The sequence below is a fragment of the Pseudothioclava nitratireducens genome (genome assembly GCF_029210495.1).
Lineage (GTDB): Bacteria > Pseudomonadota > Alphaproteobacteria > Rhodobacterales > Rhodobacteraceae > Pseudothioclava > Pseudothioclava nitratireducens.
On the sequence record NZ_JARGDK010000005.1, the window covers coordinates 1 to 225305 of the forward strand.

Annotated in this window: 218 protein-coding genes and 3 tRNA genes (1 of these 221 running past the window's edge); 118 read left to right on the forward strand and 103 right to left on the reverse strand. The window is 63.4% G+C overall.

The features are described from left to right. Positions 1-422: 422 nt before the first annotated feature. Positions 423-1025 carry a protein-methionine-sulfoxide reductase heme-binding subunit MsrQ gene (gene msrQ / locus P0X85_RS07080; RefSeq protein ID WP_275810732.1) on the reverse strand — a complete coding sequence of 201 codons (603 nt, stop codon included), beginning with the start codon at positions 1023-1025 and terminating at the stop codon, positions 423-425. Then, positions 1025-1951, reverse strand: coding sequence for a protein-methionine-sulfoxide reductase catalytic subunit MsrP (msrP, locus tag P0X85_RS07085; protein WP_275810736.1), 927 nt, complete (start codon positions 1949-1951; stop codon positions 1025-1027). The genes msrQ and msrP overlap by 1 nt, the downstream gene beginning before the upstream one ends. A gap of 169 nt (positions 1952-2120) precedes the next feature. Here msrP and P0X85_RS07090 point away from each other — a divergent pair, with 169 nt between their 5' ends. Continuing rightward, positions 2121-2573: a DUF302 domain-containing protein gene (locus tag P0X85_RS07090; RefSeq protein WP_275810739.1), complete on the forward strand. Its 453-nt coding sequence runs from the start codon at positions 2121-2123 to the stop codon at positions 2571-2573. Positions 2574-2636: 63 nt separating this feature from the next. On the opposite strand, the gene P0X85_RS07095 is transcribed toward P0X85_RS07090, so the two are convergent. Continuing rightward, on the reverse strand, positions 2637-3098 hold the full coding sequence (locus P0X85_RS07095) for an ion channel (protein WP_275810742.1): 462 nt from the start codon (positions 3096-3098) through the stop codon (positions 2637-2639). Between the two features lie 117 nt (positions 3099-3215). Between P0X85_RS07095 and smpB the strand changes: the two genes are divergently transcribed. From smpB to P0X85_RS07110, 3 genes are all read left to right on the forward strand, one after another. Continuing rightward, a complete protein-coding gene (smpB, locus tag P0X85_RS07100; protein WP_275810745.1) occupies positions 3216-3689 on the forward strand; it encodes an SsrA-binding protein SmpB in 474 nt (157 codons plus the stop codon). Between the two features lie 87 nt (positions 3690-3776). Then, complete coding sequence (sseA, locus tag P0X85_RS07105; protein ID WP_275810748.1) at positions 3777-4634, forward strand: 3-mercaptopyruvate sulfurtransferase; 858 nt, start codon at positions 3777-3779, stop codon at positions 4632-4634. Beyond that, positions 4634-5815 carry an amino acid aminotransferase gene (locus P0X85_RS07110; RefSeq protein ID WP_275810751.1) on the forward strand — a complete coding sequence of 394 codons (1182 nt, stop codon included), beginning with the start codon at positions 4634-4636 and terminating at the stop codon, positions 5813-5815. The genes sseA and P0X85_RS07110 overlap by 1 nt, the downstream gene beginning before the upstream one ends. Positions 5816-5941: 126 nt before the next feature. Here the strand turns inward: P0X85_RS07110 and P0X85_RS07115 are convergent, their stop codons facing one another. Both P0X85_RS07115 and P0X85_RS07120 read right to left on the reverse strand, forming a co-directional pair. After that, positions 5942-7300, reverse strand: a complete 1359-nt coding sequence (locus P0X85_RS07115; protein ID WP_275810755.1) for an ammonium transporter — start codon at positions 7298-7300, stop codon at positions 5942-5944. A gap of 23 nt (positions 7301-7323) precedes the next feature. Beyond that, entirely contained in the window at positions 7324-7662 is a 339-nt protein-coding gene (locus P0X85_RS07120) for a P-II family nitrogen regulator (RefSeq protein WP_275810758.1), read from the reverse strand. 272 nt (positions 7663-7934) lie between these two features. On the opposite strand from P0X85_RS07120, the gene P0X85_RS07125 reads away from it, so the two are divergent. After that, positions 7935-10199: a transglycosylase domain-containing protein gene (locus P0X85_RS07125; protein ID WP_275810761.1), complete on the forward strand. Its 2265-nt coding sequence runs from the start codon at positions 7935-7937 to the stop codon at positions 10197-10199. A gap of 49 nt (positions 10200-10248) precedes the next feature. On the opposite strand, the gene P0X85_RS07130 is transcribed toward P0X85_RS07125, so the two are convergent. Further along, positions 10249-10860: an MlaC/ttg2D family ABC transporter substrate-binding protein gene (locus tag P0X85_RS07130; protein WP_275810763.1), complete on the reverse strand. Its 612-nt coding sequence runs from the start codon at positions 10858-10860 to the stop codon at positions 10249-10251. Next, complete coding sequence (locus tag P0X85_RS07135; RefSeq protein WP_275810766.1) at positions 10850-11596, reverse strand: MlaA family lipoprotein; 747 nt, start codon at positions 11594-11596, stop codon at positions 10850-10852. The genes P0X85_RS07130 and P0X85_RS07135 overlap by 11 nt, the downstream gene beginning before the upstream one ends. 207 nt (positions 11597-11803) lie before the next feature. Here P0X85_RS07135 and P0X85_RS07140 point away from each other — a divergent pair, with 207 nt between their 5' ends. Both P0X85_RS07140 and P0X85_RS07145 read left to right on the forward strand, forming a co-directional pair. Continuing rightward, a complete protein-coding gene (locus tag P0X85_RS07140) occupies positions 11804-13540 on the forward strand; it encodes a type I secretion system permease/ATPase (RefSeq protein ID WP_275810769.1) in 1737 nt (578 codons plus the stop codon). Further along, positions 13537-14847, forward strand: coding sequence for an HlyD family type I secretion periplasmic adaptor subunit (locus P0X85_RS07145; RefSeq protein WP_275810771.1), 1311 nt, complete (start codon positions 13537-13539; stop codon positions 14845-14847). The genes P0X85_RS07140 and P0X85_RS07145 overlap by 4 nt, the downstream gene beginning before the upstream one ends. On the opposite strand, the gene P0X85_RS07150 is transcribed toward P0X85_RS07145, so the two are convergent. Beyond that, entirely contained in the window at positions 14848-16020 is a 1173-nt protein-coding gene (locus P0X85_RS07150) for a lytic murein transglycosylase (RefSeq protein WP_275810774.1), read from the reverse strand. A gap of 182 nt (positions 16021-16202) precedes the next feature. On the opposite strand from P0X85_RS07150, the gene P0X85_RS07155 reads away from it, so the two are divergent. After that, positions 16203-16550 carry a hypothetical protein gene (locus P0X85_RS07155; RefSeq protein WP_275810777.1) on the forward strand — a complete coding sequence of 116 codons (348 nt, stop codon included), beginning with the start codon at positions 16203-16205 and terminating at the stop codon, positions 16548-16550. Positions 16551-16602: 52 nt separating this feature from the next. Here the strand turns inward: P0X85_RS07155 and P0X85_RS07160 are convergent, their stop codons facing one another. Continuing rightward, positions 16603-17154: a L,D-transpeptidase family protein gene (locus P0X85_RS07160; RefSeq protein WP_275810780.1), complete on the reverse strand. Its 552-nt coding sequence runs from the start codon at positions 17152-17154 to the stop codon at positions 16603-16605. A 3-nt stretch (positions 17155-17157) separates the two neighbouring features. Then, on the reverse strand, positions 17158-18336 hold the full coding sequence (locus P0X85_RS07165; protein ID WP_275810783.1) for a MalY/PatB family protein: 1179 nt from the start codon (positions 18334-18336) through the stop codon (positions 17158-17160). Between the two features lie 139 nt (positions 18337-18475). On the opposite strand from P0X85_RS07165, the gene def (P0X85_RS07170) reads away from it, so the two are divergent. The 8 genes from def (P0X85_RS07170) (at position 18476) to P0X85_RS07205 (ending at position 22520) form a co-directional block, all read left to right on the forward strand. Beyond that, positions 18476-19006 (forward strand): peptide deformylase, encoded by a 531-nt coding sequence (def, locus tag P0X85_RS07170; RefSeq protein WP_275810786.1) that lies wholly within the window; start codon positions 18476-18478, stop codon positions 19004-19006. Beyond that, a complete protein-coding gene (gene def, locus P0X85_RS07175; protein ID WP_275810789.1) occupies positions 19006-19506 on the forward strand; it encodes a peptide deformylase in 501 nt (166 codons plus the stop codon). The genes def (P0X85_RS07170) and def (P0X85_RS07175) overlap by 1 nt, the downstream gene beginning before the upstream one ends. Continuing rightward, the gene (gene fmt, locus P0X85_RS07180; protein WP_275810793.1) at positions 19506-20402 is read left to right on the forward strand and encodes a methionyl-tRNA formyltransferase; all 897 of its coding nucleotides are present in this window, start codon (positions 19506-19508) and stop codon (positions 20400-20402) included. Before def (P0X85_RS07175) ends, fmt begins: the two co-directional genes overlap by 1 nt. Before the next feature lie 121 nt (positions 20403-20523). Beyond that, complete coding sequence (locus tag P0X85_RS07185; protein WP_275810796.1) at positions 20524-20763, forward strand: GlsB/YeaQ/YmgE family stress response membrane protein; 240 nt, start codon at positions 20524-20526, stop codon at positions 20761-20763. Between the two features lie 9 nt (positions 20764-20772). Continuing rightward, positions 20773-20934, forward strand: coding sequence for a hypothetical protein (locus P0X85_RS07190; protein ID WP_275810800.1), 162 nt, complete (start codon positions 20773-20775; stop codon positions 20932-20934). 63 nt (positions 20935-20997) lie between these two features. Next, entirely contained in the window at positions 20998-21879 is an 882-nt protein-coding gene (locus P0X85_RS07195) for an SPFH domain-containing protein (RefSeq protein ID WP_275810804.1), read from the forward strand. Continuing rightward, positions 21876-22151, forward strand: a complete 276-nt coding sequence (locus P0X85_RS07200; protein ID WP_338030518.1) for an NfeD family protein — start codon at positions 21876-21878, stop codon at positions 22149-22151. The genes P0X85_RS07195 and P0X85_RS07200 overlap by 4 nt, the downstream gene beginning before the upstream one ends. 99 nt (positions 22152-22250) lie before the next feature. Further along, positions 22251-22520, forward strand: coding sequence for a hypothetical protein (locus P0X85_RS07205; protein ID WP_275810807.1), 270 nt, complete (start codon positions 22251-22253; stop codon positions 22518-22520). A gap of 48 nt (positions 22521-22568) precedes the next feature. Here the strand turns inward: P0X85_RS07205 and pyrF are convergent, their stop codons facing one another. Both pyrF and P0X85_RS07215 read right to left on the reverse strand, forming a co-directional pair. Then, complete coding sequence (gene pyrF / locus P0X85_RS07210) at positions 22569-23282, reverse strand: orotidine-5'-phosphate decarboxylase (protein WP_275810811.1); 714 nt, start codon at positions 23280-23282, stop codon at positions 22569-22571. Between the two features lie 99 nt (positions 23283-23381). Beyond that, positions 23382-23591, reverse strand: a complete 210-nt coding sequence (locus P0X85_RS07215) for a hypothetical protein (protein ID WP_275810814.1) — start codon at positions 23589-23591, stop codon at positions 23382-23384. Positions 23592-23776: 185 nt separating this feature from the next. Here P0X85_RS07215 and clpB point away from each other — a divergent pair, with 185 nt between their 5' ends. Both clpB and P0X85_RS07225 read left to right on the forward strand, forming a co-directional pair. Continuing rightward, on the forward strand, positions 23777-26392 hold the full coding sequence (gene clpB, locus P0X85_RS07220) for an ATP-dependent chaperone ClpB (protein ID WP_275810817.1): 2616 nt from the start codon (positions 23777-23779) through the stop codon (positions 26390-26392). A 125-nt stretch (positions 26393-26517) separates the two neighbouring features. Continuing rightward, positions 26518-27798, forward strand: coding sequence for a DNA polymerase IV (locus tag P0X85_RS07225; protein WP_275810820.1), 1281 nt, complete (start codon positions 26518-26520; stop codon positions 27796-27798). A gap of 3 nt (positions 27799-27801) precedes the next feature. On the opposite strand, the gene P0X85_RS07230 is transcribed toward P0X85_RS07225, so the two are convergent. After that, entirely contained in the window at positions 27802-28671 is an 870-nt protein-coding gene (locus tag P0X85_RS07230; RefSeq protein WP_275810824.1) for an N-formylglutamate amidohydrolase, read from the reverse strand. 170 nt (positions 28672-28841) lie between these two features. On the opposite strand from P0X85_RS07230, the gene P0X85_RS07235 reads away from it, so the two are divergent. The 3 genes from P0X85_RS07235 to P0X85_RS07245 all read left to right on the forward strand — a co-directional run bounded on the left by P0X85_RS07235 (position 28842) and on the right by P0X85_RS07245 (position 31136). Further along, positions 28842-28916: transfer RNA gene (locus tag P0X85_RS07235), tRNA-Val, on the forward strand. Positions 28917-28990: 74 nt separating this feature from the next. After that, on the forward strand, positions 28991-29116 hold the full coding sequence (gene ykgO / locus P0X85_RS07240) for a type B 50S ribosomal protein L36 (RefSeq protein WP_013069105.1): 126 nt from the start codon (positions 28991-28993) through the stop codon (positions 29114-29116). Positions 29117-29351: 235 nt separating this feature from the next. Beyond that, a complete protein-coding gene (locus tag P0X85_RS07245) occupies positions 29352-31136 on the forward strand; it encodes a PHA/PHB synthase family protein (RefSeq protein ID WP_275810848.1) in 1785 nt (594 codons plus the stop codon). Positions 31137-31275: 139 nt separating this feature from the next. On the opposite strand, the gene P0X85_RS07250 is transcribed toward P0X85_RS07245, so the two are convergent. The 8 genes from P0X85_RS07250 to P0X85_RS07285 all read right to left on the reverse strand — a co-directional run bounded on the left by P0X85_RS07250 (position 31276) and on the right by P0X85_RS07285 (position 40215). Further along, positions 31276-32496 (reverse strand): phenylacetate--CoA ligase family protein, encoded by a 1221-nt coding sequence (locus tag P0X85_RS07250; protein ID WP_275810853.1) that lies wholly within the window; start codon positions 32494-32496, stop codon positions 31276-31278. Between the two features lie 88 nt (positions 32497-32584). Further along, positions 32585-33421 (reverse strand): ABC transporter ATP-binding protein, encoded by an 837-nt coding sequence (locus P0X85_RS07255; RefSeq protein WP_275810856.1) that lies wholly within the window; start codon positions 33419-33421, stop codon positions 32585-32587. A gap of 59 nt (positions 33422-33480) precedes the next feature. After that, positions 33481-34770: an ABC transporter substrate-binding protein gene (locus tag P0X85_RS07260; RefSeq protein WP_275810859.1), complete on the reverse strand. Its 1290-nt coding sequence runs from the start codon at positions 34768-34770 to the stop codon at positions 33481-33483. A 75-nt stretch (positions 34771-34845) separates the two neighbouring features. Continuing rightward, positions 34846-35922 (reverse strand): branched-chain amino acid ABC transporter permease, encoded by a 1077-nt coding sequence (locus tag P0X85_RS07265; protein WP_275810862.1) that lies wholly within the window; start codon positions 35920-35922, stop codon positions 34846-34848. Between the two features lie 49 nt (positions 35923-35971). Continuing rightward, positions 35972-36151, reverse strand: a complete 180-nt coding sequence (locus P0X85_RS07270; protein ID WP_275810865.1) for a hypothetical protein — start codon at positions 36149-36151, stop codon at positions 35972-35974. Between the two features lie 205 nt (positions 36152-36356). Beyond that, positions 36357-37343, reverse strand: coding sequence for a branched-chain amino acid ABC transporter permease (locus tag P0X85_RS07275; RefSeq protein ID WP_275810868.1), 987 nt, complete (start codon positions 37341-37343; stop codon positions 36357-36359). Between the two features lie 89 nt (positions 37344-37432). Next, positions 37433-38251, reverse strand: a complete 819-nt coding sequence (locus P0X85_RS07280) for an ABC transporter ATP-binding protein (protein WP_275810871.1) — start codon at positions 38249-38251, stop codon at positions 37433-37435. Continuing rightward, positions 38248-40215, reverse strand: a complete 1968-nt coding sequence (locus P0X85_RS07285; RefSeq protein WP_275810874.1) for a long-chain fatty acid--CoA ligase — start codon at positions 40213-40215, stop codon at positions 38248-38250. The genes P0X85_RS07280 and P0X85_RS07285 overlap by 4 nt, the downstream gene beginning before the upstream one ends. Positions 40216-40415: 200 nt before the next feature. Here P0X85_RS07285 and P0X85_RS07290 point away from each other — a divergent pair, with 200 nt between their 5' ends. The 3 genes from P0X85_RS07290 to P0X85_RS07300 all read left to right on the forward strand — a co-directional run bounded on the left by P0X85_RS07290 (position 40416) and on the right by P0X85_RS07300 (position 43339). Further along, positions 40416-42317 (forward strand): PAS-domain containing protein, encoded by a 1902-nt coding sequence (locus P0X85_RS07290; RefSeq protein ID WP_275810877.1) that lies wholly within the window; start codon positions 40416-40418, stop codon positions 42315-42317. After that, on the forward strand, positions 42314-43027 hold the full coding sequence (locus P0X85_RS07295; protein WP_275810880.1) for a response regulator transcription factor: 714 nt from the start codon (positions 42314-42316) through the stop codon (positions 43025-43027). The genes P0X85_RS07290 and P0X85_RS07295 overlap by 4 nt, the downstream gene beginning before the upstream one ends. 75 nt (positions 43028-43102) lie before the next feature. Continuing rightward, a complete protein-coding gene (locus P0X85_RS07300) occupies positions 43103-43339 on the forward strand; it encodes a WGR domain-containing protein (RefSeq protein ID WP_275810883.1) in 237 nt (78 codons plus the stop codon). A gap of 68 nt (positions 43340-43407) precedes the next feature. Here the strand turns inward: P0X85_RS07300 and P0X85_RS07305 are convergent, their stop codons facing one another. After that, positions 43408-44100, reverse strand: a complete 693-nt coding sequence (locus tag P0X85_RS07305; protein ID WP_420851797.1) for an RluA family pseudouridine synthase — start codon at positions 44098-44100, stop codon at positions 43408-43410. Positions 44101-44115: 15 nt separating this feature from the next. After that, on the reverse strand, positions 44116-44568 hold the full coding sequence (locus tag P0X85_RS07310) for a GAF domain-containing protein (RefSeq protein WP_275810886.1): 453 nt from the start codon (positions 44566-44568) through the stop codon (positions 44116-44118). 164 nt (positions 44569-44732) lie between these two features. Here P0X85_RS07310 and P0X85_RS07315 point away from each other — a divergent pair, with 164 nt between their 5' ends. Both P0X85_RS07315 and P0X85_RS07320 read left to right on the forward strand, forming a co-directional pair. Then, a complete protein-coding gene (locus P0X85_RS07315) occupies positions 44733-45080 on the forward strand; it encodes an STAS domain-containing protein (protein WP_275810889.1) in 348 nt (115 codons plus the stop codon). After that, positions 45070-45555 carry an ATP-binding protein gene (locus P0X85_RS07320; protein WP_275810892.1) on the forward strand — a complete coding sequence of 162 codons (486 nt, stop codon included), beginning with the start codon at positions 45070-45072 and terminating at the stop codon, positions 45553-45555. The genes P0X85_RS07315 and P0X85_RS07320 overlap by 11 nt, the downstream gene beginning before the upstream one ends. Before the next feature lie 21 nt (positions 45556-45576). Here the strand turns inward: P0X85_RS07320 and hspQ are convergent, their stop codons facing one another. After that, positions 45577-45903, reverse strand: a complete 327-nt coding sequence (gene hspQ, locus P0X85_RS07325) for a heat shock protein HspQ (protein WP_275810895.1) — start codon at positions 45901-45903, stop codon at positions 45577-45579. Between the two features lie 188 nt (positions 45904-46091). Between hspQ and P0X85_RS07330 the strand changes: the two genes are divergently transcribed. Beyond that, positions 46092-46670, forward strand: coding sequence for a transglycosylase SLT domain-containing protein (locus P0X85_RS07330; protein WP_275810898.1), 579 nt, complete (start codon positions 46092-46094; stop codon positions 46668-46670). A gap of 1 nt (position 46671) precedes the next feature. Here P0X85_RS07330 and P0X85_RS07335 read toward each other — a convergent pair whose 3' ends face one another. The 4 genes from P0X85_RS07335 to P0X85_RS07350 all read right to left on the reverse strand — a co-directional run bounded on the left by P0X85_RS07335 (position 46672) and on the right by P0X85_RS07350 (position 53138). Next, entirely contained in the window at positions 46672-47268 is a 597-nt protein-coding gene (locus P0X85_RS07335; protein WP_275810901.1) for a LolA family protein, read from the reverse strand. A 94-nt stretch (positions 47269-47362) separates the two neighbouring features. Next, positions 47363-50509 carry a DNA translocase FtsK gene (locus P0X85_RS07340; protein WP_275810904.1) on the reverse strand — a complete coding sequence of 1049 codons (3147 nt, stop codon included), beginning with the start codon at positions 50507-50509 and terminating at the stop codon, positions 47363-47365. A 12-nt stretch (positions 50510-50521) separates the two neighbouring features. After that, positions 50522-51700, reverse strand: coding sequence for an aminotransferase class I/II-fold pyridoxal phosphate-dependent enzyme (locus tag P0X85_RS07345; protein ID WP_275810907.1), 1179 nt, complete (start codon positions 51698-51700; stop codon positions 50522-50524). A gap of 118 nt (positions 51701-51818) precedes the next feature. After that, positions 51819-53138, reverse strand: coding sequence for an amidase (locus tag P0X85_RS07350; protein ID WP_275810910.1), 1320 nt, complete (start codon positions 53136-53138; stop codon positions 51819-51821). Positions 53139-53235: 97 nt separating this feature from the next. On the opposite strand from P0X85_RS07350, the gene P0X85_RS07355 reads away from it, so the two are divergent. Continuing rightward, complete coding sequence (locus tag P0X85_RS07355; protein WP_275810913.1) at positions 53236-54462, forward strand: FAD-dependent monooxygenase; 1227 nt, start codon at positions 53236-53238, stop codon at positions 54460-54462. Here the strand turns inward: P0X85_RS07355 and P0X85_RS07360 are convergent. From P0X85_RS07360 to P0X85_RS07380, 5 genes are all read right to left on the reverse strand, one after another. Next, positions 54459-54644 carry a Trm112 family protein gene (locus P0X85_RS07360; protein WP_275810916.1) on the reverse strand — a complete coding sequence of 62 codons (186 nt, stop codon included), beginning with the start codon at positions 54642-54644 and terminating at the stop codon, positions 54459-54461. The two genes, P0X85_RS07355 and P0X85_RS07360, sit on opposite strands and share 4 nt — an antisense overlap. After that, a complete protein-coding gene (locus P0X85_RS07365) occupies positions 54641-55279 on the reverse strand; it encodes an LON peptidase substrate-binding domain-containing protein (RefSeq protein ID WP_275810919.1) in 639 nt (212 codons plus the stop codon). The genes P0X85_RS07360 and P0X85_RS07365 overlap by 4 nt, the downstream gene beginning before the upstream one ends. A 26-nt stretch (positions 55280-55305) precedes the next feature. Next, on the reverse strand, positions 55306-56208 hold the full coding sequence (gene trxA / locus P0X85_RS07370) for a thioredoxin (RefSeq protein WP_275810922.1): 903 nt from the start codon (positions 56206-56208) through the stop codon (positions 55306-55308). A 73-nt stretch (positions 56209-56281) separates the two neighbouring features. After that, positions 56282-57070 (reverse strand): exodeoxyribonuclease III, encoded by a 789-nt coding sequence (locus tag P0X85_RS07375; protein WP_275810925.1) that lies wholly within the window; start codon positions 57068-57070, stop codon positions 56282-56284. Between the two features lie 159 nt (positions 57071-57229). Then, positions 57230-58666: an aldehyde dehydrogenase family protein gene (locus P0X85_RS07380; RefSeq protein WP_275810928.1), complete on the reverse strand. Its 1437-nt coding sequence runs from the start codon at positions 58664-58666 to the stop codon at positions 57230-57232. Positions 58667-58811: 145 nt separating this feature from the next. On the opposite strand from P0X85_RS07380, the gene P0X85_RS07385 reads away from it, so the two are divergent. Further along, positions 58812-59465, forward strand: a complete 654-nt coding sequence (locus P0X85_RS07385; protein ID WP_275810931.1) for a peroxiredoxin — start codon at positions 58812-58814, stop codon at positions 59463-59465. Between the two features lie 69 nt (positions 59466-59534). On the opposite strand, the gene P0X85_RS07390 is transcribed toward P0X85_RS07385, so the two are convergent. From P0X85_RS07390 to rbfA, 9 genes are all read right to left on the reverse strand, one after another. Next, the gene (locus P0X85_RS07390; protein ID WP_275810934.1) at positions 59535-59876 is read right to left on the reverse strand and encodes a hypothetical protein; all 342 of its coding nucleotides are present in this window, start codon (positions 59874-59876) and stop codon (positions 59535-59537) included. Between the two features lie 82 nt (positions 59877-59958). Beyond that, entirely contained in the window at positions 59959-62094 is a 2136-nt protein-coding gene (gene pnp, locus P0X85_RS07395) for a polyribonucleotide nucleotidyltransferase (RefSeq protein ID WP_275810937.1), read from the reverse strand. Positions 62095-62318: 224 nt separating this feature from the next. Continuing rightward, complete coding sequence (locus P0X85_RS07400; RefSeq protein WP_275810940.1) at positions 62319-63047, reverse strand: sterol desaturase family protein; 729 nt, start codon at positions 63045-63047, stop codon at positions 62319-62321. 142 nt (positions 63048-63189) lie between these two features. Next, positions 63190-63459, reverse strand: a complete 270-nt coding sequence (rpsO, locus tag P0X85_RS07405; RefSeq protein ID WP_275810943.1) for a 30S ribosomal protein S15 — start codon at positions 63457-63459, stop codon at positions 63190-63192. Between the two features lie 131 nt (positions 63460-63590). Further along, positions 63591-64577: a calcium-binding protein gene (locus tag P0X85_RS07410; RefSeq protein ID WP_275810946.1), complete on the reverse strand. Its 987-nt coding sequence runs from the start codon at positions 64575-64577 to the stop codon at positions 63591-63593. 117 nt (positions 64578-64694) lie between these two features. After that, positions 64695-65213: a DUF1643 domain-containing protein gene (locus P0X85_RS07415; RefSeq protein ID WP_275810949.1), complete on the reverse strand. Its 519-nt coding sequence runs from the start codon at positions 65211-65213 to the stop codon at positions 64695-64697. Positions 65214-65324: 111 nt separating this feature from the next. Further along, the gene (truB, locus tag P0X85_RS07420; protein WP_275810952.1) at positions 65325-66227 is read right to left on the reverse strand and encodes a tRNA pseudouridine(55) synthase TruB; all 903 of its coding nucleotides are present in this window, start codon (positions 66225-66227) and stop codon (positions 65325-65327) included. 51 nt (positions 66228-66278) lie between these two features. After that, on the reverse strand, positions 66279-67007 hold the full coding sequence (locus P0X85_RS07425) for a phosphodiester glycosidase family protein (protein WP_275810955.1): 729 nt from the start codon (positions 67005-67007) through the stop codon (positions 66279-66281). Beyond that, positions 66988-67410: a 30S ribosome-binding factor RbfA gene (gene rbfA / locus P0X85_RS07430; RefSeq protein WP_275810958.1), complete on the reverse strand. Its 423-nt coding sequence runs from the start codon at positions 67408-67410 to the stop codon at positions 66988-66990. Before rbfA ends, P0X85_RS07425 begins: the two co-directional genes overlap by 20 nt. Positions 67411-67507: 97 nt before the next feature. Between rbfA and dapB the strand changes: the two genes are divergently transcribed. Then, positions 67508-68317, forward strand: a complete 810-nt coding sequence (gene dapB, locus P0X85_RS07435; protein ID WP_275810961.1) for a 4-hydroxy-tetrahydrodipicolinate reductase — start codon at positions 67508-67510, stop codon at positions 68315-68317. Between the two features lie 70 nt (positions 68318-68387). Here dapB and P0X85_RS07440 read toward each other — a convergent pair whose 3' ends face one another. Further along, complete coding sequence (locus P0X85_RS07440; protein WP_275810964.1) at positions 68388-68567, reverse strand: DUF1674 domain-containing protein; 180 nt, start codon at positions 68565-68567, stop codon at positions 68388-68390. 76 nt (positions 68568-68643) lie between these two features. Here P0X85_RS07440 and P0X85_RS07445 point away from each other — a divergent pair, with 76 nt between their 5' ends. From P0X85_RS07445 to P0X85_RS07490, 10 genes are all read left to right on the forward strand, one after another. Further along, positions 68644-69915: an RsmB/NOP family class I SAM-dependent RNA methyltransferase gene (locus tag P0X85_RS07445; RefSeq protein WP_275810967.1), complete on the forward strand. Its 1272-nt coding sequence runs from the start codon at positions 68644-68646 to the stop codon at positions 69913-69915. A 103-nt stretch (positions 69916-70018) separates the two neighbouring features. Then, positions 70019-71791, forward strand: a complete 1773-nt coding sequence (locus P0X85_RS07450; RefSeq protein ID WP_420851798.1) for a heparinase II/III family protein — start codon at positions 70019-70021, stop codon at positions 71789-71791. A 36-nt stretch (positions 71792-71827) separates the two neighbouring features. Next, entirely contained in the window at positions 71828-73396 is a 1569-nt protein-coding gene (gene purH, locus P0X85_RS07455; RefSeq protein WP_420851809.1) for a bifunctional phosphoribosylaminoimidazolecarboxamide formyltransferase/IMP cyclohydrolase, read from the forward strand. 83 nt (positions 73397-73479) lie between these two features. Then, positions 73480-73977 carry a signal peptidase II gene (gene lspA, locus P0X85_RS07460; protein ID WP_275810973.1) on the forward strand — a complete coding sequence of 166 codons (498 nt, stop codon included), beginning with the start codon at positions 73480-73482 and terminating at the stop codon, positions 73975-73977. Positions 73978-74031: 54 nt separating this feature from the next. Then, positions 74032-74580 carry a DUF3035 domain-containing protein gene (locus P0X85_RS07465; RefSeq protein WP_275810976.1) on the forward strand — a complete coding sequence of 183 codons (549 nt, stop codon included), beginning with the start codon at positions 74032-74034 and terminating at the stop codon, positions 74578-74580. Positions 74581-74652: 72 nt separating this feature from the next. Next, on the forward strand, positions 74653-75993 hold the full coding sequence (locus tag P0X85_RS07470; RefSeq protein ID WP_275810979.1) for a M16 family metallopeptidase: 1341 nt from the start codon (positions 74653-74655) through the stop codon (positions 75991-75993). Continuing rightward, on the forward strand, positions 75990-77294 hold the full coding sequence (locus P0X85_RS07475; RefSeq protein WP_275810982.1) for a M16 family metallopeptidase: 1305 nt from the start codon (positions 75990-75992) through the stop codon (positions 77292-77294). The genes P0X85_RS07470 and P0X85_RS07475 overlap by 4 nt, the downstream gene beginning before the upstream one ends. Positions 77295-77348: 54 nt before the next feature. Then, entirely contained in the window at positions 77349-79214 is a 1866-nt protein-coding gene (gene mutL, locus P0X85_RS07480; protein ID WP_275810985.1) for a DNA mismatch repair endonuclease MutL, read from the forward strand. Next, positions 79211-80377: a DNA recombination protein RmuC gene (locus P0X85_RS07485; protein ID WP_275810988.1), complete on the forward strand. Its 1167-nt coding sequence runs from the start codon at positions 79211-79213 to the stop codon at positions 80375-80377. Before mutL ends, P0X85_RS07485 begins: the two co-directional genes overlap by 4 nt. Positions 80378-80437: 60 nt before the next feature. Continuing rightward, positions 80438-80782 carry a DUF3775 domain-containing protein gene (locus tag P0X85_RS07490; RefSeq protein WP_275810991.1) on the forward strand — a complete coding sequence of 115 codons (345 nt, stop codon included), beginning with the start codon at positions 80438-80440 and terminating at the stop codon, positions 80780-80782. Positions 80783-80897: 115 nt separating this feature from the next. Here P0X85_RS07490 and P0X85_RS07495 read toward each other — a convergent pair whose 3' ends face one another. Further along, a complete protein-coding gene (locus tag P0X85_RS07495; RefSeq protein WP_275810994.1) occupies positions 80898-81584 on the reverse strand; it encodes a response regulator transcription factor in 687 nt (228 codons plus the stop codon). Between the two features lie 145 nt (positions 81585-81729). On the opposite strand from P0X85_RS07495, the gene ribA reads away from it, so the two are divergent. Continuing rightward, the gene (gene ribA, locus P0X85_RS07500) at positions 81730-82809 is read left to right on the forward strand and encodes a GTP cyclohydrolase II (RefSeq protein ID WP_275810998.1); all 1080 of its coding nucleotides are present in this window, start codon (positions 81730-81732) and stop codon (positions 82807-82809) included. Next, positions 82809-83351, forward strand: coding sequence for a L,D-transpeptidase family protein (locus tag P0X85_RS07505; RefSeq protein WP_275811482.1), 543 nt, complete (start codon positions 82809-82811; stop codon positions 83349-83351). Before ribA ends, P0X85_RS07505 begins: the two co-directional genes overlap by 1 nt. On the opposite strand, the gene P0X85_RS07510 is transcribed toward P0X85_RS07505, so the two are convergent. Both P0X85_RS07510 and P0X85_RS07515 read right to left on the reverse strand, forming a co-directional pair. Next, positions 83348-84007, reverse strand: coding sequence for a YggS family pyridoxal phosphate-dependent enzyme (locus tag P0X85_RS07510; protein ID WP_275811001.1), 660 nt, complete (start codon positions 84005-84007; stop codon positions 83348-83350). The two genes, P0X85_RS07505 and P0X85_RS07510, sit on opposite strands and share 4 nt — an antisense overlap. A 128-nt stretch (positions 84008-84135) precedes the next feature. Continuing rightward, positions 84136-84972, reverse strand: a complete 837-nt coding sequence (locus P0X85_RS07515) for a porin (RefSeq protein ID WP_275811484.1) — start codon at positions 84970-84972, stop codon at positions 84136-84138. A gap of 142 nt (positions 84973-85114) precedes the next feature. Here P0X85_RS07515 and P0X85_RS07520 point away from each other — a divergent pair, with 142 nt between their 5' ends. Continuing rightward, the gene (locus P0X85_RS07520) at positions 85115-86065 is read left to right on the forward strand and encodes a tyrosine-type recombinase/integrase (RefSeq protein WP_275811005.1); all 951 of its coding nucleotides are present in this window, start codon (positions 85115-85117) and stop codon (positions 86063-86065) included. A gap of 229 nt (positions 86066-86294) precedes the next feature. Here the strand turns inward: P0X85_RS07520 and P0X85_RS07525 are convergent, their stop codons facing one another. After that, positions 86295-87113 (reverse strand): hypothetical protein, encoded by an 819-nt coding sequence (locus tag P0X85_RS07525; RefSeq protein ID WP_275811009.1) that lies wholly within the window; start codon positions 87111-87113, stop codon positions 86295-86297. A gap of 63 nt (positions 87114-87176) precedes the next feature. Between P0X85_RS07525 and P0X85_RS07530 the strand changes: the two genes are divergently transcribed. Next, complete coding sequence (locus P0X85_RS07530; RefSeq protein ID WP_275811012.1) at positions 87177-88112, forward strand: hypothetical protein; 936 nt, start codon at positions 87177-87179, stop codon at positions 88110-88112. A gap of 234 nt (positions 88113-88346) precedes the next feature. On the opposite strand, the gene P0X85_RS15160 is transcribed toward P0X85_RS07530, so the two are convergent. Continuing rightward, positions 88347-88784: a DUF6626 family protein gene (locus P0X85_RS15160; RefSeq protein ID WP_420851800.1), complete on the reverse strand. Its 438-nt coding sequence runs from the start codon at positions 88782-88784 to the stop codon at positions 88347-88349. A 723-nt stretch (positions 88785-89507) separates the two neighbouring features. Between P0X85_RS15160 and P0X85_RS07540 the strand changes: the two genes are divergently transcribed. Then, the gene (locus P0X85_RS07540) at positions 89508-90074 is read left to right on the forward strand and encodes a tyrosine-type recombinase/integrase (protein WP_275811019.1); all 567 of its coding nucleotides are present in this window, start codon (positions 89508-89510) and stop codon (positions 90072-90074) included. 402 nt (positions 90075-90476) lie between these two features. On the opposite strand, the gene P0X85_RS07545 is transcribed toward P0X85_RS07540, so the two are convergent. Continuing rightward, a complete protein-coding gene (locus P0X85_RS07545; protein ID WP_275811022.1) occupies positions 90477-91328 on the reverse strand; it encodes a porin in 852 nt (283 codons plus the stop codon). A gap of 281 nt (positions 91329-91609) precedes the next feature. Here P0X85_RS07545 and P0X85_RS07550 point away from each other — a divergent pair, with 281 nt between their 5' ends. From P0X85_RS07550 to P0X85_RS07575, 6 genes are all read left to right on the forward strand, one after another. Then, complete coding sequence (locus P0X85_RS07550) at positions 91610-92143, forward strand: DUF3576 domain-containing protein (RefSeq protein WP_420851801.1); 534 nt, start codon at positions 91610-91612, stop codon at positions 92141-92143. A gap of 149 nt (positions 92144-92292) precedes the next feature. Further along, positions 92293-94848: a leucine--tRNA ligase gene (leuS, locus tag P0X85_RS07555; protein WP_275811025.1), complete on the forward strand. Its 2556-nt coding sequence runs from the start codon at positions 92293-92295 to the stop codon at positions 94846-94848. After that, a complete protein-coding gene (gene lptE, locus P0X85_RS07560; RefSeq protein ID WP_275811028.1) occupies positions 94835-95329 on the forward strand; it encodes an LPS assembly lipoprotein LptE in 495 nt (164 codons plus the stop codon). The genes leuS and lptE overlap by 14 nt, the downstream gene beginning before the upstream one ends. A gap of 10 nt (positions 95330-95339) precedes the next feature. Next, positions 95340-96362 (forward strand): DNA polymerase III subunit delta, encoded by a 1023-nt coding sequence (gene holA, locus P0X85_RS07565; protein ID WP_275811031.1) that lies wholly within the window; start codon positions 95340-95342, stop codon positions 96360-96362. Then, positions 96359-97549, forward strand: a complete 1191-nt coding sequence (locus tag P0X85_RS07570) for a TIGR03862 family flavoprotein (RefSeq protein WP_275811034.1) — start codon at positions 96359-96361, stop codon at positions 97547-97549. The genes holA and P0X85_RS07570 overlap by 4 nt, the downstream gene beginning before the upstream one ends. Before the next feature lie 123 nt (positions 97550-97672). Continuing rightward, complete coding sequence (locus P0X85_RS07575) at positions 97673-98914, forward strand: MFS transporter (RefSeq protein WP_275811037.1); 1242 nt, start codon at positions 97673-97675, stop codon at positions 98912-98914. Here the strand turns inward: P0X85_RS07575 and P0X85_RS07580 are convergent. Then, positions 98911-99762 (reverse strand): SDR family oxidoreductase, encoded by an 852-nt coding sequence (locus tag P0X85_RS07580; protein WP_275811040.1) that lies wholly within the window; start codon positions 99760-99762, stop codon positions 98911-98913. The genes P0X85_RS07575 and P0X85_RS07580 overlap by 4 nt on opposite strands. Beyond that, positions 99759-100052: an Rdx family protein gene (locus P0X85_RS07585; RefSeq protein WP_275811044.1), complete on the reverse strand. Its 294-nt coding sequence runs from the start codon at positions 100050-100052 to the stop codon at positions 99759-99761. The genes P0X85_RS07580 and P0X85_RS07585 overlap by 4 nt, the downstream gene beginning before the upstream one ends. A gap of 76 nt (positions 100053-100128) precedes the next feature. Between P0X85_RS07585 and ade the strand changes: the two genes are divergently transcribed. The 4 genes from ade (at position 100129) to P0X85_RS07605 (ending at position 104776) form a co-directional block, all read left to right on the forward strand. After that, positions 100129-101931, forward strand: coding sequence for an adenine deaminase (gene ade / locus P0X85_RS07590; RefSeq protein ID WP_275811047.1), 1803 nt, complete (start codon positions 100129-100131; stop codon positions 101929-101931). Beyond that, on the forward strand, positions 101928-103403 hold the full coding sequence (locus P0X85_RS07595; RefSeq protein ID WP_275811050.1) for an AMP nucleosidase: 1476 nt from the start codon (positions 101928-101930) through the stop codon (positions 103401-103403). Before ade ends, P0X85_RS07595 begins: the two co-directional genes overlap by 4 nt. 131 nt (positions 103404-103534) lie before the next feature. After that, positions 103535-103822 (forward strand): HU family DNA-binding protein, encoded by a 288-nt coding sequence (locus P0X85_RS07600; RefSeq protein ID WP_275811052.1) that lies wholly within the window; start codon positions 103535-103537, stop codon positions 103820-103822. A gap of 90 nt (positions 103823-103912) precedes the next feature. Further along, positions 103913-104776 (forward strand): DMT family transporter, encoded by an 864-nt coding sequence (locus P0X85_RS07605; RefSeq protein WP_275811055.1) that lies wholly within the window; start codon positions 103913-103915, stop codon positions 104774-104776. On the opposite strand, the gene P0X85_RS07610 is transcribed toward P0X85_RS07605, so the two are convergent. Next, the gene (locus P0X85_RS07610) at positions 104773-105336 is read right to left on the reverse strand and encodes a DUF4202 domain-containing protein (RefSeq protein ID WP_275811058.1); all 564 of its coding nucleotides are present in this window, start codon (positions 105334-105336) and stop codon (positions 104773-104775) included. The two genes, P0X85_RS07605 and P0X85_RS07610, sit on opposite strands and share 4 nt — an antisense overlap. A 79-nt stretch (positions 105337-105415) precedes the next feature. Between P0X85_RS07610 and P0X85_RS07615 the strand changes: the two genes are divergently transcribed. Then, on the forward strand, positions 105416-106102 hold the full coding sequence (locus P0X85_RS07615) for an NnrU family protein (protein WP_275811061.1): 687 nt from the start codon (positions 105416-105418) through the stop codon (positions 106100-106102). Here P0X85_RS07615 and P0X85_RS07620 read toward each other — a convergent pair whose 3' ends face one another. The 4 genes from P0X85_RS07620 to dapD all read right to left on the reverse strand — a co-directional run bounded on the left by P0X85_RS07620 (position 106103) and on the right by dapD (position 109062). Further along, positions 106103-107371, reverse strand: coding sequence for a lytic murein transglycosylase (locus P0X85_RS07620; RefSeq protein WP_275811064.1), 1269 nt, complete (start codon positions 107369-107371; stop codon positions 106103-106105). Positions 107372-107476: 105 nt separating this feature from the next. Continuing rightward, positions 107477-107830: a hypothetical protein gene (locus P0X85_RS07625; RefSeq protein ID WP_275811067.1), complete on the reverse strand. Its 354-nt coding sequence runs from the start codon at positions 107828-107830 to the stop codon at positions 107477-107479. A 68-nt stretch (positions 107831-107898) separates the two neighbouring features. Continuing rightward, complete coding sequence (locus P0X85_RS07630) at positions 107899-108144, reverse strand: GlsB/YeaQ/YmgE family stress response membrane protein (protein ID WP_275811070.1); 246 nt, start codon at positions 108142-108144, stop codon at positions 107899-107901. 90 nt (positions 108145-108234) lie between these two features. After that, positions 108235-109062: a 2,3,4,5-tetrahydropyridine-2,6-dicarboxylate N-succinyltransferase gene (dapD, locus tag P0X85_RS07635; protein ID WP_275811073.1), complete on the reverse strand. Its 828-nt coding sequence runs from the start codon at positions 109060-109062 to the stop codon at positions 108235-108237. Positions 109063-109144: 82 nt separating this feature from the next. On the opposite strand from dapD, the gene P0X85_RS07640 reads away from it, so the two are divergent. Continuing rightward, complete coding sequence (locus tag P0X85_RS07640; protein WP_275811077.1) at positions 109145-109969, forward strand: LOG family protein; 825 nt, start codon at positions 109145-109147, stop codon at positions 109967-109969. 60 nt (positions 109970-110029) lie between these two features. Here the strand turns inward: P0X85_RS07640 and rlmN are convergent, their stop codons facing one another. Both rlmN and P0X85_RS07650 read right to left on the reverse strand, forming a co-directional pair. Then, positions 110030-111211, reverse strand: a complete 1182-nt coding sequence (gene rlmN / locus P0X85_RS07645; RefSeq protein WP_275811081.1) for a dual-specificity RNA methyltransferase RlmN — start codon at positions 111209-111211, stop codon at positions 110030-110032. 112 nt (positions 111212-111323) lie between these two features. Next, positions 111324-111854, reverse strand: a complete 531-nt coding sequence (locus P0X85_RS07650) for an invasion associated locus B family protein (protein ID WP_420851802.1) — start codon at positions 111852-111854, stop codon at positions 111324-111326. Between the two features lie 170 nt (positions 111855-112024). Between P0X85_RS07650 and P0X85_RS07655 the strand changes: the two genes are divergently transcribed. Beyond that, the gene (locus P0X85_RS07655) at positions 112025-113014 is read left to right on the forward strand and encodes an asparaginase (protein ID WP_275811084.1); all 990 of its coding nucleotides are present in this window, start codon (positions 112025-112027) and stop codon (positions 113012-113014) included. A 65-nt stretch (positions 113015-113079) separates the two neighbouring features. On the opposite strand, the gene P0X85_RS07660 is transcribed toward P0X85_RS07655, so the two are convergent. After that, positions 113080-113838, reverse strand: coding sequence for a TSUP family transporter (locus P0X85_RS07660; RefSeq protein WP_275811089.1), 759 nt, complete (start codon positions 113836-113838; stop codon positions 113080-113082). Positions 113839-113938: 100 nt separating this feature from the next. Between P0X85_RS07660 and P0X85_RS07665 the strand changes: the two genes are divergently transcribed. The 3 genes from P0X85_RS07665 to P0X85_RS07675 all read left to right on the forward strand — a co-directional run bounded on the left by P0X85_RS07665 (position 113939) and on the right by P0X85_RS07675 (position 117160). Then, on the forward strand, positions 113939-114835 hold the full coding sequence (locus tag P0X85_RS07665; protein ID WP_275811092.1) for a CPBP family intramembrane glutamic endopeptidase: 897 nt from the start codon (positions 113939-113941) through the stop codon (positions 114833-114835). 64 nt (positions 114836-114899) lie between these two features. Next, the gene (gene accD, locus P0X85_RS07670; RefSeq protein ID WP_275811095.1) at positions 114900-115811 is read left to right on the forward strand and encodes an acetyl-CoA carboxylase, carboxyltransferase subunit beta; all 912 of its coding nucleotides are present in this window, start codon (positions 114900-114902) and stop codon (positions 115809-115811) included. 74 nt (positions 115812-115885) lie between these two features. Then, positions 115886-117160, forward strand: a complete 1275-nt coding sequence (locus P0X85_RS07675; protein ID WP_275811098.1) for a bifunctional folylpolyglutamate synthase/dihydrofolate synthase — start codon at positions 115886-115888, stop codon at positions 117158-117160. A 61-nt stretch (positions 117161-117221) separates the two neighbouring features. Here the strand turns inward: P0X85_RS07675 and zapE are convergent, their stop codons facing one another. Continuing rightward, positions 117222-118310, reverse strand: coding sequence for a cell division protein ZapE (gene zapE / locus P0X85_RS07680; protein ID WP_275811101.1), 1089 nt, complete (start codon positions 118308-118310; stop codon positions 117222-117224). 77 nt (positions 118311-118387) lie between these two features. On the opposite strand from zapE, the gene P0X85_RS07685 reads away from it, so the two are divergent. The 4 genes from P0X85_RS07685 to lpxK all read left to right on the forward strand — a co-directional run bounded on the left by P0X85_RS07685 (position 118388) and on the right by lpxK (position 121780). After that, the gene (locus P0X85_RS07685; protein ID WP_275811104.1) at positions 118388-119209 is read left to right on the forward strand and encodes a sugar phosphate isomerase/epimerase family protein; all 822 of its coding nucleotides are present in this window, start codon (positions 118388-118390) and stop codon (positions 119207-119209) included. Between the two features lie 69 nt (positions 119210-119278). Continuing rightward, positions 119279-119533, forward strand: a complete 255-nt coding sequence (locus P0X85_RS07690; protein ID WP_275811106.1) for a DUF4170 domain-containing protein — start codon at positions 119279-119281, stop codon at positions 119531-119533. A gap of 16 nt (positions 119534-119549) precedes the next feature. Beyond that, positions 119550-120791: a 3-deoxy-D-manno-octulosonic acid transferase gene (locus P0X85_RS07695; protein WP_275811110.1), complete on the forward strand. Its 1242-nt coding sequence runs from the start codon at positions 119550-119552 to the stop codon at positions 120789-120791. Further along, positions 120791-121780: a tetraacyldisaccharide 4'-kinase gene (gene lpxK / locus P0X85_RS07700; protein ID WP_275811114.1), complete on the forward strand. Its 990-nt coding sequence runs from the start codon at positions 120791-120793 to the stop codon at positions 121778-121780. Before P0X85_RS07695 ends, lpxK begins: the two co-directional genes overlap by 1 nt. Before the next feature lie 46 nt (positions 121781-121826). Here lpxK and P0X85_RS07705 read toward each other — a convergent pair whose 3' ends face one another. Both P0X85_RS07705 and P0X85_RS07710 read right to left on the reverse strand, forming a co-directional pair. Beyond that, a complete protein-coding gene (locus tag P0X85_RS07705) occupies positions 121827-122489 on the reverse strand; it encodes a DsbA family protein (protein ID WP_275811117.1) in 663 nt (220 codons plus the stop codon). Continuing rightward, positions 122486-122998, reverse strand: a complete 513-nt coding sequence (locus P0X85_RS07710; RefSeq protein WP_275811120.1) for a DUF721 domain-containing protein — start codon at positions 122996-122998, stop codon at positions 122486-122488. The genes P0X85_RS07705 and P0X85_RS07710 overlap by 4 nt, the downstream gene beginning before the upstream one ends. Positions 122999-123137: 139 nt before the next feature. On the opposite strand from P0X85_RS07710, the gene mutY reads away from it, so the two are divergent. Continuing rightward, positions 123138-124190: an A/G-specific adenine glycosylase gene (mutY, locus tag P0X85_RS07715; protein ID WP_275811123.1), complete on the forward strand. Its 1053-nt coding sequence runs from the start codon at positions 123138-123140 to the stop codon at positions 124188-124190. Positions 124191-124246: 56 nt separating this feature from the next. Further along, entirely contained in the window at positions 124247-125389 is a 1143-nt protein-coding gene (locus P0X85_RS07720; RefSeq protein WP_275811126.1) for an alkane 1-monooxygenase, read from the forward strand. A 6-nt stretch (positions 125390-125395) separates the two neighbouring features. Here P0X85_RS07720 and P0X85_RS07725 read toward each other — a convergent pair whose 3' ends face one another. Next, positions 125396-126031 (reverse strand): alpha-ketoglutarate-dependent dioxygenase AlkB family protein, encoded by a 636-nt coding sequence (locus P0X85_RS07725; RefSeq protein ID WP_275811129.1) that lies wholly within the window; start codon positions 126029-126031, stop codon positions 125396-125398. Positions 126032-126211: 180 nt separating this feature from the next. Between P0X85_RS07725 and dnaK the strand changes: the two genes are divergently transcribed. The 3 genes from dnaK (at position 126212) to radC (ending at position 130198) form a co-directional block, all read left to right on the forward strand. After that, on the forward strand, positions 126212-128131 hold the full coding sequence (gene dnaK, locus P0X85_RS07730) for a molecular chaperone DnaK (protein ID WP_275811132.1): 1920 nt from the start codon (positions 126212-126214) through the stop codon (positions 128129-128131). A gap of 69 nt (positions 128132-128200) precedes the next feature. Continuing rightward, the gene (gene dnaJ, locus P0X85_RS07735; RefSeq protein ID WP_275811135.1) at positions 128201-129346 is read left to right on the forward strand and encodes a molecular chaperone DnaJ; all 1146 of its coding nucleotides are present in this window, start codon (positions 128201-128203) and stop codon (positions 129344-129346) included. Positions 129347-129427: 81 nt separating this feature from the next. Then, positions 129428-130198, forward strand: a complete 771-nt coding sequence (gene radC, locus P0X85_RS07740; protein WP_275811138.1) for a RadC family protein — start codon at positions 129428-129430, stop codon at positions 130196-130198. On the opposite strand, the gene P0X85_RS07745 is transcribed toward radC, so the two are convergent. Together P0X85_RS07745 and secA are read right to left on the reverse strand one after the other, a co-directional pair. Then, on the reverse strand, positions 130195-131187 hold the full coding sequence (locus tag P0X85_RS07745; protein ID WP_275811141.1) for a hypothetical protein: 993 nt from the start codon (positions 131185-131187) through the stop codon (positions 130195-130197). The genes radC and P0X85_RS07745 overlap by 4 nt on opposite strands. A gap of 197 nt (positions 131188-131384) precedes the next feature. Further along, positions 131385-134054 carry a preprotein translocase subunit SecA gene (secA, locus tag P0X85_RS07750; RefSeq protein ID WP_275811144.1) on the reverse strand — a complete coding sequence of 890 codons (2670 nt, stop codon included), beginning with the start codon at positions 134052-134054 and terminating at the stop codon, positions 131385-131387. A 183-nt stretch (positions 134055-134237) separates the two neighbouring features. Between secA and P0X85_RS07755 the strand changes: the two genes are divergently transcribed. The 4 genes from P0X85_RS07755 (at position 134238) to P0X85_RS07770 (ending at position 137106) form a co-directional block, all read left to right on the forward strand. Continuing rightward, positions 134238-135080 (forward strand): peptidylprolyl isomerase, encoded by an 843-nt coding sequence (locus P0X85_RS07755; RefSeq protein WP_275811147.1) that lies wholly within the window; start codon positions 134238-134240, stop codon positions 135078-135080. A 17-nt stretch (positions 135081-135097) separates the two neighbouring features. Next, entirely contained in the window at positions 135098-136465 is a 1368-nt protein-coding gene (gene argJ, locus P0X85_RS07760) for a bifunctional glutamate N-acetyltransferase/amino-acid acetyltransferase ArgJ (protein WP_275811150.1), read from the forward strand. Next, positions 136462-136860: a (deoxy)nucleoside triphosphate pyrophosphohydrolase gene (locus P0X85_RS07765; RefSeq protein ID WP_275811153.1), complete on the forward strand. Its 399-nt coding sequence runs from the start codon at positions 136462-136464 to the stop codon at positions 136858-136860. The genes argJ and P0X85_RS07765 overlap by 4 nt, the downstream gene beginning before the upstream one ends. A gap of 108 nt (positions 136861-136968) precedes the next feature. Continuing rightward, complete coding sequence (locus P0X85_RS07770; RefSeq protein WP_275811156.1) at positions 136969-137106, forward strand: hypothetical protein; 138 nt, start codon at positions 136969-136971, stop codon at positions 137104-137106. A 56-nt stretch (positions 137107-137162) separates the two neighbouring features. Here the strand turns inward: P0X85_RS07770 and infB are convergent, their stop codons facing one another. From infB to pip, 5 genes are all read right to left on the reverse strand, one after another. Further along, positions 137163-139679: a translation initiation factor IF-2 gene (gene infB / locus P0X85_RS07775; RefSeq protein WP_275811159.1), complete on the reverse strand. Its 2517-nt coding sequence runs from the start codon at positions 139677-139679 to the stop codon at positions 137163-137165. Next, the gene (locus tag P0X85_RS07780) at positions 139676-140305 is read right to left on the reverse strand and encodes an RNA-binding protein (RefSeq protein WP_275811161.1); all 630 of its coding nucleotides are present in this window, start codon (positions 140303-140305) and stop codon (positions 139676-139678) included. Before P0X85_RS07780 ends, infB begins: the two co-directional genes overlap by 4 nt. Before the next feature lie 14 nt (positions 140306-140319). Beyond that, entirely contained in the window at positions 140320-141930 is a 1611-nt protein-coding gene (gene nusA / locus P0X85_RS07785; protein ID WP_275811164.1) for a transcription termination factor NusA, read from the reverse strand. A gap of 3 nt (positions 141931-141933) precedes the next feature. After that, the gene (rimP, locus tag P0X85_RS07790) at positions 141934-142518 is read right to left on the reverse strand and encodes a ribosome maturation factor RimP (RefSeq protein ID WP_275811167.1); all 585 of its coding nucleotides are present in this window, start codon (positions 142516-142518) and stop codon (positions 141934-141936) included. A gap of 156 nt (positions 142519-142674) precedes the next feature. Beyond that, positions 142675-143643 (reverse strand): prolyl aminopeptidase, encoded by a 969-nt coding sequence (gene pip, locus P0X85_RS07795; RefSeq protein ID WP_275811170.1) that lies wholly within the window; start codon positions 143641-143643, stop codon positions 142675-142677. Between the two features lie 67 nt (positions 143644-143710). Here pip and ubiG point away from each other — a divergent pair, with 67 nt between their 5' ends. After that, on the forward strand, positions 143711-144454 hold the full coding sequence (gene ubiG, locus P0X85_RS07800) for a bifunctional 2-polyprenyl-6-hydroxyphenol methylase/3-demethylubiquinol 3-O-methyltransferase UbiG (RefSeq protein WP_275811173.1): 744 nt from the start codon (positions 143711-143713) through the stop codon (positions 144452-144454). A gap of 54 nt (positions 144455-144508) precedes the next feature. Here ubiG and mog read toward each other — a convergent pair whose 3' ends face one another. The 3 genes from mog to P0X85_RS07815 all read right to left on the reverse strand — a co-directional run bounded on the left by mog (position 144509) and on the right by P0X85_RS07815 (position 147328). Beyond that, positions 144509-145045: a molybdopterin adenylyltransferase gene (gene mog / locus P0X85_RS07805; RefSeq protein WP_275811176.1), complete on the reverse strand. Its 537-nt coding sequence runs from the start codon at positions 145043-145045 to the stop codon at positions 144509-144511. Then, a complete protein-coding gene (locus tag P0X85_RS07810; RefSeq protein WP_275811179.1) occupies positions 145042-146268 on the reverse strand; it encodes an argininosuccinate synthase in 1227 nt (408 codons plus the stop codon). The genes mog and P0X85_RS07810 overlap by 4 nt, the downstream gene beginning before the upstream one ends. A gap of 139 nt (positions 146269-146407) precedes the next feature. After that, the gene (locus P0X85_RS07815; protein WP_275811182.1) at positions 146408-147328 is read right to left on the reverse strand and encodes a hypothetical protein; all 921 of its coding nucleotides are present in this window, start codon (positions 147326-147328) and stop codon (positions 146408-146410) included. Positions 147329-147486: 158 nt separating this feature from the next. Here P0X85_RS07815 and ilvA point away from each other — a divergent pair, with 158 nt between their 5' ends. Beyond that, on the forward strand, positions 147487-148734 hold the full coding sequence (ilvA, locus tag P0X85_RS07820; protein ID WP_275811185.1) for a threonine ammonia-lyase IlvA: 1248 nt from the start codon (positions 147487-147489) through the stop codon (positions 148732-148734). Positions 148735-148739: 5 nt separating this feature from the next. Here ilvA and P0X85_RS07825 read toward each other — a convergent pair whose 3' ends face one another. Then, positions 148740-149069 carry an Hpt domain-containing protein gene (locus P0X85_RS07825; RefSeq protein ID WP_275811189.1) on the reverse strand — a complete coding sequence of 110 codons (330 nt, stop codon included), beginning with the start codon at positions 149067-149069 and terminating at the stop codon, positions 148740-148742. Between the two features lie 161 nt (positions 149070-149230). Between P0X85_RS07825 and P0X85_RS07830 the strand changes: the two genes are divergently transcribed. Further along, positions 149231-150493 carry a PP2C family protein-serine/threonine phosphatase gene (locus P0X85_RS07830; protein WP_338030519.1) on the forward strand — a complete coding sequence of 421 codons (1263 nt, stop codon included), beginning with the start codon at positions 149231-149233 and terminating at the stop codon, positions 150491-150493. On the opposite strand, the gene P0X85_RS07835 is transcribed toward P0X85_RS07830, so the two are convergent. The 5 genes from P0X85_RS07835 to P0X85_RS07855 all read right to left on the reverse strand — a co-directional run bounded on the left by P0X85_RS07835 (position 150490) and on the right by P0X85_RS07855 (position 158509). Beyond that, a complete protein-coding gene (locus P0X85_RS07835; RefSeq protein ID WP_275811192.1) occupies positions 150490-151662 on the reverse strand; it encodes an HlyD family type I secretion periplasmic adaptor subunit in 1173 nt (390 codons plus the stop codon). The genes P0X85_RS07830 and P0X85_RS07835 overlap by 4 nt on opposite strands. Beyond that, a complete protein-coding gene (locus P0X85_RS07840; RefSeq protein ID WP_420851803.1) occupies positions 151659-153905 on the reverse strand; it encodes an ATP-binding cassette domain-containing protein in 2247 nt (748 codons plus the stop codon). Before P0X85_RS07840 ends, P0X85_RS07835 begins: the two co-directional genes overlap by 4 nt. A gap of 28 nt (positions 153906-153933) precedes the next feature. Next, complete coding sequence (locus P0X85_RS07845; RefSeq protein ID WP_275811194.1) at positions 153934-155280, reverse strand: TolC family protein; 1347 nt, start codon at positions 155278-155280, stop codon at positions 153934-153936. Between the two features lie 13 nt (positions 155281-155293). Next, positions 155294-157897: an Ig-like domain-containing protein gene (locus P0X85_RS07850; RefSeq protein ID WP_275811196.1), complete on the reverse strand. Its 2604-nt coding sequence runs from the start codon at positions 157895-157897 to the stop codon at positions 155294-155296. Positions 157898-158065: 168 nt separating this feature from the next. Then, positions 158066-158509, reverse strand: coding sequence for an NUDIX hydrolase (locus tag P0X85_RS07855; RefSeq protein ID WP_275811200.1), 444 nt, complete (start codon positions 158507-158509; stop codon positions 158066-158068). Between the two features lie 96 nt (positions 158510-158605). Here P0X85_RS07855 and hslO point away from each other — a divergent pair, with 96 nt between their 5' ends. Genes hslO through P0X85_RS07885 form a run of 6 tightly spaced genes read left to right on the forward strand, consistent with a single transcriptional unit; the run spans position 158606 to position 165101 of the window. After that, positions 158606-159625, forward strand: coding sequence for an Hsp33 family molecular chaperone HslO (hslO, locus tag P0X85_RS07860; RefSeq protein WP_275811203.1), 1020 nt, complete (start codon positions 158606-158608; stop codon positions 159623-159625). Next, on the forward strand, positions 159618-160229 hold the full coding sequence (locus P0X85_RS07865) for a CoA pyrophosphatase (protein ID WP_275811206.1): 612 nt from the start codon (positions 159618-159620) through the stop codon (positions 160227-160229). Before hslO ends, P0X85_RS07865 begins: the two co-directional genes overlap by 8 nt. Beyond that, on the forward strand, positions 160226-161368 hold the full coding sequence (locus tag P0X85_RS07870; RefSeq protein WP_275811209.1) for a CCA tRNA nucleotidyltransferase: 1143 nt from the start codon (positions 160226-160228) through the stop codon (positions 161366-161368). Before P0X85_RS07865 ends, P0X85_RS07870 begins: the two co-directional genes overlap by 4 nt. Positions 161369-161418: 50 nt before the next feature. Beyond that, positions 161419-163257, forward strand: a complete 1839-nt coding sequence (locus tag P0X85_RS07875; RefSeq protein WP_275811212.1) for an ABC transporter ATP-binding protein — start codon at positions 161419-161421, stop codon at positions 163255-163257. Between the two features lie 52 nt (positions 163258-163309). Beyond that, positions 163310-164533, forward strand: a complete 1224-nt coding sequence (locus tag P0X85_RS07880) for a class I SAM-dependent RNA methyltransferase (protein ID WP_275811215.1) — start codon at positions 163310-163312, stop codon at positions 164531-164533. 43 nt (positions 164534-164576) lie between these two features. After that, a complete protein-coding gene (locus tag P0X85_RS07885) occupies positions 164577-165101 on the forward strand; it encodes a L,D-transpeptidase family protein (RefSeq protein WP_275811218.1) in 525 nt (174 codons plus the stop codon). Positions 165102-165141: 40 nt separating this feature from the next. Here P0X85_RS07885 and dalA read toward each other — a convergent pair whose 3' ends face one another. After that, positions 165142-165651: a divisome-associated lipoprotein DalA gene (dalA, locus tag P0X85_RS07890; protein WP_275811221.1), complete on the reverse strand. Its 510-nt coding sequence runs from the start codon at positions 165649-165651 to the stop codon at positions 165142-165144. 166 nt (positions 165652-165817) lie between these two features. Between dalA and P0X85_RS07895 the strand changes: the two genes are divergently transcribed. After that, positions 165818-166423, forward strand: coding sequence for a L,D-transpeptidase (locus tag P0X85_RS07895; protein ID WP_420851804.1), 606 nt, complete (start codon positions 165818-165820; stop codon positions 166421-166423). A 160-nt stretch (positions 166424-166583) separates the two neighbouring features. Here the strand turns inward: P0X85_RS07895 and hemH are convergent, their stop codons facing one another. Beyond that, positions 166584-167639, reverse strand: coding sequence for a ferrochelatase (gene hemH, locus P0X85_RS07900; RefSeq protein ID WP_275811224.1), 1056 nt, complete (start codon positions 167637-167639; stop codon positions 166584-166586). 91 nt (positions 167640-167730) lie between these two features. Here hemH and otsB point away from each other — a divergent pair, with 91 nt between their 5' ends. After that, positions 167731-168495: a trehalose-phosphatase gene (gene otsB / locus P0X85_RS07905; protein ID WP_275811227.1), complete on the forward strand. Its 765-nt coding sequence runs from the start codon at positions 167731-167733 to the stop codon at positions 168493-168495. A 1-nt stretch (position 168496) separates the two neighbouring features. Further along, positions 168497-169843: an alpha,alpha-trehalose-phosphate synthase (UDP-forming) gene (locus tag P0X85_RS07910; protein ID WP_275811230.1), complete on the forward strand. Its 1347-nt coding sequence runs from the start codon at positions 168497-168499 to the stop codon at positions 169841-169843. A gap of 32 nt (positions 169844-169875) precedes the next feature. Here P0X85_RS07910 and P0X85_RS07915 read toward each other — a convergent pair whose 3' ends face one another. Continuing rightward, a complete protein-coding gene (locus P0X85_RS07915; protein WP_275811233.1) occupies positions 169876-170718 on the reverse strand; it encodes a methyltransferase domain-containing protein in 843 nt (280 codons plus the stop codon). Between the two features lie 40 nt (positions 170719-170758). Between P0X85_RS07915 and P0X85_RS07920 the strand changes: the two genes are divergently transcribed. From P0X85_RS07920 to P0X85_RS07935, 4 genes are read left to right on the forward strand one after another with little or no spacing between them, the layout of a single operon-like run. After that, positions 170759-171484, forward strand: a complete 726-nt coding sequence (locus tag P0X85_RS07920; RefSeq protein ID WP_275811235.1) for a ComF family protein — start codon at positions 170759-170761, stop codon at positions 171482-171484. A gap of 33 nt (positions 171485-171517) precedes the next feature. Next, complete coding sequence (gene grxC, locus P0X85_RS07925) at positions 171518-171775, forward strand: glutaredoxin 3 (protein WP_275811238.1); 258 nt, start codon at positions 171518-171520, stop codon at positions 171773-171775. Between the two features lie 6 nt (positions 171776-171781). Next, positions 171782-172612: a carbon-nitrogen hydrolase family protein gene (locus tag P0X85_RS07930; protein WP_275811496.1), complete on the forward strand. Its 831-nt coding sequence runs from the start codon at positions 171782-171784 to the stop codon at positions 172610-172612. A gap of 3 nt (positions 172613-172615) precedes the next feature. Beyond that, positions 172616-173056, forward strand: a complete 441-nt coding sequence (locus P0X85_RS07935; protein ID WP_275811240.1) for a MarR family winged helix-turn-helix transcriptional regulator — start codon at positions 172616-172618, stop codon at positions 173054-173056. 215 nt (positions 173057-173271) lie between these two features. Here P0X85_RS07935 and P0X85_RS07940 read toward each other — a convergent pair whose 3' ends face one another. The 3 genes from P0X85_RS07940 to P0X85_RS07950 all read right to left on the reverse strand — a co-directional run bounded on the left by P0X85_RS07940 (position 173272) and on the right by P0X85_RS07950 (position 175716). After that, on the reverse strand, positions 173272-174375 hold the full coding sequence (locus P0X85_RS07940; protein ID WP_275811243.1) for a site-specific DNA-methyltransferase: 1104 nt from the start codon (positions 174373-174375) through the stop codon (positions 173272-173274). A gap of 99 nt (positions 174376-174474) precedes the next feature. After that, positions 174475-175107, reverse strand: coding sequence for a ribonuclease HII (locus P0X85_RS07945; protein ID WP_275811246.1), 633 nt, complete (start codon positions 175105-175107; stop codon positions 174475-174477). A gap of 96 nt (positions 175108-175203) precedes the next feature. Further along, positions 175204-175716: a hypothetical protein gene (locus P0X85_RS07950; RefSeq protein ID WP_275811249.1), complete on the reverse strand. Its 513-nt coding sequence runs from the start codon at positions 175714-175716 to the stop codon at positions 175204-175206. A 169-nt stretch (positions 175717-175885) separates the two neighbouring features. Here P0X85_RS07950 and P0X85_RS07955 point away from each other — a divergent pair, with 169 nt between their 5' ends. From P0X85_RS07955 to P0X85_RS07970, 4 genes are all read left to right on the forward strand, one after another. Beyond that, on the forward strand, positions 175886-176167 hold the full coding sequence (locus P0X85_RS07955; RefSeq protein WP_420851805.1) for a hypothetical protein: 282 nt from the start codon (positions 175886-175888) through the stop codon (positions 176165-176167). Next, positions 176139-176843 carry a winged helix-turn-helix domain-containing protein gene (locus P0X85_RS07960; RefSeq protein ID WP_275811255.1) on the forward strand — a complete coding sequence of 235 codons (705 nt, stop codon included), beginning with the start codon at positions 176139-176141 and terminating at the stop codon, positions 176841-176843. The genes P0X85_RS07955 and P0X85_RS07960 overlap by 29 nt, the downstream gene beginning before the upstream one ends. Before the next feature lie 72 nt (positions 176844-176915). Continuing rightward, on the forward strand, positions 176916-178010 hold the full coding sequence (nspC, locus tag P0X85_RS07965) for a carboxynorspermidine decarboxylase (protein ID WP_275811258.1): 1095 nt from the start codon (positions 176916-176918) through the stop codon (positions 178008-178010). Positions 178011-178057: 47 nt separating this feature from the next. After that, positions 178058-179302: a saccharopine dehydrogenase family protein gene (locus tag P0X85_RS07970; protein ID WP_275811261.1), complete on the forward strand. Its 1245-nt coding sequence runs from the start codon at positions 178058-178060 to the stop codon at positions 179300-179302. A 68-nt stretch (positions 179303-179370) separates the two neighbouring features. Here P0X85_RS07970 and P0X85_RS07975 read toward each other — a convergent pair. Continuing rightward, positions 179371-179447: transfer RNA gene (locus P0X85_RS07975), tRNA-Arg, on the reverse strand. A 287-nt stretch (positions 179448-179734) separates the two neighbouring features. Between P0X85_RS07975 and P0X85_RS07980 the strand changes: the two genes are divergently transcribed. Further along, the gene (locus tag P0X85_RS07980; protein WP_275811264.1) at positions 179735-180766 is read left to right on the forward strand and encodes a LacI family DNA-binding transcriptional regulator; all 1032 of its coding nucleotides are present in this window, start codon (positions 179735-179737) and stop codon (positions 180764-180766) included. A gap of 6 nt (positions 180767-180772) precedes the next feature. Here the strand turns inward: P0X85_RS07980 and P0X85_RS07985 are convergent, their stop codons facing one another. Continuing rightward, complete coding sequence (locus P0X85_RS07985) at positions 180773-181594, reverse strand: ABC transporter permease (protein ID WP_275811266.1); 822 nt, start codon at positions 181592-181594, stop codon at positions 180773-180775. 129 nt (positions 181595-181723) lie between these two features. Here P0X85_RS07985 and cysQ point away from each other — a divergent pair, with 129 nt between their 5' ends. From cysQ to P0X85_RS08025, 8 genes are all read left to right on the forward strand, one after another. After that, complete coding sequence (gene cysQ, locus P0X85_RS07990) at positions 181724-182521, forward strand: 3'(2'),5'-bisphosphate nucleotidase CysQ (protein ID WP_275811269.1); 798 nt, start codon at positions 181724-181726, stop codon at positions 182519-182521. Then, complete coding sequence (locus P0X85_RS07995; protein WP_275811272.1) at positions 182521-183321, forward strand: 3-deoxy-manno-octulosonate cytidylyltransferase; 801 nt, start codon at positions 182521-182523, stop codon at positions 183319-183321. Before cysQ ends, P0X85_RS07995 begins: the two co-directional genes overlap by 1 nt. A 212-nt stretch (positions 183322-183533) precedes the next feature. Then, positions 183534-184427 carry a UTP--glucose-1-phosphate uridylyltransferase GalU gene (gene galU / locus P0X85_RS08000; protein WP_275811274.1) on the forward strand — a complete coding sequence of 298 codons (894 nt, stop codon included), beginning with the start codon at positions 183534-183536 and terminating at the stop codon, positions 184425-184427. A gap of 19 nt (positions 184428-184446) precedes the next feature. Further along, complete coding sequence (gene galE / locus P0X85_RS08005; RefSeq protein WP_275811277.1) at positions 184447-185433, forward strand: UDP-glucose 4-epimerase GalE; 987 nt, start codon at positions 184447-184449, stop codon at positions 185431-185433. Positions 185434-185451: 18 nt separating this feature from the next. Next, entirely contained in the window at positions 185452-186471 is a 1020-nt protein-coding gene (locus P0X85_RS08010; RefSeq protein WP_275811280.1) for a glycosyltransferase family 2 protein, read from the forward strand. A gap of 238 nt (positions 186472-186709) precedes the next feature. Further along, on the forward strand, positions 186710-187690 hold the full coding sequence (locus P0X85_RS08015; protein WP_275811498.1) for a glycosyltransferase family 2 protein: 981 nt from the start codon (positions 186710-186712) through the stop codon (positions 187688-187690). After that, positions 187687-189387 carry a DUF5927 domain-containing protein gene (locus P0X85_RS08020; RefSeq protein WP_275811283.1) on the forward strand — a complete coding sequence of 567 codons (1701 nt, stop codon included), beginning with the start codon at positions 187687-187689 and terminating at the stop codon, positions 189385-189387. The genes P0X85_RS08015 and P0X85_RS08020 overlap by 4 nt, the downstream gene beginning before the upstream one ends. A gap of 4 nt (positions 189388-189391) precedes the next feature. Next, positions 189392-190783, forward strand: a complete 1392-nt coding sequence (locus P0X85_RS08025) for a nodulation protein NodH (RefSeq protein ID WP_275811286.1) — start codon at positions 189392-189394, stop codon at positions 190781-190783. Between the two features lie 3 nt (positions 190784-190786). Here the strand turns inward: P0X85_RS08025 and P0X85_RS08030 are convergent, their stop codons facing one another. From P0X85_RS08030 to P0X85_RS08065, 8 genes are all read right to left on the reverse strand, one after another. Beyond that, the gene (locus tag P0X85_RS08030) at positions 190787-191251 is read right to left on the reverse strand and encodes a PTS sugar transporter subunit IIA (protein WP_275811289.1); all 465 of its coding nucleotides are present in this window, start codon (positions 191249-191251) and stop codon (positions 190787-190789) included. A 36-nt stretch (positions 191252-191287) separates the two neighbouring features. Beyond that, positions 191288-191863, reverse strand: coding sequence for a ribosome hibernation-promoting factor, HPF/YfiA family (gene hpf, locus P0X85_RS08035; protein WP_275811292.1), 576 nt, complete (start codon positions 191861-191863; stop codon positions 191288-191290). A gap of 248 nt (positions 191864-192111) precedes the next feature. Beyond that, positions 192112-192885, reverse strand: coding sequence for an LPS export ABC transporter ATP-binding protein (gene lptB, locus P0X85_RS08040; protein WP_275811295.1), 774 nt, complete (start codon positions 192883-192885; stop codon positions 192112-192114). Then, positions 192885-193370 (reverse strand): lipopolysaccharide transport periplasmic protein LptA, encoded by a 486-nt coding sequence (gene lptA / locus P0X85_RS08045; RefSeq protein ID WP_275811298.1) that lies wholly within the window; start codon positions 193368-193370, stop codon positions 192885-192887. Before lptA ends, lptB begins: the two co-directional genes overlap by 1 nt. Before the next feature lie 7 nt (positions 193371-193377). Next, positions 193378-193980 carry an LPS export ABC transporter periplasmic protein LptC gene (gene lptC, locus P0X85_RS08050; RefSeq protein WP_275811301.1) on the reverse strand — a complete coding sequence of 201 codons (603 nt, stop codon included), beginning with the start codon at positions 193978-193980 and terminating at the stop codon, positions 193378-193380. Continuing rightward, entirely contained in the window at positions 193980-194936 is a 957-nt protein-coding gene (locus P0X85_RS08055) for a KpsF/GutQ family sugar-phosphate isomerase (protein ID WP_275811304.1), read from the reverse strand. Before P0X85_RS08055 ends, lptC begins: the two co-directional genes overlap by 1 nt. Continuing rightward, entirely contained in the window at positions 194917-195531 is a 615-nt protein-coding gene (locus P0X85_RS08060; protein WP_275811308.1) for a ribonuclease D, read from the reverse strand. Before P0X85_RS08060 ends, P0X85_RS08055 begins: the two co-directional genes overlap by 20 nt. Before the next feature lie 150 nt (positions 195532-195681). Then, positions 195682-195766 (reverse strand) — tRNA-Leu (locus P0X85_RS08065). A 162-nt stretch (positions 195767-195928) separates the two neighbouring features. On the opposite strand from P0X85_RS08065, the gene P0X85_RS08070 reads away from it, so the two are divergent. The 8 genes from P0X85_RS08070 (at position 195929) to mtgA (ending at position 206929) form a co-directional block, all read left to right on the forward strand. After that, positions 195929-196915, forward strand: a complete 987-nt coding sequence (locus tag P0X85_RS08070; RefSeq protein WP_275811311.1) for a complex I NDUFA9 subunit family protein — start codon at positions 195929-195931, stop codon at positions 196913-196915. Continuing rightward, positions 196915-197715: an undecaprenyl-diphosphate phosphatase gene (locus P0X85_RS08075; RefSeq protein ID WP_275811314.1), complete on the forward strand. Its 801-nt coding sequence runs from the start codon at positions 196915-196917 to the stop codon at positions 197713-197715. The genes P0X85_RS08070 and P0X85_RS08075 overlap by 1 nt, the downstream gene beginning before the upstream one ends. A 163-nt stretch (positions 197716-197878) precedes the next feature. Further along, the gene (locus P0X85_RS08080; protein ID WP_275811317.1) at positions 197879-199312 is read left to right on the forward strand and encodes an NAD(P)-dependent oxidoreductase; all 1434 of its coding nucleotides are present in this window, start codon (positions 197879-197881) and stop codon (positions 199310-199312) included. Between the two features lie 123 nt (positions 199313-199435). After that, positions 199436-200149: a hypothetical protein gene (locus P0X85_RS08085; protein ID WP_275811320.1), complete on the forward strand. Its 714-nt coding sequence runs from the start codon at positions 199436-199438 to the stop codon at positions 200147-200149. Then, positions 200146-200880 carry an alpha/beta fold hydrolase gene (locus P0X85_RS08090; RefSeq protein ID WP_275811323.1) on the forward strand — a complete coding sequence of 245 codons (735 nt, stop codon included), beginning with the start codon at positions 200146-200148 and terminating at the stop codon, positions 200878-200880. Before P0X85_RS08085 ends, P0X85_RS08090 begins: the two co-directional genes overlap by 4 nt. A 12-nt stretch (positions 200881-200892) precedes the next feature. After that, positions 200893-205428, forward strand: coding sequence for a glutamate synthase large subunit (gene gltB / locus P0X85_RS08095; protein ID WP_275811326.1), 4536 nt, complete (start codon positions 200893-200895; stop codon positions 205426-205428). Positions 205429-205501: 73 nt separating this feature from the next. After that, positions 205502-206074 (forward strand): DUF1269 domain-containing protein, encoded by a 573-nt coding sequence (locus P0X85_RS08100; RefSeq protein WP_275811330.1) that lies wholly within the window; start codon positions 205502-205504, stop codon positions 206072-206074. A 105-nt stretch (positions 206075-206179) separates the two neighbouring features. After that, positions 206180-206929: a monofunctional biosynthetic peptidoglycan transglycosylase gene (gene mtgA / locus P0X85_RS08105; protein WP_420851810.1), complete on the forward strand. Its 750-nt coding sequence runs from the start codon at positions 206180-206182 to the stop codon at positions 206927-206929. Here the strand turns inward: mtgA and P0X85_RS08110 are convergent. Then, positions 206926-209328: a methyl-accepting chemotaxis protein gene (locus tag P0X85_RS08110; protein ID WP_275811337.1), complete on the reverse strand. Its 2403-nt coding sequence runs from the start codon at positions 209326-209328 to the stop codon at positions 206926-206928. The two genes, mtgA and P0X85_RS08110, sit on opposite strands and share 4 nt — an antisense overlap. Before the next feature lie 403 nt (positions 209329-209731). On the opposite strand from P0X85_RS08110, the gene P0X85_RS08115 reads away from it, so the two are divergent. Then, complete coding sequence (locus P0X85_RS08115; RefSeq protein WP_275811339.1) at positions 209732-210433, forward strand: LuxR family transcriptional regulator; 702 nt, start codon at positions 209732-209734, stop codon at positions 210431-210433. A gap of 119 nt (positions 210434-210552) precedes the next feature. After that, positions 210553-211398, forward strand: a complete 846-nt coding sequence (locus P0X85_RS08120; RefSeq protein WP_275811342.1) for an acyl-homoserine-lactone synthase — start codon at positions 210553-210555, stop codon at positions 211396-211398. A gap of 128 nt (positions 211399-211526) precedes the next feature. On the opposite strand, the gene P0X85_RS08125 is transcribed toward P0X85_RS08120, so the two are convergent. Continuing rightward, a complete protein-coding gene (locus P0X85_RS08125) occupies positions 211527-212213 on the reverse strand; it encodes a DUF1045 domain-containing protein (protein WP_275811346.1) in 687 nt (228 codons plus the stop codon). Positions 212214-212470: 257 nt separating this feature from the next. Between P0X85_RS08125 and P0X85_RS08130 the strand changes: the two genes are divergently transcribed. From P0X85_RS08130 to P0X85_RS08145, 4 genes are all read left to right on the forward strand, one after another. Further along, positions 212471-214666: a glycosyltransferase family protein gene (locus P0X85_RS08130; RefSeq protein WP_275811349.1), complete on the forward strand. Its 2196-nt coding sequence runs from the start codon at positions 212471-212473 to the stop codon at positions 214664-214666. Further along, positions 214663-215736: a hypothetical protein gene (locus P0X85_RS08135; protein WP_275811352.1), complete on the forward strand. Its 1074-nt coding sequence runs from the start codon at positions 214663-214665 to the stop codon at positions 215734-215736. Before P0X85_RS08130 ends, P0X85_RS08135 begins: the two co-directional genes overlap by 4 nt. A 117-nt stretch (positions 215737-215853) precedes the next feature. Further along, positions 215854-216405, forward strand: a complete 552-nt coding sequence (locus tag P0X85_RS08140) for a sulfotransferase (protein WP_275811355.1) — start codon at positions 215854-215856, stop codon at positions 216403-216405. A gap of 126 nt (positions 216406-216531) precedes the next feature. Further along, a complete protein-coding gene (locus P0X85_RS08145) occupies positions 216532-217311 on the forward strand; it encodes a Stf0 family sulfotransferase (protein WP_275811500.1) in 780 nt (259 codons plus the stop codon). Positions 217312-217403: 92 nt separating this feature from the next. On the opposite strand, the gene P0X85_RS08150 is transcribed toward P0X85_RS08145, so the two are convergent. The 6 genes from P0X85_RS08150 to P0X85_RS08175 all read right to left on the reverse strand — a co-directional run bounded on the left by P0X85_RS08150 (position 217404) and on the right by P0X85_RS08175 (position 223950). Continuing rightward, the gene (locus P0X85_RS08150) at positions 217404-217703 is read right to left on the reverse strand and encodes a hypothetical protein (protein WP_275811358.1); all 300 of its coding nucleotides are present in this window, start codon (positions 217701-217703) and stop codon (positions 217404-217406) included. Positions 217704-217712: 9 nt separating this feature from the next. After that, entirely contained in the window at positions 217713-218831 is a 1119-nt protein-coding gene (locus P0X85_RS08155; RefSeq protein WP_275811359.1) for a DUF2793 domain-containing protein, read from the reverse strand. Positions 218832-218945: 114 nt separating this feature from the next. Beyond that, complete coding sequence (locus P0X85_RS08160) at positions 218946-219377, reverse strand: universal stress protein (RefSeq protein ID WP_275811364.1); 432 nt, start codon at positions 219375-219377, stop codon at positions 218946-218948. Further along, positions 219374-221980, reverse strand: a complete 2607-nt coding sequence (locus P0X85_RS08165) for a TRAP transporter permease (RefSeq protein ID WP_275811367.1) — start codon at positions 221978-221980, stop codon at positions 219374-219376. Before P0X85_RS08165 ends, P0X85_RS08160 begins: the two co-directional genes overlap by 4 nt. 94 nt (positions 221981-222074) lie before the next feature. Next, entirely contained in the window at positions 222075-223043 is a 969-nt protein-coding gene (locus tag P0X85_RS08170; RefSeq protein ID WP_275811370.1) for a TAXI family TRAP transporter solute-binding subunit, read from the reverse strand. Between the two features lie 43 nt (positions 223044-223086). Next, a complete protein-coding gene (locus P0X85_RS08175) occupies positions 223087-223950 on the reverse strand; it encodes a MurR/RpiR family transcriptional regulator (RefSeq protein ID WP_275811372.1) in 864 nt (287 codons plus the stop codon). Between the two features lie 118 nt (positions 223951-224068). Here P0X85_RS08175 and P0X85_RS08180 point away from each other — a divergent pair, with 118 nt between their 5' ends. Then, positions 224069-225305: the 5' portion of an aspartate aminotransferase family protein gene (locus P0X85_RS08180; protein WP_275811374.1), read on the forward strand. It continues 86 nt past the right edge of the window; the window shows 1237 of its 1323 coding nt (coding positions 1-1237); it begins with the start codon at positions 224069-224071; its stop codon lies beyond the right edge, outside the window.

Sequence of the window (225305 nt, forward strand, 5' to 3'; positions counted from 1 at the left end):
GATATGCGCTTGCTCGATCATCGAAACGACCAAACCGCCCACATATCTCTTCAGTAAATTATCAATGTCAAAGAGCGTTGGAGACAAAACCAACCAGCGTCGCCACATTACCTAGGGGCGATACCAGCCAATCCCGTTCCAGTTTTTTGTTTGCTTCCAGTGCCTTGCGGCGCTTTCCGCGTCCCGTCGCGGCGTGTTCCGCTTCGGTGAGGGGGTATTTACGGATCGGCGCCGGGGTCCGCAAGAGCCTTTTTGAAAAAACTTTCGGTTTTTTGCCGGGGCACCTCAAAACCCCTTATTTCATTGAATGTTTGCGTCGAACTTTTCTGCGTCAGCCAGCGCTTTTTGCAGGTGCAGAAAGAATCTTTCGCAAATCACCCGATTCAACGAAACGATCTTCGCGCCACGCCCTTGCGTCACCCTCAGGAGCGTGGCCCGAACAGCCTGAATCGCACCCCGAGAAGCGCCAGAACCGCCGCCAGCCAGAGCCAGCCTTCGGTCGAGATCACCTTCATCTGCATCAGATAGTGCACCACACCCAGCAGAACCGCCGGATAGACCAGCCAATGCAGCCGCCGCCAGTTGCGCCCGAGTCGCCGCACCGAGGCGTTGTTCGAGGTCAGCGCCAAAGGCAGCAGCATCGCCAGCGCCGTGATCCCAAAGAGCAGATACGGCCGCTTATAGAGATCCGCGAGCGCCTGCCCCCACAAGAGCCCCATATCGAGCCAGATCCACGCGGTCAGGTGCAGCACTATATAGAGGAACGCCAAAAGGCCGATCGCCCGGCGATAGCGGATCAGGTTGATCCCCGCGAAACGGCGCAGCGGTGTGATCGTCAGCCCGCCCACCAGAAACCACAGACCGATCTTGCCGAGGCGGTGCTCGATCGCCTTGACCGGGTCGACGCCGATGCCGCCGGAGACGACCAGCCAGACGACCCATGCCAGCGGCAACAGGCCGAGCAGGTAGACCGCGCCCGGCGGCAGACGCCTCAGCGCGCCATTCATGCTCGCCACCGCCTGCATCAGTAGTTCTTGCGCAGGTCCATCCCGCTATAAAGCGCGGCGACCTGATCCTCATAACCGTTGAACTTCAGCGTTGGCTCACGCCCCGCGAAGATCCCCGCCCCGACGCGGCGCTCCGTCGCCTGCGACCAGCGCGGGTGATCCACCTCCGGGTTCACATTCGCATAGAACCCGTATTCGCGCGGTTGCAGCGCCTTCCAGGTGGTCACCGGTTCGCGGTCGGTGAGCGTGATCTTGACGATGCTCTTGATTGACTTGAACCCATATTTCCACGGCACCACCAGCCGGATTGGCGCGCCGTTCTGATTGGGCAGCTCTTCGCCATACAGACCGGTCGCCATGATCGTCAGCGGGTGCATCGCCTCATCGAGCCGCAGCCCCTCACGATAGGGCCAGTCGATCCCGCCCGCGCGCTGCCCCGGCATTTCATTCGGACGATAGAGTGTCTCGAAGGCCACGAACTTCGCGCCCGGCTGGACGCCCGCCCGATTGAGCAGGCTCGCCAACTCAAACCCGACCCACGGGATTACCATCGACCACGCCTCGACACAGCGGAAGCGGTAGATGCGCTCCTCCAAGGTCACATTCGCCAGAATGTCCTCGAGTCCATAGCTTCCGGGACGCTCGACCATACCGCCAATCTCGACGGACCATGGATCGGTGGTCAGCTGATGCGCGTGCTTGACCGGATCACCCTTATCCCAGCCGAACTCATAGAAGTTGTTATAAGAGGTAATGTCCTTGAGCGTATTCGGCGCGGCATCGGTCGAATAGGCTGAAGGTTTGGCGGCGATCTTCGCCATGGCCGGTCCTGCCCCGATCCCCAAAGCCGCCGCCGCCCCGGCAATGACCTGCCGGCGGTTCAGAAACTCTGCCTTCGGGGTGACATCGGACCAGTTCAGATCGGTTCCGGGTCTGCGCGCCATCTTGTTCTCCTGATCTCTTGCGTCGGGGTTAGTGTAGGGCCAGCACGGCCCCTGTCCCCTCACATTACGTTTATGACCGCTCCGCTGTTACATCTTAACTTCTGAATGTTTTGGCGTCATGGTGAGCGCGGAGCGGCGTTTCGACGCCGGGGAATCGAAAGGGAGAGCCATGAAGATCACGTTCACCGCCGGTCTCGTCGCCGGAATACTGGGGCTTTCGGGCGCTGCACTGGCACAAGACGCCCATACCTGGACCGTCGAGGACGAATTCGACAACGTCACCTTCGCCGTCGAAAGCGCGATCATGGATGCGGGCCTCGTGGTCGATCACACCAGCCATACCGGCGAGATGCTGGAGCGCACCAAGGCCGATGTCGGCGGCACGATGACGATCTTCACCGCAGCGGACATCTTCTCGTTCTGCTCGGCCAAGGTCTCGCGCGCGGTGATGGAGGCGAACCCCGCCAATGTCCAATACTGCCCTTATACCGTCTTCGTCTATGAGCGCCCCGAAACCCCCGGCCAGATCACCGTTGGCTTCCGCGACTATCCGGCGGGCGAGATGGATATGGTCGAGGACATGCTCTCGGGCATCGTCACCGAGGCCCTCGGGATCGAGTGAGTTTCGACACGCTATATATAAGACAGACGCAGGCCGCCCCCGGGGCGGCCTTTGCATATCCGCTTAGTCGGTTTCCCCGGACAACGCCTGTGCCCGGCGCGCCTCCAACTGGCTGAGCCGCACATGGCGCAACGCCTCGACCAGAAGCGCGGTCAGGAGCCCGATATTCAACAGCCCGTTCGCCGCAGCCATCCCCCCAAGGATACGCCACTCATGGGTGAGCAGGATATCCCCGTAGCCAAGCGTCGTATAAGAGACGAGCGCGAAATAGACCGCCGCTTCCATGGTGATGAAGATCCCCAGAACGCGAAAACAGATCGCCCAGAGCCAGACCCCCGCCGTCACCATCAACAGCGCCCAAAGCGCGGTCAGCAGCACGACCAGCATTAGCTTGGGGCGGTGCGGCTCGCGCATGAGCCAGTTATGGCTGCGCGAGAACAACGACTCCATCGACCAGGCGCTGAGCCCGGCGAAGATCACCGTCGCCACCATCATGATGGACCCGATCGCGATTTGCAGGATCATGCGCGCCTCCCTTGCCATCAGCGCTAGCCCGCGCGCGGGCCTCCGGTCAAGCGCCGCGATGCCGCGCCACCCCCGCCCCTAGACAGCGCGCCCGCCCTGCCCTATCTCCATGCAATCATGGCCAAGCAACACGACCCCAATTCCAAGCTGATCGCCGAGAACCGGCAGGCACGCTATCACTACGCCATCGAGGACACCCTCGAAGCGGGGGTCATGCTCATGGGCTCCGAGGTGAAATCGCTGCGCACCGGCCAGTCGAACATCGCCGAGAGCTACGCCTCGATCGAGAATGGCGAGCTGTGGCTGATCAACGCCTATATCGCGCCCTATATGCAGGCCGGTCATTTCGGCCATGAAGAGCGCCGCCACCGCAAGCTTCTGGTCTCCAAACGCGAGTTGTCGCGGCTCTGGAACGCGGTCGGGCGCGAGGGCATGACCATCGTGCCGTTGAAGATGTATTTCAACGACAAGGGCCGGGTGAAACTCCTGATCGGGCTCGCCAAGGGCAAGAAGCTCGCCGACAAGCGCGCGACCGAAGCCAAGCGCGACTGGGATCGTCAGAAGCAACGACTGCTGAAACAGAGTTTTTAGCCTGTCTGACAAGGGATTCCCCCCATCCACCCTTGCGTCCTGCGCGCCCTTGAGTCTAAGGACAGACCGATCAGGATAAGGGGTGCGATGACCATGGATGATCCGAAAACCCTCGTTTCGACGGACTGGCTCGAAGCGCATCTGAAAGACCCGGACCTGCGGATCCTCGACGGGTCGTGGTTCCTACCCGCGATGGAGCGGGACCCGAAGGGCGATTACGCCAAAGCGCATATCCCCGGCGCGCGCTTTTTCGATATCGACGAAATCTCGGACAACCGCTCGGAGCTGCCGCATATGGCGCCCCCGGTCGAGAAATTCATGTCGCGGATGCGCGCGATGGGTGTGGGCGACGGCCACCAGGTCGTGGTCTACGATCAGGCGGGCATTTTCTCGGCGCCGCGCGTCTGGTGGACCTTCCGCCTGATGGGCAAAACCGACATCGCCGTGCTCGACGGTGGTCTGCCGAAATGGATGGCCGAGGGCCGCGCGGTCGAGGACATGCCGCCGATGCCGCGCGACCGTCACATGACCGTCCAGCGTCAGGCCCATCTGGTCAAGGACGTGACGCAGGTCGCCCATGCCTCCAAGCTGGGCGATCAGGAAATCCTCGACGCCCGCCCGCGTGGCCGCTTCATCGGTCAGGATGACGAGCCCCGCCCCGGCCTGCGCAAAGGCCATATTCCGGGCTCCAAGAATATCCCGTGGGACACGCTGCTCAACGCAGACGCCACGATGAAACCCCCCGAGGACCTGCGCGCACTCTTCGAAGCGGCCAAGGTCGATCTCTCGAAAGCCGCGATCTGCACCTGCGGGTCGGGCGTTTCGGCTGCGATGATCGCCCTCGCGCTCGAACGGATCGGCCATAACAGCCACTCCGTCTATGACGGCGCATGGGCCGAATGGGGCATGTTCAACGACCTTCGGGTCGCAACCGGAGAAGCATGATGCTGAACAATCTGAAACCGCAGGCACCGGACAAGATCCTTGCCCTGATGGGCGAGTTCCGCGCCGACGAGCGCGCGAACAAGGTCGATCTGGGCGTGGGTGTCTATAAGGATGCCGAAGGCCGCACCCCGATCATGCGCGCCATCCATGACGCCGAAAAGCAGATGTGGGATCAGGAAACGACCAAGACCTATGCGGGTCTCGCCGGTCAGCCGGAATTCCACGCGGCGATGGCCGAGATGGTGCTGGGCGCGGGCTATCCCGCCGACCGCCTGTCCTGCCTCTCGACCGTGGGCGGCACCGGCGCGTGCCGCATGGGCTTTGAGCTGGCCCGTATGGCCAATGAGGATGTCACGATCTGGGTGTCGGACCCGACCTGGCCGAACCACCTCTCGATCCTGAACTTCATGGGTCAGGCCTACAAACTCTATCGCTACTTCGATAACGCGACCCGCTCGGTCGATTTCGACGCGATGATGTCCGACCTCGACTCCGTGAAAGCGGGCGACGTGGTGCTGCTGCATGGCTGCTGCCACAACCCGACCGGCGCGAACCTGACGATCGAGCAATGGGGCGCGGTGGCGGACCTGCTCGAAGCCAAGGGCGCGATCCCGATGATCGACCTCGCCTATCAGGGCTTTGGCGACGGGCTCGAGGAAGACGCGGCGGGCACCCGCCTGATCGCCTCGCGCCTTCCCGAGGTTCTGATCGCGGCGTCCTGCTCCAAGAACTTCGGCATCTACCGTGAGCGCACGGGCTGCCTCATGGTGCTGGGCGATGCGGCCACCCAATCGGTGACGCAGGGCACGCTGGCCTATCTCAACCGCCAGACCTACTCCTTCCCGCCCTATCACGGGCAGGCGCTCGTCACCCGCGTGCTCACCGACAAGGCGCTGCGCGCCGACTGGGAAGCCGAACTCGAAGACGTGCGCAACGGCATGCTGCGGCTGCGTAAGATGCTGGCGGACGAGCTGCGCAAGCTGTCGAACTCGGATCGCTTCGATTTCGTCGCCGAGCACCGCGGCATGTTCTCGCGCATCGGCGCAACCCCCGAGCAGGTCGAAGCGATGAAACAGAACAACGCGATCTACATGGTCGGGGACTCGCGCATGAACATCGCGGGCCTGAACGACAAGACGATCCCGCTTCTGGCGCAGGCAATCATCGACGCGGGCGTCTGATCGCCGCGCAGAAATAATGAAACGGCGGCCTGCGGGCCGCCTTTTCTTTGGACCGGATCGAATGACCCAGCACAAAGCAAAAGGCCCGGTCGAAACCGGGCCTTTCGTTTGTCACTCAGATCAGGATCAGACCTTGAACTCCGGGTAGGCTTCCATGCCCAGCTCGGCCTTGTCGAGACCCATCATCTCGTCTTCTTCCGGCGCGCGGATACCCATCACGGCCTTCAGGATGAACCAGACGATCAGCGAGACCGTGAAGGTGAAGGCCCCGACGATGACGATCGAGATGATCTGGCCGCCGAAGGTCGCATCCGAGTTGGTCAGCGGAACCGCAAGCGTGCCCCAGATACCGCAGATCAGGTGGACCGGGATCGCACCGACAACGTCGTCGATCTTCATCTTGTCGAGCATCGGGATCGCAAAGACCACGATCACACCGCCCAGCGCACCGATCAGGGTCGCGGCGCCGATCGAGGGGGTCAGTGGCTCTGCGGTGATCGACACGAGGCCCGCCAGCGCACCGTTGAGCACCATCGTCAGGTCGGGCTTCTTGTAGAGCACTTGCGTCATCAGCATCGCTGCAATCGCACCCCCAGCCGCAGCCGCATTGGTGTTGACGAAGATGCGCGAGATATCCGCCGCGTCACCGATCGAGCCCATCGCAAGCTGCGAGGCACCGTTGAAGCCGAACCAGCCGAGCCACAGGATAAAGGTCCCCAGCGTCGCGAGCGTCAGGTTCGAACCCGGCATCGGGTGGACACGGCCATCCTTGTATTTGCCCAGACGCGGGCCGAGGACCAGCACACCGGCCAGAGCCGCCCAGCCACCGGTCGAGTGCACGACCGTCGAGCCTGCGAAGTCGAGGAAGCCGAACTGGCTGTCGAGGAAGCCACCGCCCCATTTCCACGAGCCGACGATCGGGTAGATGATCGCGGTCAGGACGATGGTGAAGATCAGGAACGGCCAGAGCTTGATGCGCTCGGCCAGCGTGCCCGAAACGATCGACGCGGTGGTGGCGCAGAACATCACCTGGAAGAAGAAGTCCGAGCCGGTCGAGGCGTAGGAATAGTCATCCACCGCATCAGCGCCAACACCCACCGCTTCCAGCACGGCCACCGCGAAGGCGCCGAGATAGCCGCCGGTCTCATCCGAGCCGATCGACCAGCTGCCCAGCGGATACATCAGGTTGTAGCCGATCAGGTAATACATGGTGCAGGCGATCGAGAACAGCATGACGTTCTTCAAAAGCTGCATGGTGACGTTCTTGGAGCGCACGAGACCCGCCTCGAGCATGGCGAATCCAGCCGCCATCCAGAACACCAGGAAGCCGCCGATCAGAAACAGCAGCGTGTTGAGGATCCAGACCGTATCGGTCGGGACCATGGCCGGTGCGGCCGCTTCAGCCGGGGCGTCCTGCGCCAGAACCGGCAGGGCAGCAACGGCGAGCGCCACGGCAAGACCCGAAATTTTTGCAAGGTTTTTCATATCCACTCTTCCCTGTTCGCGTCTCAGAGCGCGTCGTCGTTCGTCTCGCCAGTGCGCACGCGCACGGCTTGGTTCACGTCCAGAACAAAGATTTTGCCGTCGCCGATCTTGTCGGTCTTGGCGGTCTTGAGGATCGTATCGACGACCTCATCGGCGAGAGCGTCGGCCACGACGATCTCGAGTTTCACTTTCGGCACGAAGTTCACGGCATATTCCGCACCGCGATAGATTTCGGTGTGGCCGGATTGCGCGCCGAAGCCCTTGATCTCGGTCACCATCATGCCGCGAACGCCCATGGAGGTGAGTGCTTCGCGCACCTCCTCGAGCTTGAACGGCTTGATTGCTGCAATGATGAGTTTCACCTGTCATCCCTTCCTTGAGTTTGCACCCCGGTGGTCCCGGGGGAACGCACCGCACGCCGTCAGCAACGCTCTTTCGCAGATGCAGCACAAGGAAACGGCAGGGGGTGACGAGGCTCTGCGCCGGACAAACTGCACAAAAATTATACAAAATGGGCGATGTGATTAAAAATTAGCCAGAAGGAAAACCGAATCGTGATCCGAACCGGCTCCACAAGGCGCGCCCCCCGGTGTAAGTTGGCGGTCAAAACGAACACGAGGCATCGGACAGAGTCATGGCGGGATCAGGCGGGCGGCGTGGGCCGCTGGTGGCAGATAAGCGGTATTCCAAGGCCCCGGCGAAACCCAAGGCCAAGCCCGCCGCCAAACGCACCACCTCCAAGGCGCGCAAGCCCCGACCGCCCCGGCGCTTCGGCCCCATTCTCGGCCCGATCATAGCGCTTCTGGGGTTTGTGTGGCGGATCGTCTGGGGTGTCGGCTGGCGCTTTGCCGCGATCATCGGTCTGATCGTCGGGATTGCGACCTTCTATTTCTACTCGACCCTGCCCGAGGTGACGGCGCTGCTTGATGGCCGCTTCCGGGGCTCGGTGACGCTGCTGGACCGGGAGAACAAGGTCTTCGCCTGGCGCGGGGAAACCTTCGGCGGGCAGATCACCGCAAAGAATGTCTCACCCCACCTGAAAAACGCCGTCATCGCCGCCGAGGACAAGCGTTTCTACCGCCATTTCGGCGTAAGCCCGCGCGGCATCGCCTCGGCGGTGCGCATCAATCTCGCCGCCGGGCGCGGTCCGTTCTCGGGCAATGGCGGCTCTACCCTCACGCAGCAGGTGGCCAAGCTCCTCTGCCTTGGCGTCGAATACGATCCCCAACGCTGGAAGACCGAGGCCGATTACGAGAACGACTGCCGCTCCGGCGGGGTGAAGCGCAAGATCAAGGAAGTGCCCTATGCGCTGGCGATGGAGTTCAAATATTCCAAGGACGACATCCTGACGATCTACCTCAACCGCGCCTATCTCGGGGCGGGCGCGCGCGGCTTCGAGGCCGCCGCCCAGCGCTATTTCGGCATCTCCGCCGCCAATGTGAACCCGGCGCAGGCGGCGATGCTGGCCGGGCTCCTGCCCGCGCCGTCCTATTACGCGCCGACCAACAACCTCCAGCGCAGTCAGGATCGCGCCGACACCGTCATCAAGCTGATGAACGAGCAAGGCTTCCTGACCGACGCCGAACGCGAGACCGCGTGGGCCAACCCCGCCGTTCTCTCCGAGGCCGCGCAGAAACGTGCGGGCGGTTATTTCGCCGACTGGGTGATGGGTGCCGCGCCCGACTTCCTGACGACCGAGACCACCGAGGATGTCATCATTCACACCACCCTCGATCAGCGCATTCAGGCCGCCGCGGAAGAGGCGATGCAGACGGTCTTTGAAACCAAGGTGAAGGCTGGCTCCGAGGCTGAGGCCGCGATTGTCGTGATGTCCGCCGATGGCGCGGTGCGCGCGATGGTGGGCGGGCGTGCGACCAAGGTCACGGGCGCATTCAACCATGCCACGATGGCGCGCCGTCAGACGGGCTCCACCTTCAAACCCTTCGTCTATGCCGCGGCACTCGACATGGGCTTCACCCCCGATTCCATCGTCGAGGATGCGCCCCTCACGATCAAGGTGCCCGGCTCGGGCAACTGGTCACCCAAGAACTACACCCGCGAATATCGCGGCCCGATCACCCTGACCGAGGCCCTGACCCATTCCGTCAACACTGCAACCGTGCGCATCTCGGAATCGGTCGGGCGGGCCGCCGTGAAGAAAGTGGCCGAGGATTTCGGCTTTGCGTCCGACCTCGCCGATGGCCCCGCAGTCGCGCTCGGGGTCTCTGAATCAACCCTGATCGAGATGACCGGCGCCTATGCGGGCATCCTGAACGGCGGCTCCTCGGTGCGCCCCTATGGCCTGACCGAATTGCGGCTCAAGGGCGATAGCGAGCCACTCTTTGGCACGCCGGGCGGTCTGGGCGAGCGGGTGATCTCGGAGAAAGCCGCGCGCGAGCTGGTCTATATGATGCATTCCGTGGTCGAGAACGGGTCGGGTCGGCGCGCGAAGCTTCCCGACCGGCAAGTCGCGGGCAAGACCGGCACCACCCAGGAGGCGCGCGACGCATGGTTCATCGGGTTTACCGCTGATTACGTCACCGGCATCTGGATGGGCTATGACGATAACCGCCCGCTCTCCGGCGTGACCGGCGGCGGCCTGCCCGCCGACATCTGGCGTGAAACGATGCTGCGCGTCGAAAAGGGCCTGCCCGCGACGCCGCTGCCGATGGCGGAGCCTTCGGAATGGCGCCCCAAATCCGCGCCGCAATGGCAGGGCGAAACCTGGTCCTCCGAGGCGCAGCCGCTTGGTCCGGGCAATACGAAAACCGACTGGTCCCAACCTGCCGATCAGCAACCCCGCCGGGTCGAGCGCGAACCTGCGCCGCCGCCCGCGCAAGAGCCCGATCTTGCGGAGCGTATCCTGCTCGAAGTGCTGGGCACGATCATCGGTAACTGACAAAGGGCAGGCCAGGCGCCTGCCCTTTTCAATCCAGCCTGCGACCTTTTCAGCCCGCCTTCTTCAGATCCTCGATCATCGCATTGAGATCACCCCGGCGCCGGTCCAGCATCGCGCCGATCTCGGTCCGCTCGGACGCAAGCATGTTGACGCCTTCGATCACCAGATTGAAGAACCGGTCCTGCCCGGACTTGTCCGACACATGCCACAGCACCTCGAACGGGGCCTGCCCCCGGAAGATCGCAGTCGATTTGACTTCGTAGAAGGTCTTGACCGGACGCGCGCCCACCACTTCAAACCGCGCCCCGATGAACTCGCGGAAGCGCTTGCCGTATTTGCGCGCCAGATAGCCCTGAAACGCCTTGGTAAAGGCCGACATCTGCGCCGAACTGGCCGAGCGCGCCGCCACACCCAGCGCCGAGCGCGCGATGATCGGCACATCGCCATATTTCACGAAAATCCGCTCGAAATCGGCATAAAGCGCCGAGCCGCTCTTGCCCGAGGCAATCGCCTTGTTCACGTCATCGACCGTGCGCGTGATCAGTGCCCGCGCCTGCGTGTCGTTCAGTGCCAGCACTGGCGCGGGAACAAACGCCCCGGCCGTCGCGGCAGCGCCCAGCGCAATCATCCGGCGCCGGTCGATCTTCGCATCATTCGCCATACGGGTCCTCATAGGGGTCAAAAACGGTTTCATCGCTCGCCGCCGCGCCCGAAAGCTTGTGGCGGCGGTTTTGCAGGTAAAGCAGACGGCTTTGCGCATAGCTGTCGGCACTGTCATGCAGCACCGAATCGACCGTCGCGCCATAGCGCTTGCGATCGACCGAGCGCGCGCCCAGCCGGAAGGCCCGCGCCACCCACAGGTCATTGCCACTCAAGACATGGCCGACCGGGTCGATCAGCACATCGACGATCTTGCCGACCGTGTCGCGCTCCGTCGAGGGGCCGATGAGCGGCAGCTCCATATAGGCGCCCTCGCGCACGCCCCAGACATGCAGCGTCTCGCCGAAATCGGTGGTCTCTTCGGGCAGGTTGAACCAATACCCCGCCGGGTCGAAGAGGCCGCCCACGCCGAGCGTCGTGTTGATCGCAAAACGCAGCGTGTTCTTCACCGCCGGCTCCGGACGCCCTTGCAGGACAGAGTTCACGACCATCCGCGGCAGCCCGAGGTTATGCCCGACATTGGCCACCCCCTGCCCGATCGGGCCGGGCTGTTTCGCCTCACCCCGAAAGGCGGCGGCATCGACGGCCTTGTTGATCTCATGGGTCTCGCGGTTCTCCGCCTCGTAGGGGTCATAGACAGACCCCGGCGCAGGGCGCGGCGCTTCGCAGGCGGCCAGAACGGAAACGGCCATGACGCAGGCGGCAAGCGGCCCGGCTGTATTGCGAAACGTCGACATATTTCCCCCTTCAGACCCGAATTGCGCCCAGCTCTGCCGTGACATCGCCACAGATTTCCGGCACAACGCCTTTGTTTTACAGATATGCCACCCCTTCCGGGGTGACAAGGTCGCCAGATCGTCGCGGAGGGTCGCAAGGCCGGAAGGGCGATCTTAACCGGCGGCCATTAAGAGTAACGGCCAGAAGGCCGGAAGGAGTGGGGGCCAATGCGGCAACCGGAACTGCAAAGAGGCGCGGCGGAACTCGGCGCCGCAAGCAAGGAACGGCGCGGGCTGTTCCTCGCCGTGGGGCTGTTCTCGGCCTTCGTGAACCTGCTGATGCTGACCGGGCCGCTGTTCATGCTTCAGGTCTATGACCGGGTGCTGTCGGCCCGTGCGGTCGAAACGCTGACCGCGCTGTTCGGCCTCGTGGTGTTCCTGTTCCTGATGATGGGCGTGCTCGATGCGGTGCGCGCGCGGGTCGTGGCGCGAATCGGCGCGGGCTTTCAGGCGCGGATGGAGGGGCGCGTGTTCGACGCGGTGCTGCGGCGCAACGCGCTCGCCCCCAACGATCCGCTGGCACAGGCGGGTCTGCGCGACCTCGACTCGGTGCAAAAGCTGCTGGCCTCGCCGACCTTCCTGTCGATATTCGATCTGCCCTTCGCGCCGCTGTTCCTCGCTGCCGTTTTCGTCTTTCACCCGTGGCTCGGGCTTCTGGCCCTGCTGGGCGGGGCGGTGCTGATCGGGGTGACCTTCCTCAACCAGCGCCTCACCGCGACACCCCTTAAACGCGCCACGGGCGCACAGCTTTCCGCAGACCGGATGGGCGATCAGCTCCGCGATGAGGCCGAACTGATTTCGGCCCTCGGCATGCGCGGGGCGAGCTTCGCGCGCTGGCGCAAGGCGCGGGGCCAAGCCCTTGGCGCGGCGCTCAGCGCAGCCGATCTCGGCGGCGGCTTCACCGCCTTTTCGCGCACCTTCCGGCTGTTCCTGCAATCGGCCATGCTCGCGCTTGGCGCGTGGCTGGTGCTGCGCGGGGAACTGACGCCCGGCGCGATGATCGCCGCTTCGATCCTGATGGGCCGTGCCCTTGCCCCCGTCGAGCAGATCGTCTCCGGCTGGCCGCTGATCGCGCGCGCCCGCGAGGGGTGGCGCAGGCTCGCCGCCCTCCTCGGCACGACGCTGCCCGAACCCGCCCGCACCGCGCTCCCCCGCCCCAAGGCCATCCTTGAGGCGAACCAGCTTTCCGTCATCCCGCCCGGCCAGAAAAACGCCACGCTGCGCATGGTCAGCTTTGCACTCAACCCCGGTCAGGCCATGGGCGTGATCGGTCCTTCGGGTGCTGGTAAATCGACGCTCGCCCGCGCGATTTGCGGCACATGGCCCGCGGCGGCGGGCTCAATCCGCCTGGATGGCGCGACGCTGGATCAGTACGACCCCGACCTGCGCGGCCAACTCATCGGCTACCTGCCGCAGAACGTGACGCTCTTCGATGGCACCATCGCCGAGAATATCGCCCGCCTCAGCGCCACGCCCGACGACGCCCAGATCGTCGAGGCCGCGAAACGGGCAGCCGCGCATCAGATGATTCTCGATCTGCCCGAAGGCTACGACACCCGTGTGAGCCAAACCGGCGCGCGCCTGTCGGGCGGACAGGTCCAGCGCATCGGGCTGGCCCGCGCGCTCTATGGCGCCCCGGTGATCCTCGTCCTCGACGAGCCGAACGCCAATCTCGACAATGAGGGCTCGGTCGCGCTCAACACCGCCATCCGCGCCATGAAAGCCGCGGGCGGCGCCGTGATGATCATGGCCCACCGCCCCGCCGCGATTGCCGAATGCGATACGCTCATGGTGCTCGATAACGGCATGCGCCGCGCCTATGGCCCGCGCGACGAGGTGCTCAAGGCCACCGTCTCCAACGCGGGCGACATCCGCCGCTCCGCCCATCCCGGAGGCGTGTCATGACCCCTCAGAACGATAACGCCGCACCCTCCGCCCGCCGCGCCCTCATCGTCGGCTTTATGGCGCTCGCACTCCTGATCGGCGGCTTCGGCCTCTGGGCCGGGTTCAGCACCATCGCCGGGGCCGTCGTCGCCTCGGGTCAGGTCGAGGTCGATCAGAACCGCCAGATCGTGCAGCATCCCGATGGCGGGGTCATTGCCGAAATCGCCGTCAAGGATGGCGATCCCGTCGCCGCCGGTGACCTGCTGATCCGGCTCGACGGCGAATTGCTGCGCTCCGAACGCGCCATCGTCGAAAGCCAGTTTTTCGAACTGCTCGCCCGCCGTGGCCGCCTCGAAGCCGAGCGCGCCGATGCGTCCGATATCACCTTCCCCACCGAACTCACCGCCGCCGCCGAGACTGACCCGACCGTCGCGCCCCTCATGGCGGGCCAGCGCGACCTCTTCGACGCGCGCCGCGCCACCGTCGAGAAAACGCTCGAACAACTCGCCCAGCGCCGCGATCAGACCATCAGCCAGATCTCCGGCATCGACGCGCAACTGGCGGCCCTTTCGACCCAGCAAACGCTGATCGCACAGGAACTCACCGACCAGCGCAGCCTGTTCGAGCGTGGCCTTGCCCAAGCCAGCCGCGTCCTCGCCCTTGAACGCGAGGCCGCCTCGCTCGCGGGCCAGCTCGGCGAGTTGACAGCCCAGCGCGCCCAGCAAGAGGGCCGCTTGACCGAGATCGGCATCGAAGAGCTTCGCCTCGCCTCACAGCGCCGCGAAGAGGCCGAAAGCGAGCTGCGCAATATTGGCTACCGAGAGTTGGAGCTGGCCGAGCGGCGGCGCGCCCTCTCGGGCCAGATCGAGCGCCTTGACCTTCGCGCACCCGTGTCGGGTATCGTCCACGCCATGGCCGTGACCACACCCCGCGCCGTTCTGCGCGCCGCCGAGCCGGTGCTTTACCTGATCCCGCAGGACCGCCCGCTGGTGATCTCGGCCCGCGTCGCCACCATCAATATCGACGAGGTGGCGATCGGCCAGCCGGTCACGCTCCGCTTCGCGGCCTTCTCCGCGCGCACCACCCCCGAGCTGTTCGGGCAGGTCAGCCGCATCTCCGCCGACGCCCTCGTGGATGAGGCCACCCGCGCGCCCTATTACCGCGTCGAAGTCGTCCTCGATCCGGGTGAAACCGACAAACTCGGCGGGCTCGTTCTGGTCCCCGGCATGCCCGCAGAGGTCTATCTGCGCACCGCCGACCGCAGCCCGATGGCGTATCTCCTCAAGCCCTTCACCGACTACTTCAACCGTGCCTTCCGGGAGAGCTGATCACAGCCGATCCAAGAGCGCCCGCGTCGGCCACGCATCCGCAGGCAGGCCCAGCCGCTTCTGCTCGGCCTGCACCGCGGCGCGGGTTTTCTCGCCCAGAATGCCGTCGATCTTGCCGACATCGTGTCCCCGCCGCGCGAGCTTCTTCTGAAGCGCCTGCATCTGCGTGCCGCTGAAGGCCGGGTCCGGATTGCCCCGGTCGAAGCGCGGCGCCCCCTCCAGCCGGGTCGCGAAATAGGCTGCGCTGGTGACGTAGACGAAGCTCTTGTTCCACTCAAAAAGCACGCGGAAATTCGGGTAGACCATGAAAGCCGGTCCCTTGCGCCCCATCGGCAGCAGCACCGAGCCTTGCCCGCCCGCCAGTTGCCCATTGCGCGCACGCACCCCCATCTTGGCCCATTGGCTGGTCGACAGGCTGGTGTTCAGCCCGGTCTTCGACCAGTCCAGCCCCTCGGGCACGATGATTTCCTGCATCCACGGCTCACCGGGCCGCCAGCCCAAGCCGCGAAGCATCTTTGCCCCCGACATCAGCGCATCCGCCGAGGAGCCGCGCAGATCGACATGGCCGTCGCCGTCGCCGTCCACCCCGTTGCGCAGGATATCCTCGGGCAGCATCTGCACCTGCCCGATCTCGCCCGCCCAGGCACCACGATTGCGCGGCGGGTCGAAATCGCCCCGCTTGTAAAGCTTGGCCGCCGCGATCACCTGCGGGCGGAACAGCTCGGGCCTGCGGCAATCATGCGCGAGCGTCACAAGCGCGTCGCGCGTGTTGAAATCGCCCTGAAACGCGCCGAAATCGGTCTCCAGCCCCCAAAAGGCCAGCAGCACCCCCCGCGACACCCCGTAATCGCGCTCGGCACGGGCGAGCGTATCGCGCATCGCCTTGCCCTTCGCCGCGCCCGTGCTGAGCCGATTCTGGCTTATGACGCGACCCGCGAATTCGTCGAAGGGCTTTTGGAACACGCCCTGCGCCCGGTCAGCCTTGAGCACCTTGCCGTCCTGCCGCACGCCCTTGAAGAATGCGTCGGCCTGCGCCGCCGAGAGGCCCGCACTGCGCTGGACCTCGGTCTTGAGGCCGCGCACGAAGCCACCGAAATCGCCCCCGCATTGCTGCGCGGCTGCAAGGCCCGGCAGGGTGGCGGTCAGGGTCAGGGCGTAGAGAAAATGGCGCATGGCAAACCTCATGAAAAACTGTCCCGACGGTAGCCCGCGCCGCGCCGTGCGGCAACTGTCCACACGCGCTCAAACTGCCGACTTTGCAAATGCAGCATAAGTTTTACAAATAGTTAGCTTGATTTTTACCTTCTTTGGCGCAGGATGACCTTCAAGGAAATCGGCAGACCCAAGGGGGAATCATGGAGTTTCTGCCCAAAGACATTCTGGATGCTCTGCGTGATGCAGAAGGGGAGAAGGCCGCGCGCCGGACCCGTCTGCGCGTGCAATACCGTGACGCGAACTGGCCTGTGCTGCGGCGCTGGCGCGATGGCTTTGCGCTCGACGCGGCGCAGGTGACCCATCTGCGCGGGCTCGTCGACCTTTATGAAGGCGGGCGGCACATCGCTTCGGCGCTGATCGTCGCCTCCGAGATCGAGGGGGGCGAGCTGATCTGCACGCTCAAGCGCGAAACCCGCGTGAGCGACCGCGCGCCTCTGGATTTCGTGCGCTCGGACACCGCACCGGTCGGCTATCTGCCCAGCGCCTGAGGCCCCTGCGGGGCCGATGCCTCCGGCGGGGATATTTGCAGCAGACTGACGATCAGGGCCGAATCTCGACTTCGGCCCCGATAGGCGTGGCCGCGAAAAGTTCCTCGATCTCGGCATTGGCCAGCGCGATGCAGCCCGCCGTCCAGTCATGGGGCAAGGTGATCGCGCCGGGCATCTCATTTGGCTGGCCGTGGAAGAAGATATCCCCGCCCGGACTGACCCCAAGCTGCGCCGCGCGTGAGCGATCCTCGGCCTGCGGATAGTCGATCCCGAGCGAGAGGTGATAGGCCGATTGCGCATTGCGCCGGTCGATCCGGAACCTGCCCTCGGGCGTCTTGCCATCGCCTTGCTGCACCTTGTCGCCCTCGGGCGCAAAGCCAAGGCGGATGCGATAGACGCGCTTCACCTCATCACCCACATAGACGCTCATCCGGCGCGCAGTTTTCTCAACAAGAATGCGACTGACCGGCCCGACAAGCGGTTCGGTCTGCGCGGGCGGCACCTCCAGATCTGGCAGCCGCCCTATCTCGGGCGCGCGCTGCATGACCCAGATCGCGCCCGCCAGCGCGATCAGCATCAGCCCGAAAAGCCGCCGCTTGCGCATCGTCTATTGCAGATCGCCAAACGCGGCTTGCAGCCGCGCGACGGCCTCTTCGACCCGCGCGCGCGGCGTCGCAATGTTGAACCGCAGGAAGCTCTCGCCGCCCAGACCAAAGCTCGGCCCGTGATTGGCCGCGATTTTCGCCCCCTGCTCGACCCGCTCGGTGAACTCCTCCCGCGTCATCCCGGTGCCCGCGAAATCGACCCATGCCAGATAGGTCGCTTCCAGCGGCATCGAGCGCAGCCCCGGTATCGCGTTCACGCCCGCGTCGAAAATCTGCCGGTTCCCGTCCAGATAGGCGTTGAGCGCGTCGATCCAGGCCGCGCCCTCGGGACTGTAAGCGGCCGTCGCCATCGCAATCCCGAAGGAATTGGGCGAGATTCCCAGCGCGGCCATCCGGGCGGCAAATTTCGCCCGCAGGTCCGGGTCCGCAATAATGACATTTCCCGAATGCGTGCCCGCGATGTTGAAGCTCTTGGTCGTGGCGGTCAGCATCGCCACGGGCTGCTCCGGGCAGACCGTCGGGAAAGCGTGGTGGCGCTGCCCCGGCATCACCAGATCGTGGTGGATCTCATCCGAGATCAGCACCAGCCCGTGCCGTTGGCAGAACGCCGCGACCGCGCGCAACTCGTCCTCGCTCCAGACCCGCCCGCCCGGATTATGCGGCGAGCACAGGATCAGCATCTTCGCCGTCCCGTCCATCTGCGCATCCCACGCCTCGAAATCCATCTCGTAGCGCCCGTCCACAAGCGCCAGCGGGCATTCCACGACCTGCCGCCCCGCCGCGCGGATCACCCGTGCAAAGGCGTGATAGACCGGGGTCATCAGCACCACCCCATCCCCCGGCGCGGTGAAGGCGTCCACGCACAGCGCCGTCCCGTTCACCAACCCATGTGTCGTGAAAATCCACTCGGGCGCGACCTCCCAGCCGTGCCGCTCGCGCATCCACCAGGCAATCGCCGCACGATAGGGGCCCTCGTCGCCCCAATAGCCATAGACGCCGTGCCGGGTCATCCCCTCGAGAGCCTGTTGCACGCAGGCGGGCGGCCGGAAATCCATATCCGCCACCCACATTGCGATCCCCTCATCCGGAGAGACCCCGTAAATCTCTTCCATGCAGTCCCATTTCACCGAATGGGTGCGGTGGCGGTCAATCATCTCGTCGAAATCGGGCGCGTGCGTCATCGGGCATCCTGTCAGTTATGGCTGCGGTCATCTGAGCACCCGCGCCCCGCGCTTTCAACCGCGCAATTGTGCGCCGAACAATCAGGCGCGCGCGCCCGCGCCCATTGCGCGAACTCGCCCGATCCCCTACATCAGCGCCATGACCATTCGACCAATCCTGATCCATCCCGACCCGCGTCTGAAAAAGCTCTGCGACCCCGTGCCCGAAATCACGGATGAAATCCGCAAGCTGGCCGACGACATGCTCGCGACGATGTATGACGCGCCGGGCGTGGGCCTTGCTGCGCCGCAGGTCGGCGTGCTCAAGCGTGTTTTCGTGATGGATTGCGTCAAGGAAGAGGGCGCGCAGCCCGACCCGATGGTTCTCATCAATCCCGAGATCACCTGGACCTCCGAAGAGACCAATGTCTACGAAGAGGGGTGCCTCTCGATCCCCGAGCAATATGCCGAGGTGACCCGCCCGAAAGAGGTCCGCATGGCGTGGCTCGGCCTCGACGGCCAGCGCCACGAAGAGCAGTTCGACGCGCTCTGGGCAACCTGCGCACAGCACGAACTCGACCACCTCAACGGCAAGCTTTTCATCGACTATCTCGGCCCGATGAAGCGCAAAATGATCACCCGCAAGATGGAAAAGCTCAAACGCGAGCGTGCGCGCGAAGGTCTCGTCTGATGACCGTGCGCCCCTTCATCCCCTTCGACGATCGCCGCCTGCATCGCCCCGCCGATCCGGTGCCGGAGGTCAATGAGACCGTGCGGATGATCTGGGACGACATGATCGACACGATGGAGGCGATGCCGGGCGTCGGCCTCGCCGCGCCGCAGATCGGGATCGAGATGCGCCTTGCCGTGGTCGATGCCTCCGAGAAGCGCGGGCAGGCGGTGCGCATGGCCAATCCCGAGGTGCTGCACGCCTCGGTCCAGATGCGCCAGCACGATGAGGCCTCGCCCAACCTTCCCGGCGTCTGGGCGCCGATCTCGCGCCCCCGGGCGGTCACCGTGCGTTTCCTTAACGAGCAAAACGAAATCGAGGACCGTGATTTCGTCGGCCTCTGGGCGACCAGCGTCCAGCACCAGATCGACCATCTGAACGGCAAGACCTATGTCGATCACCTCTCGCCGCTGCGCCGCAAGATGCTGATCCAGAAATCCAAGAAGCTGGAGAAACGCTGATGCGCGTGATCTTTATGGGCACCCCGGATTTCTCGGTCCCGGTTCTCGACGCGCTCACCCGCGAGCATGAGGTCGCCGCCGTCTACTCGCAGCCGCCCCGCCCCGCCGGTCGCGGCAAGAAAGACCGCCCGACGCCCGTGCATGCGCGCGCGATGGAGCTTGGCCTGCCGATCCACACGCCCCTCAACTTCAAGGATCAGCGCGAGCGCGACGCCTTCAAGGCCCATGGCGCGGATGTCGCCGTGGTCGTCGCCTACGGGCTGATCCTGCCGCAAGAGGTGCTTGACGCGCCTGAACGCGGCTGCCTCAATATCCACGCTTCGCTCTTGCCGCGCTGGCGTGGCGCCGCGCCGATCCACCGCGCTATCATGGCGGGCGACGCGGAAACCGGCATCTGCATCATGCAGATGGAGGCCGGGCTCGACACAGGCCCCGTGCTGCTGCGCGAGGCCACCCCGATCGGCGCCACCGAAACGACCGGCGACCTCCATGACCGCCTGTCGGAAATGGGCGCGCGACTGATCCTCGATGCGCTGAAAGACCTCGACAAGCTCACCCCCGAGCCCCAGCCCGAGGACGGCACCACCTACGCCCAAAAGATCGACAAGGCCGAGGCGCGGATCGACTGGACCCGCCCCGCCGCCGACCTCATCCGCCAGATCAACGGCCTCTCGCCCTTCCCGGGCGCATGGTGCATGGCGGGCGACGAACGGCTCAAACTCCTGCGTGCCGCCCCCGCCCAAGGCGCTGGCCAGCCCGGCGAAACGCTCGGCGGTTTCACCATCGCCTGCGGCACCGGCGCGCTCGATGTCCTCACCGCCCAGCGCGAGGGCAAACGCCCGATGCAGGCCGAGGATATCCTCAAGGGCCTGACCCTGCCGCCCCATCTCTCCTGAACTTCATCAAATCCAAAATACTCCGGGGGTGAATTCGCGCCCCGCGAAAAGGGGCAGCGCCCCCTCCGCCCTTTCCAAGGCGTGTAACCGCAGGCATAGTTGCCCAAACCGGAGCAAACCCATGTCAGTGATCCCCCTCCTCCTTATCGGCATCGCCGCGGGTTTCCTCGCGACGCGGATCATGCGCGTCGAAACCGACATCCCCACCACCATCGCCATCGGCACGCTGGGCGCGATCATCGGCGGGCTCACACTTCGCGCCCTCATCACCGTGACGGGCTGGCTCGCCGGGCTCGTCGGCGCGGTGCTCGGCGCGATGCTTCTCATCTGGCTCTGGCGCCAATACGGCCCCAAACGATAGGTCCCTCCCATGTTCGGTACGATTTTCGGCTTCGCTGGCCTCGCCACCACCCGCCTTGCACTCTTCGCCTTTTCGATTGGCCTCTGGCTTCTGACCCGCCCGGGCGGCTGGGCCGTTCTGGCCGTTCTCGCCCTTGTCGGCGTCAAGCTGATACCCCAGACTTCGCCCTGAAATTTGCGCGGCCCCGCCGCAATCCCCATTTAAAGACGACCTCACAGAACGGAGCGCTCCGCAATGATCACAGACCTTCTGGGCGGCAATGCCATCCTGCTCGCCATCGCCGGCTTCATCATCCTGTCGATCTTCCTCGGCGTGCGGATCGTCCCGCAATCCGAGAAACACGTGGTCGAGCGCTTCGGGCGGCTGCGTGCGGTGCTGGGGCCGGGGATCAACTTCATCGTGCCCTTCCTCGATCGGGTGCCGCATAAAATCTCAATCCTCGAACGCCAGTTGCCCAACGCTATGCAGGATGCGATCACCGCCGATAACGTGCTGGTCAAAGTCGAAACCTCGGTCTTTTACCGCATCACCGAGCCGGAAAAGACGGTCTACCGCATCCGCGACGTGGACGCCGCCATCGCCACCACCGTGGCCGGGATCGTGCGCTCCGAAATCGGCATGATGGAACTCGACGAGGTGCAATCGAACCGCGCGCAGCTCATCTCCAAGGTCCGCGAGCAGGTCGCCGCCATGGTCGATGACTGGGGGATCGAGGTCACCCGCGCCGAAATTCTCGACGTCAATCTCGACGAGGCCACCCGCGCCGCCATGCTCCAGCAGCTCAACGCCGAACGGGCACGCCGCGCCCAGGTGACCGAGGCCGAGGGCAAGAAACGCGCCGTCGAATTGCAGGCCGACGCCGATCTCTACGCCGCTGAGCAAGAGGCCAAGGCCAAGCGCGTCCTCGCCGAAGCCGAGGCCTATTCGACCCAGGTCATCGCCGAGGCCATCGCCAAGAACGGGCTTGAAGCCGCGCAATATCAGATCGCGGTGAAACAGGTCGAGGCGCTCTCGGATGTCGCCAAGGGTGAAGGCAAGCAGACCGTGCTTCTTCCGGCGGCCGCGCTCGAAGCGTTCTCGGATGCGTTCTACATGCTGCGGGGGATGGGCAAATGATGCTCTGGCAGGAAGCGTGGGTTTGGGTGACCGCGGGCGTGATCCTCGGCGCGCTGGAAATGCTGGCGCCCGGTTTCGTGCTGCTCGGCTTCGCGGCGGGCGCGATCCTCGTGGGTCTTCTGATCTGGCTGGGCGTGCTGGGCGCGTCGCTGCCGTGGATGATCCTGACGCTCGCCGTGGCCGCGCTCGTGGTCTGGTTTGCGATGCGCAAGATCGCCGGCGTGCGCGAGGGGCAGACCAAGATCTGGGACCGCGACATCAACGAGAACTGAGGCGCGGGCAGCAGGTTTCCGCCCATGCCCGCGCGGGCATTGGAACCGGGCGCGCGGCGTGGCGGTTGAGGGGGCAATCCACCTTCAACGGAGAGCACCATGTCCTATCAAGACCCGCAACCGCGCAACTCGAACACGATCTTCTTCATCCTCGGCGCGATCGTCGTCGCCCTTGGCGTCGTATTCTGGCTGATCTCGGATGATACTGTGTTGGTCGAGGAAACCCCCGCTGCCGCCCCCGATGTGACCATCACCAACGAGGCCCCCGCCGTGGTCGATGTCGCCCCCGCGCCTGACGCAGGTGGTGAGACCAGCGGTGACGCGGCTGGCGAAACGGGTGGCGAGACCGCGCCCGCGACCAACCAGTAAGCGCTCTGGCATAAAGAAGAACGGCGGCCCCCGGGCCGCCGTTTCGTATCAGATGTTCTGGATCTCGCGCAGGATCGCCTGCGCCGCAGCGCGCGGGTCGTCGGCCTGCCAGATCGGGCGCCCGACCACGAGGTGATCCGCCCCTGCCTGCAATGCCGAAGCGGGCGTCTCGACCCGCTTCTGATCGCCCAGCGCCGCACCAGCGGGGCGCACGCCCGGCGTCACGATCAGCTTGCCCTCGGCTTCGGGCAGCGCCCGGATCATCGCCGCCTCACGCGGGCTGGCGATGACGCCATCGGCGCCCGCGTCAAAGGCACGCCCCGCACGCTCCGTCACCAGATCGGCGATCTCGCCCTCGCGGATCAGCGCGCCATCGAGGTCCGCCCGGTCGAGCGAGGTCAGGATCGTCACCGCGAGGATTTTCAGGTCCTTGCCCGCCGCGCCCTCTTTGGCGGCTTTCACCACATAGGGGTCGCCATGCACGGTCAGGAAATCCAGATCGTATTGCGCAATCCCGCGCACGGCCTTTTCGACCGTCGCGCCGATATCGAAGAACTTCATGTCGAGGAAGATGCGCTTGCCCTGCTCGGCCTTCAGCTCATTGGCCAGCGCCAGACCGCCGCCCGTCAGCATCCCCAGCCCGATCTTGTAGAAGGACACACTGTCACCCAGCGCCTCGGCCAGTTTCAGCCCCTCAAGCGCGTTGGGGACATCCATCGCCACGATCAGGCGGTCATCGGCGGGCAGGTTTGCTTCGGTCATCGGGCGGCTCCATTCGGTTTGCCACCAGATGCGCGCCCCGCGCGCGCAGGTCAAGCGCCGTGCCGCATTGGGGCGCAAAAACCGACCCCTCGGGGCGCCTCAGATCCCGCCGATCCCCCTGCGCTGCGCCTCTCGCAAGAGGCTACGCGTCAGCGCGCCATGGGAAATCCCCTCTGGCGCCTCCAAGGTGACGGGCACGCGCATCGGTTCGGGCAGGCCGGGGGCGAAGAATTCCACCACCCCCTCGAACCGGCGACGGGCGGCATTGTAGAACAGACGGGCGATACGTTGCGCAAAGGCTTGATGCATGGAACGACCTTTCGTGACGGCTCCATTCTCAACGCATTTGGTTGAGATTTGGTTTCCATCATCGCAGCCCGCACCCCCTTGAACGTCCCCCCTCAGCGCCCCATCTCTAGTCCAAGACCCGGCCCAGCCACATGCCTGAACAGGGTGCGGCACATATCCGGGGGCTTCAGAAAAGGAGAATACCGATGAACATGGAGAAGTTCACGGAGCGGTCGCGCGGTTTCCTTCAGGCGGCGCAGACTATCGCAATGCGCGAGGGCCATCAACGTGTGGTGCCCGAGCATCTGCTGAAGGCTCTCATGGATGACGATCAGGGGCTCTCGGCCAACCTGATCAGACGCGCGGGCGGTGCACCCGAACGCGTGACCGAGGCGGTGGATGCCGCCGTCGCCAAGCTGCCCAAAGTCTCGGGTGCGGGCGATCAGGTCTATGTCGACACCTCGCTCGTGCGGGTGCTCGATGAGGCCGAGAAAATCGCGAAGAAGGCGGGCGACAGCTTTGTCCCGGTCGAACGTGTGCTGATGGCGCTTGCGCTGGTCAACACGCGGGCCAAGGACGCGCTCGACGCAGGCGCCGTCACCGCGCAAAAGCTCAACGCCGCGATCAACGACCTGCGCAAGGGCCGCACGGCCGATACCGCGTCCGCCGAAGAAGGCTATGACGCGCTCAAGAAATATGCCCGCGACCTCACCGAGGCCGCCGAGCAAGGCAAGATCGACCCGATCATCGGCCGCGACGACGAGATTCGCCGCACGATGCAGGTGCTTTCGCGCCGGACCAAGAACAACCCGGTCCTGATCGGGGAACCCGGCGTCGGTAAAACCGCCATCGCCGAAGGTCTCGCGCTGCGCATCATCGACGGCGACGTGCCCGAAAGCCTCAAGAACAAGAAACTCCTCGCGCTCGACATGGGCGCGCTCATTGCCGGTGCGAAATATCGCGGCGAATTCGAGGAACGCCTTAAAGCGATCCTCAAGGAGATCGAGGCCGCCGCCGGTGAGGTGATCCTCTTCATCGACGAGATGCACACGCTGGTCGGCGCGGGCAAATCGGACGGCGCGATGGATGCCGCGAACCTCATCAAGCCCGCGCTTGCCCGGGGTGAGTTGCACTGCGTCGGCGCGACCACGCTCGACGAATACCGCAAATATGTCGAGAAGGACGCAGCCCTCGCGCGGCGCTTCCAGCCGGTCATGGTCGAGGAGCCGACCGTCGAGGACACGATCTCGATCCTGCGCGGCATCAAGGAGAAATACGAACTCCACCACGGGGTCCGCATCTCCGACTCGGCGCTGGTGGCGGCGGCGATGCTGTCGCATCGCTACATCACCGACCGCTTCCTGCCCGACAAGGCGATCGACCTCGTGGACGAGGCCGCCTCGCGCCTGCGCATGGAAGTGGACAGCAAGCCCGAGGAACTCGACGCGCTCGACCGGCAGATCCTGCAAATGCAAATCGAGTCCGAGGCGCTGAAGAAAGAGGACGATGCGGCCTCCAAGGACCGTCTCGAAAAGCTCGAAAAAGAGCTGGCCGATCTTCAGGACCGCGCCGCCGAGATGACCGCCAAATGGCAGGCCGAGCGTGACAAGCTCGAATCCGACCGCACCCTCAAGGAGCAGTTGGACCGCGCCCGCGCAGAGCTTGACCAAGCCAAACGCGAGGGCAATTTCGCCCGCGCGGGTGAGCTGCAATACGGCCGCATCCCGGAGCTGGAGAAACAGTTGTCCGAGATCGAAGGCTCTGACACCGAGGTGATGGTCGAAGAGGCTGTCCGCCCCGAGCAGATCGCCGAGGTGGTCGAACGCTGGACCGGCATCCCGACCTCGAAAATGCTCGAAGGCGAGCGCGAGAAACTCCTCAAGATGGAGGAGGAACTGCGCCGCCGCGTGATCGGGCAGGACGAGGCGCTGCGCGCGGTCGCCAATGCCGTGCGCCGGGCGCGTGCCGGGCTCAACGACGAGAACCGGCCGCTCGGCTCGTTCCTGTTCCTCGGCCCGACCGGCGTCGGCAAGACCGAACTGACCAAGGCCGTCGCGGAATATCTCTTCGACGACGATCAGGCGATGGTCCGCATCGACATGTCCGAGTTCATGGAGAAACACGCGGTCTCGCGTCTGATCGGCGCGCCTCCGGGCTATGTCGGCTATGACGAGGGCGGGGTGCTGACCGAAGCCGTGCGGCGCCGGCCCTATCAGGTTGTGCTCTTCGACGAGGTCGAAAAGGCGCACCCGGATGTGTTCAACGTGCTCTTGCAGGTGCTCGATGACGGCGTTCTGACCGACGGTCAGGGCCGCACCGTGGACTTCAAGCAGACGCTGATCATCCTGACCTCGAATCTCGGCTCGCAGGCGCTCAGCCAGTTGCCGGACGGGGCCGACAGCGCGCAGGCGCGCGCCGAGGTGATGGAGGCCGTGCGCCACCATTTCCGCCCGGAATTCCTCAACCGGCTTGATGAGACCATCATCTTCCACCGGCTGAGCCGGGACAACATGGACGGGATCGTCTCGATTCAGCTCTCGCGGCTGGAGAAACGTCTGGCGGCGCGCAAGATCGAGCTGTCGCTCGATGATGCCGCGCGGACCTGGCTCGCGGATCACGGCTATGATCCGGTCTATGGCGCGCGCCCGCTCAAGCGAGTGATCCAGCGCAGCCTGCAAGACCCTCTGGCCGAGCTGATCCTCTCGGGCGAAGTGCTCGACGGGTCGATGGTTTCGGTCACCGCAGGGCCGGACGGGCTCTCGGTGGGCGGCCATGTCGTGCCGCCCTCGGGCGAGAAGCCGACGGGCGCGGCGCTGCACTGAGCCGTTGAATGGACTTTGAAGGGGGCGGGGTAAAACCCGCCCCTCTTTGCGTTTGACCCGCGCCGGCGGGCTTTGCCCTCGCACAGCCTGCGCGCGCGGATTAGACTGCGCGCAGGAGCCCCGATATGCCCGCCCTTTGCCGCGATTGCCTGAGCCAGTTCGACGAGAACCCGCGCCGCTGCCCCCGTTGCGGGCGCGGGCGTATTCTTGCGCATCCCGAGCTGTTTGACCTGCCCATCGCGCATATCGACTGCGACAGTTTCTATGCCTCGGTGGAGAAGCGCGACGATCCTTCGCTCTCGTCAAAACCCCTGATCGTGGGAGGCGGGCAGCGCGGCGTGGTGACCACCTGTTGCTATATCGCCCGGATCTCGGGCGTGCGCTCCGCCATGCCGATGTTTCAGGCCCGCAAGCTCTGCCCCGACGCCGTCGTGATCCCGCCCCGCATCGGCTATTACGCCGAGGTCTCGGCACAGATCCGGGCGCTGATGAATACGCTGACCCCTTTGGTCGAACCGCTCTCTCTCGACGAGGCGTTCGTCGATCTTAGCGGCACCGAGCGGTTGCACCACGCGCCGCCCGCCATTCTGATGGCGCGGCTCGCCCGGCAGATCGAGACCGAGATCGGGGTGACCGCCTCTGTCGGCCTCTCGCATAACAAGTTCCTCGCCAAGATCGCCTCCGATCTCGACAAGCCGCGCGGGTTCTCGGTGATTGGCAAGGGCGATACCGAGGCCTTCCTGCGCGACAAGCCGGTCTCGATTCTCTGGGGCGTGGGCGCCGCCACGCGGGCGAGCCTTGGCCGCGCGGGCATCCGCACGCTGGCCGATATTCGCCGCCTCGACCGCGACACGATGATGAAGCGCTTCGGCACCCATGGTGCACGGCTCTGGCATCTCGCCCATGGCGAGGACCACCGCCGCGTCTCGCCCAATGAGCCGATGAAATCCGTCTCGAACGAGACCACCTTCGAGACCGACATCTCCGACCACGAAGAGTTGCTGACGCGCCTGTGGTTCATGGCCGAGAAGGTCGCGGGCCGGATGAAGGCGAAGGGTCTGACGGGGCGGACCGTCACGCTGAAACTCCGGCGCAGGGATTTCTCCGCCCTCTCGCGCCAGACCCGCCTCGAAGAACCAAGCCAGCTTGCCGACACCCTCTTCCGCGAGGGCCGCGCGTTGCTGGAAGCCCTCCCCGAAACGGGGCCGTTCCGACTGATCGGGATCGGCTATTCGGACCTCATGCCAGCCGATGGTCGTGACCCGGTGGGGGACCTCCTGGACCCACAGGCTGGCAACCGGGCCAAGGCCGAGCGCGCAGCCGATGCGATCCGGACGAAATTCGGCGCGGGCGCGATTGCGACCGGGCGCGGTTTCACGGCCCCCCGCAAGCCGCGCGAGGATTAGACCCTACTCCGCCGCGAGGGGCAGCCGCTCTTGTCCGATCTGTGCGATTCGCGCGATGACCCGTCCGATCCGCGCCTGAAACGCCTCGAAATCGGGGCGCGGTGCGATTCGGTCCTCATCCATATAAAGCGCGCGGTCGATCTCGACCTGAATCACATGCCGCCCCTGCGTGGGCGCGCCGTAGCGCTGCGCGATATAGGCGCCCGCAAAGGGGCTGTTGCGCCCGACGCGCAGCCCTTCACTCTCGAAGGCGGCAGCCACCTGATTGACCAGCCCCGCCTCGGCCGAGGCGCCATAGCGATCCCCCAGAACCACCTGCGGACGGCGCGCGCCGAAACAGTCCAGCGCCTCGCCCGGCATCGAATGCACGTCGATCAGAATCGCCCGCCCGAATTCCGCCTGCGCCTGCACCATCAGCCCTTCAAGCGCGTCGTGATACGGCGTCCAGACCCGCGCGATCCGCGCCTCGGCCTCGGCGCGGGTGAGCTTGCCGCGATAGATCGCCCGGCTTCCCGACACCACCCGCGGGATCACGCCAAGCCCGGCCACGACCCGCGCGCCCCGATGCGCCGCCGGACCCAGATCCTCGATCACGCCTGCATCCAGCTCATCCGCGCCGCGATTGAGGTCGATATAGGCCCGCGGATAGCGCGCCACGAGACAAGCCGCCCCGACCTCGAGTGCCCCGGCCAGAAGCCGATCGACAAACGCATCCTCCGAGGACCGCAGCCGCCGCATATCCAGCACCGAGCGCGCCCGCAGGTCAGCCGGGTAGTCATCGCCCGAATGCGGCGAGGCAAAGATCACGGCGGTGCGCAATGGCACCGGCACGCTCAGCCGATAGGGCAATGGATGCAACTGCTTGGCCGTCATTCGTCTCGTCCGAAATGTCGCACAAGCTTACACCGAATTTTTCCCGCCAAAAGCCTCTTGAAAGCCGCCCCGACTCCTTTTATAGACCCCCAGACCGACGCGGTTCCGCGCTTTCGGGCCTATCAGTTGCAGCAGGCAAGGGATAGAATCGGATGGAACCGAACGGGCGTGGGCGGTTAGCTCAGCGGTAGAGCACTACGTTGACATCGTAGTGGCCACTGGTTCGATCCCAGTACCGCCCACCATTCATTCACCGCCCCCGATTTCGCGGGGGCATTGTTTTTCAAGGCGCACGCGCGCCGCGAATAGGAGAAGACCGATGAAGGTCCGTAACTCGCTCCGCTCGCTCAAGCAGCGTCACCGCGATTGCCAGATCGTGCGCCGTAAAGGCCGCGTCTACGTGATCAACAAGACGCAGAAGCGCTTCAAGGCCCGCCAAGGCTAATCCCTTGGGGCTTCGACGCTCGAGCCAGTGAATAAAAGGCCGCCTGGGTTTCCCGGCGGCCTTTTTCTTTGCGCAGATCGCGGGCGCGCTGCCTTCCGCTGCGGCAGATCACGGCAAATTGCCGCAGTGCGGCGAAAATTCTGACCTCGGTCAAAGCCCGGTCACAATTTTGAGCCTAAACTCTTGGGAACGAAATCTTTTCACAGGTGCCGCGATGTCCGCTCAGCCGATTCCCATGCCCAGCAAACCCCGGATGCCAGGTCGCGCGGCCCCGCCCGCCCAAACCGATCTGGTCGCCAATCCGCATCCGCACCGCAATATCGATCGCGCGTTGCGGGCCGGGCTTGCGCGCCTGACGGGCGGGCTGTCCCCGCATGCCACGGCGGCGGCGCTCTCGGATTGGGGGCAGCACCTCGCCCGCGCGCCGGGCCGCCAGATGGAGCTGGCCGAGCGTGCAGGCACCAATATGGCCAAGCTCTGGGCCTATGGGATGCACACGATGATGACCCCGGATGCGGCCTCCGCCGCGCCCTTCACGCCGCGCCCCTACGATCACCGTTTCACCCATCCCGGATGGGCCAAGCCGCCCTTCAACCTCTGGCAGCAGGGTTTTCTGGCCACGCTCGACTGGTGGGACGCCGCGACCCATGACCTGCCCGGCATGCAAGAGAAGAACGGCGAGCGGGTGAATTTCATGGTCCGCCAGATGCTCGACATGGTCTCGCCCTCGAACTTTCCGGCGACCAACCCCGAGATCATCGACCGGATCAAATCCAGCGGCGGCGAGAATCTCCGCGCGGGTCAGGCCAATCTTCTGGCCGATATCCTCGAGCTGGCCGAACACGCGCCCAAACCCGCACCCGAGGGCTATCAGGTCGGCAAGGACATCGCCTGCACCCCCGGCAAGGTCGTCTATCGCAACGACATCTTCGAGCTGATCCAATACAGCCCGCAGACCGAGACCGTGCATCCCGAGCCGGTGCTGATCGTGCCCGCCTGGATCATGAAATACTACATTCTCGACCTCTCGCCCCAGAACTCGCTCATCAACTGGCTCGTCGGCGAGGGGCACACGGTCTTTACGATCTCGTGGTGCAATCCGACCGCCGCGCAGGCCAATCTCGGGCTTGAGGACTACCGCACGCGCGGGGTCATGGCTGCGCTGGACGCGGTCGAGACCATCATCCCCGATCAGAAAATCCACGCGGTCGGCTACTGCCTCGGCGGCACCATCCTCTCGATCACCGCCGCCGCCATGGCGCGCGACCGCGACGACCGGCTGGCCTCGATCACGCTCCTGGCGGCGCAGACCGACTTCACCGAGGCCGGCGAGTTGCTGCTCTTCGTCGATGAAAGCCAGATCGCCTTCCTCACCGACCTGATGTGGGAGCAGGGCTATCTCGATCAGAAACAGATGGTGGGCGCCTTCCGCGCGATCCGCTCCGAGGATCTGGTCTGGACCCGCGCCGTGCGCCGCTACCTGATGGGCCTTGAGGATATGCCGACCGACATGGGCGTCTGGAACGCCGATGCGACGCGCATGCCCGCCCAGATGCACACCGAATACCTGCGCGGCCTGTTCCTTGAGAACCGCCTCACCGCCGGGCGCTTCGCCATCGACGGACGGGTGATCGCCCTCAAGGATATCAAAGTGCCGCTCTTTATCGTCAGCACCGAGAGCGACCATATCGCGCCGTGGAAATCGGTCTACAAGACCAAGCTCTTCACTGATGGCGACCTGCATTTCGTGCTGACCAAGGGCGGCCATAACGGCGGCATCGTCTCGGAGCCCGGCCACGGCCACCGCCACTACCGGATCGGCCACCGCCCGGCGGGCGCGCTCTATATGGACCCCGACCACTGGCTCGCCGAGCACCCCAAGAAAGAGGGCTCCTGGTGGCCCGAATGGGGCGACTGGCTCTCCCGCCACTCCGGCGCGCCGACTGCCCCGCCCAAAACCGGCTCGGACACGCTCCCCGTGCTCGGCCCAGCCCCCGGCACCTATGTGATGCAGGCCTGAAACGAAAACGGGGGCTCTGCCCCCCGCCCGGTCCGGGCGGCCCCCGGAGTATGTGAAGTTTGATGCAGGCCCTTTCACGCTGCCGGAAATATCCCGGGGTGAATGGGCCAAAGGCCAAGAGGGGCAGCGCCCCTCCCGCTCAGTCGTATTTACGCCGATCCTCGATCACCAGACCGTCATTCGGCAAAGCCCCCGGCGCGACCAGTTCGATCTTGCCCTTGAGCTTCAGCGCCTCGACGACACCAGAGGCGAAACGGTCCGCCTCGGTCGCCTCGGTCTCGACCTGAATCGTCATCGCATCCATCTCACCCTCGCGCGTGGCGATGACGCGCGCCTTGGCGACCTCCGGATGAGCCGCGACAAAAGCCGCAACCTGCTCGGGGCGCACGAACATGCCCTTGATCTTGGTGGTCTGATCGGCGCGCCCCATCCAGCCCTTGATCCGCGCATTGGTGCGGCCACAGGGCGACACGCCCGGCATCATCGCGGACAGATCCCCGGTCGCGAAGCGCACCAGCGGGTAGTCGGGGTTGAGCGAGGTCACGACAACCTCACCCACCTCGCCCACGGCCACCGGATCGCCGGTGCCGGGACGCACGATTTCCACGATCACACCCTCGTCGAGGATCATCCCCTCCATCGCCGGGCTCTCATAGGCGATATTGCCCAGATCGGCGGTGGCGTAGCATTGCAGGCATTGGATGCCGCGATCGGCATATTCCGCGCGCAGGCTCGGGAAGAGCGCGCCGCCCCCCACTGCCGCGCGGGTGATGCGCAGCCGCTCGCCCATCTCCTCGGCCTTGTCGAGAATCACCTTCAGGTAATCCGGCGTGCCCGAATAGGCGGTCGTGCCGATATCCACTGCGGCCCGCACCTGAAGCTCGGTCTGACCGGTCCCGGCGGGCAGCACGGCGGCACCCACCGCACGCGCGCCGCTCTCGAAGATCATCCCGGCGGGCGTCAGGTGATAGCCAAAGCAGTTCTGCACGATATCGCCCGCACCCACGCCACAGGCATGCAGGAACCGCCCCATCCGCCACCAGTCATGGCTCACATCGCCGGGCTCGTAGATCGGGCCGGGCGACTGGAAGATATGGGCAAACGCATGGGCGGGTTTCGTGGTCAGCCCGCCAAAAGGCGAAGCCCCCTTCTGCGCGGCCCCCAGATCGGATTTGCGCAGCACCGGCAGTGTCGCCAGCGCCTCGCGCGAGGTCACAGACCCGGCCTCGACCGCGCCGAGATGCGCCGCCAGTCCCGGCGCCCCAAGCGCCCGCTCGATCACCTGCGGCAGATCACGCGCCAAAGCGGCCGCGCGTTCATCCGCGGAACGGGTCTCGAGTTCGTCGAAATACTGGCCCATGGTTCAGCCCTCTCACTCCTGCGGCACAGCGGCCCCGCGCTGCGCCGCAGCACGCTGCGCAGCAATCTTTTAAAAACAATACGTTACCTTATGCCAGCCAACGCTTGCGGCGGCGGTAGCTGCGCACATCGCGGAAGCTCTTGCGGCCTTCGTCCGACATGCCCAGATAGAATTCCTTCACGTCCGGGTTCTCGCGCAGCGCCTTGGCGGGGCCGTCCATCACGACGCGACCCGATTCCAGAATGTAGCCGTAATGCGCGTAGCGCAGCGCCACGTTGGTGTTCTGCTCGGCCAGAAGGAAGGTCACGCCCTCGCCCTCGTTCACCGCTTTCACGATTTCGAAGATCTGCTCCACAAGCTGCGGCGCGAGACCCATCGACGGTTCGTCGAGCAGGATCGTCTCGGGGCGCGACATCAGCGCACGGCCCATCGCGACCATCTGCTGTTCGCCGCCCGAGGTATAGCCCGCCTGCGATTTGCGGCGTTCCTTGAGGCGCGGGAAGTAGTTGTAAACCATCTCGAGGTCACGCGCGATTTCGGCGCGGCCATCCGTGCGGGTATAGGCGCCCGTCAGCAGGTTTTCCTCGACGGTGAGGTGTTCGAAACAATGCCGCCCTTCCATCACCTGAATGACGCCCTTGCGCACCAGATCGGCCGGCGACATGTCCTGCACGCGCTCGCCGCGATAGATGATCGAGCCCTTGGTGACTTCGCCGCGCTCGGATTTGAGCAGGTTCGAAATGGCCTTGAGCGTGGTCGTCTTGCCGGCGCCGTTGCCGCCCAGAAGCGCGGTGATCCCGCCTTTCGGAACGGTGAGGCTCACGCCTTTGAGCACGAGGATCACGTGGTTGTAGATCACCTCGATATTGTTGACCTCAAGCAGGGTTTCGGTCTTGGCCTCGGCGGCGGTGGTGGCGTCAAGCATGGGGCACCTCTTGGTTGGGGTGTCCCGGCCCGGACGGATGCCCGGGCCGGAGATCGGTCTTAGTTGCAGCGCTCTGCGATGTTGTTTTCAGCTGCGAAGGCGGCGGAGTCTTCGGCCACCAGCATGTCGATCAGTTCAGCATCCGACTGGATCCAGTCCGAAGCCGCATCCCACTGACCCGAGGCCGCGTTCCACTGGAACATCTTGGCCGAGCCCGGACCGCCGTGGTCCGCACAGGTTGCGGTGATCGGCTGCGCGAAGCCCGGCAGGCCGAGTTCGGTCAGACGTGCTTCGGTCAGATCGAGCTGCTCGAACCCGTCACGCACCTGCGCCGGGGTCACAGCCGAGGTGCCGTGAACTTCCTGCGCCTTGCGGATCGCTTCCGAGATGATCATCGCCGCGTAGACACCGCGCGAGTAGAGCATGGTGCCGACCTGATCGCCCGCGCCTGCGCCTTTGCCGGCGTCATGCACGTATTGCTTGAGGTCCGCGTAGACCGGGAAGTCCATGCCGGTCGAGTGGAACGAAATGGTGGTGTAGCCATTCGCGCCGTCGCCCGCCGGTTTCACGTCGTTCTCCGAGCCCGACCACCAGATACCGACGAAGTTTTCCATCGGATATTTGATGTTCACGGCTTCCTGAATGGCGACCTGGTTCATGACGCCCCAGCCATACATGATGACGTAGTCCGGCTTGTTGCGGCGGATCTGAAGCCATTGCGACTTCTGTTCCTGACCGGGGTGATCGACCGGCAGCAGTTCCAGCTCGAAGCCGTCTTTCTTGGCGAGTTCCTCGAGCGTGCGGATCGGCTCCTTGCCATAGGCCGAGTTGTGGTAGACCAGCGCGACTTTCTTGCCCGAGAGCGAGCCGCCGGCTTTCTCGGTCAGGTATTTCACGATGATCGACGCACCATCCCAGTAGTTCGCCGGGTAGTTGAAGACCCATTCGAACACTTTGCCGTTCGCAGCCGAGGTGCGGCCATAGCCCGGGGTGTAGAGAACGTGCTGGTCAGCGGTGACCTTCGGGATCAACTGATAGGTGATCCCGGTCGAGAGCGGGTTGTAGGCCAGTGCGCCATCGCCCTTGGTGGCTTCGTAGCACTCCACACCTTTCTCGGTGTTGTAGGCGGTCTCGCATTCCGGAACGACGACTTTCTCGCCGCCGATGCCGCCGTCACGCTCGTTGAGCAGGGTGAAATAGTCGTTGAAGCCATCCGCGTAGGGAATGCCGTTCGCGGCATAGGGGCCGGTGCGGTAGCTCAGGTTCGGCACGGTCAGATCGGCCATGGCCGGAGCGGCAACAGTCGCGGCAATCGCGGCGGCGGCCAGGGCAGTAAAGGTCTTCTTCATGTGGTTCTCCTCCCAGAAAACTGTTGGATATTGCGGCCGGTTCTGCCGGCTCATCGGTCTTGGTCTGGCCCCGCCTCAGTGCGGGAAGGGCCAGAGCCGAAGCTTCTCTTTGGCAACGCGCCAGAGCTGCGCGAGGCCATGGGGTTCCGCGATCAGGAAGATCACGATCAGCGCACCCACGATCATCAGTTCGATATGCGCCGCAAGGTCGGTCGGCCAGCCGAGCATGCCGACCAGAACGTTCTTGAGGAACACCGGCAGCAGCACGAGGAACGCCGCCCCTGCGAAGGACCCGAAGATCGAGCCCAGACCGCCGATGATGACCATGAACAGGATCAGGAACGACTTCTGGATGCCGAAGGACTCGCCCACTTCCGCCGCGCCCAGATAGACCGCGAAGAACAGCGCGCCTGCGATACCGATGAAGAACGAGCTCACCGCAAAGGCCGTCATCTTGGTCGTCAGGGGGTTCACCCCGATGATCTCGGCAGCGATATCCATGTCGCGGATCGCCATCCATTTGCGCCCGATCGTGCCGCGCGTCAGGTTCCGTGCCAGCACTGCGACGATCGTCAGCATCACCAGACAGAACATGTATTTCGCCGTGGCCGAGGTCTGCGCGCCGGTCACGAACACACCGAAGATGGTGCGGTCGGGGGCGTTGATCTGACCCGAGGCCGAGTAGTTGTAGAACCACGGCACCTTGTTGAAGAGCCAGACAAGGAAGAACTGCGCCGCCAGTGTCGCCACGGCGAGGTAGAACCCCTTGATCCGAAGGCTCGGCAGACCGAACAGCACGCCGACCAGCGCCGTGATACCGCCTGCCAGCAGCACGTGGATGAACACCGACACTTCGGGGAAAGCGGTCATCAGCTTGTAGACCGCATAGGCGCCCACAGCCATGAAACCACCGGTGCCGAGGCTCACCTGCCCGGCATAGCCGACCAGAATATTCAGGCCGATCGCCGCGATCGCATAGATCAGGAACGGCACGGCCACGGCATTCGCCCAGTAGTCGTTGATGAAGAGCGGGATCACCCCGAAGGCAATCGCCAGCACCGCGTAAAAGCGCAGACGATCGAACTTGATCGGGAACGTCTGGCTGTCCTCACGGTAGGACGTCTTGAAATCACCAGCCTCGCGGTAGAACATCAGATCCCTCCCCCTTGTTCAGTGCGGGGGAAGGTCTGCTTCTCCCCTTTCAGCAGCCGCGCCGGATTCGCAGCCAGGACCACATCCCGGCCCCGGCGCCCAAGGCTGCCAGCATCATGTTGAGCGTTTGCATTCCCGCCGACTCGGAGGCCGGGGCGGCGAGCGCGATCCAGCCAAAGGCCAGAGCAGCGCCCCATCCGATCGTGAACACGGTTGCACAGGTTTTCATGGCCAAAGGACCTCCCCATCCCTTGCGCGGCCTCGTCGGGCCGCGATTGCGTCCCTTCTCTCCGGCGCGGGCCTCCCAACCCTTGCGGCGCCAGATCCGCGACAGGATGTCGCAGCGCAGTCAGCCGATCAAGAGAAATGTTAGCGGAGGACAAGGTCATTTTGGCCTTTTTTTCCTGAGTGTGAATGGGCAGGACAGTCACGCGTCATACCCTCTCGATGATCTTCTCGCCGAACAGCCCCTGCGGACGGAACACGAGGAAGACAAGCGCGAGCACGTAGGCGAACCAGTTCTCGGTCGCGCCGCCGATCAGCGGGCCTGCGAAGAACTCAAAGAGCTTCTCGCCCACACCGATGATCAGACCGCCGACGATGGCGCCCGGGATCGAGGTGAAGCCGCCCAGCATCAGCACCGGAAGTGCCTTGAGCGCGATCAGCGAGAGCGAGAACTGCACCCCCGATTTCGACCCCCACATGATCCCTGCGACCAGAGCCACGAAGCCCGCGATCGACCAGACGAGGATCCAGATGAAGCGCAGCGAGATACCGACCGACAGAGCGGCCTGGTGATCGTCCGCCACGGCGCGCAGCGCGCGGCCCTGCTTGGAGTATTGCGAGAACAGCGTCAGCGCGGTCACAAGGGCAATCGCGACGAGCGTTGCGACGATGTCGAGATTGTCGATGAAGAAGCCGTAGCCCAGCGCCTTGTCGGTCACCGATTCCAGCGTCTCGTTGATCCCCTGCGGCAGGCCCACGTCGAGCGTCTTGATGTCGGCACCCCACATCACGTCCCCGAAGCCTTCGAGGAAATAGGCCATCCCGATCGTCGCCATGAAGAGGATGATCGGCGCCTGGTTGACGAGGTGCTTGAGCACCAGCTTCTCGATGATGATCGCAAGCCCGACCATCACACCCGCCGTCAACAGGATCGCAAGGATCGCCGGAATTTTCCAACCGAACTCGGTCACGTGCATGCCGGTCACGGCGTTGATCAGGTGGGCGAAGGGCACCTGGCCTTGCTGAATGCCGACCAGCGTCAGCGCCGCGAAGAGCGCAAGCACGCCCTGCGCGTAGTTGAAGATGCCCGACGCTTTGTAGATGAGCACGAAGCCCAGCGCGACGAGCGCATACATGACCCCGGCCATCAGCCCGTTGAGGGTCACTTCCAGTGCGAACAAGAGTTGATCAGGCATGGACGGTCTCCTTCGGGGCGGTCAGCATCATGCTGGCGGAAAGCTGGCGCAAAGCTGGCGCAAAGCTGGATTTGCGAAAACGGGTCGTCTCAGTCATGGGACACCCCCAGATAGGCGTCGATCACGTCCTGATTGTTGCGCACCTCATCGGGCGTGCCGTCACCGATCTTCTTGCCGTAATCCATCACGACGACCCGGTCCGAGAGGTCCATGACCACGCCCATGTCGTGCTCGATGAGCGCGATGGTCGTGCCGAACTCGTCGTTCACGTCGAGGATGAAGCGGCACATGTCCTCTTTCTCTTCGACGTTCATCCCTGCCATCGGTTCGTCGAGCAGCAGGATCTTGGGTTCCGCCGCCAGCGCGCGGGCAAGCTCCACACGTTTCTTGAGACCGTAAGGCAGGCGCCCGACGGGCGTCTTGCGGATCGACTGAATTTCGAGGAAGTCGATGATTTTCTCGACTTTTTCGCGGTGTTCGTCCTCTTCCTTGGACGCGCCGCCCCACCACATCGCTTGGCTCAGCAGACCCGATTTCATCAGGGTCAGACGGCCGGTCATGATGTTGTCGAGCACCGACATCCCGTCAAAGAGCGCGATGTTCTGGAACGTGCGCGCGATGCCGAGTTGGGCGACCTGATAGGGTTTCATCGGCCCGCGTTTCACGCCCTTGAAATAGACGCTGCCCTCGGTCGGGATGTAGAAGCCCGAAATCACGTTCAGCATCGAGGATTTCCCCGCGCCGTTCGGCCCGATGATCGCGCGGATTTCGCCATCCCGGATATCGAAGCTGATATCCTGGATTGCCGTAACCCCCCCGAATTTCAGGGTAATATTTTTCATCTCCATCAGGGTGCCGCCGATCTTGCGGCCATCTGCGGTGACGTAGCCTTCGCTCATATCGTTCATTCCGCGGCCATCCTTTTCTCCGGGGCGACGATGGCATCTGCGATGCGCAGCGTCGCCTTGATCGAGCCCTTGCGGCCGTCTTCGTAGGTCACTTCGGTTTCGGTGTAGATTTCCTCACGCCCGTCATAGAGCGCCCCGATCAGGTCGGCGTATTTCTCCGCCACGATGTTGCGGCGCACCTTGCGGGTCCGGGTCATCTCGCCGTCATCCGCGTCGAGTTCCTTGTGCAGGATCAGGAAGCGGTGGATCTGACAGCCCGACAGCATCGGGTCCTCGGCGACCGAGCGGTTCACCTCATCGATATGCGACTTGATCATGTCATAGACGCGCGGATGGCCCGCGAGTTCCTGATAGGACGCATAGGCGATGTTGTTGCGCTCGGCCCAGTTTCCGACCGCGTTGAGGTCGATGTTGATGAACGCCGTGCAGCGATCACGATCCGCGCCAAAGACAACGGCCTCAAGAATGTTGGGGTAGAACTTGAGTTTATTCTCGACGTATTTGGGCGCGAACAGCCGCCCATCGGCCATTTTGCCGACGTCCTTGGCGCGGTCGATGATGCGCAGGTGGCCCGAGCCTTCCTCGAAGAAACCTGCATCCCCGGTCGCCACCCAGCCTTCGGCGTCCTTGGTCGAGGCGGTGCTTTCCGGGTTCTTGTAATACTCGACGAAGGTGCCCGGGCTACGGTAGTAGACCTCGCCATTGTCGCCGATCTTCACTTCCACGCCGGGCGAGGGAACGCCCACCGTGTCCGAGCGGACCTGACCGTCGGGCTGCTGGGTGATGAACACCGAAGCCTCGGTCTGGCCGTAGAGCTGTTTGAGGTTGATCCCCAGCGAGCGGTAGAAATCGAAGATCTCCGGTCCGATCGCCTCACCGGCGGTGTAGCCGACGCGGATATTGGTGAAGCCGAGCGTGTTCTTCAGCGGGCCGAGGATGAACATGTTCCCCAGCGCATAGGACAGACGCTCGCCAAAGCTCACATTCTCCCCGTCAAGGATACGCGGCCCCACCTTGCGAGCGACTTCCATGTATTTGTCGAACAGCTTCTTCTTGAACTTACCCGCATCTTCCATGCGGATCATGACGTTCGTCAGCTGGCCTTCGAAGACGCGCGGCGGCGCGAAGAAGTAGGTCGGACCGATCTCGCGCAAGTCGGTCATCATGGTTTCCGCCGACTCGGGGCAGTTCACCGTGAAGCCGGTCCACATCGCTTGCCCGACCGAGAAGATGAAGTCCCCAACCCATGCCATCGGCAGGTAGGCGAGCACTTCGTCATTATGGCCCAGCTTGTCAAATTCCGAGGAATTCTTGGCGGTTTCGATGATGTTGCGGTTCGAGAGCACCACGCCTTTCGGCTTACCGGTGGTCCCCGAGGTGTAGAGCATCACGCAGGTCGAGTCGTAATCCAGCTCGGCGATGCGCTTGTTGATCTCTTCCTCATAGCGGTAATGGCCTGCGCGGCCCTCTGCGACAACGTCCTCGAGCGCGTTCATGCGCGAGTGATCGTATTTCCGCATGCCGCGCTTGTCGGTATACATCACGTGCTTGATGGCATGGATGCGGTCTTCGATCTCCACGATCTTGTCGACCTGCTCCTGATCGCCGCACACGACGAAGCGCGCACCGCAATGCTCCATCACATAGGCCATCTCTTCGGCAGCGGCGTCCTGATAGAGCGGCACCGGCACGGCCCCGCACATCTGCGCGGCCACCATCGACCAGTAATGCATCGGACGATTGCGCCCGATGATGGCGACGTGATCGCCACGCTCCACGCCAAGGCTCAGGAAGCCCATCGCCATGGACCGAATCTCTTCGGCGGCTTCGGCCCAGGTCCAGCTTTGCCAGATGCCGAATTCCTTCTCCCGATACGCCGGGTAGCCGCCGTAACGCTTAACGTTCCGCGCCAAGAGCGCAGGAATGGATTGGACGGAAATATCCGCCGCGACTGCGTCAGCCAATGTGTCCTCCCTTACGCCGGTTCGGACCAGCGTTCTTCGCCAAGGGGCGATTCCTCCGTCGCCCATTGCGTCACGGGAAGACACTCGGCGTCAAACTTTTCCTGAATTTTTCCGGATTGTTACGAATTCTTACAGCGCCACATCAGGTCTTTGCCGCGCCGGGCGGGGGTGCTAGCGATGACAAGGACGGAGGAAACCCAGTGATCGAAGACACGCGTGCAAGGCTGACACAGGCGGGGCTGAACCTCATTCAGCAGGCGATGTCGATCTTTGACAGCGATCTGCGGCTTGCGGTCTCGAACCGGCAGTATCAGATCATGTTCGATTTGCCCGAGGCGCTCACGCGGCCCGGCACCTCCTTCGCCGAAACGATTCGGTATCTTGTCGAGCGCGGCGAATATGGCGAGGTCACCGATATCGACGACGCCGTGCGCTTCCGGGTGGAGCAAGCCCGCACGTTCGAGGCGCATTACATGGAGCGGACCCGCGCCAATGGCCGCACGATCGCGGTCGAGGGCGCGCCCTTGCCGCAGGGCGGCTGGGTCACGGTCTACACCGACATCACCGAGATCAAGCGGCAGGAGAGCCTTCTGCGCGCACGCTCGGCCGAACTGTCCGAACAGGTTCTCGACCATGCCGAGGCGCTCGCCGGGGCGAACCGCGCGCTGGCCGCGACCAATGCCGCCCTCGAAGAGGCCAAGCGGGAATTGACCGCGATTGAGGCGCGCACCCGGCAAGTCACCGAAATGACGCCCGCGCATATCGCGCATATCGACCGCAATTTCATCTATACGTTCTCGAACCGGCGGCTGTCGACCGTGATGCCGGGTTCTGCGTCCGAGGTGATTGGCAAGCACGCACGCGATGCCTTGGGCGATGACACGTTCAACCGGATCGGGCCGGGATTCGCCAAGGCTTTCGACGGCGAGTCGAATGTGCTTGAGATCACACATGAACCCTCTGGTCGGCGCATCCGCATCGCACTGACGCCCGAACGGGATGCCGAGGATCGCGTGATTGGCGTCTACATCCTCTCGACCGATGTGACGCATGAAACGCAGGCGCGCTCTGCATTGGCGCAGGCCAGCAAGCGTGAGCTGGCGGCACAGCTCAGCTCTGGCCTCGCACATGATTTCGCGAATCTGCTGACAATCATCCTCGGCCTTCAGGGGCGGCTTGAGCGGATGGACGACCTCCCCGCAGAGGTGACCGACATCGCCCGCGCAACGCTTGCAGCGGCCCGGCGGGGCGGCACGTTGCTCGACCGGATCGCTGCCATTTCCGGCCCGCGCGAACTACGCCCGCAGGCGGTCGAACTCCGACCGCTTTTCGACGATCTCGCCGCCATGGCCCGACCGACACTGGGCGACGCCGTGACGCTTTCGATCACCACCGAAGGACTTGAAACCCCGCTCCTGCTTGACCCTGGCCCGCTTCAGGATGGGCTGCTCAACCTGATGCTGAATGCACGCGACGCGATGGGGCCGGGAGGCGGCCACATTCATCTCGAAGCCCATGCCGTGCGCGATACATGGGTGGAGATCGCGCTCTCGGACACCGGGCCGGGCTTCTCGGCTGAGGCGCTCGAACGCGCGCTGGACCCGTTTTTCACGACCAAGGGGGGTGAGGGATCGGGGCTGGGCCTGTCGATGGTCTATGATCAGACCAAGCTTGCCGGCGGCACGGTGCGCCTTGAGAACACCGCGACTGGCGCGCGGGTGACGCTGCGCCTGCCGCTGCGCGAGGCGCGAATGGCCGCCCCGATGCTGGTGCTTCTGGTCGAAGACGATCAGGAAATCCGCACCAATGTCCGCGAGATGCTGCGCAGCCTTGGTCATACCGTGATCGAAGCCGAAAGCGTCGCCGAGGCGCAGGCGCTGATCTCGCTGCCCGATATCGGGCTGGTGCTCTCGGATGTGCAACTGCCCGGCGATCAGAGCGGGGTCGATCTCGCGCGGCTCGTCCTGCCGGCGACACCCGTTCTGCTGATGACCTCTCTGCCACCGGGTGATCCCCTGCGCGCCAGCGCGCCCTGTCCGGTGCTGCAAAAACCTTTCACCGAGGCGGAGCTTGCCGCCTTCCTGTCCGGAGTCCGCCCATGAAGCCTGCGAACGCCCCCCATGTCGCCATTCTCGACGATGAGCCAGAGATCCGCCGCATGCTCTCGGATGCGCTCGAAGAGGCCGGGTTTCGCACCACCTGCTACGGCCGCGCGACAGAGTTCGAAGCGGGGTTGAAGCGCTCCGCCCCCGATGTCTGCCTCGTCGACCTGAGCCTTCCGGATCGTGACGGGCTTGGCATCGTCCATCGGCTGGCGCTCGAATCCGGGGCCGCCATCATCATCATCTCGGGCCGCGCGCAGGTGCAGGATCGGGTGACCGGGCTCGAACTCGGGGCCGATGATTACATCATCAAACCCTTCGACCCGAGCGAGGTCGTGGCCCGTATTCGCGCGCGCCTGCGCAAAGGCCGCACGGCCGCCACCCCGGCCATGCAGGTCGCTAGTTTCGCGGGCTGGCGCGCCCATTTCGACCGTTATGTGCTGGTCAATGAAGCCGGCGAAGAGACCCCTTTCTCGCATGCCGAGGGTGAGGTGCTACGCCTCTTTCTCGACAGCCCGAACCGCCTCATCACCCGCGCGCAGATGCAAGAAACATTGGGCGGAGCGGCGGGCGAAAGCTTTGACCGGGCTATGGATGTGCGAATTTCGCGGCTGCGCACAAAACTCGGCGAGGACCCGAAGAATCCGAAACTGATCAAGACGATATATGGCGCAGGCTATATCTTCCTCGGCGATGTCAGCTGGAACTGACGCCTCGAATTTTCCTCTGGCATCCGCGCGTGGCTTCTGATTCTTTGGACATGGGGACCAAAGGAAAGCACTGCCATGCTGAGCCTGATCATGCACCGCGCGCGCGGGTTGCGCTTCTATCGCGTCGAGGTTTCGGACACGTTGTTCGGCGAATATCTCGTCGAGCGTGAATGGGGCCGCATGGGCCGCGCCTCCGGCACCCGCAGAACGTGGTTCTCAAATCTGCGCGAAGCCGCGCAGGCCGCTGACCGCTGGCGCCATCGCGCGCAGAACCGGGGCTATGCGCTGACCGAGCGGCGCTACGCGAAATAGCCTTTCACGCTGCCCGAAATATCCCGGGGTGAATGGCCGCAAGGCCAGAGGGGCAGCGCCCCTGCGCCCTAAAATGGGCAAGGGGCCGAGAAACTCATGTGATGCCCGCCATCGGGATGGCGCAGGCGCAGGCTCTCCGCATGGAGCATGAGCCGCGGAAAATCACGCGCAGGGCCTTCGGCATAAAGCGGATCGCCAAGGATCGGGTGTCCAAGCGCCATCATATGAACGCGCAGCTGGTGGCTACGCCCCGTCACCGGCATGAGCCGCACCCGCGTCGTCCCCGCCTCATGGCGCATGACGCGCCAGTCGGTTTGGGCGGGCCGCCCATGCTCGTGGTTCACATGCTGGCGCGGGCGGTTCGGCCAATCGACGCAAAGCGGCAGATCGACCCGGCCTTCCTTGGGGTTCAACTCTCCCCAAAGCCGCGCCTGATAGGTCTTTTTCGTCTGCCGGTTCTCGAATTGCAGGCCCAGATGGCGCTGCGCATTCGGGGTCAGGGCAAAGACCATCACCCCCGACGTATCGGTATCGAGCCGATGCACCAGCAAGACCTCGGGGTAGATGCGCCGCAAACGCTCGATCAGGCAATCTGCCTTGTCCGGCCCTTTGCCCGGCACCGACAGGAGGCCCGCCTGCTTGTCCACCACGAGGATTTCGTGATCGGCATGCAGGATCTGCGGCGGATCGGTGGGTGGATCGTAGCGATACTCGGTCATGGCGCGGTGATGGCCCCGGATTGCATCGCGGTCAAGCTGCAAGGCCGCCGCGCGGGATTAGAGGTCGCTGAAAACGCTGGCAAGGATCGTTTCGAGTGCCTTGGCGTCTTCGGCGTCGAAGGCATCGGGCCGGTCGCTGTCGATATCCAGCACACCGATCAATCCGCGCGCGGCAAAGACCGGAATCACCAATTCGGAACGGGTTGAACTTGCACAGGCGATGTGGCCGGGGAAGGCGTTGACATCGGGCACGAGCTGCGTTGTCTCGCTGCGCGCAGCGGCCCCGCAGACGCCCTTGTCAAACGGGATCACAAGACAGCCATGCCCACCCTGATAAGGCCCGATCTTGAGCAAGCCTGGCGCCGTCACCCGGTAAAACCCGGTCCAGTCAAAGCGATCATCACTATGATGTATCTCGCAAGCCAGTGTCGCCATCAGCGCGATCTCGTCAGTCTCACCGGCGGTGAGCGCCACGATGGATTGGGTCAAGGCATGGTAATCGACGCGCATTCTGTCCTCCCTGGCAAACGGGGGTTCTACCCCCGCAGCCCCGCAGTATTTCAGGCTTGATGAAAGCGCCAGCCCGTTTGGTTTTTTGGATAAATTTGCGAACAGATACGGATTGGTAAGCATTCCGCGCTAGCCTTTGGGCAGAAGTTCGCAGGAGCCTGACGATGAATCTATATGCCGAAGCCAGAGCCGGGGCGCTCGTCGTTCGTGTCGATGAAGAGCGGCTGGATGCCGCGATTGCGATCCGCTTCAAGGACAGGATGCGGGAGATTTGCGTGCAACCCGCACCGCGAATCGTGCTCGATATGTCCCGCATCGAGTTTCTTGACAGTTCTGGCTTGGGGGCCGTTGTCGCCGTTATGAAGGCGCTGTCACCCAATCGTCGGCTTGAACTGGCTGGCCTGACTCCAAATGTCGAAAAGGTCTTCCGCCTCACGCGGATGGATTCGGTCTTTCCAATCCACGCTTCCGTCGAGGCCATGCTCTCTGAAGGGGTACGCGATGCTGGCTGACCGTATGCAACAGAGCGGCCTGAAACGCCCCCCCGGGCGCGCGGAGGCGCAGATCTTTCATCTCAGCTTTCCGGCTGATGCGCTCTCTGTCCGAGGGGCGCTTCGCGCCGCGCTGGCCCGGTTCCTACGACAGATGACACCGGATGAGGCCGGCACCCTCGAATTGATCCTTGCAGAGGTGCTCAACAACATCGTGGAGCATAGCTATGCCGATAGCGGTCACGGCACGATCACCCTGTCGATGGTGCGGGATCGACGGGGCCTTAGCTGTTCCGTCAGCGACGATGGCGTCCCGCTGCCCGTCGATTGTCTGACGCGTGCCGATGACGATACGGACCGACCGCATCCCGAAAGCCTTCCGGAAGGCGGATTTGGCTGGTTCCTGATCCGCGACCTCGCAGAGGATCTTGGCTATCGCCGCGAAAACGGGCGCAACCTACTGGCGTTTCGCCTGCCGCTACAACCGCAGGCATAGGCGCGCCGCGATTGGGGCGGTTCAGTTCAATTGGAATTGCAGAGGGTAGCGTCCATCCTGAAAATCTCCGAACAGATCGTTCAGATCGGGATGCTCAACCGGGACACCCGAGTAATCCGCGATGAGGTTCTGCTCGGAGACATACGCCACGTAGTAGCTGTTATCGTTCTCCGCGAGCAGATGGTAAAAAGGCTGATCTTTGCTCGGCCGGCTTTCTTCCGGGATCGCATCATACCATTCCTGCGTATTGGAAAAGATCGCATCAACGTCGAAAACCACGCCACGGAACGGATGCTTCCGATGGCGGACAACTTGACCGAGATGATATTTTGCTCTCGTCGGATGCATTCAGGCCCCCATTACTCGTTTTATAACCATGCCAGGGCGGACGCGTCCACAATTCGGCCACAATTCATCCGGAAACAAATTGTCGAACCAAGGCAAACAGTCCAGAGGCGACCGATCAGCTTTGTGATTTCACTTCAAGCGAAAACCCGGTAAAATGCTTGAAAATAGCCGAATAGAGCTGAGCAGTGATGAACAAATTCCTCAAAATGGCCCTTGTGCTGTTGCTTGCGTCCTGTGGCGGGAATGCGGGCAAGGCCCCTCGCAATCTCGATAATGCCTGCGCGCTGGTGCGCGAGAAGCCCGCCTATTACCGCGCGATGAAAACGACAGAACGCCGGTGGGGCGTGCCGGTGCATGTGCAGATGGCCACGATCCATCAGGAATCGAAATTCATCGGCACGGCCCGCACACCGCATCGCTACGCGCTTGGCGTCATCCCGATCGGTCGTCAAAGCTCGGCTTACGGTTACAGTCAGGCGCTCGACGCGACCTGGGATGAGTATCGCAAGGAAACGCGCAGCTACGGTGCCAAGCGAAACCGGTTCCGCGACGCCGCCGACTTCATGGGCTGGTATATGGACGGCTCTTCCAAGGCGCTTGGCATTTCCAAGGCCGATGCCCGCAGCCAATATCTCGCCTACCATGAAGGCCGCACCGGGTTCGCCCGCGGCACTTATAACTCAAAGTCCTGGCTGATCGCGGTGTCCGACAAGGTCGCGCAGCGCTCTGAAATGTATCGCCAGCAACTGCGCGCCTGCGGGAAGTGAATTACTTGCGGGCCTCAATCTCGGCCGGGATGTTGAACATGCGAGAGCCCAGTTGCACGCCTTTCTTCATCTCGCCGAGGATCACCGTGGTTTTCGACCCCGCCTCGTCCGTGATCAGCCATTGCCGCAGTTCGGTCGGGCCACCGGTAAAGACAAGCTGAATGCTGCCATATTCAGGATGCTCCGGGTCCTGAGCGACCACGGTCGTCTTTGGTCCGTCGGCGCGATGGCCCACCACCATCTTGGCGCGCGAGAGATCGACATTCTCGGCAAGGATCAGGTTCAACGGCGTCTTTGACAGCGGATACTGTTCGGGGCCGAGATTCGATTTCGGGTCGAACACCGCAACCTGCCCGCCACCCGCCATCACCAGCGTCTTGTCCGAAGCATATTCGAACCGCACACGGCCGGGGCGCTTGATAAAGACTTTCCCGGTAGAAATCGTCCCGTCAGAGTTCACTTGCGTGAAATCAGCTTCGACGGTTTTCAAACCGTTGAGATAGCGCGAGATCTCGTTCAACGGGATCTTCTCGGCGAAGGCCGGCGCGGCGAGGGTCAGCGCCAGAACCGGCGCGAGGACAAAGCGAAGTATGTTCATGACGTTCAATCTAATCAGTCGCCGGAAATAAAAAAGCCCCGCCGGATCACGAGTGGCGGGGCTTTGCTTCACGCTTTCGCGGGAAATGTTTCGATCATTGTTCGGGCACAAGGATTTCGCGCTTGCCGACATGGTTCGCCGTCGAGACGACGCCCTCATCCTCCATCTGCTCGACGAGGCGCGCGGCCTTGTTGTAGCCGATGCCCAGCTTGCGCTGAATGTAGGAGGTCGAGCATTTCCGATCCTTGATGACGATCGCCACCGCTTGATCGTAGAGCGCGTCCTCGCCCCCGGTATTGCCGCCCGTGTTGAGCCCGAGCACCGCGTCGATATCGCCCGCCTTCTCCTCATCCGGGCCATCCAGCACGCCGGACATATATTCGGGCGGGCCGAAGCTCTTGAGGTGGTTGACGATTTCCTCGACCTCTTCGTCCGACACGAAAGGACCGTGGCAGCGGGTGATCTTGCCGCCACCCGCCATGTAGAGCATGTCGCCCATGCCGAGCAGTTGCTCTGCACCCATTTCGCCAAGGATCGTGCGGCTGTCGATCTTGGACGTCACCTGGAACGAAATCCGGGTCGGGAAGTTCGCCTTGATCGTGCCGGTGATGACATCGACCGAGGGGCGCTGCGTGGCCATGATCAGGTGAATGCCCGAGGCCCGTGCCATCTGGGCGAGACGCTGAATGCAGGCCTCGATTTCCTTACCCGCGACCATCATCAGGTCGGCCATCTCGTCAACGATGACGACGATATAGGGGAAGGGCGTGGGCTGGAACTCTTCGGTTTCGAAGATCGGCTCGCCAGTTTCCTCGTCAAAGCCCGTCTGGACAGTGCGCTTGAACAGCTCGCCCTTGGCAATCGCCTCTTTGACGCGCCCGTTATAACCCTCGATGTTGCGCACACCCATCTTGGACATCTTGCGATAGCGCTCTTCCATCTCGGCCACGACCCATTTCAGCGCGACGACCGCCTTCTTGGGGTCGGTCACAACAGGGCTGAGCAGGTGCGGGATGCCGTCATAGACCGACAGTTCCAGCATCTTCGGGTCGATCATGATGAGGCGGCACTCCTCGGGAGACAGCTTGTAGAGAAGCGACAGGATCATCGTATTGATCGCCACCGATTTCCCCGAGCCCGTGGTGCCCGCGATCAGCAAGTGAGGCATCTTGGCGAGGTTGGCGACCATTGGCTCGCCACCGATATCCTTACCGAGTGCGAGCGGCAGACGCATGTTGCTGTCACCGAAATCGCGCGCCGAGAGGATCTCGCGCAGCACGACCTTTTCTCGATGTGCGTTCGGCAGTTCGATCCCGATCACGGACCGGCCCGGCACGGTCGAGACACGCGCGGAGAGCGCCGACATTGAGCGCGCGATATCATCCGCGAGACCGATCACGCGGCTCGCCTTGAGGCCCGGTGCAGGTTCGAGTTCATACATGGTGACGACCGGGCCCGGACGGACCGAGACGATCTCGCCCTTCACGCCGTAATCGTCGAGCACGTTTTCAAGCATCCGCGCGTTTTCTTCCAGCGCCTCGTCCGAGAGCTGGTGTCGCTGGATCGAAACCGGGTTCATCAAAAGCGAGAGCGGCGGCACCTCGTATTCGACATGCTTCGGCGGCTCGAACTTGAGTTTCGGCTGCGCCTCGGCCATTGCCTGACGCGAGGGCGCGGGCGCCTTCTTGACAGGCATCACGACGCGGCGGGCCTCGGGGACCTGCTGGATCACCTGACGGTTAAGCTCCTGACGCGGCGCGGGAATCTCGTCGTCCTGCGGATCGTAGTCATCTTGCAGATCATCAAAGATGTTGTCTTCTTCGAACGCGTAGTCGGCCTCTTGGGACGCAGGCATTGCGGGCTCAGCATAGTCCGCTTCTGCGTAGGTCGGCTCCGCGTAGTCGTAGGTCGGCTCGGACGAGAATTCCTGAACCTCCGCCTCGTAGGGCGCATCGTAAGGCGCGTCCCATTCGGGTGCGGGCGGGATGGTCTGAAGCTGCGGCTGCGGGACCGTAACGTGACCCGGCATGTAACGCGGCGCGGCATGGAGCGGCGGCTCGGCGCGGGTCATCGGGGCCGGCTGAATCTGCATCGGCTGCTTGGGCGTGCGCGCAAGACGGTTGGCCACGGCTTTCAGAACCGAAGCCGGCGCGCGGGGCGCGTCGACGGCGGGGGGCGCGACTTCGGGTTGATAGGGTGCAGCCATCGGCGCGGCGGGATCGGCAGCCATCACCGGCGGCTCAGCGCGCAGCTGGGCGCGCGCTTTCACCGCGCTCGCGATGCGCGCACGGATACGGTCCTCACTCGGCGCTTCAGGGTCGTAATCTTGCCAGTGCGGCTGCGTTTCAATCAATTCCGGCTCGGGATCGGCCAAATCATACTCGGGCTCCGCCGGGCGGATAATCCGCGACAAAAGCGACCCGCGCGGCTCGGTCACCACCGGGGCCGCGTCATAGCTCGCCTGCGACCGATAGGTATCTGCGGCCTGCTGCGCCTCCCATGTGGCCCATTCCTCGGCGCGCGCCGCCGCTTCGGCGCGGCGTTGGCGCTGACGATCCGCGGCCTGACGCGCAGCCTGCACCGAGGCAGACGCGCCCTTGCCCAGCCCCGTCATCAGCGCGGCGTAAACCGCAACAGTGCCCAGCACCATGAAGCGCAGGATTGCGCGCAGCTCGGCACGTTCGAAGCCAAGCACGAAGGCACCCATGGCCAGCGTCAGAAGTGCGAAAATCACCGCCATTACGTTCAGGCCAAAGCTCCCCGAAACCGGCGACATGCCAAGGATGGACCCCGCGATCATATCGCCAAAATGGCCACCGAGACCGAAGGCCTGACCCCATTCCGCACTCGGCACCAGGAGCGCGGCATAGACCGAGGCCAGCGCGATCGAGATCGGCAGGAAGATGGCGCGCGACATCGCCCGCTCTTCGCCGCGGTGCAGAATAAAGCGCAAGCCCCAGGCCAGCAAACCGGCGGGCAGCAGCCACGCCCCATGCCCGACAATGACGAACAGCGGCGAGGCGATCCCGGCTCCGATCCGGCCCAGCCAGTTCTGCACCGGTTGTTCCGACGCCGCCATCCAGCTTGGATCTTCGGGCGCATAGCTGGCGAGCATCATAACCGCCAGAACACCGATCACCACAAGGGTGCCACCCAGCAATTCCTTGCCGCGCCGTTCGAGTACGGCCTGCGTGTTCTGATCAAGAAGCGGATCGCGCTGTCGTGCCTGATAAGATGCCATCTCTCACCGTCCTCATACATAGATACAGTCGCGGAGCCTGATGAGCCCGCGCTGCGTTTCTTCTTTTGGGGCGACCAAGGCCACCCGAATGTAAGATTTGCCGGGGTTATCCCCGTTCACTTCGCGTGCCAGATAGGCACCGGGCAGAACCCGCACCCCGGTCTCGCGCCAGAGTTTCAGCGCCGCCGTCTCGCCGTCTTCGACCGGTAGCCACAGGAAGAAGCCGCCGTCCGGCAGGCGGAAGCCTTGGACGCCTGCGAAAACCTCGGACGCAATGTTATATTTTTCGGCATAGAGCGCGCGGTTATCGACCACATGCGCCTCATCCGACCACGCGCGTTCTGATACGCGTTGGATCGGCTGTGGCAACGGGGCGCCGGCATAGGCGCGCAGCTGACGGATACGGCGGATGTTCTCGGGGCCGGACGCGACGAACCCGGAGCGCAGCCCCGGCAGGTTCGAGCGTTTCGACAGCGAGTGGAAAATCACGACGCGCTCGGGATCGTGGCCTGCTTCGGCCGCGACCTGAAGCGCACCGGGCGGCGGCGCGAGGCGCCACAGCTCGGAATAGCATTCATCCGCGAAGATCTTGAAATCGTGCTTCTCGGCCAGAGCGAGCAGCTCCGCAAGATACTCGCGCGAGGCAATCGCGCCCTGCGGGTTCGAGGGCGAACAGAGATAGACAATCGCGGTGCGGTCCAGCACCTCGGCAGGCAGGCTCGCGTAATCGGGCAGAAAATCGGTCTCGGCGCGGGCAGGCACGAAGACGGCCTCGGCGCCAACCGTGGCCGCTGCCACCGCATAAACCTGATAGAACGGGTTCGGGATCAGGATGATCGGTTTCTGGCCATTCTTGGCTTCGGGGCACAGCGCAATCGCAGCGTTGAAAAGCCCCTCGCGCGTGCCGTTCAATGCCATGATCCGGTCGGTGCCCACCTCGACCGCGTAGCGGCGCTTCAACCAGCCGGAAATCGCACCCAGCAGCTCGGGCGTGCCGTCATTGGCGGGATATTTCGCAAATTCACCAAGGGTTTCCGCGAGGATCGGCCCGACGAACCCCGGCATCGCGTGGCGCGGCTCGCCAATGGTCATCGCAATGGCTTCGCCGCCGGGAGCGTGCGAATCCAACAGCGTCCGCAGACGCGGGAATGCGTATTCGGGCAGGTTCGAAAACCGCTCGGGATAAACCATCGGTGCCTCATATTCGGGGTCGTTGCGCCCCAATTGAGGATCAGGTTACCCAAGCGACGCGCCCTCGTCCAGAAAAAGCCTGCGCGTTCGGGACCTTGGCCTCGCGCATTGTGGCATTTCAGCCAAGCGCGGCTTCGGTCGCAATTCCAAGCCGCAAAAGCCGATCTTCGCTCATCGGCGCCGCCATCAGGCTGATCCCGGTCGCCGGAACCCCGGTGGGCAAGGTCAGCACGCACAGACCGAAGATATTGCCGATCCGCGTATTTCGGAGCGCCAGCAGGTTCTCGGTCTGGAAATAGGCCGGGTCCGAGAGCAATCGTGCACCATCCGGGGGCAGGATGGGCGCGGTGGGGACCAGAACCGCGTCATAGGCGGCCGTTTCAGCCAGATACTCGACCCGGTGCCGGCGCAGGTCCTCCCACGCTTTCACATAGTCCGACGCCCGCACGTCCCGCCCGGTGCGGAAGCGCTCAAGGATCAGCGGATGCATCTTCTCGGGGGCCGCCTCAATCACTTCTTTCCACTGACCGTAGGCCTCGGGCGCGAACAAAATCCCCGAGAGATCCATCGCAGGCGTGACCATCGGCAACGCCCGTCGCTCGATAACCGCGCCTGCCTTGGCGAGCCGCTCGACGGCAGCTTCGAATCCCCGAACAGGCGCGTCACGGGTGCCCTCGAACGGCAACCCGTCCAGCACCAGTAGCCGCTTGCCGACCAGGGTGCAGTCGCGCAGGTCGGGCGGGTGCCGCCCCTCCAGAGCCGCAAGCAGATGCGCGCAATCCTCAACATTGCGTGCCAAGGGGCCGACCGTGTCGAACCGCTTGCAGAGTGGCACCACGCCGCGCGTCGAAACCCGACCATGCGTGGTTTTGAGCCCAACCAGATCATTCCACGCGGACGGGATACGCACGGACCCGCCCGTGTCAGAGCCAATCGCCGCAGCGGCCATCCCCATCGCAACCGACACCGCCGCGCCCGAGGAGGACCCGCCGGGGGCGAGCCGCGGGTCATGCACGTTCGGCGGCGTCGCGGTCATCGGGTTCACGCCCAGCCCGGAAAAGGCCAGTTCGGTCATATGCGTCTTGCCAAGGCAGATCGTCCCCGCCAGCGTCGCCATCCTGAGAACCTCGGCATCGTCCGTCGGCACACGCCCCGCCAGCAGGCGCGACCCTGCCTCGGTCTCGATACCGGCCGTATCGAACAGGTCTTTCCAACTGATCCCAACCCCGTCGAGCGGCCCGCGCAGGGTTCCGGTCTTGGCCCTTTGCCGCGCGGCCATCGCAGCGGCACGGGCGCGGCGTGGCGTCAGGCGGGTGTATATCTGATCGCCTTCAGCGCCCTTCGCGGCCTCGAGATAGGCTTCGACCTGATAGACCGGATCAAGAGTGCCAGCAGCAATTCGTCGTCCCTGCTCTACCGCGCCCAGAAATCGCGTCATGCCCCATCTCCGTCCGTTTCCAAAACGCTAGCCGCGACGGATTCACGTGACAATGGCGCAGATGGACAAAAGCCGCGCAAACGCCATATTGAGCCGCATGAAACATGATTCCGATGTGATCGTCGCGGGCGGTGGGTTGAATGGCCCCGCCCTTGCTCTGGCTCTGGCGCAATCAGGGCTGTCCGTCACGGTGGTCGATGCGGCCCCTGCGCGTCGGCGCGCGACAGACAGCTTCGACGGTCGCGCCTATGCGCTCGCGCTCGCCTCGCAAAAGCTGCTGGGCGCCATCGGCGTCTGGACCGGCATCGCGAGCGATGCTCAGCCGATGATGGAGGTCAAGGCTGCCGACGGTCACGCAGGCGAAGGGGCAGCACCCTTCTTCTTGCATTTCGACTCGCGTGAACTGGATCAGTCGCCAGTGGGTTACATGCTTGAGGACCGCTTTCTCTACCGCGCCTTTCTGGATGCGATGGAGACTTCACCGAAGATCACCCTGATCCACGAAACCCAAGTCACCGCGCAAGAGGTCGAGCCGGGCGGCATCGCCGTGACCCTCTCGGACGGGCGTGTTCTGCGGGCGAAACTACTGGTCGGCGCCGATGGGCGGCGGTCCGGCGTGGCGGAACGTGCCGGGATCACGCGTGAAGGCTGGGATTACGGGCAGATCGCGCTGGTGACCGCCATCGACCACGAACGTCCGCATAATGGCATCGCGCATCAGTTCTTCATGCCGTCGGGACCGCTTGCCATTCTGCCATTACCCGGGAACCGCTCTTCAATCGTCTGGAGTGAAACCGCCGAAAACGCGCGCACCATTGCGGCGCTTGATGACGAGGATTTCCTCGCTGTGCTGCGCCCACGCTTTGGCGACTTTCTGGGTAAGATCAAACTGGCAGGCCCCCGCTTCAGCTATCCGCTGAACCTCACGCTGGCCAAAGCCTATGCCGCGCCGCGCGTGGCGCTCGTGGGGGATGCTGCCCACGGCGTGCATCCGATTGCGGGACAGGGACTCAATCTGGGTCTGCGCGACGTGGCCGCACTCGCCGAAGTTCTGGTCGAGGCGATGCGCCGTGGCGAGGATATCGGCGCGGTTGACGTGCTGGAGCGCTATCAGGGCTGGCGCCGGTTTGATTCCACCTCGCTCGCGCTCGGCATGGATACGGTCAACAAGCTGTTTTCCAACGACAATCCGATCCTGCGCGCGGGGCGCGACATTGGGATCGGGATCGTGCAGGCCATCCCGGCACTGAGGCAGGGTTTCATGCGCCAGGCGGCAGGTCTCTCAGGTCCTGTGCCGCGCCTGATGCAGGGGCGTCCGCTTTAATCGAGCGGGCGTGCCTCGTCCTCAAGCAGGATCGGAATGCCGCCCCGGACCGGAAAGGCGAGCCCAGCCGCCTTCGAGACAAGCTCCTCGCGGTCCTTGTCGTAATGCAGCACGCTTTGCGTGATCGGGCAGACCAGAGCCTCGAGCATCCGGCGGTCAAATTGCGGTTTGGCATCATTCATTGAACATTCTCCTCGCCGCCGCCATGCATCGCATATTCCAGCAGCGTCGTCAGGGTTTCGCGCCGGGTCACAAGACAGGGCGCCTCAAGGAGCGCCTGCTTGTCCTCGGGTTCAAGCGGCAACAGCATCGAGAGCGAATTGATAAGCAGCTCATCCTCAGCATCCTTGAGCGCCTCCCAATCGGTATCGAGCCCGCGGCTGCCGAAATAGCGTTTGAGAACCCCCATGAACCGATCCCGTTCAAAACCCGGATCATGTTCGGCCACCCCCAGATCCCGCGCGAAATCCTGCCATGAGACCTCGGCCCGGATGTAGGGCGTAAAGCCGCCCATCTCGCGCAGGACACGGAACCGCGACACACCCGACAGCGTGATCATGTAGCGCCCATCCTCCGTTTCAGAGAACGCGGTCAACCGCCCCGCACAGCCGATCTGGCACAGACCGGGCTGCCCGTCGTGATGGCGGCGGGGCTGGATCATACCAACCAGCCGCTGCGGCGTTTTCATGCAATCTTCAAGCATTTGCAGATAGCGCGGCTCAAAAATGTGCAGCGGTAGCTTCCCGCGCGGCAGCAAGAGCGCGCCGCTGAGCGGGAAAAGCGGAATGGAATCGGGAAGGTCGCCGAGCTTGATCATTTGCTTGAGTTAGCGCGCCGGGACGCTCAGGCAAATATCATCGACGACAACCGGCGCCGTCCCTTTTGCGCAATCGGATCGTTTGGCTTGAGCGCGTCGAAAATCGTGAAAAGCTGCGCTTTGGCGGCCCCATCATTCCACTCCCGGTCGCGCCGGAACAGATCGAGCAACTGCTCGACAGCCTCTTCGACATTACCTGCCGCATGAAGCGCCTGCGCATAGTCAAAGCGTGCCTGATGATCGTCCGGGTTGGCGTAAACTGCCGCCTCCAACTCGCCCAAGGGACCAGCGTCTGCCGCCTGCAGCGCAAGCTGAAGCTGTGCCTTGGCGGCCTCGACCGGACCGCTCGACGCAAGCGCCGGATCGGCCCCATCGACAAGGGCCTGTGCCTCATCCACCTTGCCAAGCGCAAGCTTCGCGCGGATCAAACCGCCCAGCGCCTCTGCACTTTTCGGGTCTTCCTCAAAGATCGCGGCAAAGGTCTCGGCCGCATCTTCGGCCGCGCCTTCGCCCAGCATCTCTTCAGCGGCCGCAATCGCATCCGCCAGACCGCCATCACCCGCCATCGCCGAAAGCTTCTCGACGAACTTCTGCAGTTCCGACGCGGGCAGCGCGCCCTGGAACCCGTCCACCGGCTGCCCCTGCCAGAAAGCGTAAACGGTGGGGATCGACTGGATGCGAAGCTGCGACGAGATCCCCTGGTTCTCGTCAACATTGACCTTGGCCATCACGACCTTGCCCTTGGCAGCGGTCACCGCCGCTTCCAGCGCCGGGCCAAGCTGGCGGCACGGGCCGCACCACGGCGCCCAGAAGTCAACGATCACCGGCACGGTCATCGACTTCTCGACAACCTCGGCCATGAAATTCGCTTCGGAAACGTCCTTGATCAGATCGGTGGCTGCGGGAGCGGGTTGATCGGTTCCAAACATGTTGCGGTCCTTTCGGATATCGGTTGCCCCCTATATGCGTGCCAAGCCCGGCCGCGCCAAGGGGGCAGCGCGCTCAGAGATCAAAAGTCGCGAAAACGGGCGCGTGGTCAGAGGGCTGCTCCCACCCGCGCGCCGCACGCAGCACACGCGAGCCATGCGCCGCATTCGAGATGTCGGGCGTGGCCCAGATATGATCGAGCCGACGGCCCTTGTCCGCCGCATCCCAATCGCGGGCACGGTAACTCCACCAGCTATAAAGCTGCCCCTCGGGAATATCCTGCCGGGTAATGTCCACCCATGCGCCGGCATCCTGCGTCTGCGCCAGATGCTCCACCTCGATCGGCGTGTGCGACACGATCTTGAGCAACTGCTTGTGCGACCAGACATCATCCTCGCGCGGCGCAATATTCAGATCGCCCACAAGGATCGCCTTTTCGGGCCGGTTCGCATGAAACGCGTCGCGCATATCGGTCAGGTAATCAAGCTTCTGCCCGAATTTCTCGTTCACCTCGCGGTCGGGAATATCGCCCCCCGCTGGCACGTAGAAATTGTGAATTGTCACCCCGTTCTCAAGACGCCCCGCGATGTGACGTGCATGCCCCAGCCCCGCGTGATCCTCGGCGCCGGCCTCAACCATCGGCAGCTTTGAGAAGATGGCGACGCCGTTGTAGCCCTTCTGCCCCCGCGCAACCATCCAGTTGTAGCCCAGCGCCTGAAACAGCTCGACCGGGATCTTGTCGACCGGGCTCTTGCACTCTTGCAGGCAAAGCACATCCGGCGCCTCTTCGCGCATCAGCTTCTCGACCAGACCCGCGCGCAGACGAACCGAGTTGATATTCCATGTGGCCAGCGTGAAGCTCATGATGCTCTCCTGATGAAAGTGGCGGCGATACTGGCCGCTCCCCCGAACAGAGGCAACCCGATTACCCTCCAATCGCGCGAAATATCCTCGGGGGTGAATTCGCGGAACGCGAAGAGGGGGCGGACAGCCCCCTCCCACGGTCTCCGTCAGGCGGCTCGCTTACTCAGCCCAGCCCGAAATGGATTTCACCTCGCAGAATTCCTCGATCCCCCAATGGCCGCCCTCACGCGCACGGCCAGACGCGCCCACGCCCCCGAAGGGCGCGCCTGCGCCCCGGCTCTCACCATTCATCTCGACCATCCCCGAACGCAGCGCCCGCGCCAGCCGGTTGCGCCGCGCGCCGTCGCCCGACTGGACATAGTTGGTCAACCCATAGGGCGTTCCATTGGCGATCTCGACAGCCTCCGCCTCTGTATCGAAAGGCATTATCGAGAGCACTGGCCCGAAAATTTCCTCGCGCATCACGGTCATCTCGGGGGTGCAATCGGCAAAGATCGTCGGGCGCACATAATAGCCCCGGTTCATCCCCTCGGGCCGGCCCGGACCACCGGCCAGCAGCCGCGCGCCTTCGGCGATCCCTGCCTCGATGAGGCTTTGGATCTTGTCATATTGGCTTTGATTGATGACCGGGCCGATATGTCGACCCGGCTCGCGCGGGTTCCCGACCGGGGTCTTCTCCGCCGTCTCGCGGGCGATTTGCAGCGCGGTTTCGTAATAGCTGCGCTCGACCAGCATCCGGGTCGGCGCATTGCAGGACTGGCCCGAATTCTGGAAGCAATGCCGCACACCCCGCGCAACCGCCTTCGCGTCGGCATCCGCGAAGATCAGGTTTGCACCCTTACCACCAAGCTCAAGGCATACCCTCTTCAACGTCTCGGCGGCCGCCTTGGAAATCGCGCGCCCGGCTCGGGTAGAGCCGGTGAACGAGATCATCTCGACATCGGGATGGGTCGAAAGCTGCGAGCCCACGCCCGCGCCATCGCCGTTCACAAGATTGAAGACGCCGGGCGGGACGCCCGCATCATGCACCATCTCGGCAAAGAGCATCGACGATAGCGGCGCCTCTTCCGAGGGCTTGAGCACCATCGCGCACCCAGCGATCAGCGCCGGGATGACCTTGAGCGTGACCTGATTCATCGGCCAGTTCCATGGCGTGATAAGCCCCACGACTCCGATGGGCTCCAGCGCAATCATCGCGCCCGGCGTGCCGTCGCCCAAGGGGCGCACCCACTCAATCTCGCGCGCGGCCTTGATGAAATTGCCAATATGCCACGTGCCCGCTTCGACCTGCGATTGCCGCGCCAGATCAATCGGCGCACCCATCTCAAGGCTGATCGCTTGAGCCAATTCCTCGGCGCGTACCTGATAAATCTCGAAGAGCTTCTCTACAATGGCCAAGCGCTCCGCAGGCGGGGTCGCGGCCCAGCCCGGCTGCGCGCACCGGGCTGCGGCAACCGCCGCGTCCGTATCCGCCGCATCCCCAAGCGAGATAATCGCGCAAGGCTCCTCGGTGGCGGGGTCGATCACGGCATGATCCCGCGGGGTGGCGGGCGCGACCCATGCCCCGTCAATATAGAACGCGCGCTTCTCGATCATGTCATCCTCCTGCATCGGTTGCGGCAGAGCGTGGCACTCCGTCGCGCCAGAGACAAGCCACGATCCCGAAATCCGGCCGCCGGGTCTGTTGACCGCTCGTCCAAGCCTTTATATGCAGCCAGTGACGTCAAACAGGAGGGACCCAATGGGCCTGCGCATCAACGATATCGTGCCGAACTTTACCGCCAACACCGATCAGGGTGAGATCACTTTCCACGACTGGATCGGCGATAGCTGGGCGATCCTGTTCTCGCACCCGAAAGATTTTACCCCGGTCTGCACGACCGAATTCGGCGCCGTGGCGCAGCTGGCTGACGAATGGGCCAAGCGCAACACCAAGGTGATCGGCCTTTCGGTCGATGGCGTCGAAGAGCACAAAGAATGGAAATCGGACATCGAGGGCTTCGCCAAAGCCAAGGCCGTGTTCCCGATCATCGCGGATGAGGACCTGTCGGTCTCCAAGGCCTTCGACATGCTGCCCGCAGAAGCCTACCTGCCCGATGGCCGCACCGCTGCCGACAGCGCCTCGGTGCGTTCGGTCTTCATCATCTCGCCCGACAAGAAGGTGCAGTTGATCATGACCTATCCGATGTCGGTCGGCCGCAACTTCGCCGAAGTGCTGCGCGCGCTCGATGGCCTGCAAAAGACCTTTGGCGTGCCGCTGGCGACGCCGGCGAACTGGACCACCGGTCAGGACGTGATCGCGGCACTGTCGCTCGATGACGCCGCTGCCGAAGCCAAGTTCGGCGCCATCGACAAGAAGCTGCCCTATCTGCGCTTTGTCAAAGACCCGGCCTGAGTCTGGTCTTTCCCAAAACAAGAACGCCGCCCGTCACGGGGCGGCGTTTTTCGTTACGCACATGGACGCCTACTGTGCCGGGTAGTAGATATGGCCTTTCTTGGCCCCCTTCTCGCCATCGAAGCGGATACCGCCCTGATCGCGCACCAGCACAATGCAATCCTCGCCGATCGGCGCACCGTCCAGCGTCAGGCTGCGGCAATAGTAGCCGTCCCGGATTTCCCACGCGCCGCCAAGCGCCTGCCCGTTGAAATTTCCGCTCACCGTACCATCGGCATGGATCGTCGCGTTGATCCGCTCATTGCCCATCGGGCGGTCGAGGATCTCTTGCAAGAGCTGCTCGGTCGTCTCCGCCTGAACCGGCAGGGTCAGCGCGAAGAACAGGGCGGTGAGGGCAAGGGGACGGATCATCGGTCTCTCCATAAGATGCAGACCGAGCCTAAAGAAAAAGCCCCGACGTTTCCACCGGGGCTTTCTGTCGCGTCAGCGCGGATCAGTCTTCTTTTTTCTCGGGCGCGATTTCTTCGCCCGTTTCCTGATCGACCATCTTCATGCCAAGGCGCACCTTGCCGCGATCGTCGAAGCCGAGAAGCTTGACCTTCACTTCCTGACCTTCCTTGAGCAGATCGCTCGGATGGTTCAGGCGCTTGTTGGCGATCTGCGAGACGTGCACGAGGCCGTCACGCTTGCCGAAGAAGTTCACGAAGGCGCCGAAATCGACGAGCTTCACGACTTTCCCGGTGTAGATCTTGCCTTCTTCCGGCTCTGCCACGATCGAGTGGATCATGTCATAGGCCTTCTGGATGGCATCAGCATTGGCCGAAGCGATCTTGATGACGCCGTCGTCGTTAATGTCGACCTTGGCACCCGAGACTTCCACGATCTCGCGGATGACCTTGCCGCCCGAGCCGATCACTTCCCGGATCTTGTCGGTCGGGATTTGCATCGTTTCGATGCGCGGAGCGTGTGCCGAGAATTCCGAACGGCCCGCGGAGAGCGCCTTGTTCATCTCGCCAAGGATGTGCATCCGGCCATCTTTCGCCTGCGCAAGCGCCTGCTCCATGATCTCGGGGGTGATGCCCGCGACCTTGATGTCCATTTGCAGCGAGGTGATGCCTTCGGCGGTCCCTGCAACCTTGAAGTCCATGTCGCCGAGGTGATCCTCGTCGCCAAGGATGTCGGTCAGAACAGCGTAACGGCCATCCTCTTCGAGGATCAGACCCATCGCAACACCGGCCACCGGCGCCTTGAGCGGCACGCCCGCATCCATCATCGACAGCGACCCGCCGCAGACCGAAGCCATCGACGAGGAGCCGTTCGATTCCGTGATCTCGGAGACGACGCGGATCGTGTAGGGGAAGTCGGTCGCAGCCGGCAGAACCGCCTGCAGCGCGCGCCATGCGAGCTTGCCGTGACCGATTTCACGACGACCCGGCGAGCCCACGCGGCCCACTTCGCCGACCGAGTAGGGCGGGAAGTTGTAGTGCAGCAGGAAGTTCGAGCGCGAGTTGCCATGCAGCGCGTCGATGATCTGTTCGTCATCGCCGGTGCCGAGCGTGGTCACCACGAGGCCTTGGGTTTCACCGCGGGTGAACAGCGCCGAGCCGTGGGTGCGCGGCAGGATGCCGACTTCGGACACGATCGGGCGCACCGTGGTGGTGTCGCGGCCGTCGATCCGGGCGCCACCGTTGATGATGTCGCCGCGCAGGATGCTCGATTCCAGTTTCTTGATCGCCGAGCCGAGGTTGGCGTCGATCTGATCTTCTTCCGAGAGGCTTTCCTTGATCTTCGAGACAGCCGCCGAGATCGCGTTCGAGCGCTCTTGCTTGTCCTTGATCGCAAACGCCGCGCGCATATCGGCTTCGCCTGCCGCTTTCACGCGCTCATAGAGTTCGCTGTAGTCGGGCGGCGAGAAGTCGAAGGGCTCTTTGGCGCAGGCTTCGGCGAAGTCGATGATCAGGTCGATGACCGGCTGCATCGCTTCATGGCCGAATTTCACGGCGCCGAGCATTTCCGCTTCCGACAGCTCATAGGCTTCGGATTCGACCATCATCACGGCGTCCTTGGTGCCCGCGACGACGAGGTCCAGACGCTGATCCGGGTTCTCACGCAGCTTCTGCATGTCGTCGACTTCGGGGTTCAGGATGTATTCGCCATCCGAGAAGCCCACGCGGGCCGCGCCGATCGGGCCCATGAAAGGCACGCCGGAGATGGTCAGCGCCGCCGAAGCCGCGATCATCGCAACGATATCGGGCTCGTTGACGAGGTCGTGCGAGAGCACGGTGCACATCACGAGGACTTCGTTCTTGAAGCCTTCGACGAAAAGCGGGCGGCAGGGACGGTCGATCAGACGCGCGGTCAGCGTTTCTTTCTCGGACGGGCGCGCCTCGCGCTTGAAGAAGCCGCCCGGCACTTTACCGGCGGCATAGTATTTCTCTTGGTAGTGGACCGTCAGCGGGAAGAAGTCCTGACCCGGCTTCGGTGCCTTGGCAAAGGTCACGTTGGCCATGACGCTGGTTTCGCCGAGCGTGGCGATGACCGAGCCGTCAGCCTGACGGGCAACCTTGCCGCTTTCCAGCGTGAGCGTTTCCTCGCCCCACTGGATGGATTTTTTCGTGATATTGAACATCTAGCGTATCCTGTCTGGGAGCACCCACGGGCGTATCCCGTGTCTCCCGATTTGCATGGCGGCCCCATTGCCGCCGACCCCCTATCCTTTGCATGTGCCCGAGGGTCCGGGGCGTCACGTCACAGATGTGGGGGCCATACAGGAAAACAAGGGGTTTGGGAAGGACGGAGTTGATCCACCCGCCCATGCCCGAAACCGGGGGACGCCCGATATCCCGAGCGCGATCAGCCTGCGCTTTCACCGCGCTTCATGCCCGGACGCGGCGGCAACCCGTAAGCCTTGCGCGCTGTGACCAACCGCAGGTCCTCCGGGTCCATGCCAAGGCTCAGCATTGTCTCCCGGTCATAGCGACTCTTGGCGACTGCCGGATCGTGCGAGGTCCCGAACAGCCGGTCGATCCAGCCCATCCCCAGCGAGACATGGAAGGTGGCGTGATGGTCCTGAAAATGATGGGCGAGATGCGTGCGTGTGATGTGCTGCCCGATCCGGCCCTTGGGCACGTTCAGATGTGCGAGCGTATGGCAGTATTCGTAGAAGGCAAACGCGCTCCCTGAACCAAGGAACAGCGCCACAAAGGACCATAGGAACGCGGCCTGAAGGCCAAGGAAAGGCCAGAGGATCGCGCTATGAAGCGCCACAGAGATCAGCGCGAAGCGAAGCGCATACCAATGGTCGTCTCCGGTGAACAGCTCTGGATCGGTCGGGAATTCGTGATGGCCGATATGGCTCCGATACAAGTCGTTGAACACGCCTTGGTCGGTCGGCGGCGCGCGATGGAACAGGAAACGGTGCATGACATATTCGACGAAGAACTGCATCACCACGCCATAGGCGATTGCGAGCAGGAACCAAGGTGTCCAGAACCCGATCATCAGACCCAGCGCCAAGAGCCAGAATGGTGCCAGCCGATGCAGGCTGCCCATATGGATAAGTACACGCAACGTCGCGATCATGGCGGTCCTCCCTACCTCCGGATGCAGGCATGATCGTGCGGCCCCGCCCCCCGTTCGGGCAAGCGAAACCTCGCGTCAGCGTGGGATCGCAACGCAAAAGGGGCCGCGTAAGCGACCCCTTCCGAGAAACTGTCTGGCAGTCTTAGCGGCGAATGCCGAGGCGCTCGATGAGCGACTGGTAACGGCCTTCGTCCTTGCCCTTCAGGTAGTCGAGCAGCTTACGGCGCTGCGCGACGAGCATGAGCAGACCACGACGCGAGTGGTTGTCTTTCTTGTGCTCTTTGAAGTGCTCGGTCAGGTTCGTGATACGCTTGGTCAGGATCGCGACTTGCACTTCGGGCGAACCGGTGTCGCCTTCTTTGGTGCCGTATTCCTTGATGAGCGCGTTCTTGTCTTCGACGGTAATCGACATCGGGATCTCCTGTTTTGAGGGTTGGGGCGCAAGCCGGGATGTCGTCCAGCAAGGTCCATGAGCCGCTGTCGCCAGCGGATGCGCGCGTATAGACGCGAATCGGTGAAAAGAAAAGCGTTTTTGCCCGCCTGTCAGAGCTGCGCAAACTCGGACGGGGTTACCAGAAGGATATCGGCAAGGCTCAGATCGGGGGCGTCGAGCACCTCGGCGAGACGGATGCCGTTAAGCGCGATCCAGGTCGCGCCCTCGGTCGTGTCGGAGGGTTCGAGCGACAGGTCCGGGGCTTCGGTGCTGTCGGGATCATAGACCACGGCGATCTGGTCCTCTCTCGCATCGAAATCGGCAATCGTCGCGGGTGCTGCCGGATCGATCCATTCGCCCAAGGCAAACAGATCGCCATCCTCGCCACCGCTGGACCAATCGCCGGAACCCGTCATCAGCGTGTCCGCCCCCTCGCCACCATTGAGGAAATCGCCTTCACTGGCCGCAGTGGACCCCGATTCCCCTTCTCCGGCAAGCCCATCGAGCCAATCATCGCCCGCATTGCCGAAGATTTCATCGCGCCCGGCCCCGCCGCTGAGACTGTCATCGCCCGACGCACCGAAAAGCGTGTCATCGCCCGCGCCACCGTCGAGAAGGTCCGCATCCGCGCCGCCGATCAGGCTATCCGCACCATCCCCGCCCGAGAGCGTATCCGCACCGAATCCGCCCGAAAGATGATCCGCGCCCGCCCCGCCATCGAGAAGATCGTCGCCATCGCCGCCCGAGAGGCTGTCATCGGCCGCGCCGCCGTCAAGCGTGTCATCGCCCGCGTCGCCCCAAAGCCGGTCGTCGCCGTCACCACCATCGAGGACGTCCGCACCCTCAAAGCCGTTGATCTGATCGTCGCCCTCCAGCCCTTCGAGCATATCGTCGAACAGATCGCCCCAAAGGATATCATCCTCGGCGCTGGGGGCGGCGGAGGCCTCTCGCGGGGGGATTTCATCGCCGGACAGGGGACGGGTAGTGATAGTGTCACCGGGTTCGGGCGCGTCATCGGGCTCTTCGCTGGGGGTGTCGACGAACCCGGCAGACACGCCGGCGACCAGCAACCCAAGCAGCCCGGACAGCAACCACATGACCCGATCCCTTAATCAATTCGCGCTCAAATGCGCCCCAACATAGGCTCATCCCCGCGAAATCATACGAAAAATCCGCGTGGCCCGCCGGGGTTTTCTGGGGGAGTGGTTAACGCGTCAGTCCCAAAGCTCTGGCTGGCGGTCGTAACCGATATAGAGCGGGTGCTTGGGCGCGCCCGCCTTGGTGAGGCCAAGGTGATAGAGATCACGGCGCGACCCGCGCAGCAGCGCCTCGACGGCGGCGCCCCGATCGAGATGCGCGCCATGCGCGCCCCAGGCACAGACGATCCGGTCCTGCGGCCCCGCCACCCAGTCGAGCGAGCCGAGAATGGCCGCGTCGTTTTCGGGGCCGACGGGATCGGGCTGCGCGCGCATCACCTTGGGGTCGGTCGCGCGATAGGCGAAGATATTGGTCACCCGAAACGCGCCGAAGCCGAGCGCGCGGGCGCGGCGCTCGCAACGCTCGACGGTGGGGTCGTTTTGCACCTCGGTGGCGGTCGAAGGGTTGAGCATGATGAACAGGGCGCGCGGTGCATTCACATCCCAGACCCGCGTGAGCAGGTAGCGATAGGCCTCGCAATCCGAGTAGACCGCGACCGAAGGCGCGTCGCCCTTGATATGTTCGCGCGTGATCATGCCGCCCAACCCCCGAAAATCGAAATCCAGCTTTCAGCCAGCTTTGCGCTGGTTTTCATACAGATTTGTTTCCGGGTTGGCGAGGCTTGCGCCGGACGGGGTGCGCGCCGATCAAAGGTTGAAGACGCGGGAGGGGTGCAGCTCGCCAGAACGGTAGACACCGACCGCGACCGGCTTGCCCTCGAAACTGGCCCAGGCCTCATCGCCCCATTCGACATCGGCACCGATGACCATGCCGGGATTGCCGTTCTTCAGGCGCTGCGCGCCCTCGGCGGTCGCGCGCAGTTCGGGCAGGTCGTCTAGGCCAAGCTCAAGCGGCAGGAGCCGCGCGTCGAGATCAGGGGTTTTCGCCAGCGCGTCGATCTCGTCGAGGCTGATCCCGTCAGCCGCCTCGAACGGACCCGACCATTCGCGGCGCAGCCAGAGCACATGGCCAAGGCAGCCCAGCGCCCGGCCCAGATCGCGCGCGATGGAGCGCACGTAGCCACCCTTGCCGCAGACGAGTTCCAGCTCGACCGTATCGGCATCGACGCGGGCGATCATCTCGAGGCTTTCAACATAAAGCGGGCGCGCGGCCAGCTCCATCTCCTCGCCCGCGCGGGCCAGCGCATAGGCGCGCTCGCCATCGACCTTGACGGCGGAGAATTGCGGGGGGACCTGTTCGATATCGCCGATGAACGGGCCCAGCGCCGCGCGGATCGCGTCATCCGAGGGGCGTTGATCCGAGGTCTCGATCACCTCGCCCTCGGCATCGTCGGTATTGGTGGCCGCGCCGAGGCGCACCTGAAAGCGGTAGCATTTGAGCGCATCGGTGATGTAGGGCACGGTCTTGGTCGCCTCGCCCAGCGCCACGGCGAGAACGCCCGTCGCTGCCGGATCGAGCGTGCCCGCATGGCCCGCCTTCTTCGCGTCGAGCGCCCAGCGGACCTTATTCACGACCGAGGTTGAGGTCACGCCCGCCGGTTTGTCGACGATCAGCCAGCCGGAAATGTCGCGTCCCTTTTTGCGTGCCATGATGCCCTCTCTGGATACAGGCGGCGGGCCTAGCGCAAGGCGGCGCGCGGGTCAATCGCGGGTGACGAGGCCGATGATCGGACCCATCGGCAGCCCGAGATCGGCGCGGTTCTGCGCGGGGATGACGAGGCGCGAGATCGAGCCGTCGAGATAGAGCGCGTCGGGTGTGCCGAGTTCGTCGCGGAAGAGGCGCGCGAAATGGTGGAAGGTGACGGGTTCGTTCGAGATCGCAAACCAAGCGGTCTGGCCGTCGGCGCTGACGCCCACGCCATTGCGGATATTGAGTGAGTCGGAGTCGGGCAGAAACTTGGGGTGCAACGCGCCGTCGATCACCAGCATCGGACCGGATTGGGTGGCGTTGGTACAGGCGGGCGGGGCGTCCGCGAAGGCGCGGCTTTCGATGACGCTGAGCGTATCGGCCATGCAGAACACCCCGTTCGGCAAGAGACCGAAATTGCCCGGCCCTTCGGTGGTGACGATCGGGTGATGCTCGGTCCCGTTTTCGATATAAAGCCCGACAGGCAGGCGATCCGGGTGATACATCCCCGCATTCATCGCGAAACTCAGGCTCTCACCGGGGGCGAGTTGGTCAAGCAGCCGCTCGGGCGTGCCGATCAGCGCGCCCTCCGGGTCGTGGAGCCAAAGCCGCAGATCGTCGCCCGCCTGCGCCTCGCAGACGGTGAAAGAGGCTTCGTCGAAAAACAGATCGCGGCAGGGGTCTGCCACGGCGGGCGCGGCGAGACAGACGAAAAACGCCGCCTTAAAGATCGTCGTCTTCATCGTCTTCGGGCTGCGCAATGTCGCGCTGCACCTTCTCATCCGAGAACATGCGACGGGTCTCGTCGAGGCGGTCGAAGGTCTCATCCAGACGGAACCGCAGTTCGGGCGCGAATTTCAGCGTGAGGTGCTTGGACACAAGATGGCGCAGTTCGCCCTTGTTGCGCGCCAGCGCCTTGATCAGCTCTTCGCCACCCTGCCCGCCCAAAGGCGCAACATAGGCCGTCGCCACCTTGAGATCGGGGGAGGTGCGCACTTCGCCCACCGTGACGGACACGCGCTGCAGGTCCGGGTCATGCACATCGCCGCGCATCAGCACATCCGAAAGGGTGCGCCGGATCAGTTCGCCGACGCGAAGCTGGCGCTGCGAGGGGCCTTCGCCCGAATGGAAGCGGTTCTTTGCCATGGCCCGCACATAGTGCTTTCGCGCGCGCCCCGCAACGGGGGCTTTGCCAAATGCGCAAATCGCCGCTAAGCAAGGCGCCGCAAGACAGGAGAGTGAGATGAGCGATCTGCCGGGTATCGTGATTACGGGCGTGTCGGGCCGGATGGGCCAGATGCTGGTGCAAACCGTGCGGGCCTCGGACAAGGCGCGGCTGGTGGGCGCGGTGGAACGCGCGGGTCATGACTGGGTCGGGCGCGATCTGGGCGCCTGCATGGGCGGCCCCGAACTCGGCATCACCGTCACCGACGACCCGCTCGAAGCCTTTGCCAAAGCGCAGGCCGTGATCGACTTCACCGCCCCTGCCGCCACGCTCGAATTCGCCAAACTCGCGGCACAGGCGCGCTGCGTCCATGTGATCGGCACGACCGGGTTCGAGCCCGCGCAGCTCGAAGCGCTCAAACCCGCCGCGCGCCACGCGGTCCTGATCCGCGCGGGCAACATGTCGCTTGGCGTGAACCTGCTGACGCAACTCACCAAAAAGGTAGCCCAGGCACTCGATGCCGATTGGGATATCGAGGTGATCGAGGCCCATCACAACAAGAAGGTTGACGCACCGTCGGGCACCGCGCTGATGCTTGGCCAAGCCGCCGCCGAGGGTCGCGGCATCGCGCTCGAAGAGAACACGGAATCGGGCCGCGACGGCATCACCGGCGCCCGCAAACCCGGTGCCATCGGCTTCTCGGCCATCCGCGGCGGCGATATCGTCGGCGAGCATGATGTGCTCTTCGCGGGCATGGGCGAGCGGATCATCCTGCGCCATGTCGCCACCGACCGGGCGATCTTCGCGCGCGGCGCGCTCAAGGCCGCGCTCTGGGGGCAAACGCAAAAGCCCGGCGCTTACGACATGATCGACGTGCTCGGGCTCTGAGCCCCTTCATTCTGCCGGAAATATCCCGGGGGTCCGGGGGCAGCGCCCCCGGCCTCACCGCCTGAGCGACTCAGAAGTCGATGGCGATGCCTTTTTTCTCCCAATCGCCGAACCGCACGGGCTCGGGGCCATCGCGCCCCCCCAGTTCGGTCGGCAATTCCATCTCGGCCGCCTGTTTGCGGCGCGCCTCGGCCTCGGCCAGCGCGCGTTGCGCGGCGGGGGGCAGGTCTTTGCGGGTCTCGTCGGACATGCGGGGATTCCTTGTCTCGGGCCGGGCCATGATATAGGGCCAAGGCCAAACCGGAACAAGATAAAGGGCCGCAGCCATGGCCAGACCCGACCCCGCGCGGCGCGCAGCCCTTGGCCTGATCGTCGGCGTGACCGAAGATCACGAGACCATCGCGGATCAGATCGCGGCGGATGCGCTGGACGGGCTGGAGCCGAATGAGCGCGCCCGCGCGCAGCGTCTGGCGCTGAGCACGCTGCGCCATCTCGCGCAGGCCGATGCGATGCTGAAACCCTATTTGCGCAAGCGCCCGCCCGCCGATCTGATCGCGCTGCTGCGGTTGGCGACCGTCGAGCTCTGTGCCGATGGGGCCGCGCCGCATGGGGTCGTGGATGCGGCGGTGACGCTCGCACGCTCGGGCGGCAAGAAGACGGGCAGTTTCGCGGGGCTCATCAATGCGGTTCTGCGCAAGGTTTCCGAGGATCGCGCGCGCTGGGAGACACTGCCGCCGCCCGCGCTGCCGGGCTGGCTGCGGGGGCGCTTGATGTCGGCCTATGGCAAGCAGGCCGTGCAGGCGATGGAGGCCGCGCATCTGGCAGGCGCGCCGCTCGATCTTTCGCTGAAAGCGGCGGATACCGATCTGGCCGAGGCTTTGGGGGCGGAAGTTCTGCCCACCGGGTCCTTGCGGATTGGCGGGCGGGTGCAGGTCTCGGGGCTTCCGGGCTTCGAAGCGGGCGACTGGTGGGTGCAGGATGCGGCGGCGGCCTTGGCGGCGAAGCTTTTGGCGCCTCAGCCGGGCGAGTCGGTTCTGGACCTTTGTGCGGCGCCCGGTGGTAAGAGCCTGCAACTGGCGGCGGCGGGGGCCCGCGTGACGGCGCTTGATATTTCGCCCGCACGAATGGCGCGGATCGAAGAAAACCTCGCGCGCACCGGGCTGGAGGCCGAGTTGGTGGTGGCGGATGCGCTGGATTGGCAACCCGAAGCGCCGTTCGACGCGATTCTGCTCGACGCGCCGTGTTCGGCCACGGGAACGATCCGGCGGCACCCAGATTTGCCGTTTGTGAAATCGGCGGCGGGGATCAAGGAACTCTTCGCGCTGCAAGAGGCGTTGCTGGAGCGTGCGCTGGGCTGGCTGAAGCCCGGCGGGCGGCTGGTCTATTGCACCTGTAGCCTTTTGCCCGAAGAGGGCGAGGCGCAGATCAAGGCGGCGCTGGAACGCGACCCTGCCTTGCGTGTGGTGCCTGCGGCGGCGGATTGGGTTGAGCCGGGCTGGCAGAGCCCCGAGGGCGGGTTGCGGCTGCGGCCCGATTTCTGGGCGGATCGTGGCGGCATGGACGGGTTCTATATCGCGCGTCTGGAGCGGGCGGCGTGACGCCGCGCGGGCCAATTCACCGGTGACAGGGCCGGGGGCGCGGACTATGGTGCGCGCCTGACGAGAGGCGTGAAGCACAAGGGCGGGACAACCCGGCGGGCGAATGGGACAGCGGCATTCTGGCACGGCTTCAGGGCGGCGCGGCGGCGCGCGGGCACGGGTGAGCGGCCTGCGCAACAGCATGGCCGCACGGCTGGCGGCGCGGGGGCGTCCGGCCACCGGCTTCGTGAGCCAGCCTGAGCCGCGCAGCATCGGGTCTTTTGCGCGCGGGCGCCAGTTGATCGCCGGGAACTTCCTGTTTGCGGGCTTTCTGATCGAGGGGCCGGGTCTGTCGATCTGGGACCTGCCGATGCCCGATCCGAGTTTCGAGGAGGCGCTGCACGGCTGCGCGTGGCTCGACGATCTGGCCGCCGTCGGCAACCGCGAGGCCCGGATCAGGGCGCAAGACTGGGTGTTCGACTGGATCACGCGGTTCAGCGCGGGGCGTGGGCCGGGCTGGACGCCGGATCTCACGGGGCGGCGGCTGATCCGCTGGATCAACCATGCGATCTTGCTGTTGAACGGGCGCGACCGCGCGGCGGCGGAGGGGTTCTTCCGCACGCTGGCGCAGCAGACGGTGTTCCTGTCGCGGCGGTGGAAATCAGCCTCGCCGGGGCTGCCGCGCTTCGAGGCGCTGACCGGATTGATTTATGCGGGCGTCGCGCTGACGGGGATGGAGGGTCATGTCGGTCCGGCGGTCGCGGCGCTTGGGCGCGAATGCAAGGCGACGGTCAACGCGAATGGCGGCATCCCTACGCGCAACCCCGAGGAGTTGCTCGAAGTTCTGACGCTGCTGATCTGGACCAAGGAAGCGCTGGAGGCGGCTGGGCGAAGGCCCGACCCGGCGCATCTGGAGGCGATCTTGCGGATTGCGCCGACACTGCGCGCGCTGCGCCATGCGGATGGCGGGCTGGCGCGGTTCCATGGCGGCGGGCGCGGGCTGGAAGGGCGGCTCGATCAGGCGCTGGCGGGGTCGGGCGTGCGCGGGCTGCAAACCGGCGATCTGGCGATGGGGTTTGCGCGGCTGCATGGCGGGCGGACGACGGTGATCGTCGATGCGGCGGCACCGCCGAAAGGCGAGGCTTCGGCCAATGCCCATGCCTCGACGCTGGCCTTCGAGATGACCAGCGGGCGGCGTCCGATGATCGTGAATTGCGGCTCGGGCGCAGCCTTTGGGCGCGAGTGGCATCGGGCGGGACGCGCGACCGCCTCGCATAGCACACTGGCGATCGACGGGTTCTCGTCCTCGCGGCTTGGGCCCGAGCGCAGTTTCGGCAAGGGCGCGCGGGCCTATCTCGACGCGATCCCCTCCGAGGTTTGGATGCGCGAGGACCATGACGGAGAGGGCTCGGCGCTCTTTGGCCATAACGGCTATGTGGCGACGCATGGCATGACCCATCTGCGGGCGCTCTCGCTGTCGCCCGATGGCCGGGTGCTGGAGGGCGAGGACACGCTCGGCGCGATGTCCGCAGAGGATAGACGCAAATTCGATCAGCTTCTGCTCAAGGACCCGCTGAATGGGGTGCCGTTCAAATTGCGCTTCCATCTGCACCCGGATGCCGATGCACAGCTGGACATGGGCGGCGCTGCCGTGTCGGTCGCGCTCAAGTCCGGCGAGTTGTGGGTGTTTCGCCATGACGGCACTGCCGATCTGACGCTGGAGCCCTCGGTTTACCTTGAAAAAGGCCGTCTGAGGCCGCGTGCGAGCCTGCAAATCGTGCTTTCTGCGCGTGTTCTCGATTATGCGTGCCAGATTGGCTGGACCTTGGCGAAAGCACAGGCTACCCCCGCGGCAATCCGCGAAACCGACCGCGAAGACACTGATTCCGACCTCTGAGCATAAGGACTGCCAGCCGTGACCAGACCCGTCCCCATGACCCGCGCCCTGATTTCCGTTTCCGACAAGACCGGGCTGATCGACTTTGCCCGCGCGCTGGCGGCACGCGGGATCGAACTGCTCTCGACCGGCGGCACGGCCAAGACGCTGCGCGAGGCGGGGCTGAGCGTGCGCGATGTGGCGGAACTGACGGGCTTTCCGGAAATGATGGACGGGCGCGTGAAGACCCTGCATCCGAAAGTGCATGGCGGGCTTCTGGCGCTGCGCGACAACAAAGAGCATGTCACCGCGATGGAGACCCATGGGATCGAGGCGATCGACCTGTTAGTGGTGAACCTCTACCCGTTCGAAGAGACGGTGGCCAAGGGCGCCGATTACGAGACCTGCATCGAGAATATCGACATTGGCGGCCCGGCGATGATCCGCGCGGCCTCGAAGAACCACGCCTTTGTGGCGACCGTGGTCGATGTCGAAGATTACGATGCGGTTCTGGCCGAACTCGACGCGAATGACGGCGCGACCACCTATGCGTTCCGCCAGCGTCTGGCGCAGATCGCCTATGCCCGCACCGCCGCCTATGACGCGGCTGTGAGCACCTGGATGGCGGGTGCGATTGGCGAGGACACCCCGCGCCGCCGCGCCTTTGCCGGCCAGCTTGCGCAAACGCTGCGCTATGGCGAGAACCCGCACCAGTCGGCGGCCTTCTATCTGGATGGCTCGAACCGTCCGGGGGTGGCTACCGCGCAGCAGCATCAGGGCAAGGAACTGTCCTACAACAACATCAACGACACCGATGCGGCGTTCGAACTGGTCGCGGAATTCCCGGTGGACACGCCGGCTTGCGCGATCATCAAGCACGCCAACCCCTGCGGTGTGGCAACCGGCGCGACGCTGGCCGAGGCCTATGGCCGCGCCTTCGATTGCGACCGCACCTCGGCCTTCGGGGGCATCATCGCGCTGAACCAGGTGCTCGACGGCAAGACCGCCGAAGAGATCTGCAACATCTTCACCGAGGTCGTGATCGCCCCCGAGGCGACCGACGAGGCCAAGGCGGTCTTTGCCGCCAAAAAGAACCTGCGTCTGCTGACCACCGGCGCGCTGCCCGACCCGAAGGCGGCGATCACCACCTATCGTCAGGTTGCGGGCGGGTTCCTTGTGCAGGGCAAGGACAACGGGGCGATCACGCTTGCCGACCTCAAGGTCGTGACCGAGCGCCAGCCGAGCGAGCAGGAACTCAAGGACCTGCTGTTTGCGTGGAAGGTTGCCAAGCACGTCAAGTCGAACGCGATCATCTACGTCAAGGACGGGGCGACCGTGGGCGTCGGCGCGGGCCAGATGAGCCGCGTGGACAGCACCCGGATCGCTGCGCGCAAAGCGCAGGACATGGCCGAGGTGCTGGGCCTGTCTGCGCCGCTGACCCAAGGCTCGGTCGTCGCCTCGGATGCGTTCTTCCCGTTTGCGGACGGTCTTATTACCGCGGCCGAAGCGGGCGCGACCGCGATCATCCAGCCGGGTGGCTCGATGCGCGACCAGGAGGTCATCGACGCCGCGAACGAGCGCGGCCTTGCAATGGTCTTCACCGGCATGCGCCACTTCCGCCACTGAGGCGCAGGCCCCGCGCGCGCCGGAAACCGTGACTTGCGGTCCGGCGCCGGGGGCAGGATAGTCTTGCGAGTTTCGGAGGTCCCATGCAGTTGACGGCGAAAGTGGCGGGCGCGATCCTGATCCTCGATCAGGTGACGAAATATGCGGTCGTGCATGTGATGGAGCTTGACCGGAAGGCGGCCATCGACGTGTTTCCGCCGTGGCTCAATTTCCGTATGGCATGGAATCAGGGCGTGAATTTCGGCCTGCTCTCCCACGAATCCGAGATCGTGCGCTGGGGGCTGATCGTTCTCGCGCTGGCGATTTCGGGCTGGGTCTGGATCTGGGTCCGGCGGGAGCCGCATTCGGTGCCCGTTCATGCCTCGGCCGGGCTTTTGATCGGGGGGGCGATCGGGAATATCGTGGACCGGATCTTTTACGGGGCGGTTGCGGATTTCATCAATATGTCCTTGCCCTCATGGAACAATCCCTATTCCTTCAACATCGCGGATATCGCGATCTTCGCGGGTGCGGCGGGGCTTGTCCTGCTGACCGGCAAGGAGGAGGCGCCGCGCAAAGGGCGCACCGGGAATAGCAGGTGACGGGCGCGGTTTGATGCGCTAAGACGGGGACGGACGAGCAATATGGAGAGGCCGATGCAGGCGAAGATGGGCAAGCTTTGGATCGCGATTGCGGTCGCGGCGATGCTGTCGGCCTGTTCGTCGGACAAGGAACCGCGGCTCATGCATCTGCGCTCGGCCAGCAGCGGGCCGGATGAATTCGCGATTCTCCCGAAAAAGCCGTTGCAGATGCCCCCGGACCTTGCGGCCCTGCCGGAGCCGGTCACGGGCGGCAAAAGCCTCACCGATCCCACGCCCGAGGCCGATGCGGTTGCGGCGCTGGGCGGCAACCCGTCCTATCTCGATGCAACGGTGATTCCGGCGGGTGATGGCGCGCTGGTGGCGCAGACGGGGCGGTTCGGGCGCGAAGGCGCGATCCGTGAAACGCTCGCCGCCGAGGATCTGGAGCATCGCCGTCAAAATGACGGGCGGGTGCTGGAGCGGCTGTTCAAGACCAACGTCTATTACCGTGCCTATCGTTCGATGGCGCTCGACCAGGAGGCCGAGCTGGAACGCTGGCGCAAGCTGGGTCTGCGCACCCCCGCCGCCCCGCCGAGCGCTGGCGCGCAGGATCTCTCGCAGTAATCAACTTCGCGTCAGGGCGCTTGTTTGCCCGCCGCACGCGGGTAAGTTGTGCGCAAAGATAAAGAGGTGCCGATGAAACACGCGCTCTGTGCCGGGCTGATCGCCCTGGCGGGTGCCCTGCCCGCGCTTGCCGAGGATGTGAGCTATTTCACGCTGGAGAACGGGCTTGAGGCCGTGGTGATCGAGGATCATCGCGCCCCGGTCGTCGTGCATATGGTCTGGTACAAGGCCGGGGCCGCCGATGAGCGCAAGGGCAAGTCGGGCATCGCGCATTACCTTGAACACCTGATGTTCAAGGGCACGGATGATCTCGCCCCCGGTGAGTTCTCGAAAACCGTGGCGGCCAATGGCGGCTCTGACAACGCGTTCACGAGCTATGACTACACCGCCTATTTCCAGCGGATCGCGGCGGATCGGCTGGAGATGGTGATGAAGATGGAAGCCGACCGGATGCGCGATCTGGAGCTTTCCGAGGATGACTGGCAGACCGAGCGCGAGGTGATCCTCGAAGAACGCGCGCAGCGCACGGATAGCGATCCGGGCGCCTTGTTCGGCGAGCAGCGGAACGCGGCGCAATATCTTAACCATCCCTATGGCACGCCGGTGATCGGCTGGCGCCATGAGATGATGGAACTGACCCGCGAGGATGCTCTGGACTGGTATCGGCAGAACTATGCGCCGAACAACGCGGTGCTGGTGGTCGCGGGCGACGTGACGCCCGACGAGGTGCGTGCGCTGGCCGAGACCTATTACGGGCCGCTTGCGCCGTCGGAAAACCTGCCCGAGCGGGCGCGCGTGCAAGAGCCCCCGCAACTGGCCGAGCGGCGTTTGATCTTTGAGGACCCGCGCGTGGCACAGCCCTATGTGACGCGTGGCTATCTCGCGCCCGAGCGCGATCCGGGCGATCAGGCGAAGGCGGCGGCGCTCACGGTGCTTGCGGAAATTCTGGGCGGGAACCCGGCAACCTCGGTTCTGGGGCGCAAACTGGTTTTCGGCACGGGTGCCGCGATCTATGCGAGCGCTTTCTATGACGGGATGTCGATTGACGACACGGTGTTCTCGCTGGCGGTGATGCCGGCGGCGGATGTGAGCCTGCCCGAGGTCGAGGCGGCGCTCGATACCGCGCTGGCCGAGTTCCTGCGCGACGGGGTCGATCCCGAGCAGTTCGAGCGGATCAAGACGCAGGTGCGCGCGGCGGATATCTATGCGCGCGATAACACCCAAGGCCTTGCGCGGCGCTATGGCGAGGCGCTGGCGAGCGGGTTCTCGGTCGAGGATGTGCAAGGCTGGCCCGAGGCGCTGGATGCGGTCACCGAAGAGGACGTGATGGCGGCGGCGCGCGAGGTGTTCGACCGCAAGCGCGCCGTGACCGGTTATCTCACGCGGCCCGCGCAAGAGGAGGTCTCGCAATGATCCGGATGCTGTTCGCAACGCTGGCGGCGGCGCTGGTCCTTGCCCTGCCCGCACGGGCGATCGAAATCAAGGACGTGACCTCGCCCGGCGGTATCAATGCGTGGCTCGTCGAGGCGCATGACATTCCCTTTATCGCGCTCAATATCAGCTTCAAGGGCGGGGCGAGCCTTGATGCGCCCGGCAAGCGGGGGGCGATCAACCTGATGACCGCGACGCTCGAAGAGGGCGCGGGCCAGATGGATGCGCAGGGCTTTGCCGAAGCCGCCGAGGCACTGGCCGCCCAGTTCGGTTTCGATGCGGACGACGACACGGTGGATGTCTCGGCCCGGTTCCTGAGCGAGAACCGTGACGCCGCCGTGGCGCTTCTGCGCGAGGCGCTGATTACCCCGCGTTTCGATCAGGCGGCAGTGGACCGGGTGCGCGCGCAGGTGCTCTCGATCATCGCGTCGAACGAGCAGGACCCGAACGATATCGCGGGCGAGCGTTTCGCGGCGCTGACCTATGGCGCGCATCCCTATGGCAGCTCGATCAGCGGCACCCGAGACAGCGTGCAGGCGCTGACGCGCGAGGATATGTTCGAGGCCAAGTCCCGTGTCATGGCGCGGGACCGGATGATCGTGTCGGCGGTGGGCGACATCACCGCTGAAGAGTTGGGGCCGCTTCTGGACCGGCTCTTGGGCGACCTGCCCGCGACCGGGGCCGAGATGCCCCCGCGCGCCGATGTGGCGACGGAGGGCGGGATCACCGTCGTCGATTATGACAGCCCGCAATCGGTGGTGATCTTTGGCCATCAGGGGCTGGCCATGGACGACCCGGATTTCTTTGCCGCCTATGTTTTGAACCAGATCCTCGGCGCGGGGGGCTTTTCCTCGCGGCTGATGGAGGAGGTGCGCGAAAAGCGTGGCCTGACCTACGGGATCTATTCTTATCTCGTGCCCAAGGATTTGGCCGAGATGTGGATGGGGTCGTTCTCGGCGTCGAACGAGAAGGTCGCGGAGGCCATCGAGATCGTGAAGGCGGAATGGGCGCGCGCGGCCACGGGTGCGGTCAGCGCGGCCGAGTTGAGCGACGCCAAGACCTATCTGACGGGCGCCTATGCGCTGCGCTTTGATGGCAATGCACAGATCGCGGGCATCCTGACGGGGATGCAGTTGTCCGACATGCCGATCGACTATATCGACAGCCGCAATGCGAAGGTCGAGGCGGTCACGGCGGAGGATGTGGCGCGGGTGGCGAAGCGGTTGCTCGATGCCGATGCGTTGCGCTTCGTGGTGGTCGGCAAGCCCGTGGGGCTGGAGTAACCGCAGTCCCCGAATCTGTGGCAGGGGCGGGTCAGCTATGCTATCCCTAGTGGGATGAATGCACCCGGCCCCAAAATAAGCGCAGAACGCCCTATCATCCGGCAATTGGATGACGCCGCCGCGAACCGGATCGCGGCGGGCGAGGTGGTTGAGCGCCCGGCCAGCGCCGTGAAGGAGTTGGTCGAAAACGCGCTCGATGCGGGTGCGGGGCGGATCGAGATCGCCTATGCCGATGGCGGCAAGACGCTGATCCGGATCACCGATGACGGCTGCGGGATGACCGGCGAGGACCTGCCGCTGGCGCTGAGCCGTCACGCGACCTCGAAGATCGACGGGTCGGATCTGCTTAACATCCATACCTTCGGGTTTCGTGGCGAGGCGCTGCCCTCGCTGGGCGCGGTCGGGCGGCTGGTGATCACCTCGCGCGCCGAAGGGTTCGAGGCGGCGCAGATCGCGGTGACGGGGGGCGCGATGGCCGGGGTAAAGCCCGCCGCGCTGAACCGGGGCACCGTGGTCGAGCTGCGCGATCTGTTCTATGCGACGCCCGCGCGGCTCAAGTTCATGCGGACCGACCGGGCCGAGGCGCAGGCGATTGCCGATGTGGTCAAGCGGCTGGCGATGGCCGAGCCCTATGTGAGTTTCGTGCTGCGCGATGTGTCGGAGGCGCGCGGCAAGGCGGACGGGCGCGAGATCTTTCGCGCCGATGCCGAGCAGGGCGAGTTGTTCGATGCGCTCTCGGCGCGGCTGGCGCGGGTGCTGGGCCGCGATTTCGCGGCCAATGCGGTGCGGATCGACGCCGAGCGCGAGGGCATTCGGCTCACCGGCTATGCGGCGCTGCCGACCTATTCGCGGGGCGCTGCGGTCGAGCAGTTCCTGTTCGTCAACGGGCGTCCGGTGCGCGACAAGATGCTGACGGGTGCGCTGCGGGCGGCCTATATGGATTTCCTCAGCCGCGACCGGCATCCGGCGGCGGTGCTGTTCCTGACCTGCGATCCCGAGCGGGTCGATGTGAACGTCCACCCCGCCAAGGCCGAGGTGCGCTTTCGTGAAAGCGGCACGGCGCGCGGGCTGATCGTGACTGGCTTGCGTCATGCGCTGGCGCAGGCGGGGCATCGGGCCTCCTCGACGGTGGCGGATGCGACGCTGGGTGCGATGCGGCCCGAGCCGCAGGGCACCATGCCGCCGCGCGTCTATCAGATGGACCGCCCGAGCCTTGGCGCACTCCGGCAAAGTTTTACCGCGCAGGCGCCGGTGGGTTTTGACGAGGCGCCACAGATGTTTGAGCCGGTCGCGCAGCCTTCGGCGCGCGCCGAGGAGCCGGGAGGCGATGCGGGTCTGACGGCGAACCCGTTGGGGGCGGCGCGCGCGCAGATCCATGAGAATTATATCATCGCGCAGACTGAAACCGGCCTTGTGATCGTCGATCAGCACGCCGCCCATGAGCGGCTGGTCTATGAACGGCTGAAGCGGCAGATGGCAGAGAACGGCGTGCCCGCGCAGGCGCTCTTGATCCCGGAAATCGTCGAGATGTCCTCGGGGGATGCCGCGCTCCTTTTGGAACATACCGAGGAGCTGGCGCGGTTCGGCCTTGGGATCGAGCCCTTCGGCGGCGCGATTGCGGTGCGCGAGACGCCCGCGATCCTTGGCGAGATCAACGCGGGCGCGATGCTGCGCGATATCCTCGACGAGTTGGCGGATCTTGGCGACAGCCAGAGCCTGCAATCGCGGGTCGAGGCGGTGCTGAGCCGGATGGCCTGTCATGGCTCGATCCGCTCGGGCCGCCGGATGCGCGCCGATGAGATGAACGCACTCTTGCGCGAGATGGAGGCGACGCCCCATTCCGGCCAGTGCAACCACGGCCGCCCCACCTATGTGGAGTTGAAACTGAGCGATATCGAGAGGCTGTTCGGGCGCACATGATCCAGATCGGGACCCATCAATTCGACCTGAACGATCCGCTGGTGCTGTTGGCGCTTGGCGGGATCGGCTTTGCGCTTCTGGTCTTTGTGCTGATGCTGATGATGCTGCGCAGTACCGGGCGGCAGGCGCGCACGCTGGAGCCGATCGTGGGACAGTTGAACCTGCTTGGGCAGCGGGTGCAGGGGCTTTCGGACGGGCAGCAGCAACTGACCGGCGGGCTGCATCACGTCTCCGAGGCGCAGGCGATGAGCCAGACCAAGATGCTGGCGCTGATGGAGCAGCGCCTCGCCGATGTGAACCGCGCGATGAATGAAAGCCTGCACGGCACAGCCACGCGGACGGCGCGCTCGCTGGGCGATCTGCATCAGCGGCTGGAGGCGATCGACAAGGCGCAGGCCAATATCGAGAAGCTCTCGGGGAATGTGCTGGGCTTGCAGGATATTCTTTCGAACAAGCAGACGCGGGGCGCGTTCGGGGAAATCCAGCTCCATGACATCGTGAACAAGGCGCTGCCGTCGGATGCCTTTACCATGCAAGCGACGCTGTCCAACGGCAAGCGCGCGGATTGCCTGATCCACCTGCCGAACCCGCCCGGCCCCATCGTCATCGACAGCAAATTCCCGCTCGAAGCCTATGAGGCGCTGCGGCGCGCCTCGGGTCCGGGCGAATTGCTGGAGGCGCAGCGCTTCATGCGGGCCTCGGTCAAGGCGCATATCCGGGCGATTTCCGAGAAATACATCCTCGAAGGCGAAACGGCCGATGGCGCGCTGATGTTCCTGCCCTCGGAGGCGGTCTATGCGGAACTGCACGCGAATTTCCCCGAACTGGTGCGCGAGGGCTTTGCCGCCAAGGTCTGGATCGTGAGCCCCACCACCTGCATGGCGACGCTCAACACGATGCGCGCGGTTCTGAAAGACGCAAGGATGCGCGAGCAGGCGGGCGCGATCCGGCGCGAGTTGGCCGCGCTGTATGGCGATGTGGATCGGCTGGGCAGTCGCGTCGAGAATCTCGACCGGCATTTCGGGCAGGCCGCCAAGGATATCGCGGAGATCAAGATCTCGGCCGAGAAGGCGGGCAAACGGGCGCGCAGGCTCGACAATTTCGACTTTGAGGAGCTGGCCCCCGAGCCGGAAACCCCGCGCGTTCTTCAGATCAAATCCTGATCTTTCCCGCTTGCGAAGCGCGCCGTTCGACGCGAAACTGGTGCGGCAACGGAGGGAAACATGCTCACCATCAGCCCGGCTAAAATCGCCCATGTCATCATTCGCGCCCGCAAGTTCGACGCGGACGTGCCCGGCTCGGGTCAGGCCCGCGAATTGCGCGCCTTCATCGCGGGTCTGAACGATGACGAGAAAGCCGCGCTGACCGCCGTGATGTGGGTCGGACGCGAAACCTTCGAGGCGGAGGAGCTGGAAGAGGCCATCGCCACCGCCCATGCCGAAGCGACCGCGCCCACCGAAGACTACCTTCTCGGCATCCCGATGCTGGCCGATTACCTCGAAGACGGTCTTGGCGCGCTTGGCCTCTCGCTCGAAGAGGCGGAAGAGGATATTTACCCGTCGGTTTGAGCGGTTTTCTCAAAACCAGAGACAAAGGCGGCCCCGCAGAGCCGCCTTTTTGCGTTCATCAAACCCGAAATACGCTCCGGGGGTGCGGGGGTGGGAAACCCCCGCTTTCCCGGCGTCAGGCCACGAGGCGATAGCCGCCGGATTCGGTGACCAGAAGCCGCGCGTTCGAGGGATCGGGCTCGATCTTCTGGCGCAGGCGGTAGATATGGGTTTCGAGCGTGTGCGTCGTGACGCCCGCGTTGTAGCCCCAGACCTCATGCAGCAGCACATCGCGCGGCACCACGCCATCGGTGGCGCGGTAGAGGAACTTGAGGATATTGGTTTCCTTCTCGGTGAGCCGGATTTTCTTGTCCTTCTCGTCGATCAGCATCTTCATCGCAGGCTTGAACGTATACGGGCCAAGCTGGAAGACGGCGTCCTCGGATTGCTCATGGGTGCGCAGCTGCGCGCGCAGCCGGGCAAGCAGAACCGGGAATTTGAACGGCTTGGTGATGTAGTCATTCGCGCCCGAATCGAGGCCGAGGATCGTGTCGGCGTCGGTATCGTGCCCGGTCAGCATCACGATGGGGCATTTCACGCCCTGTTTGCGCAGCTTCTTGCACAGCTCGCGGCCATCGGTATCGGGCAGGCCCACATCGAGCAGCACGAGGTCATAAAGCGCCTCTTTCGCGCGCTCGACACCTTCGGCGCCAGAGCCGGCCTCGAACACGTCGAATTCGTCGGTCGCCAGCAATTGCTCGGCCAGCGCCTCGCGCAGGTCCTCGTCATCATCGACGAGCAGGATTTTCTTCAGGGCTGCCATGTTTGCCTCCGGTCGTTTTGCGTTTGAAGCAAAGCTGATACCCGCTCACGGTTTCGGCAAGGGTCGTGAAATCTTTCTCACGCGGAGGTGACGGATGTGCGGGAAATGTTTCAATCCGTTACAGTCCCGGCTATCTGTTGGGGCGATGACAGATGCGATCCCCCTTGGGCCGACGCCCGCCGAACACCTGAATCGCGCCCGCGCCGACCTGCGCATGGGCCTGCCGGTGATTGTCTCGGGGCAGGTTCTGGCTGCGGCCGTCGAGACGCTGAGTCCCGAGCGGCTGGCGGCGATGGCGGCGCTTGGGCCGTTGACGCTTGCGCTCACGGCGCGGCGGGCGGAGACGCTGAAGGCGCGGGTCTATGATACGGATCTCGCGCGGATCGCGGTGCCGGAGGGGACCGATCTGGGCTGGCTCCGGGCGCTGGCCGATCCGGCGGACGATCTGCGGGTGCCGATGAAGGGGCCGCTGCGTTCGGAGCGGGGCGGCGATGCGGGGCTGGCCCGCGCGGGGATCGCGCTGGCGAAATCCGCGCAGCTTTTGCCGGCGGTGCTGCTGGTGGCGCTCCCCGCGCCTGCGCCCGAGGGTCTGACCCGGATCGACGCCGCAACGACGCTCGCCACGCTCGAGCAAGAGGCGATCCTTGCGCCTGTAGCCGCCGCCCGTGTGCCGATGCGCGCGGCCGAGGCCGGGCGGCTCCATATCTTCCGCCCAGACGATGGCGGCGAGGAGCATTACGCGATTGAGATCGGCACGCCGCCCCGTGACAAGCCGGTGCTGGCACGGCTCCATTCGGCCTGTTTCACGGGCGATGTGCTCGGGTCTTTGAAATGCGATTGCGGCCCGCAGCTTGACGCGGCGCTGACCCAGATGGGGCATAAGGGGGCGGGCGTGCTGCTTTACCTCAACCAGGAGGGGCGCGGGATCGGGTTGGCGAACAAGATGCGCGCCTACTCGCTGCAAGATCAGGGCTTCGATACGGTCGAGGCGAACCACCGGCTCGGCTTCGAGGATGACGAGCGCGATTTCCGCATCGGCGCGGCGCTGCTGCGCAAGCTCGGGTTCAGCTCGGTGCGGCTGCTGACGAACAACCCCGCCAAGGTGGCGATGCTTGAGGCGAACGGGATCAATGTGGTCGAGCGGGTGCCGCTCAAGGTCGGGCTGAGCCGCCATAACGCCGCCTATCTGGCGACCAAGGCGGCGAAATCGGGACATATCCTGTGATGCGGCTGACCCCGCGCGGGCTGCTCGCCTATGGCCGGACGCTTCCGGTCGAGATCGGGCGCGGCGGGCTGCGGCGCGACAAGCGCGAAGGCGACGGCGCTACCCCCATTGCGCGGCTGCATGTGGTCGAGATGCTCTACCGCGCCGACCGTCTGCCCGCCCCGCAGCCTTGGGCGAAACCCATCGGGCCGCGCGATCTGTGGTGCGATGCGTGCGAGCACCCGGACTATAACCAGTTCGTGCAGGCCCCTTTCGGCGCCAGCCATGAGGCGTTGCGCCGGGCCGATCCGCTCTATGACATCGTGCTGATCACCGATTGGAACTATCCGCAGGCCGTGCCCGGCATGGGGTCCGCGATCTTCCTGCATCAGCGCAGGCGGCAGGGCTATCCAACGGCGGGTTGTCTGGCCTTCCGGCGCGATCATCTGATCTGGCTGGCCAGCCGGATTACCCAAGGCGAGGCGCTGGAAATTCCCGATCTCGCCTGCTTTCATCAAAGGCGAAATACGGCAGCGCCCCGGTCCGCGCGCGACAAGGCCTAGCGGGCCGCGTAGTCGCGCGCCCCGAAAATCGCCGATCCAACCCGGACATGGGTTGCGCCTGCGGCGATGGCGGCCTCGAAATCGGAACTCATGCCCATCGACAACCCCGCCAGCCCGTTCCGCGCGGCCATACCGGCCAGCGCGGCGAAATGGGGCGCGGGGTCTTCGTCCTCGGGCGGGATGCACATGAGGCCCTGGACAGGCAGGTCCATCGCCCGCGCCTCGGCCACGAACGCATCGAGATCCTCGGGAAGAACCCCCGCCTTTTGCGGCTCGCGCCCGGTATTGACCTGAATGAAGAGATCGGGCGAGGCCCCGCGCGCTTGGGCGAGGTTGGCCAGTTTCGTCGCGAGCGAGGGGCGGTCGAGCGTGTGAATCGCCTCGAAAAGGTCCACGGCGATTTTGGCCTTGTTGGTTTGCAAGGGACCGATCATGTGGACAGCGACATCGGGAAAAGCCGCGCGCCAGGCGGGCCATTTGCCCTGCGCTTCCTGAACGTAGTTTTCGCCGAACAGGCGGTGGCCCTCACGCAGCACGGCCTCGACCCGCTCGGCGGGCTGGACCTTGGAGACGGCAATCAGCGCGACGGAGCCGGGGGCGCGGCCATATTTGGCCTCGGCTTCGGCGATACGGGTTTCGATCTCGTGCAGTCCCATGCGGCCCTCCTGTCTTTGGGGTCAAGACACCATGCCGGGGCCGAAAAGAAAAGACCGCCCCAAAGGGCAGCCCCAAATGAAAAGAGCGGGCCAAGGCCCGCTCTTCCCATCAAACCAATCCGTTAGGATTAGAATTTGAACGACACGCCGAGGTCTGCAACGGTTTCGTCGCCGGTTGCTTTCTCGATGCGACCAATGCCGCCTGCAACGGTTGCACCGCCGAGGTCGTAGGCAGCGCCAACACCAAATGCGTCACGGTCCACGCCAACGTCCGGGCTCGACTTACCATAAGCCGCCGAAAGCGTCAGAGCGCCGGTCTTGTAAGCACCATAGAGACCGAACGAATCGCCGGCGTCTTGGGTTGCGTAGAAGACTTGGCCGCTGAATGCGCCCATGCCGCCCGACAGTTTCACTTGAGTGGTATCTTCACCGCCCTCGTCGTTGTCGTAAGCAACCGCGATTGCAACAGTGCCAAAGTCATAGCCGACTTTCACTGCGTAGTCTTCTTCGACGGTGTTGACCGAAGCGCCAATGGTCAGAGCGCCAACCGAGTAGTCCCAGCGCGCGTCAGCCGAACCATCGTAAGCATAGGCTTCTGCAACGTCGTCGATGCCGATGCCGTCGAGACCGATGTCCGACAGGGTGTCATCATCAGACACCGGGTCGAGGCCCGAGCCGATGGTGAAGGTGCCGAACGCGCCCGAAACGAAAACGTTGCCAACAACGTCATTATCGTCAGATGCATCATCAAGGACGGTCGCGTAATCCGAGTCAAGTTGGATGCGCGCGCCGAAGGTCAGGCCGGTGTCGGTTTCGGCGGTGCCGGTGACATCCATGTCGATTTCGTACCAGCCAGCGGCTTTTTTGCCGGCGAAGGTATTGCCTTCCGAATTGTATTTGAAGCCAGCGTTAGCCGAGCCGGAGATGGTGACTTCTGCAGCGGCGATGCCAGCCGAGAACACCAGAGCGGTCGTCGCGAAGAGACACCTTGCAGCCTACGTCCCGTCGTAGGCGATTTCGTTATGCGATGACTGTTTAGGCCATCTTAATCGTCGCCCATACGGTAATCAGGCAATACACACTGCTTGATAACACACGGAGAAGGCGATGTTTTTCTCGTTCAAGAGTTACGATGAGACGCGATCAAAGCATCATCGACCTCAACCCTGCTTAACGCTGAGTTTGTTCTTCGATGAACATTACTTTCCCCATGTCAAAGTGGCGAAGAAGGAGAGCAAGCACGACTGGAGCACGTTCAATACGCACTTGCGAGCGAGCTTAGGCCACTACAAACTCGACGAATTGACCAACCCAGTGCTCGATGTTTGGGTGCGTGAGCAGGTGGTGGCTGGCTATCAGCGCAGCACCATCAACAAACACATTTTCCTCATGAACAGGCTGCTGAACTTGGCGCGGCATTGGGGCCACATTCAACATAACGCCAACCAAGTGAACCTGCGGCGACTGCCCCTTGGGGACTATAAGCAACGCTTTCTCAGTCCAGAAGAGATCGAACGCTTGCTTATCCATGCCCACCGCAGCTCCCACCCACACCTGTATAATTTCATCCGTCTTTTACTGCTGACGGGGGCGCGGAAAGGTGAGGCACGGACAATGCGGTGGCTGGACATCAACAGGGATAAAAAGATTTGGACCGTACCTGTCAGCAAAAATGGTCGGTCACGTCGTGTTGTGCTCAGCGGCGCTGCGCTAGAGGTCTTGGACGATTGCAGGGCAACAGCTGAGCGACTGGGCTTGTCAATCGAAGCCAAAGCCTACGTGTTTACCAACCCGCGCACACTCCAGCCTTACGACAGCTTCTATGCCGCATGGTATCTGGTCCGATCTGCTGCAGGGCTGGACGATGTGCGTATTCACGACCTGCGTCACACCTATGCTAGCCTTCTGGTAAACAAGGGCGTGAGCATCTACGAAGTGCAGACATTGCTGGGCCACAGCAGCGTTCAGATGACGCAGCGTTATGCCCATCTCTCCCCAGACCGCCTGCATAGTAGAGCAGAGTTGGTGGGCAAGATCGTATGTAGCAGCGGTGGCTGAGTATTTGATCCCAGCCTCACTATGCCTGTCAGCCTGTCGCTGCTGCAGCAGACAAACACCGCATAGACTGTGCAGTTTTCCGCCAAAACACGCAGCCGCTCGCGTCAGCTGTGTTGACCCCAAAACGATTGCGACCGCCACTGTAAGCGCAGCTTACAGCGCAGTTGAGGCCATTTGCTTAAGCGATATAAGGTCAGCATTGCTGTCTCTTTGTTCCGCGAGGAACACGCTACCGCCGCGACCTTAACGGAAACTCTGCCTTAACGACATTCTCGATGTACTGCTCTGCAATACGAAGGTGGCGCTGTACGGCAAGTTGCTTGGAACGCCGATTAGCCCGTTCAAGGTCGCCAACAAAATTCTCCTCAGCCTTTAACTGGGCGATAGTCGCTTGGTCGTATCGCTCTAGTCCAGTCAGTCCCGCAATATCGGCAAGGTCAGCATAGTCCGCATCCGGATTGGCTTGGCGTGCATCCCAAACCAGTAAGTGTTCATGCAGGGACCGCAGCCGTGGACGCCCAACAGGATAACAGCGATAAAGCTTGCGGATTTCCCGCTCCATCCGTTCCGGCCTGATCTTCGCCAGCGCCTCACGCACAGAATTGACCATAGCAGTGCGCGAGCGCGAGTATCCCACATGCAAGAAAATGCCCTCGCACTCGATGTGGAACTTGTCCGACAACGCAATATCTTGTGCCTCGCTGACAAAGGTGAACAGCCACAAATGTTCCCACCACCATGTGTGAAAGTCGGTGGCATGCACATCGCCAAAATGCTGGAAGAGAAGCGCATGTTCTCCTTCGCCACCACGCTCGCATGTCGCACGATATCCCTCGTGCCGTCGCAAATACTCCCACCAATAATAATAGACCGAACACTTCCAGCCCGGCGCACCCGGATATGGAGGGTCAGGTAGGCGTGGCCTGTAAGGCGCACCCGGATAATCTGGCGGCGCAAAGGGGAAGTTTTGATAGGCCGCGGTTAGTTGTTCTTTCCATCTCATCTTGACGCCAATTTTGTAAGTTCTTGAGGCAATCAATAACGGCATCAAAGCTCACGTAAAGCTTAACCCGACGCAATCTGCGTCTCTAGCTTAACAAAGGAGTAACCCATGCTGGACAAGAAGATCACCACCAACACCACCCCCGCACCCGTCGACGCGGATTATGTGTACAACAATGACAACTTTGACAGTGTTGCAGAGGCCAAGGAAGTTGCCGAACGCTGCACCACTGCCGGCGCAACGCTTGGCAAGGTCATGTACAACCCGTTTGCCCTCAATCAGCCGTCGGCCGAACGCGCCTACGCCGATGTGGAAACGATCAAACCGCGTTCGCGCGATCAGTACGTTGATCTGTTCCGCAAGACCGAGGAGCGCACCGCCCGTGCTACGTTGAAAATGTGCCGTGTCGTTTACGAAGCCAAGCAGTCCCTTGCCGAACATGACTTTGCGGATTTCTGCACCGCCATCGGCCACAAGGACAAAAGCAGCGTGATCCGCAAGTACTGCGCCATCGGCAAGCTGCAACCCCGCCTCGTCAAGCACGCTGAATACCTTCCGCACGAATGGAGCAAAATCTACACCATCACGCAAATCCCCGCCCGTCAGTTCGACAATTACGTGGAAAGCGGTTACGATTTTCGCAAGCTGAAGGGTAAGGAACTGACCGATTTGCTCGAAGCAACTCGTCAGGAAAAGCAGATTGATAAGCTGCTGCCGCGCGACAAAGACAGTCAACACTTTGTTTTTGCCAAGATTATGTTCACCAAGAGCTTTGTGGACGTGTTCGATTGGCGCATGACCCGCAAGGCGCTAGCGGAAGTGGAAAGTCGCTTGCCTATTCGTGTTCAGTTTGTTGCCGAAGCCGACCGCGCCTACGAGTGGACGAAAGCCAATCGCTTTAACGCCGCAAAGCAAAATGCTTGGGAGGTCGAATTCAACCCTTCCAAGTGGGACTATGGAGTTGACCCTATTGCTGACGCTCCTGCAGACGCTGCGGAAACCGTTGTCGTGCAAGCGGAGGTTCAAGAAGTTCCGCAATCCTAACTGTGCCAATGCAACAGCCGCGCTCTTTTGCGCGGCTGTTTGCCTTCGTCGCCCACCACGAACGTCAGCATTGCTGTCTCTTTGTTCCGCGAGGAACACGTCATCGCAGCCCTGTTCCCGTCGGCAGTGTTCCCGGCGGCTTGGGCTTAGTTCTGCGCGGAACAACAGGCTTTGGCTTTGACTTGGCTTTACAAGGCGGACACGGCGGACATGATGAACGCTGGATTATTTCGCTCACACGCATCTTTCAGCCCCGCGCCGATGGGGTGTGGCAACAGTGCCACCGTGATTTGATAAGTACTTCCCTGTTTGATTTTGTAGCACACGATTTTGCGGAACAGGGCGCCTCGCCAGTGCGTTTCTTTCCATTTCCGCGCGACAGTCTCGTGCAAGCTGTGCAAAACGCTCTGCCCAATATGCCCCATTCGCCACCGAATTGCTCGATAAGTGCAGCGCCAATCGCTGCAATCGGTCCGCGCAGAACAACAAGGCCGCTGCACTTGGCTGTCTACCTGTAAACCGTAAAGTGCGTAGATAACTCTCGCCACGTCCTAACCAGTCCCGGCAAAACTCGGCCTCGTTCCTGACCGCCCCAATTTGTCGCAATTCATCTCGAACAGCTTCAACTATCGAATTTGACACCGTTTTTTCCTCTCGTTGATAAATAAACATGTAAGCGAGTTGCGTGGTGGCGCTTGCTTATTTATCGGCGACAGGCCCTATTGCATCGCAAGATGCTCCGCAGAGACGAGCACAGGTAACGCTGTAGACGTTGGAGGTGGATGCCAAGCAGTGTTACGCCGAGCTGCTCAGCAACAACCGTCGCAGCGCCAACCTGCGGCCTATAAGTCAATTGGCAGGAATGGGACTGAGGCTTGACACATCAAGTACCCCATATGCTGCGCGGATGTCGTGTCCATAGCACCGCGCAGTTGCGTTGCGATCAACTCGTCGGCAAGCACAGGGCGCACAGCGTAACCCGCGTCCGCTGCAACAGCAGAAGGCTTGCTTATGGATCGGCGAAGCAACTCGACTGAGACTTGCTAAGCATGATGAGGCTGCATAAGCCTCATTATGGCTCACAATCTGACTGAGCCATCTCAGTTAACGAATAGGTGATCGCTCAAGTCAGTTGCGCGAGAGCGATAGCGAGACGCAGCAGATGACGTAGAGCAGTTGAGCGACGCTCAACTTGGAATTGTTCAAAAGTGATTAACACAGTGGCGGCTGGCCAAGCTCTGACTACAGCGTGGCAATATCTCATAGAATACATATTGTATGAGGGATATACTTAAGTTCTTGTTCTTATTGGTACTTTTATGAAATGCGATTTCGGTCGCCCAACCATTCTCTCAGACCATACAGTGTGTGCACATCCTTTGTGAGAGATCAGCTATGCCTGCCGCCAAACTCATCACCGAACGCGAGTTCAAGCGTGCCCTCGCTCAATGTAGCAGCCGCCGACACACTGTACGTGACCAAACAATCCTCCAACTGAGCTATTATGCCGGATTACGTGCCTGCGAGATTGCCAGCTTACGAGTAGGCGACGTGTATGACGATCAGGGCGCGGTCAAAAACAGCGTCACACTCACTTCCAGTCAAACAAAGGGACATCGTGCTCGCGTGTTCTACGTCAATCAGCGCCTCGCCCGCGTCCTGCGCGACTATCGGCAATCCATTTTGTTCCGCGAAGAACACGAACCTTTGTTCATGACACAGCAAAACAGTGCATTTTCCGCCAACACAATCAGCCAGCTGTTCCTCATTATCTATCACAGCGCGGGATTGCGTGGCTGCAGCAGTCACAGCGGCAGGCGCAGCTTCATTACGCGATTGGCAGAACAAGGCGTTGCTGTGCACTTGCTGGCTGCATTGGCTGGTCATCAGAGCATCCAAACCACCCAGCGTTACATTGCGGTCAACGATGCACTTCTTACTCGCGCAGTGGAACTGGCATAATGGCAAAGGCAGGCGCCCTTTCCGTCACACGCAAACTCGAGCGCGAACTCAAGCATAGGCTGTGGCTGCAAAAGAACTTACCAAGCAGCTCACAGCTTCGCAAATGTCAGCGCCGCATCCTCATCTTACGCACAGAACTCGCAAAAATAACGCATATGGCGGTGAATATCTGAGTCGTTTGTTCCACGAAGAACAATTGCCTTGGTCATAAACACTGTCAAAGCAACGGCGACAACTGCGGCCAATACCCGAAATAGGTCATGATCTGTTCGCAAGCATTGATGATGTGCAGCACTGCAACTGCAGCGTCATAGGGTACTATCTATTCACGTGAGAACGGTAGGAGCAAAATGAAAAGAGCGGGCCAAGGCCCGCTCTTCCCATCAAACCAATCCGTTAGGATTAGAATTTGAACGACACGCCGAGGTCAGCGACGGTTTCGTCAAGTTCGTTACGGCCAACGCCGCCCGCGAGGGTTGCGCCGCCGAGGTCGTATTTCGCGCCAACACCGTAGGCGGTGTTTGCTGCGAGATCGTTGTCAGCAACAGCTGCTTCGAGGGTCAGAGCGCCGGTGGTGTAGGCAGCGTAGATACCGTACGAGTCGCCGGTGACGTCGTCGTTGGCGTAGTACAGTTCGCCTTTGATGCCCGACACGTTGCCGGTCAGCAGGATGGCGGTCGAGTCGTTGCCGCTAAGTTCGTCGTGGTCGAAGGTGACTGCGACGCCGAAGGTGCCGAAGTCGTAGGCAGCTGCGAGACCGAAGTCTTCTTCAATCGTGTGCAGCGACACGCCGACGGTCAGAGCGCCAACCGAGTAGTCCCAGCGAGCGTCAGCCGAACCATCGTAAGCCGAAGCTTCTGCAACGTTGTCGATGCCGATGCCGTCGAGACCGATGTCGGTCAGGCCGTAGTCGTCAGCCATCGGGTCGAGGTGACCGATCGAGAAGGTGCCGAACGAGCCCGAAACGAAGACTTTCGCTGCGAGGGTTTCGTTGCCAGCTGCTGCGAGGCTGCTTGCGTAGTCGGAGTCCAGATCGAGGTCTGCGCCGAAGGTCAGGCCCGAGTCGGTTTCGGTGGTGCCGACGACATCCATGTCGATCTCGTACCAGCCAGCGGCTTTTTTGGTCGGAGCGTAGGAAACGCCGTTTTCGTTGTACTTGACGCCCATGTTGGCCGAGCCGGAGATGGTGACTTCTGCAGCGGCGATGCCAGCCGAGAACACCAGAGCGGTCGTCGCGAAGAGAACCTTTTTCATGGTTTTTCCCTCATTGTCTCTAAGGTAAGCCCCAAATCCGGGGAATCCGAATTCGGTATGGGTGTGTTTTCACCCCAAGCCGGACGTTTTGCAAACGAAACGCACGCCGCCCCGGCATTGCCCGCTATCGTGGTGCAGTCTTGCCACAGTCGCCATGGCCCGGCGGAAACCCGCCCGGCCTCTCGCGCGGGCGCGCGAGCGCGCTTTCCTTTTATGCGGCGGGGCTTTCAGGGAAAATCCTTGTCGCCCAAGGGACCATGGGCTAGAGACAGGACAGAGCCATGAGGTCAGAGCCGGGGACAGCCAATATGACGATCCGAACGATCCTGCGCAGCGGTGCACTCTTTACGATGGCGCTTGCCCTGTCGGGTTGCGGCGGTCTGTCGAGCAGCAAGCTGTTCAGCTGGGGGGGATTCTCGCGCGCGAACGAGCAGCAGCAGGTCGCGGCCAAGGCCACGCCCGACGATGGCGAGACCACGATCTGGGACCTGTTCTCGAACGCGGATGACCCCAATATCACCATCGAGGTGAACAAATATCTCTGGCAGGCTTCGCTGGAGGTGCTGAACTTCCTGCCGGTGCAGTCGGTCGATCCGTTCTCGGGCGTGATCGTCACCGGGTATGGCACCCCGCCCGGCGGCGGGCGCGCCTATAAGGCCACCGTTTACATCAGCGACCCGGCGCTGGATGCGCGTTCGCTCAAGGTGGCGCTGGAAAGCCGCGGAGGCCCGGTGCCCGCAGCCACCCAGCGCGCAGTCGAAGATGCGATCCTGACCCGCGCCCGGCAGCTGCGCATCCGCGATTCGAACCTTTAAGCACCGCGCCTTCGCCGCGACTTTCGGAAAACCCCGCCCGAGCTTGCCTCCGGCGGGGATATTTCTGGCAGAATGACGGGGGCCTCTGGACCAGTGCGGGCCTTGCGGTGTAGCAAGCCCCGGCAGAATTTCCGCATGAGGGGCCCAAGATGTCGCGCTACGCACCCAATGAGACCGAACCCAAATGGCAGGCCGCGTGGGACGAGGCCCGGGTTTTCGAGGCCAAGCACGACCCCGCGCGCGAGAAATATTACGTGCTCGAGATGTTCCCCTACCCGTCGGGCCGCATCCATATCGGGCATGTGCGCAATTACACGATGGGCGACGTGGTCGCGCGCTACAAGATGAGCTGCGGGCTGTCGGTGCTGCATCCGATGGGTTGGGACGCGTTCGGGATGCCGGCGGAAAACGCGGCTATCGAGAAAGGCGGGCATCCGAAGGATTGGACCTACGGCAATATCGCGGACATGAAGGCGCAGATGAAGCCGCTGGGCTTCTCGCTGGACTGGACGCGCGAATTCGCAACCTGCGACCCCGAGTATTACGGCATGCAGCAGGCGATGTTCATCGACATGCTCGACGCGGGGCTGGTCTATCGCAAGAACGCCATTGTGAACTGGGACCCTGTCGACATGACGGTTCTGGCCAACGAGCAGGTGATCGACGGCAAGGGCTGGCGCTCGGGGGCACCGGTGGAGCGCAAGGAACTCACGCAGTGGTTCTTCAAGATTTCCGACTTTGCGGGCGAGTTGCTGGACGCGCTTGACGGGCTGAAGGACTGGCCCGAGAAGGTGCGGCTGATGCAGGCGAACTGGATCGGCAAGTCGCGCGGTCTGCAATTCGCGTTCGATCTGGTGGGCGCGCCGGAAGGGTTCGACCGGCTGGAGGTTTACACGACCCGGCCCGATACGCTGATGGGCGCGAGCTTTGCGGGCATTTCGCCCGATCACCCGCTGGCGAAGGCGCTGGAAGCGGCGGACCCCAAGGTCGCGGCGTTTGTGGCCGAGTGCCGCAAGGGCGGCACCACCGAGGAGGCCATCGAGACCGCCGAGAAGCTGGGTCTGGATACCGGCATCCGCGTGACCCATCCGCTTGACCCGAACTGGGAGCTGCCGGTCTATATCGCCAACTTCATCCTGATGGATTACGGCACCGGCGCGATCTTTGGCTGCCCGGCGCATGACCAGCGCGACTTTGAATTCGCGACGAAATACGGGCTGCCGATCAATGCGGTCTTCGAGCCAGTCGCGGGTGAATATCCGGCGGGCGAGGCCTTTGTGCCGATGAAATCCGAGCAGGTGCGCTATGTGCGCGGCTTTGCGGGTGCCGAGGTGCAGACCGGGGATGAGGGCGTCGCCACCGCGATTGCCGCCTGTGAGGCCAAGGGCTTTGGCCAAGGCGTGACCAAGTTCCGCCTGCGCGACTGGGGGCTGAGCCGTCAGCGTTACTGGGGCTGCCCGATCCCGGTTGTCCATTGCGCATCCTGCGGCGTGGTGCCCGAGAAGAAAGAAAACCTGCCGGTGCGGCTGCCCGATGACGTGACCTTTGATCGTCCCGGCAACCCGCTGGATCGTCACCCGACCTGGCGCGAGTGCACCTGCCCGAGCTGCGGCGCACCCGCCAAGCGCGAGACCGACACGATGGACACCTTCGTGGACAGCTCGTGGTATTACGCGCGGTTCACCTCGCCGGGTGCGACGACGCCGACCGATCCGGCCGAGGCCGCCTATTGGATGAATGTCGATCAGTATATCGGCGGCATCGAGCACGCGATCCTGCACCTGCTCTATTCGCGCTTCTTCGCGCGGGCGATGGCGAAGACGGGTCACCTGCCCGAGAGCGCGATCGAACCGTTCAACGCGCTCTTCACGCAAGGGATGGTGACGCATGCGATCTTCCAGACGCGCGATGCGAATGGCCGTGCGGTCTATCATTTCCCCGAGGATGTGGATCTGACCGAGGGCGGCGCGACGCTCAGGGCCACGGGCGAGGCGGTCGAGGTGATCCCCTCGGCCAAGATGTCCAAGTCCAAGAAGAACGTGGTCGATCCGGTCTCGATCATCAGCCAATACGGCGCCGATACCGCGCGTTGGTTCGTGATGTCGGACAGCCCGCCCGAACGTGACGTGGAATGGACCGCTGCCGGGGCCGAAGCGGCCAACAAGCATCTGGCCCGCGTCTGGCGGATTGCGAACGAGATCGCCGAGGGTGCCGAGGGCGATGCCGCGCAGGATGAGGCGCTGCTGAAGGCCGCGCATAAGGCGATCGACGAGGTCACCAAATCCATCGACGGCTTTGCCTTCAACAAGGCCATCGCCGCGCTTTACGGTCTGACCAACACGATTGCGAAATCGGGCGCGTCGAACGCGGCCAAGCGCGAGGCGATGAAGATCATGGCGCAGTTGATGGGGCCGATGGTGCCGCACCTCGCCGAGGATGTCTGGGCACTGATGGGCGGCGAAGGCTTTGTCGTGAAGGCCGCGTGGCCCAAGGCGGACCCGGCACTTCTGGCCGAGGATTCGGTGACGCTGCCGATTCAGATCAACGGCAAGCGGCGCTCGGAAATCACCGTGCCCAAGGATATGCCGAAGGACGAGGTTGAAAAACGCGTGCTGGCAGAGGAGCATGTGGTCAGGGCGCTGGCCGGGGGTCAGCCCAAGAAGCTGATCGTCGTGCCGGGGCGGATCGTCAATGTGGTCATCTGATCGACGCAAATTCCTGATGCTGGCGGGCGCCGCGACACTCGGCGCCTGCGGGTTCACGCCGGCCTATGGGCCACAAGGCGGGGGCGCCACGCTGCTGGGCGGGGTCGCGCCCGACTCGCCGCAGACGCACGACGATTTCGCGCTGGTGCGGCGCCTGTCGGAGCGTCTTGGCCCAGCGCAGGCTCCGCGTTACCGGCTGGCCTATGAGATCGCGACCGATGAACTCGGTCAGGCGATCACGCCTGACGACGCCACCACGCGCTATTCGCTGCGCGGCTCCGCGCGTTACCGGCTGCATGACACGGTGACCAATGCCGTGCTGCTGACGGGCGAGGTGCGGTCCTTCACCTCTTATTCCGCGACCGGCACCCCGGTGGCCACGCAAGCCGCCGAAGAGGACGCGCATCGCCGCCTGATGCGTATTCTCGCCGATCAGATCGTGACACGGCTTCTGGCGCAGGCAGGGTCTCTGCCGCAATGAGGGGGGCCGCATGAAGCTTTCGGGGGTTGCCGCGACGCGCTACTTCGCGCGGCCCGAGCCGGGGCGGATGGGGCTTTTGATCTTCGGGGCGGATGCGATGCGCGTGGCGCTGCGCCGTCAGGAAGTGATCGCGGCGATGATCGGGCCGCAGGGCGAGGAAGAGATGCGGCTCAGCCGTATCCCAGCGTCCGACCTGCGCAAGGATGGCGCGGCGCTGATCGACGCGGTCAAGGCGGTGGGGTTCTTCCCCGGCCCGCGCGTGGCCTTTGTCGAGGATGCGACCGACACGCTGGCCGATACGATCAAGGCGGCGGTGGATGACTGGCGCGAGGGCGATGCGCAGATCGTCGTGACCGCCGGATCGCTGACCGCCAAATCGAAGCTGCGCAAGATTTTCGAGGGGCATAACAACGCCTATGCGGTGGGGATCTATGACGATCCGCCCTCGCGCGAGGAGATCGAGGACACCCTGCGCAAGGCGGGTCTGCGCGAGATTTCCGGCACGGCGATGACCGATCTTCTGGCGCTTGCCAAGGAACTCGACCCCGGCGATTTCCGTCAGACGGTCGAGAAGATCGCGCTTTATAAATTCGGCGATGCGACGCCGCTCGCCCCCGAGGATGTGGCCGCCTGTGCGCCCTCCACCATCGAAGCCGAGGTGGATGACGTGCTGCATATCGTGGCCGAGGGACGCTCGGGTGAGTTGGGGCCGATGATGCGCCGTCTTGAGGGGCAAGGCGTGCAGCCCGTGGCGCTGGCCATTCAGACACTGCGCCATTTCCGGGCGCTGCATGCGGCGGCCTCGGACCCGCAAGGGCCGGGCGCCGGGATCGCCCGGATGCGCCCACCGATCTTTGGCCCGCGCCGCGACCGGATGCAGCGGCAGGCGCAGGCCTGGGGCATGTTCCGGCTGGAGGACGCGCTGCGCCAGTTGATCGAGACCGACCTGACGCTGCGCTCGGCCAGCCGCGCACCACAGATGGCGCTGATGGAGCGGACGTTGATGCGGCTCGCGATGATGGCGCGGCGATGAACGATCCGCGCGCGGTGGTGATCGGCGGCGGCCCCGCGGGGCTGATGGCCGCTGAAGAGATCGCGCGGGCCGGTCATTCGGTCACCGTGATCGAGGCGAAACCGACGCTTGCGCGCAAGTTCCTGATGGCGGGGAAATCGGGGCTGAACCTGACCCGTGAAGAGCCTGCGGATCGCTTTCTTGCCAGCTACAGCCCAGCTTGGGTGCAGCGTATCGTGGCCGGGTTCGGCCCCGCCGAGGTCATGGAGTTCGCGCGGGGTCTGGGTGTCACGCTGTTCACCGGCTCGACGGGCCGGGTGTTCCCGGTCGAGATGAAAGCCTCGCCGATGCTGCGCGCATGGACCGCGCGGCTGACGGGGATGGGTGTGACGGTGCACACGCGCTGGCGCTGGAGCGGGTTCGACGGCGCGGCGCTGCGCTTTGAGACGCCCGAGGGCGAAGTGACGCTGACCCCCGAGGTGACGGTTTTCGCGCTTGGGGGCGCGAGCTGGCCCCGGCTCGGCTCGGATGCGGCATGGGTGCCGTGGCTGGCCGGGAAGGGCGTCGAGATCGCGCCCTTCAAGCCCGCGAATATGGGGCTGGTGCTGGACTGGTCGGCGCATATGGCCGCCCATCTCGGCCAGCCCGTCAAAGGCGCGGCCCTGATCACCGGGACCGGCCAGAGCCGGGGCGAATTCGTCCTGAGCAAACGGGGCATCGAGGGTGGCGGCGTCTATACCATCGCGGCAGAGGTGCGCGAGGGGAGCCCGCTCTGGCTCGACCTGCTGCCCGATCTGTCAGAGGCGCAGATCGCAGAACGTCTGACGAAACCACGCGGCAAGGCGAGCTTCGGCAACTGGCTGCGCAAGGCGCTGAGACTCGACCCGGTCAAACTCGCGCTGCTGAACGAATGGGGCCGCCCACTCCCCGCCGATCCCGGCGCGCTCGCCGCCCTGCTCAAACGCCTGCCGGTTCCGCATCGCGGCCCGCGCCCCTTGGCCGAGGCGATCTCGAGCGCGGGCGGCATCATCCGCGCCTCATTGACCGACGATCTGGAACTGCGCGCCCTGCCCGGCTGCTTTGCCGCCGGAGAAATGCTCGACTGGGAGGCCCCGACGGGTGGTTACCTGCTCACCGCTTGCTTCGCCACCGGGCGCCACGCAGGCCGCGCCGCCGCGGGCCGTCTGACGCTTTCATCAAGCCGCTAACGACTCCGGAAGGATGGCGTTGCCAGCGGGGGCAGCGCCCCGCGCCGATTGTGCCGGGCACAAATTCGGAATTGACGTGCGCGCCCCACGTCAGGAATCCTGACCCTTCAAGGGAGACAGACCATGCCGCAAGCGCGCCTTTTCACCCCCGTCCTGATCGGGGGTGCTATCATCTTGATGCTGAGTTTCTCGGTGCGCGCCTCGTTTGGCGTGTTCCAGATCCCGATTGCGAGCGAGTTCGGCTGGCCGCGCGCGGAGTTCTCGCTGGCCATTGCAATCCAGAATCTTGCCTGGGGCATCGGGCAGCCGATCTTCGGGGCGCTGGCGGAACGGTTCGGGGACCGGCGCGCAATCATCCTTGGCGCGCTGATGTATGCCGCGGGTCTGGTGCTCTCGGCTTTCTCGATAAGCCCCCTCGCGCATCAGTTCCTTGAGATCCTCGTGGGCTTTGGCATCGCGGGCACGGGTTTTGGGGTGATCCTTGCCGTGGTGGGGCGCGCGGCCTCGGACGAGAACCGCTCGCTCGCGCTTGGGATCGCGACCGCCGCGGGCTCCGCCGGGCAGGTCTTTGGCGCGCCAATGGCCGAGATCCTGCTGGGTTACTTCCCGTGGCAGACCGTGTTCCTGATCTTTGCCTGCGTCGTGCTGGCGGGTCTGTTCGCGCTGCCGATGCTGCGCAGCGAGGCGCCGCCCGCAAGCCGTGCGGAGCTTGAGGAAAGCCTCGGCCAAGTGCTGATCCGCGCCTTCAAGGACCCGTCCTATACGCTGATTTTCCTGGGCTTCTTTTCCTGCGGCTACCAGTTGGCTTTCATCACCGCGCATTTCCCCGCGATGGTGACCGAGATGTGCGGGGCGGTGCCGCCCGGCTCGATGCTCGCGGGGCTTGGGATCGAGACCACTTCGGCGCTTGGCGCGGCGTCGATTTCGCTGATCGGGCTCGCCAATATCGCGGGGACGATCTATGCGGGCTGGGCGGGCAAACGGTGGTCCAAGAAATACCTGCTGGCGGGGATCTACCTTGGCCGGACGCTCGCGGCGGCGGCTTTCATCCTGATCCCGATGACGCCCGCGACGGTGCTGATCTTCTCGGTGGTGATGGGGGCGCTGTGGCTCGCAACCGTGCCGCTCACCTCGGGGCTGGTCGCGCATATCTACGGGCTGCGCTACATGGGCACGCTTTACGGGTTCGTGTTCTTCAGCCACCAGTTGGGCGCGTTTCTGGGCGTATGGCTGGGCGGGAAGCTTTATGACCTTTACGGCGATTACACGATGGTGTGGTGGGTCGGCGTGGCGGTGGGCGCGTTCTCGGCCATCGTGCACCTGCCGGTGCGTGAGCGCCCGATGCCGGTGGCGCGGGCGGCTTAATCGCCCGCAGCCAGCAACTCCTTTAGCCCCGCGCGATAGTCGGGATAGAGCAGACGCACGCCCAGTTCATCCTTGATCCGGTCGTTGCGCACACGTTTCGATTCCGCATAGAAGCTGCGCGCCATGGGCGACAACTGCGCGGTGTCGAAGTCGATTTCCGGCGGTTCGGGCAGGTTCAGAAGCTCTGCCGCGTAGGAGAGCACGTCTTGCGGCGGGGCCGGATCGTCGTCGCAGACATTGTAGATGCGCCCCGGATCGGGCCGCGCGATAGAGGCCGCGAGCACCTGCGCGATGTCGTCCACATGGATGCGCGAGAACACCTGGCCGGGCTTGATGATCCGGCGGGCGGTGCCTTGGCGGACCTTCTCGAAGGGGCCGCGACCGGGGCCGTAGATGCCCGCGAGCCGGAAGATATGGAGCGGGAGACCGTTCGCGGCGCAAAGCTCGGTCCAGGCGGCCTCGGCCTCGACGCGGGCGCGGCCGCGTTTCGTGGACGGGGTGAGCGGCGTGTCCTCATCCACCCAGCCGCCCTGATGGTCGCCATAGACACCGACGGTCGAGAGATAGCCGACCCATTCGAGGTGCCGCGCCTGCGCGATGGCCCCCGCCTGCGACGCCAGCACAGGATCGCCTGCGTCATTGGGCGCGACCGAGGTCAGCAGATGCGTGGCCTGATCGAGCGGCAGCGCGCCGCCCTCCCAGATCATCGGCTCGACGCCCTCGGCGCGCAGCGCCTCGGCCCTGGCTGCGGAACGGGTGGTGGCAATGATGCGCCAGCCCTGCGGCAGCAGGAGCCGCGCCAGCGCACGGGCGGAAAACCCGTGACCCACCGAAAGCAATGTCTTCATGTCGTGCCTCTGTCGATATGGCCCAGATCGCGGCCCGGTTCAATCACGTCGCGGATGCGGCGCTTGATCTCTTTGGGTTCGGGAAAGCCGCCGTCGCGCTTGCGCTCCCACAGGAGCATGTCGCCCAGACGGATCTCGTAGATGCCGCCATGGCCGGGGATCAGCGCGACCTCGGCAAGGTCCTCGCCAAAGGTCGAGAGCAGTTCCTGCGCCATCCAGCCGGCACGCAAGAGCCAGTTGCAGCCCGTGCAATAGGTGATTGTGATGCGGGGGCGTTCCGTGTCCGTCATGGCCCAAGATGTAGCGCGCGCGCGACGTCATCACAACGTCACTTGCACAGCGTCGAAAGCGAGCGCACATTTGGACATGGAAACCAAGAATATTATCAAGAGCTGGCCCGAAGCAGCGAAGCGTCTGATTGCCGTTGCTGCGGGCCGTGAGCCTGCCGATCTGGTGATCCGGGGCGGTAAATGGGTCAATGTCCACACCCGCGAGGTTCTGGACGGTCACGATGTGGCCGTGGCCGAGGGGCGCTTTGCCGCCATCGCGCCCGATCTGAGCGCATCCATCGGACCTCAGACCGAAGTGATCGAGGCCAAGGGGCGCTACATGGTGCCGGGCCTGTGCGACGCGCATATGCATATCGAAAGCGGCATGCTGACGCCCGCCGAATTCGCGGCGGCCGTGATCCCGCATGGCACCACGACGATGTTCACCGACCCGCATGAGATCGCGAATGTGCTGGGGCTGGAGGGTGTGCGGATGATGCATGACGAGGCGCTGATGCAGCCGGTCAACATCTTCACGCAGATGCCCTCCTGTGCGCCGTCCGCGCCGGGGCTGGAGACGACGGGCTACGAGATCACCCCGGAGGATGTGGCCGAGGCGATGACCTGGCCCGGCATCATCGGCCTTGGTGAGATGATGAATTTCCCCGGCGTCGTGCATGGGGACCCCAAGATGCTGGCCGAGATCGCGGCCACCCAGAACGCCCATAAAACGGTGGGCGGGCATTATGCCTCGCCCGATCTGGGCGCGGCGTTCCGGGCTTATGCGGCGGGTGGGCCTGCCGACGATCACGAGGGCACCTGCGAGGCCGACGCAATTGCACGGGTGCGGCAGGGGATGCGCTCGATGATGCGGCTGGGCTCTGCATGGTATGACGTGGAGACGCAGATCACGGCGGTGACCGAAAAGGGGCTCGATCCGCGGAACTTCATCCTGTGCACCGACGATTGCCATTCGGGTACGCTGGTCCATGACGGCCATATGAACCGGGTTTACCGGCATGCGGTGGCCTGTGGTTGCGAGCCGCTGGTGGCGCTTCAGATGTGCACGCTGAACACGGCGACCCATTTCGGACTGGAGCGTGAGCTTGGCTCCATCACACCGGGGCGGCGGGCGGATATGATCCTGACCTCGGACCTGCGGACCCTGCCCATCGAGCAGGTGATCGCACGGGGCGTGACGGTCGCCAAGGATGGCAAGCTACTGGCGGAGTGCCCGCATTACGACTGGCCCGAGGCCGCGCGGAACACGGTGCATCTGGGCAAGACATTGATGGCGGAGGATTTCGAGATCGCCGCACCCGAAGGCGCCAACACCGTCGCCGCCCGCGTGATCGGCGTGGTCGAGAACCAGGCACCGACCAAGGCCCTCAGCGCAGAGCTGAACGTGGCGGATGGGCTGGCCGAGCCGGACCCCGCACGCGATATCGCGCAGATCGCGCTGGTCGAGCGGCACCGGGGAACCGGGGGCGTGACCAATGGTTTCGTCTCGGGCTTTGGCTATCAGGGGCGGATGGCGATGGGCTCGACCGTCGCGCATGACAGCCACCACATGATCGTCGTGGGCACCGACCGCGAGATGATGGCCGCCTGTGCCAATCGCCTGGGAGAGATGGGCGGCGGGGTGTCCGTCTGGAAGGACGGGGCGGAAATCGCCTCGGTGCCGCTGCCGATTGCGGGTCTGATGTCGGATGACCCGGCCGTCGAGGTCGCCGACCGCGCCGCGCAGATGGTCGCGGCGATGGCGGAGTGCGGCTGCACGCTCAACAACGCTTATATGCAACATTCGCTGCTGGCGCTGGTCGTGATCCCGGAAATCCGGATCTCGGATCTCGGGCTTGTGGATGTGACGAAATTTGAACTGACGGAGCTTTTTGAATGAACGAACCGCTCAACCTGATTACCCCGCATGATGTGGAACCCGAGCTGTTCACCGATGCCGCCGAGGCGGTTGCGCATCTTGAGAAGCTCTACACGATGGGGACCGACTTCCTGCTGGAGAAGTTCAACCAGACGCTGGACGCGCGGCAGGCTTTCGCGCGGTTCCGGGCCTTTTACCCCGAGGTGCGAATTTCCGTCGCCTCGCACTGGAAGGCCGACAGCCGTCTGAGCTTTGGCCATGTGTCGCAGCCGGGCACGTTCACCGCGACGATCACCCGGCCCGATCTGTTCCGCAACTATCTGACGCAGCAATTGCAGCACCTGATCCGCAATCACGGCGTGCCGGTGCAGGTCGGCCTCTCGGATACGCCGATGCCGGTGCATTTCGCGCTGGCCTCGCAAGCGGGTGTCAGCGTCCCGCAAGAGGGCGTGCTGGATTTCAGCCTGCGCGATGTGTTCGACGTGCCCGATCTGGCCAATATGAACGACGACATCGTGAACGGCATGGCCGGGCCGAACAAGGATGGCTCGGACCATCTCGCGCCGTTTACGGCGCAGCGGGTGGATTACTCGCTCGCGCGGCTTCAGCATTACACCGCGACCGCCGCAGAGCATTTCCAGAACCATGTGCTCTTCACCAACTACCAATTCTATGTCGATGAGTTCGAGGCGGTGGCGCGGCGGATGCTGGCCGATCCCTCGCAGGGCTATACGGGCTTTGTCAGCCCCGGCAATCATCTGATCACCGAACCGGACGCCGACATCCCGCTGCTGGCGAAGCTGCCGCAGATGCCCGCCTATCACCTGATGCGCGCGGACGGGAACGGGATCACGCTGGTCAATATCGGGGTCGGGCCGTCGAATGCGAAGACCGCGACGGACCACATCGCCGTGCTGCGCCCGCACGCCTGGCTGATGGTGGGTCACTGCGCGGGGCTGCGCAATTCGCAGCAGCTTGGCGATTTCGTGCTGGCCCATGCCTATCTGCGCGAGGATCACGTGCTCGACGACGACCTGCCGGTCTGGGTGCCGATCCCGGCGCTGGCCGAGATCCAGATTGCGCTGCAAGAAGCCGTCGCCGAGGTCACCGAACTCGATGGCTACGAGCTCAAGCGCATCATGCGGACGGGCACGGTCGCCACGATCGACAACCGCAATTGGGAGCTGCGCGACCAGTCCGGGCCGGTGCACCGGCTGAGCCAGTCCCGCGCCGTGGCGCTGGATATGGAAAGCGCGACCATCGCCGCGAACGGGTTCCGGTTCCGGGTTCCCTACGGCACGCTTCTGTGCGTTTCCGACAAACCGCTCCATGGCGAGCTAAAGCTGCCGGGCATGGCAACAGAGTTCTACCGCACGCAGGTCGCAAATCACCTGCTGATCGGAATTCGGGCGATGGAAAAACTTCGCGAAATGCCTCTGGAACGCATCCACAGCCGCAAGTTGCGCAGCTTTGAGGAAACCGCCTTCCTGTGACGCAGGAAAATCCGCCGATGCGGTTTGAAAACGCTTGCCAACAAGGGAAAAACCGTGTGTTACAGGCAAACCAAACCGTGGAACGCGGACGAGATTGACCCCGGCTAGCGGGGCGTATGAGAGGAAAACCGATGTCGAAACCGATGACCAAAACCCAGCTTGTTGCCGCACTGGCAGAGACCATGGGTTCGGACAAGAAAGCCGCTGCGACCGCGCTGGACGCCCTCGCAACCGTTGTGACCAACGAAGTCGCCAATGGCGGCGCCGTGACCCTTCCGGGCATCGGCAAAGTGTCGTGCAAGTCGCGCCCCGAGCGTCAGGTGCGCAACCCGGCCACCGGCGAAACCATCATGAAGCCGGCAGACAAGCAGGTGAAAGTCACCATCGCGAAAGCGCTCAAAGACAGCGTGAACGCCTGATCCTTTTCCTTTCGGAGCTGATCGTATCTGATAGGGTCGCATCCAAGGATGCGGCCCTGTTTCATTCAGGCCACCAGCGCGAGGCATTTCATGGATATTCGGGCCATTTTCATGGGGCTGAGCTTTGCGCTCATCTGGTCCTCGGCCTTCACCTCGGCGCGGATCATCGTGGCGGATGCCTCGCCGCTGGCCTCACTGTCGCTGCGGTTTTTTCTGTCGGGTCTGATCGGAGTCGCGATTGCGCGGATGATGGGTCAGAGCTGGCATCTGAGCCGCGCGCAGTGGCGGGCCACTCTGATCTTTGGCCTGTGTCAGAACGCGCTCTATCTGGGTTTGAATTTCGTTGCGATGCAATGGGTTGAGGCATCAGTCGCCTCGATCATCGCCTCGACCATGCCGTTGATCGTGGCGGGGATGGGCTGGATGCTGTTCCGCGACAAGGTGCGACCGCTCGGGGTCGCGGGGCTTTTCGCGGGCGTCTTGGGCGTGGCGATCATCATGGGCGCGCGACTCTCGGGCGGGGTCGATCCGCTGGGCATGGCGCTGTGCTTCATCGGGGCGCTGGCGCTCTCGGTGGCGACGCTGTCGGTGCGCTCGGCCAGCGGGGGCGGCAACGTGCTGATGATCGTCGGGCTCCAGATGTTCGTGGGCGCCGCGATCCTTGCGGTGGCCTCTGCCCTGATCGAGGACATCCATGTGAACCCGACCCCGGAACTGGCCATCGCCTTCCTCTACACGACGCTCGCGCCGGGGCTGCTGGCGACGTGGATCTGGTTCCGGCTGGTCGGGCGGATCGGCGCGGTCAAGGCCGCCACCTTCCACTTCCTCAACCCGTTCTTCGGGGTCGCCATCGCCGCGCTGATCCTTGGCGAACGGCTGGGGCCGCTGGACCTTTTGGGGGTCGCGGTGATCGCGGGCGGCATCCTGGCCGTGCAGCTCTCGAAACAGGCCTAGGCGCGGAAGGCGCTTGCGAAGGGTTCGGGCAGATCGAACTCTGCCAGCGCCCGCGCGCGACCTTCGGCGGACATCTTCCGCGCGGTCTTTTGCACGATTTTCAGCAGTCGATCGGGGTCCTGACCCTCTGCGAAGGGTGCGAAATAGTGCCGCAGGAAGGTGAAGCAGATCACGTCCTCAAGCGCCTGAACCGCGGCGTCGCGCTTGATCCCTTCCTTGCGCAGCATCGCCTGCGCCTGCGCGATGGCCTCGGCGTCGTAGCCCGCCTCTGCCATGATACCGGCGACGCGCGCGGCATGGCGGCGCCCCTGCTCGCGGCGCCATTCGAGATAACCCTCGCGCCCCTCCGGGTAATCCGCACGCGGCAGAAGCCAGCGTTCGATATGCTGCCCACGCGCCGCGATTTGCAGCGGCTCCGAGGCATCGGGCACAAGGCGCGCAAGCTCTGCCGACATGCGCTGACCATAAAGCAGCGCGGCCGGCTGGCTCTCTTCGATCGTGGGATCGGCGGAGTTGGCGGCGTCGATTGCGCGCAGCGCGCGGGCGAGAGGGGTCGTCATGGCCTGTCCATCGGAATGATTTTTGTTAAGGCAGCTTTGCACCAGTTCATGGCAGGGTCCAAGCGAGAAGGAGACGCGCATGGCAGGTTGGTTCGAGTTTTTCGCAGCGGGGCTGCTTTTCATGGCATCGCACCTGATCCCGGCCACCCCGCGCCTCAAGGGGGCGCTGGTCGCAGCGCTGGGGCAGCGGGGCTGGGTGATCGCGTTCTCGGCGCTGTCCACGGGGCTTTTGGTCTGGGTAATCCTGGCCGCCGGGCGCGCACCCTTTGTCGAGCTTTGGCCGCAGGCGGGTTGGATGCGCTGGCTGGTGAATATCGTGATGCCTCTCGCGGTGGTTTTGGGCAGCTTCGGGATTGGAGCGCCCAATCCTTTCGCCTTCGAGGGACGCGCGGCGGGCTTTGACCCGGAGCGGCCCGGAATCGTGGGGGTCGCGCGGCAACCGCTTCTCTGGGCGCTGGTTCTGTGGTCAGGGGCGCATCTGATCGTGAATGGCGACCTGGCGCATCTGATCCTGTTTGGCGTGTTCCTCACCTTCTCGCTGGCGGGGATGCGGGCGATGGAGGGGCGCAAGCGGGCGCAATGGGGGGCGGAGGCGTTCGACCGGCTCGCCGCGCGCAGTTCCGGCTGGCCATTTCAGGCGCTGCTCACCGGGCGCTGGCGCCCACGCGTGGGGCCGAGCCTGATACGGCTCGGCATCGCGGTCGTGGTCTGGGCGGGGCTGTGGCATCTGCACGCGCCAATTATCGGCGTCAGCCCCCTGCCCTGATCAACGCATCTTCTTGAGCAGTTCGAGCGTCGGGTAGCCATCGGGCTTGAGCCCGTTGTCGCGCTGCCATGCCGAAACCGCGCTCATGGTATTCGGGCCGATCACCCCATCCGTGCCTTGCGTGTCATAGCCGAGCGCCGTCAGGCGGCGCTGAAGCTCCTTGCGCTCGGACGCGTCGAGCGGCGTGCCCGAGCGCGGCCAGGGCGCACGGAAGTCAGGCTTGCCCTTGATCCGGTCCGACAGATGCCCGACCCCGATCACATAGGCGTCGGCATTGTTGTAACGCGAGATCGCGCGGAAATTACCGAAGATCATCAGAGCGGGACCCTCGGCACCCGCGGGCAGCAGGATCGAGGCCGCGCCGTAATTCGGCACGCGCCCGCCAGAGACCGCGCGCACACCGAGCGCCGCCCACTCGTCGGGCGACTTGCGCGTGCCCTTGCCCGCAAGACCGTAGTTGAAGCCGGAGGGCAGCGTGACCTCGACGCCCCATGGCTGGCCTTTGGACCAGCCCGAGCGCGCGAGATAAGCAGCGGTGGAGGCCAAGGCATCGGCGGGATTGTCCGACCAGATGTCACGCTTGCCATCGCCGGTGAAATCGACCGCATAGGCAAGATAGGAGGTCGGAATGAATTGGGTGTGACCCATCGCACCGGCCCAGGAGCCGGTCATATGGCCTGCGTCGGTATCGCCCGCCTGAATGATCTGAAGAGCCGCGATGAGTTGCTTGGCGAAGAACTCGCCGCGCCGACCGTCAAAGGCGAGCGTGGCCAGCGCCGGCACGATCAGGGTGCGGCCCCGGTTGTTGCCGAAATTCGACTCCATGCCCCAGACCGCGACGACGACCTCTTTCTCGACGCCGTATTTCGCCTCGATCGCGGCGAGGGTCGAAGCGTGCTCGCGCAGCGCGGCCTGACCGTTCGAGATGCGCGTGTCCGAGACCGCGCCGTCGAGATATTGCCAGATGGTTTTCTTGAACTCGGCCTGATTGCGGTCGCGCTCGATCACGGTGGGGTTGTAGCGGATGCCCGCCGTCGCCCGCGCCCAGGTGGCTTCGGAAATACCATTGGCCAGCGCGCGGGATTTGAAACCGTCGACCCAGGCCATGAACCGGGCTTGCGTGGCGGCATCCACGGGCGGGATCGGATCGGGCATGTTCGCTCCTGCACGGGCCATGGGACGCGGAGAACTGTCCAAGGGCCCCGCGCAGGCGGCAAGCCCCGTCGTGCCCAGAGCGGACACAAGAATGATCTTCAATGCACTTTTCATGATAACCCTGCCCGACTGTTTTCAGTTCGTTTGCTCGCGGGCAGTGTAGCACGCGGGCGGCAGGTGGCAAATGGGGGGCGCGGGGTCTCGCCGATCCGGCAAAGCTCAGGCAGAGCCTTTGTCGTCACCGAAAAACGGCGTCATCTGCGCGACGATCACGGAATTTTCATCGAGCGCGCGCTGCATCAATTCGCGTTCTTCGGCCTCGATCTCGTGGCCCTGCTTCTCGCGTTCCTCGATGGTGCCGTATCCGGTCACGTCAAGCGGCGCGAGATCGGCCTGCTTGAGAATGGCGACCGTCTCGCGCACGGCCTCGGCCTCATCGACGCCAGAAGCATAGCACAGAAGCCCCGCGCCGGTCGCGCCCTTGGGCAAACCGTCATCGGCGCTGCGGCCGACCTCGACCAGCAGGGTATAGACCTGTTGCGGGCGTTTCGGTTTGACGGGTTTGTCGGACATGATCGGCGGGCCTTGCGCTGAAAGAGAGCTTGCGTCTCTGTGTCACGAAAGGCCCCGCGCGTCCACACTCAGCTTTTGGCGCGACGATAGCCCCAGATCAAAAGGCTCGCCCCCGCGATGCCGACAATGAGTTGCGGCACCCAACTGTTGGCCGCGTAGATGCCGAGCAAGGACAGGATCAGGTTCAGCACGAAGGCACCAATGATCCCCAGCAGGATATTCGAGAAGATGCCCGTGTCGGCTTTCATAATCATGCTGGCAATCCAGCCCGCGAGGCCGCCGACGATGATAGAGGCGATAAGTCCCAGACCCATGGTGTTCTCCTGAATAGGTTTTGGGACGAACGCGAAACGGGCGGCCCAGGTTCCCCCGGACCGCCCGTTCTTTAACTTCCGCGCTACGGATCAGTCGCGCAGCAGCTCGTTGATGCCGGTCTTGGAGCGCGTCTGCGCGTCCACGCGCTTCACGATGACCGCGCAGTAGAGGTTAATGCCGTTCTTCGACGGCATCGAACCCGAGACCACGACCGAATACGGCGGCACTTCGCCATACATCACTTCGCCGGTCTCGCGGTCTACGATCTTGGTGGATTTGCCGATATAGACGCCCATACCAAGCACCGAGCCTTCGCGGACGATACAGCCTTCGACGACCTCGGAGCGGGCACCGATGAAGCAGTTGTCTTCGATGATGGTCGGGCCCGCCTGCATCGGTTCGAGCACGCCGCCGATGCCGACGCCGCCCGAGAGGTGGACGTTCTTGCCGATCTGCGCGCAGGAACCGACGGTCGCCCAGGTGTCGACCATCGTGCCTTCATCGACGAAGGCGCCGAGGTTCACGAAAGAGGGCATGAGCACCACGCCCTTGGCGATGTAGGCGGAGCGACGCACGACGCAGTTCGGCACGGCGCGGAAGCCGGCGGCCTTCCACTCGGCCTCGCCCCAGCCTTTGAACTTGCTGTCGACCTTGTCCCACCAGCCGGAGCCTTGCGGGCCGCCGGATTGCTCTTCCATGTCCTTGATGCGGAAGCCCAGAAGCACGGCCTTCTTGGCCCACTGGTTCACATGCCACTCGCCGCTATCGAGTTTCTCGGCCACACGCAGCTTGCCGGAGTCGAGCGCATTGAGCGTGTCCTCGATCGCGTCGCGGGTTTCACCACGGGTAGCGGGGGTGATCGTGTCGCGCGCCTCCCAGGCGGCTTCGATCGCGGCTTCGAGAGCGGCATTCGACATCGGCGTTTCCTCTTTGCGGTGGTTTTCCTCGGCCCAAGCCTATAGTCAGAAGAACGCATACGCGCAATGAGCAGGACGCCGCATGAAAGACGACAATCGCAATCACCCGTTCCGTGACTCGGTCGAGGATGCCAAGGCCGCAGACCGTATCCCCGACACCCCGCAGACCCGCGCACCCGCCTATCGGCTGGCCTTTACCGATGTCGATTTCATGATGCGCGAAGAGCTGCGCCCGGTGCGGTTGCAGCTTGAACTGCTCAAGCCGCAGATGATCATGGACGAGCGCGGGATCGAGTCGACCATCGTCATGTTCGGTGGCGCGCGCATCCCCGAGCCCGCCAAGAAGGACAGCGCCAAGACCGATTATCTGGCGGAGCTGTCCTCTTATTATGAAGAGGCACGGGTTTTCGCCAAGGTGATGACCGAGCGTTCGATGGAAAGCTACGGGCGTGAGAACGTGATCTGCACCGGCGGTGGTCCGGGCGTGATGGAGGCTGGCAATCGCGGCGCGCATGAGGCGGGCGGCCAGTCGATCGGGCTGAATATCGTGCTGCCGCATGAGCAGGCGCCAAACCAATACGTGACGCCCGATCTTGCGTTCAATTTCCACTATTTCGCGATCCGCAAGATGCATTTCCTGATGCGCGCCAAAGCGGTCACGGTGTTCCCCGGCGGGTTCGGCACGCTCGACGAGATGTTCGAGAGCCTGACGCTGATCCAGACCGGGCGGATGCGGAAAATCCCGTTCATCCTGTTCGGACGCGAGTTCTGGAACGGGATCATCAACTGGGAGCGGCTGAAAGAGGCGGGCACAATCTCGCCCGAGGATCTCGACCTGATTTCCTTTGTCGAAACCGCAGACGAGGCCGTGGCGATTATCGACGGCTGGGACTACGGCTGCGCTTGAAAAATGCTGCGCAGCGAAACGGGTGGTTTCGCTGCGCAGCAATTCTTTTAGATCAGTGACTTAGAGGCCCGCTTCGGCCTGAATTTCTGCACGCGATTTGCGGGCGCGTTCGGTCGCGGATTTCAACTGCCCGCAGGCTGCCATGATATCCTCGCCGCGCGGCGTGCGGATTGGCGAAGCATAGCCCGCCTTATAGATGATATCCGCGAAACTCTCGATCCGTTCCCAGTCCGAGCGCTGATAGGGCGCGCCGGGCCATTCGTTGAATGGGATCAGGTTGATCTTGGCCGGGATGCCGCGGATCAGCTTGACCAGACGCTTGGCGTCTTCGTCGCTGTCATTCACATCCTTGAGCATCACATATTCAAAGGTGATCCGCTCGGAGTTCGACAGGCGCGGGTAGTCGCGCAGCGCCCCCAGCAGGGTTTCGATGTTCCACTTCTTGTTGACCGGAACGAGGCGGTCACGGACGGCGTCGGTGGTCGCGTGGAAGCTGATCGCAAGCAGGCAGCCGATCTCTTCGGCGGTCTTGGCGATCTCGGGGACGATACCGCTGGTGGACAGGGTGATCCGGCGGCGCGAGAGGCTGATGCCCTCGCCATCCATCACGACCTGCATCGCGTCACGGACGTTGTCGAAGTTGTAAAGCGGCTCGCCCATGCCCATCAGCACGACGTTCGAAACGAGACGGGTCTCGTTCTTGGGGGCGCCCTGCTCGGGCCATTCGTTCAGATCGTCGCGCGCAACCATCACCTGCCCGACAATCTCGGCGGCGGTCAGGTTGCGGACCAGCTTCTGGGTGCCGGTATGGCAGAAGGAGCAGGTCAGGGTGCAGCCGACCTGGCTGGAGATGCAGAGCGTGCCGCGGTTTTCCTCGGGGATGTAGACGACCTCGACCTCATGGCCGCCCGCGATGCGCAGAAGGTATTTGCGCGTACCATCCATCGAGACCTGCTTGGTGACGATCTCGGGCACGGCGATCTCGAACTTCTCTTCGAGCATCGCACGGTAGTCCTTGGCGAGGTTGGTCATCGCCGCGAAATCGCGCACGCCCCAGTAATAGACCCATTGCCAGATCTGCCCGACCCGCATCTTGGCCTGCTTCTCGGGCGTGCCCGCCGCGATCAGCGCGTCGCGCAACTGCGGCCGCGTCAGCCCGACAAGATTGATCTTGCCGGTCTCGGGCAGCTTGCGCGGGATCGTGTGCACGTCTTGCGTGATGGGTGCCGAAGGCTGAGTCATGGTCGCGGTTCCGGTGAAAGAGGCGCTTCATATAGGGGATTCGCGCGCCCCGTGGGAGTCAAAATGCAAAGACCCCGGACAAGCCGGGGTCCGCAAAACAGTTTCGATGCGCTTATTTGCAGCGCGTCGCGGCTTCGTCGGTCGCGGCGGTAAAGCCGATGAGCGAGAACGTGTCCTCGGTCCGGGTGCCGCGTCCGGACTGGCCGGTCAGCTTCACATCGGCGCCCGCCTTCATCGCGGCGATGATCTTGGCGTCCTCGTCGGGCGAGCCCGCCCATGCGCCTTCGCCATCGGTGAAGAGCGTAAAGGCATTGCCGCCAACGTTCAACTCGACGGTCGAGCCCTTGGCAAACGGATAGCCGCCCATGAAGGACACTTCGCCCGGCTTGCCCTGACGATAGGTCACGAACAGCAGGATGTCGCCACGGCGCACCTGCACCGGCTTGCCGTCCTTGGTGTTGACCGTCTGCTTGGGCGCGGAAACACCCCAGCATTCCTTGGGGCTGCCATCGACAAAGACACTCCAGTCGGTTTCGGCGGCCACGCGATTGGTGCTTTGCTGCGCCATCGCGGGCAGGCCCGCACCGATCACAGCCGCGCCGAGGACCGCACCCGCAACGGTTTTCAGGACGATATTCTTCATGGTTACAGCCTCCAGCTGCCAGATGCCTCTTCCCGCCTTGCGGGCTTCTTCATGCCCTTTTTTCCAATGGCGGATGTGATTTCAACTCGATATCCAACAGATAACGCAAAAGTGCCAAGCGGGGGAAGCCCTCTGGGCGGGATTTCGCGCATGAAAGACAGGAGAAACCCATGGCGGCAGTGCCGATGATCGAGTTGTGGCGGGGCGGAATGCTGGAATCGGTCCATGCGGGCCATGCGGTGATCTTCGGACCCGATGGGATCGAGGCGGCTTGGGGCGACCCCGAGGCCGTGATCTTTCCACGTTCGTCGTGCAAGATGCTTCAAGCGCTGCCGCTCTTGGAAAGTGGTGCCGCCGATGCGGCGGGTCTGGGTGACGCGCAGCTTGCGCTGGCCTGCGCAAGCCATTCCGGCGGCGGCATCCATACGCGGGCGGTGGAGGCGTGGTTGAACGGGCTTGGCATGGCCGAGGGCGATCTACGCTGCGGGGTCCATATGCCGTGGGACAAGGATGAGAACAAACGCCTCACCTGTTCCGAGGGCGCACCCTGCCAGCTCCATAACAACTGCTCTGGCAAGCATGCGGGCTTCCTGACGCTGAACCGGCACCTGCGAGGCGGCTCGGAATATGTCGAGATCGACCACCCGGTGCAAAAAGCTGCGCGGGCGGCCTTTGAAGAGGTCGTCGGGGAAACCGCACCGCATTGGGGGATCGACGGGTGCTCGGCCCCGAACTTCGCTTGCACGGTGACGGGACTGGCGCGCGCGATGCAGTTCTTTGCCGCCGCCAACCCCGATGGCGATGCCCGCCAGTCGGCCGCCGCACGCCTGACGCGCGCGATGATGGCCTTCCCGGAACTTGTGGCGGGCGAAGGCCGCGCCTGCACGGAACTGATGCAGGCCTGCGCTGGACAGGCCGCCGTCAAGACCGGGGCCGAGGCTGTGTTCATCGCGATCCTGCCGGGCCAGAGCCGGGGTATCGCGCTCAAGATCGTCGATGGCGGCACTCGCGCCGCCGAGGCCGCGATTGCCGCGCTTCTGGTGCGCTGTGGCGTGCTCGACCCCGCCCACCCCGCCTTCGACAAGCGCCTGCCCAGCGCGCAGAAGAACTGGCGCGGGTTCACCTATGGCGAGATGCGTCTGGCACCGGGTTTCGGCTGATCGCTTTCATCAAACCCGCACTACGCCCGCCGGAGGCATCGGCCCCAACGCGCGCGCAGCCCCGGTTACAGCAGGTCCCAGATCAGCCGGATCGCCAGGAGCGTCGAGGTCGTGACCAGAAGCGGCTTGATGATCCGGGCGCCCACGCGGATAGCGAGCCGAGCACCAAGCCGCGCGCCCGCCATCTGCGCCAGCCCCATCGCCAGACCCATCACCCACCACGGCGCGCCAAACACAGCAAATCCCGCCAGCCCGCCGATATTCGACGCAAAGTTCAAGAGTTTGGTATGCGCCGTCGCCTTGAGCACGCCGTAACCCGCGAGCGTCACGAAACCGATCATGAAGAACGCGCCCGTGCCCGGCCCGATCAGCCCGTCATAGAACCCGATCAGCGGCACGACGAAAGCGGTGAAGGCCGCAGGCGTCATGCGCTGCACACGATCGGTATCGTCCAGCCCTTTTCGGAACGCAAAGAAGGCCGCGATCGCGATCAGGATCACCGGCAGCGCATAGCGTAACCCTTCGGTCGGGATCACTGAGACTAGCATCGCCCCGATCAGCCCCGCCAGACCCGAGAGCGCCGCCGCCCCGATCTGCGGGCGGAGCCGCACGTGACCCGAGCGGGCATAAGAAATCGCCGCCGTCGCTGCACCGAACGCGCCCTGCACCTTGTTGGTCGAAAGCGCCTCGAGCGGGCTTGCCCCGGCGAGCAAAAGAACCGGCAGCGTGATCAGCCCGCCACCGCCCGCGATACTATCCACGAACCCGGCAGCAAAGGCCGCCGCGATCAGCATCAGGGCAAGGTCGAGCGAGACTTCGAACATCGGGCGCGGCATCCAGAAAGGTGTCGGCTTTCTTCCTCTGCCGCCGGGTCAAAGTAAACCCCGCTTGTGAGGTGCAGCCCGCCCGACTAGGCTGGCCCGAGTGACCAAGGACCCGCGCGTGCCCTATTCCGCCCTGACAGCCTATTGCGCCCCGGCGCGACCCCGCTCCGAGATCTGGCGGCTGCTCGTCGGGCTTGTGGGTATCGTCGTGCTTTATCTCGGTCTGAACTGGCTGGCCCTCGCTTACGTGCTCAGCCACCTGCCCCCCTTTCGCGCGGCTTCGGTGCTGCAAACATTGGCTGCGGGCAGCTCTCCCGAGGGGCTGATGATGCTCTTGGCGACCTTCGTGCCTATGGCGGCGGCGGTGATCTTCGTCACCCGCGCGCTCCATGACCGCGCGGGCGGGACGCTGTTTGGCGCGCAGGCATGGACAAACGCGCGGCGCGTCGCGGCACCCCTGATCGCGCTGGCCGTGCTGCTTTTGCCGCTGGCGTTGTTGAACCCTGATGTGGGAAATGCGGGGACGCTCGCGCAAAGCCTGCGCTGGATGCCGCTCGCGCTGCCGCTTCTGGCGATCCAGATCGGCGCCGAGGAGCTGGTGTTTCGCGGCTACATGCTGCAACAGCTCGCCGCGCGCACGACCAACCCGATCCTCTGGATGGTGGTGCCCTCGGCACTCTTCGGCGCGCTGCATTATTCCACCGCCGATTTCGGCGCCAATGCGATCTGGCCCGCGCTTTGGGCCTTTGGGTTCGGCTGCCTCGCCGCCGACCTCACGGCACGCACCGGCAATCTTGGTGCTGCACTGGGGCTGCATTTCGCAACCAATTTTTCGGCCATGTTTCTGGTCGGGCTTTACGGACAGCTTGACGGGCTTGCGCTTTACACCGTGGTCATCAACACCCGCGACACCGCCATGCTTGCGCCCTACATGGCCATCGACGCGATTGCGGTGCTGGTCTCCTGGCTCCTCGCCCGGGTGATCTTGCGCGTCTGATTGCAATTCCCGGCCAGCAGGCTTATCTGGGGCGAACGTCACGTCAGCAAGGGGCCGCAGACCGATGAACTGGATCTCGAACTACGTCCGACCCAAGATCAACTCGCTGTTCTCGCGCCGCGATACGCCCGAGAACCTGTGGACCAAATGCCCCGAATGCGGGACGATGCTGTTTCACCGCGAGCTGTCGGACAACCTGAACGTCTGCACCAATTGCGACCACCACATGGCGATCACGCCGCGCGCGCGCTTCGAAGCGCTGTTTGACGGCGGCATCTTCGCCGAGGTGAAAGTCCCCGAACCGATCGCCGATCCGCTGCATTTCAAGGATCAGAAAAAATATCCCGACCGGATGAAATCGGCGCAGAAATCGACCGGTGAGAAAGAGGCGATGCTGGTCGCCGAGGGTGAGATCGGGCGCACGCCGATCATCGCGGCCGGGCAGGATTTCAGCTTCATGGGCGGCTCCATGGGCATGTATGTCGGCAATGCGATCATCGCCGCCGCCGAACGCGCGGTGAAGCTCAAGCGCCCGCTGGTTCTGTTCTCGGCCGCCGGTGGCGCGCGGATGCAAGAGGGCATCCTCTCGCTCATGCAAATGCCGCGCACCACGGTTGCGGTCGAAATGCTGCGCGAGGCGAACCTGCCTTACATCGTCGTCCTCACCCACCCGACCACCGGGGGCGTGACCGCGTCTTATGCGATGCTGGGAGATGTGCAGATCGCGGAACCCAACGCGCTGATCTGCTTTGCCGGCCCGCGCGTGATCGAACAGACGATCCGCGAGAAACTCCCCGAGGGCTTCCAGCGCGCCGAATACCTGCTCGATCACGGGATGCTCGACCGGGTGACCCACCGCACGAAAATGCGCGAGGAACTCATCACCATTCTGCGGATGCTGATGGGACTGCCGCCGGCGGTCGCGGGCGACCTGCCCAAGCCCGACAAGGCCGAAGCCCCCGCCAAGGCCGAATAAGCCTTTCATCCAACCTGAAATAGTCCGGGGGTCCGGGGGCAGCGCCCCGGCCTCGCCTCTCCAGAGGTGCCGCCATGACCGAAGCTTCCGATACGATACTCGCGCGGCTGATGACGCTGCATCCCAAGGTGATTGACCTGACGCTCGACCGGCTGGAGCGTCTGCTGGCCGCACTCGGCCATCCTGAACGCTCGATCCCGCCCGCGATCCATATCGCCGGAACCAATGGCAAGGGCTCGACCCAAGCGATGATCCGCGCGGGGCTGGAAGCGATGGGCAAGGAGGTTCACGCCTATACCTCGCCGCATCTCGCACGCTTCCATGAACGTATCCGCCTTGCGGGCGAACTGATTTCGGAGCCCGATCTTTCGGCGCTGCTCGACGAGTGCGAGGCCGCGAATGGCGGCGAACCGATCACCTTCTTCGAGATCACCACCGCCGCCGCCTTCCTCGCCTTCTCCCGCACCACCGCCGATTACACGCTGCTCGAGGTCGGGCTTGGCGGGCGGCTCGATGCGACCAATGTGATTGAGGCGCCCGCGCTGACGATTATCACACCGGTCTCGATCGACCACACGCAATTCCTTGGCGAAACGCTGCCGGAAATCGCGGGCGAGAAGGCCGGGATCATCAAGCGCGGCGTTCCGGTTATCGTCGGCCCGCAGGACGAGGCCGGTCTCGAGGTGATCGAGGCGCGCGCCGCACGGCTTGGCGCGCCCGTCCTCGCCTATGGGCAGCATTGGCATGCTTTCGAGGAGCGCGGGCGGCTGATCTTCCAGGATGAGACCGGGTTGCTCGATCTGCCGCTGCCGAACCTGCCGGGGCCGCATCAGATCATGAACGCGGGCGCGGCGCTGGCTGCGCTCCGCGCGCTTGGCGCCAATGAGGCCGCCTGCGAGGCCGCCGTGACCCGCGCCGAATGGCCCGCCCGGATGCAACGCCTGCGCCACGGCCCTCTGGTCGAGGCCGCAGCCCCTGCCGAGTTGTGGCTCGACGGCGGGCATAACCCGGCGGGCGGGATCGCGGTCGCTGCGACGCTTGCGCGGATGCCCGCGCGGCCCACGCATCTGATCTGCGGAATGCTGAACACCAAGGATGTGACCGGCTACATGCGCCCGCTGGCCACTATCGCCGCGAGCCTGACCGCCGTCGAAATTCCGGGCGAGCCGAACACGCTCCCGGCTGCGCAGACCGAGGCCGCCGCCCGCGCCGCAGGATTTGCGCAGACCTCGCAGGCCGCTTCGGTCGACGCGGCGATCCGCACGATCACCGAGGCCGATCCGAATGCCCGCATCCTGATCTGCGGTTCGCTCTACCTCGCAGGACGTATCCTGCAACAGAATGGCTGATCGTCAGTCTGCCCGAAATATCCCGGGGTGAATTCGGCGCAGCCGAAGAGGGGCAGCGCCCCTATCCTGCGCGCTCCGCACCCCATTCGGCACCCTGCATCTCGCGCAGACGGCTTGCGGTGCGCTCGAACTCGAAGCTGCCTTCGCCCTCGGTATAAAGCCGCTCCGGCTCGTCGGCGGCAGAGCAGATCAGCCGCACCTTGGCCTCGTAGAGCGCGTCGATCAACGTCACGAAGCGCTTGGCCTCGTTGAAGTTCGAGGATGACAGATGCGGGATGTCATCGACCATGAGCACACGCACCGCCCCCGCGATGGCAAGGTAATCCCCCGGCCCAAGCATCCGCCCGCACAGATCCCAGAAGGACGCGCGCCCGACTCCGTTGTGAAAATGCTCGATCACCACATCGCGGTTCTTCACGTTGAGCACCAGCCGCGTGGTCTCATCATGGCCGGTAAGCTCATCCCAAAGGGCATTCATCGCCTCGCTGGCGACACGCCCGATCGGATGGAAATAGACCTGCGCGCCTTGCAGCCGGTGCTGGCGGTAATCGGTTTCCGACTCGATCTCCTGCACGTCGAGCTGATCTCGGATCACCTCGATGAAGGGCAGGAAAAGCTGGCGGTTGAGCCCGTTCTTATAAAGATCCTCGGGCACCCTGTTCGAGGTCGTGACCACCGTCACGCCCAGATCGAAGAGCGTCTGGAACAGCCGCCCCACGATCATCGCGTCGGCAATATCGGTGATCTGCATCTCATCGAAACACAACAGCCGCACCGAGGCCGCGACCTCTTCGGCCACAGGCTTGAGCGCATCTTGCACGTTCGACTTGCGGGCCTCGTGCAGCTTGGCCTGAATTTCCTGCATGAAGGCATGGAAATGGACGCGGCGCTTGGGTGTCCGGGTCGCCTCGCAAAACAGATCCATCAGCATGGACTTGCCGCGCCCGACCCCGCCCCAGAGATAGAGCCCGCGCACGGCCTCGGGGCGCTGGCGCGAGAACCGCCCGAACAGGCCGGGTTTGGCGACCGGCGCCTCCAGCCCCGCGCGCACGGTTTCAAGCAACGGCAACAGCGCGCGCTGCGCGGCATCTGCGTGCAGCGTGCCCTCGGCCACGCGGGCGTCGTAGATCTCGGTCAGGGTCTGTCTCATGGGATTTCGATAGCGCGCCAGGGCGGGATTGAAAAGCCGCCGCGATTGCACGACGATCAGATCAGGAGGAGATAGACATGTCCCATGACCTGCCTGTGCTTGGCGCGGCGCTGAGCCTTGATATGCTGGCGCGGCATCGCGATTGGGTGCTGGGCGCCCAGCGCGATCTGGAGTTGCAAAGCTTCTGCTGGCCGAACACGCCCGAGCAGGATTTCCCCGAGATGATCGCGCGGGCGAAGACGCTGCTCGACGGCCATACCGGGCGGCGCGGGCTGCATGGGCCGTTCCAATCCTTCAGCATCGACTGCGCCGATCCCGAGATCGCCGCCGTGATCCAGCGCCGGATGATCCGTACGCTGGAGATATGCGAGGAGCTAGGCGCCGATCAGATGGTGATCCATTCGCCCTACGGCATCTGGAACGGGGCGGATGATGCGGTCAAACCCTCGGCGGCGATCATGCGGATCGAGCGGGTGCGCTTTGTCCTGAGTCCAGTCATAAAGCGTGCCGAGGCGGCCGGGATCACACTGGTTCTGGAGAATTGCGAGGATCAGGACGCGGGGGCACGGGTGGCTCTGGCGCGCGCTCTGAAAAGCCCCAACGTGAAGGTCTCGCTGGATACCGGCCATGCTTACTTCATGCACCGGATCGGTAAGGCGCCCCCGGTCGATGCGTTCGTCTATGCGGCGGGCGCGATGCTTGAGCATGTCCATCTTCAGGACATGGACGGGCAGGCAGACCGGCACTGGCATCCGGGCGAAGGCGAAATTCATTGGCACGCCGTGTTCAAGGCCTTGCGGTCGGTTCCGAAGATGCCGCGGCTGATCCTTGAGGTGAATGACGAGTTGGCGGTGACCAAGGGTGCGGAATGGCTCGCGGCGCAAGGCTTGGCGCTCTAGGGTCTGCGCTTGAGATAGCCGCCGCCTTGGCATAGGCTCCGCAGCGCAGCGAAATCCCGGAGAACAGATATGTCCCAAGCCACCCCGCAACGCCTTCACCTCGTCTTTGGCGGCGAGCTGGTCGATCCGCAGCGCACCGAGTTCAAGGATGTGGACGCGATCCACATGGTCGGGATCTATCCGAATTACGCCGAGGCGTATAACGCCTGGAAAGCCGAGGCGCAGCGCACCGTGGACGACGCGCATACCCGCTATTTCATCGCCCATCTGCATCGCCTGCGCGATGAAGAGGCTGCGGCCTCGGCGACCGAAGAACTGGGCTGATCGGCCCCTTCGGATCATGTCCCCGACGCTCAAGCAGGGTCTGCGCTCCGCGCTCGGCGGCTGGCGAAAGCCGGGGCAGCCCGTCCCGGCCCGCGCGCCGTATCAGCGCATGCCGGGACCGCTGATCTGGATTTGCCATGAGAGCGTCGATCGCAGCGGGGCCGCGCTTTTGGCCCGGCTGCTCCTGCGCCAGCGCGACACGGTTCAGATCGTCCTGAGCACGCTCTCCCCCGAGAGTGATAGCAGCGCAGACGGCCCCGCGCCGGATCAACGGGTGCAGCGGATTGATCCGGTCCCCGAAGAGGCCAACCTCCTGCGCGAGCAGATCGAGGCCCTGCGCCCGGATCTGGTTGTGGTGATGGGCAGCGCGCTTCCCGGTGCACTGATCCGTAGCTGTCATGCCGCAGGCATCGCGGTGGTGCTGGCTGACGCCCGCCCGCCCGCGCAGCAGCCGGGCTTTATCGGGCGGCGTCAGCGCACGGCGCTCTTGGCGCTTGCCTGTCGGATCATCGCGCGCGATCCCGAAAGCGCGCAGGCGCTGCGGCGGGAGGGGGCGTCGAGTGCGCGGCTCGAACTTGGCGGGGAGCTTGTGGAACCGGCGGAACCGCTGCCTTGCTCCGAGACCGAGCGCGCCTCTTTCGTGGCGCTCACACGCACGCGGCCGATCTGGTTGGCGGCGGGGCTGCCGGAGGAGGAACTCGAACTGGTTCTCTCCGCGCATACCCATGCGCTGCGCCATGCGCATCGGATGCTGCTGCTGCTTGCCCCCGATACCGAGGGTGACGCGGTGGAACTGGCGGAGCGACTGTCGCAGAGCGGCTGGTCGGTGGCCCGGCGCACGCTGGAAGGCGAGCCGGATGAGGATATCCAGATCTTCATCGCAGACGATCCGATGGAATACGGGCTTTGGTATCGGCTTGCGCCCGTGTGCTACATGGGCGGAACCTTGACCGGAGAGGGCGCGCATCCGCGCTCGCCGATGGAGCCGGCGGCGCTTGGTTCCGCGATCATTCACGGGCCACGGCTGGGGCGCTTCGAGGCCGAGTATACCCGACTGGGCGAGGCGCGCGCTGCGCGCAAGACGGGCAATGCCACGGCGCTTGGCGAGGCGGTGGCGGACCTGATCGCGCCGGACCGGGCGGCGATCCTCGCGCATAACGCATGGGCGGTGAGTTCGGTCGGCGCGGGGGCGGCTGAGTCAGTGGCGCGTGCCGTTCTCGAAGAACTGGACCGCGCGACTGCCGGGAGGAAAAGCTGATGGGGGCGCCTTTGTTCTGGTTCACCCCACCTGAAGCCCCAGGCTGGCAAGCGCGGCTTCTCGCGCCGCTGGGCGCGCTTTATGCGGCCGCGACCGCGCGACGGGTGCGCCAGCCGGGCGTGAAGCTGCCCGTGCCGGTGATCTGCGTCGGCAATATCAATGCGGGCGGCACCGGAAAGACGCCCACGGTCATCGCGCTCGTTCAGCATCTGATGATGCGCGGGGTGACGGCGCATGTTGTCAGCCGAGGCCATGGCGGCAGCCTGCAAGGCCCGGTCCGCGTCGATGAGCGCCGCCATAGCGCCGCCGAGACCGGGGACGAGCCGCTGCTGATCTCGGCTTTCGCGCCGACCTGGGTCGCCAAGGATCGTGCGGCAGGCGCGCAGGCGGCGGTCGAGGCGGGCGCGCAGGTGATCGTCCTCGATGACGGGCACCAGAACCCTGCACTGGTCAAGGACCTCTCCATCGTCGTGGTCGATGCGGTCAAGGGCTTTGGCAACGGGCGTTGCCTGCCCGCCGGGCCGCTGCGCGAACCCGTCGACAAGGGTCTCGCCCGCGCCGATCTGCTGCTTTCGATCGGGACACCGGGCGCGCAGGCGGAGTTCGCCGCGCGGTGGGGTGCGCAGATCGCGGTGCCGCATCTGACAGGGCAGTTGGAGCCCTTGCAAACCGGGATGGACTGGGAGGGGCAGCGGGTGCTGGCCTTTGCGGGTATCGGGCATCCCGAGAAGTTCTTTGCGACGCTGCGCGGCTTGGGGGCAGAGGTACTGCGCGGCGAGGCGCTGGAGGATCACCAGCCGTTTGAGCCGCAACTGCTCACCCGGCTGGAGACCGAGGCGCGGATGCTCGGCGCGCAGATGGTAACCACCGAGAAAGACGCTGTCCGCCTCCCCGAGAGCTTCCGGCCCAAGGTCCTGGCGCTGCCCGTGCGGCTGCAACTGGCCGATCCCGCCCCGCTGAATGCGGCGCTGGAGCGGATGGGCTTGTGAAAAAGGCCGGGAAAACCCCCGGCCTTTCTTTTGAATTTCGCGCCGATCAGAGCTTTGCGTCGAGGATCGCTTTCAGCTCTTCGTAGCTCATGTTCGAGTGCTTCTGCCCGTCGATCACAAGCGTGGGCGTCGCATTGATGTCATCCGCACCGGCGTTGGTCTGGTAGGTGGTGATCATGCGCTGGACCATTTCCTGATCGTTCAGGCAGGCCTCGATCTGGTCTTTGCCCAGCCCGGCCTTGAGGCCCAGCTTGCGCAGGTTATCGGCGATCGTGGTCTGCTGGCCGTCGCCGATCCACTCGCTTTGCGTGTCGTAGATCATCCCCGAAATCGCATAGTAGCGCGGCGCGCCGCCGCATTGCGCGATCTGCCCGGCCCAAACGCCGAACTTGTCGAAATAGACCTCGCGGTGGATGAACTTGACCTTGCCGCTATCGACATAGTCGCGCTTGAGTTTGCTCAGCACATCCTTGTGGAAATCGGCACAGTGCGGGCAGGTGTAGGAGGCGTATTCGATCACGGTGATCGGTGCGTCCTCTTGGCCGAGAACGTAATCGGGCAGAAGCTCGGCGGTGGCGGCCTCGGCGCTGCTTGCGATGGTGGTGGCCAGCGCGGTCTCGGTGGTGGCGCCGCGTTGCGACACGAAGGCCCCGCCCGCGACGATGGCGGCGGCGGCAAGGCCCCCGAGGATGTAGGTCACTTTGCTCATGTATCTGCCTTTCTGTTCGCGGCGCGTCCTGCCTGTTTGGATAGGACGTTCTCTGCCAGTTGTTCAAGCGCGGCCCGCAGGCCGGGATCGGTGGCGCCCTTGGCCGTCTCATGGGCCGCGGCACGGATTTCGGGGGCGGGCTCTTTGGGCGCGGGCTTGGGGGCGGGGGCGAATTGCGCCTGCCCCTCGGCAAAGCCCATCGGCGCGGTCTGCGTCAATACCACGCGCGAAATCGCGTTGTAGCCGTAGCAGGCGTTGACCTTTTCGCGGATTTTCGGGAGCTGCATTTGCAACATCGGCGCAGAGGCCCCGGTGGTCAGAAGCGTGAGCGTCGCGCCAAAACCGCCCTTGGCATAGCCGATCTTGACCGGGCGGGTCTGCGCGGCGATCTCAGCGCCGACAACCTCGGCCCAATGCGTCAGCAGGCGCGAGACCGCGAATCCCCGCGCTTCGCCCACGGCCCGCACGCTCTCGCGCAGCAGGCCCGAGGCAGGCTCGAAGCCGCGCATTCGGCGCTGCGGCTTGGGGGGTGTGGGTGTCTTCTGCGCCATGGCGGTGATTGCGGGCCTGTCATTCCGAAACTCGGTCGCTATCTTAGGCCCCTGAGGCGGCAATGCCAGAGGAATGGGCCGGGCGGAGACATAAAGATTGCGTGACGGTAAAGAGAGCAGAATTGGGACGGCACTTCTGGCGTGGTATGACCGCGAGGCGCGGGTGATGCCGTGGCGCACCGGCCCCGAGGCATGGCGCGCGGGCGAGCGGCCGGACCCCTATCGCGTCTGGCTCTCGGAGGTGATGCTGCAACAGACCACGGTGGCCGCCGTGCGCGACTACTTTCGCCGGTTCACCGCGCGCTGGCCGGATGTGCATGCGCTGGCCGCTGCCGCGGATGCCGATGTGATGGCGGAATGGGCTGGGCTTGGCTACTACGCCCGCGCCCGGAACCTTTTGAAATGCGCGCGGGTGGTGTCACACGATTTGGATGGGCGCTTTCCCGAAACGGTCGAAGAGTTGCGCAAGCTGCCGGGCATTGGGCCCTATACGGCGGGGGCGATTGCCGCGATTGCGTTCGATGCACCTGCGGTCGTAGTTGACGGCAATGTCGAGCGGGTGGTCGCGCGGATTTTCGCCGTCACCGATCCGCTGCCGGGCGTCAAACCCGAACTGACCCGGCTCGCGGAATGCCTCACCCCGCAGGAGCGCCCCGGCTGCCATGCGCAAGCAATGATGGATCTGGGGGCCACGATCTGCTCGCCGCGTAATCCGGCCTGCGGTTTGTGTCCGGTGCGGGTGGACTGCGCGGGCTATGACGCGGGGCTACAGGCAGAGCTGCCACGCAAGGCGCCCAAGCCCGAGAAACCCGTGCGACGCGGCTTCGCCTATGTCGCGGTGGGCCCCGCTGGCGGCGTGCTGTTGGAGCGCCGCCCCGAAAAGGGTCTTTTGGGCGGCACGCTGGGCTTTCCCGGCTCTGACTGGTGCGAGGCCCCCGACCCCGCGCCGCCCTTCGCCGCCGACTGGCAAGAGGCCGGAAGCCTGCGCCACACATTCACGCATTTCCATCTCGACCTGACGGTGATGGTGGCCCGCGCAGCACGTCCGGGCATGACCCCAAAGGCACAGTTCCGACCTGCCGATCTGCCGACCTTGATGCGGAAGGCCTGGAACATTGCGGAAGCTGCGATTTCGTCGCAGCAGGGATGATTGCGCGCGCTCGTGCGGACGCTATCATCGCGGCGCGCGCATGAGCGAGGTCCAAGATGTCCACCCCCGAAGAAATCCGCCGCCCCAGTCACGCGCTGCCGTTCTGGCTCTCGCTTGCGACAATTCCATTTGTGGCGATCGAGGCTTGGTTCGGCGGCTGGACCTTGATTTTGCTGCCGCTGTTCGCTTGGTGGGTGGTGACCGGGATCGACCAGATCGTCGGTCGCAATACCGATCAGCCCGATGTCGAAACGCCGGATGAGGCCCTGTTCCTCTATCGCCTCATCACCATGATCTGGCTGCCGATTCAGATCGTCGTGATCTACGGGACGATCTGGTGGGTGGTGCGAAGCGATCATCTCAACGCTCTGGAGATCGCGGCGCTGATGTTTGGCGTGGGCGTGATCTCGGGGACGATCGGGATCGTCTATGCCCATGAGTTGCTGCACCAGAAGAACCGGCTGGAGCGCTGGCTGGGCGATCTGTTGCTTGCGACGGTTCTCTATTCGCATTTCCGGACCGAGCATCTCCTGGTGCATCACCTCTGGGTCGGCACGCCCCGCGATGCGGTGACCGCGCGCTATAATGAGGGCTTCCATCGTTTCTTCCTGCGCGTACTGCGCGAATGTCCGGCCAGCGCATGGACCGCAGAGCGGCTGATGCTGAAACGTGCGGGGCGTCCCGTGTGGCACCGATCCAACCCGTTCTGGCGTTACGCGGCGCTTCAGGCACTTGCGCTCTTGGCGGCGTGGCTGGTTGGCGGCTGGGCGGGGATCGGGCTGTTCGCCCTGCAAGCCTTCTTCGCAGTCTGGCAACTCGAACTGACGAATTATGTCGAGCATTACGGGCTGACCCGGCTTTACAAAGGCGAGGGACGCTATGAGCCGGTCCGGCCGCACCATTCGTGGAATGCCGATTTCGCGGCGTCGAACTGGCTGCTGATCAACTTGCAGCGCCATTCGGATCATCATTACAAACCCGACCGGCGATTCCCGTTGCTTCAGACTTATGAGGCTGACGAAGCCCCTCAATTGCCGTTCGGCTACCCGGCGATGGCGGCCATGGCGATGGTCCCGCCGCTCTGGCGTCGTCGGATGAACCCCCGCGTTCGGGCGTGGCGTGCAAAGTTCTACCCGCAGGTTACGGACTGGACGCCCTACAATAATGGCAAGACCGAAATGCCGCGCGGGTCTGTCTGAGCGCGCTCAGGTGACGACCCGCAGGGTCAGGTTGATCCGACCGCCCTTGGGCAGAAGCGTCGAGGTGCCCGGCGCGATCCGGTCGATGCCATGATAGAGCAGGCGCGCCTCGCCCCCCATCACCATCACATCTCCCGACCTGAGCCAGAGGCTTTGCGTCTTGCCGCCGCGCGTCTCGTTGCCGATGCGGAAAAGCCCGTCATCACCGAGGCTGATCGAGACTACGGGCTGCGCGAAATCGGCCTCGTCTCGGTCCTGATGGAGCCCCATTCGCGCGCCCTCGGCGTAGAAGTTGACAAGACAGCATTCGGGCGCGCGCTCGGTGCCCGAGACCGCCTTCCAGATGCGCAAGATGCTGTCGGGGATGGCGGGCCACGGTGTGCCGCCCGGATGGGTCTCGCTGTAGCGGTAGCCACTTCGGTCCGAGACCCAGCCGAACCGCCCCGCAGAGGTCATCCGCACCGACATCGGCTTGCCATAAGGGGTCATCGGGGAAAACAGCGGCGCCTCGGCCACCACCCTGCGCAGATCGGCGACAATCTGCGCCTGCTCAACGGGCGAAAGCCAGCCGGGATAGTGCAGAAAGCCCCGGATTTCGGTCGGTTCGGGGCGACTTTCCGGCAGATCGGCGGATTCCGACATTTTGAGGCAATCTTCCTGGGCTTGGGGTTCTTGCAGGGGCTTGGACCCCTCCTTATATACGCCGGGAAGCCTTGATCGGACAGTGTTCGGTCGGGGAAATCCAAACCGTAACCCTGGGATAGGGGTCGGGGGCCTGAAGGGACCCGCACCCCGCCAATCGCCGCAAGAAGAGGTATTATCATGGCCAAAGTCATCGGGATCGACCTCGGGACCACGAACTCCTGCGTCGCCATCATGGATGGGTCGCAACCCCGCGTGATCGAGAACTCCGAAGGGGCACGCACGACGCCCTCGATCGTCGCCTACACCGATAGCGAACGTCTCGTCGGGCAACCCGCGAAACGTCAGGCTGTCACCAATCCGAACAACACCATTTTCGCCGTCAAGCGCCTCATCGGCCGTCGCGTCACCGACGCCGAAGTCGAGAAGGACCGCAAACTTGTGCCCTATTCCATCGTGGATGGCGGCAATGGCGACGCATGGGTCGAAGTGAACGGCGACAAGTTCTCGCCCGCACAGGTTTCGGCCGTGATCCTTCAGAAGATGAAGGAAACCGCTGAATCGTATCTGGGCGAAGAGGTGACGCAAGCCGTCATCACCGTTCCGGCCTATTTCAACGACGCTCAGCGTCAGGCCACCAAGGATGCCGGCAAGATCGCCGGCCTCGAAGTGCTGCGCATCATCAACGAGCCGACTGCGGCGGCACTTGCCTATGGCCTCGACAAGAAAGAGACCAAGACCATCGCCGTGTATGACCTTGGCGGCGGCACCTTCGACATCACCATTCTGGAAATCGACGACGGTCTGTTCGAAGTGAAATCGACCAACGGGGACACATTCCTCGGCGGTGAAGACTTCGACATGCGTATCGTGAACTACCTCGCCGAGGAGTTCAAAAAAGAGCATGGCACCGACCTGACCAAGGACAAGATGGCGCTGCAGCGTCTCAAGGAAGCGGCCGAGAAAGCCAAGATCGAGCTGTCCTCGTCGCAACAGACCGAGATCAACCAGCCGTTCATCTCGATGGACCCGAAAACCGGCACGCCGCTGCACATGGTCATGAAACTGACCCGCGCGAAGCTGGAAAGCCTCGTCGGTGACCTGATCAAGGCCTCGCTCAAGCCCTGCGCCGCAGCGCTGAAAGATGCTGGCGTGTCCAAGGACGAGATTGACGAAGTGGTTCTGGTCGGCGGCATGACCCGCATGCCCAAAGTCATCGAGGAAGTGACCAACTTCTTCGGCAAAGAGCCACATAAGGGTGTGAACCCGGATGAGGTCGTGGCGCTTGGTGCGGCTATTCAGGCCGGCGTTCTGCAAGGCGACGTGAAAGACGTGGTCCTGCTCGACGTGACGCCGCTGTCGCTTGGCATCGAGACGCTGGGTGGCGTGTTCACCCGCCTGATCGACCGCAACACCACGATCCCGACCAAGAAGTCGCAGATCTTCTCGACCGCCGAGGATAACCAGAACGCGGTGACGATCCGCGTCTTCCAGGGCGAGCGCGAAATGGCCGCGGATAACAAGATGCTGGGCATGTTCAACCTTGAGGACATCCCGCCCGCACCGCGCGGTATGCCGCAGATCGAAGTGACCTTCGACATCGACGCGAACGGTATCGTCAGCGTCTCGGCCAAGGACAAGGGCACCGGCAAAGAGCAGAAGATCACCATCCAGGCCTCGGGCGGGTTGTCCGACGAGGATATCGACAAGATGGTGCGCGACGCCGAGGCCAATGCCGAAGCCGACAAGGCTCGTAAGGAGCTGGTCGAGACCCGCAACCAAGCCGAAAGCTTGCTGCACTCGACGCGCAAGTCGCTCGAAGAGCATGGCGACAAGGTCGACGGCTCGACTGTCGAAGTGATCGAACTGGCAGCGAATGCCCTCGAAGAAGCGCTCAAGACCGACGACACCGGCAAGATCAAAGGCGCGGTTCAGAACCTGACCGATGCCGCGATGAAGCTGGGCGAGGCGATCTACAAGGCCGAGCAGGCGAAAGCCGGCGAGGCCGAGGATATGGATGCCGAAGACGGTCCGCGCGGCGTGGACGACGATATCGTCGATGCCGACTTCGAGGACATGGGCGACGACAAGCGCAAATAAGCGCCGGAACAAGGTGGTGGGCCCCGCTGCGGGCCCACTGCCCCGTTCCCCTTCAAGGGGTGCTGAACAATGGCAAAACGTGATTTCTACGAGGTTCTGGGCGTCTCCAAGGGCGCTTCGGCCGACGAGATCAAGAAGGCCTATCGCACGAAAGCGAAGGAACTTCACCCCGACCGCAACAAGGACAACCCCAGCGCCGAAGACCAGTTCAAAGAGGTCAATGAGGCGTATGAGATCCTGAAGGATGCCGAGAAAAAGGCCGCCTATGACCGCTTCGGTCACGGCGCGTTCGAGGGCGGCATGGGCGGCGGCGGGCCGCGCGGAGGTTATGGGCAGGGCGATTTCGCCAGCGCCTTCTCCGACGTGTTCGAAGATCTCTTTGGTGACTTCATGGGCGGGCGCGGTGGCGCTGGTACGCGTTCGCGCGCGCAGCGCGGGGCGGATCTGCGCTACAACATGCGCATCACCCTCGAAGAGGCGTTCAAAGGCGCGCAAAAGACGATCAGCGTGCCGGGCTCGACCGCTTGTGGCGAGTGCAACGGCACCGGCGCCGAAGGCGGGGCCGAGCCGCAGACCTGCCCAACCTGTTCGGGCATGGGGAAGGTGCGCGCGCAAAACGGCTTCTTCACGGTCGAACGCACCTGTCCGACCTGTGGCGGTCAAGGTCAGGTCGTCAAGAACCCCTGCCGTGCCTGCCACGGTGCGGGCCGCGTCGAAAAAGAGCGCCAGCTGAGCGTGAACATCCCGCCGGGTGTCGAGACCGGCACGCGCATTCGCCATGCTGGCGAGGGCGAGGCCGGGCTGCGCGGCGGTCCGTCGGGCGATCTCTATATCTTCATCGAGGTACGCGAGCACGCGATCTTCCAGCGCGACGGCATGAATCTCTATTGCCGCGTGCCGGTGTCGATGGCCTCGGCCGCGCTTGGTGGTGAGGTCGAAGTGCCGACGATCGACGGCGGGCGCTCGCGGGTCAAGATCCCGTCCGGTTCGCAATCGGGTCGGCAGATGCGCCTGCGCGGCAAGGGCATGCCCGCCCTGCGCGGCGGCGGCCTTGGCGACATGGTGATCGAGCTTGCGGTGGAAACGCCGGTGAACCTCACCGCGCGGCAGAAGGAATTGCTGCGCGAATTCGAGAAGATCGAGGCCGAGAACAACCCCGAGGGGGCGAGTTTCTTCAAAAAGGTCAAGAGCTTCTGGGATGGCATGAAAAACTGATCGGGGCGCCTTCGGGCGCCCTTTTCCATACGTTGGCGCGGATTAACGGTTTATTCACCGAAACCCGCGCAGTCTGGCCGCATGAGCCAGAATCCTCGCGCCTTTCACGAAGCCCCGCTGCCGCTTTTCGGTGACCCCGATGAGGCGATGCCGGTGCCTATGGCGAGCGGTGCGCGCCTACCCTCTTATCTCGCGGATCATCGCAAGCGGCTGCGTGCGCGCTTCATGGAGGGCGGCGCGGGGGCCATGCCCGATTACGAACTTCTGGAACTGATCCTCTTTCGCGCGATCCCACGACAGGATGTAAAACCTCTGGCCCGGCGCCTGATCGAGGTGTTCGGGGATTTCGGTCGGGTGCTTTCCGCGTCCGACGCGCGCCTGCGCGAGGTCACGGGCGTTGGCGACGCTGTTGTTCAGGAGCTGAAGATCGTCGAGGCCGCAGGGCAACGCATGGCACGCGCCAAGGTGATTCATCGCCCCGTTCTGTCCTCGTGGAACGCCCTTATAGATTACTGCCACACGGCGATGGCGCACCGCGAAACAGAGCAGTTCCGGGTGCTCTTTCTCGACCGCAAAAACGTTCTGATCGCGGATGAGGAACAGGCGCGCGGCACGGTCGATCATGTGCCGGTCTATCCGCGCGAAGTGGTGAAACGGGCGCTCGAACTTAACGCTTCAGCCCTGATCCTCGTGCACAATCACCCGTCTGGCGACCCAACACCCTCCGAGGCGGATATCTCCATGACGCAACAGATCGAAACCGCGGCATCGGCGCTTGGCCTTGTGCTTCACGATCACCTGATTATCGGGCGCGGCTGCGAACTCAGCCTGCGGGCAGCCGGTTACATCTAGCGCCCGAGCGCCGCCAGTTGCAGGTCGGACATGATCGGCAACTCCATGAGCACCGCACCTGCGGGGTCGTCGCAGCCCGGCATGGCAACAGAAACGGACGTGGTTTTCTCTACCTCGCCTTCGACCATCGAAATGATCTCTGCCTGCACATCGCGCTCACAGGTCTGGGCGTCGACAATGGCTTCCAACTCGAACTGGATGTCATGCATATCCGCGGGGGCCGAATAGACCTCAACCCGGTAGTCCGAGACCGTCGCGCCAAAGCGCATCATATGACCGCCAAGCGGCGTGTCCGGGGTACGGGGCGCACCGGCATGGATATGGCCCGGCCCATCGAAATCCGAGCCGTATTCATAGGCATTCAGATGCAAGTCCGCATCGCCCCGCCACGACAGGGCCACACGGTTCACCCGTTCGATCCCTTCGACCACGGCCTCCGCCGACAGTCCGGCCGAGCCATGCAGTTGCAGATCCACCCGCGCCTCACGCGCCCAGGCTGGCATCAGACCGCTCCACGCCCCATTCGCATCGGTGGCTACGGTGAACCGCAGCGGGCCATGGCTGACGACCGCGCTTTGCAGCGGGTGGCACGGGGCGTTCACCGAAACGCTGAGCAGCGCATGCGGCGCGGGCTCGACCACAAGCCGGGCCGCGGCACAGCTGCCATCGACACCCGAAAAGCCACTGACAGCCGCGCCCTCATCGAGGTCAAGCACAACGGTCTTGAACGTATCCACCATGTTGCGCGCGGCAATGATGGGAAATTCCTTGCCAAGCCCCACCGAGAGGGCCGCGCCCGGCTGATCGGGATCGAAGCGTGCCAGATGTTCAAGCTTGGCGGAGGGGTGCGCCACCGTCACCATATCCACGGGAGCCGGTGCGATCTGCCCGCGCTGACCCAGCGAGTCGGAATTCTGCATGAGATGCCCGGTCGCCGCCGCGAGCAGGAACGTCGTCCCCACCATGATCGCCTTGCGCGGAATAGTCATCTGAGCCTCCGGGAATCGTCTGTCAGTGCCGTGTTGACTAAGACGTAAACCCGGATGCGGGCGATCAGATGGCGGTGCCACGGCATTTTGCCCAAATCGTTAAGGGCGCACGCAGCGTGGATGTTGTGTGGGCGCAGTAAAATAAGCGCAGATATGGAAAGGGCGGCCGAAGCCGCCCCAATCACGCCGCAATGTCGTCAGACGAGCTTGCCGTGGCAGTGCTTGAACTTCTCGCCCGAGCCGCAGGGGCACGGATCGTTGCGCGCAGGGTCTCCCCAGGTGCTCGGGTCCGATTCGTCAAAGCCGGGGCGCGCGTTCGGGAAATCTTGCTCGCGGGTGACCACCTGCGGACCCGATTGCGCGAGAAGAGCGGCCCGCTCTTCCTCGGTCATCGGACGCACCTGCCCGAGGCGCTGCGTCACATCCGAGCGCAGACCGTCGAGCATCGTCTCGAACAGCTGGAAGCTCTCGGTCTTGTATTCGGACAGCGGATCGCGCTGGGCATAGCCGCGGAAGCCCACGACCGAACGCAGGTGCTCCAGCGTCACAAGGTGCTCACGCCACTTGGTGTCGATCGTTTGCAGAAGGATCTGCTTTTCGATCATGCGCATGTTCTCTTCGCCGAAGCCTTCGGTCTTCTGCGCCATATAGGCGTCCGTCGCTTCGATGATACGCTCCGCGATAACGTCCTGATCGACGCCCTCTTCGGCGGCCCAAGTCGCAATCGGCAGGTCCATGTTCAGGCCGCTGCGCACGGCTTCGACCATCCCTTCGACGTTCCACTGATCGGCGTAGGTCTTGGGCGGCATGTATTGATCGACGAGATCCTCGATGACCTGCACACGCATGTCGCGCGCGATCTCGCCAACCTCGTCCGACTCCATGATCTCGCGGCGCTGTCCAAAGATCGCCTTGCGCTGGTCGTTCATCACGTCGTCGAATTTCAGAAGCTGCTTACGGATGTCGAAGTTGCGCCCCTCAACCTTGGCCTGCGCACGTTCGAGCGATTTGTTCACCCACGGGTGGATGATCGCCTCGCCCTCTTTCATGCCGAGCTTGGAGAGCACATTTTCCAGCTTGTCGGACCCGAAGATGCGCATGAGATCGTCTTCGAGCGACAGGAAGAAAAGCGAGCGCCCCGGGTCCCCCTGGCGGCCCGAACGACCGCGAAGCTGGTTGTCGATACGGCGGCTTTCATGCCGCTCGGTCGCCAGAACGAAGAGACCGCCAGCTTCGAGCACCTTGGCCTTTTCCTCGGCATGTTCGGCTTCGATGCGAGCACGCACCTCGTCCGGGTCCGCCTCGGGATTGGCGTCCAGTTCGGCAAGCACCTTCATCTCGACATTGCCGCCGAGCTGAATGTCGGTCCCGCGACCGGCCATGTTGGTCGCGATGGTCACCGCGCCAAGACGCCCGGCATCCGCGACGATCTGCGCCTCTTTCTCGTGCTGACGTGCGTTGAGGACGTTGTGGGTGATGCCCTCTTGCGTGAGCATCGCCGAGATCATTTCCGACTTTTCGATGGAGGTGGTGCCGACGAGAACCGGCTGCCCCTTCTCATGCGCCTTTTTCAGCGCCTCGATCACGGCGAGGTATTTCTCGCGCGCGGTACGATAGACACGGTCGTGCTCGTCTTTACGGGCGACGGGACGGTTGGTCGGAACTTCAACCACACCGAGCTTGTAGATCTCGGAGAATTCCTCGGCTTCGGTCGCGGCCGTGCCGGTCATGCCACCGAGTTTGTCATAAAGACGGAAGTAGTTCTGGAAAGTCACCGAAGCGAGGGTGACGTTCTCGGGCTGAACCGGGACGCCTTCTTTAGCTTCGATCGCCTGGTGCAGACCATCCGACAGGCGGCGGCCTTTCATCGCGCGGCCGGTATGCTCGTCAATAAGAACGATCTCCTGGCCCGCGACCACGTAGTTCTGATCCTTGAAGAAGATCTTGTGTGCGCGGAGCGCCTGCGTGATGTGGTGCACGATGGTCGTGCTTTCCGGATCGTAAAGCGACTGGCCCTCGGGCAGGATACCGTCGGCGAGCAGGCGCTGCTCGATAAAGTCGTTGCCCTCTTCGGTGAAGGTCGCGTTGCGGGCCTTTTCATCGACGGTGAAATGCTCGGGCGCGAGTTCGGGGATATATTTGTCGAGCGTGCGATAAAGTTCCGAGCGGTCCTGCGAGGGACCCGAGATGATCAGCGGCGTGCGCGCCTCGTCGATCAGGATCGAGTCCACCTCGTCGACGATGGCGAAGTAGTGGTCGCGCTGCATCATCTCTTCGACCGAGCCGCGCATATTGTCGCGCAGATAGTCGAAGCCAAGCTCGTTATTGGTCGCGTAGGTCACATCGGCCGCATAGGCCGCGCGCTTCTCGTCATCGGGCTGGAACGGCACAACAACGCCCGTCGTCAGACCGAGTGCAGTATAGACCTTGCCCATCCAGTCGGCGTCACGCCGCGCCAGATAGTCGTTGACGGTCACGACATGCACACCCTTGCCGGTGAGCGCGTTGAGATACACCGGGAAGGTCGCAACGAGGGTCTTGCCCTCACCCGTCTTCATTTCGGCGATGTTGCCCTGATGCAAAAAGATGCCGCCCATGAGCTGCGTATCGAAGGCGCGCAAGCCAAGCGCACGGCGCGCGGCTTCACGGCAGTTCGCAAAGGCTTCGGGCAGAAGCTGGTCGAGGCTTTCGCCCTCGGCCACGCGTTTCTTGAACTCGGCGGTCTTCTCGATGAGCTGCGCGTCACTGAGTTTTTCGAACTCCGGCTCCAGCGCGTTGATCTTTGCCACAATGGGGCGGGTCGCTTTCACCTTGCGGTCGTTCGGCGTGCCGAAAGCCTTGCGTGCGAGTGTTCCGAGGCCGAGCATGTTTTCTCCGCAATTGGTCTGACCAAATCGTGTGATAAGCGGCCTTGCCGCGCCGGTCGCGCCCGCCTAGAACGGCTAGCGAAAAAAGGGCGGAATTGCCTTCACAGGACCCTTGGCGATGTAAGGGGCGACCGTCAGAGTGTCAACGCCGCGGGGTGCCGCGGCCCGCAGGGAGTGGCTTTGATGTCGAAAATTAATGGGATTTTGGGTGCAGGCGCGATCGTTCTGGCACTGGCGGGCGCAACGATGGCCGAAGGGCCGGGTGCGGATACCGTGGTGGCGACGGTCAATGGCACCGAGATTACCCTGGGTCATATGCTGGCCCTGCGCGGCGGGCTGCCGCCCGAATACCGCACACTGCCCGATGACGTGCTCTTCGATGGCATTCTGGAGCAGCTGATCCAGCAGACCGCACTGGCCAAGATCGGCGAGGACCGCATGACCCAGCGTGATACGATTTCGCTCGAAGTACAGCGCCGCGCCTATTTGTCGAACTCGCTTCTTGCCTATACCGCCGAACGCGCCGTGACCGAGGAGGCCGTGATGGAGGCCTATGAGGCGAAATATGCGGGCGTAGAACCGCGCGAATACCACGCCGCCCATATCCTCGTGGAGACACAGGAAGAGGCTCAGGCGATTAAGGACGAGATCGAGGCAGGCGCCGATTTCGCCGAAGTCGCCAAGGCCAAGTCGAGCGATGGCGCAGCCACCAATGGCGGCGATCTGGGCTGGTTCCAGTTGACCGACATGGTCGAACCCTTCGCAGAGGCCGTGGCCGCGATGGAAGAAGGCGCGCTCGCCGGTCCCGTCGAAACCCGCTACGGCTTCCATGTCGTGAAGCTGATGGAAACCCGCATCGCGGAAGCCCCCACCATCGACGACGTGCGCGAGGAGCTTGAGGGCGAAATCCGTCAGCAGGCGGTTGAGGCGCGCGTCACCGAGACGCTGGAAAATGCCGCGATCGAGCGTATGGTGGAGGGGATCGACCCGGCGATCCTCAAGGATGAGACGATCCTGGGCAACTGAGAGCAATGAGGGGCCAGATGGCGAAGAAAGACAAAGATCTCAAGGACGAGATCGCCAAGCTGAAGGCACGGGTCAAGAAGCTCAAGACCCGGCTCGATGCGACGAAAGGCAAGGCCAAGAAGAAGGCCAAGGCCACGAAGCCGTTGATCTCGCCGCTGGCCCCCGCCAGCTTCCCCCAGCTTCCGGTGATCGAGGGTGTCGAGTTCGCCTCGGCCGCTGCGGGCGTCAAGTATCAGGGCCGCACTGATGTGATGCTGGCCAGGATCGCGCCCGGTTCGGCGATTGCCGGGGCCTTCACGACCTCGTCGACGCGGGCGGCCTGTGTGCTCGACTGCGAAGCCAAGCTGAAGAAGCGCGGCGCGGCGGACTCGACCGACGGCGCTGCAATCATTGTGAACTCCGGGAACGCCAACGCCTTTACCGGCGACAATGGCCGCGCCTCGGTGGATGCGGTGACGGGCGCCGTGGCGGATGCGCTGGGCGTTCCGGCCTCGCGGGTGTTCTCCAGTTCGACCGGCGTGATCGGTGAGCCGCTGCCGCATGACCGGATCATCGCCAAGATCGGTGAGTTGGGCGGCGCGCTGGATGCGGGCGGCATGGAGGGTGCTGCGCGCGCCATCATGACCACCGACACTTTCCCGAAAGGCGCTTGTGCCGAGGTTCTGGGCGATGGTGGCACCATCAAGATCGCGGGGATCGCCAAAGGGTCGGGGATGATCGCGCCGAATATGGCGACGATGCTGGTTTACCTGTTCACCGACGCGTCGATATCGCAGCGCAATCTGCAAAAGATGCTTTCGCGCCAAGTGGATGGCACCTTCAACGCGATTACCGTGGACAGCGACACCTCGACCTCGGACGCGCTGATCTTGGCGGCCACGGGCAAGTCGGCGGCAGCGCCGATTACCGATATGCGCTCCAAGGTCGCCAAGGATTTCGAAGCCGCGCTGCGTGCCGTGATGACCGACCTCGCGCAGCAGGTCGTCAAGGATGGCGAAGGCGCCACGAAATTCGTGGAGATCCGCGTGACCGGGGCCGAGACCGCAGCCGATGCGCATAAGGTGGGGATGGCGATTGCCAACTCGCCGCTGGTCAAGACGGCCATCGCCGGTGAGGATGCGAACTGGGGCCGGATCGTCGCGGCGGTCGGCAAGTCCGGCGCCAAGGCGGATCGTGACCGTCTGTCGATCTCCTTCGGGGACATTCTCGTCGCCGAGAAGGGCTGGCGGGTGCCGGATTATTCGGAAGAGGCCACCTCGGCCTATATGAAGAACGCGGAACTGGTGATCGGCGTCGATCTGGGGCTCGGCAAGGCGGCCAAGACCGTCTGGACCTGCGACCTTACCTATCGCTACATCGAGATCAACGCGGATTACCGTTCGTGAAGCTGGTTCTTGTCTCTGCGGTTGCGCTCATCGATCCCGATGGGCGCATCCTTCTCGCACAGCGCCCCGAGGGCAAGTCGCTTGCGGGTCTGTGGGAGTTTCCGGGCGGCAAGGTCGAGCCCGGTGAAACCCCCGAAGCCTGCCTGATCCGCGAATTGCACGAAGAACTGGGGATCAATACCTTTGAAAGCTGTCTCGCGCCGCTGACATTCGCCAGCCACAGCTACGACGATTTCCACCTGCTGATGCCGCTTTTCGCCTGCCGGAAATGGACCGGGATCGTCACCCCGCGCGAGGGCCAAAAGCTCGCCTGGGTGCGTGCAACCGACCTGAAAACCTATCCGATGCCGCCAGCGGATGAACCTTTGATCCCGATCTTGCGCGACTGGCTGTGAAAAACGGGCGAAATCCCGCCATTTCACGACGAAATCGCGGGGTTTTGTTTCCTTTTCATTAACGATTTCTCCCTAACCTTGGTATAAATCGGCTTGGGAGGATGTCACATGCTGCGAACCATCACTGTTGGTAGTTGTGTTTCGGTACAGGGCACGTTTGAAGCCCAGCTCGACAATGGAAATATCGTGATCCGCGTTGGGAACAGCCTGTTCACGGGCCGCCCAATCGTAAAAAATGCCGCCTGAGGCGGCCTTTTGCATCTCGGCGCAATCAAAAGGGGGCCTCTCGGCCCCCTCTTTCATTACAGCGAACGTTCGACTTCTTCGCGCTCGAAAATCTCGATGACATCGCCCGGACGGATGTCGTCGTAATTCTCGAAGGCCATGCCGCATTCCTGACCGGACTGCACCTCTTTGACCTCGTCCTTGAAGCGCTTGAGCGTCTTGAGCGTGCCCTCGTGGATCACCACGTCTTCGCGCAGCAGGCGCACGCCAGCCGAACGGCGGGCAACGCCTTCGGTGACGATACAGCCAGCCACCTTGCCGACGCCCGTGACCTTGAAGACTTCCTTGATCGACGCGTAGCCGATGAAGTTTTCGCGGATCTCGGCCGAGAGCAGGCCCGAGGCCGCCGCTTTGATGTCGTCCACCAGATCGTAGATGATCGAGTAGTAGCGGATCTCGACGCCCTTCTGGTTGGCGGCAGCCCGTGCCGGCGCGTTGGCCCGCACGTTGAAGCCGATAACCGGCGCGCCCGAGGCTTCGGCCAGACCGATATCGGATTCGGTAATGGCGCCGACGCCCGAATGCAGCACGCGCACGCGCACCTCTTCGTTGCCGACCTTCTCGAGCGCCTGAACGATGGCCTCGGCAGAGCCCTGCACATCGGCCTTCACCAGAACCGGCAGTTCGGCGACATTCTCGTCCGCCTTGGCCTTGGCCATAAGCTGTTCAAGCGTGGTCGCGGCACCGGCGGCGGCGCGTTTATCCTTAGCGGCCTGCTCGCGGTAATCCGCGATCTCGCGGGCCTGCGCCTCGGTCTCGACGACGTTGAGCACATCACCCGCTTCGGGCGTACCGTTCAGGCCGAGCACCTCGACCGGGACCGACGGACCCGCTTCGTCGACGCGCTCGCCTTTGTCGTTGATCAGCGCGCGCACCTTGCCCCATTTCTCGCCGACGACGAAAATATCGCCGCGCTTGAGCGTGCCGTGCTCGATGAGAACCGTCGCAACCGGGCCACGGCCCACGTCAAGCTTGGCCTCGATGACAGCGCCTTGAGCCGCACGGGTCGGGTTAGCCTTGAGTTCGAGGATCTCGGCCTGAAGCGCGATGGCTTCGAGCAGGTTGTCGAGGCCTTTGCCGGTCTTGGCCGACACTTCGACGGTCTGAACCTCGCCGCCCATCTCTTCGACGACAACTTCATATTGGAGAAGCTCGGTGCGCACTTTCTGCGCGTTCGCTTCGGGCTTGTCGCATTTGTTGATCGCAACGATCATCGGAACGCCAGCCGCCTTGGAGTGGTTGATCGCCTCGATGGTCTGCGGCATGACCGAGTCATCGGCGGCCACCACGAGCACCACGATATCGGTGACATTCGCACCGCGCGCGCGCATCGAGGTAAAGGCCGCGTGGCCGGGGGTATCGAGGAAGGTCAGGACCGCGCCGCTCTCGGTGGTCACCTGATAGGCGCCGATATGCTGCGTGATGCCGCCAGCCTCGCCCGACACGACATTCGCGTTGCGGATCGCATCCAGCAGCGAGGTCTTGCCGTGGTCGACGTGGCCCATGATCGTGATGATCGGCGGGCGCGATTCCAGATCTTCGGGCTTGTCCTCGACCGAATCAATCACCTGTTCCACGTCGGCATCCGACACGCGCACAGCCTTGTGGCCGAATTCGTCGATGATGAGTTCGGCGGTATCGGCGTCGATGGTCTGGTTGCCCGTCACCATCATGCCCATCTTCATCAGTGCTTTGACCACATCGGCGCCGCGCTCGGCCATCCGGTTGGCCAGTTCCGAGACCATAATGGTTTCGGGAAGCTGCACTTCGCGGACCATCTTCTCGGCGCGTTGCGAGCCGCCCATGGCTTTCTGCCGGGCTTTCTCTTGTTTGCGCTTCATCGCGGCGAGCGAGCGCTGACGCCCGTCCCCACCCGAGAGCGCGTCGTTCAGCGAGAGCTTACCCGAACGGCGGTTGTCGTCACGGCCTTTGCCGCGTGCATCACGCTCGGGCGCGCGATCGGTGCGCTCACGGTCGGTCTTGCGCGGACCGGTGGTCGAGACGCCCTTGGTCGCCGCGCGCGCAGCCGCGGCCTCGGCCGCAGCCTGATCGGCGGGCTCTTCGGCTTTCGGGGCCTTGCGGATTTCTTCTTTCTTCTGAGCACGTTGCTCGGCCTCGCGGGCCTTGCGCTCGTCCTCTTCGGCCTTCAGGCGCAGCGCTTCCTCGCGTTCGCGATCTTCACGCTCTTTCGCCTCTTGCTCGGCACGACGACGCTCACGCTCTTCCTCGCGGGCCTTTTCCTCGGCCTCACGGGCGGCGGCCTCTTCGACCTCACGCGCTTTCGCGGCTTGCAGCGCCTTCAGGCGGCGCTCCATCTCGGCATCGGAAATGCCAGCGGGACGTTTCGAGGGATCGCCCGCAGCCGGTTTGCCCGTGCTTTTCGCCGGGGCGACGCCCGGCTTGGGCACGACCACCTTCTTGCGTTTGGTCTCGACCACCACGTTCTTCGTCCGACCGTGGGAGAAGCTTTGCTTCACCTGACCGGGGCGCGCACCGCCGAGACCGAGGGGTTTTTTGCCGTCACTATCGCTCATGCCGTCTTCGTATCCTTCATGGCGGATTTGCCGCCGTCCTGCTTGCGCAAACCCGCAAGCCTTGCCGCTTCTCTTATGACACGCGGAGTGAGTCCGCCAGCCGCAAGCGCGCCGTGTATGGCATGATCGCGGCCGAAAGCCAAACCCAATTCAGCGCTTGTCAGGCAGCCAAACCAACGCCCGCCTTCGGGTGTCCATAGCTTGCCTTTGCCTCGCTCTGATCCGTCCGAGGCTTGGAGAAGAACCTTAGCCCGTCCCTCGGACAGCCAGCCCTTCACTTTTTCAAATCCGACAACAGCTTTGCCGGACTTGCGCACCAGAGAGATAAGCTCGACCACGCGTTTCGCAAGCCCCTCCTCGACCAGATCGGCCAAGTTTTCCGGGGTTTTTGCGGGCGCTTTGGCCGCGCGGGCGAACATGCCCTTGGCCGCCGCCTTCTCGATGATGTCGCGATCAGCCGTGACCCAGATCCCCCGGCCCGGCAGTTTTTCTGCCAGATCCGGGTAGATCGTGCCGTCAGGGCCCAGGACGAAACGCACAAGACCTTGCTTGGGCTGCACGTCACCCGTGACGATGCAGCGCCGTTCCGGCCCCTCTTGCGTGTTGTCCTTGCCCCCTCGGGTCATCGCTTATCCGAGGCTCAGGCCTCGGCCTCCTCGTCGGCTTCGCCTTCGACCTCTTCGGCCTCGAGCTCGGTCGGGTCGACCCAGCCAAGCTGAATGCGAGCGGTCATGACGAGGTTCTGCGCCTCTTCGAGCGAAACGTCGAAGGGCTCGAGAATGCCGTCATCCTTGACGCGCTGGCCATCGACGGTGGTCCAACCACCGGCGAGTTCCCAGTCCGCGCAGGTTGCGAAATCTTCGAGCGTCTTCACGCCGTCCTTGGCGAGCGCCTCGATCATCTGCGGGGTCAGACCTTCGAACTCCACCAGCGAGTCCTCGACGCCCAGTTCGCGTGCGACTTCCATCGCCTTGCGGTTCTGTTCCTCGATGAAGTCGCGGGCACGGGCCTGAAGCTCTTCGGCGGTGCCTTCGTCCACACCCTCGATCGAAAGCAGTTCGTCGAGATCGACATAGGCGACTTCTTCGAGCGAGGTAAAGCCCTCGGCCACGAGAAGCTGCGCGAAGAATTCGTCGAGATCCAGCGCTTCAACGAAGAGCTTGGTGCGCTCGGCGAACTCGGCCTGACGACGCTGCGATTCCTCGGCTTCGGTCAGGATGTCGATATCCAGACCGGTCAGCTGCGAAGCCAGACGCACGTTCTGACCACGGCGACCGATGGCGAGCGAAAGCTGCTCGTCGGGCACCACGACTTCGATCTTGCCGGCTTCCTCGTCGATCACGACCTTCGACACTTCGGCCGGTTGCAGCGCGTTCACGAGGAAGGTCGCCTGATCTTCGTTCCACGGAATGATGTCGATCTTCTCGCCCTGAAGCTCGCCAACAACGGCCTGTACGCGCGAGCCGCGCATACCGACACAGGCGCCGACCGGGTCGATCGAGTTGTCGTGGCTGATCACGCCGATCTTCGCGCGCGAGCCCGGATCGCGGGCCACGGCCTTGATCTCGATGATGCCGTCATAAATCTCCGGCACTTCCATCTTGAACAGTTCCGCCATGAATTGCGGGTCGGTGCGCGACAGGAAGATTTGCGGGCCACGGGCCTCGCGGCGCACGTCCTTGACATAGGCGCGGATGCGGTCGTTCGGGCGATAGCTCTCGCGGCCGATCTTTTCGTTACGGCGCAGGATGGCTTCGCCACGGCCCACATCGACGATGATGTTGCCGTATTCCTCGCGCTTGACGGTGCCGTTGATGATGGTGCCGACGCGGTCCTTGAACTCTTCGTATTGGCGGTCACGCTCGGCCTCACGGACCTTTTGCAGGATCACCTGTTTCGCCGATTGCGCAGCGATGCGGCCCAGATCGACCGGCGGAACCTCGTCCACGATCTCGTCGCCGATTTGCGGGTCGGCAAGGTATTGCTTCGCCTGCTCGACGGTCAGCTCGGCCTGATAGTTTTCCAGTTCCTCATCGGCGACCACGGTGCGCACGCGGGTAAAGGTGGCGCGGCCGGTCTTGCGGTCGATCGAGACGCGGATATCCATCTCCGAGCCGTAGCGCGACTTGGCGGCGCGGGCGAGACTGTCCTCCATCGCCTGGATCACCAGATCCGGGTCGATCATCTTCTCGCGGGCCACAGCCTCGGCGGTTTGCAGCAGTTCCAACTGGTTGGCAGAGGTGATTGCCATTGCTCAGGTCTCCTCGTCGGGGGAATCTGTTTCGATTTCGTCGAATTGGGTTTCATCAATCGCGCCCGAAGCCTTCTTCTGGCGCAGCACTTCCGCGATCAGCTCATCAGTCAGGACAAGCTTGGCATCCGAGAGCCAATCGAATTGCAGGCCGATCACGACCTCCTCACCGTTGTTCTCGATCTCGATCAGAACCTCGTCGCCCTCGGTGCCGCGCAGCACGCCTTTGAAGCGGCGGCGACCGTCGATTTGCTCGCTGGTCTCGATCTTGACCTCGTAGCCTTCCCAGGCGTCGAAATCCTTGAGCCGCGTCAGCGGGCGGTCGATGCCGGGCGAGGAAACCTCGAGGTGATAGTTCTCGTCGATCGGGTCCTCGACATCGAGCACAGCCGAAACGGCCGTCGAGATCGCGGCGCAATCATCCACGTCGATGCCGCCGTCGGGGCGGTCGGCCATGATCTGAAGCGTGGCGGTCTTGCCGCCTTGCAGCCGAAGACGCACAAGTTCGAAGCCCAGACCTTCGATGGTCGGGGTCACGATATCGGCCAGACGCCGGTCGATGGCGGTTTTGGCGATGAGGTCGGTCATGGGGTCCGATCCCTTAAAAACAAAAAACGGGCCTGCGCGGCCCGTTACATTCTTCCGGTGGGCGCCGGGTTTGGACCCCAGCGCGCCGCTGTTGAGGGGGATATAGTCGAGAAGCCCCGAGTCTGCAAGCGACTTGTGCGCGGCGGGCCTGTGCCCTCAGTCCCGCAGGCGGTTCATCGCCGCCACGAGCCCCGCGCTGATCCCGGCCTCGGACAGAGCATGTCCCGCCGCTGGCACCATGTGAAGCCGCGCCTTGGCCCAGCCCTCCGCGAGACGCCACGCAGAGATCGGCGGGCAAATCATGTCCATGCGGCCCTGCACGATCGTCGCCGGGATATGTTCGATCCGGTGGCGTTCACGCAGGATTTGGCCTTCCTCGATAAAGCAGCGATGGGTGAAATAGTGGTTCTCGAGCCGGGCGAAAGCGCGGGCATAATCAGCCGGGGCCTCGCCCACGAGCCCGTCGAAATCGACCGTGGCCAGCGCATTTTCCCACATCGCCCATGAGCGCGCATAGCGCGCCTCGGTCGCGTGGTCGCCGCTGAACAGATGCCGGTTATAGGCGGCGATCAGGTCATGCTGCTCCTCGGTCGGGATCGGACGCAGGAACTGGCGCCACAGATCGGGGAAGAACTGCCCCGCGCCACCGCCATAGAACCAGTCGAGTTCACTCTGCTGGGCAAGGAACACGCCACGGAGCACCAGCGCTTCGACCCGCGAAGGATGCGATTGCGCGTAAAGCAGCGCGAGCGTCGCCCCCCAGCTTCCGCCGAACACGATCCAGCCGTCGATGCCGAGAAGCTCGCGGATCAGTTCCATGTCGTTGATCAGGTGCTGCGTCGTGTTCGCCGTGACGCAGGCATGGGGCTTGGACAGCCCGCAGCCACGTTGATCGAACAGCACGATCCGGTAGTGCTCCGGATCGAATAAGCGCCGCATCGCGGGGCTCGATCCGCCGCCCGGCCCCCCGTGGCACACCACCACAGCCGGACCCTCGGGATTGCCCGATTGCTCGACATAGACCCGGTGCCCATCGCCCACATCGACCATGCGCCGGTCGAAAGGTTCGATCGACGGGTAGAGAAATGCGCCGGATGTGCGCTTTTGCCCTGCGGTTCTGTCCATGATCGGACTATATAACGGGAAATCGGCGCCCGCCACGGGGGGCGCGCAGGAAGTGCAGAGGATAGCGATGGCTCAGGCGACGAACACGATCGACCCGGCGGAAGTGGCTAAATTCGAGGCGATGGCCGCCGAATGGTGGGACCCGAATGGCAAGTTCAAACCTCTGCACATGCTCAACCCCTGCCGCCTGGACTACATCACCCAGCAAATCGCCGCCCAGTTCGGGCGCGACCTGACGGCCCCGCGCCCGTTCGAGGGGCTGCGCCTCTTGGATATCGGCTGCGGCGGGGGGCTGTTGTCCGAGCCCATGGCGCGGCTCGGTGCGACGGTCGTCGGCGCGGATGCCGCCGAACGCAACATCCCCGTTGCGAAGCTACACGCCGAGCAATCCGGGCTCGAAATCGACTACCGCCACATGGCCGCCGAGGATATCGCCGCCAAGGGCGAACGTTTCGACATCGTGCTGGCGATGGAGATCATCGAGCATGTCGCCGATCCGCAGGGTTTCACCGACACCTGTGCAGAGCTTTTGAACCCCGGCGGGCTGATGCTCATGTCCACGCTCAATCGCAACGCCAAGAGCTACATGATGGCGATCATCGGGGCCGAGCATGTGATGCGGTGGCTGCCGAAGGGCACGCATGAATGGTCGAAATTCGTGACCCCGGATGAGCTCTTCGAACTGATCGGCAAGGCGGGACTCGATGCGGTGGACCGCAAGGGGATGGTGTTCAACCCGATCACGTGGCGCTGGTCGCTCTCGGATCGGGATCTGAGTGTGAACTATGTCACCGCAAGCGTGAAACGATAGGCCACGGGGGCGCTGCCCCCGCACCCCCGGGATATTTATGGCAGATTGAGAGGGTTATTTCGCCTTGGGGCGGAAGGCGACGATCTTGGCCGGGTCGGTCTCGATGCGCGCCGCGCCGATAAGGTCGAGGCAGTAGGGCACGGCGGCAAAGACCGCGTTGAGGCAGGTCGCGATCGCCGAAGGTTTGCCCGGCACCATGATGATGAGCGACTTGCCCGCGATCCCCGCCGATTGGCGCGACAGGATCGCCGTCGGCACTTCGAGAAGCGAGGCGCGGCGCATCTCTTCGCCAAAGCCTGCCAGTTCCTTTTCAATCACGTCGGCGCAACCTTCCGGCGTTTCATCCCGTGGCGCAGGGCCGGTGCCGCCGGTCACGAGGATCAGGTCGGCTTCGGCGGCGACCAGTTCGCGCAGTTTGGCCGCCACGCTGTCGCGCCCGTCGGGGATGATGTGCCGCTCGATCTCGAGCGGCGAGGTCACGACCGCGCGCAGGTAGTCCTCGCAGCCCGGACCGCCCTTGTCCTCGTATTCGCCGCGGCTGGCGCGGTCGGACACGGTAACGATAGCGGCCCTGGGCTGCGAAACGCTCATTTCTGCACGCGTGCGTTGCGGGCCGCGATCAGTTTGAGGCGCAGCGCGTTGAGCTGGATGAAGCCAGCCGCGTCTTTCTGATCGTAAGCGCCGGCGTCTTCCTCGAAGGTGACGTGCTTTTCGGAATAAAGCGAGTAATCCGACCAGCGGCCCACGGTGAAGACGGCACCTTTGTAGAGGCGCAGACGCACGGTGCCGGAGACCATTTCCTGGCTCTTGTCGATCAGCGCTTGCAGCATCTCGCGCTCGGGCGAGAACCAGAAGCCATTGTAGATCAGCTCGGCGTAGCGCGGCATGATCGAGTCCTTGAGGTGGCCCGCGCCGCTGTCGAGCGTGATCTGCTCGATGCCGCGATGCGCCTCGAGAAGGATGGTGCCGCCGGGGGTTTCATAGATGCCGCGCGACTTCATGCCGACGAAGCGGTTCTCCACGAAGTCGAGACGGCCGATGCCGTGCTTGCGACCATAGTCGTTGAGCTGGGTCAGGATCGTCGCGGGGCTCATCGCCTCGCCGTTGATCGCAACCGCATCGCCCTTCTCGAAGGTCACCTCGATGAATTCCGGCTGATCGGGCGCATCCTCGGGGTTCACGGTGCGCTGGAACACATAGTCGGGCGCCATGTCGGCGGGGTTCTCGAGAACCTTACCCTCGGACGAGGTGTGCAGCAGGTTCGCGTCCACCGAGAACGGTGCTTCGCCGCGCTTGTCCTTGGCAATCGGGATCTGGTTCTGCTCGGCGAATTCCAGAAGCTTCGTGCGCGAGCTGAGGTTCCATTCACGCCACGGCGCGATCACCTTGATCGCCGGGTCGAGTGCGTAAGCCGAGAGCTCGAAGCGCACCTGATCGTTGCCCTTGCCAGTCGCGCCATGCGCCACAGCGTCGGCGCCGTGCTGATGCGCGATCTCGACCAGACGCTTCGAGATCAGCGGACGCGCAATCGAGGTGCCGAGCAGGTAGAGCCCCTCATAGACCGCGTTGGCACGGAACATCGGAAAGACGAAATCGCGGACGAACTCTTCACGCACGTCTTCGATATGGATATTCTCCGGCTTGATGCCGAGCATCTCGGCCTTCTTGCGCGCCGGGTCCAGCTCTTCGCCCTGACCGAGATCGGCGGTGAAGGTGATGACCTCGCAGCCATATTCGGTTTGCAGCCATTTCAGGATGATCGAGGTATCGAGGCCGCCGGAATAGGCGAGCACGACTTTCTTGGGCGCGGACATGGGCATCTCCGGGATTCAGGTTTCCGCGCGGGGATAGTGGTTTTTCGGCTTGTGGACAAGGGTCTGTCATCGCGCCGGCACGACCGGGCAAAACGAAAACGGGCGGCCGAAGCCGCCCGCTCGTCTGCATGATCCGCGATCAGCCTTCGACACGCTCGGTTTCCGGCTCGGGGAGCGGTTCCTCGCCCTCGGGAAGCTCTGCGGTCTCGTCACCCTCAACGTGGGGTTCCGGAGCCGGAAGGCTCAGAAGATCATGGAGTTCGGCCAGCGCCTCTGGCGAAAGCTCGCGCCCATTCGAAGCGTCTAGCAACGCCGCGCTCTGGGTCTCGGCACCTTCTTCGATTTGGCCCTCATAAGTCTCGATGTCACGTTCCAGGCCAGCTACCCGTTCGTCATAGCTTTCGGCAGCCGACATCTCGTCATTCAGCGCCGCGAGAGCATCCGCATCTGCGCCCTCGGGATCAGCCAGCGCGTCGATATCGGCCTGAATGTCCTCGATGCTGCGCGGCGGGTTGTCGAGCAGTTCGTTCAACGCGGTCTGCGCGTCGCCAAGGTTTTGCTCGGCTTCTGCAACCGCGTTCACGGCTGCCGCATAAGCTGCGATCCGGCCAACCTGGCTGTTGGGCGACGCGTTTGCCAGAGCGGTCGGGCTTGCATGGGCCGCGTTCAGCCCTTTGAGTTCCGAGGCCAGCGCGCCGTGATTGGTCTTGGCCACTTCAGGCTTGCCGGAGGGACGCGGCGAAGACTTAACCGCGGTCGATTTGACCGGCTTCGGTGCGGCCCGCTTGATCGGTTTGGCAGTGGCCGAGCTCGTCGACGTCTTAGGGCTGAACGAGGTGCCCGTGCTACGACCATTGTCGCCGCCGCTCTTGCCGGCGGCTTTACCGTTACCGCCTTTGCCGCCCCCATTTCCGCCGCCGTTGCCGCCGCCATTTCCACCGCCGTTGCCGTTGCCTTTGGCATAGGCAGCCTCCGGTCCGAACGAAAAGTCATTACTTCCGGGCACGAGGAACAACGCGGCGGCGGCGAACAGTACAACCAAGGGTTTCGACATCGGCATGTGAGTTTCCTCCGGGGATGCAGTCGGCTTTATAATTCTGGCGAGGCTGCCACAGCAGCGTTTGCATATTGCAATCAATACATGGCGAAATCTGGGCCTTCGCGGCTTTTCGTCTCGAATGGCTTGCAAAGTGGCCCCGAGCGGATCAAATCTCGGCCATGACACAGTTTGCCCTTGAAGCTCAGGCCGCCACTCGCGCATTGCGCGCCCTGTTCGAGCCAACACCGCTACAACGCAATGACCATCTCTCAGCAAGGTTCGATGCCGATATCTGGCTGAAACGCGAAGACTTGACGCCCGTGCGCTCCTACAAGCTGCGCGGCGCGTTCACCGCGATGCGCAAGCTGCGCGAGACTGACCCGGATGCGGGGCATTTCGTCTGCGCGAGCGCCGGCAATCACGCGCAGGGGATGGCCTTTGCCTGCCGCCATTTCGGCGTAAAGGGTACGATCTTCATGCCGGTCACCACGCCGCAGCAAAAGATCGACAAGACCCGTACTTTTGGCGGCGATGCGGTCGAAATTCGGCTCATCGGCGACTATTTTGATGACACGCTCGCGGCCGCACAGGAGTTTTGCCGCGGCGCCAAGGCGCATTTTCTGGCACCTTTCGACGACCCTGACGTGATCGAAGGGCAAGCCTCGGTCGGCGTCGAGATCCTCGATCAACTCGGCCGCGCGCCGGATCTGCTTGTGCTCCCTGTCGGCGGCGGCGGGCTTGCGGCGGGGGTGACCGGCTATCTGCGTGCCACCGCGCCTCAGACCGCTTATCGCTTCGTGGAGCCGCTCGGTGGGGCAAGCCTGTCTGCCGCGATTAAGGCCGGGGAGCCGGTCACGCTCTCGCATGTGAACAGCTTCGTGGATGGCGCCGCCGTCGCGCGGATCGGGGCGGAGCCGTTTGCCCGGCTCGACTGGATCGCGCCCGAGGATATTCTGCGGGCGCCCGAGGACCGGATTTGCGTAACAATGCTCGAGATGCTCAACGTCGAGGGGATCGTGCTGGAGCCCGCCGGCGCGCTCTCGGTCGACGTGCTGCCCGAACTGGCCGAGCAGATCCGCGGTAAAACCGTGGTTTGCATAACCTCGGGCGGGAATTTCGATTTCGAGCGGCTGCCAGAGGTCAAAGAACGCGCGCAGCGATTCTCCGGGCTGAAGAAATACTTCATCCTGCGGATGCCGCAGCGCCCCGGCGCCCTGCGCGAATTTCTGCAAATGCTGGGGCCGGATGACGATATCGCCCGGTTCGAGTATTTGAAGAAATCGGCACGGAACTTCGGCTCGGTCCTGATCGGGATCGAGACGAAATCGCCCGAGAGCTTTACGGCCCTGACCGGCAAACTCGATAAAGCCGGTTTTGCCTATCGCGACATCACCGAGGATGAGACCTTGGCCGAATTTCTGATCTGAGCCGTTCAGGCCGCGTTACAAAACTCTTGCACGCGGGTCATGAACACCTCTTTCGAGGCACCGTAACAGGCAATCACGGCCTTCACGTCGATCTCTGCGGCGCGGCCCTGCGCGGCCTTTCGTTCACCCTCCTGGCACATGGCGCCAAAACTCTGGAACCCAAGGTTCCACGCCGATCCTTTGAGGAAATGCAATTCTTCCTCCAGCTTGTCTGGGCGTGCGCCCAGCCGCATCACGACACCCTCGACCTCATCGAGAAACAGGTCCACAACCTCTGCGAATCCCTCTGCCCCGATTTCGGATTGCAACTCTGCAACGCGTTCCCAGTCAATCATGTCCACCTCCAGAATGGCCCAACGGCCCGATACCTTCACCGCGGCCCAGAATATTGCGGAGGTCTTGCCGAAGAATTAATCCGCGAGAACTTCTTTGCTTTACTGCATCTTAAGGTGTTCGGTGCATGACTCGGGGGATCGTTACCCATAGGTGTGCAGTGTTGGCCAAGAAGCTCGAAACGGACCGGCGCAGGAACGCGCGTATCGGCCCCGGCGCGCCTTGCCGGGTTCTGGTTGTCGACGACAGCAAGATGCAGCGACGCATCCTGTCGGCGCAGCTCGCGCGCTCGGGTTACGAGGTGATGGAGGCTGATTCCGCCGAAGAGGCGCTGGCGCTATGCGAACAGGTCGAGCCCGATATCGTGCTGTCGGATTGGATGATGGACGGGATGAGCGGGGTCGATTTTTGCCGCGCCTTTCGTCAGATGAAGCGTGCGGGATACGGGTATTTCATCCTTCTGACCTCCAAAACCGAAAAGAATGACGTTGCAGAGGGCCTCGATAGCGGGGCGGATGATTTTCTCGCCAAGCCGGTGAATGGCGCGGAATTACGCGCGCGACTGTCGGCGGGGGAACGCATCTTGCGCATGGAGAAAGAGCTGAAGGACAAGAATCGTCTCCTTCATTCCGCGCAAGAGGCGATCGAACGCGACCTGTCCGAGGCGCGAAAACTCCAGCAAAGCCTTGTCAAAGAACGGCACCGCTCTTTCGGAGCGGCGGAGGTGTCCTTGCTGTTGCGCCCTTCGGGTCATGTCGGCGGCGATCTTGTCGGGTTTTTCCCGATCAATGCGCGGCGCGTGGGTCTCTATGGGATTGACGTGTCGGGCCACGGGATCACGTCGGCCCTGATGACCGCCCGGCTTGCGGGGTATCTCTCGGGGTCGTCGCCCGAACAGAATATCGCGCTGTTCCTGACTGAATACGGTATCTATGACGGGCGCGATCCGGCGGAACTGGCCGCCTACCTGAATCAGCTCGTTCTCGATGAGATGCAGACGGAGAATTACTTCACGCTCATCTATGCCGATGTCGATCTGATATCTGGGGAGGTGGCCATGGTGCAGGCCGGTCACCCGCATCCGGTCCTGCAACGAGCCGATGGTAACGTCGAATATCTCGGCGATGGCGGGATGCCGGTGGGGCTATTGCCTGGCGCGGAATATGAAACGTTTCGCACGGTTCTGGCGCCAGGAGACCGGCTGTTCATGGTCTCTGATGGCGTGACAGAAGCCGCTCCAACGGATGGAGAAATGCTGGGGGAGCTTGGCCTGGCGCGGTTGATGCGACGGTCGGCGCGCCTGCGCGGCGCGAGCTTTCTCGATGCGATCTATTGGGATGTCGAGAGCCACGCAGGCGGGGCGTTGACCGACGATATCTCCGCGGTATTCTTCGAATTCCACGGCGCGAAAACCGCGGTTGATTAAGGCTCACGCAACGCTTCACGCGACTTATAGAGCGGTTTAAGAAGATACTGCAAAATCGTCTTCTCGCCCGTATGCAGTTCCACTGTCGCCTGCATGCCGGGGCGTATCTCAAGATTACGCTGCCGCTCCGTCAGATGTGCCAGATCGACCCGCAGGGTAACCTTATAATGCGGATCGCCATCAGGCTTGCGCTCGTCCTTGAACGTATCGGCCGAGATGAAATGCACACTGCCCTGCAAGCTGCCATAGATCGTGTAATCATAGGCCGAAAGCTTGATCGTCGCGGCCTGTCCGGTCTTCACGTTGGCGATGTCCTTGGGGTCGATCCGCGCCTCGATGAACAGTTCTTCATCCAGCGGAATGATTTGCAGGATCTCCTCGCCCGGGCGCACCACACCGCCAATCGTCGTCACCGACAGCTTGTTCACGATCCCCCGCATCGGCGAGGTGAGCGTGGTGCGGCCAAGCTGATCCTCGGACAGCTTCAACTGCTGTTGGAGGGTGCTCAGCTCCTTGAGCGTGTCGGAATATTCGGACGCCCGTTCAAGCTCCGTCTGCGTCACGATCTCGTTGAACTGCTTCTCCGCATCCGAAAACACCTTGCGCGCACGTGTCACCTCGATCAGCGGTGCGACCTCCTTGGCATACATGTTTTCCAGCAGTTCGAGCTCGGCCTTGGCCTGCTTCATCACATTCGCAGCGCCCCGCCTGCGGCCCGCGAAATCCTCAAGCCGCGCGCGCAGCAGCGTGGATTCCGACGCCACGATGTGCGGCACCAGAGCCGCCTGCGCGTCGCTCGCCTCGAACGCGTCGATCCCCGCCAACTCGGCCTCCAGCCGCAATTGCCGAATTTCGAGCGCCGCGATCTGCGCGCGCAGATCGTCCACTTGCGTCTGATATTGCGTGCCATAGAGCCGCGCGAGCATGGTGCCCGGCTCGACCACGTCACCTTCGCTGACGTAAAGCTCGGCCAAAATCCCGCCTTCGAGATTCTGGATAATCTGCGGCTTGGACGAAGGAACGATTTCGCCCGGACCACGCACGATTTGATCGACCCAAGCTACCGAGGCCCAAAGCACGAAGACCAGCACCGTCGCAGCCACAAGCCAGATCGTGAGGCTCATGCGCCGAGTCCGCGCCTCGAGCGCCTGCGGGTCGATCGTCGTCATCCCGACGCCCCCCCGCTTTTGGCCTTGGTCAGATGCGCCAGAACCGCGTCGCGTGGCCCATCCACCGCCATGCGCCCGTTTTGGAGGATCAGCGTCCGCGCGGTCAGCGCGAGGATCGGCACCCGGTGCGTTGCAATGATCGCGGTGCGCCCGTGCAGCCATCCGTCAAGGCGGCTGACGAGCGTGGTTTCCAGCGTCGTATCGAGCGCCGCCGTCGGTTCGTCGAGAATCACGACGCTCGGGTCCTGCAACCACAGCCGCGCCCAGCCGATGGATTGGCGCTGACCGACCGACAGCCCTTCGCCCCCATCGCGGAGTTCCAGATCAAGCCCGCGCGGGTGGCTGCGAACGAACGGTCCAAGCCCCGCGAAATCGAGCGCCTGATAAAGCCGGTCCTCGTCACGTTCGAGCTGAGTCAGGTTCAGGTTGTCGCGCAGCGTCCCCGAGAACAGCCGCACATCCTGCGACAGGTAGCCGACCGCCCGGCGCAGATCGCGCGGATGAAGCTGTCCGATATCGACGCCATCCAGCAAGATGCGCCCGCCTTGCGGCTCGTAGACACCCGCAAGCAGCTTGAGCAGGGTCGACTTGCCCGACCCGTTCGCGCCAAGAACCGCGACCCGCTGGCCTGCCGGGATTTGCAGCGCGGCGATGTCGACCATGACAGCGCCGTCCTGATCGTAGCGGAATTCCAGCCCGCGCAGTTCATATTCACCCGTGATCCGTTCGGCGCGCAGGTAGCTGCGGCTTTCGGCCTGCGTCTGGTCTGCATCGGCAATCGCCTCCAGCCCGTCGAGCGCGGCCTTCACGTTCGACCAGCGCGCCATCGTGCCCGCGAGTTGTGTCAGCGGCGCGAGGGTGCGCGAGGTCAGGATGCCGATCGCGATGATCGACCCCACCGTGAAATCGCCTGCGAAGACCTTATAGGTGCCGATCACGACCGCGATGATATAGGTCGCCTGCTGCACGCTCTGCGCCCAGTAGGTCAGCGCCGAGGCGAGCTTGCGCTGCTCCGAGGATTTGACGGCCGAAAGCGTCGTCAACTCTTCCCAGATCCGCTTGAACCGGTCCTGCCCGCGTTGGGTGTTGACGGTCTCGTGCTCGTAGATCGCCTCGTGCAAGAGCTTTGACGCCCGCGCAGAGGCACCCTGCGTCGATTGTGTCAGCTTGACCATCTTTTTCTGGAACAGAAATCCGGGCAGCACCATCAGCACCGCCCCCACTACCAGCACCCAGACGAGGTTGCCGCCGATGCTCGCCACCAAGGCGAGGAAGACGAAGATGAAGGGGATGTCGGCCAGCGTGCCGATGGTGGAGGCGGTGAAGAACTCACGCACAGAGCTGAATTCGCGCATAGCCGAGAAAAGCTGTGAGGGGGAACGCCGGCCCGGTGCGGCCTTCATGCCAAGAAGCCGCTCCATCAGGAGTTTTTGCACCGAGAGTTCGATTTTGCGTCCGGCCATGTCCATCAGCCCCGAACGCGCGAGTTTCAGCGCCATCTCCATGCCCAGCGCCAGCAGCGCGCCGATGGCCAGCACCCAAAGCGTGCTTTCGGATTTATGCGGGATCACGCGATCATAGACCTGAAGGCTGAACAGCGCGACGGCGACAGCGAGGATATTGGCGAAAAGCGACCCTAGCGCGACCTCGGCAAAGGCGCGGCGCTGATCCCGAAACGCACCCCAGAACCAATGGGCGCGGTCTGCGGTGGCGGCGTGGCGCTCTTCGAGCTGGCGCAGCGTGGTCCGGGCGCGCACGATCTGGCCGCTGAAATAGGGGGCGAACTCATCGAGCGGCACTTCGGCGCGCTGATCGGGGCAAGTCTTGTCATAGACGAAGAGCCGCTCGCCCTCTTGCCCGACCACGAGTACCATCTGCCCGTTGGTCATCTGTGCAAGGGCGGGCCACTGGCCAGGGGTCAGGCGCTCGATGCGCTCGACGCTCGCCGTCATACCCGCAACGCGCAGAACGGCCGCAATGTGATCGGGCTGGACTTCGCCCATACGATCGCCCGTGACCGCCGCCGTGACCTCGCCGACGGCGAGGAGCATCTGTTCGAGAATATCGGCGGCTGGCACCTGCGCACCCAGCAGGCCCGCATAGGCGGCAGCCAGCTCCGCACGGGCTTTGGCGCGTGTCCCCGGTTGCGGACGTGGCGCGGTCTGAATGGGGCCATTTGGCTGTGGCAGCACGCCATCGGCAGCCCCGCTCACGCGGGCTGCATTGATGTCGAACGCGATCACACGGTCCCCCACAGACCCCTACACCTTGTTAAATACGGCTACCGTCCACCAATATCCCGTGTTCGCGCGCTATTTCCAGCTTAATCCGAGCAATGTCGTATTTCAGCCCGACCTGATCGCGCTCCATGGCAGCATAGGACTCATACATATTCACCAATTCCATCAAGGTACGGCGCCCCATCCGGTATTGCTCGGTGAACATTTCGAGGCTCGCGCCGGTCTGGCGGGTGACCTCGGCGTCGCGGGCGTCCTTGGCTTCGAGCGCAGTAAGTTTCGCGCGCAGTTCGGTCACCTTGCTCAGACTGTCGCGGCGGGCTTTCTCGACCCGCGCGGCGGCCGCCTCTTCGGTCGCGGCAATGGCCGCCAGTTGATCGCCAGTGCCAAAGCCCAAAAGCTGATCGGTGCCGAGGGTGAGCCCGATATCCGAACCGCCTTCGCCAATGGTGCCGGTCGCTGCCAGACGAGGCAGATGTCCCGCGCGGGCCAGTTTCGCCTCGGCTATCGCGCGCGCCTGCTCGCCTTCGGCCAGCTTGACGCCCAGCGCCTCGGGAAGTGCTGTCGGCAGGGCAATCGTGTCCAGCCCGTTCAACTCCGCGACGGAGATCGTGGTCATGGTCTGCAATTGTTCAATCGCACTGCGCGCCGCATCCCGATCCGAGGCCGCGCGGGCCTCCATCTCCGAGAGCTTCTGGCGCAATACGCGCGCTTCGGACATGTCCGACAGCCCGCCTTCGACACGGATGCGCATGATGCGGTCGTAGTCGGTGATCCGCGTGACCGCGCGATCCGCAACCGCGGCCTGATCGCGGGCCTTCAGCGCGCTGAGATAGTGGCCGATACCTTCCCGCACCAGATCGTTCATCTCGACCGACAAATTGACGGCTGCCACTTCCACATCGGCGGCGGCGAACTCACGCTCGGCCCGCTTTGCACCATTGTCGAACAGCACCTGCTCCACCAGCATTTGCGCCACCATGTCGCCCAGACGGCTAAGACTGAGGGTCGGGCCAATCTGGGGCAGCCAGTTGCGCGACTTGGCCTTGGCGGTGAGCCGTTTCACCCGCAGATCAGCCTGCGCCGTGCCGGCGGAATGGTCGATGACTCCGCGTGCGATCTCGGCATAGGGGCCGTCCCCTGTCAGCACTGAACGGCGCGCGCGCAGGTCCGCGATCACGGCCGATTGCTCTGCGGTTCTCTCGCTTGTGGATGGGCCCAGCGCGACGGGTTCCGACGCGCTGGAAAAAGCCGATCTGGAGATCGGGAACGGTGTGCCGTCGAGGCACCCCGAAAGGGTCGTGACCGCCGTCAAAGCAACGATCGCCCGGGCCGCCGCAGAGGCCCGGGAAAGCGTCACTTGGCGGCTTTTCCGGGTCATCTCGGGGCTCCGATCAGATCGTGAGATGGGTGATCTGATCGTCGATGATGAGGCTCGCCCCGTCATCGCCCAGCGTGTAGATGCTGTGCGTCTGACCGTTGATGACCGCATCCTGCCCGGTATCCTGTGCACCCAGCGCGGTCACGTTGTCATTGGCGTCGCCGCTGATGATCATCGTATTATCCGGCCCGGTAAGTGCCAGCAGTTGCTCTTCGGTGATGGTCAGGGTCGCCTCCGCATAGCTGAGGTCAATCGCGGCCAGATCGAACTGCTCCAAACCGTCGCGGCCCAGATCGATCGTCACATCCGAGTTGCCATCGACCACCAGCAGCGTCGAGGCGGTGTTGCCTGCCGCATCCGCATCGGTCACCACGAGATACTCGCCATTCGGCACACGCCCGCCCGAACCGAAATCGTAGAGATCCTCGGAGCCGAGGCTGATCGGATCGCTGTCCAGAACCGTCGAGACCGTCCCGTCCGCGCCCACCGTCGAAACCGTGAAGTGGTCGCCCTCGCTGTCGGAGGTGTAGATCGCGCGGGTCGAGCTGCCATCATCGGTCTTATCGGTGATGATCGGCGCATCGGGCGCGTCGAGATCGAAGGTGAAGCTCTGGCTGGAGTTGTCGTTAAGCACCGCAACGTTGCCCGCAAGGTCCGTCGCCGTGACCGTGTACGTCATCGACCCGGTCAGCCCGGAAAGCGCGGATTGATCGAAACTCACCGACCAGAGGCCATCGGCCCCGGCGGTCACCACCTGCTCTGCCCCATTGGCAAGACGCACCACGACCTGCGAGCCGGCCTCGACCGTGCCCGAAATCTCGAAGCCCGCCGCCGCCTCGTTGGCGTTGACGATATTGTCGCCTGCGACCAGCGGGGTGACGGTGAAATTGCGCACAACCGGATCAAAGTCGACCATGCTCGACTGCGTGGCAACGTTGCCATTCGCGTCGGTCGCCGAAACCGTGAGAGCCATGCCCGCGACCTCGGTTGTCGGCAGCATGCCAGCCGGGATCGTCACGGTCCAGGTCCCACCGGTCACCGAGGCCGGAAGCACCGCCCCGTTTCCAAGCTGCACCGAAACCACCGAGCCTGCCTCAACCGTCCCAGTGACCACGAGGCCACCCGCGCCTTCCGCGGCGTTGACGATGCCGTCCGCAATCTGCGCATTCGGCGTCGTGGTGGCGTGACTCAGGTCTTCTACCACGGTGTCATAGGCGACAGTATGGCTTGCGCTCGACGCGTTGCCCGCGCCATCCACCGTCGAGGCCGTGAAGGTCAAATCCCCTTCGCCCGTCGGCAATTGGCTTTCCGAGAAATAAGCGCTCCAGGTGCCATCCGCGCCAACCAGCGTGGTCACGGTCACGGTACCCAGCCCGATTTGCAGCGTCGCGCCGGGCGTCGAGGTGCCCGTCACGGTAACGCCGCCCTGCCAGTCCGCATTATTGATCATGTCGTCGCCGGTCACCGCATCGAAGGTAATCGGGTGCGGCTCGGTATCGACCACCAGCGTATCGGTGATCGTGGTCACGTTGCCATTCACATCGGTCGCGGTGATGACCATGCCTTCGGTATAGGTGCCGCCCGGAAGCTCATCCTGCGTGAAGGTAACGGTCCAGGTGCCGTTCTCACCAACCACGGTCGTCGCGGTCTGCCCGCCGACCTCGACCGAGATCGCGGCCCCTGCCTCGCCCGTGCCAGAAATCGAGATGCCGTCCGCGTAATCCACAAGGTTCTCGATATCGCCAACAGATTGGGTGCCCTCGGTCACGGCGACCTCGGGAGGCGTCATGTCGATGAGGAAATCGGGGCCGTCCAGCGTGTATTCCGTGCCATCGGGCGCGACCACATCGACGATTGCGGTCAGGTCGCCATCCGACGGGAAGGTGTCATCCTCAAAGGTGACTTCCCAGGTGCCGTCCTCGTCAACGGTGGTCTCGGCGGTCTGATCGCCAAGCGTCACGGTCACGGTGGACCCCGCCTCACCGGTGCCGGTTACGATTGCAGCCGGGTCCTCGGTATTCGTGGTGAGGGTGTAATCCGCGTCCGGCTCATCCACGGTCGGGATGATCGCCGGAGCTCCGCCCGAGCCGCCACCATCGCCGCCACCCGTCAGAACGCCAAGGCCAACAAGACCAGCGCCCGCAAGACCCGCCGTCCCCAGACCGCCGATCAGCGGTGCGAATGCTGCCATCCCGGTTGTATCGTCGTCACCGATCGGCGCGAGAATGTCCTCGCCGCCCATGAATGCGAGCTGGTCGTTCGGGCTCCATTTCCCGATCACCTCGACCGCACCGTATTGTGCGAACAGAACCCCGTCGCCGCCATCTTCAAGCGTCACCGCCGAGATTTCATTATCCGCCGAAATGTAAAGCTGGGCTTCCTGCCCTTCGGGCGCGCTGTAATAGCCCGACAGCGTGATGACGCGGCCATCGACCAGAACGATCTGAAGATCGTCGCCTTCGCGCACATACTTGAGAATGTTGTATTTTCGCAGGTTCAGAGAGATTTCGTCACCGGCACCAACCTGAATGAAATCACTCGCACCGTCACCGGCAACCATACCACGCGACACACCGCCCGCATAATCGCGAACGGCAAAGTCAACCGACTTTACCATTGAACCACTCCGCCTCACGTTAACTCGGCTTGTTTTGTGCCGATTTTTTGAACTGCTGCCCTAATTGTTAACGAAATGGCAACGCTATTTCTAGCCCTTTGATGGCATCGAAGGTCAATTTATGGGGTTCACACATATACTTTTGCACCAAAATCCCACGACTATGGCCTAATTGCCACGCAGCACGCCAAGCAGGAAATGCCGATCTCCCGCATTGGCCAAGAGGTCCAGCGCCTCTTCGGGGCTGAGCCAGACGTCGCGGTGCCCCGGTTCCGTGGGCGCGCTACGCCGCAAAACGGGGCGCGCCAGATAGATATGGCACAGCTTCTCGGCCCAAATCTCGTATTCCGGCATGAAGGTAAAACGGCGATAGGCCCCGATGCGGCGCGCCGACGAGATTGTCCAACCCGTTTCCTCATAGACCTCCCGGTGAAGCGCCCGGATTGCGCTCTCACCGGGGTCGATACCGCCGCCGGGAAGCTGAAACTCTGGGTTGGGCTCTGACTGGTGGGTCACGAGGACCTGCCCCTCGCGCATCAGCACCGCGTAGGCACCGGGCCTGCGGCGGTAGCGTTGCTCTGGTTTCACGGCCTCGCCAAAGCGTCGGATCATGGCGCCCCCTTGGGTCTGCGGTTGCTCCGCCTATATAGGCACGGTATGCCAGCGCCCGAAACGCCGAAATCTCGCGCGAACCCCCAAGGAAGACACATGTCCACGCTCTCGCAAATCGCATGGGACGATACGGTCCTGCCATTCCAACTTGATCGCTCGGATGTCCGGGGCCGGGTCGCGCGTCTGGACGGCGTGCTGGAAAAGGTGCTCTCGCAGCATGACTACCCGCCGATGGTCGAGGCGCTGGTGGCCGAAATCGCCTTGCTCACGGCAATGATCGGCCAAACGATCAAGCTGCGCTGGAAGCTGTCCCTGCAAGTGCGCGGCACCGGGCCGATCCGGATTCTCGCAACCGATTACTATGGACCCAGTGCCGATGGCGCCCCCGCCCGTATTCGCGGCTGGGCCAGTTTCGACGCTGAACGGCTCGACGAAACCGCCGATCCGTTCCAGCAGATCGGTGACGGCTATTTCGCGATCCTGATTGACCAAGGCGAGGGCACCGTGCCCTATCAAGGGATCACGCCCCTCGCGGGTGGCTCGCTCTCAGCCTGTGCGCAGACCTATTTCGCGCAATCCGAGCAGCTTCCGACCCGGTTCGAGCTGTCCTTCGGTCGCTCTGCCCTGCCGGGACAGGCCGAGCATTGGCGCGCCGGTGGCGTGATGCTCCAGATGATGCCCAAAGCCTCGCCTTTCGTGGCAACCGAAGGCGGCACGGGTGAGGGCGGCTTGCTGGATCATTCGGACCTGCTTGAGGGCGACGATGACGAGAACTGGTCGCGCGCCAATCACCTGTTGGACACCGTCGAAGCTCTGGAACTGATCGGCCCGACCGTCCAGCCGACCGAGTTGCTCGTACGTCTCTTCCACGAAGAGGGCCCCCGGGTCTTCGATCCGCAGCGGATCGAGTTCGGATGCACCTGCTCGGCGGATCGGGTGCGAGACAGCCTCTCGATCTATTCGGCCAAGGATATCGGCCACATGACGACCGAGGATGGCAAGGTCACTGCCGACTGCCAATTCTGCGGCGCGCATTACGAATTCGACCCTGCATCACTGGGATTTGAGGCAACGAAGAACCCCGATGGGTCGCAAAAAGAGGCCTCGGATGAGTGATCTTTTCGCCCCGGTTCGGGCCGCTCTGGCGCAACCGGGGCGGCCCTCGTCGGATTACGACCTGAATACCGGCATCTTTCTGCCCGAGGGGCGCAAGCTGCGCCCGGCGGGGGTGTTGGTCGCATTTGAGGCGACGGAGATGGGCCTGCGCCTCTATCTCACCAAGCGCGCCTCGCATCTCAAGCACCATCCCGGCCAGATTGCCTTTCCGGGCGGCAAGGTGGACCCGTCCGATGATGGACCCATTGCTGCTGCGCTGCGCGAAGCGCATGAAGAAATCGGGCTGCCCACCGACAATGTCGAGGTGCTGGGCACGCTTGAAGCCCATGAGACGGTGACCGGCTTCCTCGCAACCCCGGTTCTGGCCCGCATTCACACCCCTTTCACCCCACGCCCGGAGGTCGGTGAGGTCGAGGAGGTGTTCACCGTCCCCTTCGCCCACGTCACCGATTTAAGCCGGTATAGGGTCGAAAAACGCCGGTGGCGCGGCACCTGGCGCAGCTATTACGTCGCGCCGTTCGGTCCCTATTACATCTGGGGCGCAACTGCGCGTATGCTGCGGGCATTGGCGGATCGGATCGAGGCGGACCGGAAGGCGCGATGAAGCTGAGCGGAGAGTGGATCGAGGCGAACCATGTGCAGACCGTTCTGCACATGCTCGAAGCGGGCGGCCATGAGGCCCTGCTTGTGGGCGGCTGCGTGCGCAATGCGGCGCTTGGCCAGCCGGTCTCGGATATCGACATCGCTACCGACGCGCGCCCGGAACGCGTGATAGAGCTGGCCGACGCGGCGGGGCTGAAGCCCGTTCCCACGGGCATTGAGCACGGCACTGTCACCGTCGTCGCCGAGCACATTCCACATGAGATCACCACCTTTCGCCGTGATGTAGAGACGCATGGCCGCCACGCGACGGTCGCTTTTTCCGATGACCGCGCCGAGGATGCCGCGCGGCGCGACTTCACGATGAACGCGCTCTATGCGCGCTCGGATGGGACCGTTCTTGACCCCTTGGGGACCGGGCTTGAAGATCTCGCCGCGCGTCATGTTCGCTTTGTCGGCGATGCGGAAGATCGGATTCAGGAAGACTACCTGCGCATTCTCCGCTTCTTTCGGTTTACGGCTTGGTATGGCGCCCCGGAACGCGGGATGGACCCTGAGGGGCTTGCCGCCTGTGCCGTAAATTCCGCTGGAATAGAGACGCTTTCGCGCGAGCGTGTGGGGGCTGAGATCAAGAAACTCCTTTCTGCGCCCGACCCGGCCCCGGCTGTCGCGGCCATGGCTGCGAGTGGTGTGCTGAACCGGGTTCTGCCCGGCGCCGATCCGCGCGCGCTTGCACCGTTCGTGCATCTGGAATCCGGTGGAGCAGAGCCTATGCGACGGCTCGCGGCGCTTGGTGGAGAGGATGTCGCAGCGCGTCTTCGCCTTTCCAAGGCCGAGGCCAAACATCTTGCGCGAATCCGCGAGGCGCTGGAGGCAGGGGTGTCGCTGGAGGAGGCCGGATACCGGTTCGGAGTCACGGTGGCTGCCGATGCCGCGCTCGTCTTGGCGGCCTCTCTCGGCGCGCCCCTCGCCCCAGCGTGGGAAGCCGAGATTGCACGCGGCGCAGCGCAGGTGTTTCCGATCAAACCCGCTGATCTCATGCCCGCCCTGCAAGGTGCCGCCTTGGGCGCCGAACTCCGCAAGCTCGAGGATCGCTGGGTCGCCTCGGGCTTCGCCCTCACGCGCGAAGAATTGCTCGGCTAGCCAATCGCGTCGCTTTCCCTTTCTCACACGCCCACTATATGCTCGCGGGTATGAGCCTGTTGCGTCCCAACCCTTTTAAGCCCGCCGAGGGTCCGCCGCCTGATCGCCTTGGCGCGTTTTATGGCTGGTGTTTGCGCGGGGCATGGCCCGTAGTCGGCACCGACGCGTTCCTCTCAGGCATCGCCGGCTCTCTCGAGGCTGTCTCGGCCGTGTTCCTCGGCATGGTTATCGACGCAGCGCTTTCCTCGGCCCCCGAGACCGTTTTCTTCGATAATGCGGGTCTATTGATAGGGGTTTTGCTGTTTTACGTCGTATTGCGACCCCTGTCGTTCGGGCTGTCCTCCGCGACGACGAACCTTTTGGTGACGCCGACACTGCTGCCGCAAATCCTCTCGCGGCTGCATCGCTGGACGATGGGGCAGTCGGTCACCTATTTCGACAATGACTTTGCCGGGCGGATTGCGCAGAAGCAGATGCAGACGGCGCGGGCGGTCGCAGACTCGGTCACCGAGATCAACCACGCGGCAGTCTTCGCGCTCTCTTCGGTCATCGGGTCCTTCGCGGTCCTGGCGGCGATTGATCTCTGGGGGGTGATGGTGCTGGCCGTTTGGCTGGCGCTTTACATCGGGCTGATCCGGCTGTTTTTGCCGCATATCCGTGGACGTTCCGAGCGGCGCGCGGCGGCGCGCGCGATGGTCACCGGGCAGGTCGTCGACACGATCACTAATATCAAGACGGTGAAGCTGTTCGCCCATGCAGATCATGAGGATCGCGCCGCGCTGGATGCGATGGGGCATTACCGCCGCCGCGCCTATGAGTTCGGCATCACTTCGACCTGGTATCGCGCCTCGCAGATGGCGCTGTCTGGGCTGCTTCCGGTGATCCTTGTGGGGCTGACGATTCTGAACTGGCAGCGCGGGCTCGCAAGCGCCGGGGACATTGCGGCCGCCGGGACCGTCGCCATCCGCATCGCCCAGATGTCAGGCTGGGTGTCGATGGCACTGATGGGGATCTGGCGCTCGATCGGCGAGGTCGAAGACGGAATGAAGACCCTCACGCCGCCGCATGGGTTGGTGGATGCACCCGATGCCGTCGCGCTTGGGGCGGTGCAGGGCGAGGTGCGCTTCGATCATGTGAGCTTTGCATACGGCCAGAAGTCTGGTGGCGTTCAGGTGCTCGACCTGACCATCGCGCCGGGCGAGAAGATCGGGATCGTAGGCGCGTCTGGCGCCGGGAAATCGACCCTCGTTGCGCTTCTGTTGCGGCTCTATGACACCGAAAAAGGCCGTGTTCTGATCGACGGCACCGACATCGCCAAGGTCACGCAAGAGAGCCTGCGCCGGCAAATCGGGATGGTCACGCAGGAAACTGCGATGTTTAACCGCTCGGCGCGGGAGAACATCTTTTATGGCCGCCCGAATGCGACCGAGGAGGAGATGATCGCCGCCGCGAAAGCCGCCGAAGCGCATGAGTTCATCCTCGGCCTTGTCGATCACAAGGGGCAGCGCGGCTATGACGCGGCTCTGGGTGAGCGCGGCGTGAAACTCTCGGGCGGCCAGCGGCAGAGGATCGCGCTCGCCCGGGCTTTCCTCAAGGACGCACCGATCCTCGTGCTGGATGAGGCGACTTCCGCGCTCGACTCCGAGGTCGAGGCATCGATCCAGAGCGCGCTCCATCGCGTGATGGAGGGCAAGACCGTGCTCGCCATCGCCCACCGGCTCTCGACCATTGCCGAGATGGATCGGATCATCGTGCTTGAACAAGGCCGCATAGCCGAGGCCGGGTCGCATGCCGAGTTGCTGGCAGCAGACGGGCTCTATGCGCGCTATTGGAACCGTCAGTCGGGCGGGTTCATCTCGTGCGATGACGAGCCCAAAGCCGCGGAATAGAGTCTTTTCAGCGCCGCGCGCGCCTGCTACCCGAGGCCAAAAGGATACCCGGATGCCCCTCACGATTGAACGCCTCTCCCTTCACGCTGACGGCGTGGCCCATACTCCAGAAGGCACGGTGCATGTGGCCATGGCGCTGCCCGGTGAGGTGGTGGACGGCGAGGTAGTCGATGGGCGCATCGCTCAACCCCGGATCGTGACACCTTCGGCTGACCGGGTAAAAGCGCCCTGCCCGCATTATCGCTCCTGCGGGGGCTGCGTGATGCAGCACGCTTCCGAAACCTTCACCGCCGCATGGAAGGCCGAAGTCGTACGAAACGCGCTGAGCGCGCGTGGGATCGAAGCGCCCGAGATCACAGTGCACAGTTCGCCCCTGCACTCCCGGCGGCGCGCGACCTTCTCCGGTCGGCGGACAAAAAAGGGCACGCTGGTCGGCTTTCACGCGCGCGCTTCTGACACCGTGATCGAGGTGCCGAACTGCCTGATTCTGCGTCCCGAGATACTGGCCGCCATGCCCGCGCTCCATGAAGCGACCGCCATCGGCAGTTCGCGCAAGGGTGAGATCAGCTTTGCAGTGACCGTTTCGGAAGCCGGCCTCGATATCGCGGCGACGGGCGGGAAAGACCCTATACCGGCAGTTTTCCAAGAACTCGCGGCGCTGGCGCGGCGTCATGATCTGGCGCGCCTGACGTGGAATGGAGAGCCGATTGCGGCGCGGCGCCCGCCCACGCAAAGGTTCGGAACCGCCAAGGTTGCGCCCCCGGCCGGAGCCTTCCTTCAGGCCACCGCCGAGGGGGAGGCCGCTCTGGTTGCCTTTGTCCAGAACGCGACTCAAGGGGCCAACCGTGTGGCGGACCTCTTCGCGGGGTCAGGGACCTTCTCGCTGCCGCTCGCGGAAGGGGCCGAGGTCCATGCCGTCGAAGGCGAGGCCGCGATGCTCGCTGCGCTCGATCAAGGATGGCGTCAGGCCAAAGGGCTAAAGCGCGTCACGACCGAGACGCGGGACCTCTTCCGCCGCCCGCTTCTGCCCGACGAGTTGAAGGCTTATGACGCGATCGTGATCGACCCGCCACGCGCCGGCGCCGAGGCTCAGGTTCAAGAGATCGCACAAAGCCAATGCCATGATCTCGTTTATATTTCCTGCAACCCGGTGACGTTTGCGCGCGACGCCGCACACCTTGCCGCAGCAGGGTTCACGCTCGAAGCGCTCGAGGTCGTGGACCAGTTCCGCTATTCCACACATGTCGAGCTTGCGTCGCGCTTTCGGCGCAATTAGGGGCATGGGCAAACAGGCCCATTTTCGCTAGGATAAGCGCAAGATGAAACGCAACGAGCAGACCCACACCACCCGCCGAAATCTCTTGCTTGGGGGCACTGCCCTTCTGGCGCTGACGGCCTGCGGCGATACCAGCAAGTTCCGTCACTACAGCGGCCCGCATGTGACCGAAGTGCAGGTCTTCAAAGCGAAGCGCCGGATGTATCTGCTGTCAGGCCGCGAGGTCCTCAAGACCTACAAAATCGGTCTGGGCGGCAACCCGATCGGCCCCAAGCAGTTCGAAGGCGACAGCAAGACGCCGGAAGGCACCTATTTCATCGACCGCCGCAATCCGAACTCCGCCTATCACCTCTCGCTTGGGATTTCGTATCCGAACGCGCAGGACCGGGCATTTGCTGAAGCACAGGGCAAGAAGCCGGGCGGTGACATCTTCATCCATGGCCGCGCCAAGAAGAACAAGGGCCGCGGCAAGGATTGGACCGCTGGCTGTATCGCGGTGAAAGACAAGGAAATCGAAGAGATTTACGCGATGATCGCCAACGGCACGGTCATCCACATCTTCCCGTAATGCAAAGGGCCCCGGTTGGGGCCCTTGGTCTGGCTGCCGATCAGTTGCCCGTCAGCATCGTCCACCAGATCTTGCCGGTCGGCTCCTGATACCAGGCCATGCCCATCTGCCGGGCGGCCGGATTGAGGATCACATCGCGCGTATCGGGAAGCGCCATCCACGCAGACAGGGTCTCGATCTCGGTCTCGTAGGTCTCAGAGATATTCTCGCCCAAAACCTGGCCCATATAGCCCGCACGCCGCGCCCGGTCGATCATCGAAGAGCCATCCGACCCCCAGTGCCACGGACGGTTCTGGCGCGCCATGTCCTGAGAATGTGCCGCTGCCGCTGCCGTCAGCTGATCGTTGAGCGCAAGTGGCGCCGTGCCACGAGCTGCCCGCAGACTGTTGACCGATTCGAGCACGCGCTGCGGGATAACCTCTGCATCGCGGGAGGTGATCCGATAAAGCTGCGGCAGTGGCTTGCCGTCGGGGCCAAGCTGCGGCCCTGCCGGCTCACAAGCAGCCAGCGCCAGAACCGCTGCGGAAAGCAAAGTCAGAACACGAAGCATGATGCACCATCCCGTTGAATAACGGTCCAGAGCCTTACACGCTTGAAATGCGCCACGCAAACCCACAGTTGCGTGAGAAACATGTCATGACGCGGGTTTGATTTGCACGAAGGCGCCGGGCACAGTATGACGCGCGCGACTGGCTGATGGCCTGATGGAGAGTATGATGACCCAAGCGCGCACCCGTCTCAACCGCCGCGCCTTCCTTGGTAGCGCGTCGCTGTTTGGCGCTGGCCTTGCAACGCCCGCACTGTCGCAGGCGCTCGATCTGGGCATGGAAACCTATGAAGAAACCGCGCAAACCAACATGCGCCGGAACATCTCAAGCTTCCGCGCTCTCGATTGGCAGCCCTATTTCAGCAACCTGACCAATGGCGCGATCCTCGTCGATACCGTGTCGCGCGCGCTGCATTTCTGGTCCGAAGATCGCTCGGTCTATCGCCTCTACCCGACCTCGGTCCCGGTTTCCGAAGAACTGACGCGCCGCGGCCGCACCGAAGTGATCCGCAAGGTGGAAGGCCCGAGTTGGGCACCCACCCCGTCGATGAAACAACGCAACCCGGAATGGCCGGATTACGTCCCGCCGGGCCCCGATAACCCGCTGGGCACTCACGCGCTTTACCTGTCGTGGCAGTATTACCGGATTCACGGCACCCATGACACGCGCAAGATCGGCCGGAAATCCTCGAACGGCTGCATCGGGCTCTATAACGAACACATCCAGGAGCTGTTCGGGATGTCGAAGGTCGGGACACAGGTGCTCCTGATCTGACGCGCCAAGCAGCCAAAACAAAGGCCCCGCGAGGGGCCTTTTTCATCTGAAGCGCTGCAAGCTCCGGGCTCTGCCCGTTCCCGCTTCCAATCGCATCAAGTATCCTCGGGGGTGAATTTGCCAAAGGCAAAGAGGGGGCAGACAGCCCCCTCTCCCCGGGTCAGGCGATCCAACCCAGCAGGTTTTCCTCGACCACTTCCATCAGCGCCGCGATATGCGCGTCGTCATCATTGAGGCACGGGACATAGGTGAAGGTCTCACCGCCCGCCTCCTCAAAGGCTTCACGGATCTCGCCGTTGATCTCTTCGAGCGTCTCGATGCAATCCGCCGAAAAAGCGGGCGAGATCACCGCGATGTTCTTCTTGCCGGCCTTGGCGAGTTCCGCCACATGCTCGACCGTGTAGGGGCGCAGCCACTCCTCGGTGCCAAAGACCGACTGGAAAGTCGTGTCGATCGCACCCTTCTCCCAGCCCAGCCGCTCGCGCAGCAGGCGCGAGGTTTTCTGGCATTGGCAATGGTAGGGGTCACCTTCCATCAGGTAACGCTTGGGCATCCCATGATAGGAGGCCACCAGCACGTCGGGCTTCACGTCCAGCGTGGAATAGACACGCTCGACCGAGCCTGCCAGCGCTTCGATATAGCTGGGCCGGTCGAAATACTCGGCTGCCACACGTGCCGCAGGCTGGCGTTTTTGCTTCATCAGGGCGCGGAAGAACTGATCGTTCGCCGTGGCAGAGGTCGCCCCCGCATATTGCGGGTAAAGCGGCAGGAACAGGATCTTCTCGCAGCCTTGCTCGACCATTCGATCGACCACGTCGAAGGTCGACGGGTTCCCGTAGCGCATGCAGTAATCCACGATCACCTCGGCGCCATAGCGTGCCTCGACGGCGCTGCGGAGTTTTGTCACCTGTTGCTTGGTGATCGTCATCAGGGGGCTTTCATTCGCCTCCTCATTCCAGATCAGCTTGTAGTTCGCGCCGCTCGTGAAGGGTCGCTTCATCAGGATGATGAGTTGCAAGAGCGGCTGCCATTTCCACGCCGGATAGTCGATCACGCGCTTGTCCGAGAGAAACTCGTTCAAGTAGCGGCGCATCGACCAATAGTCGGTCGCATCGGGCGTGCCGAGATTGGCGACCAGAAGGCCGATCTTGGCGGGTTTGACGGGCGGGTGGTCAGCGGGGGCATGGGCGAGGCGCGAAGCCGCGTTCTTCGTCATTCTTATCGTCCTGTCTTTCGCTTCCGTGGAACTGCCCCCGACTTATAGCGTTTTGCGCATAGGTCAATGCGACCTATGAAACAGAGACAGAATGGCTTACCTTATTCCCATGGATATTTCGCCGCATCCGACCAAACGTATAGCCCCGCCCCCTCTGGAGCTCCGCAAACACGCTGTTTTCGTCGATTTCGACGGGACGCTGGTCGACATTGCTCCGCGACCGGATGCGATCGTGGTGCCAAGCGGTCTCGCACGCCGGTTGAACCAGCTCCGGGCGAGGATGGACGATGCCTTCGCAGTGGTCTCCGGGCGGTCTCTGCACGAGTTGGAGACATTTCTGACGGGGTTCAATGGTCTGATGATCGGCTCGCACGGAGCCGAAGCGCGCGGCATCGAGCCGCCCTTGGCCCACGCGATCCCCGGCCTGCCCTTCGTACAATCTGAGCTGGCCGCCTTCGCCGCGAGCCGTGGTTTGCTCTACGAGCACAAACCTCATGGCGGCGCGATCCACTACCGTCACGCGCCGGAATCCGCAGAAACAGTGTCTGTTTTTGTCCATCACCTGCTGGAGCGCTCCCCCGGATTCGAGGTCCAACCCGCCAAGATGGCCTATGAGTTACGTCCGGCAGGCGTTTCGAAAGACAAGGCGCTGGCCCGGCTGTGGCAAGAGGCGCAGTTCGCAGACCGCATCCCAGCCTATCTGGGGGATGACAGCACGGATGAGCCCGCCTTGCTTTGGGCGCAGGAAAATGGCGGATTTGGCATCAAGATCGGCGAGGGGGAGAGCGCCGCATGCCACCGGCTTGCGCAGCCCGCAGACGTGCACGCATGGCTCGCGGCGGCAGTGGAGGGATGAGATGGGACGCCTGATCTGTCTTTCGAACCGAATTCCGATGGGTCCGAACCCGTCTGGCGGTCTGGTCGTCGCGGTCGGGGATGCGCTCACAAGCCGCGATGGTCTTTGGATCGGCACTTCGGGCGAGATCAACGATACCCCTGAAGACCAGTTCCGGCCCGTCGAGGGAGGCGCGTTTCAGCGACTGTGCTTCGATCTGACGCCCGAGGAGCAGGCGAATTACTACGACGGTTACGCGAACTCGGTGCTCTGGCCTCTCTTCCATGGGCGCACCGACCTGATGGATATCCGGGCCGAGTTTCTCTCGACCTACAAGGCTGTTAACCGCCGGCTGGCGCGCATGCTGGCCGATGTGATCACGCCCGAAGACCGGATCTGGGTGCATGATTTTCACTTGCTGCCTCTCGCCTATGATCTGCGGCAGATGGGGATACAGAACCGGATCGGCTTTTTCCTGCACACACCCTTCCCGACACCTCTGGCGATGCAAGCTCTGCCAAACGGGTCGGAAATCTGTCAATGGCTTGCGCATTACGACCTGATCGGGTTGCAGGCAGAACGGGACGCGCGCAACTGTATCACGGCCATGGTCGAGATCGGCGGAGCCTCGGAACTGGCGGGCGGCTTTATCCATTTGGCGCCGAGACAGAGCCGAATTGCGGCCTTTCCGATTGCGATCGACGCGGGCGAGTTTTCTGATCTGGCGGCGCGTGAATTCGACAAGCTGCCCTCTGGCATCGTCAAGCCCGAGCGGCGGCTGATGATCGGTGTGGACAGGCTCGATTACACCAAAGGCGTGCCGCAACGCTTCCGGGCCTTCGGTGAATTTCTTGCACGGCACGAGGAGTGGCATCGCCATGTGTCGCTTTTGCAGATCTCGCCGCCGACCCGCGAAGGCGTCGAGGCCTATGACGATATCCGCGAGGAGACAGAGCATCTCTCTGGTCAGATCAACGGGCGGTATGCCGATATTTCATGGGCGCCGATCCGCTTCATTAACCGCCCCATCCCGCGCGAGACCCTCGCGGGGCTCTATCGCGCGGCGGATGTCGGCTTGGTGACGCCGCTCATGGACGGGATGAACCTCGTCGCCAAAGAGTTCATTGCCGCACAGAACCCCGAAGATCCGGGGGTGCTTATGCTGTCGCAATTCGCGGGCGCGGCCGAGCAAATGCCCGAGGCGCTGATCGTGAACCCGCATGACCATGAGCAGATGGCCACGACGATGTTGACCGCGCTGGCCATGCCGCGTGGCGAGCGGCGCGAGCGCTACAGCGCACTTATGACCACCCTGCGCAAAAAGGATGTGCATTGGTGGTCGCGTGGCTACCTGACGGCGCTTGGCTAAAACAGAGCCTATTTCTGCGGAAAATGGAGATTTCAGTGCTCAGGCTTGTCGCCTGCCGGACGCTCGACCGTGCCCAGCGCTTCGGCCAGACGCGCCGCCGCAGAGCCGGGTCGCAGCGGTTTTTGCTGGCTCTCATGCGGTTTCCATCCGGTGAGCCAAACCATGTCGAAACTGGCCCGAACGCGCCCGTCCGGCTCCTGAAAAGTCTCGGAATAGCGGCGCATCGCATCGAGGAAGACGGATTTCCGCGTGAACCGGCGCAGACGCGCGGCCAGTGCGTTGTTCTCGCCCATGGCGCGCAGATCGGACAGGAGCTTGAGCGGCGTTTCATAGGTGACTTTGCGCAGAACCGAGTCCGCGACGGGCAGAGCCAATCCGGAGCGCTGCAACAAACCGCCGAGATCGCGAATCTCACCCATCGGCAGCACGCGCGGGCTCAGGCCCCCAGTCACGGCAGCTTCGGCCTCGGCCAGCGCCGCACGTAGCTCCGAGAGGGTTTGCCCGCCAAACATCACCGCAATGAAAAGCCCGTCCGGGCGCAGTGCACGGGTTGATTGCACGATCTGACCGACCGGATCATTCGCCCAGTGCAGCGCCATCGCATGCACGACAAGATCATACGCGCCCGGTTCGAGGTCCAGAGCCTCGGTATCGGGAACAACCTTGGCTCCGGGGAGGATTTTCAGCCACGGTTCAGGAAAAGCGGTCACGATCGCCGGTGCCGTAAACCTTCTGTTAACCTCGTTCAGCCTTTCCTCAAGTTCCAAGGCCGCGTCCTCGTGCAGGAAAAGCTCGGGACCGGCAGGACGGGATTTTGCCCGGGCGCGCTGGCGCTCGAGGGCTTGGCGGTCGGTCAGAAGGGGCGGCGTGGTCATGATGGGGCTGGACCTTAGAAGGGTTCGCGCGGGGATGCCAGTGGGGATACGCAGCGCGCTGCATATCGTGTTCCCGCCGCGTTGCCTCGCCTGCGGAGAGGCCGTCGGCACCGATCATGGGCTCTGTGGCACCTGTTGGCGCGATGCGCAATTCGTCTCGAACCCATGCTGTGACCGCTGCGGAACCCCGCTTCCCGGTGAGGCAGAACCGGATCAGACCCTATTATGCGACGATTGCCATAGCGACCCGCCGCCGTGGCAACGCGGGCGGACAGCGCTCGTTTACAAGGATACCGGGCGGCGGCTGGTGCTGGCGTTGAAACATGCGGACCGACTTGATCTGGTGACGCCGATGGCCCGCTGGATGGTGCGGGCGGGACAGCCGATCCTCGCGCCAGAAATGATCGTCGCCCCGGTGCCAATCCACCGGCTTCGCCTCCTGAAGCGGCGCTATAACCAATCAGCGTTGCTGGCACAGGTAATAGGGCGCGAAACCGGGCTACGCGTCGAGCCGGAGCTTCTGATCCGACACCGCGCGACTCCGCCGCAGGACGGGCATGACAAGGCGCTGCGGCTGGAGAATGTCGCCGGTTCAATCACCGTGAACCCCCGAAAACAGGCTCTGTTGCAGGATAAAATGGTTCTGTTGATCGACGATGTGATGACCTCGGGCGCGACGCTCCGGGTCACCGCCGAGGCTGCACTAGCGGCAGGTGCCATCTCTGTGTCGGTCCTGACACTGGCACGCGTTGCGAAGAGTGCTTAAATCCCTATAGTCTGCGCGACCAAGGGGATATTCATGCAACGCGTCGAGATTTACACCACCCGAACCTGCCCGTTCTGCATCATGGCCAAACAGCTTTTGCAGCGCAAAGGCGTGAGCTTCGAAGAAACCGATGTCGGTGCCGACCCGTCGCTGCGCGCCGAGATGATGCAACGCGCGAACGGCCGACGTACGGTGCCGCAGATTTTCATCGGCGGCAGCCATGTCGGCGGCTGCGACGACCTGCATGCGCTGGATGCGGCGGGCAAACTTGACGCGCTGCTGGCGGGCTAGGCAATGATCCGTGCGGGCCTCGTTCAACTCTCGGTTTCGGATGATCCGGCAGCAAACCTGCCGGTGACGCTGGCCGCGATCCGCGAGGCCGCAGCGGGGGGCGCGACGTTCGTCCTCACGCCGGAATGCACCAATTGCCTGTCCTCGAGCCGCGAGCATCAGCAAGCGGTATTGCGCCATGAATCCGAGGACGAAACGCTGGCCGCGCTACGGGCGGAAGCAGAGGCCCTCGGCATCTGGCTTCTGATCGGCTCGCTCGCGCTCAAGACTGATGATCGCGATGGTCGTTTCGCCAATCGCTCTTTCATGATCGGGCCGGACGGGCATATCCATGCACGTTACGACAAGATCCACATGTTCGACGTCGATGTCTCGGAAACCGAAAGCTATCGCGAATCCGAGGGCTATCGGCCCGGACGCGCAGCGGTGCTTTGCCAAACCTCTTTTGCCGAGGTTGGCATGGCTGTGTGCTATGATCTGCGCTTTCCGCATCTCTTCCGGCGGCTTGCGCAAGGGGGCGCGTCGATCCTGACGATCCCGGCCGCATTCAACGACACAACTGGCGCCGCCCATTGGGAGGTGCTGCTGCGCGCGCGGGCGATCGAAACCGGGTGTTTCGTGCTCGCGCCCGCGCAATGCGGCGAACACGCGGCCCATCAAGGCCGCCCACGCCGCACCTTTGGCCACTCGCTGGCCGTCGCACCCTGGGGCCAGGTGCTGACGGATGGCGGGACCACCCCGGGGGTGACCTTGGTCGATCTCGATCTCGCCGAGGTTGAGGCGGCACGCGGCCGGGTACCCTCCTTGTTCCATGATCGCGATTTCGAAGGCCCCTGACCCATGTCCGACAACACAGACCCGCTCGCCGCCGCGCTTTTCGCCGAAGTCTTCATGGCCGATCAGCTCGCGCGCAACGTGGTGAGCCGCGCCCTGCCGAAGGGCATGGAGATTTCGCATTTCTCCGTGCTCAATCACCTTGCCCATATCGGCGAGGAACGCACGCCCGCCCAGCTTGCAGCGACGTTTCACGTCACACGCGGGGCGATGACCAACACACTCTCCAAGCTGGAATGGGCGGGCTATGTGCATATTCGTCCAGATTGGGACGATGCGCGCCGCAAATGGGTAGCGATCTCACCGGCGGGTCGTTCGGCGCGCGATGCGGCGCTTTCGGCCTTCATGCCGATCATCGCGGATATCGTGCGCGACATCGGAGCCGAGAAGGTTCGCGCGGCCTTGCCCGTCCTGCGCGAGCTGCGCGCGCGCCTGGAAGACAGCTGACGCCCAAAGGGGGCGCTGCCGCCGATCTGCGGACTCACCCGGAGTATTTCGGGTTTGATGAAAGGGCTTTCACCAAGCCACAAATACGCCTGCCGGAGGCAAGATAGGCTCTATTGCATCGGAAAACGCGAAAAGACCCCGCCGAGTGAACGGCGGGGCAAGGCTGCGCCTGCGGGCGGACCACAGGCACCGGCGGTAAAGAAATTCAGATTGGATCAGTGCAGTTCAGCGCGGATCTGCTGGCGCAGAAGGTCGATCGGCACCTGTTTGCCTTCGCGCTTGAAGTGCCAGTAGGTCCAGCCGTTGCAGGACGGGGCGCCCTCCAGATGAGCGCCGACCTGATGGATCGAGCCCTTCACGTCATTGGCGATCAGCGTGCCATCCGCGCGCACCTTGGCCTTGTTGCGACCATTGATGGAGTAGAGTTCTTCGCCCGGGCGCAGCATGCCGCGTTCGACCAGCTGGCCGAAGGGGATGCGGGGCTCGGCGCGCTTCGACGTGCTGACTTCCAGCGCCTCTTTGTCGAACTTGCGGATCTTGGCGATGCGCTTTTTGGCCACTTCGCGATAGGCTTCTTCGCGTTCGATGCCGATGAACTCACGGCCCAGCATCTTGGCGACGGCGCCCGTGGTGCCGGTCCCGAAGAACGGATCGAGGATCACATCGCCCGGATTGGTGGTGCCGACGATGACGCGGTGCAGCAGCGCTTCGGGCTTTTGGGTCGGATGGGCCTTGTCGCCGTTTTCATCCTTGAGACGCTCGCCGCCATTGCAGATCGGGATTACCCAGTCGGAGCGCATCTGCACACCTTCGTTGAGCGACTTCAGCGCCTCGTAGTTGAAAGTGTATTTCGCGCCTTCGTTCTTCGACGCCCAGATCAGCGTCTCATGGGCGTTGGTCAGGCGCTTGCCGCGGAAGTTCGGCATCGGATTGGATTTGCGCCAAACGACATCGTTGAGGATCCAGAAGCCCTGGTTCTGAAGCTCGGCGCCCATGCGGAACACGTTGTGATAGCTGCCGATCACCCAGATTGCGCCATTCGGCTTGAGGATACGGCGCGCGGCGGCCAGCCATTCATGGGTGAATTTGTCGTAGGAGGCGAAAGACGAGAATTGATCCCAGTGATCGTCGACCGCATCAACCTTGGAATTGTCGGGACGATGCAGGTCGCCACGCAGCTGAAGATTGTAGGGCGGATCCGCAAAAATCAGGTCAACGCTGCCTTCGGGCAGGCTGTTCATGACTTCGATGCAGTCGCCTGCAAGAATCTGGTTGAGCGGCAGCGCCGCCTGCGCCGCGCGGGGTTTCGTCGTGTTCATTTCTGCCTCGTTTTTGCCCGTTCCGGGGTGCCAGCTTTGCGCCGGTCTGTGAGGTCAAAGATGAGTCATTGCCGATTCGCCGTCAAATTCTTTTTTGAATCAATCACTTACGATTTTGTCTTGGCACAAGATATTGTGGACCGGTTTGAACGAACGTCTATGAACGGGGGTCACACCAAGATTTAGAAGGGCGGTCAGATGGTCCTTGGTGGGGTAGCCCGCGTTCTTCTCCCAGTTGTAGCCGGGATACTGTTGCGCCAAATCCACCATGAGCAAATCGCGTGCTTCTTTCGCAAGGATCGAGGCCGCCGCGATGGAGAGTGATTTGCCATCTCCCTTCACAATCGGCTCGGCGGAGATGCCGATCTCCTTCGGAACGCGGTTTCCATCGACGAGCACATGGTCGGGACGGCGCGGCAGACCGGCCACGGCACGGCACATGGCGAGATGGGACGCGTGATAGATATTGAGCGCGTCGATTTCCTCGACGCTCGCATGGGCGACGCACCAATCCGCGCTCGCCTTGATCGCCTCGACCAGCGCACCACGCCGCTTGGCGCTCAGCTTCTTAGAGTCGTTGAGCCCCTCGGGGATAGGACCAGTGAACACAACCGCCGCCGCCGTCACGGGGCCACAAAGCGGGCCGCGGCCTACCTCGTCCACGCCTGCGATGAGCTGAAGGCCGCGCGCCTGCGCCGCCGCCTCGAAGGAGAAATCGGGTTTCGTCGTCATCGGACCGGGATGCCCGTTGCATCCGCGCGATGCAATGAAAAACGCGGGCCGGACTATCCGGCCCGCGCAACTGCCCGAGGTCTTGCTGCCCTTTGCTTAGTGGATTGCGATGCGGAAGCCGCGATCGAGCACGCAGGACTTGCCGTAGACTTTGTCATAGCGACCGTCACGGCCCCGAATGTCGAAGGCGCAATGCGTGGGCAGCGAAACACGCGGCGCTTGTTTGCGCATGCACGAAGCAGAGATGACTTCGCGGGTGCCGCTATGGGTGCGGACACGTTCGACGCAACGGGCGGGCACAAAGCGGTCACGGCGGTCGTCCCAACGGCGATCGTCATAACGGCGGTCATCCCAGCGCCGGTCGCGGTTGTGATCGTCCACCCAGCCGCGCGGACGCGGAGCGGGTGCGGGCGCGGCGCGGCGGTCTCGGTTTTTCTCGGCACTGTCGATGATGAGCGCGAGCGTGCCGATGCCCAAAAGCACGCCCAACGCATCACGCTCTTTCTTGCCCAGCGCGGCGGCAGGCGTTGCGGTTGCACCAAGTGTCGCCAGCGCCACGGCACCGGCTGCGAGGATCGTGGTCAGGCCTTTGAACGAAAAGCGGGTCATGTCGGTATCCTTTGCCATGCGGGACGAAGGCGCCCCTGTTTGCGATGGGACCAGCCTCGGGCGATCCCGCTTTGCCACGCAATATCAGCCGCCTGCTATCGGATATCATCGCGCGTAAACCCCTGTGCTATTGCATAACAAGCGGCTTCCGGCGCAGCTTGGGCGCATGATGAAACAGCTTCTCCTGATCCTCGGGCTCACGCTCGCCTCGGTCCCCGCTCAGGCCGCCTGCTACGCCGATTACAAGGCGAAACAGGATGATCCGCTGCGGCTCCATTATGGGGTGGCCGAGCTGCCTGATAGCGCCTGCTCGCGGCAAGCCGCCGCTCAGGCCCTGCAACCGCGCCTTGCCCGCGAGGGCTGGACGCTGCTGAATATCCTCTCCATCTTTGGTCCCGAAGGTTTGGCCGAAAGGAAAGCCAGTGCCGGGCAGTATTTCCTCCGTTACTAAGACGCTGCGTGCGGGTAACCGGGCGGTGGTCTGGGGGATCGTGGCGATTGCGGCGATCCTCGGGCTGGCGGCGGCGCTGCTCTTCGTCTCGCTGCCGGACGCCAACGCTTTCAACGCACGTGTCGAACGTATCTTTGTCGAGAATGATGCGCTGACCGGACCGGGGGAGATCCGTCTGCTTGAGGTGCTGGCACAATCCGGGACGGCCTTTGCCGAAGTGCTGGCCTCTTATCGCACCATCATCTTTATTCTCCTGATCTTCGCCACGGCGCTTCTGATCACGGCGCTGATCCTCCTGATCCTGTTTGCGGGGCTGAACCGGCGCATGTCCGAGATTCAGCGTGCCGGGATCGAAGTGCAGTCGCTGCGCATCCTGCGGGGCGAGAATGCCGTGCTCTTGAACGACATGGCCTTTACCCTGACCCCGGCCGCCATCGAGACGCTCTCGGTGCTCGCAGAGGCACGGATCGACGATGACATTCTGTCGGGCGCGCAGATCGAAGCAATGATCTCGGGGCGGCCTGAATCCGAGTGTGACGAGGCCGCAGGGGCGACCCGGATCAAGCGGCTGCGCGACGCGATGGGCAATCAGCTTGTCGCCGAACTTCTGATCCGCAACATCGCCCGCAAAGGCTATACGCTGAGCGTTCCGGCGGACCGGCTGCGCGTCGACTGAAACCTCGGTTTCCCTTGCCGGGGGGTAACATGGGCCTTATATGGCGCTTTCCATGTCTTGCCGGGGGGGACCATGATTCCGACACCCTTCTATCTGATCGACGAAGCACGGCTTCGGGACAACATGCGCAAGATCGAGCAGCTTCGGCAACGCTCGGGCGCCAAAGCTCTGCTGGCGCTGAAATGCTTCGCCACTTGGGGCGCTTTCGACATCATGCGCGATTACATGGACGGGACGACCTCCAGCTCGCTGTTCGAATTGCGTCTGGGCCGGGAAAAATTCGGCGAGGAAACCCATGCCTATTCGGTGGCGTGGTCCGATCAGGAAATCGACGAAGCGATTTCCTATGCCGACAAGATCATCTTCAACTCGCTGACGCAGCTCGAACGTTTTGCCGACAAGGCGCAGCATATCGAGCGCGGGCTGCGACTCAATCCGCGTTTCTCGACCAGCGGGTTCGATCTGGCCGATCCGGCACGCCCTTTCTCGCGGCTCGGCGAATGGAATCTGGACCGGCTGCACCACGCGCTGCCGCTCATTTCCGGCGTGATGATTCACTACAATTGCGAGAACAGCGATTTCGACCTGTTCGATCAGCAACTTTCGAGGATCGAAACCGATTTCGGGCCGATCATCGAACGGCTGAAATGGGTGAGCCTTGGCGGCGGCATCCATTTTACTGGCGAAGGCTATCCGCTGGACCGCCTCGCCGACCGGCTCAAGGCGTTTTCGGAACGTTTCAGCGTGCAGGTCTTCCTCGAACCCGGCGAGGCCTCGATCACGCAGACGACGACCCTTGAGGTCTCGGTGCTCGACATTCTCGATAACGGCAAGCAGATCGCCATCGTCGACAGCTCGACCGAGGCGCATATGCTCGACCTGCTGATCTACCGCGAGACTGCCAAGTTCCCGCAAAGCGGCGCGCATCGCTACCAGATCGCGGGCAAGACCTGTCTGGCCGGCGACATCTTCGGTGAAGCAGCCTTTGATGCGCCCCTCGAAATCGGCTCGCGCGTCTCGATCCCCGATGCCGCCGGTTACACGATGGTCAAGAAGAACTGGTTCAATGGCGTGAACATGCCCGCCATCGCCATCCGCCAACAGGACGGCACCATCCGCCCCGTCCGCGAATTCACCTATGAGGATTACCTCTCCTCATTGTCCTGAGGGTTAAAAGCCCCCTTCCCCTGTCGAGAGAAAAGGAGACAGCCGAAGTGAAAAAGAACGTGCTCATCATCGGTGCCGGTGGCGTGGCGCAAGTCGTCGCCCATAAATGCGCGCAGAATAACGATGTGCTGGGAAACCTGCATATCGCTTCGCGCACCCGATCGAAATGCGATGCGATCATCGAGAGCGTTCACGAGAAGAACGCGATGAAAGTGCCGGGCACGTTCGAGGGTCATGCGGTGGACGCAACCGATACCACCGCCGTCGCCGCGCTGATCCGCGAGACCGGGGCGGAAATCGTCATCAACGTGGGCTCTGCCTTCGTGAACATGTATGTGCTCGATGCCTGCATCGAGACCGGAGCGGCCTATATCGACACTGCCATCCATGAAGAGCCCGACAAGATCTGCGAAGCGCCGCCTTGGTATGCCAACTACGAGTGGAAGAAGCGCGATCTGTGCGCCGAGAAGGGCGTGACCGCGATCCTTGGCGCGGGCTTCGATCCAGGCGTCGTGAACGCCTATGCGCGCCTCGCCATCGACATGATGGACGAGGTGAAGTCGATCGACATCGTCGATATCAATTCCGGCTCGCACGGCAAGTATTTCGCGACCAATTTCGACCCCGAGATCAACTTCCGCGAATTCACCGGCACCGTCTATTACTGGGAAGACCAGACGTGGAAGGAACTCTCAATGTTCGAGAGTGGCCGCACCTGGGATCTGCCTGTGGTCGGCCCGTCCAAGGCCTATCAGTCGGGCCATGACGAGGTGCATTCGCTCGCGACCAACTACCCGCAGGCCGATGTGCGCTTCTGGATGGGCTTTGGCGATCACTACATCAACGTGTTCACCGTGCTGAAGAACCTTGGCCTGCTGTCCGAGCAACCGGTGACGACCGCCGAGGGGCTTGAGGTCGTGCCGCTCAAGGTGGTCAAGGCCGTGCTGCCCGACCCGGCCAGCCTCGCGCCGAACTATACTGGCAAGACCTGCATCGGCGATCTGGTGAAGGGCACCAAGGACGGCAAGGAGTTCGAGGTTTTCGTCTACAACGTGGCCGATCACAAAGAGGCCTATCTCGAAGTCGGCTCGCAGGGGATTTCCTATACTGCGGGCGTGCCGCCGGTCGCCGCCGCGATGCTGGTTGCCACCGGTGAATGGGATGCAAAGACCATGAAGAACGTCGAAGAGCTGGACCCGAAACCGTTCCTCACCATCCTCGACCGGATCGGCCTTCCGACCCGGATTCAGGTCGGTGGTCTGGGCGGCGAAGACAAGCCTTGGAACGAATGATCCCGACGAAATAACCCAAAAGGCCCGCCTCACTGGCGGGCCTTTTTCTTGGACGGTATTGGTGCAGGTGGTGACCCCGACAGGATTTGAACCTGTAACCTGCCCCTTAGGAGGGGGCTGCTCTATCCAGTTGAGCCACGGGGCCACGCGCTCTTAATGCGGAGAAATTTCCGCCTGCGCAAGCCGCGGCGTTTGGCGTGGTCGGACAGATGATCTTGGAGAAATAGAAAAGGGGAAGCGTTTTGGCCCACCGCTTCCCCTTTCTGGGACCGTTTCCGCGATCGGAGTCTACACGCGGGACCGGTTCTGTCAGGGAAGGGATTGTTCGGTTTCTGGCCCCCTCCCGTTACCGCTAACATAGCGATTCTCTAGCGCTTGCGCAAGGGAAACTTTTAGCGCTAAACCTGAAGAAAAGCTGAAAGGTCCACACCCGTGTCCAGACCCCCGATCGAAACTCGCCGCCCGTTGACGCTTCGTGACGTATCCGAAGCTTCGGGCGTTTCCGAAATGACGGTCAGCCGGGTGCTGCGCAATCGCGGCGATGTCTCAGAGGCGACGCGCGAGAAGGTGCTCGAGGCGGCGAAGTCGCTCGGCTACGTGCCCAACAAGATCGCGGGCGCGCTGGCCTCGCAGCGGGTGAACCTTGTTGGCGTCATCATCCCGTCTCTCTCGAACCTCGTTTTTCCCGAGGTGCTGTCGGGGATTTCGGCAGAGCTGGAGGACACTGGCCTTCAACCCGTTGTGGGCGTGACGAACTACTCGCCCGAGAAGGAAGAGGCGGTTCTATACGAAATGCTGTCCTGGCGCCCCTCTGGGGTGATTATCGCCGGGCTCGAACACACGGAGGCAGCGCGGGCGATGCTTGAGAATGCGGGCGTTCCGATTGTCGAGATCATGGATGTCGACGGTCAAGGCGTCGACTCTGTCGTGGGCATCTCGCATCGCCGCGCGGGACTGCACATGGCCGAGGCGATCATCGCGGCGGGCTATCGCCGGATCGGCTTCCTCGGCACCAAGATGCCCGAGGACCACCGTGCCCGGAAACGCTACGACGGCTTCAAGGAGGGGCTTGCGGAGGCCGGGATCACACTGGCCGACGAGGAGTTCTATCAGGGTGGCTCTGCGCTGGCGAAGGGCCGCGAGATGACCGAAACGATCCTGAGGCGGACGCCGGACCTCGACTTCCTCTACTACTCGAACGACATGATCGGCGCCGGTGGCCTCTTGTGGTGCCTCGACAACGGGATCGACGTGCCGGGACGGATCGGGCTGGCCGGCTTCAATGGCGTTGACTTGCTCGAAGGTCTGTCGGTGCGCCTTGCCACGATGGATGCCTGTCGGCGCGAAATCGGACGCAAAGCCGCCGAGATCATTGCCGGGCGCCCCCATCAGGGGCTGATTGGCGGCGAGGTCATCGAGCTGGAACCGGTGCTGGAGCTTGGCGATACGATCCGCAAGGGCTAAGCGCGCTCAGCGCTTGGCGCCCCAACTCACCGAGGCGTATTGGCGGGTGTAAAACTCGCCCATGAGGCCGATCATCATCAGTGCAAGCCCGACATAGAGCGGATACTGCCACGACGAAAAATGCGGGTTATAGTTGATGAAGGTGAAGCCGCGCGCCTGATCGATGGTGTGAAAGAGCGGGTTCCAGTCAAACAGCACGAGCATCTTGTGGGGCAACGTATTGGCGACGAACATCTTACCCGAGGCGATCATGTTGGCGCGGCTGTAAACCTGCTGGATGACGCCGACAACATCGGGCGCCCAGGGCTTCGCGGCGAGGCACACCATGCCGATTGCCGCCCCCGTGAACCATGACAACAGGATCATCGCCAACGCGCCGATCCAGTCGTAAATCTCGATATGCGTAAAGGCGACGTGGTAGATGGTCAGCACCACGATCACCGAGAGCAACTGGATGTAAAGTGAGCCAAGCGCCGCCGCCGTGATCGAGACCGCCGTCGTCATCGGCGCGTGTTTCATCATCGCAGAGGTCGAGCTTTCCGAACCGAACACCGCGCCCAGCGCCTTGGTGTGGGTCATGAACAGGAAAATTCCGCTCATCACATAGAGCAGGAAGTCCCCCCGCAACGCGCTGCCACGCAGGCCGAGAACGCCGAACATGATGTAGAAGGTCAGCACCAGAAGCATGGTCTGGAACATGTTCATGATCAGGCCGAACAGCGCGTTCCCGTGCGACTTTCGGATCGAGCGCACCGTCGCATGATAGATCAACTCCAGCAGGCTGAAGGTCGATCCGATCGTGCTGTTGCTGCGCTCTGCTCTGAACATGGTCCTGCCAAACCGGGCTTACACAGAAATTACCGGGTGAATCTTGCCGTTCCCTTGATGGCGCATCATAAGTGGAGACTGGTTTCATAGCAATTGCGCCTGTCTGTGCGGCGCAGATCGGAGAGAGTGATGGATTTCGAACGCCTCGAACGCGTCATGCGCAAGCTGGCCCTCGAAGCTGGCGACAAGATCATGGAGATCTACAATTCGCCGGATTTCGAAGTGAAATCCAAGTCCGACAATTCGCCGGTGACCGAAGCCGATGAAGCCGCTGACGCGCTTATCTCGGCAGGGCTGCGCGCGGAATTCCCCGATGTCGCCCTCGTCACCGAAGAGCAAGCCGCAAGCCACGGGCAAGCTGTTTCCACCTTCCTGATTGTCGATCCGCTGGATGGCACCAAGGAATTCGTTCAGCGCCGGGGCGATTTCACGGTGAATATCGCCTATGTTGAAAACGGCGTTCCGCTGCGTGGGATCGTCTATGCGCCGGCCAAGGGGCGCCTGTTCTACACCACTGCCGATAGCCGTTCGGTCGAGGAACAAGGGGCTGATTTCCACAAGGACGCCGCGGGCGAGCAAAAACCGATCTCGGTTTCGGTGCCGGACAATCGCGGGTTGATGGTTGTCGCGTCGAAATCGCACCGCGATCAGGCGACCGATGACTATATCGGCCAATATGCCGTGAGCGACATGACCTCGGCGGGCTCATCCCTGAAGTTCTGCCTCGTTGCAACGGGAGAGGCGGATCTTTATCCGCGGCTTGGGCGCACGATGGAGTGGGACACGGCCGCAGGCGATGCGGTGCTGCGTGGTGCGGGAGGTGAGGTCGTGCGCTTTGATGACCACACCACCTTCACCTATGGCAAGCCCGGCTTCGAGAACCCCTTCTTCATCGCCTATGCGCCCGGCGTGCTTCTGGTGAAATGATGTCGGTTCTGATCGTCATCCCCGCGCGCTACGGCTCTACCCGTTACGAAGGCAAACCGTTGGTGCCGCTGACCGGCGCGACCGGCATCAAGAAAACCCTGATCGAGCGCAGCTGGGACGCGGCGATGACGGTGAACTGTGCGAGCCGCGTTGTGGTTGCGACCGATGACGACCGCATCCGGCTTGAAGCTGAGCGTTTTGGCGCCGAAGTCGTTATGACCTCTGACGCCTGCAAGAACGGTACCGAGCGCTGCGCGGAAGCGGTCGCCAATCTGGGCGAGAGTTTCGAAATCGTGGTGAACCTGCAAGGCGATGCGCCGCTCACGCCCGCATGGTTCATTGAGGATCTCGTCGAAGGTCTGCGCCAGAACCCTTGGGCGGAACTGGCCACGCCGGTGTTGCGCTGCGAGGGCGAAATGCTCGCAAGCCTGCGCGAGGATCGGCATCACGGGCGCGTCGGCGGCACAACGGCTGTTTTCGGTGCAGGTAACCGGGGGCTCTATTTCTCGAAAGAGGTTATCCCCTATACCGGGCAGAGCTACCTCCCGCATGAACCGACACCGGTCTTTCACCATGTGGGCGTCTATGCCTACCGGCCCGACACACTGGCCGATTATGCGACATGGCCGGTGGGGCCGCTCGAAACGCTTGAAGGCCTCGAACAGCTTCGCTTCCTCGAAAATGGCCGCGCAGTGCTGTGCACCGAGGTCGAGGCGCGCGGGCGTCAGTTCTGGGAACTGAACAACCCCTCCGACGTGGCCCGGATCGAGGCGATGATGGCCGAGATGGCGCTCCCCTGACGAAAATTCCCCGTTCGGGAGTCATGGAATCGTTATAGATTCACGTAAAAATGTGACTCGATGCCCCAATCCTTGGGCAATCGGGCCGCATTCGTGGGAAACCGCCGATTGCTGCGTGGCGCGGTGGTATACTCCTTGAGGATATATGCCCGCGCAGCTTACAATGACGGCAATGCACAATATCTGTGCGCCTCTAACGAGATAGGTGATGAATGAAACGCAAGGTCACCAAGGCAATCTTCCCGGTCGCTGGCCTCGGAACCCGGTTCCTTCCTGCAACCAAGTCGATTCCCAAGGAAATCCTGACGCTGGTCGACCGCCCGCTGATCCAATATGCGATCGACGAGGCCCGCGCCGCCGGTATCAAGGAGTTCATCTTCGTCACCTCGCGCGGGAAATCCGCGCTTGAGGATTATTTCGACGACGCCCCCGAGCTGGAGCGTGCGCTGCGCAAGAAGAACAAGACCGACCTTCTCGACACCCTGCAAACGACCAACATGGATTCGGGCGCCATTGCCTATGTCCGTCAGAACCGCGCCCTCGGTCTGGGCCATGCGGTTTGGTGTGCGCGCAAGCTTGTTGCGAACGAACCGTTCGCCGTGATTCTGACCGATGACGTGATCGCTGCCGAGAAGCCCTGCCTCGAACAGATGATGGAAGCCTATGCGGAGACCGGCGGCAACGTGGTCGCGGCGATGGAAGTGCCGCATGAGAAGACCTCGTCCTATGGCGTGCTCGATGTCTCGGAGGACATGGGCTCCATGGTCAAGGTGAAGGGAATGGTCGAAAAACCCAAGGCCGAGGACGCCCCTTCGAATCTCGCAGTGATCGGGCGCTATATCCTGACGCCGAACATCATGCGCAACCTGAACAAGATGAAGCAGGGCGCTGGCGGAGAGATCCAGCTGACCGACGCCATTGCCGAGGAAATCAGCGCCGGCAACCCGGTTTATGGCTACCGCTTCCGCGGGCAGCGCTATGACTGCGGCTCGAAAGCGGGCTTCCTGCAGGCGACGGTGGCCTTTGGCCTTGCGCGCGAGGATCTGCGCGATGAGTTCTCGGAGTATCTGGGCGACCTGATGGCAATGCGCACGGCGGCCGAATAAGGCCGGGACGCGCGCTGACATGGCAAAACACGTCCTGGTAACAGGTGGAGCCGGGTATATTGGCTCGCATGCCTGCAAGGCTTTGCAGGCGGCGGGCTATGTGCCCGTCACCTATGACAGCTTTGTCACCGGCTGGCGCGAAGCCGTAAAATTCGGCCCGCTCGAAGAGGGCGAATTGTCCGACCGCGCACGTCTCGACGAGGTGTTCGCGAAATGGCAGCCCGTCGCGGTCATGCATTTCGCCGCGCTGAGCCTTGTCGGCGAGTCGATGCAGAACCCAGGCAAATACTGGCGCGAGAACGTGCTCGCCTCGCTGACACTGATCGAGGCGGCTTGCGCGGCGGGCTGTCTCGACTTCGTGTTCTCGTCGACCTGCGCGACCTATGGCGATCAGGATGGCGTGGTTCTGGATGAAGCCACGCGCCAGATGCCGATCAACGCATATGGCGGCTCCAAACGTGCCATCGAGGATATGCTGCGCGATTTCGGGGCGAGTCACGGGCTGCGCTCTGTGATCTTCCGCTACTTCAATGTGGCGGGCGCCGACCCGGAGGCCGAGGTCGGTGAGCAGCACGTTCCAGAGACCCATCTGATCCCGCTGATGCTGGATGCGATTGCGGGAAAGCGGTCGGCGCTGACTGTGTTCGGCTCCGACTATCCGACGCCCGATGGCACCTGCATCCGCGACTATGTGCATGTCTCGGACCTCGTCGACGCGCATGTGCTCGGTCTGAAGTGGCTCGAAGCGGGCAAGGACTCATCAGTGTTTTGTCTTGGCTCGGGTAACGGCTTCTCGGTCCGCGAGGTGATTGCCCGATCGCGCGACGTGACCAATCAAGAGGTTCCGATCATCGAAGGGGCGCGCCGACCCGGCGACGCCGCGAAGCTGGTGTCCGGCTCTCATCGCGCGGTGACTGAGCTTGGCTGGCAGCCGAAACGCTCTGATCTCAGGACGATGATTACCGACGCATGGCGCTGGCATCAAACGCCTGACTATGAAAGATAGCCCCGAGAGGGGTTTGCAATGCCGCATCGGTCGGAGCTTTGGACGGCGATCAGGCTACGCGTGAAGCGGCGCTATCTGCTTGCGCGGGCGATCCGGCGGCGGCGGCACCTGACCCGGCTCGCGGACAACACCAAGACGATCCGGCCCGACGACATCCTGCTGTTCTGCACGATCCGCAACGAGTTTCCGCGGCTGGCCCATTTTCTGGCCCATTATCGGCGGCTTGGGGTGCGACATTTCCTGATCGTGGACAATGGCAGCACCGATGGCGGGGTCGATTTTCTGCGCGCGCAGCCCGATGTTTCCCTCTGGCAAACCGCCCGAAGCTATCGCGGGTCGCGCTTTGGGATGGACTGGCTGAACTGGCTTCTGATGCGCTACGGCAGCGGGCATTGGTGCGTGACCGTCGATGCAGATGAGTTGCTGATCTATCCCGACCACGAAAGCCGCCCCCTTCCGGACCTGACCCGCTGGCTCGACACGCGAGGCGTGCCGATGATGGCGGCGATGATGCTGGATATGTACCCGCAGGGGCGGCTCTCCGAGGCCGAATGCCCCCCCGGCAATGATCCCATCGCGGCTCTCGGCTGGTTCGATCCGGACGGCTACACGTGGGAATGGCAACCCCGCTTTCGTAACATTTCGATCCGGGGAGGGCCGCGCAAACGGACGTTCTTTGCAGACCGGCCCGAGGATGCGCCGCATCTGCATAAGACCCCGTTGATCCGCTGGCACTGGCGCTACGCCTATGTCAGCTCAACCCATATCGCGCTGCCGCGGCGGCTGAACGCGGGCTTCGATTCCCGGACCGAAATGCCGACCGGCGTTCTGTTGCATACGAAATTTCTCGATCAGGTCATCGACAAATCGCGCGAAGAAAAGCAACGGCGCGAGCATTTCACCCATGCCGAACGTTACGACGGTTATTATGATCGGATCATCGCGGACCCGGTGCTGTGGTCGCCGAGTTCTGCACCCTTCGTGGATGCCGCATCCGTCGAGCGCCACGGGCTCATGCAACGCGGGGCGTGGCGTTAACCGATACCGTTTCGGCTATCGCAACAAAACCCATGGGACATTTTCTCAAACCTATTGTATAGAAATGAGAAAATGTCGCTCGCGAGGCGGTATCTTCAGGCGCAGGGTCGAAAGAGACGTTTCCTCACCGGGAACAGTTAACCTCGTTTCAACACCGGTCGCCTAGATATTTCCCAGCAAGTGCAGAGGAATTGTCGGAACCGGTCCTGTGAAGATACGGAAACTGCTACGCCTGAGGATGGAGCGCCGTCGGCGCCAGATTCGCGCCTTTCGCAAACGGCGCGAGCTGATGGTGGTGGCCGATCGCACCGACAAGATTCGCGGCGGCGATGTTCTGGCCTTCGTGACGCTTCGGAACGAACGCGTGCGCCTGCCGTATTTCCTGCGCTACTACCGCGACATGGGGATCAAGCATTTCCTGATCGTTGATAACGGCTCTGATGACGGGTCGGACGACTATCTCGCAAGCCAGCCTGATGTGTCGCTATGGTGGACCGGGGCGAGCTACAAGCGTTCGGGCTTCGGGATCGACTGGATGAACTGGCTGCTGCGCAAATACGGCACCGGGCACTGGACGCTGACCGTCGATCCGGATGAGTTTTTTGTCTACCCGTTCTGCGACACGCGCCCGATCAACGCGCTGACAGATTGGCTCGACACCTATGAGATCCGCTCTTTCCCGGCGATGCTGCTCGATATGTATCCGAAGGGCCCGGTGGATCAGACCCCCTATGTCGAGGGGACGAACCCGTTTGAGACGGCCTGCTGGTTCGACAGCGGGAACTACATGATCTCCAAGAATTCGCGGCTTCAGAACCTGTGGATTCAAGGCGGCCCGCGCGCACGCGTGTTCTTTGCCGACCGACCCGAGGAGGCCCCCTCGCTCAACAAGATACCGCTCGTGCGATGGGAACGCGGGCACACGTTCGTCTCTTCCACGCATATGCTTTTGCCGCGCGGACTGAACGCGGTATATGATGAATGGGGCGGCGAGAAAGCGTCGGGCTGTCTGTTGCATGCAAAGTTCCTCTCGACCCTTCCGCAGAAGGTCGCCGAAGAGCTGGAGCGCAGAGAGCACTTCGCAAACTCGCGCGAATACAAGGCCTATGCCGAGGCGATGTCGGAGCAGCCGGACCTTTGGTGCAAATGGTCCGAGAAATATATCAACTGGCGTCAGCTCGAAATTCTGGGCCTGATGTCGAAGGGGAACTGGGCGTGAGCGTTGGCTTCATCATGATGTGCCACACGGCCTTTGACCGGGCCGCGCAAGTCGCGCGCCATTGGGCCGAGGCGGGCGCCCCCGTGGTGATCCATGTCGATAAGCGTGTGAGCGGGCATGACTATGCCAGCTTCAACCGCGCGCTGGCCGATCTTGAGAACGTTTCCTTCTCGCGTCGGTTCAAATGCGAATGGGGCACCTGGTCGCTGGTGCAGGCGGCGCAGGCGGCCTCGGAGCAGATGCTCGAGCGCCATGCCGAGGTGCGTCATGTCTATCTCGCCTCCGGCTCGTGCCTGCCGCTGCGCCCGCTCAAGGACCTCACCGATTACCTCGATGCGCGCCCCTATACCGACTTCATCGAAAGCGTGACCACGACCGAGGTCGACTGGACCGTCGGCGGCATCGGGATGGAGCGGTTTACCCTGCGCTTCCCGTTCTCGTGGAAAAAACAGCGGCGCCTCTTTGATCGCTATGTCGATCTGCAACGCCGCGTGGGCTTCAAGCGGAGCATCCCTGACGGGCTCGTGCCGCATCTGGGCAGCCAGTGGTGGTGCCTCACGCGGCAGACGCTCAGCGCCATTCTGCAAGACCCGGACCGGCGCCACTACGACAGCTATTTCGAGCGGGTCTGGATTCCCGATGAGAGCTATTTCCAAACGCTGGCACGGCTCTATGCCACCTCGATTGAAAGCCGTTCTCTGACGCTTTCGAAGTTCGACTTTCAGGGCAAGCCGCATATTTTCTACGACGATCACCTGCAATTGCTGCGCCGGTCCGACTGTTTCGTGGCGCGCAAGATCTGGCCCAAGGCCGAACGACTCTACGCCACCTTCCTCAACACGCGCACGAATACGCCCAAACTTGCAGAACCGAACCCGTCCAAAATCGACCGACTGTTCCACAAGGCTGTCGAGCGCAGGATCAAGGGGCGGCCCGGCCTCTACATGCAGTCGCGCTTCCCGCGCAAGGACCATGAGAACGGCAAGACCTCGGCGCCCTATTCGATGTTCCAAGGCTTCTCGGACCTGTTCGAAAATTTTGACGGGTGGCTGTCGAAAAACGTCGGCGCGCGGGTCCACGGCCATCTGTTTGGCCCCGAACGGGCCGAATTCGCGGGCGGCGAGACGATGTTCAACGGCTGCCTGAGCAATAATCCGACGCTACGCGACTATAACCCCAAAGCCTTTCTGACCAATGTCATCTGGAACTCGCGCGGGGAGCGGCAATGCTTCATGTATAGTCCGCGCGATACGCAGCAGGATATTGACTGGTTCACCGCAACCGATCCGAACGCGCAGATTTCGGTGATCTCCGGAGCCTGGGCGGTGCCGCTGTTCCGCTCCAATCAGAATTTCGCGGCGATCCGGCGGGAAGCGGCGCGGCTTCAGCAGGTGGAGCTGCATCATCTGTCGATCCTGCGCTCGATGTATGTGAAGGCGCGGGTGCGGATCTGGACGATGGCGGAGTTCATTGAGAACCCGATGGAACCGCTTCAGACGATCATCGACGAGATTTCGCCGCGCGCCACAAGGCGGCTAACAGAGGTACCGCAGATGGTCGACCTGACCGGCTTTGGTCAGTTTCTGCAAAACCTCAAGAATCAGGGAATGCAGCCCCGGCTCATGGGCGATTTCCCGGTGGGCGACGACCCGAACCCGCAACAAAAGCGCCGTGGCCGGCCGTATCTCGTGAAGTGATTTCATGCCGCATTTCGACAGTTTCGTTATCCTCGCAGAGATGCGGACCGGCTCTAACCTGCTCGAAGCGGCGGTAAACGCACTGGATGGGGTGACCTGCCACGGCGAGGCATTCAATCCCGCGCTGATCGGCTATCCCAAGAAGGATAGCCTGCTCGGCATGACCAAGGCGGAGCGCGACCTCGACCCGGTGGCGCTCTGGCGGCGGATACAGGATGCGCCGGGGTTGAACGGCTGCCGCTACTTCCACAACCACGATCCGCGCGTGCTTGAGGTCATGCTGCGCGACCCGCGCTGCGCCAAGATCGTGCTGACCCGCAACCCGATCGAAAGCTATGTGAGCCTCAAGATCGCGCGGGCCACCGGCCAGTGGAAGCTGGGCGACGCCAAGCATCGCAAGGCCGCACAGGCCAGCTTTGACGCGGCAGAGTTCGAGGAACATCTGGCCGAGCTTCAGGCGTTTCAGGTGCTCCTTATGCATGAGTTGCAGGTGAGCGGGCAAACGGCGTTCTACATCGACTATGAGGATGCGCAGGATCTCGACGTGCTGAACGGGCTGGCGGCGTGGCTGGGGGTTGCGCCAGGGCTGAAGGCCCTGCCCGACAGTCTCGTGCCGCAGAACCCCGAACCGCTGGAAAGCAAGGTCGCCAACTTCCCGGCGATGGAGGCGTCTCTGGCGCGGCTCGACCGGTTCAACCTCTCGCGCACGCCAAATTTCGAGCCGCGGCGCGGCCCCAATGTGCCGAGCTTCGTGGGTTGCGAACCGGGGCTTTTGTATATGCCGATGCGCCCCGCAATGGACGCGCCGATCCGTGACTGGATGGCGCAGATCGGTGCGCTGGAAGAGGGCTTCTCGCAAAAGACCCTGCGGCAATGGAAGCGAAAGCATCCGGGCCATCGCAGCTTTACCGTGCTGCGGCATCCGCTGATGCGGGCGCATCTCGCCTTCAATGCTGTGCTGCATTGGGACGGGATGGAAGAGACACGGCGGATTCTGCGCAACGGCTATGGCCTGCCGATCCCCGAAACGGGCGGCGCACCGGATGGCGATTATGCCGAGGCCCTGATCGGCTTCATGCGCTGGCTGAAGACCAATCTGAACGGACAAACCAGCCTGCCGGTGAATGCGCTGTGGGCCACGCAATCCGCGCTGATGCAGGGCTTTGCGCAGTTTGCACTGCCCGATCTGGTCGTACGAGAGGATCGGCTTGCCAAGGATATGGCCTATCTGACCGGCTCGATGGGGATCGATGCGCCGGCCTTCGCCACCGCCGATGCCGACATCGCGGAGGTGAAGCTGACCGATATCTGGGTGCCCGAACTGGAAGCTGCGGCGCGCGAGTGCTACCCGCGCGACTTCATGCAATTCGGTTTCGAGGATTGGAAGCGCGCCTGAGCGTCAGGCCGCCTGCACACCCGGTGCCGAGGTCAGGATCGCATGGAGCGTCGCCGGATCGGCATTGGCCCGAAGCTTGGTGCAGGTCGCAGCGTCGCGCATCGTGCGAGAGACGAGGGCCAGCGCCTTGAGATGCTCCACCCCGGAATCCTTGGGCGCGAACAGCGCAAAGACCAGATCGACGGGCAATCGATCCACCGCATCGAAATCGAGCGGCTTCTCAAGGCGCAGAAACACGCCGACGACGTGGTCCAGGCCGTGCAGCCGGGCATGCGGAAGTGCGACCCCGTGGCCGACACCGGTCGGGCCAAGGCTCTCACGCTCCTGAAGGGCATCGACGGTCTGTGCCGCATCCAGCCCGTAGGCTGAATGCGCGATTTCACCGAGATCCTGGAACAGGCGCTTCTTGCTCGTCACGTTGGCCAGAACCTTGACGGCCCCCGGCTTGAGCAGGTTGGACAAATCCATCAGTTTCGTCTTTTCCGCGCCGTCCATTGCCGGCGCTTAGTTGCTGTTGCGCGGGTCGATCCAGCCCACATTGCCGTCTTCGCGGCGATGGACGACGTTGACCCCGCCGTGTTTCTCATTGCGGAAGACGAGAAGGTCCTGACCGGCCAGCTCCATCTGCATCACCGCTTCGCCAACCGAGAGCGTGGGGACCTTGGTCTCCATCTCGGCGACGATCATCGGTGCGAGGCTGCCGCCATCCGACTCCGTCTCGTCATCTTCTGCGGCGAGCACATACATGCCTGCTTGGGCGAATTCAACCGGCTCCGCGCGTTCCTTGTGGTGATCCTTGAGCCGGCGCTTGTGACGGCGCAACTGCTTGTCCATCTTTTCGCGGCAGGATTCGAAGGCCGCGTATACCTCGGTCGCGTGCCCCTTGGCACTCGCGGTCAGCCCGGTCGAGAGATGGACCGTCGCTTCGCAGATGAACTCATGCGCATTGCGCGAGAAGACGACGGTCGCGTCGGTCGGGCGCTGCGAATATTTCTCCACGGTTTCACCCAGTTCTGCCTTCACATGGGTTTGGAGCGCTTCACCCACGTCGAGCTGTTTTCCGCTGATCTGGTAACGCATGGTCTCTCCTTCACGTCATAAGTCCTTGCCAGCAAAGCATTGTGCTGGTTTCAGACCGGTTAAACCTGTTGAAAATCTGTCCGCGTGTCCCGCATTTAATCCCACCATTGCGTATGCGCGGGGGTGCCGGGACTGGCGCGGCGCGGACGCTTTGAGGTGGGGGCGATGTTCACGCATTTGTCTTATTTGGGAACGGTTCGGCCCGAGTGTCAACGGGGCTCGTTCGCCGCAGTGCAAAAGGTCTGCGTTCAGATGATACGGAAGTTCTGTCCGAGATAGACACGACGCACGTTTTCGTCGCGCACGACCTCGTCGGTGGTGCCCGACATAAGCACCGTTCCATCATGCAAAATATAGGCCCGGTCCACGATCTCTAGCGTTTCGCGCACGTTGTGGTCGGTAATCAGCACCCCGATTCCCCGCTCTTTGAGCTGCGCGACAAGTTGCCGAATCTCTCCGACAGCGATCGGATCGACGCCGGCGAACGGCTCGTCGAGAAGAAGGTATTTCGGATCGGCCGCCAAGCAGCGCGCGATTTCGACTCGGCGCCGCTCACCGCCCGACAAAGCCAGCGCGGGTGCCGTGCGCAGATGCCCGATCGAAAAATCGCCCAAAAGCTCTTCGAGGCGTTCGCGGCGATGATGCGGTTCGTCGAGCGTGATCTCGAGCACCGCCATGATATTCTGTTCGACGCTCAGGCCACGGAAGATCGAGGTTTCCTGCGGCAGGTAGCCGATCCCCATCCGGGCGCGGCGATACATCGGCAGCGCGGTCACGTCGCGCCCGTCGATCAGCACCTGCCCGGAATCGGGCGTGATGAGGCCCGCGATGTTGTAAAAGCAGGTGGTCTTGCCCGACCCGTTCGGCCCCAAAAGAGCAACCGCTTCGCCGCGATTGAGCGAAAGAGACACATCCCGGATCACCGGCCGGCGGCGATAGCTCTTGCGCAGCCCCTCGACGCGCAGCCCGCCCTTGCCCTCGGCCAGATTGAGGCCGGCGCCCTGTTCCAAGCCCTGCGCCATCAGTTGCCCCCGGGCTGGAGAATCGTGCGCACGCGCCCGTCCATTTGGCCGGTGCCGCTGCGCAGGTCCACGCTGAGCTTTTGGCCCGCCATCACGTTCGACCCTTGGGTCAACAGAACATCGCCCGTAAGAACCACAGTGCCCTTGACCACGTCATAGACCGCCTCGCGCGCCTCGGCAGCCTCGGCCTCCGAGACCAGCGTGACGCCGCCCGAAGCCAGAAGGCGGTTGATCTTGGATTGGTCGCCCTGACCGTATTCGACCAGCACCGTCGCCGCCTGAAGGCGCATGCTGCCCTGACCGATCAGAACATTGCCGCTAAAGGTCGCAACGCCGGTTTCCTGATTAACCGCAAGGCTGTCCGCCGTGACCTCGACAGGTTGCGACGTGTCCGCGCGAATACCGCCAAAGGCGACTTGCTGCGCCGTGGCCGCCAGCGGAGACAGGGCCAAAACCAGGGCGATCAAACGGAAAGCAGGGCGCATCGGAACCTCATTTCACCGGCGAATATACCAGCTTCACACGGTCATTGAAAACCAGATCATGGAGTTTGCTGTCCGCATCCGCGCTCAGCTCCATCCGACCAGCTTCAAGCGTGCCGAAGGGTGCGATAACCGTCACGGGACCGGGCGAAAGAAGATGCGAGTTATCAAGCGACATCTCGATCCGGTCGGAAGCGATCTGATAGCCGGTCGAGGTTTGCAGCGTCACGCCATCGTTGAGCGTGATTTCGGCCCCGCCGGGATCAATCCGTCCCGACCTTGCGGTCAGATCGGCCACGAATCCGGTTGGCGCCTCCAGCTTGGCGACGATTTGCTCGGCCTGCGCGCCACGGCCTCCATCCGGATCGGGCCGCGCCCGATCGGCCCGCACCGCCAGAGAGGCCCCCTCTTCGGTAACACCGGAATATTCCGGCCCGATCAGCGCGGCGTCACGCGCAAGTTGCTCGACATCGACCTCGGCATAGGGGATCGCAGCCGAGGGGTCGATCTTGTGCGAGAACATGAACAGGGTCGAAAGCAGCGCCAAGGCAATCATCGGCAGGGCGATCTTGGCCCCGGTAACGATCAGCGAATGGCGGCTTTCATTGGGCATCAGACGACACCGGCGCGCAGGCAGTCGTGGATATGCAGGATACCCCGCGGGCGGTTGCCCTCGACCACGAAGAGGCAGGTGATCTTGCGCTCGTTCATCACCGCGACGGCGGCTTCGGCCAGTTGATCGGCTGTGATGGTGCGCGGATTGCGCGTCATCACCTCGGCTGCGGTGTGGGACAAAAGCCCCTCCATATGCCGCCGAAGGTCGCCATCGGTAATGACCCCCGACAGGGCACCATCCGCATCGGTCACCCCAACGACGCCAAAACCCTTCTGGCTGATCCGCAATAGCGCCTCGGACATCGGCGTGTCCTCGGCGACAAGGGGCATATCCTCATGCATGAGGTCCGCCACCTTCGCCAACCGCGCGCCGAGCTTGCCGCCCGGATGGAAAGTGCGGAAATGCTCGGGCGTGAATTCACGATGCTCCATCAGAGCGACGGCGAGCGCATCGCCCAAAGCCAGCGTCATCGTCGTCGAGGTCGTCGGCACCACGCCCGTCCCGCAAGCCTCGGCGGCCTGGGGCAGAACGATGGCGACATCCGATTGCGTGAGCAGCGTTGAGCCAGGCCGCGAGGCGACCCCGATCAGCGGGATACGAAACCGCCGGGTATGCGCGATGATGTCGGACAGTTCGGGCGTTTCACCCGAATTGGACAGCACCAGCGCCACATCGTCACGGGTGACCATGCCCAGATCGCCATGGCTCGCCTCGGCCGGGTGCACGAATTGCGCGGGCGTCCCGGTCGACGCCAGAGTCGCCGCGATCTTGCGCCCGATATGGCCCGATTTCCCCATGCCCGAGACGATGACTCGACCGCGTGCCTGCAAGATCGTTTCGACGGCCCTCGTGAAATTCTCGTCGAGGGTCGCGGCCAGCGTGCGCAGGCCCTCGGCCTCGATCTCTATAACCCGGCTTGCGGTCGCGCGAAAATCAGTGGTGGAAGATGTCATTCGGCTCCTCCCACCCCATCAGGTCCAGACGCGCGCGGGTCGGCAGGAAATCGAAACAAGCCTGCGCAAGAGCGGTGCGATCCTCGCGCGCGAGACGCTCGACAAGAACTTCCTTGAGGCGGTGCAGATAAAGCACGTCGGACGCCGCATATTCGAGCTGCGCCTGCGTCAGTGCAGCCGCGCCCCAGTCCGAGGTCTGCTGCTGCTTGGAAATATCCACGCCGGCAAGCTCTTGAAGCAGGAATTTCAGCCCGTGCCGGTCAGTGAACGTGCGCACCATCTTGGACGCGATCTTGGTGCAGAAGACCGGCGCGGTCACCACGCCAAAGGCGTTATAGAGCGCCGCGATATCGAAACGCGCGAAGTGGAACAGCTTTTCGGTTCCCGGATCGGCCAGCATGGCGCATAGACGCGGTGCCTCGGTCTGGCCCTTGGCGATCTGCACCAGATGGGCATCGCCATCGCCCGCGCTCAACTGCACGAGGCAAAGCCGGTCGCGGCGCGGGTCGAGCCCCATGGTTTCGGTATCGATAGCCACGACGGGGCCAAGCGAAAGCCCCTCGGGCAGGTCGTTCTGATGCAGGTAGATCGTCACGCGGCGTCTCTTTCTGTTGGTCCGGCGCCATATAAGCGCTTTTGTACGCCAATGCCAACGCGGCGCGGCGGCCCGTGGCCCCACCGAAGCCGGGGCCAGAAAACGAAAAACCCTCGCCGAAGCGAGGGTCTTGCGGGCTCCCGAAGGAGTTGGTGCCCAGAAGAGGACTCGAACCTCCACGCCTTGCGGCACACGGACCTGAACCGTGCGCGTCTACCAATTCCGCCATCTGGGCCGATGTCGTGGGGGGCGATGTAGCTGTGCCACGCGACACTGTCAACGGGGGGCGTGAAGAATTTCGTCAAGGACCGCGCCAAGCTGGCCTTTGGCCTTGTTCCTCAGGGGGCTTGGCGCTAATCAGGGTGCGACAAATTTTGCACGAGAAAGGCCGAAGCCCATGTCGAAGCTGGTCACGATCTATGGCGGTTCTGGATTTGTGGGGCGCTATATCGCCCGGCGTATGGCGAAGCTTGGCTGGCGCGTTCGCGTCGCGGTTCGCCGCCCGAACGAGGCACTGTTCGTGAAACCCTATGGCGCCGTCGGTCAGGTCGAGCCGGTTCTGTGCAATATCCGCGATGACGCTAGCGTTAAGGCCGCGATGAACGGGGCCGATGCCGTAGTGAACTGCGTGGGCATCCTCGTGGGCGTCGGCAAGAACAAGTTCGACGCAGTTCAGGCCGAAGGCGCAGGTCGCATCGCGCGGATCGCGGCGGAGAGCGGCGTGCAAAACCTCGTGCATATTTCTGCGATCGGGGCCGATGCCGAGTCGGAAAGCACCTACGCCCGCACCAAGGCGCAAGGCGAGGCTGCTGTTCTGGCGGCCTTCCCCAATGCGACAATCCTGCGCCCCTCGATCATCTTCGGCAACGAGGATGGCTTTTTCAACAAATTCGCCGGCATGGCGCGCTTCACCCCGATCCTGCCGATCTTCGGCGGCGATACCCGCTTCCAGCCGGTCTATGTCGAAGACGTCGCGCAAGCGGCGGTCAAAGGCGTGCTCGGCGAGGCGCAGGGCATCTATGAGCTGGGCGGCCCGGATGTGGACACCTTCCGCGGCCTGATGGACAAGATGCTCGAGGTCATCAACCGCAAGCGCCTCGTGGTCAGCCTGCCCTTCTTCGTGGGTAAGATCATGGGCGGCGCGCTGGATCTCGTGCAGGCGGCAACGGGTGGTCTCGTGGTCAACAAGATGGTGACGCGCGACCAGATCAAGAACCTCGCCAAAGATAATGTCGTGGCGGCGGGCGCGAAGGGCCTTGCCGATCTGGGCATCAAGCCGACCCCGGTCGACGCAATCCTGCCCGATTACCTGTGGCGCTTCCGCCCGAACGGGCAATACGACGCCATTCAGGCCTCGGCCAAGAACCTGCGCAAGCCGTCCTGATGGACGAGACGCTCGTCGCGGCGTTTCTGGGGCTGCTTGAAGGGCTGACCGAGTTCATTCCGGTCTCCTCCACGGGCCATGTGCTGCTGGCCGGGCATTTCCTCGGCTTCGAAAGCACCGGCAAAGCGTTCGAGGTCGTGATCCAGCTTGGCGCAATTCTGGCCATTCTTGGTGTATACGCGAAGCTGCTGATCTCGACCTTTGCGGCGGCCCCTACCGACCCTGCCGCGCGCCGCTTCATTCTTTCGGTGCTCATCGCGTTCTTTCCGGCGGTGGTTATCGGCGTTCTGGCGCATGACTTCATCAAGACGGTGCTCTTTGAGACACCCATGCTGATCGCCATCATGCTGATCCTCGGGGGCTTCGTTCTGCTGGTGGTGGACCGCTGGAAGATCGACGTCAAATATGAGGATGCGACCGATCTACCCCTTTGGACCGCACTGAAGATCGGTTTTTTTCAATGCCTTGCAATGATTCCTGGCACGTCGCGCTCGGGGTCGACGATTGTCGGAGCGATGCTGATGGGCGTATCCAAACGCGCGGCGGCGGAGTTCAGCTTCTTCCTGTCGATGCCGACAATGGCAGGGGCGTTTGCCTACGACCTCTACAAGAACCGCGACATCCTGAGCGCGGCAGACATGAACCTGATCGCGGTCGGATTCGTGCTCGCCTTCATCTCGGCGCTGATCGTGGTGCGCGGCCTCCTCGCCTTCGTAAGTCGGCACGGATACGCACTGTTTGGCTGGTGGCGAATCATCGTGGGTAGCGTTGTTTTGCTGGCACTTTTGGGCGGCCGCTAAGGGATTGGTAATTACTACTGACCTAAATTCGGTCAGTTTGTCGCGCCCCAACCCGTTTTCGGCGTAAAAATTCTGCATTTAGGTCAGCATTGCTTACTTTTAATTCCGCCCGCTGCGGTGTAGGAGTGCGCGTCTGGAATTTACCCCATTGGGAGGCGCAGCCATGGCCAAGCAACGCATGCTGAAATTCGTCACGACGGCGAAGGAAATGCCCGAGAAGCGTGACGCGACTGTGCGCGCCAATGATTTCCAAGAGATTTACCGCGAGTTCGCAGATCAAAAGGCCGCCGAGCAGGCATCGCGCTGTTCGCAATGCGGTGTGCCCTATTGTCAGTCGCATTGCCCGCTGCACAACAACATCCCGGACTGGCTGCGGTTGACGGCGGAGGGGCGGTTGCAAGAGGCGTATGAGATCAGCCAGGCGACGAACACCTTCCCGGAGATCTGCGGCCGCATCTGCCCGCAGGACCGCCTGTGCGAAGGCAACTGCGTGATCGAGCAATCGGGCCATGGCACCGTGACCATCGGCGCGGTCGAGAAATATATCACCGACACCGCTTGGGACATGGGCTGGGTGAAGCCGGTGAAGCCCACGCATGAGCGCGCGGAAACGGTCGGGATCATCGGTGCGGGGCCGGGTGGCCTTGCGGCGGCGGACGTGCTGCGCCGCGCGGGCGTGCAGGTCACGGTCTATGACCGCTACGACCGCGCGGGCGGCCTGCTGACCTACGGCATCCCCGGCTTCAAGCTGGAAAAAGACGTCGTCATGCAGCGCATCAAGCAGCTTGAAGATGGCGGCGTGCAATTCGTGCTGAACTGCAATGTCGGCACCGATATCAGCTTCGACGCGATCCGCGGCAAGCATGACGCGGTGCTGATCGCGACCGGCGTCTACAAGACCCGCGACCTGCGCGATCCCGGCGCGGATGCCGCTGGCATCGTGCGTGCAATCGACTACCTGACGGTCTCGAACAAACTGTCGTTTGGCGACGAAGTGGCTGAATTCACTGACGGAACGCTCAATGCCGAAGGCAAGAACGTGGTCGTCATCGGCGGCGGCGACACCGCGATGGACTGCGTGCGCACGGCGATCCGCCAAGGCGCGAAATCGGTGAAATGTCTCTACCGCCGCGACCGCGCGAACATGCCCGGCTCGCAGCGCGAAGTGCAGAACGCCGAGGAGGAAGGCGTCGAGTTCGTCTGGCTCGCAGCCCCGAACGCGTTCAGCGGCAACCCGGTTTCGTCGGTCACCGTGCAGAAGATGCGCCTTGGCGCACCGGATGCCTCGGGCCGTCAAAGCCCCGAACCGATCGAGGGCGGCATTTACGAAGAACCCGCTGATCTGGTCATCAAGGCGCTGGGTTTCGAGCCGGAGAACCTGCCCGAACAATGGGGTGTGGACGATCTGGAAACCACCCGCTGGGGCACGGTGAAGGCCGAGTTCGCAACGCACGCAACCTCGATCCCCGGCGTCTATGCGGTGGGCGATATCGTGCGCGGCGCGAGCCTTGTGGTCTGGGCGATCCGCGACGGTCGTGAGGCCGGCGCCGAGATCGTGAAGTATCTCGACGGCGCCGCTCAGGTCGCCGCCGAGTAAAGCCAGCTTTGGTATGGTTTTCCGCCAGCTTTGCGCCATACGGCGATCTGGCGGGGGCCGAAACGGGTTCGACACAATCGGGTCAGGGATGCTGACCGTAGTGCTTGCGAAAGGGTAAATGAGGTGAACGCAGCAGCGCTCCTTCCAGCAACGGTTCTGGCGGTTTTGACCGCCGGGCTGGCGCATGGTGCGGGCACATTCACCCCGCCCGAGGGTTGCACGCTCGACATGACGGTGCAGCTGCGCGAATGCCGCGTGGCGAACCATTACCACTGCGCAGGCGACCCGTCGGGCGAGCGCTGGATTTCCTATGCCGATGGCGCGGGTGAGTATTTCCTGAGCCGGATCGACGCCGAGACGCGCTGGATCGAGAGCATCAGCCTGCAAACCGGCGAAGTGGATCGGCTCGACGCGGGCGCCTCGGCGGATAATGCCGATTTCTCCGCACTGCTGGCCACGGGCCGCGATGATTACGATTTTATCACGCGGAACAATTTCGGCGAGACGAGCCGCTATGTCGGCTATGACCAGTTGACGGGCGAACAGGTCACGATCGACGGCGTGACGCTGGAACGCTGCGTGTTCGAGCTTGAGGCGACGGACGGCAACGGCAACGTGCTGTTCTCGCGCAAGGGGACGCAATATGTCAGCGCCGAACACCGCGTGTTTTATGGCGATATCGAGACCTTCCGCAACGCGCTTGGCGAAGAGGTGCAATCGGTGATGAGCCCGGTGACCTTCGCCTTTGAGGGCGAGGACGGCTTTGGTGAGGCCGAGCCGAAATTCGACTGCGACATGCTGATGACGGGCCAATTCGGGATCGGGGGGCGGTCATGATCGACGTGCGCCCGATCCTCGACGAACCGCCGCTCCACATGAGCTTTTCGCCCGGCACGAGCGACCGCTTGGTGGTGTCCTTCGCCGGTGTGGGGAACAATCGCCGACAGGTCCCCCCGGTCGAGTTCGCGCGGCTCTCGCATTGGAACGGTCAGAACAACGTCCTTTACGTCTCGGATCTGAGCCGGAGCTGGATGAACGGGCCGGGCATTGCAGAAGCCGTGGTCGAGGCGGTCCAAGGGATTGGCGCAAGGCTGAAGCTGAGCGAGATCGTCGCGATCGGCAATTCGATGGGCGGCACGGCGGCGCTGATCCTCGCCTCGCTGATGAAGGTGGACCGCGTGGTCGCGCTGGTGCCGCAATTCTCTGTGCACCCGGAAGTGATCCCCGGCGAGTGGCGCTGGACCCATTTCCGCGACAAGATCGCGCAATGGCGGTTCCGCGAGAGCCCCGACCTGCGCGAGACGGGCACGAGCGTCACGATCCTGCATGGCGGCTCCAAGGATGAGCTGATGCATGCGGAGCGGTTCCCCAAAGACGCGGGCTATCGCCATTTCATCTTTCCGCACGAGGGGCACAATCTGGCCCGCTCGCTGCATGACCGGGGGCTGCTGTCTCCGATCGTCACCCTTTCCATGCTGGGCCGCTTTCCGCGCGCCAGGCGCGCCATCCGCACTGCGGGCGGCGTGAGCCGGCGCCGGTTCGACCAGACCCCCATTCGCACTCTCTGAGGAGGCACTGACATGACGAAATATGATGAAGCCTGGGTGGCCGCCGAAGAGGCGAAACGCCAGTGGATGGCGGAGAATTCGCTTTACAAGACCGATGACGAGAAAGCGTCTTGCGGGGTCGGGCTTGTGGTGTCGCTGGACGGCAAGGCGAGCCGCAAGGTCGTCGAGAACGGGATCGACGCGCTCAAGGCGATCTGGCACCGCGGCGCGGTCGATGCCGATGGCAAGACCGGGGACGGTGCGGGTATCCATGTGCAGATCCCGGCACCCTTCTTCTACGATCAGATCCACCGCACCGGGCATGAGCCGGACAAGGCCAAGCTGATCGCGGTCGGTCAGGTCTTTCTGCCGCGCACCGATTTCGGCGCGCAGGAGCGTTGCCGCACGATCGTCGAGACCGAAGTGCTGCGGATGGGTCACTACATCTATGGCTGGCGCCATGTGCCGGTGAACACCGAGGTTCTGGGCGAAAAGGCGAATGCGACGCGCCCCGAGATCGAGCAGATCCTGATCCGCAACGAGAAGGACATCGACGACGAGCAGTTCGAGCGCGAGCTGTATATCATCCGCCGCCGGATCGAGAAGGCGGCTGTCGCGGCGCAGATCGCGGGTCTCTATATCTGTTCGCTGAGCTGCCGCTCGATCATCTACAAGGGGATGATGCTGGCCGAGCAGGTCGCGGAATTCTACCCGGACCTGAAGGACACGCGTTTCGAGAGCGCCTTTGCGATCTATCACCAGCGTTATTCGACCAACACCTTCCCGCAATGGTGGCTGGCGCAGCCGTTCCGCATGCTGGCGCATAACGGCGAGATCAACACGATCAAGGGCAACATCAACTGGATGAAGTCGCACGAGATCCGCATGGCCTCGAACACGTTTGGCGAGATGGCGGGCGATATCAAGCCGATCATCCCGGCGGGCGCGTCGGATTCGGGCGCGCTGGACGCGGTGTTCGAGGTGATGGTGCGTTCGGGCCGCTCGGCGCCGATGACCAAGACGATGCTGGTTCCCGAGGCGTGGTCGCAGACCGAGGGCATGCCCAAGGCCTGGGCCGACATGTATGCCTATTGCAATGCCGTGATGGAGCCCTGGGACGGCCCCGCCGCGCTGGCGATGACCGATGGCCGCTGGGTCTGTGGGGGTCTCGACCGTAACGGCCTGCGTCCGCTGCGCTATGTGGTGACGGGCGACGGGCTGCTGATCGCGGGCTCCGAGGCGGGGATGGTCCCGACCGACGAGTCGCGTGTGGTCGAGAAGGGCGCGCTGGGTCCGGGTCAGATGATCGCGGTCGATATGCGCGAGGGCAAACTTTACCACGACACCCAGATCAAGGATCGTCTGGCCAACAGCCAGCCGTTTGGCGAATGGATCGAGAAGGTCACCGACCTGAACGCGATGATGCAGGACGTGCCGGAACACGCGTTGTTCTCGGGCGGGGAGCTGCGCAAACGTCAGGTCGCGGCGGGCTACTCGGTCGAAGAGATCGAGCAGATCCTCGCGCCGATGGCCGAAGACGGTAAAGAGGCGATTGCCTCGATGGGCGACGACACGCCGCCCGCCGTTCTGTCCAAGCAATACCGCCCGCTGAGCCACTTCTTCCGGCAGAACTTCAGCCAGGTCACCAACCCGCCGATCGACTCCCTGCGCGAGACCCGCGTGATGAGCCTCAAGACGCGGTTCGGCAACCTCAAGAACGTGCTCGACGAGGATAGCAGCCAGACGGAAATCCTGATCCTCGAAAGCCCGTTCATCGCCAACGGCGAGTTCGACGCGCTCAAGAAGCAATTCGGCGCCGAGGTGACGGTGATCGACTGCACCTTCCCGGCAAATGCCGATCAGGAGGCGCTGCGCGACGGGCTGACCCGCATTCGCCACGAGGCCGAGGACGCGGTGCGTTCGGGCGCGCTGCATATCGTGCTGAGCGACGAGCAACAGGGCGAGGCGCGGGTCGCCATGCCGATGATCCTTGCGACCAGCGCGGTGCATTCGTGGCTGACCAACAAGGGTCTGCGGACCTTCTGCTCGATCAACGTGCGCTCGGCCGAGTGCATCGACCCGCATTACTTTGCGGTGCTGATCGGCGCGGGCGCGACCACGGTGAACCCCTATCTCGCGCAAGACACGATCGCGGACCGGATCGAACGCGGCCTGCTCGAAGGCTCGCTTGTGGACAACATGCGCCGTTACCGCGATGCGGTCGATGCGGGTCTGCTCAAGATCATGGCGAAGATGGGCATCTCGGTCATCTCGTCCTATCGCGGCGGTCTCAACTTTGAGGCGGTCGGCCTGTCGCGCGCGATGGTCAACGAATACTTCCCCGGCATGCATTCGCGCATCTCCGGCATCGGTCTGCACGGCATCCAGCACAAGCTGGAGGAAGTGCATGCGAAAGGCTGGAAGGGCGGTCAGGACGTGCTCCCGATCGGCGGCTTCTATAAAGCGCGCCGCACCGGCGAGACCCATGCCTGGGGCGCACAGTCGATGCACCTGCTGCAATCGGCCTGCGACCGCGCAAGTTATGACCTGTGGAAGCAGTATTCGGCGCTGATGCGTTCGAACCCGCCGATCCACATCCGCGATCTGCTGGACATCAAGCCGCTGGCCAAGCCGGTGCCGATTGAAGAGGTGGAATCGATCACCTCGATCCGCAAACGCTTTGTCACCCCCGGCATGTCGCTGGGCGCGTTGTCGCCGGAGGCGCACAAGCTGCTCAATGTGGCGATGAACCGGATCGGCGCGAAGTCGGATTCGGGCGAGGGCGGCGAAGATCCGGCGCATTTCGTGCCGGAGCCGAATGGCGACAACCCGTCGGCCAAGATCAAGCAGGTGGCTTCGGGCCGGTTCGGCGTGACCGCCGAATACCTGAACCACTGTGAAGAGCTTGAGATCAAGGTCGCGCAGGGGGCGAAACCGGGTGAGGGTGGTCAGCTTCCGGGCATGAAGGTCACCGACCTGATCGCGCGTCTGCGTCACTCGACCAAGGGCGTCACGCTGATCTCGCCGCCGCCGCACCACGACATCTACTCGATCGAAGACCTTGCGCAGCTGATCTACGATCTCAAGCAGATCAACCCGCGCTGCAAGGTCACGGTGAAACTGGTGGCGTCGTCCGGCGTCGGCACGATTGCCGCCGGTGTCGCCAAGGCGAAGGCGGATATCATCCTGATCTCGGGCCACAATGGCGGCACGGGCGCCTCGCCCGCGACCTCGATCAAATATGCGGGTCTGCCGTGGGAGATGGGTCTGACCGAGGCGCATCAGGTTCTGGCGATGAACAACCTGCGCGAGCGTGTGACGCTGCGGACCGATGGCGGTCTGCGCACGGGCCGCGACATCGTCATGGCCGCGATGATGGGGGCCGAGGAATACGGCATCGGCACCGCCGCACTGATCGCGATGGGCTGCATCATGGTGCGTCAGTGCCAGTCGAACACCTGCCCGGTGGGCGTCTGCACCCAGGACCCGGCGCTGCGCGCGAAGTTCACCGGCACGGCGGACAAGGTCGTGAACCTGATCACCTTCTACGCGCAGGAAGTGCGGGAGATCCTCGCCTCGATCGGGGCGCGGTCGCTGGATGAGGTGATCGGGCGGGCGGACCTGCTGACGCAGGTGTCGCGTGGCTCGGCCTTCCTTGACGACCTCGATCTGAACCCGCTGCTGATCACCGTCGATGGCTGGGACAAGATCGTCTACGACCGCTCGAAGCCGCGCAACTATGTGCCCGACACGCTGGATGCGGAAATCATCCGCGACGGGGCGCGCTTCTTCGAGGATGGCGAGAAGATGCAGCTCTCCTATGCGGTGCGCAACACGCATCGGACCATTGGGACGCGCGCGTCGAGCCACATCGTCAAGAACTTCGGGATGCGCAACGCGTTGCAGCCCGACCACCTGACGGTGAAGCTCACCGGGTCAGCCGGTCAGTCGCTGGGTGCATTTGCGGCGCCGGGCCTCAAGATCGAGGTGTCGGGCGATGCGAACGACTATGTCGGCAAGGGTCTGTCGGGTGGCACGGTTGTCGTGCGTCCGCCGATGGCCTCGCCGCTGGTGGCCGCTGACAACACGATCATCGGGAATACCGTGCTCTACGGGGCGACCGACGGTTACCTGTTCGCCGCAGGGCGCGCCGGTGAGCGGTTCGCGGTTCGGAACTCGGGCGCGAAGGTGGTGATCGAGGGCTGTGGCACCAACGGGTGTGAATACATGACCGGTGGTGTGGCGGTGATCCTTGGCTCGATCGGCGCGAATTTCGGGGCGGGGATGACGGGCGGTATGGCCTATCTCTATGATCCCGAAGGCGTGGCCGAGGATTACATGAACCTCGAAAGCCTTGTCACCTGTGGCATCGGGCATGCGCATTGGGAAGCCCAGTTGAAGGGTCTGATCGAGCGTCATGTCGCGGAGACCAATTCGCGCAAGGGGGCCGAGATTCTCCAGCATTGGGAGAGCGAGAAAGCGAACTTCCTGCAGGTCTGCCCGAAAGAGATGCTGGTGCATCTGCCCTATCCGCTGAGCGATGAGCCGGCGGCGGTTCCGGCCGAATAAGGAACCCGAGCGCATCTGACACGTTAAGGGGCGAGGCCGCGAGGTCTCGCCCTTTGACTTTTGGGAGAGTGTTATGTCGGAACTTCTTGTGATGGCCTTCGATACGAAGGAGGCGGGGTTCGAGATGCGCGACGCCTTGATCGGGCTGCGCAAGGATGGGTTGGTCGAGGCCGGAGACATCGTCGTGGTGACCCGCGCCGATGATGGCGCACCGCAGCTTCATCAGACGGTTAACCTGACCGCGGCGGGTGCATTGGGTGGCGGTTTCTGGGGGGCGCTGATTGGTCTCTTGTTCCTGAGCCCGGTTGCCGGGGCAGCTGTCGGCGCGGGCGTTGGCGCGGTTGCGGGGGCGCATACGGATATTGGTGTTAACGACGAGTTTCTGCGCGCCGCCGGTCGTCTGATGCCGAACGAGGGTAGTGCCGTTTTCGTGCTGATGAACAAGACCAAGGCCGACGACATGCTGGCGCGGCTGAACAATCTCGGACTTGAGGTCTCGCCGCTGCGGACCGATCTGCCCGAGGATTTCGAGACACGGCTGACGGGCGTGCTCAACCTTGGGGGCGCGGCACGGTTCGATGGGCGCGAGATTACCCAAGGGTCGATCGGGCGGCTGGCCAGGGTGGTGGGCACCAGCGCGATGTGAGGACCGGGTCCCAGAGCGGACTTGGCACGCGCTGTTTTGCGCGGGAGCGCAGGACGGTGCGCCTCGCGGCTTGACCTGCTCGGGCGGGCCGTGGCTTATGGCGACATGGCCAAGCAGAGCAGCAAGAAAAAAACAAACGCACTAAAGCGCAAGGACACAGGTTTTCTGTATGCCGCGCGTGCGCCTTTTCGGTGGATGGCGAAATGGGTCGCGCGTCTGGCGCTTGGCTTTGCGGCCGCAATGCTGGCTTTGGTCGTGCTGTACAGTTTTATCAACCCGCCAACCACGCTGACGATCTGGTCCGAGGCGCGGCGGCTTGGGGCGGTGGACCGGCAATGGACGCCGATCGAGGATATCGCACCTGTCATGCTCCGGTCGGTGGTCGCGGCGGAGGACGCCAATTTCTGTGAGCATTGGGGCTTTGACATGCGAGCGATCCGGCAGGCGCTGGATGAGGGGGCCAATCGCGGCGCCTCGACGCTCAGCCAGCAGGTCGTGAAGAACGTGTTCCTCTGGCAGGGGCGGAGTTGGCCGCGCAAGGCAATGGAGGCGCTTCTGACCCCGGTCGTCGAGGGCGTCTGGTCGAAGCGGCGCATCCTTGAGATCTATCTGAATGTGGCCGAGTTCGACGAAGGCGTGTTTGGGATCAACGCCGCGGCGTTTCGCTACTTCCGAACCACACCCGACGCGCTGAGCGCGCGTCAGGCCGCGCTTCTGGCCGCGATCCTGCCCGATCCGAAAGCACGATCCGCGTCGCGCCCGAGCAGTTTCGTACAGCGCCGGGCAACGCAGATCGCAGATGGCGCCCGCACCATCGAAAAGGACGGGCGCGCAGTCTGTTTCGAAGGCCCTTAGGCCGCGTCCTCTGCCGGGGTGAGGTCTATATCCGACTGCGCCTCGAGCGGCGTTTCAGCCAAGGTAAATTGCGCGAGGATCGCGGTCAGCGACTCGGCCTCCCTGGTCAGGTCGACACTTGCCGCGGTGGTCTCTTCGACCATGCTCGCATTCTGCTGCGTGACCTGATCGAGTTGAGACACGGCAACATTGATCTCACCGATGCCGCTCGCCTGATCGCGCGACGAGGCCGCGATTTCGGAGACATTCGAGGAGATTTTCACGATCGAGGTCACGATCCCGGACAGGGCGGTGCCGACCTGATTGACGAGATCGACCCCCTTCCCGACCTGAAGCGCACTTTCGGAAATCAGCGCGCCGATCTCACCAGCCGCTTCGGAGGAGCGTTGCGACAAGGCGCGCACCTCGGAGGCCACGACGGCGAAACCGCGACCAGCCTCGCCAGCGCGGGCCGCCTCAACCCCCGCGTTCAGGGCCAGCAGGTTGGTCTGGAACGCGATATCGTCGATCACATCCACGATGCGCGAAATGCTATTCGACGATTCAGAGATCCCGCCCATGGCTTGGATCGCATCACGCACCACCGCGTCGCTGGCCTCGGCACTCTTGCGCGCGTCGATCACGATGCGATCCGCCTCTTCGGCGCCGGAGGTGGCCGAGCGAACAGCCGCGGTGAGCTCCTGAAGCGCAGCCGCCGATTCTTCGAGCGTCGCGGCGGTGTGCTCGGTCCGACGCGACAGATCCTCGGCGGCGCGTGAAACACTGCTGGAACTGTCGAAAATGGTGTCGGCAATCGTCCGGATTTCGCTCAGCGCGGTGCCAAGGGTCCGGGCGGCCGCGTTGAAGTCGACGCGCAGCTGTTCATAGCTATCTTCGAAGCGGTTTTCGATCTGAACGGAGAGATCGCCATCGGCCAGTCGCCGCAAAGCCTGCGCCAGCGCGGAGACAACGGCATTCTGCGCGGCGGCACGTTCGCGACGCTCTTCATCGGCGGCGGCACGGCGTGCCTGCTCGCGCTGCGCCTCTTCGGCCGCCCGCGCACGTTCACGCTCGGCCAAGGCGGCCTCTTGCTCCCGTTCGCGCTGCTCGCGCTGACGCGCAGCCTCTGCCTCGCGGCGGGCGACAGCGTCGCGCTCTTCGCGGGCGCGCGCTTCCTCTTCCTCGAGGAGTCGCTTGTCCGCGATATTCTTGTCGAAGACTCGCAGCGCAGAGACCAACTCCCCCAACTCGCCGCCATAGCTGCGCAGCGCATCGGTCGCGCCCATATGCCCGTCAGCCAACTGCCCGGTGACATCGACGATCCGGCCCAGCGGGCGCATCACGACAAGCCAGATCGCAGCCGCGCTCCCCAAGGCGAGGACCGCCGCGGCCCAGGCGAGCGTCCGCATCACCGCCTCATCGCGCTGCATATCCGCGTTCAGGAGATCCGCCTCTTCATGGACCAGAAGCAGGGTTTCATCGGCCAGATCATGCGCCGATTGCGCGATCTCGGTGACGCCAGAGACCACCCAGGCCGCCTGCATTGCAGCCTCAGCCCGCAGGTCGAGTTGCGCACGGCGCCGCGCCACAAGACCGGTTTCGGCATCGACGAAGCGCGGAAGGGCGGCCAGCGCCTCGCGCAGCGCCGCATCGCCGTCGAAAGTGATTCGCGCAATTTTAGCCAAAGCATCGCCCAGATTGACCTCTGCCTCGGCCAGCGCGGCGTCATCGACGGCGCGCACGGCCTCTGCGCCGTGGATATAAATGTCGGACAGCGCCTCGCTCAGGATGGTGGTCTGCTGCATCCGGTCGATGTGTCGCGTCGCCGTATCACCCGATGGCGCCGCCAGTTGTGGCGGTGCAAAAGGGGTCGGGCGCCGCGCGGCGCGCTGCTCGACCGCGGCAATCGCACCGGCGTAGGAAAGCCCCGATTCGCCCGTCAGATTCGCCTGCGCCCGCATCGTCAGCGCCCCCAGATCGCCCAGATAGGTATCCAGTTCGCCGGCCAAAGCGAATTCCTGCGTCCGCAATGTCACCAGATCGGGCACCTGTGCGGCCACCTCGATCAACGCCTCCTCAAGGGATGCGCGCGCGGGGCCGGTCAAACCCGCAATCTGGCCATTCAGCCCGTTAAGCGCTTGCTGCGTCCGCTTGGCCGCGGTTTCCAGATCGGAGGTGTTTCGCGCGAGAACGATGCCAAAGGTTTCCGACCTGAGTTCCGTTGAAGCCGCAACGATTTCAGAGTGTTGATCCAGAAGCGGGACATCGGTTTCAGCCAGTTCACGCATCTCCGCACCCACCTGTGAGAACGCGTTAAGGCCCACAATGATCGCCAGCCCGGTCAGCGAAACGAGAAGCAGGATATTCGCACCCAGCTTGAAGCCGAGGCTACCGGTCATGCGGATCATGATGTGTTTCATGCGGTTCGTCCTTGTTCCAAAGCACCGGGCGGCAACGGGATGCAACGGGCGCCGCGCCGGGGCCCGCGTCACCATGCGAGCCAAGCTGACAGCGCGAGCCGGTCAGGGCATCGCCGACCTCTCCGCCGGCACCGATTGCGGGGACGTTGCGGCAAAAGATTTAAGATTGCGTGATCGTCTGTCCGTTCCCCGAACACCCGTAATGACGGAACAACCCTGTCGAGAAATCCGAATCAGAGATTCGGTTGAAGGTTGCGCGGGCGCGCGTTTTGCCTATCATCCGGGGTCCGGCTTCATACATCTCGGCCCCCCTGCCGAGCCGAAGGCCCGGATCAAGGCAAGGCATCAGGCCGAAACACAGGCACACCGGCGGCCGCGCCGACGCATCGACCGGGGGGATGACATGGAACTGATCGATCTGGGAAACGGGACCAACAAGGACGCGATTTTCGCGGATTTCCTGCATAAGATCCGTGAGCGTTTCGAGCTTCAGCATGCCGCCTATGCCGGGCTGAACCCGGTCAACCAGACGATCCACGGCTTCGTCACCTATTCCGACGACTGGAAGGCGCATTATGCGCGACACGGGCTCGACCGGATCGACCCGACGCTGCACAAGGCCGGGCGCTCTATCGCGCCGGTGGATTGGCGGCGGCTGTCGCGCGACGAACACTACCAGCGGGTGTTTCGGGATGCGGCCGAGTTCGGAATCGCGGCAACCGGCCTGACGATTCCGGTGCGGGGACCCTTCGGCGATACCGGGTTGCTGAGCGTGACGAGCGAGGCCTCACAGCATGAATGGGAGCTGTTGCGCAGCAAGATTCTGAGCGAGCTGCAATCGGTCGCGGTGCATCTGCATGATACGGTCATGCGCTCTGACAGCCTGTCGCGCATCCTGCGCCACCCCAACCTTTCCAAGCGCGAGATCGAAATCCTGCAATGGATCGCGGCGGGCAAGTCTCAGCATGATATCGGAACGATCCTGTCGATTTCGCATCGCACCGTGGAAGTGCATATCAAATCGGCGCGCGAAAAGCTCTGCGCGCTGACGACGGCGCAGGCGGTGGCCCGCGCGATCGCACTGGGGCTGATTTTCCCGATCTGACCTTAAGGAAAGGTCAAATTAATCCATTCAATTGTCCGCATATACGGGTTTTCCCTTATAGTAGCCTTAAGGTTGTTAACCCTATCCTTCAGAGGTCCAGACTTCAGAAGGAGAGCACGATGCTTGTCGTGGTTGACGCACTTAACAAAGCCGACTTCCCCGGCTTGCTTGATGAAATGTTCCGCCTGCGCGCCCGCGTGTTCGGAGACCGACTCGGATGGGAAGTCGATATCCGTAACGGTCGGGAGATCGACAAATTCGACGCGCTCGATCCGGCCTATGTGATCGGCCTCGATGACGAGGGGCATGTCGTGTCCTGCGTGCGCGCCCTGCAGACCACCGGGCCGCATATGCTGTCGGATGTGTTCTCGGCGATCCTCGACGGAGAAGCGCCGCTGCGCAGCGCAACGCTGTGGGAATCGACCCGGTTCTGTGTCGATACCAACCGGCTCGACCGTGGAAATGGTCGCAACTCGGTCTCTTATGCGACTTGCGAACTGATGGTCGGCTCGCTTGAATACGCGAGGAACTCGGGGATCACCGATATCGTGACGGTGATCGATCCGGTGATGGATCGGGTTCTGAAACGCTCGGATAACGCGCCCTACGGCTATGTCGGCAAGAAAACCCCGATGGGCAAGGTGCCGGCGCTCGCCGCGCTGCTCGATTGCTCGGACGAGCGGATCAACAAGGTCCGTGCCTTTGCCGGTATCGAAGGCGACGTGTTCGCGGACGAGACGGTCATGGCGCGTCTGATGGCCGCCGAAGCAGAGCGCCGCCAAGCCGTCGCGTCGAGCTATATGCAGATGGGGATGCTCGACAACCTCGTGCAATATCTCAACGACCAGTATGACAACGCACATTCCGACGAGGAGCGGATGGCGGTCGAACGGCTCGCCGCACAACTCCATGTCGTGACCGGAATGCCGGAGACGGCGATGCTTGCCGGGCGCAGCATCGCCTGAGGCGAAAGGGTCCTCCCCGTCGGCGCCGGTCCCTTTCGGGGGATCGGCGTGGACACTCCCCCGTTGATCGTCCCCCGACGACGACACCTAGGCCAAGGCCGGGCACAGCACCCCAGCCTTGGCCCTTTTTACGGACGCCCCACCCCGAGGGGGAAGCGGGCCACCGCATGAAAGCGACCGGCATCGTCTTCACCGCAGAGTGTCACGTCGTCTATCCTGAGCGCGCGCCCGAGGACCGGCGCGAAGTGGTGCTGCGCGGCCTCTTGAACGGGGGCGCGCATCGCGGGATCGAGCGGCCCAGTCAGTGTCATGTGAAACCGGAACTGGTCGAGCACGAACGGATAGCCATAGCGATCGAGCAGCGCACGCTGCCCCTCTGTGAGGCGCTCTGGCCGGCGGCGGGCACGCGCTTCGGGCGTGAGCGGCGCGCGGCACGGATCGAGCCCGGTCACCAGCACGGCGGCGAGCGCATCGACCTCTGAGGCCGCGCCGGGCACGAGGGCGAGGAACCGCCCAATCCGCGCAAGGGTCAGATCCGGCACGGTAACGGGCGCCTGCATCGCGGCCAGATCGGACAGCCGGGTGGCCAGATCAGCGGGATCGCACCCCTCGGCCAGCGCGAAGGGCGGCTTCAGCGTGGCGTGGAATCCATAGCGCCGGGGCCGGTCGGTGATCGGCCCGAGCGCGACGCCGCACTCGGGCTGCGCCACGGCTTGCCCCTCGGCCAGATCCCAACCCAGCCAGCGCGCCCCGGCCAACGCGAAGGGACCCGGTGGCGGGGTGTAGAAAACAGCGTATCGGCCAAAGCGCTGCATCGGCGCGGGATCTCCGGCTTGGGTCGGGCGGCGCGGCAACAGGCCGAGATGCGCCTGTGACCCAATGAACCGACGCGAAGCCCTTCTATTACGGTCAATCTTCAATTAACAGTGCAGCGAGTTCAGAGGCGACCCGGCACTTCGCTGCCCGGTCAGCCGGGTGCAAAGCGTAGTATGAGGGCGGGTTTGGTATGGCGATCAAGCGGCTTTTGAAACCTTTGGGATCGAGGCGAAAGCAACCGGAGGCGGGCCAACCCGTGCAGGATCTGCTACAACAGGATATCGCTGCGATCCGCGAGCGCTTTGATACCGCGTTTTATCTGAAGCGCTATCCCGATGTCGGGGCCGCGGGGATCGACCCGATCGAGCACTATTGCCGCGATGGCTGGCGCGAATTCCGTGATCCGGCCATGGATTTCTCGACGCAATATTACCTGCGCGCCAACCCGGATGTGGCGCAATCGGGCGTGAACCCCTACGCGCATTTCATCCTTCAGGGCGAGGCCGAGGGCCGCAAGGCGATGGCTCCTCTGGTCGAGACCGATGAAGAACGCACCGCGCGGTTGCGTCTGGAGCACGAGAAGTCGGTGATCGCCGAGGCCTTCAACGCGGAGTTCTACGTTCAGCGCTACGAGGATATTGCCCAGCTTGGCGTCGATCCGCTGGATCACTATTGCCGCGATGGCTGGCGCGAGGGGCGCGACCCGAACGATCGGTTCTCGACGGCCTATTATCTTTACGCCCATCCCGATGTCGAGGCCGCGGGGATCAACCCGTTCTGGCATTACATCATGACCGGCGAAAGCGAAGGGCGTGCCTGCATGCCCGAGAATGACGACTGGATGGCGATCCCCGAGGACCCGCGCGCGGCGGCGGAGCGGGCGCTGGTTGCCGAGCATTTCGACGCGGATTTCTATCTGTTGCACTACCCGCAGGTCGCCGAGGCCGGGGTCGACCCGGTGGATCACTACCTGAAATTCGGGGCGGCGGAGGGTCATGACCCGAGCCCGGATTTCTCGACGCGCTATTACCTTGAGATGAACCCGGATCTGGCCGGTTCGGGGGTCAACCCGTTCTGGCATTACCTGTCGAGCGGCAAGGCGGAGGGCCGCGACCCGCGTCATCCGGGCGGCTATCGGGTTGAGGAACTGATCGCGCTGGAGCCGTTGGAGCGCAATGTGAAGCGTTGGCGGCGCAAGATGGCGCCGCGCAAACTCTTGGACGGTGAAGCGCTGGTGGCGGCGATCCTCGGCGATGCCGAGGGGGCCGAGCTGATCTTCTCGCTCGGGCATGACCAGTATCGGCAGGTCAGCGGCGGCGTGCAACTGTGCATCCAGCGCGAAGAGACACTCGCAGTCGAGGCGGGGGGGATCTATCTCAACCTGCATCCGTGGCAACCGCTGCCGCGCCTCGCCCATGCCGAGGAAGACCCGGACCCGGTGATGGTTCTGGTGCGCAACGGCACCGAGATCGGCAAGGCGCGCATGTCGGACCTGATCGCCGCGACCGGGGCGCTGCGGACCCGGATCGCCGGGACGAAAGTGGTGGTGCATCATCTGCTGGGGCACCTGCCCGAACAGGTCGCCGAACTGATTGCCGCCGCCGGAGAGCGTGCGTGCTGGCTCTGGCTGCATGACTTCTTTTCGATCTGCCCGAGCTACACGCTTCAGCGCAACACGGTAAGCTATTGCGGCGCGCCGGATGTCAGCTCGAATGCCTGCACGCTGTGCCGTTTCGGGGTCGAGCGCGCGGCGCATCTTGCGCGGATGAAGCGGTTCTTTGACGCGGTGCAGGTGCATGTTCTGTCGCCCTCCGAGGTGACGGCGGAGCTATGGCAGGCGCGTTCGGGGCTGCGGGCGGCGAGCCTTGAGGTGGTGCCGCATATGGCGCTGCGCTGGAGCAAACGTGCAGAGCCTTTGCCCGAGGACAAGACACCGATCACGATCGGTTTTCTCGGCACGCCCGCGCCGCATAAGGGCTGGAACGTGTTCGCGCGGCTGGTGCGCTCTCTCGCGGCCAGCCCGACCTATCGTTTCGTCTATCTGGGCCAGCGCGAGATGCCGATTTCCGGGGTCGAACATGTCGATGTGCATGTGACCGCCGATACGCCCGATGCGATGATCGACGCGGTGCGCCAGGCCGGGGTCGATCTGGTGCTGCATTGGGCGTCGTGGCCCGAGACCTTCTCGCTCTCGACCTACGAGGCGTTTGCGGGTGGGGCCTATGTGCTGACCAACCCAATCTCGGGCAATGTCGCGGCAACGGTGGCGCGGCTCAAACGCGGGGCGATCCTTGAGGATGAGGCTGCGCTGCATGACTTCGTGACCGGCGCGAAGGGCGCGAAACTCGTCGAGAAGCTGCGCCGTGAGCGGGCGGAGAAGGCGGTGAAACACACGCTGAGCGGGATGGGGTTCGAGGTCTGGGGCCGCAAGAAGAAGGGGCGCAAAGCATGAGCGTTCACGCATTCACGAGCTGCTCTTACAGCTATCTCAACCGCGCGCGGGTTCTGGCCTCGACGCTGCGCCGCCAGCATCCGGACTGGGTGATCTGGCTGGTGATGACCGACAAGGAGCCCAAGAAGTTCCGCTTCGATCTTGAGACGGAGGATTTCGACCGGATCGTCACCGCCGAAGACCTGTTCAGCACCGAGACCGATCAATGGCTCTTTGGGCATGATATCGTCGAAGCCTGCACCGCCGTGAAAGGGCGCGCCTGCACGCATATCCTGAGTGACCCCGATTGCGAGAAGCTGGTCTATTTCGATCCCGATATCGCGGTGTTCAACCCGATGACCGAGGTGATCGACCTGCTCGACGACTATTCGATCGTGCTCACCCCGCACCAGACCGAGCCCGACGCCAAGGCCGACAAGCGGGCGATCCGCGACAATGAGATCACCTCGCTCGATTACGGGGTGTTCAACCTCGGCTTCGTGGCGATGGCGAATGACGATGAGGGGCAGCGCTTTGCGCAATGGTGGGACGACCGGCTACATGACTGGTGCCATGACCGGCTCGATATCGGGCTGTTCGTGGACCAGAAATGGTGCAACCTGGTGCCGTGCTTTTTCGACCGGGTGAAGGTGCTGCGCGACCCCGGCTATAACGTGGCAAGCTGGAACCTGAGCCAGCGGGTGATGCGCTATGACGAAACCGGCACCGCGCTGATCAACGACCGCCCGCTGCGGTTCTATCATTTCACCAAGCTCGGACCGGTGGGCGATGTGATGACCCAGCGCTTCGCGCGCGACAATGTCGAGATTTACGAGCTGTGGTGGTGGTATCGAAATGCAGTCGAGGCGGCCTCGACCAGCGATATTCCCAAGGGCTGGTGGTATTACGGGACCTTCTCGAATGGCGAGAAAATCCCCAAACCCGTGCGTGAGATGTACCGCGCGCGCGGCGATCTGCGGGCGGCCTTCCCGAACCCGCGCAAGGCGGGCAAGCGGTCGTTCTACACCTGGCTGGTGGAGAATACCGACATGATCTCCAACCCGCAGCATCGTGGGTTCGAGGCGGTCTGATCACGATTGTAACCCGTTTCCGATGTCTCGACATTGAGATGTCGATCTAGAGTACAACTTGCGCAACTTGGATGATGCTGTTCATGTTGACGCAACCCGAATAATGGATTGAAGCAAATGACGCAATCGAGTGAACAGTCCAAAGTTTTTGTGCTGGGCGATTCCCGAACTGGAACGACTTCGTTGCACAAGTTCTTCAGGGACGCTGGCTATAATTCGATTCATTACTTCATCGATGAGGTCAATGAGATTGCCCGTGCGCGTGGCGTCGAAGGTCATGACTTCGAAAGCGTGCAGGAGTTCATCGAGAACGCAGGCTTCAACGCATTCTCCGATTATCCCGTCAGGTCCTACTTCCGGGACCTGCTCGCACACTATCCTTCGGCACATTTCATCCTTTCGACGCGCAAGGATGTCGAGGCATGGGCCGCTTCGATGAAACGCTTCTTCGCGGATCGCGAAGACGTCGTGAGCCGGCTGGACTATCTGAAGAAGGTCTATCTGAGAATTAACGACGAAATCCGTGAGACCTATAAAGACGCGGAAAACTTCATCGAGCTTTGCATCGACGATGATGGCGATGAGAACAGCGCGAAACTCCGGGAATTTCTGGGCGCGCCGAGCCATGTCTCGCTGAAGCAGTTGAATGCGACCGTCACGAAGTCCTGAGTGTGGCGTGGCGCCTCATGGCCGGGCGCTTCGTGGTGCAATATGACAAGTTCCCGGCGATGACGAAGCTGGGCCTCGACGCGGTCGAGGCGTGAAATGGTGCGAAAGGGGAATACCTTGCAGATCATGGATTGGGTGAAGAAGCCCTCGGAACACGAGACCAAAATCTCGGCCCATTTCAACGGCAAGGTGCGCTATGACGGGGCGCCGATCTTCGACAAGCCCTTCGTCGCGCTGCTGTTCACCAATCGCTGCGGGTCGAACCTGTTCGCCGAGTATCTGGTGAATACCGGCTATATCGGCGGCATGGGCGAGGCGACGAACTTCCCCGGCGTGATCCGCCGCAGCACGAAATTCGGGATCGACAACTACGCCGGTTTCGTGCGCCACGAGGCCGAGGCCGTGCTGGCGAAGGGACGGCATTTCGGGATGAAGGTTGCGGTCAACCAGCTTGCCATGCTGCTGCGTTGGAACATCCTTGGCATGTTCCCGGGGATGGTCGTGTATCACGTGGTGCGCGATGACCTGCTGGGTCAGGCGATCTCGATGTCGATTGCGAAACAGACCGGGCAGTGGACCTCCAAGCAGGAGGCGAAGCCCGCCGATCCCGAATTCCAGTTCAATCTGATCTCGCAGATCGTCGAGCGCACGGCGCTGAACAACGCAAGCGGGCGGCTTTTGGTGGAATCGATCGGCGCGCCCTATCGGCAATTCCGCTACGAGGAATTCACCGCCAATCCCGAGCCGCATATCCGTGACGCGCTGGGCATGATCGGTATCGCACCCGAGACGCTGAAACTACCGGAAGCGACGCTGAAAAAGCAGGCGAACGCGCTGAACGACTCATTCCGGGCGAAGTTCCTCGGGCATCTGGTCAGCCAAGGCACGTTGCGCGGTCAGCCCTGATCCTTGGCGGTGACGTAGCCAAACGGTCTGTGTCGCGTGGAATGGCAATAAAGAATATGCCCCCGGAGTTGATCGCTCCGGGGGCCGTTTGGTCAAAGCGTGTAGGCGGGGATTGGGATGGGGCCGTCCTCGTCGATGTGCAGCGAGGTCGGGAACAGGGTCTCGGGCGGAGCGTGGGGGCCGTGCGGGACGATGAGCGTCAGCACGATCTCACCATTGCTGCGGGTGACGTCCGAAGCGATCCAGATGGTGTCCAGCGTTTCAGCGTAGAGGATCTCGCCCTCGGCGAGCGTTGAGAAGTCATGCGTCTCGCTGTTGAGGATCAGCGTGTCGCCCTGACGCTCGATGGTCAGTTGGCGGTCGAGGCGGGCGGGGGTCAGGTGGATGATCATGGCGTGTCCTCAGAACCAGCGGCCGATTGCGGTCAGGCCGATTTCGAACGTGTCGGCATCGGGCGCGCTGCCGAGCCGGACGAGATGAAGCTGATAGAGCGTCAGCGCGTTCGCGCGCCCGATACTCGGCATGTTGCGGCGGCGCTCGGGATTGGCGCCGAGGCCGCTGGGCGGAATGCCCCGCCCCTGCACGACCGGCGTGTTGGCAAAGGCCGCCGGGAAGGTCCAGTGCACATCCGGTGCGGTGCGGTAGGGGTTGTCCCATGTGCCGCCGCCCGCCGCCACGATGGAGCCAAGCGGGATCGCATGGGTGCAAATCTGCGTCCCGTCCGCAAAGCGCACATATTCGCCATTCGCATTCGAGCCGCGCTCGATCACCGCGCCGGAGGGCGTGTTGCCCGACATCGTCACCGGACCGAGAATATTGCCGCGGCTATAGCCGAAATCGGCGCGCATCAGGCGACCCGGTGTGGCGTCGGTCGCGGATTGCTGGACGCTTTCCCCCGAAACGGCGGCTGTATTCGCATCAAAGGCCAGCGCCGTGCGCCATGTCGTGCCATCACCGCTGAGCTTGAGCGCGAAATCATCGGTGCCCGCAGTGCCGAGTTCAGCCCGGCCCGACCAGCCGGTTTGATACAGCAGGCTCGCCGTATCGCCCTCGGTCGCCTTGTTGAGCTTGAGCTGATGACCCGCGCCGGCATGATTGAGCAGCGTGGCATCCGCCGAAACCGCCAGCCGGTTGGTGGCATCAGCCTCGGCTGAGACACCCAGCGTTGCCGGGCGCAGATCGAGGGGTTGCCAGGCCGTGCCATCGAAGCGGAGGCTGCGCCCCTCGGGCTGCACATCGGCGATCCAGCCTGCGGCGGGCGTCACGAAATCCCAGTTCACCCCGCTCCACACGGCGATATCGCCATCATGCCCGGCCCATTCGCCGCTCGCCCCGGCACCCAGAATATAGCGGTCCCCCAGTTCAGGGGCTGCCGGGGGGATCACGATACCCAGATCAAGCACCGTCAGTTGGCACACCGCATCGAGAAGCCGCAGGGCCTCGTTATGGGTGACGTGTTTCTGGGCTTGGGACGGCAGGATGAGGGGTAGCCCGAGGATCGGTGTCTGATCGCTCCACATGGTGTTTCCTTTACGACGCGAGAATGATTCCGCGACGATCCTGCGGGAAGCGGGCTATGGAATGGGAAACGCCCCGAGCGGGGCGTTAACCAGGTGTTCACGGTGATTTCGCGCTTAGCGGACCACGTAGACCGAGATTTTGGCATGGCGCACCACCCGCGCCGCATTCGGCCCCAAGAGATAGTCCTTGAGATCGGGTCGATGCGCGCCCAGAACGATCAGGTCGGCCCCGTCTTTTTCCGCCATTTCAAGGATTTCGTGATAGGCGTTTCCGACGCCGACGACATGGCGCACGGCCTTGTTCGCGTCTTCGCCCAGCGCCTCCCCCACCATCTTGGCGAGCAATTCACGCGCATGGCTGAGCGCGGTTTTCTGGTGGCTCTCCTTGAAGAACCCCCCCACGACGCTCATTCCGAAGTCGGGAATCACGGTAATGACGTCAAGCTGCGCCCCTTCCGCTTCGGCCAGACGCTGCGCGGTTTGCAGCACCTTGGTCTCGGCACCGGGTCGGTTGATATCGACGGCACAGAGGATGGTCTTGATCATGCCGGTTCTCCTTCGATGATCGCCGCGCGGCGGCGTTGCAGCACAGTCACCAGACCGAGCAGCAAGAGGGCGGGAATGAAGATCAGCTCCTTCGGAAGCTGGTTCGTCGGCGCCTGCACCGAAGTGATCGACACCGGCGCATCGCCATAGAAGTCGAAGCTGGCCAGTTGCTCGGAAAGCGGCGAGCCGAACATCGGTTCTTCGAGCACCATCATCTCGCCCTCAGGCAGGAGCGACAGGCCCAGCGCGTCCAGACGCGTCGCCGCGTCCGCCCCCTCGGGCACGTTGAGCACGAGCGTCAGATCCTTCATTTCGAGCGTGTCGAAATCCGGTCCCGAAACGACTGTGCGCAGCGACGAGCCGACAGGTGCCTCCATCAAGGCCTGCTCGAACTCGACCGGCGCGATCTGATGATAGGGCGGCTGGATCATGTCCATGAAGAAGCCCGGCCGGAACAGCGCGAAGGCCACAAGCAGGAGTGCCACCGTCTCCCAGATGCGGGACTTGGTGAAGTAGAAGCCCATGGTCGCCGCGGTGAAGACCAAAATCCCGATCGTGGCGATGATGAAGACGATGATGCCTTGCATCCACGTCACGTCGATCAGCAGAAGGTCCGTATTGAAGATGAACACGAAGGGCAGCGCCACGGTGCGCAGGCTGTAGAAGAACGCGGTGAAACCCGTACGGATCGCGTCGCCCCCTGACACGGCGGCTGCCGCGAAAGAGGCAAGCCCCACAGGCGGCGTCACATCGGCCATGATCCCGAAGTAGAACACGAAGAGGTGCACCGCGATGAGCGGCACCACGAGGCCCGACTGCGCACCAAGCTCCACGACGACCGCCACCATGAGCGAGCTGACCACGATGTAGTTTGCCGTGGTCGGCAGACCCATCCCGAGGATCAGCGACAGGATCGCCACGAAGATCAGCATCAGGATCAGGTTGCCGCCCGACAGGAACTCGACGAAATCGGCCATCACCTGCCCGATACCAGTCAGCGACACGGTGCCCACGATGATCCCTGCGGTCGCCGTGGCGAGGCCAATCCCGATCATGTTGCGCGCGCCGTCGATCATCCCTTCGATCAGGTCGACCATGCCCTCGCGCAGCTTCGAGATCGCGTTCGGCTCACCCCGGAAGAACGCCTTGAGGGTCTTTTGCGTGATCAGGATGAAGAACAGAAGGAAGGTCGCCCAGAAAGCCGACAGACCCGGCGATTTGCGTTCGATCATCAAGAAGTAGACCAGAACGATGATCGGCAGCAGGTAGTAGAGCCCCGCCTTGTAGATTTTCGGGATCTCGGGGAGTTCGACGACCTCTGCATTCGGGTCGTCGGGTTCAAGGTCCTCGGCTTGCGCGGCCAGCCAGACGAGCGCGATATAGGCGAGGCCCACCATCGCCGACAGCACCCAGCCCGCGCCCTCGGGGACGAGCGAGACAATCGCGCGCACCGGGAACTGGGTCGCGTAGCACAACCCCGCAAAGCCCGCGAAGAACAGGAACATGCCAAGGATCGTGCGCCACATGGATACGACCTTGTTTCCGAGCGTCGGCATCTTGTTCTTCACCGCTTCGAGGTGAACGATATAGACGAGCGCGATGTAGGAAATGATCGCGGGCAGGAAGGCATGGGTGATGACCTCGAAGTAGGAAATCCCCACATATTCCACCATGAGGAAGGCGGCGGCCCCCATCACCGGCGGCATGATCTGACCGTTGACCGAGGAGGCGACCTCGACCGAGCCGGCCTTTTCTGCGGAGAAGCCCACCCGCTTCATCAGCGGAATGGTGAAGGTGCCGGTGGTGACCACGTTGGCGATGGACGAGCCGGAGATCAGGCCGGTCGCGGCGGAGCCGACGACAGCCGCCTTGGCGGGCCCGCCCCGCAGGTGCCCAAGCGCCCCGAAGGCCATCTTGATGAAGTAGTTCCCCGCGCCCGCCTTATCGAGCAGCGCGCCGAAGAGCACGAAGAGGAAGACGAATTTCGTGGACACGCCCAGCGCGATGCCGAACACGCCTTCGGAGGTGATCCACATATGGCTCATCGCCTTGCGCAGGCTCGCGCCGGCCCAGCGGATCTGGTCGGGCACTGCGGCGGCGGAACCGAAGAACACATAGGCAAGGAAGATCAGCGCCAGCACCACCATGACCGGGCCAAGCGTGCGGTAGGCCGCGATGAACAGGAAGGCGAGGCCAAGCAGCGAGAAGAGCGCATCGCTTTGGTCCGCCAGACCGCCATTGGTCACGATCTTGTCGTAGAACACGTATCCATAGAGCGCGAGAAACGCGCCGCCCAGCGCCAGCACCCAGTCATACCACGGCACGCTGTGCTTGGGCGCGGATTTGAACAGCGGATAGGCCATGGCCGAAAGGAACACGGCAAAGGCGAGGTGGATCTGCCGCGAGTTGTTGATCAGATCGCCCGGCAAGACATAAGGCGCGACGGGTGAGGCCAGAAGCACCTGAAAGACGGACCAGAGCAGGGCCACCCCTGCGATAAAGAACCCCAATGAGCCGGGAACGACGCGAGCACCGCTATCGGATGCGGCCACGAGTTCCTGAAGCTCGGCTTCGTTCAATGCGCGTTTCTCACTGTCGGACATTGTCCCTCCGTCCGGCCTTGCGGCCCGCCTGAATGAATTGGTCTAAACGGTTCGGGGGGCGAGCACCGCCCCCCGAGGGATCAAACGGGTCGGATCACTCGATCAGACCTTTTTCCTTGAAGTATTTGGCGGCGCCCGCATGCAGCGGAGCCGAAAGACCGGCGGTCGCCATCTCTTCGGGTTTCAGGTTGGCAAAAGCCGGGTGCAGGCCCTTGAAGTCCTCGAAATTCTCGAAGACCGAGGACACGACCGCATAGACGGCATCTTCGGAAACCGCGTCAGAGGTGACAAAAGTCGCGCCCACACCGAAGGTGGTCACGTCGGCTTCGTTGCCACGATACATGCCGCCCGGAATGACCGCCGTGCGATAGAACGGGTTGTCGGCCACGAGCTTCTCGACAGCAGGACCCGAGACCTCGACCAGCACCGAGTCACAGGCGGTGGTCGCCTCTTGGATCGAGCCGGACGGGTGACCCACGGTGTAGACCATCGCGTCGATCTGGTTGTCGCAGAGCGCCGCCGATTGCTCGGCCGCCTTCAGCTCGGTGGCGAGCGCGAAGTCGTCCATGGTCCAGCCCATCGCTTCCATCAGCACTTCCATCGTGCCGCGCTGGCCCGAGCCGGGGTTGCCGATATTCACGCGCTTGCCCTTGAGGTCTTCGAAGGTCTTGATGCCGCTATCGGCGCGCGCCACGACGGTGAAGGGCTCCGGGTGAACCGAGAACACGGCGCGCAGGCCTTCGAACGGGCCGGCCTCTGCGAATTGCGAGCTGCCGTTGAAGGCGTGATACTGCCAGTCCGACTGGGCGACGCCGAATTCCAGCTCGCCCTCGCGGATCGTGTTGATGTTGTAGACCGAGCCGCCGGTCGATTCGACCGAGCAGCGGATGCCGTGTTCCTTGCGGCCCTTGTTCACCAGGCGACAGATCGCGCCGCCGGTCGGGTAATAGACGCCGGTCACGCCGCCGGTGCCGATGGTGATGAACTCTTCCGCCATCGCGGTGCCCGCAACCAGCGTCGAGGTCGCCAGCGCAACAAGGCCGAGTTTCAGATGTTTGGTCATAGGTCTCTCCCAGTTTGATTGCCTATTTCGATTTTCGAGCGGTTCAGAGGTCCAGGACCTCATCCAGAGCGCGGTTATGCCGTTCGATTTCGGCAATACGCTCTGTCGCCTCCGGGCCGGATTTCCGTGCAACCATCGCAATCAGCGTTTCAAGCAGGAAAACGGTTCCGACATAGGAGGTGAAGAAATTCGGGCTATCGCCCGGAACGATGAAGTGCGTCTGTGCGACCCGGAGCGCCGGGCAAGCGTGGCTGTCGGTGATGACGATAACCCGTGCGCCCTGCTCGCGCGCCGTCTGGGCCGCGCGGATCGAGACACGGGCAAAGGGTGGCTTCGTAATGACCAGCAGAACGTCGCGCGCATCCAGATCACAGAGCGCCGAACCGATGGATGCGCCCATTCGCCCGGCCAGAACCCAGTTCGCGCCGAGAAAATTCGCCATGTAGCCCGCATATTCCGCGATCCCGGTCGAGCCGAGCGCGCCCAGAACCACCACCTTGCGCGCGTCATGGAGCTGCGCTGCCGCCGCCTCGATCTGTTCGGTCGAGATCGTCGCGGCCAACGCATTGAGATTGCTGTGGCATAGATTGCGGGCGCGTGTGACAAGGTCCTCGGCCGCCTCATCCTTGGATTGGCGCAGACCCTCGGCGCGGGCGGCAAAGGTCGAAACCTGACGCCCAAGCTGATGGCGCATCGATTCGCGCAGATCCTCGAAACTGTCATAGCCCAGCGCCCGAGACAGGCGGCTGAAACTGGCCGGCGCGATACGCGATTCGGTCGCAACCGTGCGCAGGGACCGGGTTGCCGCATCCAGCGGATTTGCAACGATATAGTCTCCGGCCTCGCGCAGTCGCGGGCTCAGGTCGCCGTAATTTTCGGCCAACCGTTGTTGGAAACTCGCTTTCAAGCCGCCCCCCACAGGCAAATTTGTCGACAGGCAGCGTTTCAAGTGTTTCAATTATTGTCAAGTGGGGAGACATATGTTTCACCGAAATCATGGTCCTTGCCGTAACGGAGCGCACCCGATGACCCATGTCTTTCACCGCCATTCCCGCACCACGCCGCCGCGCGCCGCGCGCGGGGAGGGTGCCTATATCATCGACACCGATGGCAAGCGCTATCTCGATGGGTCCGGGGGCGCGGCGGTGTCCTGTCTTGGCCATTCCGACCCCGAAGTGATCGCGGCAATCACCGAACAGGTCTCGACCCTCGCCTTCGCGCATACCGGGTTCTTCACAACCGAACCCGCGGAGCGACTGGCCGACCGGCTGATCGCCCACGCCCCCGAAGGCATCGAAAAGGTCTATTTCGTTTCCGGCGGGTCCGAGGCGGTGGAAACCGCGCTCAAGATGGCGCGGCAGTATTTCGTCGAGACCGGAGAGGTCACCCGCACCCGTTTCATCGCGCGCCGTCAAAGCTACCACGGCAACACGCTTGGCGCCTTGGCGACCGGGGGCAATGCGTGGCGCCGCGCGCCTTTCGCGCCGCTCATGGCGGAAAGCTTCCACATCGCGCCTTGCTACGAATACCGTGGAATAGAGTCGAATGAGAGCCTCGAAGACTACGGCCTCCGCGTCGCCAACGAGCTTGAGGCAGAGCTTCTGCGCCTCGGCCCGGAGACAGTAATCGGCTTTGTCGCGGAGCCGGTCGTTGGCGCAACCATGGGGGCCGTGCCTGCGGTTCCGGGCTATTTCAAACGCATCCGCGAGATCTGCGACCGCTACGGCATCCTGCTGATCCTTGACGAGGTGATGTGCGGGATGGGCCGGACCGGGACGCTTTTTGCCTGCGAGCAAGACGGCATCTCGCCGGATATCGTCACCATCGCCAAGGGTCTTGGCGCGGGTTATCAGCCGATCGGCGCGACGCTGTGCAGCGGCAAGATTCATGACGCTTTCGCCAATGGCTCGGGCTTCTTCCAACACGGCCACACCTATATCGGCCACGCGACCGCCTGCGCCGCCGCAGATGTCGTGGTCTCGAAGTTGACCGAAGGCGGGCTGACGGCCCGCGCCGCCGAAATGGGCGACAAGCTCGACGCAGCGCTACGTGCCTCTTTCGGCGATCACCCCCATATCGGTGACATCCGCGGGCGTGGCATGTTCCGCGGCCTCGAGATCGTCGCGGATCGGGAGACGAAGACCCCGTTCGAACCTGAACGCGCCATTAACAAGAAGATCAAGGCGGCCGCCTTTGAGGCCGGGCTGATCTGCTACCCGATGGGCGGAACGATTGATGGGCGACTGGGCGATCACGTGCTGC

What these genes read in the sequence shown, in the direction of transcription:
- msrQ (WP_275810732.1), bottom strand. Translation starts at nt 1,025, where the DNA reads ATGCAGGCGGTGGCGAGCATGAATGGCGCGCTGAGGCGTCTGCCGCCG.
- msrP (WP_275810736.1), bottom strand. Translation starts at nt 1,951, where the DNA reads ATGGCGCGCAGACCCGGAACCGATCTGAACTGGTCCGATGTCACCCCG.
- P0X85_RS07090 (WP_275810739.1), top strand. Translation starts at nt 2,121, where the DNA reads ATGAAGATCACGTTCACCGCCGGTCTCGTCGCCGGAATACTGGGGCTT.
- P0X85_RS07095 (WP_275810742.1), bottom strand. Translation starts at nt 3,098, where the DNA reads ATGATCCTGCAAATCGCGATCGGGTCCATCATGATGGTGGCGACGGTG.
- smpB (WP_275810745.1), top strand. Translation starts at nt 3,216, where the DNA reads ATGGCCAAGCAACACGACCCCAATTCCAAGCTGATCGCCGAGAACCGG.
- sseA (WP_275810748.1), top strand. Translation starts at nt 3,777, where the DNA reads ATGACCATGGATGATCCGAAAACCCTCGTTTCGACGGACTGGCTCGAA.
- P0X85_RS07110 (WP_275810751.1), top strand. Translation starts at nt 4,634, where the DNA reads ATGCTGAACAATCTGAAACCGCAGGCACCGGACAAGATCCTTGCCCTG.
- P0X85_RS07115 (WP_275810755.1), bottom strand. Translation starts at nt 7,300, where the DNA reads ATGAAAAACCTTGCAAAAATTTCGGGTCTTGCCGTGGCGCTCGCCGTT.
- P0X85_RS07125 (WP_275810761.1), top strand. Translation starts at nt 7,935, where the DNA reads ATGGCGGGATCAGGCGGGCGGCGTGGGCCGCTGGTGGCAGATAAGCGG.
- P0X85_RS07130 (WP_275810763.1), bottom strand. Translation starts at nt 10,860, where the DNA reads ATGGCGAATGATGCGAAGATCGACCGGCGCCGGATGATTGCGCTGGGC.
- P0X85_RS07135 (WP_275810766.1), bottom strand. Translation starts at nt 11,596, where the DNA reads ATGTCGACGTTTCGCAATACAGCCGGGCCGCTTGCCGCCTGCGTCATG.
- P0X85_RS07140 (WP_275810769.1), top strand. Translation starts at nt 11,804, where the DNA reads ATGCGGCAACCGGAACTGCAAAGAGGCGCGGCGGAACTCGGCGCCGCA.
- P0X85_RS07145 (WP_275810771.1), top strand. Translation starts at nt 13,537, where the DNA reads ATGACCCCTCAGAACGATAACGCCGCACCCTCCGCCCGCCGCGCCCTC.
- P0X85_RS07150 (WP_275810774.1), bottom strand. Translation starts at nt 16,020, where the DNA reads ATGCGCCATTTTCTCTACGCCCTGACCCTGACCGCCACCCTGCCGGGC.
- P0X85_RS07155 (WP_275810777.1), top strand. Translation starts at nt 16,203, where the DNA reads ATGGAGTTTCTGCCCAAAGACATTCTGGATGCTCTGCGTGATGCAGAA.
- P0X85_RS07160 (WP_275810780.1), bottom strand. Translation starts at nt 17,154, where the DNA reads ATGCGCAAGCGGCGGCTTTTCGGGCTGATGCTGATCGCGCTGGCGGGC.
- P0X85_RS07165 (WP_275810783.1), bottom strand. Translation starts at nt 18,336, where the DNA reads ATGACGCACGCGCCCGATTTCGACGAGATGATTGACCGCCACCGCACC.
- def (WP_275810786.1), top strand. Translation starts at nt 18,476, where the DNA reads ATGACCATTCGACCAATCCTGATCCATCCCGACCCGCGTCTGAAAAAG.
- def (WP_275810789.1), top strand. Translation starts at nt 19,006, where the DNA reads ATGACCGTGCGCCCCTTCATCCCCTTCGACGATCGCCGCCTGCATCGC.
- fmt (WP_275810793.1), top strand. Translation starts at nt 19,506, where the DNA reads ATGCGCGTGATCTTTATGGGCACCCCGGATTTCTCGGTCCCGGTTCTC.
- P0X85_RS07185 (WP_275810796.1), top strand. Translation starts at nt 20,524, where the DNA reads ATGTCAGTGATCCCCCTCCTCCTTATCGGCATCGCCGCGGGTTTCCTC.
- P0X85_RS07190 (WP_275810800.1), top strand. Translation starts at nt 20,773, where the DNA reads ATGTTCGGTACGATTTTCGGCTTCGCTGGCCTCGCCACCACCCGCCTT.
- P0X85_RS07195 (WP_275810804.1), top strand. Translation starts at nt 20,998, where the DNA reads ATGATCACAGACCTTCTGGGCGGCAATGCCATCCTGCTCGCCATCGCC.
- P0X85_RS07200 (WP_338030518.1), top strand. Translation starts at nt 21,876, where the DNA reads ATGATGCTCTGGCAGGAAGCGTGGGTTTGGGTGACCGCGGGCGTGATC.
- P0X85_RS07205 (WP_275810807.1), top strand. Translation starts at nt 22,251, where the DNA reads ATGTCCTATCAAGACCCGCAACCGCGCAACTCGAACACGATCTTCTTC.
- pyrF (WP_275810811.1), bottom strand. Translation starts at nt 23,282, where the DNA reads ATGACCGAAGCAAACCTGCCCGCCGATGACCGCCTGATCGTGGCGATG.
- P0X85_RS07215 (WP_275810814.1), bottom strand. Translation starts at nt 23,591, where the DNA reads ATGCATCAAGCCTTTGCGCAACGTATCGCCCGTCTGTTCTACAATGCC.
- clpB (WP_275810817.1), top strand. Translation starts at nt 23,777, where the DNA reads ATGAACATGGAGAAGTTCACGGAGCGGTCGCGCGGTTTCCTTCAGGCG.
- P0X85_RS07225 (WP_275810820.1), top strand. Translation starts at nt 26,518, where the DNA reads ATGCCCGCCCTTTGCCGCGATTGCCTGAGCCAGTTCGACGAGAACCCG.
- P0X85_RS07230 (WP_275810824.1), bottom strand. Translation starts at nt 28,671, where the DNA reads ATGACGGCCAAGCAGTTGCATCCATTGCCCTATCGGCTGAGCGTGCCG.
- ykgO (WP_013069105.1), top strand. Translation starts at nt 28,991, where the DNA reads ATGAAGGTCCGTAACTCGCTCCGCTCGCTCAAGCAGCGTCACCGCGAT.
- P0X85_RS07245 (WP_275810848.1), top strand. Translation starts at nt 29,352, where the DNA reads ATGCCCAGCAAACCCCGGATGCCAGGTCGCGCGGCCCCGCCCGCCCAA.
- P0X85_RS07250 (WP_275810853.1), bottom strand. Translation starts at nt 32,496, where the DNA reads ATGGGCCAGTATTTCGACGAACTCGAGACCCGTTCCGCGGATGAACGC.
- P0X85_RS07255 (WP_275810856.1), bottom strand. Translation starts at nt 33,421, where the DNA reads ATGCTTGACGCCACCACCGCCGCCGAGGCCAAGACCGAAACCCTGCTT.
- P0X85_RS07260 (WP_275810859.1), bottom strand. Translation starts at nt 34,770, where the DNA reads ATGAAGAAGACCTTTACTGCCCTGGCCGCCGCCGCGATTGCCGCGACT.
- P0X85_RS07265 (WP_275810862.1), bottom strand. Translation starts at nt 35,922, where the DNA reads ATGTTCTACCGCGAGGCTGGTGATTTCAAGACGTCCTACCGTGAGGAC.
- P0X85_RS07270 (WP_275810865.1), bottom strand. Translation starts at nt 36,151, where the DNA reads ATGAAAACCTGTGCAACCGTGTTCACGATCGGATGGGGCGCTGCTCTG.
- P0X85_RS07275 (WP_275810868.1), bottom strand. Translation starts at nt 37,343, where the DNA reads ATGCCTGATCAACTCTTGTTCGCACTGGAAGTGACCCTCAACGGGCTG.
- P0X85_RS07280 (WP_275810871.1), bottom strand. Translation starts at nt 38,251, where the DNA reads ATGAACGATATGAGCGAAGGCTACGTCACCGCAGATGGCCGCAAGATC.
- P0X85_RS07295 (WP_275810880.1), top strand. Translation starts at nt 42,314, where the DNA reads ATGAAGCCTGCGAACGCCCCCCATGTCGCCATTCTCGACGATGAGCCA.
- P0X85_RS07300 (WP_275810883.1), top strand. Translation starts at nt 43,103, where the DNA reads ATGCTGAGCCTGATCATGCACCGCGCGCGCGGGTTGCGCTTCTATCGC.
- P0X85_RS07310 (WP_275810886.1), bottom strand. Translation starts at nt 44,568, where the DNA reads ATGCGCGTCGATTACCATGCCTTGACCCAATCCATCGTGGCGCTCACC.
- P0X85_RS07315 (WP_275810889.1), top strand. Translation starts at nt 44,733, where the DNA reads ATGAATCTATATGCCGAAGCCAGAGCCGGGGCGCTCGTCGTTCGTGTC.
- P0X85_RS07320 (WP_275810892.1), top strand. Translation starts at nt 45,070, where the DNA reads ATGCTGGCTGACCGTATGCAACAGAGCGGCCTGAAACGCCCCCCCGGG.
- hspQ (WP_275810895.1), bottom strand. Translation starts at nt 45,903, where the DNA reads ATGCATCCGACGAGAGCAAAATATCATCTCGGTCAAGTTGTCCGCCAT.
- P0X85_RS07330 (WP_275810898.1), top strand. Translation starts at nt 46,092, where the DNA reads ATGAACAAATTCCTCAAAATGGCCCTTGTGCTGTTGCTTGCGTCCTGT.
- P0X85_RS07335 (WP_275810901.1), bottom strand. Translation starts at nt 47,268, where the DNA reads ATGAACATACTTCGCTTTGTCCTCGCGCCGGTTCTGGCGCTGACCCTC.
- P0X85_RS07340 (WP_275810904.1), bottom strand. Translation starts at nt 50,509, where the DNA reads ATGGCATCTTATCAGGCACGACAGCGCGATCCGCTTCTTGATCAGAAC.
- P0X85_RS07345 (WP_275810907.1), bottom strand. Translation starts at nt 51,700, where the DNA reads ATGGTTTATCCCGAGCGGTTTTCGAACCTGCCCGAATACGCATTCCCG.
- P0X85_RS07350 (WP_275810910.1), bottom strand. Translation starts at nt 53,138, where the DNA reads ATGACGCGATTTCTGGGCGCGGTAGAGCAGGGACGACGAATTGCTGCT.
- P0X85_RS07355 (WP_275810913.1), top strand. Translation starts at nt 53,236, where the DNA reads ATGAAACATGATTCCGATGTGATCGTCGCGGGCGGTGGGTTGAATGGC.
- P0X85_RS07360 (WP_275810916.1), bottom strand. Translation starts at nt 54,644, where the DNA reads ATGAATGATGCCAAACCGCAATTTGACCGCCGGATGCTCGAGGCTCTG.
- P0X85_RS07365 (WP_275810919.1), bottom strand. Translation starts at nt 55,279, where the DNA reads ATGATCAAGCTCGGCGACCTTCCCGATTCCATTCCGCTTTTCCCGCTC.
- trxA (WP_275810922.1), bottom strand. Translation starts at nt 56,208, where the DNA reads ATGTTTGGAACCGATCAACCCGCTCCCGCAGCCACCGATCTGATCAAG.
- P0X85_RS07375 (WP_275810925.1), bottom strand. Translation starts at nt 57,070, where the DNA reads ATGAGCTTCACGCTGGCCACATGGAATATCAACTCGGTTCGTCTGCGC.
- P0X85_RS07380 (WP_275810928.1), bottom strand. Translation starts at nt 58,666, where the DNA reads ATGATCGAGAAGCGCGCGTTCTATATTGACGGGGCATGGGTCGCGCCC.
- P0X85_RS07385 (WP_275810931.1), top strand. Translation starts at nt 58,812, where the DNA reads ATGGGCCTGCGCATCAACGATATCGTGCCGAACTTTACCGCCAACACC.
- P0X85_RS07390 (WP_275810934.1), bottom strand. Translation starts at nt 59,876, where the DNA reads ATGATCCGTCCCCTTGCCCTCACCGCCCTGTTCTTCGCGCTGACCCTG.
- pnp (WP_275810937.1), bottom strand. Translation starts at nt 62,094, where the DNA reads ATGTTCAATATCACGAAAAAATCCATCCAGTGGGGCGAGGAAACGCTC.
- P0X85_RS07400 (WP_275810940.1), bottom strand. Translation starts at nt 63,047, where the DNA reads ATGATCGCGACGTTGCGTGTACTTATCCATATGGGCAGCCTGCATCGG.
- rpsO (WP_275810943.1), bottom strand. Translation starts at nt 63,459, where the DNA reads ATGTCGATTACCGTCGAAGACAAGAACGCGCTCATCAAGGAATACGGC.
- P0X85_RS07410 (WP_275810946.1), bottom strand. Translation starts at nt 64,577, where the DNA reads ATGTGGTTGCTGTCCGGGCTGCTTGGGTTGCTGGTCGCCGGCGTGTCT.
- P0X85_RS07415 (WP_275810949.1), bottom strand. Translation starts at nt 65,213, where the DNA reads ATGATCACGCGCGAACATATCAAGGGCGACGCGCCTTCGGTCGCGGTC.
- truB (WP_275810952.1), bottom strand. Translation starts at nt 66,227, where the DNA reads ATGGCACGCAAAAAGGGACGCGACATTTCCGGCTGGCTGATCGTCGAC.
- P0X85_RS07425 (WP_275810955.1), bottom strand. Translation starts at nt 67,007, where the DNA reads ATGAAGACGACGATCTTTAAGGCGGCGTTTTTCGTCTGTCTCGCCGCG.
- rbfA (WP_275810958.1), bottom strand. Translation starts at nt 67,410, where the DNA reads ATGGCAAAGAACCGCTTCCATTCGGGCGAAGGCCCCTCGCAGCGCCAG.
- dapB (WP_275810961.1), top strand. Translation starts at nt 67,508, where the DNA reads ATGAGCGATCTGCCGGGTATCGTGATTACGGGCGTGTCGGGCCGGATG.
- P0X85_RS07440 (WP_275810964.1), bottom strand. Translation starts at nt 68,567, where the DNA reads ATGTCCGACGAGACCCGCAAAGACCTGCCCCCCGCCGCGCAACGCGCG.
- P0X85_RS07445 (WP_275810967.1), top strand. Translation starts at nt 68,644, where the DNA reads ATGGCCAGACCCGACCCCGCGCGGCGCGCAGCCCTTGGCCTGATCGTC.
- P0X85_RS07450 (WP_420851798.1), top strand. Translation starts at nt 70,019, where the DNA reads ATGGGACAGCGGCATTCTGGCACGGCTTCAGGGCGGCGCGGCGGCGCG.
- purH (WP_420851809.1), top strand. Translation starts at nt 71,828, where the DNA reads ATGACCCGCGCCCTGATTTCCGTTTCCGACAAGACCGGGCTGATCGAC.
- lspA (WP_275810973.1), top strand. Translation starts at nt 73,480, where the DNA reads ATGCAGTTGACGGCGAAAGTGGCGGGCGCGATCCTGATCCTCGATCAG.
- P0X85_RS07465 (WP_275810976.1), top strand. Translation starts at nt 74,032, where the DNA reads ATGCAGGCGAAGATGGGCAAGCTTTGGATCGCGATTGCGGTCGCGGCG.
- P0X85_RS07470 (WP_275810979.1), top strand. Translation starts at nt 74,653, where the DNA reads ATGAAACACGCGCTCTGTGCCGGGCTGATCGCCCTGGCGGGTGCCCTG.
- P0X85_RS07475 (WP_275810982.1), top strand. Translation starts at nt 75,990, where the DNA reads ATGATCCGGATGCTGTTCGCAACGCTGGCGGCGGCGCTGGTCCTTGCC.
- mutL (WP_275810985.1), top strand. Translation starts at nt 77,349, where the DNA reads ATGAATGCACCCGGCCCCAAAATAAGCGCAGAACGCCCTATCATCCGG.
- P0X85_RS07485 (WP_275810988.1), top strand. Translation starts at nt 79,211, where the DNA reads ATGATCCAGATCGGGACCCATCAATTCGACCTGAACGATCCGCTGGTG.
- P0X85_RS07490 (WP_275810991.1), top strand. Translation starts at nt 80,438, where the DNA reads ATGCTCACCATCAGCCCGGCTAAAATCGCCCATGTCATCATTCGCGCC.
- P0X85_RS07495 (WP_275810994.1), bottom strand. Translation starts at nt 81,584, where the DNA reads ATGGCAGCCCTGAAGAAAATCCTGCTCGTCGATGATGACGAGGACCTG.
- ribA (WP_275810998.1), top strand. Translation starts at nt 81,730, where the DNA reads ATGACAGATGCGATCCCCCTTGGGCCGACGCCCGCCGAACACCTGAAT.
- P0X85_RS07505 (WP_275811482.1), top strand. Translation starts at nt 82,809, where the DNA reads ATGCGGCTGACCCCGCGCGGGCTGCTCGCCTATGGCCGGACGCTTCCG.
- P0X85_RS07510 (WP_275811001.1), bottom strand. Translation starts at nt 84,007, where the DNA reads ATGGGACTGCACGAGATCGAAACCCGTATCGCCGAAGCCGAGGCCAAA.
- P0X85_RS07520 (WP_275811005.1), top strand. Translation starts at nt 85,115, where the DNA reads ATGTTTTTCTCGTTCAAGAGTTACGATGAGACGCGATCAAAGCATCAT.
- P0X85_RS07525 (WP_275811009.1), bottom strand. Translation starts at nt 87,113, where the DNA reads ATGCCGTTATTGATTGCCTCAAGAACTTACAAAATTGGCGTCAAGATG.
- P0X85_RS07530 (WP_275811012.1), top strand. Translation starts at nt 87,177, where the DNA reads ATGCTGGACAAGAAGATCACCACCAACACCACCCCCGCACCCGTCGAC.
- P0X85_RS15160 (WP_420851800.1), bottom strand. Translation starts at nt 88,784, where the DNA reads ATGTTTATTTATCAACGAGAGGAAAAAACGGTGTCAAATTCGATAGTT.
- P0X85_RS07540 (WP_275811019.1), top strand. Translation starts at nt 89,508, where the DNA reads ATGCCTGCCGCCAAACTCATCACCGAACGCGAGTTCAAGCGTGCCCTC.
- P0X85_RS07545 (WP_275811022.1), bottom strand. Translation starts at nt 91,328, where the DNA reads ATGAAAAAGGTTCTCTTCGCGACGACCGCTCTGGTGTTCTCGGCTGGC.
- P0X85_RS07550 (WP_420851801.1), top strand. Translation starts at nt 91,610, where the DNA reads ATGAGGTCAGAGCCGGGGACAGCCAATATGACGATCCGAACGATCCTG.
- leuS (WP_275811025.1), top strand. Translation starts at nt 92,293, where the DNA reads ATGTCGCGCTACGCACCCAATGAGACCGAACCCAAATGGCAGGCCGCG.
- lptE (WP_275811028.1), top strand. Translation starts at nt 94,835, where the DNA reads ATGTGGTCATCTGATCGACGCAAATTCCTGATGCTGGCGGGCGCCGCG.
- holA (WP_275811031.1), top strand. Translation starts at nt 95,340, where the DNA reads ATGAAGCTTTCGGGGGTTGCCGCGACGCGCTACTTCGCGCGGCCCGAG.
- P0X85_RS07570 (WP_275811034.1), top strand. Translation starts at nt 96,359, where the DNA reads ATGAACGATCCGCGCGCGGTGGTGATCGGCGGCGGCCCCGCGGGGCTG.
- P0X85_RS07575 (WP_275811037.1), top strand. Translation starts at nt 97,673, where the DNA reads ATGCCGCAAGCGCGCCTTTTCACCCCCGTCCTGATCGGGGGTGCTATC.
- P0X85_RS07580 (WP_275811040.1), bottom strand. Translation starts at nt 99,762, where the DNA reads ATGAAGACATTGCTTTCGGTGGGTCACGGGTTTTCCGCCCGTGCGCTG.
- P0X85_RS07585 (WP_275811044.1), bottom strand. Translation starts at nt 100,052, where the DNA reads ATGACGGACACGGAACGCCCCCGCATCACAATCACCTATTGCACGGGC.
- ade (WP_275811047.1), top strand. Translation starts at nt 100,129, where the DNA reads ATGGAAACCAAGAATATTATCAAGAGCTGGCCCGAAGCAGCGAAGCGT.
- P0X85_RS07595 (WP_275811050.1), top strand. Translation starts at nt 101,928, where the DNA reads ATGAACGAACCGCTCAACCTGATTACCCCGCATGATGTGGAACCCGAG.
- P0X85_RS07600 (WP_275811052.1), top strand. Translation starts at nt 103,535, where the DNA reads ATGTCGAAACCGATGACCAAAACCCAGCTTGTTGCCGCACTGGCAGAG.
- P0X85_RS07605 (WP_275811055.1), top strand. Translation starts at nt 103,913, where the DNA reads ATGGATATTCGGGCCATTTTCATGGGGCTGAGCTTTGCGCTCATCTGG.
- P0X85_RS07610 (WP_275811058.1), bottom strand. Translation starts at nt 105,336, where the DNA reads ATGACGACCCCTCTCGCCCGCGCGCTGCGCGCAATCGACGCCGCCAAC.
- P0X85_RS07615 (WP_275811061.1), top strand. Translation starts at nt 105,416, where the DNA reads ATGGCAGGTTGGTTCGAGTTTTTCGCAGCGGGGCTGCTTTTCATGGCA.
- P0X85_RS07620 (WP_275811064.1), bottom strand. Translation starts at nt 107,371, where the DNA reads ATGAAAAGTGCATTGAAGATCATTCTTGTGTCCGCTCTGGGCACGACG.
- P0X85_RS07625 (WP_275811067.1), bottom strand. Translation starts at nt 107,830, where the DNA reads ATGTCCGACAAACCCGTCAAACCGAAACGCCCGCAACAGGTCTATACC.
- P0X85_RS07630 (WP_275811070.1), bottom strand. Translation starts at nt 108,144, where the DNA reads ATGGGTCTGGGACTTATCGCCTCTATCATCGTCGGCGGCCTCGCGGGC.
- dapD (WP_275811073.1), bottom strand. Translation starts at nt 109,062, where the DNA reads ATGTCGAATGCCGCTCTCGAAGCCGCGATCGAAGCCGCCTGGGAGGCG.
- P0X85_RS07640 (WP_275811077.1), top strand. Translation starts at nt 109,145, where the DNA reads ATGAAAGACGACAATCGCAATCACCCGTTCCGTGACTCGGTCGAGGAT.
- rlmN (WP_275811081.1), bottom strand. Translation starts at nt 111,211, where the DNA reads ATGACTCAGCCTTCGGCACCCATCACGCAAGACGTGCACACGATCCCG.
- P0X85_RS07650 (WP_420851802.1), bottom strand. Translation starts at nt 111,854, where the DNA reads ATGAAGAATATCGTCCTGAAAACCGTTGCGGGTGCGGTCCTCGGCGCG.
- P0X85_RS07655 (WP_275811084.1), top strand. Translation starts at nt 112,025, where the DNA reads ATGGCGGCAGTGCCGATGATCGAGTTGTGGCGGGGCGGAATGCTGGAA.
- P0X85_RS07660 (WP_275811089.1), bottom strand. Translation starts at nt 113,838, where the DNA reads ATGTTCGAAGTCTCGCTCGACCTTGCCCTGATGCTGATCGCGGCGGCC.
- accD (WP_275811095.1), top strand. Translation starts at nt 114,900, where the DNA reads ATGAACTGGATCTCGAACTACGTCCGACCCAAGATCAACTCGCTGTTC.
- P0X85_RS07675 (WP_275811098.1), top strand. Translation starts at nt 115,886, where the DNA reads ATGACCGAAGCTTCCGATACGATACTCGCGCGGCTGATGACGCTGCAT.
- zapE (WP_275811101.1), bottom strand. Translation starts at nt 118,310, where the DNA reads ATGAGACAGACCCTGACCGAGATCTACGACGCCCGCGTGGCCGAGGGC.
- P0X85_RS07685 (WP_275811104.1), top strand. Translation starts at nt 118,388, where the DNA reads ATGTCCCATGACCTGCCTGTGCTTGGCGCGGCGCTGAGCCTTGATATG.
- P0X85_RS07690 (WP_275811106.1), top strand. Translation starts at nt 119,279, where the DNA reads ATGTCCCAAGCCACCCCGCAACGCCTTCACCTCGTCTTTGGCGGCGAG.
- P0X85_RS07695 (WP_275811110.1), top strand. Translation starts at nt 119,550, where the DNA reads ATGTCCCCGACGCTCAAGCAGGGTCTGCGCTCCGCGCTCGGCGGCTGG.
- lpxK (WP_275811114.1), top strand. Translation starts at nt 120,791, where the DNA reads ATGGGGGCGCCTTTGTTCTGGTTCACCCCACCTGAAGCCCCAGGCTGG.
- P0X85_RS07705 (WP_275811117.1), bottom strand. Translation starts at nt 122,489, where the DNA reads ATGAGCAAAGTGACCTACATCCTCGGGGGCCTTGCCGCCGCCGCCATC.
- P0X85_RS07710 (WP_275811120.1), bottom strand. Translation starts at nt 122,998, where the DNA reads ATGCGCGGCTTCGAGCCTGCCTCGGGCCTGCTGCGCGAGAGCGTGCGG.
- P0X85_RS07720 (WP_275811126.1), top strand. Translation starts at nt 124,247, where the DNA reads ATGTCCACCCCCGAAGAAATCCGCCGCCCCAGTCACGCGCTGCCGTTC.
- P0X85_RS07725 (WP_275811129.1), bottom strand. Translation starts at nt 126,031, where the DNA reads ATGTCGGAATCCGCCGATCTGCCGGAAAGTCGCCCCGAACCGACCGAA.
- dnaK (WP_275811132.1), top strand. Translation starts at nt 126,212, where the DNA reads ATGGCCAAAGTCATCGGGATCGACCTCGGGACCACGAACTCCTGCGTC.
- dnaJ (WP_275811135.1), top strand. Translation starts at nt 128,201, where the DNA reads ATGGCAAAACGTGATTTCTACGAGGTTCTGGGCGTCTCCAAGGGCGCT.
- radC (WP_275811138.1), top strand. Translation starts at nt 129,428, where the DNA reads ATGAGCCAGAATCCTCGCGCCTTTCACGAAGCCCCGCTGCCGCTTTTC.
- P0X85_RS07745 (WP_275811141.1), bottom strand. Translation starts at nt 131,187, where the DNA reads ATGACTATTCCGCGCAAGGCGATCATGGTGGGGACGACGTTCCTGCTC.
- secA (WP_275811144.1), bottom strand. Translation starts at nt 134,054, where the DNA reads ATGCTCGGCCTCGGAACACTCGCACGCAAGGCTTTCGGCACGCCGAAC.
- P0X85_RS07755 (WP_275811147.1), top strand. Translation starts at nt 134,238, where the DNA reads ATGTCGAAAATTAATGGGATTTTGGGTGCAGGCGCGATCGTTCTGGCA.
- argJ (WP_275811150.1), top strand. Translation starts at nt 135,098, where the DNA reads ATGGCGAAGAAAGACAAAGATCTCAAGGACGAGATCGCCAAGCTGAAG.
- P0X85_RS07770 (WP_275811156.1), top strand. Translation starts at nt 136,969, where the DNA reads ATGCTGCGAACCATCACTGTTGGTAGTTGTGTTTCGGTACAGGGCACG.
- infB (WP_275811159.1), bottom strand. Translation starts at nt 139,679, where the DNA reads ATGAGCGATAGTGACGGCAAAAAACCCCTCGGTCTCGGCGGTGCGCGC.
- P0X85_RS07780 (WP_275811161.1), bottom strand. Translation starts at nt 140,305, where the DNA reads ATGACCCGAGGGGGCAAGGACAACACGCAAGAGGGGCCGGAACGGCGC.
- nusA (WP_275811164.1), bottom strand. Translation starts at nt 141,930, where the DNA reads ATGGCAATCACCTCTGCCAACCAGTTGGAACTGCTGCAAACCGCCGAG.
- rimP (WP_275811167.1), bottom strand. Translation starts at nt 142,518, where the DNA reads ATGACCGACCTCATCGCCAAAACCGCCATCGACCGGCGTCTGGCCGAT.
- pip (WP_275811170.1), bottom strand. Translation starts at nt 143,643, where the DNA reads ATGGACAGAACCGCAGGGCAAAAGCGCACATCCGGCGCATTTCTCTAC.
- ubiG (WP_275811173.1), top strand. Translation starts at nt 143,711, where the DNA reads ATGGCTCAGGCGACGAACACGATCGACCCGGCGGAAGTGGCTAAATTC.
- mog (WP_275811176.1), bottom strand. Translation starts at nt 145,045, where the DNA reads ATGAGCGTTTCGCAGCCCAGGGCCGCTATCGTTACCGTGTCCGACCGC.
- P0X85_RS07810 (WP_275811179.1), bottom strand. Translation starts at nt 146,268, where the DNA reads ATGTCCGCGCCCAAGAAAGTCGTGCTCGCCTATTCCGGCGGCCTCGAT.
- P0X85_RS07815 (WP_275811182.1), bottom strand. Translation starts at nt 147,328, where the DNA reads ATGCCGATGTCGAAACCCTTGGTTGTACTGTTCGCCGCCGCCGCGTTG.
- ilvA (WP_275811185.1), top strand. Translation starts at nt 147,487, where the DNA reads ATGACACAGTTTGCCCTTGAAGCTCAGGCCGCCACTCGCGCATTGCGC.
- P0X85_RS07825 (WP_275811189.1), bottom strand. Translation starts at nt 149,069, where the DNA reads ATGATTGACTGGGAACGCGTTGCAGAGTTGCAATCCGAAATCGGGGCA.
- P0X85_RS07835 (WP_275811192.1), bottom strand. Translation starts at nt 151,662, where the DNA reads ATGACGACGATCGACCCGCAGGCGCTCGAGGCGCGGACTCGGCGCATG.
- P0X85_RS07845 (WP_275811194.1), bottom strand. Translation starts at nt 155,280, where the DNA reads ATGACCCGGAAAAGCCGCCAAGTGACGCTTTCCCGGGCCTCTGCGGCG.
- P0X85_RS07850 (WP_275811196.1), bottom strand. Translation starts at nt 157,897, where the DNA reads ATGGTAAAGTCGGTTGACTTTGCCGTTCGCGATTATGCGGGCGGTGTG.
- P0X85_RS07855 (WP_275811200.1), bottom strand. Translation starts at nt 158,509, where the DNA reads ATGATCCGACGCTTTGGCGAGGCCGTGAAACCAGAGCAACGCTACCGC.
- hslO (WP_275811203.1), top strand. Translation starts at nt 158,606, where the DNA reads ATGTCCACGCTCTCGCAAATCGCATGGGACGATACGGTCCTGCCATTC.
- P0X85_RS07865 (WP_275811206.1), top strand. Translation starts at nt 159,618, where the DNA reads ATGAGTGATCTTTTCGCCCCGGTTCGGGCCGCTCTGGCGCAACCGGGG.
- P0X85_RS07870 (WP_275811209.1), top strand. Translation starts at nt 160,226, where the DNA reads ATGAAGCTGAGCGGAGAGTGGATCGAGGCGAACCATGTGCAGACCGTT.
- P0X85_RS07875 (WP_275811212.1), top strand. Translation starts at nt 161,419, where the DNA reads ATGAGCCTGTTGCGTCCCAACCCTTTTAAGCCCGCCGAGGGTCCGCCG.
- P0X85_RS07880 (WP_275811215.1), top strand. Translation starts at nt 163,310, where the DNA reads ATGCCCCTCACGATTGAACGCCTCTCCCTTCACGCTGACGGCGTGGCC.
- P0X85_RS07885 (WP_275811218.1), top strand. Translation starts at nt 164,577, where the DNA reads ATGAAACGCAACGAGCAGACCCACACCACCCGCCGAAATCTCTTGCTT.
- dalA (WP_275811221.1), bottom strand. Translation starts at nt 165,651, where the DNA reads ATGCTTCGTGTTCTGACTTTGCTTTCCGCAGCGGTTCTGGCGCTGGCT.
- P0X85_RS07895 (WP_420851804.1), top strand. Translation starts at nt 165,818, where the DNA reads ATGACCCAAGCGCGCACCCGTCTCAACCGCCGCGCCTTCCTTGGTAGC.
- hemH (WP_275811224.1), bottom strand. Translation starts at nt 167,639, where the DNA reads ATGACGAAGAACGCGGCTTCGCGCCTCGCCCATGCCCCCGCTGACCAC.
- otsB (WP_275811227.1), top strand. Translation starts at nt 167,731, where the DNA reads ATGGCTTACCTTATTCCCATGGATATTTCGCCGCATCCGACCAAACGT.
- P0X85_RS07910 (WP_275811230.1), top strand. Translation starts at nt 168,497, where the DNA reads ATGGGACGCCTGATCTGTCTTTCGAACCGAATTCCGATGGGTCCGAAC.
- P0X85_RS07915 (WP_275811233.1), bottom strand. Translation starts at nt 170,718, where the DNA reads ATGACCACGCCGCCCCTTCTGACCGACCGCCAAGCCCTCGAGCGCCAG.
- grxC (WP_275811238.1), top strand. Translation starts at nt 171,518, where the DNA reads ATGCAACGCGTCGAGATTTACACCACCCGAACCTGCCCGTTCTGCATC.
- P0X85_RS07935 (WP_275811240.1), top strand. Translation starts at nt 172,616, where the DNA reads ATGTCCGACAACACAGACCCGCTCGCCGCCGCGCTTTTCGCCGAAGTC.
- P0X85_RS07940 (WP_275811243.1), bottom strand. Translation starts at nt 174,375, where the DNA reads ATGAACACGACGAAACCCCGCGCGGCGCAGGCGGCGCTGCCGCTCAAC.
- P0X85_RS07945 (WP_275811246.1), bottom strand. Translation starts at nt 175,107, where the DNA reads ATGACGACGAAACCCGATTTCTCCTTCGAGGCGGCGGCGCAGGCGCGC.
- P0X85_RS07950 (WP_275811249.1), bottom strand. Translation starts at nt 175,716, where the DNA reads ATGACCCGCTTTTCGTTCAAAGGCCTGACCACGATCCTCGCAGCCGGT.
- P0X85_RS07955 (WP_420851805.1), top strand. Translation starts at nt 175,886, where the DNA reads ATGAAACAGCTTCTCCTGATCCTCGGGCTCACGCTCGCCTCGGTCCCC.
- nspC (WP_275811258.1), top strand. Translation starts at nt 176,916, where the DNA reads ATGATTCCGACACCCTTCTATCTGATCGACGAAGCACGGCTTCGGGAC.
- P0X85_RS07985 (WP_275811266.1), bottom strand. Translation starts at nt 181,594, where the DNA reads ATGTTCAGAGCAGAGCGCAGCAACAGCACGATCGGATCGACCTTCAGC.
- cysQ (WP_275811269.1), top strand. Translation starts at nt 181,724, where the DNA reads ATGGATTTCGAACGCCTCGAACGCGTCATGCGCAAGCTGGCCCTCGAA.
- P0X85_RS07995 (WP_275811272.1), top strand. Translation starts at nt 182,521, where the DNA reads ATGTCGGTTCTGATCGTCATCCCCGCGCGCTACGGCTCTACCCGTTAC.
- galU (WP_275811274.1), top strand. Translation starts at nt 183,534, where the DNA reads ATGAAACGCAAGGTCACCAAGGCAATCTTCCCGGTCGCTGGCCTCGGA.
- galE (WP_275811277.1), top strand. Translation starts at nt 184,447, where the DNA reads ATGGCAAAACACGTCCTGGTAACAGGTGGAGCCGGGTATATTGGCTCG.
- P0X85_RS08010 (WP_275811280.1), top strand. Translation starts at nt 185,452, where the DNA reads ATGCCGCATCGGTCGGAGCTTTGGACGGCGATCAGGCTACGCGTGAAG.
- P0X85_RS08015 (WP_275811498.1), top strand. Translation starts at nt 186,710, where the DNA reads ATGGAGCGCCGTCGGCGCCAGATTCGCGCCTTTCGCAAACGGCGCGAG.
- P0X85_RS08025 (WP_275811286.1), top strand. Translation starts at nt 189,392, where the DNA reads ATGCCGCATTTCGACAGTTTCGTTATCCTCGCAGAGATGCGGACCGGC.
- P0X85_RS08030 (WP_275811289.1), bottom strand. Translation starts at nt 191,251, where the DNA reads ATGGATTTGTCCAACCTGCTCAAGCCGGGGGCCGTCAAGGTTCTGGCC.
- hpf (WP_275811292.1), bottom strand. Translation starts at nt 191,863, where the DNA reads ATGCGTTACCAGATCAGCGGAAAACAGCTCGACGTGGGTGAAGCGCTC.
- lptB (WP_275811295.1), bottom strand. Translation starts at nt 192,885, where the DNA reads ATGGCGCAGGGCTTGGAACAGGGCGCCGGCCTCAATCTGGCCGAGGGC.
- lptA (WP_275811298.1), bottom strand. Translation starts at nt 193,370, where the DNA reads ATGCGCCCTGCTTTCCGTTTGATCGCCCTGGTTTTGGCCCTGTCTCCG.
- lptC (WP_275811301.1), bottom strand. Translation starts at nt 193,980, where the DNA reads ATGCCCAATGAAAGCCGCCATTCGCTGATCGTTACCGGGGCCAAGATC.
- P0X85_RS08055 (WP_275811304.1), bottom strand. Translation starts at nt 194,936, where the DNA reads ATGACATCTTCCACCACTGATTTTCGCGCGACCGCAAGCCGGGTTATA.
- P0X85_RS08070 (WP_275811311.1), top strand. Translation starts at nt 195,929, where the DNA reads ATGTCGAAGCTGGTCACGATCTATGGCGGTTCTGGATTTGTGGGGCGC.
- P0X85_RS08075 (WP_275811314.1), top strand. Translation starts at nt 196,915, where the DNA reads ATGGACGAGACGCTCGTCGCGGCGTTTCTGGGGCTGCTTGAAGGGCTG.
- P0X85_RS08080 (WP_275811317.1), top strand. Translation starts at nt 197,879, where the DNA reads ATGGCCAAGCAACGCATGCTGAAATTCGTCACGACGGCGAAGGAAATG.
- P0X85_RS08090 (WP_275811323.1), top strand. Translation starts at nt 200,146, where the DNA reads ATGATCGACGTGCGCCCGATCCTCGACGAACCGCCGCTCCACATGAGC.
- gltB (WP_275811326.1), top strand. Translation starts at nt 200,893, where the DNA reads ATGACGAAATATGATGAAGCCTGGGTGGCCGCCGAAGAGGCGAAACGC.
- P0X85_RS08100 (WP_275811330.1), top strand. Translation starts at nt 205,502, where the DNA reads ATGTCGGAACTTCTTGTGATGGCCTTCGATACGAAGGAGGCGGGGTTC.
- mtgA (WP_420851810.1), top strand. Translation starts at nt 206,180, where the DNA reads ATGGCCAAGCAGAGCAGCAAGAAAAAAACAAACGCACTAAAGCGCAAG.
- P0X85_RS08110 (WP_275811337.1), bottom strand. Translation starts at nt 209,328, where the DNA reads ATGAAACACATCATGATCCGCATGACCGGTAGCCTCGGCTTCAAGCTG.
- P0X85_RS08115 (WP_275811339.1), top strand. Translation starts at nt 209,732, where the DNA reads ATGGAACTGATCGATCTGGGAAACGGGACCAACAAGGACGCGATTTTC.
- P0X85_RS08120 (WP_275811342.1), top strand. Translation starts at nt 210,553, where the DNA reads ATGCTTGTCGTGGTTGACGCACTTAACAAAGCCGACTTCCCCGGCTTG.
- P0X85_RS08125 (WP_275811346.1), bottom strand. Translation starts at nt 212,213, where the DNA reads ATGCAGCGCTTTGGCCGATACGCTGTTTTCTACACCCCGCCACCGGGT.
- P0X85_RS08135 (WP_275811352.1), top strand. Translation starts at nt 214,663, where the DNA reads ATGAGCGTTCACGCATTCACGAGCTGCTCTTACAGCTATCTCAACCGC.
- P0X85_RS08140 (WP_275811355.1), top strand. Translation starts at nt 215,854, where the DNA reads ATGACGCAATCGAGTGAACAGTCCAAAGTTTTTGTGCTGGGCGATTCC.
- P0X85_RS08145 (WP_275811500.1), top strand. Translation starts at nt 216,532, where the DNA reads ATGGATTGGGTGAAGAAGCCCTCGGAACACGAGACCAAAATCTCGGCC.
- P0X85_RS08150 (WP_275811358.1), bottom strand. Translation starts at nt 217,703, where the DNA reads ATGATCATCCACCTGACCCCCGCCCGCCTCGACCGCCAACTGACCATC.
- P0X85_RS08155 (WP_275811359.1), bottom strand. Translation starts at nt 218,831, where the DNA reads ATGTGGAGCGATCAGACACCGATCCTCGGGCTACCCCTCATCCTGCCG.
- P0X85_RS08160 (WP_275811364.1), bottom strand. Translation starts at nt 219,377, where the DNA reads ATGATCAAGACCATCCTCTGTGCCGTCGATATCAACCGACCCGGTGCC.
- P0X85_RS08165 (WP_275811367.1), bottom strand. Translation starts at nt 221,980, where the DNA reads ATGTCCGACAGTGAGAAACGCGCATTGAACGAAGCCGAGCTTCAGGAA.
- P0X85_RS08170 (WP_275811370.1), bottom strand. Translation starts at nt 223,043, where the DNA reads ATGACCAAACATCTGAAACTCGGCCTTGTTGCGCTGGCGACCTCGACG.